Source organism: Actinospineispora spinosispora DSM 44797 (genome assembly GCF_000429025.1).
Taxonomy (GTDB): domain Bacteria; phylum Actinomycetota; class Actinomycetes; order Mycobacteriales; family Pseudonocardiaceae; genus Pseudonocardia; species Pseudonocardia spinosispora.
In genome coordinates this window covers 170,960-400,307 of the sequence record NZ_AUBB01000010.1, presented here as the reverse complement: position 1 = coordinate 400,307, position 229,348 = coordinate 170,960, and the positions used below count along the sequence as shown (strand labels likewise).

General features: G+C 70.3%; 209 protein-coding genes and 1 pseudogene (2 of these 210 cut by a window edge). 61 read left to right on the top strand and 149 right to left on the bottom strand.

Going from position 1 to position 229,348, the window contains the following annotated elements; genetic code table 11:
- The 3 genes in view from G406_RS0105670 to G406_RS0105660 are tightly spaced (at most 48 nt apart) and all read right to left on the bottom strand, a layout consistent with a single transcriptional unit that may run on beyond the window.
- Nucleotides 1–479 carry the 5' portion of an ArsR/SmtB family transcription factor gene (locus tag G406_RS0105670; protein ID WP_028933086.1) on the bottom strand. Its footprint begins 292 nt before the window's first position, so the window shows 479 of its 771 coding nt (coding positions 1–479); the start codon lies at nt 477–479; its stop codon lies off the left edge, out of view.
- 43 nt (nt 480–522) lie between these two features.
- The gene (locus G406_RS0105665) at nt 523–1,404 is read right to left on the bottom strand and encodes a hypothetical protein (RefSeq protein ID WP_028933085.1); all 882 of its coding nucleotides are present in this window, start codon (nt 1,402–1,404) and stop codon (nt 523–525) included.
- A gap of 48 nt (nt 1,405–1,452) precedes the next feature.
- Nucleotides 1,453–1,995, bottom strand: coding sequence for a molybdopterin-binding protein (locus G406_RS0105660; RefSeq protein WP_051341678.1), 543 nt, complete (start codon nt 1,993–1,995; stop codon nt 1,453–1,455).
- A gap of 78 nt (nt 1,996–2,073) precedes the next feature.
- On the opposite strand from G406_RS0105660, the gene G406_RS0105655 reads away from it, so the two are divergent.
- The 3 genes from G406_RS0105655 to G406_RS0105645 all read left to right on the top strand — a co-directional run bounded on the left by G406_RS0105655 (nt 2,074) and on the right by G406_RS0105645 (nt 5,753).
- A complete protein-coding gene (locus tag G406_RS0105655) occupies nt 2,074–3,417 on the top strand; it encodes a class-II fumarase/aspartase family protein (protein WP_211241039.1) in 1,344 nt (447 codons plus the stop codon).
- Between the two features lie 84 nt (nt 3,418–3,501).
- Nucleotides 3,502–4,569 carry a LacI family DNA-binding transcriptional regulator gene (locus G406_RS0105650; RefSeq protein WP_064742847.1) on the top strand — a complete coding sequence of 356 codons (1,068 nt, stop codon included), beginning with the start codon at nt 3,502–3,504 and terminating at the stop codon, nt 4,567–4,569.
- Nucleotides 4,566–5,753 (top strand): MFS transporter, encoded by a 1,188-nt coding sequence (locus G406_RS0105645; protein WP_051341677.1) that lies wholly within the window; start codon nt 4,566–4,568, stop codon nt 5,751–5,753. Before G406_RS0105650 ends, G406_RS0105645 begins: the two co-directional genes overlap by 4 nt.
- Here the strand turns inward: G406_RS0105645 and G406_RS44800 are convergent.
- A complete protein-coding gene (locus tag G406_RS44800; RefSeq protein ID WP_211241038.1) occupies nt 5,740–7,167 on the bottom strand; it encodes an MFS transporter in 1,428 nt (475 codons plus the stop codon). The two genes, G406_RS0105645 and G406_RS44800, sit on opposite strands and share 14 nt — an antisense overlap.
- A gap of 107 nt (nt 7,168–7,274) precedes the next feature.
- On the opposite strand from G406_RS44800, the gene G406_RS0105635 reads away from it, so the two are divergent.
- Nucleotides 7,275–7,586 (top strand): ArsR/SmtB family transcription factor, encoded by a 312-nt coding sequence (locus tag G406_RS0105635; protein ID WP_028933080.1) that lies wholly within the window; start codon nt 7,275–7,277, stop codon nt 7,584–7,586.
- A 114-nt stretch (nt 7,587–7,700) separates the two neighbouring features.
- Here the strand turns inward: G406_RS0105635 and G406_RS0105630 are convergent, their stop codons facing one another.
- The 5 genes from G406_RS0105630 to G406_RS0105610 all read right to left on the bottom strand — a co-directional run bounded on the left by G406_RS0105630 (nt 7,701) and on the right by G406_RS0105610 (nt 12,199).
- Nucleotides 7,701–8,498: a TrmH family RNA methyltransferase gene (locus G406_RS0105630; RefSeq protein ID WP_028933079.1), complete on the bottom strand. Its 798-nt coding sequence runs from the start codon at nt 8,496–8,498 to the stop codon at nt 7,701–7,703.
- Between the two features lie 19 nt (nt 8,499–8,517).
- Entirely contained in the window at nt 8,518–9,384 is an 867-nt protein-coding gene (locus tag G406_RS0105625) for a MaoC family dehydratase (protein ID WP_028933078.1), read from the bottom strand.
- Between the two features lie 84 nt (nt 9,385–9,468).
- Nucleotides 9,469–10,704: a sensor domain-containing diguanylate cyclase gene (locus G406_RS44795; protein WP_169736615.1), complete on the bottom strand. Its 1,236-nt coding sequence runs from the start codon at nt 10,702–10,704 to the stop codon at nt 9,469–9,471.
- Between the two features lie 443 nt (nt 10,705–11,147).
- Nucleotides 11,148–11,771, bottom strand: coding sequence for a histidine phosphatase family protein (locus tag G406_RS0105615; RefSeq protein ID WP_028933077.1), 624 nt, complete (start codon nt 11,769–11,771; stop codon nt 11,148–11,150).
- Between the two features lie 2 nt (nt 11,772–11,773).
- Complete coding sequence (locus tag G406_RS0105610; RefSeq protein ID WP_028933076.1) at nt 11,774–12,199, bottom strand: HIT family protein; 426 nt, start codon at nt 12,197–12,199, stop codon at nt 11,774–11,776.
- 182 nt (nt 12,200–12,381) lie between these two features.
- Here G406_RS0105610 and glgX point away from each other — a divergent pair, with 182 nt between their 5' ends.
- The 5 genes from glgX (at nt 12,382) to G406_RS0105585 (ending at nt 20,590) form a co-directional block, all read left to right on the top strand.
- Nucleotides 12,382–14,535: a glycogen debranching protein GlgX gene (gene glgX, locus G406_RS0105605; RefSeq protein WP_028933075.1), complete on the top strand. Its 2,154-nt coding sequence runs from the start codon at nt 12,382–12,384 to the stop codon at nt 14,533–14,535.
- A 5-nt stretch (nt 14,536–14,540) separates the two neighbouring features.
- Nucleotides 14,541–16,871: a malto-oligosyltrehalose synthase gene (gene treY, locus G406_RS0105600; RefSeq protein ID WP_037075348.1), complete on the top strand. Its 2,331-nt coding sequence runs from the start codon at nt 14,541–14,543 to the stop codon at nt 16,869–16,871.
- A 112-nt stretch (nt 16,872–16,983) separates the two neighbouring features.
- On the top strand, nt 16,984–18,531 hold the full coding sequence (locus G406_RS0105595) for a sugar ABC transporter ATP-binding protein (protein ID WP_028933073.1): 1,548 nt from the start codon (nt 16,984–16,986) through the stop codon (nt 18,529–18,531).
- Entirely contained in the window at nt 18,528–19,541 is a 1,014-nt protein-coding gene (locus G406_RS0105590) for an ABC transporter permease (protein ID WP_028933072.1), read from the top strand. Before G406_RS0105595 ends, G406_RS0105590 begins: the two co-directional genes overlap by 4 nt.
- 35 nt (nt 19,542–19,576) lie before the next feature.
- On the top strand, nt 19,577–20,590 hold the full coding sequence (locus G406_RS0105585; RefSeq protein WP_037075170.1) for a substrate-binding domain-containing protein: 1,014 nt from the start codon (nt 19,577–19,579) through the stop codon (nt 20,588–20,590).
- 10 nt (nt 20,591–20,600) lie between these two features.
- Here the strand turns inward: G406_RS0105585 and G406_RS0105580 are convergent, their stop codons facing one another.
- Nucleotides 20,601–21,599 (bottom strand): LacI family DNA-binding transcriptional regulator, encoded by a 999-nt coding sequence (locus G406_RS0105580; protein ID WP_028933070.1) that lies wholly within the window; start codon nt 21,597–21,599, stop codon nt 20,601–20,603.
- Nucleotides 21,600–21,739: 140 nt separating this feature from the next.
- Here G406_RS0105580 and G406_RS0105575 point away from each other — a divergent pair, with 140 nt between their 5' ends.
- From G406_RS0105575 to G406_RS0105535, 9 genes are all read left to right on the top strand, one after another.
- Complete coding sequence (locus G406_RS0105575; RefSeq protein WP_028933069.1) at nt 21,740–23,155, top strand: L-fucose/L-arabinose isomerase family protein; 1,416 nt, start codon at nt 21,740–21,742, stop codon at nt 23,153–23,155.
- The gene (locus G406_RS0105570; RefSeq protein ID WP_028933068.1) at nt 23,148–24,635 is read left to right on the top strand and encodes an FGGY-family carbohydrate kinase; all 1,488 of its coding nucleotides are present in this window, start codon (nt 23,148–23,150) and stop codon (nt 24,633–24,635) included. The genes G406_RS0105575 and G406_RS0105570 overlap by 8 nt, the downstream gene beginning before the upstream one ends.
- A gap of 102 nt (nt 24,636–24,737) precedes the next feature.
- Complete coding sequence (treZ, locus tag G406_RS0105565) at nt 24,738–26,477, top strand: malto-oligosyltrehalose trehalohydrolase (RefSeq protein ID WP_028933067.1); 1,740 nt, start codon at nt 24,738–24,740, stop codon at nt 26,475–26,477.
- Nucleotides 26,478–26,533: 56 nt separating this feature from the next.
- Nucleotides 26,534–26,755, top strand: a complete 222-nt coding sequence (locus tag G406_RS0105560; RefSeq protein ID WP_028933066.1) for a ribbon-helix-helix domain-containing protein — start codon at nt 26,534–26,536, stop codon at nt 26,753–26,755.
- A complete protein-coding gene (locus tag G406_RS0105555) occupies nt 26,756–27,103 on the top strand; it encodes a type II toxin-antitoxin system PemK/MazF family toxin (protein WP_028933065.1) in 348 nt (115 codons plus the stop codon).
- Between the two features lie 62 nt (nt 27,104–27,165).
- Nucleotides 27,166–29,058 (top strand): methylmalonyl-CoA mutase family protein, encoded by a 1,893-nt coding sequence (locus tag G406_RS0105550; RefSeq protein WP_211241037.1) that lies wholly within the window; start codon nt 27,166–27,168, stop codon nt 29,056–29,058.
- A complete protein-coding gene (gene scpA, locus G406_RS0105545) occupies nt 29,055–31,280 on the top strand; it encodes a methylmalonyl-CoA mutase (RefSeq protein WP_028933063.1) in 2,226 nt (741 codons plus the stop codon). The genes G406_RS0105550 and scpA overlap by 4 nt, the downstream gene beginning before the upstream one ends.
- Nucleotides 31,277–32,281 (top strand): methylmalonyl Co-A mutase-associated GTPase MeaB, encoded by a 1,005-nt coding sequence (meaB, locus tag G406_RS0105540; RefSeq protein WP_028933062.1) that lies wholly within the window; start codon nt 31,277–31,279, stop codon nt 32,279–32,281. Before scpA ends, meaB begins: the two co-directional genes overlap by 4 nt.
- Before the next feature lie 191 nt (nt 32,282–32,472).
- Nucleotides 32,473–33,885 carry a DUF2252 domain-containing protein gene (locus tag G406_RS0105535; protein ID WP_028933061.1) on the top strand — a complete coding sequence of 471 codons (1,413 nt, stop codon included), beginning with the start codon at nt 32,473–32,475 and terminating at the stop codon, nt 33,883–33,885.
- 11 nt (nt 33,886–33,896) lie between these two features.
- Here the strand turns inward: G406_RS0105535 and G406_RS0105530 are convergent, their stop codons facing one another.
- The 8 genes from G406_RS0105530 to pyk are packed head-to-tail and all read right to left on the bottom strand — an operon-like array spanning nt 33,897 to nt 41,835.
- Entirely contained in the window at nt 33,897–34,634 is a 738-nt protein-coding gene (locus G406_RS0105530) for an SDR family oxidoreductase (RefSeq protein WP_028933060.1), read from the bottom strand.
- A 16-nt stretch (nt 34,635–34,650) separates the two neighbouring features.
- Nucleotides 34,651–35,772 carry a homoserine O-acetyltransferase MetX gene (gene metX, locus G406_RS0105525; RefSeq protein ID WP_028933059.1) on the bottom strand — a complete coding sequence of 374 codons (1,122 nt, stop codon included), beginning with the start codon at nt 35,770–35,772 and terminating at the stop codon, nt 34,651–34,653.
- On the bottom strand, nt 35,769–36,263 hold the full coding sequence (locus G406_RS0105520; protein WP_028933058.1) for a CoA-binding protein: 495 nt from the start codon (nt 36,261–36,263) through the stop codon (nt 35,769–35,771). The genes metX and G406_RS0105520 overlap by 4 nt, the downstream gene beginning before the upstream one ends.
- The gene (locus tag G406_RS0105515; RefSeq protein ID WP_028933057.1) at nt 36,260–37,555 is read right to left on the bottom strand and encodes an O-acetylhomoserine aminocarboxypropyltransferase/cysteine synthase family protein; all 1,296 of its coding nucleotides are present in this window, start codon (nt 37,553–37,555) and stop codon (nt 36,260–36,262) included. The genes G406_RS0105520 and G406_RS0105515 overlap by 4 nt, the downstream gene beginning before the upstream one ends.
- Nucleotides 37,556–37,585: 30 nt before the next feature.
- Nucleotides 37,586–38,650 carry a cation diffusion facilitator family transporter gene (locus G406_RS44790; protein ID WP_051341675.1) on the bottom strand — a complete coding sequence of 355 codons (1,065 nt, stop codon included), beginning with the start codon at nt 38,648–38,650 and terminating at the stop codon, nt 37,586–37,588.
- A gap of 11 nt (nt 38,651–38,661) precedes the next feature.
- Nucleotides 38,662–39,396 carry a dienelactone hydrolase family protein gene (locus tag G406_RS0105505; protein ID WP_028933056.1) on the bottom strand — a complete coding sequence of 245 codons (735 nt, stop codon included), beginning with the start codon at nt 39,394–39,396 and terminating at the stop codon, nt 38,662–38,664.
- Nucleotides 39,397–39,439: 43 nt separating this feature from the next.
- Nucleotides 39,440–40,354, bottom strand: a complete 915-nt coding sequence (gene tesB, locus G406_RS0105500; protein WP_028933055.1) for an acyl-CoA thioesterase II — start codon at nt 40,352–40,354, stop codon at nt 39,440–39,442.
- A 56-nt stretch (nt 40,355–40,410) separates the two neighbouring features.
- Nucleotides 40,411–41,835: a pyruvate kinase gene (gene pyk / locus G406_RS0105495; RefSeq protein WP_028933054.1), complete on the bottom strand. Its 1,425-nt coding sequence runs from the start codon at nt 41,833–41,835 to the stop codon at nt 40,411–40,413.
- Between the two features lie 60 nt (nt 41,836–41,895).
- Here pyk and G406_RS0105490 point away from each other — a divergent pair, with 60 nt between their 5' ends.
- Nucleotides 41,896–42,276, top strand: a complete 381-nt coding sequence (locus G406_RS0105490) for a VanZ family protein (RefSeq protein ID WP_342666192.1) — start codon at nt 41,896–41,898, stop codon at nt 42,274–42,276.
- An 8-nt stretch (nt 42,277–42,284) separates the two neighbouring features.
- Here G406_RS0105490 and G406_RS0105485 read toward each other — a convergent pair whose 3' ends face one another.
- The 9 genes from G406_RS0105485 to G406_RS0105445 all read right to left on the bottom strand — a co-directional run bounded on the left by G406_RS0105485 (nt 42,285) and on the right by G406_RS0105445 (nt 55,615).
- Entirely contained in the window at nt 42,285–42,920 is a 636-nt protein-coding gene (locus tag G406_RS0105485; protein ID WP_028933052.1) for a DUF2461 domain-containing protein, read from the bottom strand.
- A 23-nt stretch (nt 42,921–42,943) separates the two neighbouring features.
- On the bottom strand, nt 42,944–44,464 hold the full coding sequence (locus G406_RS0105480) for a glutamate synthase subunit beta (protein WP_028933051.1): 1,521 nt from the start codon (nt 44,462–44,464) through the stop codon (nt 42,944–42,946).
- Complete coding sequence (gene gltB, locus G406_RS0105475; RefSeq protein ID WP_028933050.1) at nt 44,457–48,995, bottom strand: glutamate synthase large subunit; 4,539 nt, start codon at nt 48,993–48,995, stop codon at nt 44,457–44,459. Before gltB ends, G406_RS0105480 begins: the two co-directional genes overlap by 8 nt.
- A 182-nt stretch (nt 48,996–49,177) precedes the next feature.
- A complete protein-coding gene (gene lgt / locus G406_RS44785; RefSeq protein ID WP_051341674.1) occupies nt 49,178–50,206 on the bottom strand; it encodes a prolipoprotein diacylglyceryl transferase in 1,029 nt (342 codons plus the stop codon).
- 193 nt (nt 50,207–50,399) lie between these two features.
- A complete protein-coding gene (gene trpA / locus G406_RS0105465; RefSeq protein ID WP_028933049.1) occupies nt 50,400–51,194 on the bottom strand; it encodes a tryptophan synthase subunit alpha in 795 nt (264 codons plus the stop codon).
- The gene (gene trpB, locus G406_RS0105460; RefSeq protein WP_028933048.1) at nt 51,187–52,458 is read right to left on the bottom strand and encodes a tryptophan synthase subunit beta; all 1,272 of its coding nucleotides are present in this window, start codon (nt 52,456–52,458) and stop codon (nt 51,187–51,189) included. Before trpB ends, trpA begins: the two co-directional genes overlap by 8 nt.
- Nucleotides 52,455–53,264, bottom strand: a complete 810-nt coding sequence (gene trpC, locus G406_RS0105455; RefSeq protein ID WP_028933047.1) for an indole-3-glycerol phosphate synthase TrpC — start codon at nt 53,262–53,264, stop codon at nt 52,455–52,457. The genes trpB and trpC overlap by 4 nt, the downstream gene beginning before the upstream one ends.
- Nucleotides 53,265–53,459: 195 nt before the next feature.
- Complete coding sequence (locus G406_RS44780; RefSeq protein WP_037075165.1) at nt 53,460–54,059, bottom strand: Trp biosynthesis-associated membrane protein; 600 nt, start codon at nt 54,057–54,059, stop codon at nt 53,460–53,462.
- Nucleotides 54,056–55,615, bottom strand: coding sequence for an anthranilate synthase component I (locus tag G406_RS0105445; RefSeq protein WP_028933046.1), 1,560 nt, complete (start codon nt 55,613–55,615; stop codon nt 54,056–54,058). The genes G406_RS44780 and G406_RS0105445 overlap by 4 nt, the downstream gene beginning before the upstream one ends.
- 33 nt (nt 55,616–55,648) lie before the next feature.
- Here G406_RS0105445 and G406_RS0105440 point away from each other — a divergent pair, with 33 nt between their 5' ends.
- Nucleotides 55,649–56,257, top strand: a complete 609-nt coding sequence (locus tag G406_RS0105440; protein ID WP_028933045.1) for a TetR/AcrR family transcriptional regulator — start codon at nt 55,649–55,651, stop codon at nt 56,255–56,257.
- 13 nt (nt 56,258–56,270) lie between these two features.
- Here G406_RS0105440 and hisI read toward each other — a convergent pair whose 3' ends face one another.
- Genes hisI through hisF form a run of 3 tightly spaced genes read right to left on the bottom strand, consistent with a single transcriptional unit; the run spans nt 56,271 to nt 58,551 of the window.
- The gene (hisI, locus tag G406_RS0105435; RefSeq protein WP_028933044.1) at nt 56,271–56,627 is read right to left on the bottom strand and encodes a phosphoribosyl-AMP cyclohydrolase; all 357 of its coding nucleotides are present in this window, start codon (nt 56,625–56,627) and stop codon (nt 56,271–56,273) included.
- Complete coding sequence (locus tag G406_RS0105430) at nt 56,624–57,781, bottom strand: hypothetical protein (protein ID WP_028933043.1); 1,158 nt, start codon at nt 57,779–57,781, stop codon at nt 56,624–56,626. Before G406_RS0105430 ends, hisI begins: the two co-directional genes overlap by 4 nt.
- Nucleotides 57,778–58,551 carry an imidazole glycerol phosphate synthase subunit HisF gene (gene hisF, locus G406_RS0105425; protein ID WP_028933042.1) on the bottom strand — a complete coding sequence of 258 codons (774 nt, stop codon included), beginning with the start codon at nt 58,549–58,551 and terminating at the stop codon, nt 57,778–57,780. The genes G406_RS0105430 and hisF overlap by 4 nt, the downstream gene beginning before the upstream one ends.
- Before the next feature lie 76 nt (nt 58,552–58,627).
- Between hisF and G406_RS0105420 the strand changes: the two genes are divergently transcribed.
- The gene (locus G406_RS0105420; RefSeq protein WP_028933041.1) at nt 58,628–59,002 is read left to right on the top strand and encodes a PPOX class F420-dependent oxidoreductase; all 375 of its coding nucleotides are present in this window, start codon (nt 58,628–58,630) and stop codon (nt 59,000–59,002) included.
- Here G406_RS0105420 and G406_RS0105415 read toward each other — a convergent pair.
- From G406_RS0105415 to nadA, 17 genes are all read right to left on the bottom strand, one after another.
- Nucleotides 58,999–60,639, bottom strand: coding sequence for an HNH endonuclease signature motif containing protein (locus tag G406_RS0105415; RefSeq protein ID WP_169736613.1), 1,641 nt, complete (start codon nt 60,637–60,639; stop codon nt 58,999–59,001). The genes G406_RS0105420 and G406_RS0105415 overlap by 4 nt on opposite strands.
- 421 nt (nt 60,640–61,060) lie before the next feature.
- Nucleotides 61,061–61,567 carry a MaoC family dehydratase gene (locus G406_RS0105410; RefSeq protein WP_037075164.1) on the bottom strand — a complete coding sequence of 169 codons (507 nt, stop codon included), beginning with the start codon at nt 61,565–61,567 and terminating at the stop codon, nt 61,061–61,063.
- Nucleotides 61,568–61,622: 55 nt separating this feature from the next.
- A complete protein-coding gene (locus tag G406_RS0105405; RefSeq protein WP_156934687.1) occupies nt 61,623–64,028 on the bottom strand; it encodes a UvrD-helicase domain-containing protein in 2,406 nt (801 codons plus the stop codon).
- 143 nt (nt 64,029–64,171) lie between these two features.
- The gene (gene priA / locus G406_RS0105400; protein ID WP_028933037.1) at nt 64,172–64,909 is read right to left on the bottom strand and encodes a bifunctional 1-(5-phosphoribosyl)-5-((5-phosphoribosylamino)methylideneamino)imidazole-4-carboxamide isomerase/phosphoribosylanthranilate isomerase PriA; all 738 of its coding nucleotides are present in this window, start codon (nt 64,907–64,909) and stop codon (nt 64,172–64,174) included.
- 67 nt (nt 64,910–64,976) lie between these two features.
- Nucleotides 64,977–65,603, bottom strand: a complete 627-nt coding sequence (gene hisH, locus G406_RS0105395) for an imidazole glycerol phosphate synthase subunit HisH (protein ID WP_028933036.1) — start codon at nt 65,601–65,603, stop codon at nt 64,977–64,979.
- 26 nt (nt 65,604–65,629) lie between these two features.
- On the bottom strand, nt 65,630–66,229 hold the full coding sequence (hisB, locus tag G406_RS0105390; RefSeq protein WP_028933035.1) for an imidazoleglycerol-phosphate dehydratase HisB: 600 nt from the start codon (nt 66,227–66,229) through the stop codon (nt 65,630–65,632).
- A complete protein-coding gene (locus G406_RS0105385; RefSeq protein WP_028933034.1) occupies nt 66,226–67,329 on the bottom strand; it encodes a histidinol-phosphate transaminase in 1,104 nt (367 codons plus the stop codon). The genes hisB and G406_RS0105385 overlap by 4 nt, the downstream gene beginning before the upstream one ends.
- A complete protein-coding gene (hisD, locus tag G406_RS0105380) occupies nt 67,326–68,642 on the bottom strand; it encodes a histidinol dehydrogenase (protein ID WP_028933033.1) in 1,317 nt (438 codons plus the stop codon). Before hisD ends, G406_RS0105385 begins: the two co-directional genes overlap by 4 nt.
- A 207-nt stretch (nt 68,643–68,849) precedes the next feature.
- On the bottom strand, nt 68,850–69,851 hold the full coding sequence (locus G406_RS44775; protein ID WP_084215783.1) for a right-handed parallel beta-helix repeat-containing protein: 1,002 nt from the start codon (nt 69,849–69,851) through the stop codon (nt 68,850–68,852).
- Between the two features lie 90 nt (nt 69,852–69,941).
- Entirely contained in the window at nt 69,942–70,622 is a 681-nt protein-coding gene (locus tag G406_RS44770; RefSeq protein ID WP_245607017.1) for an ABC transporter ATP-binding protein, read from the bottom strand.
- The gene (locus G406_RS0105365; protein ID WP_028933032.1) at nt 70,619–71,566 is read right to left on the bottom strand and encodes an ABC transporter ATP-binding protein; all 948 of its coding nucleotides are present in this window, start codon (nt 71,564–71,566) and stop codon (nt 70,619–70,621) included. The genes G406_RS44770 and G406_RS0105365 overlap by 4 nt, the downstream gene beginning before the upstream one ends.
- Nucleotides 71,563–72,471, bottom strand: a complete 909-nt coding sequence (locus G406_RS0105360) for an ABC transporter permease (RefSeq protein ID WP_028933031.1) — start codon at nt 72,469–72,471, stop codon at nt 71,563–71,565. Before G406_RS0105360 ends, G406_RS0105365 begins: the two co-directional genes overlap by 4 nt.
- Nucleotides 72,464–73,483, bottom strand: coding sequence for an ABC transporter permease (locus G406_RS0105355; protein WP_245607016.1), 1,020 nt, complete (start codon nt 73,481–73,483; stop codon nt 72,464–72,466). Before G406_RS0105355 ends, G406_RS0105360 begins: the two co-directional genes overlap by 8 nt.
- Nucleotides 73,450–75,045 (bottom strand): ABC transporter substrate-binding protein, encoded by a 1,596-nt coding sequence (locus G406_RS0105350; RefSeq protein WP_051341672.1) that lies wholly within the window; start codon nt 75,043–75,045, stop codon nt 73,450–73,452. The genes G406_RS0105355 and G406_RS0105350 overlap by 34 nt, the downstream gene beginning before the upstream one ends.
- 46 nt (nt 75,046–75,091) lie before the next feature.
- On the bottom strand, nt 75,092–75,973 hold the full coding sequence (gene nadC, locus G406_RS0105345) for a carboxylating nicotinate-nucleotide diphosphorylase (RefSeq protein ID WP_028933028.1): 882 nt from the start codon (nt 75,971–75,973) through the stop codon (nt 75,092–75,094).
- Complete coding sequence (locus G406_RS44765) at nt 75,970–77,592, bottom strand: L-aspartate oxidase (protein ID WP_211241036.1); 1,623 nt, start codon at nt 77,590–77,592, stop codon at nt 75,970–75,972. Before G406_RS44765 ends, nadC begins: the two co-directional genes overlap by 4 nt.
- Complete coding sequence (gene nadA / locus G406_RS0105335) at nt 77,589–78,587, bottom strand: quinolinate synthase NadA (RefSeq protein WP_051341671.1); 999 nt, start codon at nt 78,585–78,587, stop codon at nt 77,589–77,591. Before nadA ends, G406_RS44765 begins: the two co-directional genes overlap by 4 nt.
- Nucleotides 78,588–78,669: 82 nt before the next feature.
- On the opposite strand from nadA, the gene G406_RS0105330 reads away from it, so the two are divergent.
- Entirely contained in the window at nt 78,670–79,362 is a 693-nt protein-coding gene (locus G406_RS0105330) for an NUDIX hydrolase (RefSeq protein ID WP_051341670.1), read from the top strand.
- A 73-nt stretch (nt 79,363–79,435) separates the two neighbouring features.
- Complete coding sequence (locus tag G406_RS0105325) at nt 79,436–80,116, top strand: LON peptidase substrate-binding domain-containing protein (protein ID WP_028933025.1); 681 nt, start codon at nt 79,436–79,438, stop codon at nt 80,114–80,116.
- Nucleotides 80,117–80,126: 10 nt separating this feature from the next.
- On the opposite strand, the gene G406_RS0105320 is transcribed toward G406_RS0105325, so the two are convergent.
- The 6 genes from G406_RS0105320 to G406_RS0105295 all read right to left on the bottom strand — a co-directional run bounded on the left by G406_RS0105320 (nt 80,127) and on the right by G406_RS0105295 (nt 85,606).
- The gene (locus G406_RS0105320) at nt 80,127–81,014 is read right to left on the bottom strand and encodes a DMT family transporter (RefSeq protein ID WP_211241035.1); all 888 of its coding nucleotides are present in this window, start codon (nt 81,012–81,014) and stop codon (nt 80,127–80,129) included.
- A gap of 340 nt (nt 81,015–81,354) precedes the next feature.
- On the bottom strand, nt 81,355–82,245 hold the full coding sequence (locus tag G406_RS0105315; protein WP_028933023.1) for an NAD(P)-dependent oxidoreductase: 891 nt from the start codon (nt 82,243–82,245) through the stop codon (nt 81,355–81,357).
- 79 nt (nt 82,246–82,324) lie between these two features.
- Nucleotides 82,325–83,209: an SDR family oxidoreductase gene (locus G406_RS0105310; RefSeq protein ID WP_028933022.1), complete on the bottom strand. Its 885-nt coding sequence runs from the start codon at nt 83,207–83,209 to the stop codon at nt 82,325–82,327.
- Nucleotides 83,210–83,287: 78 nt separating this feature from the next.
- Nucleotides 83,288–84,097: a dethiobiotin synthase gene (gene bioD / locus G406_RS44760; protein ID WP_064742846.1), complete on the bottom strand. Its 810-nt coding sequence runs from the start codon at nt 84,095–84,097 to the stop codon at nt 83,288–83,290.
- Entirely contained in the window at nt 84,094–84,252 is a 159-nt protein-coding gene (locus G406_RS56500) for a hypothetical protein (protein WP_156934686.1), read from the bottom strand. Before G406_RS56500 ends, bioD begins: the two co-directional genes overlap by 4 nt.
- Before the next feature lie 64 nt (nt 84,253–84,316).
- Nucleotides 84,317–85,606: an adenosylmethionine--8-amino-7-oxononanoate transaminase gene (locus G406_RS0105295; protein WP_028933021.1), complete on the bottom strand. Its 1,290-nt coding sequence runs from the start codon at nt 85,604–85,606 to the stop codon at nt 84,317–84,319.
- Nucleotides 85,607–85,686: 80 nt separating this feature from the next.
- Between G406_RS0105295 and G406_RS0105290 the strand changes: the two genes are divergently transcribed.
- Nucleotides 85,687–86,550, top strand: coding sequence for a PaaX family transcriptional regulator (locus G406_RS0105290; protein ID WP_028933020.1), 864 nt, complete (start codon nt 85,687–85,689; stop codon nt 86,548–86,550).
- A 608-nt stretch (nt 86,551–87,158) separates the two neighbouring features.
- On the opposite strand, the gene G406_RS0105285 is transcribed toward G406_RS0105290, so the two are convergent.
- From G406_RS0105285 to G406_RS0105275, 3 genes are read right to left on the bottom strand one after another with little or no spacing between them, the layout of a single operon-like run.
- Nucleotides 87,159–87,410, bottom strand: coding sequence for a DUF397 domain-containing protein (locus G406_RS0105285; protein ID WP_051341669.1), 252 nt, complete (start codon nt 87,408–87,410; stop codon nt 87,159–87,161).
- Nucleotides 87,411–87,442: 32 nt separating this feature from the next.
- Nucleotides 87,443–88,279 carry an amidohydrolase family protein gene (locus G406_RS0105280; RefSeq protein ID WP_028933018.1) on the bottom strand — a complete coding sequence of 279 codons (837 nt, stop codon included), beginning with the start codon at nt 88,277–88,279 and terminating at the stop codon, nt 87,443–87,445.
- Nucleotides 88,276–89,880 (bottom strand): benzoate-CoA ligase family protein, encoded by a 1,605-nt coding sequence (locus G406_RS0105275; protein ID WP_028933017.1) that lies wholly within the window; start codon nt 89,878–89,880, stop codon nt 88,276–88,278. Before G406_RS0105275 ends, G406_RS0105280 begins: the two co-directional genes overlap by 4 nt.
- 219 nt (nt 89,881–90,099) lie before the next feature.
- Here G406_RS0105275 and G406_RS0105270 point away from each other — a divergent pair, with 219 nt between their 5' ends.
- A complete protein-coding gene (locus G406_RS0105270; protein ID WP_028933016.1) occupies nt 90,100–91,917 on the top strand; it encodes a tetratricopeptide repeat protein in 1,818 nt (605 codons plus the stop codon).
- A gap of 73 nt (nt 91,918–91,990) precedes the next feature.
- On the opposite strand, the gene dnaE is transcribed toward G406_RS0105270, so the two are convergent.
- Complete coding sequence (dnaE, locus tag G406_RS0105265; protein WP_028933015.1) at nt 91,991–95,524, bottom strand: DNA polymerase III subunit alpha; 3,534 nt, start codon at nt 95,522–95,524, stop codon at nt 91,991–91,993.
- A gap of 295 nt (nt 95,525–95,819) precedes the next feature.
- Between dnaE and G406_RS53675 the strand changes: the two genes are divergently transcribed.
- From G406_RS53675 to G406_RS44750, 3 genes are all read left to right on the top strand, one after another.
- Complete coding sequence (locus G406_RS53675; RefSeq protein WP_051341668.1) at nt 95,820–97,133, top strand: sensor histidine kinase; 1,314 nt, start codon at nt 95,820–95,822, stop codon at nt 97,131–97,133.
- The gene (locus tag G406_RS0105255; protein WP_028933014.1) at nt 97,130–97,819 is read left to right on the top strand and encodes a response regulator; all 690 of its coding nucleotides are present in this window, start codon (nt 97,130–97,132) and stop codon (nt 97,817–97,819) included. The genes G406_RS53675 and G406_RS0105255 overlap by 4 nt, the downstream gene beginning before the upstream one ends.
- Before the next feature lie 86 nt (nt 97,820–97,905).
- Complete coding sequence (locus G406_RS44750) at nt 97,906–98,736, top strand: alpha/beta hydrolase (RefSeq protein WP_051341667.1); 831 nt, start codon at nt 97,906–97,908, stop codon at nt 98,734–98,736.
- On the opposite strand, the gene G406_RS53670 is transcribed toward G406_RS44750, so the two are convergent.
- From G406_RS53670 to G406_RS0105225, 5 genes are all read right to left on the bottom strand, one after another.
- On the bottom strand, nt 98,702–99,427 hold the full coding sequence (locus G406_RS53670) for a hypothetical protein (RefSeq protein WP_051341666.1): 726 nt from the start codon (nt 99,425–99,427) through the stop codon (nt 98,702–98,704). The genes G406_RS44750 and G406_RS53670 overlap by 35 nt on opposite strands.
- A gap of 13 nt (nt 99,428–99,440) precedes the next feature.
- Nucleotides 99,441–100,370: an RluA family pseudouridine synthase gene (locus G406_RS0105240; protein ID WP_028933013.1), complete on the bottom strand. Its 930-nt coding sequence runs from the start codon at nt 100,368–100,370 to the stop codon at nt 99,441–99,443.
- Complete coding sequence (gene lspA / locus G406_RS0105235) at nt 100,363–100,959, bottom strand: signal peptidase II (RefSeq protein WP_084215782.1); 597 nt, start codon at nt 100,957–100,959, stop codon at nt 100,363–100,365. The genes G406_RS0105240 and lspA overlap by 8 nt, the downstream gene beginning before the upstream one ends.
- Nucleotides 100,960–101,015: 56 nt before the next feature.
- Nucleotides 101,016–102,506, bottom strand: a complete 1,491-nt coding sequence (locus tag G406_RS0105230; protein WP_028933011.1) for a potassium/proton antiporter — start codon at nt 102,504–102,506, stop codon at nt 101,016–101,018.
- A 151-nt stretch (nt 102,507–102,657) separates the two neighbouring features.
- The gene (locus G406_RS0105225; RefSeq protein ID WP_037075321.1) at nt 102,658–103,233 is read right to left on the bottom strand and encodes a TetR/AcrR family transcriptional regulator; all 576 of its coding nucleotides are present in this window, start codon (nt 103,231–103,233) and stop codon (nt 102,658–102,660) included.
- Between the two features lie 63 nt (nt 103,234–103,296).
- Between G406_RS0105225 and G406_RS0105220 the strand changes: the two genes are divergently transcribed.
- Nucleotides 103,297–103,812 carry a hypothetical protein gene (locus G406_RS0105220; RefSeq protein WP_051341663.1) on the top strand — a complete coding sequence of 172 codons (516 nt, stop codon included), beginning with the start codon at nt 103,297–103,299 and terminating at the stop codon, nt 103,810–103,812.
- On the opposite strand, the gene G406_RS0105215 is transcribed toward G406_RS0105220, so the two are convergent.
- From G406_RS0105215 to G406_RS0105205, 3 genes are all read right to left on the bottom strand, one after another.
- Nucleotides 103,803–104,552, bottom strand: a complete 750-nt coding sequence (locus tag G406_RS0105215; RefSeq protein ID WP_028933008.1) for an SRPBCC family protein — start codon at nt 104,550–104,552, stop codon at nt 103,803–103,805. The two genes, G406_RS0105220 and G406_RS0105215, sit on opposite strands and share 10 nt — an antisense overlap.
- On the bottom strand, nt 104,542–105,165 hold the full coding sequence (locus G406_RS44740; RefSeq protein ID WP_051341661.1) for an ArsR/SmtB family transcription factor: 624 nt from the start codon (nt 105,163–105,165) through the stop codon (nt 104,542–104,544). Before G406_RS44740 ends, G406_RS0105215 begins: the two co-directional genes overlap by 11 nt.
- Nucleotides 105,166–105,308: 143 nt before the next feature.
- Nucleotides 105,309–106,442 carry an acyltransferase family protein gene (locus tag G406_RS0105205; protein ID WP_028933007.1) on the bottom strand — a complete coding sequence of 378 codons (1,134 nt, stop codon included), beginning with the start codon at nt 106,440–106,442 and terminating at the stop codon, nt 105,309–105,311.
- Nucleotides 106,443–106,547: 105 nt separating this feature from the next.
- On the opposite strand from G406_RS0105205, the gene G406_RS44735 reads away from it, so the two are divergent.
- Complete coding sequence (locus G406_RS44735; RefSeq protein WP_051341659.1) at nt 106,548–107,294, top strand: CPBP family intramembrane glutamic endopeptidase; 747 nt, start codon at nt 106,548–106,550, stop codon at nt 107,292–107,294.
- 3 nt (nt 107,295–107,297) lie between these two features.
- Here G406_RS44735 and G406_RS44730 read toward each other — a convergent pair whose 3' ends face one another.
- Nucleotides 107,298–108,071, bottom strand: a complete 774-nt coding sequence (locus G406_RS44730; protein ID WP_037075156.1) for a class I SAM-dependent methyltransferase — start codon at nt 108,069–108,071, stop codon at nt 107,298–107,300.
- 64 nt (nt 108,072–108,135) lie between these two features.
- On the opposite strand from G406_RS44730, the gene G406_RS0105190 reads away from it, so the two are divergent.
- Nucleotides 108,136–108,441: a putative quinol monooxygenase gene (locus G406_RS0105190; protein WP_028933006.1), complete on the top strand. Its 306-nt coding sequence runs from the start codon at nt 108,136–108,138 to the stop codon at nt 108,439–108,441.
- A 34-nt stretch (nt 108,442–108,475) separates the two neighbouring features.
- On the opposite strand, the gene hemC is transcribed toward G406_RS0105190, so the two are convergent.
- The 20 genes from hemC to mraZ all read right to left on the bottom strand — a co-directional run bounded on the left by hemC (nt 108,476) and on the right by mraZ (nt 134,147).
- Nucleotides 108,476–109,396, bottom strand: coding sequence for a hydroxymethylbilane synthase (gene hemC / locus G406_RS0105185; RefSeq protein WP_028933005.1), 921 nt, complete (start codon nt 109,394–109,396; stop codon nt 108,476–108,478).
- Between the two features lie 57 nt (nt 109,397–109,453).
- Nucleotides 109,454–112,645 carry an isoleucine--tRNA ligase gene (ileS, locus tag G406_RS0105180; RefSeq protein WP_028933004.1) on the bottom strand — a complete coding sequence of 1,064 codons (3,192 nt, stop codon included), beginning with the start codon at nt 112,643–112,645 and terminating at the stop codon, nt 109,454–109,456.
- A gap of 269 nt (nt 112,646–112,914) precedes the next feature.
- Nucleotides 112,915–114,534, bottom strand: coding sequence for a hypothetical protein (locus tag G406_RS53665; RefSeq protein WP_051341655.1), 1,620 nt, complete (start codon nt 114,532–114,534; stop codon nt 112,915–112,917).
- Between the two features lie 67 nt (nt 114,535–114,601).
- The gene (wag31, locus tag G406_RS0105170; RefSeq protein WP_028933003.1) at nt 114,602–115,471 is read right to left on the bottom strand and encodes a DivIVA-like cell division protein Wag31; all 870 of its coding nucleotides are present in this window, start codon (nt 115,469–115,471) and stop codon (nt 114,602–114,604) included.
- Between the two features lie 237 nt (nt 115,472–115,708).
- Nucleotides 115,709–116,404 carry a cell division protein SepF gene (locus G406_RS0105165; protein WP_028933002.1) on the bottom strand — a complete coding sequence of 232 codons (696 nt, stop codon included), beginning with the start codon at nt 116,402–116,404 and terminating at the stop codon, nt 115,709–115,711.
- Nucleotides 116,405–116,503: 99 nt separating this feature from the next.
- The gene (locus tag G406_RS0105160; protein WP_156934683.1) at nt 116,504–117,250 is read right to left on the bottom strand and encodes a YggS family pyridoxal phosphate-dependent enzyme; all 747 of its coding nucleotides are present in this window, start codon (nt 117,248–117,250) and stop codon (nt 116,504–116,506) included.
- Nucleotides 117,247–117,963 carry a peptidoglycan editing factor PgeF gene (gene pgeF / locus G406_RS0105155; RefSeq protein ID WP_037075154.1) on the bottom strand — a complete coding sequence of 239 codons (717 nt, stop codon included), beginning with the start codon at nt 117,961–117,963 and terminating at the stop codon, nt 117,247–117,249. Before pgeF ends, G406_RS0105160 begins: the two co-directional genes overlap by 4 nt.
- A gap of 6 nt (nt 117,964–117,969) precedes the next feature.
- Nucleotides 117,970–119,256 (bottom strand): cell division protein FtsZ, encoded by a 1,287-nt coding sequence (ftsZ, locus tag G406_RS0105150; RefSeq protein WP_028932999.1) that lies wholly within the window; start codon nt 119,254–119,256, stop codon nt 117,970–117,972.
- A 156-nt stretch (nt 119,257–119,412) separates the two neighbouring features.
- Nucleotides 119,413–120,189 (bottom strand): cell division protein FtsQ/DivIB, encoded by a 777-nt coding sequence (locus G406_RS0105145; protein ID WP_051341653.1) that lies wholly within the window; start codon nt 120,187–120,189, stop codon nt 119,413–119,415.
- Entirely contained in the window at nt 120,186–121,577 is a 1,392-nt protein-coding gene (murC, locus tag G406_RS44720) for a UDP-N-acetylmuramate--L-alanine ligase (protein WP_084215797.1), read from the bottom strand. The genes G406_RS0105145 and murC overlap by 4 nt, the downstream gene beginning before the upstream one ends.
- Before the next feature lie 50 nt (nt 121,578–121,627).
- Nucleotides 121,628–122,743, bottom strand: coding sequence for an undecaprenyldiphospho-muramoylpentapeptide beta-N-acetylglucosaminyltransferase (murG, locus tag G406_RS44715; RefSeq protein WP_037075152.1), 1,116 nt, complete (start codon nt 122,741–122,743; stop codon nt 121,628–121,630).
- A complete protein-coding gene (gene ftsW / locus G406_RS44710) occupies nt 122,740–124,176 on the bottom strand; it encodes a putative lipid II flippase FtsW (protein ID WP_051341649.1) in 1,437 nt (478 codons plus the stop codon). The genes murG and ftsW overlap by 4 nt, the downstream gene beginning before the upstream one ends.
- Nucleotides 124,173–125,609, bottom strand: coding sequence for a UDP-N-acetylmuramoyl-L-alanine--D-glutamate ligase (murD, locus tag G406_RS0105125; protein ID WP_245607015.1), 1,437 nt, complete (start codon nt 125,607–125,609; stop codon nt 124,173–124,175). The genes ftsW and murD overlap by 4 nt, the downstream gene beginning before the upstream one ends.
- Nucleotides 125,609–126,685 (bottom strand): phospho-N-acetylmuramoyl-pentapeptide-transferase, encoded by a 1,077-nt coding sequence (gene mraY / locus G406_RS0105120; protein ID WP_028932996.1) that lies wholly within the window; start codon nt 126,683–126,685, stop codon nt 125,609–125,611. The genes murD and mraY overlap by 1 nt, the downstream gene beginning before the upstream one ends.
- Nucleotides 126,682–128,118 (bottom strand): UDP-N-acetylmuramoyl-tripeptide--D-alanyl-D-alanine ligase, encoded by a 1,437-nt coding sequence (locus G406_RS0105115; protein WP_028932995.1) that lies wholly within the window; start codon nt 128,116–128,118, stop codon nt 126,682–126,684. The genes mraY and G406_RS0105115 overlap by 4 nt, the downstream gene beginning before the upstream one ends.
- Nucleotides 128,115–129,662 carry a UDP-N-acetylmuramoyl-L-alanyl-D-glutamate--2,6-diaminopimelate ligase gene (locus G406_RS0105110; RefSeq protein WP_028932994.1) on the bottom strand — a complete coding sequence of 516 codons (1,548 nt, stop codon included), beginning with the start codon at nt 129,660–129,662 and terminating at the stop codon, nt 128,115–128,117. The genes G406_RS0105115 and G406_RS0105110 overlap by 4 nt, the downstream gene beginning before the upstream one ends.
- Before the next feature lie 89 nt (nt 129,663–129,751).
- Nucleotides 129,752–131,593, bottom strand: a complete 1,842-nt coding sequence (locus tag G406_RS0105105) for a peptidoglycan D,D-transpeptidase FtsI family protein (RefSeq protein WP_084215777.1) — start codon at nt 131,591–131,593, stop codon at nt 129,752–129,754.
- Complete coding sequence (gene ftsL / locus G406_RS53660) at nt 131,593–132,501, bottom strand: cell division protein FtsL (RefSeq protein WP_051341648.1); 909 nt, start codon at nt 132,499–132,501, stop codon at nt 131,593–131,595. The genes G406_RS0105105 and ftsL overlap by 1 nt, the downstream gene beginning before the upstream one ends.
- Entirely contained in the window at nt 132,498–133,496 is a 999-nt protein-coding gene (gene rsmH / locus G406_RS0105095; RefSeq protein WP_051341643.1) for a 16S rRNA (cytosine(1402)-N(4))-methyltransferase RsmH, read from the bottom strand. Before rsmH ends, ftsL begins: the two co-directional genes overlap by 4 nt.
- A 219-nt stretch (nt 133,497–133,715) precedes the next feature.
- Entirely contained in the window at nt 133,716–134,147 is a 432-nt protein-coding gene (mraZ, locus tag G406_RS0105090) for a division/cell wall cluster transcriptional repressor MraZ (RefSeq protein ID WP_028932991.1), read from the bottom strand.
- Between the two features lie 464 nt (nt 134,148–134,611).
- Between mraZ and G406_RS44700 the strand changes: the two genes are divergently transcribed.
- Genes G406_RS44700 through G406_RS0105075 form a run of 3 tightly spaced genes read left to right on the top strand, consistent with a single transcriptional unit; the run spans nt 134,612 to nt 139,345 of the window.
- Entirely contained in the window at nt 134,612–135,586 is a 975-nt protein-coding gene (locus tag G406_RS44700; RefSeq protein ID WP_051341641.1) for an AAA family ATPase, read from the top strand.
- Nucleotides 135,579–136,811, top strand: a complete 1,233-nt coding sequence (locus G406_RS0105080; RefSeq protein ID WP_028932990.1) for a DUF58 domain-containing protein — start codon at nt 135,579–135,581, stop codon at nt 136,809–136,811. The genes G406_RS44700 and G406_RS0105080 overlap by 8 nt, the downstream gene beginning before the upstream one ends.
- Nucleotides 136,808–139,345: a transglutaminase TgpA family protein gene (locus tag G406_RS0105075; protein ID WP_028932989.1), complete on the top strand. Its 2,538-nt coding sequence runs from the start codon at nt 136,808–136,810 to the stop codon at nt 139,343–139,345. Before G406_RS0105080 ends, G406_RS0105075 begins: the two co-directional genes overlap by 4 nt.
- A gap of 95 nt (nt 139,346–139,440) precedes the next feature.
- Here G406_RS0105075 and G406_RS0105070 read toward each other — a convergent pair whose 3' ends face one another.
- Nucleotides 139,441–139,818: a DUF3040 domain-containing protein gene (locus G406_RS0105070; protein WP_028932988.1), complete on the bottom strand. Its 378-nt coding sequence runs from the start codon at nt 139,816–139,818 to the stop codon at nt 139,441–139,443.
- Between the two features lie 405 nt (nt 139,819–140,223).
- Nucleotides 140,224–140,994: a class I SAM-dependent methyltransferase gene (locus G406_RS0105065; RefSeq protein WP_245607014.1), complete on the bottom strand. Its 771-nt coding sequence runs from the start codon at nt 140,992–140,994 to the stop codon at nt 140,224–140,226.
- A gap of 193 nt (nt 140,995–141,187) precedes the next feature.
- Between G406_RS0105065 and G406_RS0105060 the strand changes: the two genes are divergently transcribed.
- Nucleotides 141,188–142,006: a ParA family protein gene (locus tag G406_RS0105060; protein WP_037075150.1), complete on the top strand. Its 819-nt coding sequence runs from the start codon at nt 141,188–141,190 to the stop codon at nt 142,004–142,006.
- A gap of 13 nt (nt 142,007–142,019) precedes the next feature.
- Here the strand turns inward: G406_RS0105060 and G406_RS0105055 are convergent, their stop codons facing one another.
- Both G406_RS0105055 and G406_RS0105050 read right to left on the bottom strand, forming a co-directional pair.
- Entirely contained in the window at nt 142,020–142,439 is a 420-nt protein-coding gene (locus G406_RS0105055; protein WP_037075295.1) for an SAV_6107 family HEPN domain-containing protein, read from the bottom strand.
- A gap of 58 nt (nt 142,440–142,497) precedes the next feature.
- The gene (locus G406_RS0105050; protein WP_028932984.1) at nt 142,498–142,815 is read right to left on the bottom strand and encodes a hypothetical protein; all 318 of its coding nucleotides are present in this window, start codon (nt 142,813–142,815) and stop codon (nt 142,498–142,500) included.
- Between the two features lie 156 nt (nt 142,816–142,971).
- Between G406_RS0105050 and G406_RS0105045 the strand changes: the two genes are divergently transcribed.
- The 6 genes from G406_RS0105045 to G406_RS0105020 all read left to right on the top strand — a co-directional run bounded on the left by G406_RS0105045 (nt 142,972) and on the right by G406_RS0105020 (nt 150,265).
- The gene (locus G406_RS0105045) at nt 142,972–143,562 is read left to right on the top strand and encodes a GNAT family N-acetyltransferase (protein ID WP_028932983.1); all 591 of its coding nucleotides are present in this window, start codon (nt 142,972–142,974) and stop codon (nt 143,560–143,562) included.
- A 40-nt stretch (nt 143,563–143,602) separates the two neighbouring features.
- Nucleotides 143,603–144,298, top strand: coding sequence for an LppM family (lipo)protein (locus G406_RS0105040; RefSeq protein ID WP_245607013.1), 696 nt, complete (start codon nt 143,603–143,605; stop codon nt 144,296–144,298).
- A 34-nt stretch (nt 144,299–144,332) separates the two neighbouring features.
- The gene (locus tag G406_RS0105035) at nt 144,333–145,448 is read left to right on the top strand and encodes a polyprenyl synthetase family protein (protein ID WP_051341636.1); all 1,116 of its coding nucleotides are present in this window, start codon (nt 144,333–144,335) and stop codon (nt 145,446–145,448) included.
- A gap of 7 nt (nt 145,449–145,455) precedes the next feature.
- The gene (crtI, locus tag G406_RS0105030; RefSeq protein ID WP_028932980.1) at nt 145,456–146,961 is read left to right on the top strand and encodes a phytoene desaturase family protein; all 1,506 of its coding nucleotides are present in this window, start codon (nt 145,456–145,458) and stop codon (nt 146,959–146,961) included.
- Nucleotides 146,962–147,662: 701 nt separating this feature from the next.
- A complete protein-coding gene (gene mptB, locus G406_RS44695; protein ID WP_169736609.1) occupies nt 147,663–149,294 on the top strand; it encodes a polyprenol phosphomannose-dependent alpha 1,6 mannosyltransferase MptB in 1,632 nt (543 codons plus the stop codon).
- Complete coding sequence (locus tag G406_RS0105020) at nt 149,291–150,265, top strand: phytoene/squalene synthase family protein (protein WP_245607012.1); 975 nt, start codon at nt 149,291–149,293, stop codon at nt 150,263–150,265. Before mptB ends, G406_RS0105020 begins: the two co-directional genes overlap by 4 nt.
- Before the next feature lie 32 nt (nt 150,266–150,297).
- Here G406_RS0105020 and G406_RS0105015 read toward each other — a convergent pair whose 3' ends face one another.
- A complete protein-coding gene (locus G406_RS0105015) occupies nt 150,298–150,663 on the bottom strand; it encodes an Rv2175c family DNA-binding protein (RefSeq protein WP_281172394.1) in 366 nt (121 codons plus the stop codon).
- A 121-nt stretch (nt 150,664–150,784) separates the two neighbouring features.
- Here G406_RS0105015 and pknB point away from each other — a divergent pair, with 121 nt between their 5' ends.
- The gene (gene pknB / locus G406_RS44690) at nt 150,785–152,437 is read left to right on the top strand and encodes a Stk1 family PASTA domain-containing Ser/Thr kinase (RefSeq protein WP_051341633.1); all 1,653 of its coding nucleotides are present in this window, start codon (nt 150,785–150,787) and stop codon (nt 152,435–152,437) included.
- Nucleotides 152,438–152,596: 159 nt separating this feature from the next.
- On the opposite strand, the gene G406_RS0105005 is transcribed toward pknB, so the two are convergent.
- Nucleotides 152,597–153,988 (bottom strand): class II 3-deoxy-7-phosphoheptulonate synthase, encoded by a 1,392-nt coding sequence (locus tag G406_RS0105005; RefSeq protein ID WP_028932977.1) that lies wholly within the window; start codon nt 153,986–153,988, stop codon nt 152,597–152,599.
- A gap of 92 nt (nt 153,989–154,080) precedes the next feature.
- On the opposite strand from G406_RS0105005, the gene G406_RS0105000 reads away from it, so the two are divergent.
- Together G406_RS0105000 and G406_RS0104995 are read left to right on the top strand one after the other, a co-directional pair.
- A complete protein-coding gene (locus G406_RS0105000; RefSeq protein WP_028932976.1) occupies nt 154,081–154,410 on the top strand; it encodes an ArsR/SmtB family transcription factor in 330 nt (109 codons plus the stop codon).
- A complete protein-coding gene (locus tag G406_RS0104995; RefSeq protein WP_028932975.1) occupies nt 154,407–154,904 on the top strand; it encodes an SRPBCC family protein in 498 nt (165 codons plus the stop codon). The genes G406_RS0105000 and G406_RS0104995 overlap by 4 nt, the downstream gene beginning before the upstream one ends.
- A 5-nt stretch (nt 154,905–154,909) precedes the next feature.
- On the opposite strand, the gene G406_RS0104990 is transcribed toward G406_RS0104995, so the two are convergent.
- Genes G406_RS0104990 through G406_RS0104980 form a run of 3 tightly spaced genes read right to left on the bottom strand, consistent with a single transcriptional unit; the run spans nt 154,910 to nt 157,263 of the window.
- The gene (locus tag G406_RS0104990) at nt 154,910–155,935 is read right to left on the bottom strand and encodes a 6-phosphofructokinase (protein ID WP_028932974.1); all 1,026 of its coding nucleotides are present in this window, start codon (nt 155,933–155,935) and stop codon (nt 154,910–154,912) included.
- Nucleotides 155,936–155,988: 53 nt separating this feature from the next.
- Nucleotides 155,989–156,480: a polyadenylate-specific 3'-exoribonuclease AS gene (locus tag G406_RS0104985; RefSeq protein WP_028932973.1), complete on the bottom strand. Its 492-nt coding sequence runs from the start codon at nt 156,478–156,480 to the stop codon at nt 155,989–155,991.
- A 36-nt stretch (nt 156,481–156,516) separates the two neighbouring features.
- Entirely contained in the window at nt 156,517–157,263 is a 747-nt protein-coding gene (locus G406_RS0104980; RefSeq protein ID WP_028932972.1) for a lysophospholipid acyltransferase family protein, read from the bottom strand.
- A gap of 113 nt (nt 157,264–157,376) precedes the next feature.
- On the opposite strand from G406_RS0104980, the gene G406_RS53655 reads away from it, so the two are divergent.
- A complete protein-coding gene (locus G406_RS53655) occupies nt 157,377–157,919 on the top strand; it encodes a hypothetical protein (protein ID WP_051341632.1) in 543 nt (180 codons plus the stop codon).
- Nucleotides 157,920–158,448: 529 nt separating this feature from the next.
- Here G406_RS53655 and G406_RS0104970 read toward each other — a convergent pair.
- From G406_RS0104970 to G406_RS0104945, 6 genes are all read right to left on the bottom strand, one after another.
- Nucleotides 158,449–159,405 carry an ROK family protein gene (locus G406_RS0104970; protein WP_028932971.1) on the bottom strand — a complete coding sequence of 319 codons (957 nt, stop codon included), beginning with the start codon at nt 159,403–159,405 and terminating at the stop codon, nt 158,449–158,451.
- Nucleotides 159,399–159,845 carry a hypothetical protein gene (locus G406_RS44680; protein ID WP_051341630.1) on the bottom strand — a complete coding sequence of 149 codons (447 nt, stop codon included), beginning with the start codon at nt 159,843–159,845 and terminating at the stop codon, nt 159,399–159,401. Before G406_RS44680 ends, G406_RS0104970 begins: the two co-directional genes overlap by 7 nt.
- Nucleotides 159,842–161,134: an ArsA family ATPase gene (locus tag G406_RS0104960; RefSeq protein WP_028932970.1), complete on the bottom strand. Its 1,293-nt coding sequence runs from the start codon at nt 161,132–161,134 to the stop codon at nt 159,842–159,844. Before G406_RS0104960 ends, G406_RS44680 begins: the two co-directional genes overlap by 4 nt.
- Before the next feature lie 167 nt (nt 161,135–161,301).
- On the bottom strand, nt 161,302–161,736 hold the full coding sequence (locus G406_RS0104955; protein WP_028932969.1) for an SRPBCC family protein: 435 nt from the start codon (nt 161,734–161,736) through the stop codon (nt 161,302–161,304).
- A gap of 49 nt (nt 161,737–161,785) precedes the next feature.
- Nucleotides 161,786–162,574: a metallophosphoesterase family protein gene (locus G406_RS0104950; RefSeq protein WP_028932968.1), complete on the bottom strand. Its 789-nt coding sequence runs from the start codon at nt 162,572–162,574 to the stop codon at nt 161,786–161,788.
- Complete coding sequence (locus tag G406_RS0104945; RefSeq protein ID WP_028932967.1) at nt 162,575–162,997, bottom strand: hypothetical protein; 423 nt, start codon at nt 162,995–162,997, stop codon at nt 162,575–162,577.
- A 140-nt stretch (nt 162,998–163,137) separates the two neighbouring features.
- Here G406_RS0104945 and G406_RS0104940 point away from each other — a divergent pair, with 140 nt between their 5' ends.
- On the top strand, nt 163,138–164,964 hold the full coding sequence (locus G406_RS0104940; protein ID WP_028932966.1) for an AMP-dependent synthetase/ligase: 1,827 nt from the start codon (nt 163,138–163,140) through the stop codon (nt 164,962–164,964).
- Nucleotides 164,965–165,032: 68 nt separating this feature from the next.
- Here G406_RS0104940 and G406_RS0104935 read toward each other — a convergent pair whose 3' ends face one another.
- From G406_RS0104935 to G406_RS44675, 4 genes are all read right to left on the bottom strand, one after another.
- Nucleotides 165,033–166,172, bottom strand: coding sequence for a glycosyltransferase family 4 protein (locus tag G406_RS0104935; protein WP_028932965.1), 1,140 nt, complete (start codon nt 166,170–166,172; stop codon nt 165,033–165,035).
- A 100-nt stretch (nt 166,173–166,272) separates the two neighbouring features.
- Nucleotides 166,273–167,271, bottom strand: a complete 999-nt coding sequence (locus G406_RS0104930) for an NlpC/P60 family protein (RefSeq protein WP_051341628.1) — start codon at nt 167,269–167,271, stop codon at nt 166,273–166,275.
- 320 nt (nt 167,272–167,591) lie between these two features.
- Complete coding sequence (locus G406_RS0104925) at nt 167,592–167,891, bottom strand: hypothetical protein (RefSeq protein ID WP_028932963.1); 300 nt, start codon at nt 167,889–167,891, stop codon at nt 167,592–167,594.
- A 141-nt stretch (nt 167,892–168,032) separates the two neighbouring features.
- A complete protein-coding gene (locus tag G406_RS44675; protein ID WP_051341626.1) occupies nt 168,033–169,322 on the bottom strand; it encodes an NYN domain-containing protein in 1,290 nt (429 codons plus the stop codon).
- Nucleotides 169,323–169,934: 612 nt separating this feature from the next.
- Here G406_RS44675 and G406_RS0104915 point away from each other — a divergent pair.
- The 5 genes from G406_RS0104915 (at nt 169,935) to G406_RS0104895 (ending at nt 177,325) form a co-directional block, all read left to right on the top strand.
- On the top strand, nt 169,935–171,647 hold the full coding sequence (locus G406_RS0104915) for a DEDD exonuclease domain-containing protein (RefSeq protein ID WP_028932962.1): 1,713 nt from the start codon (nt 169,935–169,937) through the stop codon (nt 171,645–171,647).
- Nucleotides 171,648–171,706: 59 nt separating this feature from the next.
- A complete protein-coding gene (locus G406_RS0104910) occupies nt 171,707–171,985 on the top strand; it encodes an Lrp/AsnC family transcriptional regulator (RefSeq protein ID WP_028932961.1) in 279 nt (92 codons plus the stop codon).
- Nucleotides 171,986–172,047: 62 nt separating this feature from the next.
- Nucleotides 172,048–176,664, top strand: a complete 4,617-nt coding sequence (locus tag G406_RS0104905) for an ATP-dependent helicase (RefSeq protein WP_028932960.1) — start codon at nt 172,048–172,050, stop codon at nt 176,662–176,664.
- A 30-nt stretch (nt 176,665–176,694) separates the two neighbouring features.
- Nucleotides 176,695–176,922 carry an AbrB/MazE/SpoVT family DNA-binding domain-containing protein gene (locus G406_RS0104900; RefSeq protein ID WP_028932959.1) on the top strand — a complete coding sequence of 76 codons (228 nt, stop codon included), beginning with the start codon at nt 176,695–176,697 and terminating at the stop codon, nt 176,920–176,922.
- Entirely contained in the window at nt 176,915–177,325 is a 411-nt protein-coding gene (locus tag G406_RS0104895; RefSeq protein WP_028932958.1) for a type II toxin-antitoxin system VapC family toxin, read from the top strand. Before G406_RS0104900 ends, G406_RS0104895 begins: the two co-directional genes overlap by 8 nt.
- Nucleotides 177,326–177,408: 83 nt before the next feature.
- Here G406_RS0104895 and G406_RS0104890 read toward each other — a convergent pair whose 3' ends face one another.
- Genes G406_RS0104890 through G406_RS0104875 form a run of 4 tightly spaced genes read right to left on the bottom strand, consistent with a single transcriptional unit; the run spans nt 177,409 to nt 181,024 of the window.
- Nucleotides 177,409–179,091: an urease subunit alpha gene (locus G406_RS0104890; protein ID WP_028932957.1), complete on the bottom strand. Its 1,683-nt coding sequence runs from the start codon at nt 179,089–179,091 to the stop codon at nt 177,409–177,411.
- Nucleotides 179,091–179,522 carry an urease subunit beta gene (gene ureB, locus G406_RS0104885; RefSeq protein WP_028932956.1) on the bottom strand — a complete coding sequence of 144 codons (432 nt, stop codon included), beginning with the start codon at nt 179,520–179,522 and terminating at the stop codon, nt 179,091–179,093. Before ureB ends, G406_RS0104890 begins: the two co-directional genes overlap by 1 nt.
- Nucleotides 179,519–179,821: an urease subunit gamma gene (locus G406_RS0104880; RefSeq protein ID WP_028932955.1), complete on the bottom strand. Its 303-nt coding sequence runs from the start codon at nt 179,819–179,821 to the stop codon at nt 179,519–179,521. Before G406_RS0104880 ends, ureB begins: the two co-directional genes overlap by 4 nt.
- 15 nt (nt 179,822–179,836) lie before the next feature.
- Complete coding sequence (locus tag G406_RS0104875) at nt 179,837–181,024, bottom strand: pyridoxal phosphate-dependent aminotransferase (protein ID WP_037075276.1); 1,188 nt, start codon at nt 181,022–181,024, stop codon at nt 179,837–179,839.
- Between the two features lie 37 nt (nt 181,025–181,061).
- On the opposite strand from G406_RS0104875, the gene G406_RS44670 reads away from it, so the two are divergent.
- A complete protein-coding gene (locus tag G406_RS44670; RefSeq protein WP_084215776.1) occupies nt 181,062–181,937 on the top strand; it encodes a DNA-formamidopyrimidine glycosylase family protein in 876 nt (291 codons plus the stop codon).
- Here the strand turns inward: G406_RS44670 and G406_RS0104865 are convergent.
- The 4 genes from G406_RS0104865 to rimO all read right to left on the bottom strand — a co-directional run bounded on the left by G406_RS0104865 (nt 181,867) and on the right by rimO (nt 185,404).
- A complete protein-coding gene (locus tag G406_RS0104865) occupies nt 181,867–182,700 on the bottom strand; it encodes a PspA/IM30 family protein (RefSeq protein ID WP_028932953.1) in 834 nt (277 codons plus the stop codon). The genes G406_RS44670 and G406_RS0104865 overlap by 71 nt on opposite strands.
- A 177-nt stretch (nt 182,701–182,877) precedes the next feature.
- Nucleotides 182,878–183,231 (bottom strand): helix-turn-helix domain-containing protein, encoded by a 354-nt coding sequence (locus G406_RS44665; RefSeq protein ID WP_037075143.1) that lies wholly within the window; start codon nt 183,229–183,231, stop codon nt 182,878–182,880.
- A 128-nt stretch (nt 183,232–183,359) separates the two neighbouring features.
- Nucleotides 183,360–183,974 (bottom strand): CDP-diacylglycerol--glycerol-3-phosphate 3-phosphatidyltransferase, encoded by a 615-nt coding sequence (gene pgsA / locus G406_RS0104855; protein ID WP_028932952.1) that lies wholly within the window; start codon nt 183,972–183,974, stop codon nt 183,360–183,362.
- Nucleotides 183,971–185,404, bottom strand: a complete 1,434-nt coding sequence (gene rimO / locus G406_RS0104850) for a 30S ribosomal protein S12 methylthiotransferase RimO (protein WP_037075271.1) — start codon at nt 185,402–185,404, stop codon at nt 183,971–183,973. The genes pgsA and rimO overlap by 4 nt, the downstream gene beginning before the upstream one ends.
- Nucleotides 185,405–185,531: 127 nt before the next feature.
- Here rimO and G406_RS55450 point away from each other — a divergent pair, with 127 nt between their 5' ends.
- On the top strand, nt 185,532–186,029 hold the full coding sequence (locus G406_RS55450; protein ID WP_245607011.1) for an amino-acid N-acetyltransferase: 498 nt from the start codon (nt 185,532–185,534) through the stop codon (nt 186,027–186,029).
- 87 nt (nt 186,030–186,116) lie between these two features.
- Here G406_RS55450 and G406_RS44660 read toward each other — a convergent pair.
- A pseudogene (locus tag G406_RS44660) lies at nt 186,117–186,800 on the bottom strand (EamA family transporter); the annotation flags it as partial.
- Between the two features lie 187 nt (nt 186,801–186,987).
- Here G406_RS44660 and G406_RS0104835 point away from each other — a divergent pair.
- On the top strand, nt 186,988–187,488 hold the full coding sequence (locus G406_RS0104835) for a MarR family winged helix-turn-helix transcriptional regulator (RefSeq protein ID WP_028932949.1): 501 nt from the start codon (nt 186,988–186,990) through the stop codon (nt 187,486–187,488).
- Here the strand turns inward: G406_RS0104835 and G406_RS0104830 are convergent.
- The gene (locus G406_RS0104830) at nt 187,485–187,895 is read right to left on the bottom strand and encodes a secondary thiamine-phosphate synthase enzyme YjbQ (RefSeq protein ID WP_028932948.1); all 411 of its coding nucleotides are present in this window, start codon (nt 187,893–187,895) and stop codon (nt 187,485–187,487) included. The genes G406_RS0104835 and G406_RS0104830 overlap by 4 nt on opposite strands.
- A 101-nt stretch (nt 187,896–187,996) precedes the next feature.
- On the bottom strand, nt 187,997–190,504 hold the full coding sequence (locus G406_RS0104825) for a DNA translocase FtsK (RefSeq protein WP_028932947.1): 2,508 nt from the start codon (nt 190,502–190,504) through the stop codon (nt 187,997–187,999).
- A gap of 374 nt (nt 190,505–190,878) precedes the next feature.
- Here G406_RS0104825 and G406_RS0104820 point away from each other — a divergent pair, with 374 nt between their 5' ends.
- A complete protein-coding gene (locus tag G406_RS0104820; protein WP_028932946.1) occupies nt 190,879–191,523 on the top strand; it encodes an MBL fold metallo-hydrolase in 645 nt (214 codons plus the stop codon).
- Between the two features lie 44 nt (nt 191,524–191,567).
- Here the strand turns inward: G406_RS0104820 and G406_RS0104815 are convergent, their stop codons facing one another.
- The 10 genes from G406_RS0104815 to G406_RS56495 all read right to left on the bottom strand — a co-directional run bounded on the left by G406_RS0104815 (nt 191,568) and on the right by G406_RS56495 (nt 201,508).
- Nucleotides 191,568–192,782 carry an ROK family protein gene (locus G406_RS0104815; protein WP_245607010.1) on the bottom strand — a complete coding sequence of 405 codons (1,215 nt, stop codon included), beginning with the start codon at nt 192,780–192,782 and terminating at the stop codon, nt 191,568–191,570.
- The gene (locus G406_RS0104810) at nt 192,779–194,209 is read right to left on the bottom strand and encodes a sugar ABC transporter permease (RefSeq protein ID WP_028932944.1); all 1,431 of its coding nucleotides are present in this window, start codon (nt 194,207–194,209) and stop codon (nt 192,779–192,781) included. The genes G406_RS0104815 and G406_RS0104810 overlap by 4 nt, the downstream gene beginning before the upstream one ends.
- A 10-nt stretch (nt 194,210–194,219) precedes the next feature.
- Nucleotides 194,220–194,993 (bottom strand): ATP-binding cassette domain-containing protein, encoded by a 774-nt coding sequence (locus tag G406_RS0104805; protein ID WP_028932943.1) that lies wholly within the window; start codon nt 194,991–194,993, stop codon nt 194,220–194,222.
- An 85-nt stretch (nt 194,994–195,078) separates the two neighbouring features.
- The gene (locus tag G406_RS0104800) at nt 195,079–196,209 is read right to left on the bottom strand and encodes a sugar ABC transporter substrate-binding protein (RefSeq protein ID WP_028932942.1); all 1,131 of its coding nucleotides are present in this window, start codon (nt 196,207–196,209) and stop codon (nt 195,079–195,081) included.
- A 207-nt stretch (nt 196,210–196,416) separates the two neighbouring features.
- Nucleotides 196,417–197,640 (bottom strand): RNA polymerase sigma factor, encoded by a 1,224-nt coding sequence (locus G406_RS0104795; RefSeq protein WP_037075139.1) that lies wholly within the window; start codon nt 197,638–197,640, stop codon nt 196,417–196,419.
- 25 nt (nt 197,641–197,665) lie between these two features.
- Nucleotides 197,666–198,034 carry a YciI family protein gene (locus G406_RS0104790; RefSeq protein ID WP_028932940.1) on the bottom strand — a complete coding sequence of 123 codons (369 nt, stop codon included), beginning with the start codon at nt 198,032–198,034 and terminating at the stop codon, nt 197,666–197,668.
- Between the two features lies 1 nt (nt 198,035).
- Entirely contained in the window at nt 198,036–198,887 is an 852-nt protein-coding gene (yidC, locus tag G406_RS44655; RefSeq protein ID WP_051341621.1) for a membrane protein insertase YidC, read from the bottom strand.
- A 77-nt stretch (nt 198,888–198,964) separates the two neighbouring features.
- A complete protein-coding gene (locus tag G406_RS0104780; protein WP_028932939.1) occupies nt 198,965–199,252 on the bottom strand; it encodes a DUF6412 domain-containing protein in 288 nt (95 codons plus the stop codon).
- A 76-nt stretch (nt 199,253–199,328) separates the two neighbouring features.
- On the bottom strand, nt 199,329–201,002 hold the full coding sequence (locus G406_RS0104775; protein ID WP_028932938.1) for a ribonuclease J: 1,674 nt from the start codon (nt 201,000–201,002) through the stop codon (nt 199,329–199,331).
- A 293-nt stretch (nt 201,003–201,295) separates the two neighbouring features.
- Nucleotides 201,296–201,508, bottom strand: coding sequence for a hypothetical protein (locus G406_RS56495; RefSeq protein WP_156934681.1), 213 nt, complete (start codon nt 201,506–201,508; stop codon nt 201,296–201,298).
- Nucleotides 201,509–201,626: 118 nt separating this feature from the next.
- On the opposite strand from G406_RS56495, the gene G406_RS0104770 reads away from it, so the two are divergent.
- Nucleotides 201,627–202,433: a helix-turn-helix domain-containing protein gene (locus G406_RS0104770; RefSeq protein WP_169736606.1), complete on the top strand. Its 807-nt coding sequence runs from the start codon at nt 201,627–201,629 to the stop codon at nt 202,431–202,433.
- A 123-nt stretch (nt 202,434–202,556) separates the two neighbouring features.
- Here the strand turns inward: G406_RS0104770 and G406_RS0104765 are convergent, their stop codons facing one another.
- Both G406_RS0104765 and thyX read right to left on the bottom strand, forming a co-directional pair.
- The gene (locus tag G406_RS0104765) at nt 202,557–203,192 is read right to left on the bottom strand and encodes a TIGR03085 family metal-binding protein (protein WP_028932936.1); all 636 of its coding nucleotides are present in this window, start codon (nt 203,190–203,192) and stop codon (nt 202,557–202,559) included.
- 16 nt (nt 203,193–203,208) lie between these two features.
- Complete coding sequence (gene thyX, locus G406_RS0104760; protein WP_028932935.1) at nt 203,209–203,961, bottom strand: FAD-dependent thymidylate synthase; 753 nt, start codon at nt 203,959–203,961, stop codon at nt 203,209–203,211.
- A 110-nt stretch (nt 203,962–204,071) separates the two neighbouring features.
- Here thyX and G406_RS0104755 point away from each other — a divergent pair, with 110 nt between their 5' ends.
- Both G406_RS0104755 and G406_RS44650 read left to right on the top strand, forming a co-directional pair.
- A complete protein-coding gene (locus G406_RS0104755; protein WP_028932934.1) occupies nt 204,072–204,638 on the top strand; it encodes a toxin-antitoxin system HicB family antitoxin in 567 nt (188 codons plus the stop codon).
- Nucleotides 204,639–204,649: 11 nt separating this feature from the next.
- Nucleotides 204,650–205,678 (top strand): DUF4097 family beta strand repeat-containing protein, encoded by a 1,029-nt coding sequence (locus G406_RS44650; RefSeq protein WP_051341616.1) that lies wholly within the window; start codon nt 204,650–204,652, stop codon nt 205,676–205,678.
- 24 nt (nt 205,679–205,702) lie between these two features.
- Here G406_RS44650 and G406_RS0104745 read toward each other — a convergent pair whose 3' ends face one another.
- The 20 genes from G406_RS0104745 to rimP all read right to left on the bottom strand — a co-directional run bounded on the left by G406_RS0104745 (nt 205,703) and on the right by rimP (nt 226,978).
- Entirely contained in the window at nt 205,703–206,938 is a 1,236-nt protein-coding gene (locus G406_RS0104745) for a winged helix-turn-helix domain-containing protein (protein ID WP_028932933.1), read from the bottom strand.
- Nucleotides 206,939–207,015: 77 nt separating this feature from the next.
- Nucleotides 207,016–207,600, bottom strand: coding sequence for a GNAT family N-acetyltransferase (locus G406_RS44645; RefSeq protein WP_051341615.1), 585 nt, complete (start codon nt 207,598–207,600; stop codon nt 207,016–207,018).
- A 143-nt stretch (nt 207,601–207,743) separates the two neighbouring features.
- On the bottom strand, nt 207,744–208,502 hold the full coding sequence (gene dapB / locus G406_RS0104735) for a 4-hydroxy-tetrahydrodipicolinate reductase (RefSeq protein WP_028932932.1): 759 nt from the start codon (nt 208,500–208,502) through the stop codon (nt 207,744–207,746).
- 41 nt (nt 208,503–208,543) lie between these two features.
- Complete coding sequence (locus G406_RS0104730; protein ID WP_028932931.1) at nt 208,544–209,026, bottom strand: DUF456 domain-containing protein; 483 nt, start codon at nt 209,024–209,026, stop codon at nt 208,544–208,546.
- Between the two features lie 73 nt (nt 209,027–209,099).
- On the bottom strand, nt 209,100–210,383 hold the full coding sequence (locus G406_RS0104725) for a M16 family metallopeptidase (RefSeq protein WP_028932930.1): 1,284 nt from the start codon (nt 210,381–210,383) through the stop codon (nt 209,100–209,102).
- Between the two features lie 35 nt (nt 210,384–210,418).
- Nucleotides 210,419–212,677 (bottom strand): polyribonucleotide nucleotidyltransferase, encoded by a 2,259-nt coding sequence (locus G406_RS0104720; RefSeq protein ID WP_028932929.1) that lies wholly within the window; start codon nt 212,675–212,677, stop codon nt 210,419–210,421.
- A gap of 281 nt (nt 212,678–212,958) precedes the next feature.
- On the bottom strand, nt 212,959–213,204 hold the full coding sequence (gene rpsO / locus G406_RS0104715) for a 30S ribosomal protein S15 (RefSeq protein ID WP_425414564.1): 246 nt from the start codon (nt 213,202–213,204) through the stop codon (nt 212,959–212,961).
- Nucleotides 213,205–213,414: 210 nt separating this feature from the next.
- Nucleotides 213,415–213,951, bottom strand: coding sequence for a 2'-5' RNA ligase family protein (locus tag G406_RS44640; RefSeq protein ID WP_037075136.1), 537 nt, complete (start codon nt 213,949–213,951; stop codon nt 213,415–213,417).
- Nucleotides 213,952–214,464, bottom strand: coding sequence for a hypothetical protein (locus tag G406_RS0104705; RefSeq protein ID WP_051341611.1), 513 nt, complete (start codon nt 214,462–214,464; stop codon nt 213,952–213,954). It abuts the gene before it with no gap.
- A gap of 100 nt (nt 214,465–214,564) precedes the next feature.
- Nucleotides 214,565–215,512: a bifunctional riboflavin kinase/FAD synthetase gene (locus tag G406_RS0104700; RefSeq protein WP_084215773.1), complete on the bottom strand. Its 948-nt coding sequence runs from the start codon at nt 215,510–215,512 to the stop codon at nt 214,565–214,567.
- A gap of 10 nt (nt 215,513–215,522) precedes the next feature.
- Complete coding sequence (gene truB / locus G406_RS0104695) at nt 215,523–216,446, bottom strand: tRNA pseudouridine(55) synthase TruB (RefSeq protein ID WP_028932925.1); 924 nt, start codon at nt 216,444–216,446, stop codon at nt 215,523–215,525.
- Nucleotides 216,443–217,894, bottom strand: a complete 1,452-nt coding sequence (locus G406_RS44635; protein ID WP_051341610.1) for a HEAT repeat domain-containing protein — start codon at nt 217,892–217,894, stop codon at nt 216,443–216,445. Before G406_RS44635 ends, truB begins: the two co-directional genes overlap by 4 nt.
- A 10-nt stretch (nt 217,895–217,904) precedes the next feature.
- Nucleotides 217,905–219,395 carry a hypothetical protein gene (locus tag G406_RS0104685; protein ID WP_028932924.1) on the bottom strand — a complete coding sequence of 497 codons (1,491 nt, stop codon included), beginning with the start codon at nt 219,393–219,395 and terminating at the stop codon, nt 217,905–217,907.
- Between the two features lie 131 nt (nt 219,396–219,526).
- On the bottom strand, nt 219,527–220,879 hold the full coding sequence (locus G406_RS0104680; RefSeq protein ID WP_156934680.1) for an MATE family efflux transporter: 1,353 nt from the start codon (nt 220,877–220,879) through the stop codon (nt 219,527–219,529).
- 38 nt (nt 220,880–220,917) lie between these two features.
- Nucleotides 220,918–221,364, bottom strand: a complete 447-nt coding sequence (gene rbfA / locus G406_RS0104675) for a 30S ribosome-binding factor RbfA (RefSeq protein WP_028932922.1) — start codon at nt 221,362–221,364, stop codon at nt 220,918–220,920.
- A gap of 12 nt (nt 221,365–221,376) precedes the next feature.
- Nucleotides 221,377–221,691 (bottom strand): DUF503 domain-containing protein, encoded by a 315-nt coding sequence (locus G406_RS0104670; RefSeq protein ID WP_028932921.1) that lies wholly within the window; start codon nt 221,689–221,691, stop codon nt 221,377–221,379.
- Nucleotides 221,692–221,754: 63 nt separating this feature from the next.
- Nucleotides 221,755–224,829 carry a translation initiation factor IF-2 gene (gene infB / locus G406_RS44630; protein ID WP_037075133.1) on the bottom strand — a complete coding sequence of 1,025 codons (3,075 nt, stop codon included), beginning with the start codon at nt 224,827–224,829 and terminating at the stop codon, nt 221,755–221,757.
- Between the two features lie 94 nt (nt 224,830–224,923).
- A complete protein-coding gene (locus G406_RS55445; protein WP_084215772.1) occupies nt 224,924–225,382 on the bottom strand; it encodes a YlxR family protein in 459 nt (152 codons plus the stop codon).
- Nucleotides 225,309–226,427 carry a transcription termination factor NusA gene (gene nusA, locus G406_RS44625; RefSeq protein ID WP_084215771.1) on the bottom strand — a complete coding sequence of 373 codons (1,119 nt, stop codon included), beginning with the start codon at nt 226,425–226,427 and terminating at the stop codon, nt 225,309–225,311. The genes G406_RS55445 and nusA overlap by 74 nt, the downstream gene beginning before the upstream one ends.
- Nucleotides 226,424–226,978 carry a ribosome maturation factor RimP gene (gene rimP / locus G406_RS0104655; protein WP_028932919.1) on the bottom strand — a complete coding sequence of 185 codons (555 nt, stop codon included), beginning with the start codon at nt 226,976–226,978 and terminating at the stop codon, nt 226,424–226,426. Before rimP ends, nusA begins: the two co-directional genes overlap by 4 nt.
- Before the next feature lie 185 nt (nt 226,979–227,163).
- On the opposite strand from rimP, the gene G406_RS53650 reads away from it, so the two are divergent.
- Entirely contained in the window at nt 227,164–227,616 is a 453-nt protein-coding gene (locus G406_RS53650) for a hypothetical protein (protein WP_051341609.1), read from the top strand.
- Nucleotides 227,613–228,092, top strand: coding sequence for a ferritin-like domain-containing protein (locus G406_RS44615; protein ID WP_051341608.1), 480 nt, complete (start codon nt 227,613–227,615; stop codon nt 228,090–228,092). Before G406_RS53650 ends, G406_RS44615 begins: the two co-directional genes overlap by 4 nt.
- On the opposite strand, the gene G406_RS44610 is transcribed toward G406_RS44615, so the two are convergent.
- Entirely contained in the window at nt 228,089–229,114 is a 1,026-nt protein-coding gene (locus tag G406_RS44610; protein ID WP_037075131.1) for an aminotransferase class V-fold PLP-dependent enzyme, read from the bottom strand. The two genes, G406_RS44615 and G406_RS44610, sit on opposite strands and share 4 nt — an antisense overlap.
- Before the next feature lie 108 nt (nt 229,115–229,222).
- Here G406_RS44610 and G406_RS0104630 point away from each other — a divergent pair, with 108 nt between their 5' ends.
- A protein-coding gene (locus G406_RS0104630; protein ID WP_156934679.1) for a DUF8017 domain-containing protein crosses the window boundary here: on the top strand, nt 229,223–229,348 show its beginning. 948 nt of this gene lie beyond the right edge of the window; the window shows 126 of its 1,074 coding nt (coding positions 1–126); it begins with the start codon at nt 229,223–229,225; its stop codon lies beyond the right edge, outside the window.

Genomic DNA, 229,348 nt, shown 5'->3' with positions numbered 1-229,348 from the left:
GCCGACACGCGGTCCCGGTCGGCGCTGCGCAGTCGGAACTGTCCGTCGCCCCCGGCAAGGCACCCGTCTCGCAGCAGCGCCGCCATCAGCTCGACCCCCAGCCGACCGGCCAGGTGGTCGTAGCAGGTCCGGGCGGTGCGCAGCTGTGCGGCGCGGGTGCCCTCCCGCAGTGAGCGCACCGGGCGGGGCGGCGCCAGCGCCATGAGCTTCTCCAACAGCTCCCCGACCTGGTCGCCGGCCAGCCGGTAGTACCGGTGCCGCCCGTGCGCCTCGACGGTCAGCAGTCCGGCGTCGGTGAGCTTGCCGAGGTGCCCGCTCGCGGTGGAGCGGGACACCCCGGCCTCGTCGGCCAGCACGCTGGCCGGCAGCGCGCGCCCGTCGTGCAGCGCCATGAGCACCCGGCACCGGGCGCGGTCCGCGAGCAACGCCCCCACCTCGGAGATCTCGACATCGCCGACCACGGGCTCCGGTGAGGACATGCCCCAACGCTAGCCCGGCGACACTTCGGCGCACACCGAATCGTCAGCCGTTGATGCCGTGATCGTGCAGGATCTTGACCGCCCCGACCGTCGCGTAGCCGCGCCACTCCAGGGCGGCCGCCTCGGTCTGCGACGCGAAGTTGACCGTCCAGCCACCGTCGTCGGCCCGCTGCAGCCCGGCCAGGCGCACCAGGTCCGGCTCGATGATCGCCGTGTTCATCCGGGACCTCAGCGGGCCGTCCGGCCACGGCGAGAAGTCCAGCGGGTGCATGACCTCACCCTCGACGCCACCCTCGACCGCACGGACTCCGTCCTCCGGGACCCAGGCCAGCACCCGCTCCAGCTCGACGACGGCGTCGGGCCTGCTCCCGGCGATCGAGTCCAGGAACCACAGCACGTTCTTCAGCTCGTAGGTCGACTCCGGCTTCTGCATGGCGGTGATCGCCCGCCAGCAGTACTCGGTCGAGCGGGCCAACCACGGGTGCGCGCGCAGCTCGGCGTCGTGTCGCGCGACGCGGTGCGCCAGCGCGACGATCACGCTCGTCAGGTGCAGTGAGGACTCCATCGGGTCGGCACCGACCCACCAGGGGGCCGATCCGACCGGCTGCCGGACCGGGAGGGCGAACGGCAGCCCGCCGTCCGCGAGGGTGATCGAGGCCAGCCAGTCGCTCAACGGACCGGTCGAACCACCGGTCTCCTCCAGAACCTCCAGCGCGTGCAACGCTCCGACCGGCTGGCTCTCCGGGCTGCGCAGGTCGGGCTCGAAACCCCAGCCGAACCCGCCGTCGGCGTTGCGATAGGCGTCCAGCGCCCGGTGGACGGCGTCTGCGTCGCCCTCGCCGGTGAGCAGATCGAATCGCCGCCGTTCCAGCAGTCGTGCGTGGGTCGTCATGAATCGGGTGGCCGAGGCGAGATCGAACGTCATGGGCATGATCCTGCCCTCGGGCGGGGGACGTCGTCTTGAACGAATCGGTCAACCCCCGGGATGGATGACCTCCAGCCGGACGATGTCGGAGACGTACCGACCGCCCTTGACGTCACCGGGCAGGACCAGCCTCGGCCGGTCCAGCGGCCTGCCGTCCTGGGTCGTGGCCAGCAGGACCACGGCGTGACCGAACCCCGGTGACATCTCGCCGTAGGAGACGAGTGCGCGGTAACCGTCGGCGCCGACGACCAGCACGCCGGTGGAGAGCACGTCGTGCTTGACGCCCGGGGTGGTGACCGGGCCGGCCTGGTCGATCACGGTGGCCAGCGGGACCCCCACCTCGGTGTGCTGCTCGCTGCCCCGGTCCGTGCCGAACGTGACCGAGACCGTCTGGCTCGGCATGGCCGCCAGCGCCTCGCGGGTGAGCACTCCGGGCCTCGTCACGGCGCCGGTGAGCAGCACCTCGCCGGGGCGCGGCGGAGCCGAGGTCTGCGCCTGGGGCGGGGCGGGAGCGGACGCGGTGGCACAACCCGCCAGCGGGACGACCGCACACACCAGCAGGGCGGGGAGCAGGAACCGAATTCGCGGCATGGCGCCAAGTCTAGATTCTCGGGGTAGAGTTTTCGGGCAATCGATTGAGCGATCGTCGAGGACCGCCAGGAGGCGCCCGTGCTTCCACACCGCTTCGAGATGTTGCTCGGGCTGCACGGCGATCGCAAGACCGATCGGCTGTGGTCCGAGGATGCGACGATCCACTCGTGGCTCCGCGTCGAGGCCGCGCTGGCCACGGCACAGGCCGAACTGGGTGTCCTGCGGGCCGAGGACGCGGCGGCCATCGTCGACGTGGCCGTCCCCGAACACATCGACACCGAGCGGCTGTGGCGCGAGGCCCGCACGGTCGGCTACCCGATCCTGTCGCTCGTGCGTCAGCTGGACGAGGCGCTACCCGAGGAACACCGGGGCCATCTGCACTACGGCGCGACCACGCAGGACATCATGGACACCGGTCTCGCGCTCCAGCTGGCCGAGTCCGGGACACGGCTCGCCGAGCTACTCACCCGCCTCGGCGACGCACTCGCCGAACTCGCACTGCGACATCAGGACACCGTCATCGCGGGCCGGACCCACGCGCTGCAGGCGGTACCGACCACGTTCGGCGCCAAGCTCGCCTCCTACCTCGCCGAGCTGGCCCGGCACCACGAGCGCCTCACCGCCGCCCGGTCACGCGCCGGTGTGGTGTCGCTGTTCGGGGCAGGCGGCACGTCGGCCGCGTACGGTGACCAGGCCGCCGCGCTGCGCGGCCGGGTCGCGCAGCTGCTCGGTCTCACCAGCACCGAGGTCCCCTGGCACGTCGCGCGCGACTGTCTCGCCGAGTTCGGGCTGGTCTGCGCGCTCGTCGCGGCGACCTGCGCGCGCTTCGCCCGTGAGGTCGTCGACCTGTCACGGACCGAGATCGCGGAGGTGGCCGAGGCCGCCGGCCATCACCGGGGCGCCTCGTCGACGATGCCGCAGAAGGTCAACCCGATCGAGTCCGAGGCCGTGATCGGCATGGCGGGTACGGCGGGTGCGCTCAGCTCGGCGTTGTTCCGCGCCATGGAGGCCGGCCACGAGAGGGCCGCCGGTGAGTGGCAGATCGAGTGGCAGGTGCTGCCCCAGCTGGTCTGTCTGTGCGCGGGCGCCCTGCGGACCTGTGCGTCGACCGCGCAAGGGCTGCAGGTCTTCCCCGAGGCGATGCGGGACAACCTGCGCGCGGACGGTGGTCTGGTGATGGCCGAGGCGTACATGATGCGGTTGGCCCCGGCGCTGGGCAGGGAACGCGCGCACGATGTCGTCTACGCGGCTGTTCAGCGCTGCAGGGCGACCGGGGCTCCCCTCGCCGAGACGCTCGCGCCGCACCTGCCGGACCACCTGCGCGGGACGGTCGACGGCGAGCTGACGCCGGACTCCTACCTCGGCCGGCCCAGGGCGACGGTGGCCGCCGCACTCGCCGCGTGGTCCGGTACGGCACCCTGACATGATCAGCCGCAACCGGCTCGACGGGCCGCGCGACCCGGTCACGACTACTCTGCTTCGGTACCTCGACAGGGGGTGGTCCGCATGACGGGAGGGCGGAGCGTCGTGCCAGAGGAGCAGCGTCGCGTGCGGTCGGTCAAGGTCACCTTGAACGACGTGGCGCTGCAGGCCGGGGTCGACCGCTCGGTCGTGTCACGGGTGATCAACGACGACCCGAAGCTGAACGTGCGTCCGGAGACGCGCCGCCGGGTCAAGGACACCATCGAGAAACTGGGCTATCGGCCCAACGCAGCGGCACGCAGCCTGCGCACCAACCGTGCCTACATGTTCGGCCTGCTCATCCCCGACTTCGCCAACCCGGTGTACGCGGAGATCATCAAGGGTGCCGAGGCGGCGGCGGGTGCGCTCGGCTATGGCCTGATGACCGCCAGCTCGTCGGGTGTGCGGCTGGGCCTGAGCCACTACCTGGACCTGCTCGGGCAGGGCAGGGTGGACGGGTTGTTGTTCGCGGGCGAGGAGTCGGGCCACGAGCTGGCGCAGCTGCGCACGGCGGAGGTGCCCTGGGTCCTGGTGAACCGGACGTTGGCCGGGTCGCAGCGCTACGTGGTGCTGGACGACGAGCGGGGCAGCCGGCTCGCGGTCGATCACCTGGTGTCGCTCGGGCACCGGCGCATCGCCCACCTGGCCGGGCCCGAGGGCGCCGACACCGGGCGGCGCCGCAGGGCCGGGTACCTCAGCGCGATGCGCGACGCGAACCTGCCGGTCGAAGACGGTTTCGTCGTGCACGCCGACTACACGCCCTCGGGTGGCGCGGTCGCGCTCGAGCGGCTGCTCGCCGGCCCTAGGCCGCCCACCGCCGTGTTCGTCGCCAACGTGGCCTCCGCCGTCGGCGCGCTGCACACCGCGCACGCGCACGGGGTGTCGGTTCCGAGGGACCTGTCCATGGTCGCGGTGCACGACATGCCGCTGGCCAGCCACCTGGTGCCGGGGCTCACCACGGTTCGGATGCCGTTGGAGGAGCTGGGCAGGCGCGCGCTGGAGCTGCTCGCGCGCCGCGGTCCCGAGGAGGCCATCACCGAGGTCGTCACCGACCCGGTCGAGCTGGTGCTCCGTCAGTCGACCACCACACCGCGGGTGGAGCCCGCGCGTTGAGCGATGGCACGTCGAGCAGCGGCGAGGGGCTGATCGGCCGGCTGCGCATCGCGGCGGTCTACGTGGGCGCGGCGCTCGGCCCGTTCGGTGGCGGGGTGGTCTCGCCGATGCTGCCGCAGATCGGCCAGTCCCTCGGTGTCTCGGTGAGCACGGCCGCGCTGTCGCTCTCGGTCTACTTCGTGCCGTTCGCGCTGGTCCAGCTGGTGTCCGGGACACTCGGCGAACGCTGGGGACGCCGTCGCACGGTCTTCATCGCCTACCTGGTGTACCTCGTGGCGGCCGTGGTGTGCGCGGTGGCGCCGGACGCCTGGCTGTTCCTGAGCATGCGCGGCGTCCTCGGTGCGGCGAACGCCTTCACCTCTCCCCTGCTGCTCGCCGGGCTCGCCGACATGGTCCCGACGGCCCGGCTGAGCCGTTCGGTCGGCATCTTCACCAGCTGCCAGGCGGGCGGCCAGTCGTTCGCCCCGTTGATCGGCGGTCTCGCGGCGGGCACGAACTGGCGATGGGGGTTCCTCGTCGTCGCCGTCGCCGCGGCACTGCTCGCGCTGGCCCCGCCGCCGGGCAGCGCACGCCGGGGAGTGGCCGCTCCCCGGCTGCGTCCGTTGGTCAACCCCCGGATGGGTCTGCTGTCCGTCGCGGCGTTCGTCAGCTACTTCGGTGCGGTCTCGCTGCCGTTCCTCGTGGCGCTGTACTGCACCGACCACCTGCGGCTCGACCCGGAGGTCACCGGTTTCGCGCTGCTCGGCTTCGGCGTGGCGGGGCTGGTGCTCGGCGCCATCTGGGGTGGGCTCACCGAGAAGGTGGGCGCCCGGACGTGCGGCGTGGTCGCCTCGGTGCTCACCGCGGGCTGCGTCGCCTCGGTGAGTCACACCGGCTCGCTGGTCGCGCTCGCGCTGTGCTGGACCGCGGCCGGTGTGGCCTCCTCGCTGCTCAACGTGTCACTGCAGAACCTGACCGTGCGCGCGGTCCCGACGAACCGGGGTGGCGCGCTGTCCGGGGTCTCGGCGTTCCGCTTCACCGGGTCCGCGGTCGGCCCGCTGATCCTGTTGCCGATCTACCACGGGCAGGTGAACCTGGCCTTCGCCGTAGCCGGTGGCTCACTGCTGCTGGCGGCCGTGGCGCTCGCCGCGCTCCCCCAGCTCACCGCCCCACCCGACGGGGAGCCGGTCGCTACGCCCGAATAGCGGTCCGATCACGGTCCCGCAGCAGGAAGAGCACGACGAGTCCGCCCAGCGCCATGCCCGCGGCGGCGAGCAGCACCGCGATCCGTCCGCCCTCGGCCAACGCGGCGCCGAGCTGATCACCCTGCCGTCCGGCGAGACCGGCGTTGGCCACCGCGATCAGCACACCGAGGCCGATGGCGTTGCCGATGTTCAGCGTCGTCGACGCGGTGCCGGCCGCGACACCCTGCTGATCCGGGCCGACGCCAGTGGCGGCGGCGATCCACATGCCGGTCCAGACGATCCCCTGCCCGACCCCGGACACGACCAGCCCCGGCACCAACGCCCAGTACCCACGCTGCGCGTCGAAACCCCAGGCCAGCGCAACGGTGCCGAGCACTCCCAGCCCGAAGGCGAGCAACAGCGTCGTGCGCGACCCCCAGCGTGCGACCATCCGTTCACCGAGCTGTGTGCCGCTGGCGATCGCCACCGACGGCACCAGGAACGCCAGGCCCGCCTGAAGCGCGCTGAAATGATGCACGGTCTGCAGCAGCACGGTGAGGAAGTACGGCAGCGCGCCGAAGGTCGCCATGAAGACGAAGGTGACCGCGACACCGCACACCAGGCTGCGGTTGCGCAGCAACGAGAACGGCATCAACGGGTCCACACTGCGTCGCTCGATGATCACGAACGCGACCAGCAGCAGAGCGGCGAGAGCGGCGGCGAGCACCACCGGAAGCGAGGCCCAGCCCAGCTCCGGGCCCTGGACCAGTGCGAAGACCAGCAACGTCGCGCCACCGGTCACGGTGAGCGCACCAGGCAGGTCGAAGCGGCGCCGTACCTGGGCCCGCACGTCCTTCGGGATGACCAGCAATGCCGCGAGCGCCACCCCGCCGGCGAGCGGCACGTTGACGAAGAACACCGCCGACCAGCCGAAACCCTGTGTAAGGATCCCGCCAAGGAGCGCGCCGACCGTCAGCCCGCTCGCCCCCGCACCACCCCAGACCGCGAGCGCCCGGTTGCGTTCACGGCCCTCCGCGAACAACGTGCCGATCAGGGCGAGCGTCGAGGGCAGCAGCAGCGCCCCGCCGATGCCCTGCACCGCTCGTGCGACCACGATCATCAGCGGCGTGGTCGCCAACCCGCCGGCCAGCGAGGACACCGCATAGATGGCGAGTGCGAGCACGAACACCCTGCGCCGGCCGACCAGATCGGCCGCGCGCCCGCCGAAGAGCAGGAAACCGCCCGCGAACACGACGTAGGCGCTGACCACCCACTGCTGGGTCTGGCCGGAGAAGCCCAGGTCGGCGCCGATGTCCGGAAGCGCGACGAACACGATGTTGAGGTCCAGCGAGAAGATCAGCTGGCCCAGGGCCAGGAGCGCGAGGGTCCAGCCCAGCCTCCGGTGGACCGGCTGGACCGGCAGTGTCTGCGACATGCGGGGTTCCCTTCCTCAACTGTACGACTATTTGCGTACAGTCGAAGCGTAGCTCCCCTTCGGACAATCGTTCGAGTTTTTTCGTACCTTTTTGTTAGGCTCGGGTCATGCTCGCCCGACACCCCGAACCGGCCCAGATCCGTCTGGAAGAGGTGCTGAGCGCGCTCGGCAACCCGATCCGGCTCGGCATCGTTCGCGTGCTGGCGGAGCTGGGTGAGCATTCGTGCGGGGCCGTCGGGACGCTCGTCGATCCGCAGATGTCGAAATCGACCCTCACCCACCACTGGCGGGTGCTGCGGGACAGCGGCGTGATCTGGCAGCAGCCGCACGGCCGCGAGCACATGCTCACACTGCGCCGCGAGGACCTGGACAAGCGCTACCCAGGCCTACTGGACGCCGTGCTCAGGGATCCGCGCTAGGTCCGGCACTTCGCCATACTTTGCACACCTACGTGCTGCGTCGCAGACATCCGGACATGTGCGACACAGCACGAAGACGTGCAAGGTCTCCGGTCGCCGGCGTCCCGGCAGCGGCTATGCGTTCTGGCGGACTGCCTCGTAGAGGAGGATCGCGGCCGAGGCGGCGACGTTGAGAGAGTCGACCCGGCCGCTCATCGGGATCAGGGCGCGGTGGGTCGCCGCGGACAGCCAGGCCTCGGAGAGGCCGTACTTCTCCGAGCCGACTGCGATCGCCAGCGGGCCGCGCAGGTCCAGCTTGGTGTAGATCTCGCTGGCGTCGGGGGTCGTCGCCACGATCGGGATGTCCCGCTCGGTCAGCCAGGCCAGCACCTCGTCGGTCTCGGCCGCGACCACCGGGACCGCATAGACCGCGCCCTTGCTGGCCCGCACGACGTTCGGGTTCGCCCAGTCCGTCCCGGGGTCGGTGGCGATCACCGCGGCCACTCCGGCCGCGTCCGCGGTGCGGAGCATCGCACCCAGGTTGCCGGGCTTCTCCACTCCCTCGCACACCAGGATGAGCGGGTCGGTGCCGCACGTGAGGTCGGCCAGCCCGGTACGGATCGCGGGCAGTACCGCGAGCCACCCGTCCGGTGACTCGCGGTACGCGATCTTGTCGAACACGGTCTGGCTGACCTTGACCAGCTCGGCGGCCGCGAACCCGGGATGTTCGCTCAGCACTCCGTACTCGTCGAGACCGGTCAGCTCGGGGCACTGGTACACGGTCTCGGGCGTCACCCCCGCCGACAGCGCCAGCGACAGCTCCTCGAAGCCCTCCACCAGCGTCTGGCCCGCTTCGTCGCGGTACCGCCGCCTGCGCAACCGCTGCAGAGCCTTGATCCGAGGGTTGGCGGTGCTGGTGATGTCGTGACGCACCCGTGGAGCCTAGTGATCCTCAGCCGGCGAAGGTCAGCACACCGTCGTCGAGCACCACCCGCTGGTTCTCGCCGCCGGGGCCGGCCGCCTCGGTGCGGAACACCGCCGTGTCGCCGGTGCGCCATGCCGACGTGGTGAGGGTCTCGCCGGGGAACACCGGCGCGGAGAAACGCGCGGCCATCGATCCGAAGCGGGCGGGGTCGCTGTCGCACAGCTCGTGCAGGAGGGCCCGGCCGGCGAAACCGTAGGTGCACAGTCCGTGCAGGATCGGCCGGGGGAAACCGGCCTTCTCGGTCGCGAACCACGGGTCGCTGTGCAACGGGTTGCGGTCGCCGGACAGGCGGTAGAGCAGTGCCTGATCGGCCCGGGTCGTCTCGGCGCGGCTCACGTCCGGCGCGGTGTCCGGATAGGAGACCTTCGCGGGCGCCGTGCCCGGCGAGCCACCGAAGCCGCCAGCGCCACGGATGACCAGCGTCGACGAGGTCTTCACGACGACCTCACCGCTGCCGGTGTCGACCCCGGTGGCGCTGATCGTGACGATCGCGTTCTTGCCCTCACCCTTGTCCTGGATGTCGGCGACCTCGCTGGTGACCGAGATCTCGCCGGCGGCGGGCAGCGGACGGTGCAGCTGGACACTCTGCGAACCGTGCACCAGCTTTCCCCAGTTCACGTCCCCGATCAGGGCCAGCGCGCCGAGGCCGCCGCAGGCGATGACCCCGTAGGTGGGGAGTACCTGTTGCGGGATGTCGTGGGAGTTCTCCGTGGTGAACGCCAGCTCGTCGAGGCCGGCGCCGACGCCGAGCGCGTACAGCAGGGTTTCCCTGTCCTTCCAGCTGCTCACCCTCGCGTCGGTGCTGGCTCCCACACTGCCCGGGTCGATCCCCACGTGTCCTCCTGGCTCGGCTGGCTCGACGAATTGACGATCAGCGCCACCTTGGCACACGATCAGCGAACCGGCAGCCGAAGACGGTCAGCGTCGACCGGAAGACCGCTGCCTCGGCATCTCGGACAGCTCGGCGATGCGCACCGCGTTGCGACCGTCGCGTTTCGCCGCGTACAGCGCGCTGTCGGCGGCCGCGAGCACGTGGTCGATGCCGTGGCCGTGGTCGGGATACACCGCGCCACCGACCGAGACCGACAGCCCGGCGATGGTCAGCGAACCTCCCGGGGTGGCCACCGCGACGGACAGCGTGCTGACCCGGTGACGGATCCGCTCGGCGATGGCGTGCAGCTCGATGCCGCCGTCGGAGCTGCCACCCAGCTCGGGCAGCAGTACGACGAACTCCTCGCCGCCGAACCGGCCGACCAGGTCGTGCTCACGCACCTCGCCGCGCAGCGCCGTGGCCACCGCGCTCAGCACCTCGTCGCCGGCGAGGTGGCCGTGGTCGTCGTTGACCGACTTGAAGTGGTCGAGGTCGAGGATCAGCACCGCGACCGATGTCCGCCCGCGCTGTGCCCGGCGCAGCTCGCGCGCGGCCTCCGAGTGCCACGCCGCGGCGTTGAGCAGGCCCGTCTTGCTGTCCGTGCTGGCCGCCTCCTCCAGCTGCCGGACGAGCACCGCGCGGTGCAGGACCAGTAGCGGAGCCATGACGAGCGGCATCTGCCAGGGGTTCGAGGCCAGCGCGAGAGCCGCCAGTGCTCCGAGGCACAGGGTGCCGAGCTCGAGCATGTTGTCGTCCCAGTGGCCGAGCAGCTGCGCGGGGCTCGGCCGGGGGGTCGACGTGCTGAGCGCGATCGCGGCGGCGACCAGACCGGTGTTCACCGTCCCGTAAGCGAGCACGGCCAGCGCCATCGTGATCAGTTCACGTGGTCCGCCGAGACTGCTCAGACCCTGGCTGCCCGCGTAGTTGAGCACCGCGGCAGCGGCGTGACAGGCCAGTACGACCGTCGCGGTGCTGAACACGTGCCGATATCCGGGCACCTCGACCGAACGCCACACCCGGAACCATTGGTGGGCGAATATGACCAGCACCACAATGGTCGCCAACGCCGGCGGCAGCAGAACCGCCCCGGCGAAGGTCCATACCGAGCTCAGGTCGACATGCGGTGTGTCGGTGACCCGGCGACGCAGCCGTTCGAGCCCCACGGCGATCTCGGTGTGCACCACACCGAGTACCGACAACATCAACGTCGCGAATAGGGCTGAACGAGTGAAGGGCCAGTGCAGAACGTCGAGTGCGAACAGCCCGAGCGCGGTAATTTCCACCAGGAGGAGGGAAGTGAGCACTCGCGAGGGGAGGCTCCACACCGCCCAACGGGTGAGCAGCCACGGACGAGCCGGTGACGACTCGACCTGCATATGTTCTCCCAGCTCAGTTGACCCTCATACTCAGGGTGACCCACAGGTCACCGCACGTGAGAGTAGCCGTTCTCAACGCCACTGTCACGAGCGGCGCGACATATCCGGACGGGAAGGTGACCCCATGCGTAACAAGCACTGGCACTAATTCATTTGTCGACCGTTCCCACTCTCGAGAAAGGGTAATTCCGTGGACAACAAGCACTGGTGACAAACGGCGAAGTCATTATTCAGCACATCGAGGAAGCGGGGTAATTCAGTGCGCAATAAACATTGGACCTAGTATAACAGCGGATTTCGGGGGCGAGCCGCCGGCAGCACGGTCGCCGGCGGCCGACCAGGGCCAGGAGTCAGGTCGTCGGTACCGGGGTCCTCGGATCCAGCAGGTCGAGGACGTGACCGATCTCGTTGACCGTGCGCACCGCGTGGCGACCGTCACGCGACACCCCGACCCTGGTGATGCTCGTGTACTCGAGCGGGAAGGCCAGTGGCCGGGCGATGCCGAGCAGCCGGGCGAGCCAGATGTTGATCGTGCCGGCGTGCGCGAAGCACGCCACGGTGCTGCGGCCCTGATGAGCGGCCACGATGTCGGCGAAGGTGCGCTGCACGCGGTCCCCGAACGCCTCGACGTCGACGTAGTCCGGCAGATACCCGGCCCGCAGCCGCTCCCAGGCCGCCGGGTCCTGCTCGACCATCTCGTGCACCGGTACGTAGTGCCGGTCGGCCGCGTCGAACTCCGCCAGCCCCGGCGCGACCGTGGGTTCCAGACCTGAGGCGCGCACCAGCGGCTCGGCGGTCTGCCGCGCCCTGAGCTGCGGGCTGACGTAGATCGCGTCGACCGCCTCCCTGGTCAGCGCCTCGGCGACGCGACCGGCCTGGTGCAGGCCCAGCTCGGTGAGCGCGGGATCGGCGACGGCCCCCGGCTCCGACGAGGAGCGGTGTGGCAGTGCATGACGGACCAGGATGAGTCGCATCGCTACGCGGGCACCCGCTCGCCGTGACCACCGTCACGCAACGCCTGGCGCAAAGCCTCCGCGTTCTTGTCCAGCTCCGCCGGGTCCGGGTCGGTCTGCGCGCCTCGGAAGTCGAAGTCCTCCAGCCGCCAGGCCGGGTAGACGTGCAGGTGCAGGTGCGGCACCTCGAAGCCCGCGATGATCAGCGCAACCCTCGGTGGCTGCCACACCGTGCGTACCGCCTCGGCGACCCGGTGGCTGACCTTGTTCAGATGCCCGAGCAGCTCGTCGTCGACGTCCACCCAGTGATCGACCTCGGCCGTCGGAACCACCAGGGTGTGACCGGGGCCCATGGGGTTGATCGAGAGGAACGCCACTGCCCGCTCGTCGCGCCAGACGAACCTCCCGGGCAGCTCTCCGGAGATGATCCTGGTGAACAGCGTCGCCATGCCGTCATTCCTTTCGTCGAGATCCACCAGCGCCGGTCGGCGAAACCCTAACGCCGCACCACGCGACACACCGGCCGCGCGCCCACGACTCCGGTGCGCCGGCCCCTCCACCTATAGCCTGTACCTCCACCACCGACCCCGGGTCAGCGACCGCCGGAGTTGTCGCCGAGCAAGGAGATGGAATGCAGCCGTGGCCGGGAAGTGCCTACCCACTGGGCGCCACATACGACGGCGCCGGCACGAATTTCGCGGTGTTCTCGGAGAGCGCCACCAGCGTCGAGCTGTGCCTGTTCGACGATCGCGGCAACGAGGAGAGGGTCCGGCTGCGGGAGGTCGACGGCTTCGTCTGGCACGGCTACCTGCCGAACGTCGAGCCCGGCCAGCTCTACGGCTACCGCGTCGACGGCCCGTACGAGCCTGAGTCCGGCCCCCGATGTAACCCGAACAAGCTGCTCATCGACCCGTACGCCAAGGCGGTGGACAGCGGTGTCGAGTGGGACGAGTCGGTGTTCGGCTACCGCTTCGACGCCCCGAACGAACGCAACGACGACGACTCCTCGGCGCACGTCCCGAAGTCGGTCGTGGTCAACCCCTACTTCGACTGGGGCGCCGACCGCCAGCCCAAGACGCCTTACCACGAGACTCTCATCTACGAGGCCCACGTCAAGGGCCTGACCATCTCGCACCCTGACATCCCGGAGGAGCAGCGCGGCACCTACGCCGGACTCGCCCACCCGGTGATGATCGAGCACCTGCAGCGGCTCGGGGTGACCGCCATCGAACTGATGCCGGTCCACGAGTTCCTCAACGACCACCACCTGCAGGAACGCGAGCTCTCCAACTACTGGGGCTACAACACGGTCGCGTTCCTGGCGCCGTACCACGGCTACGCGGCCGACACCCGGCCCGGTGGCCAGGTCAACGAGTTCAAGGCGATGGTGCGCGCGATGCACCAGGCGGGCATCGAGGTCATCCTCGACGTGGTCTACAACCACACCGCCGAGGGCAACCACATGGGTCCGACGCTGTCCATGCGCGGCATCGACAACGCCGCCTACTACCGGCTCGTCGAGAACGACGAGCAGTACTACATGGACTACACCGGCACCGGGAACTCGCTGAACGTCCGCAACCCGCACACCCTGCAGCTGATCATGGACTCGCTGCGCTACTGGGTGCTCGACATGCACGTCGACGGGTTCCGCTTCGACCTCGCCTCGACCCTGGCCAGGGAGTTCTACGATGTCGACCGGCTGAGCGCGTTCTTCGACCTGGTCCAGCAGGATCCGGTGATCAGTCAGGTGAAGCTCATCGCCGAGCCGTGGGACGTCGGTCCCGGCGGCTACCAGGTGGGCAACTTCCCGCCGCTGTGGACCGAGTGGAACGGCAAGTACCGCGACACCGTCCGCGACTTCTGGCGGGGTGAGCCCGGCACGCTCGGCGAGTTCGCCTCCCGGCTGACCGGGTCGTCGGACCTGTACCAGCACGACGGACGCCGTCCGTACGCCTCGATCAACTTCGTCACCGCGCACGACGGCTTCACGCTGTCCGACCTGGTCTCGTACAACGAGAAGCACAACGAGGCCAACGGCGAGGACGGCAACGACGGCGAAAGCCACAACCGCTCGTGGAACTGCGGCGTCGAGGGTCCGACCGACGACCAGGCGGTCCTCGAGCTGCGTGCGCGGCAGCAACGCAACTTCATCGCCACCATGATGATCAGCCAGGGTGTGCCGATGCTGCTGCACGGTGACGAGCTGGGCCGTACGCAACAGGGCAACAACAACGTCTACTGCCAGGACAACGAGCTGTCCTGGATGGACTGGGAGCTCGCGGACAAGAACTCCGGCCTGATCGGCTTCACCGCCGGTGTCGCCGCCGTGCGCGCCGCGCACCCGATCTTCCGCCGACGCCGGTTCTTCTCCGGCCGGTCCCTGGTCAGGGGGGCTGCCGACAGCGGAGAGCTGAACGACATCGCCTGGTTCACCCCCGCCGGTGAGGAGATGACCGACCGGGACTGGTCGTCGGGTTTCGGCCAGTGCGTCACGGTGTTCCTCAACGGCGACGGCATCCCCGACGTCGACGACCGGGGCGACCGGATGCTCGACGACTCGTTCCTGCTGTGCTTCAACGCCTCGTCCGACGACATCGGGATCACCCTGCCCGGCGAGCGCTACGGCGGCCCGTGGGCAGTGGTGATCAACACCGCGACCGGTGAGGTGCTGTCGCTGTCGGACGCGCCGGGCGTCGTGACCGCCGAACCCGACACACTCGCCGAAGGCGCCGCGCTGACGGTGCCTGCCCGCTCCCTGCTCGTTCTCCAGCGGACGGAGTGAACCGCGTGCCCGCCCCCTCTTCCACCTACCGCCTCCAACTACACGCCGGACAGACGTTCCAGGACGCCGCCGCGCTGACCGACTATCTCGCGGCGCTCGGGGTCGGCGCGCTGTACGCCTCCCCCATGCTGGAGTCGAGCCCCGGGTCGAACCACGGCTACGACGTCACCGACCCGGGCCGGGTCTCCGGTGAACGGGGTGGTGAGCAGGGCAGGCGCGCCATGGTCACCGCCCTGCGGGACGCCGGTCTCCAGCTGCTCGTCGACATCGTGCCGAACCACGTCGGCGTCGCGGTGCCCACACTCAACCCGTGGTGGTCCGACGTCCTGGTCCACGGGCGTGAGTCCCGCTACGCCACGTTCTTCGACGTCGACTGGAACGCCGGCCGGATCCTGCTGCCGGTGCTGGGCGCGGAGACCGCCGACGACGAGCCCGCCGAGCTGGACCGCCTGGAGCTGGTGCGGGACGAGAACGGCTACCCCGGGCTGCGCTACTACGAGCACCTGTTCCCGGTCGCCCACGGCAGCGCCGACCACGGCACACCGCGCGAGGTCCACGACCGGCAGCACTATCGCCTGGTCGCATGGCGTCGCGGTGCCGCCGAACTGACCTACCGCCGTTTCTTCGACGTGTCCGATCTCGCCGCCGTGCGGGTCGAGGACCCGGTCGTGTTCGAAGCCGCGCACCGGGAGGTGCTGCGGTGGGTCGCCGAGGGCGGCGTGGACGGCCTGCGGGTGGACCACCCGGACGGTCTCACCGATCCGGGCGGTTACCTGCGCAGGCTGCGCGCGGCGCTGGGCCCCGATCGCTGGCTTCTGGTGGAGAAGATCCTCGGTGTCGGCGAGACACTGCCCGCGTCCTGGCCGGTCGACGGGACCACCGGTTACGAGGCGTTGCGCGAGATCAGCGGGGTGTTCGTCGACCCGACGGGCGCCGGTCTGCTCACCCAGTTCGCCGCCGAGCACACCGGCGAACGGCTCGCCGCGCACACCGTCGAGCGGCGGTGCCGGCGGCTCGTCGCGGACACCATCCTCGCCGCCGAGGTCCGCAGGATCGCGGCGCTGCTCATCGACACCGACAGCGCCAAGGCCGTCGACGCGGTGGCCGAGCTACTGTCGTCCTTCCCGGTATACCGCTCCTACCTGCCGGAACGTCGTTCGGCGCTGGATGTCGCGGTGTCGGTCGCGCGCACCAACCGCCCCGACCTGACCGAGATCTTCGAGTCGATCCACCGGCGCATGCTGACCGAGCCGGACGGCGAGCTGGCCCTGCGGGTGCAGCAGACCTCCGGCATGGTGACGGCCAAGGGCGTCGAGGACACGACGTTCTACCGCTGGAACCGCCTGGTGGCCCTCAACGAGGTGGGCGGGGACCCGGCGAAGTTCGGGGTGCCCGTCGACGAGTTCCACGCCGGGGCGTCCGCCCGGCAGGCGAGCACGCCGCTCGGCATGACCACCCTGTCGACGCACGACACGAAGCGTTCCGAGGACGTCCGCGCGCGCCTCGCGGTGCTCGCCGAGCTGCCCCGGGAATGGGCGGACGCGATGCGCGGCTGGGCCGCTCGGTACCCGCTCCCGGAGCGGTCGCTGGAGCTGCTCGCCTGGCAGTGCCTGATCGGCGCCTGGCCGATCTCCGCCGACCGGATGGCCGACTACCTGCTCAAGGCAGCGAAGGAGGCCAAGCTCGCGACGAGCCACGTCAACGCGGTCGCCGAGGTCGACGACGCGATCCGCCGCTGGCCCGCCGACGTGCTCGCCGACACCGAGCTGGTCGCCGAGATCGAGTCCTTCGTGGCGCGCATCGCGCCGCACGGCTGGTCGAACTCGCTGGGTCAGAAGCTGCTGCAGCTGGCCGGTCCCGGTATCCCGGACGTCTACCAGGGCACCGAGTGCTTCGAGTACTCGCTGGTGGACCCGGACAACCGTCGTCCGGTCGACTTCGCCGCGCGGCGTGAGCTGCTGGCCAGGCTGGACGACCACTGGCTGCCCGACGTCGACGAGTCCGGCGCGGCCAAGCTGCTCGTGACGTCGTCGGCGCTGCGGTTGCGCCGGTACCGTCCCGAGCTGTTCGAGGGCTACCGCCCGCTCGCGGCCGACGGCCCGGCCGCCGATCACGTGGTGGCGTTCGCGCGGCACCCCGGCCTGGTGGCGGTGGCAACCCGCATGCCGGTGGGCCTTGCGGCGCGCGGCGGTTGGTCGGACACGGTGCTCGCCCTGCCGGACGGCGCGGCGGACTTCACCGACGTCATCACGGGCGAGCCGGTCAACACGGCGGCTCCGCGCATGGCGGACCTCCTGTCCCGCTACCCGGTGGCCCTCCTGGTCCGCCCAGCCTGACGCCCACCCGCACCACACCGCGCGGCCGATGGTGACGCTTGACACTGTGAGCCTTGGCCTTTAGCTTTCCTCCAGCAATCGATTTCTCGCCCCTGCGGTGTGAGGAGCGCTGATGCCCGAGGAGCGCGATGCGCTGGTCGACATGGTCGGCATCAGTAAGTCCTACGGCGGGGCCAGAGCCGTCGACGACGTCGACTTCTCGGTGCGGCGCGGTGAGGTCCACGCGCTGCTCGGCGAGAACGGCGCCGGCAAGTCCACGCTGATGAAGGTCCTGTCCGGCGAGGTCGTCGACCATCGGGGTGAGGTCCGGATCGACGGCGCCCCGGTCAGGTTCGCCGGCCCGTCCGACGCCCACCGGGCCGGTGTCGCCATGATCCACCAGGAGCTGGACCTCGTGCCCGCGCTGTCGATCGCGGAGAACATCTGGCTGGGACGGGAGCACCGGACCCGGATCGGCACGGTGGACCGGCAGCGGATGCTCGACGCCACACGAACGCTGCTCGCGCGTACCGGGGTCACTCTCGACCCCCGCCGGCCGGTCGAGCAGCTGCGCACCGGGGAACAGCAGCTCGTCACGATCGCCAAGGCGTTGTCGCTCGACGCCCGGGTCCTGGTCATGGACGAGCCGACCTCGGCGCTGTCCGGCCACGAGATCGAGCAGCTGTTCGCGGTGATGGCCGAGCTGCGGCGCGGCGGTACCGGAATCGTCTACATCTCGCATCGGATGGACGAGATCGGGAAGGTCGCCGACCGGGCCACCGTGCTGCGCAACGGATCGGTCGTCGCCGAGTTCGACGCCCGCTCGATGACCGCGGCGCAGGCTTCCGAGGCGATGATCGGGCGCCCGGTGAACCAGCTGTTCCGAACCCCGAACCGGACCGAGCCCACCGATACCTCTGATCTGCTGGTCCTCGACGACCTGACGGTCGTGCTCAGCCGCCCGAGGCCGGGCCGGCGCGATCCCGCCGGGGTCAGCCTGCGCGTGCGTGCCGGAGAGATCGTCGGGCTGGCCGGCCTGCTGGGCGCGGGGCGCACCGAACTGCTGGAGACGCTGTACGGGGTCGGCTCGACCGGACCGTGGACCGGGTCGGTGCGGTTGCGCGGCGTCGAGATCAGGCCTTCCGGCCCACGTCAGGCATTGAAGCTCGGCATCGCGTTCGTCCCGGAGGACCGCAGGATCGCCGGGCTGGCACTGGAGCATTCGGTGCTCGCCAACACCGTGCTCTCCGTCGTCGACCGGATCGCGCGGCTCGGCACCGTGTCTCGGGGGACGGAGCGGCGGACCGCCCAAGGCATGGTCGACCGGCTGGGGGTGAAGCTCGCCTCGCTCGAGAGCGCGGTCGGTTCGCTGTCCGGTGGCAACCAGCAGAAGGTGGTGCTGGGCCGCAACCTGCTCGCCGAGCCGGCGCTGCTGCTCCTGGACGAACCGACCCGGGGCGTGGACATCGGGGCGAAGGCCGAGATCTACCGGTTGCTGGGCGAAACCGCGAAACGTGGGGTCGGTGTGCTGCTCGCATCGTCAGAACCCGCCGAGCTGATCGGGGTGTGTGATCGCGTCGTCGTGCTACGGGACGGACGAGACGTCGTGGACCTGACCACCGACGAGGTGGACGAGGCGACGCTGCTGGCGGCCACGATGGACGGCCGGTCGGCCGCATGAGCACACAGGTCTCCGAGCGCCGCCGGTTCGACATCGCCGCCACGGCCTTCAAGTTCCAGAGCCTGTTCGGGCTCATCGTGGTGTTCGTCGCGGCCGTGGCCTTCTCCCCCAGCAAGAACGGCGAGCTGCTGTTCCTGAACTCGGGCAACCTGTTCAACGTGGTCCGGTCGATCTCCGAGATCGGCATCCTCGCGGTCGGCATGACGCTGGTGATCCTGATCGGTGGCATCGACCTGTCCGTCGGCTCGGTGCTCGGGCTGGCCAGCGTCGGCGTCGCCGTGCTGCTCACCGAGAACGGCCTCGGCGCCTGGACCTCGGCGCTGCTGGTACTGCTCATCGGGTGCGCGTTCGGGCTACTGCAGGGAGTGGCGATCGCCCGTTTCGGCATCCAGGCGTTCATCGTCACGCTGGCCGGCATGCAGATCGCCAGAGGGCTTGCGCGCATCTGGTCCGGAGGCCAGGGCATCTCGATCACCTACGGGACCGGACCGGGCCAGGCGCCGGTGGTGTTCTCGCTGCTCGGCGAACGCACCTTCGGCGGGCTGGTGCCGATCCCGGCGCTGATCTTCATCGTGGTCGCCGCGCTGGGTATCTGGTTTCTGCGGGTCAGCGCGTTCTCCCGGCACCTCTACGCGATCGGCGGCAACGAGAAGGCCGCTCGGCTGTCCGGTGTGCCGGTCGCCCGGGTCAAGATCGTCACCTTCGGGGTGTGCGGCCTGCTCGCCGCGCTGGCCGGCATCGTGCACGCCGGACAGCTCAACTTCGGCGGGCCCAACGACGGTGCGATGTACGAGCTCGACGCGATCGCGGCCGTGGTGATCGGCGGCACCAGCCTCACCGGCGGCCGGGGCTCCGTCGTGGGCACGGTGGCCGGCGCGCTGCTCGTCGGCGTGCTGCGCAACATCCTGGCGCTGAACAACATCGACTCGAACATCCAGCTGCTGATCATCGGTCTGGTGATCGTTCTCGCGGCCGGCCTGCAACGGCTCCGGCCGGGCTCACCGGGCTGACAACTGAATTGGGTGCACAACCGAAGGGAACGGAAATGACAACGAAGTCGTCCCGGACCGTGTGGCTGGCCGCCGTCACGGCGTGTGCGATCGCCACCGTCACGGCCTGTGGCACCACCAGTGACAACGCCCAACCGAAACAGGGCGGGCAGCAGGCGGCCGGGCAGTGCGCGGGACCGAGCGGCAAGTTCACCATCGGGATGAGCCAGGCGAACGTCGCGGAGCCCTACCGGCAGCGGATGGACGACGACATCCGCAAGGCCGCGGCCGCGGTCCCCCAGTTCACGGTGAACTTCGCCGACGCGGCGCAGGACAACTCCAAGCAGGTCGAGCAGGTCGACACGTTCCTGACCCAGCGAATCGACCTTCTGATCATCAGCCCGAACGAGGCGACACCGCTCACCGCGCCGGTCAAGCGGGCCATCGACCAGGGCATTCCGGTGCTGGTGCTGGACCGCAAGGTCGACGGCGATGCGTACACGTCGTTCATCGGCGCCGACAACGTGGACATCGGGCGCCAAGCCGGCAAGTACTTCGCCGAGACGGTGCTGCCGAACGGCGGCAAGATCGGCATGCTCAAGGGGCTCGCCGGCTCGACGCCGGCCAAGGAACGCAGCGACGGGTTCATGGCCGGCATCCAGGGCTCCAAGGTCGAGGTCGTCGCCACCGGTGACGGCGACTGGCTGCGGGACAAGGGCCAGCAGCAGGCGGATGCTCTGCTGCAGGCGCACCCGGACATCCAGGCGATCTTCTCCGAGAACGACCCGATGGCCGAGGGCGCACGCATCGCGGCGCAGAACGCGGGCAAGGCCGACCTGCCGATCACCGGGATCGACGGCCTGCCGATCGAGTCGGGTGGGATCAAGGCCGTGTCCGAGGGCAGGCTGTCCGCGACGCTCGTCTACCCGACGGGCGGCAAGGAGGCGATCGACGCCGCCAAGAAGCTGTTGATCGACTGCCAGCAGGTCCCGAAGACGCAGACGCTGTCGACCCAGCTGGTCACGAAGGCGAACGCCGACCAGGTCTACGCGGACCTGAACAAGAGCTGAGGCCCTGGGGTCAGGGGCGGCGCGAGCTACCTCGTTCGATCAGCCGGGCTTCCAAGGTACGAACCTCGGGCGGGTGCGGTGTCCGCCCGCCCGAGGCGATGCGATCGAGCAGCATGCGTGCCGCCACCGCGCCCAGCTCGTAGGCGGGCTGGGCCACCACGGTCAGCGGGGGGTCGATCAACGTCGCCCACGGGACGTCGTCGAAGGCGACCACACCCACGTCAGCACCCGGCCGCGCCCCGTGGCCGGCGAGCGCCTCCAGCACGCCGATCGCCTGTGCGCTGTTCGCCACCAGCAGCGCATCCGGAGGCTCGGGTAACCGCATCAGCTCCATCGCGGCGGCCCTGCCGCCCTCGGCCCGGTACTCGGTTCGCCGGACCAGGTCGTTGTCGTCGACGATCTCGGAGGCCCGCACCGCCCGCAGGTACCCGGACAGCCGGGCGTCCGCCGTCCAGATCCCGGCCGGTCCGGTGATGCAGCCGATCCGCCGATAACCCCCGGCGATCAGATGACAGGTCGCCTCCTCGGCCGCCTGCCGGGTGTCCACCAGCACCTGGTCGACGTCGTCGAGGGGGCGGTCGACCGCGACCACCGGGGTCCCGCGCCTGCGCAGCAGCTCGAGGTCGGTGGTCGCGCCGCTGGGTGACAGGAGCACGCCGGCGACCTGTTCCTGGATCGCCACGTCCAGATAGCGTCGTTCCTTGTCGCTGTTCTCGTCGGAGTTGCACAGCACCACGGAGTAGCCCGCGGTCTGGGCGACGTCCTCGACACCGCGCGCGATCGCGGTGAAGAACGGGTTCTCCACATCGGCGATGATCAGCGCGAGAACGGCGGTCTCCTGCCTGCGCAGGCTCCTGGCCAGGCTGTTCGGGTGGTAGCCGAGCTCGTCGGCCGCCTTGCGGACCCGGGCGACCAGCTCCGGCGCCACGGTGGACTTCCCGTTCAGCGCGCGCGAGACCGTCGCCGCCGAGACACCCGCCGAGGCCGCCACATCACTGATCGTCGCCATCGGACACTCCGCGATCGAGGGGGCGCGCGACGCTATTGACACCGCGCAGGACAGCACAATAGCGTCCGAAGTAATCGATTACCCAGTGCCGCGACACCGAACCGACCCATCGTGTGCGATCGATTTCTTGGAGGGGCAACGTGGCCCGAATCGGCGTGATCAGCATTTCGGACGGACGCGATCATGTGCACGCCCGCAACGCGGAGTTCATCGGCGCCAAACAGGCCGCTCTGGTCGAGGCGCTGCGTGCCGGAGGCAACGAGGTGATCGTCGGCGCCGATCTGGTGGCGACCAACACTCTGGCCACCTCGGTCGCCAGAGGGGTCGCCGCGCAGGGCGTCGACGTCACGATCCTCTACTACGCGGTGTGGAGCTTCCCGCACTTCACGATGCTCGCGGCCGACGCGACCCCCGGGCCGCTCGTGCTGGTCGCCAGCACCGATCCCACCGAGCCCGGCCTGGTCGGGATGCTGGCGGCGGGCGGCGCGCTCGACCAGATCGGCAGACGCCACACCCGGCTGTGGGGCGCGCCGGACGACGCCGAGCTGGTCGCGGGCGTCGGGGCGCTGGCCCGCGCGGGCGCGGCGGTCGAGTCGCTGCGCGGATCGACCTTCGGCCGCTTCGGCGGCCGCCCGATGGGCATGAACACCGCCGTCGCCAACACCGACCAGTGGATGAAGCAGTTCGGGGTCGACGTCGAGGAGATCGACCAGTACGAGCTGGTACTGCGTGCCGAGGGCGCGGACGCCACCGAGGCGGCACGGGCCCGCCGCTGGATCGAGGAGCACGCGGCGGGCGTCCACTACGACGGCGCGAAGCTCACCCCCGAGCTGCTGGAACGCCAAATCCGCTCGTACCTGGCGATCCGCGACATCATCGCCGAACGCAACCTGGACTTCTCCGGGATCAAGGGCCAGCCGGAGCTGACCGAGCACTTCGCCACCATGGACGTCACCGAGGCGTTCCTCAACGACCCCTACGACTGGAACGGCCCGAAGGCCGTGCACGTCACCGCGACCGAGGCGGACATGGACGGCGCGCTCACGATGCAGCTGTTCCACAAGATCTCCGGCGATCCGGTGCTGTTCGCCGACGTCCGCCACTACCACCCGGACCGCGACATCTGGGACCTGTGCAACTCCGGTCAGCACGCCACCTGGTACGCGGCGCGCAGCGACGACCCGGCCGAGAACCTGTCGAAGGTCCACTTCTACCCGGAGGTGTTCTTCTTCCCCGCCGGCGGGGCTTCCGTCCAGCACATCGCGGCCCCCGGGCAGATGACGCTGGGCAGGCTCACCCGCAACGACGGCGAGTACCGGATGCAGCTCATGCTGGGTGAGTTCGAGACCTACGACGAGGCGACGACCAATCAGCTGGTGTCCATGTCGACCCCGGAGTGGCCACACGCGTTCGCCCGGCTCGACGCACCGGCCGACGTCTTCCTCTCGCGTTTCGGTGCCAACCACATCCATGCTGTACCGGGTGATCGTCGCGCGGAGATCCGTGCGGCGGCAGACATGCTCGGAATCGGACTCGAGGAGTGGTCGCGTGCCTGATGGCTTGTTACTCGGGATCGACATCGGCACGTCCAGTTCGAAGGGCGTGCTGGTCGATCCCCGGGGCACGGTCATCGCACGACACGCGGTTCCGCACGACACGTCGTTCCCGCACCCGGGCTGGGTCGAGCACGACGCCGAGACCATCTGGTGGGCGGACTTCCTGACGATCAGCCGCGAGCTTCTCGCGGCCGCCGACGGCCGGAAGCTGGCCGGACTGGCGGTCAGCGGGATCGGCCCGGTTCTCCTGCCCGCCGACGCGGACGGCAACCCGCTACGACCGGCGATCCTGTACGGGGTCGACAGCAGGGCGACCCGGGAGATCGCCGAGCTGACCGAAGAGTTCGGCGCGGAGGAGATCCTGGCGCGCGGCGGTACGCCGCTGTCCTCACAGGCGGTCGGCCCGAAGTGGCGGTGGCTGGCCCGCCACGAGCCGGAGGTCTACGAGCGGACCCGGCTGTTCCTGATGGCCAGCTCGTTCCTGGTGCACCGGCTGACCGGCGAGTACGTGCTCGACCACCACTCGGCGAGCCAGTGCGACCCGATGTACGACCTGGGCGAGGCGGACTGGGCGCACGACTGGGCCGCGCGCATCGCACCCGGCATCGAGCTGCCCCGGCTGGCGTGGTCCAGCGAGATCGTCGGGTCGATCACCGCGAAGGCGGCCGCCGCCACGGGCCTCCCCCAGGGCTTGCCGGTGACGGCGGGCACGGTCGACGCGTGGGCCGAGGCCGCGAGCGTCGGTGTCACCGAGTCCGGCGACACCATGGTCATGTACGGCACCACCATGTTCCTGGTGCAGGTCAGCGACACCCCTCGGCCCCATCGGGGGCTGTGGGCCACGCGTGGAGTCCTGCCCGGCTCGTTCACCCTCGCCGCCGGGATGGCCACCTCGGGCGCGATCACCAACTGGCTGCGCACGCTGCTCGGCAGGGACTTCGCCGAGCTGCTCGACGAGGCGGCGACGGTCCCGGCCGGCAGCAGGGGTCTGTTGCTGCTGCCGTACTTCGCGGGCGAACGTACCCCCATCTTCGACCCGGACGCCCGGGGTGTTCTCGCCGGTCTGACCGTCGAGCACGGCGCCGGCGAGATCTACCGCGCGGTGCTGGAGGGCATCGGGTACGGCGTGCGGCACAACCTCGAGGCGATGGCCGAGGCCGGTGGCGCGGCCGGGCGGCTGGTCGCGGTGGGCGGCGGTACCCAGGGCGGGCTCTGGACCCAGATCATCACCGACATCACCGGCGCCGAACAGCAGATTCCCACGGAGACGATCGGTGCGTCCCTGGGCGACGCGCTCCTGGCCGCGGTGGCGCTGGGCTCGGAGCCGGACGTCGAGGCGTGGAACCCGGTCAACGACACCGTGCGTCCACGGGCAGCACTGACCAGCGAGTACGACGAGTTCTACGCCCGCTATCGAGACCTGTACCCGGCAACCCGAGAGGTGACCCACTTCCTGGCCGACCGCCAGCGCAGCTCATGACCCGTGAGTGTTCTGGGCTGCTAGGGCAACCCAGAACACTCACGGGCAGTTCGTGGCACCCGAGCCTGCGGACCGACCCCAAGGGCGGCATCATGGCGTCACGTGACTGAGTTCGCGGTGTGGGCGCCGCAGCGGAGCCGGGTAAGGATCGACGTCGAGGGCTCGGTTCACGAGCTGATCAAGGACGAGGGCGGCTGGTGGCGGCTCGACGTCCCGGCCGCCGGGCCGGGGAGTGACTACGCCTACCTGCTCGACGACGACCCGACCCCGCTTCCCGATCCCCGGTCCCGGCACCAGCCCTCCGGCGTGCACGGACCGTCGCGGGTGTACCGGCCGGAGGCCTTCGCCTGGAGCGACCACAGCTGGACCGGGCGCGCGCTGCCGGGCAGCGTGATCTACGAGCTGCACATCGGCACCTACACCGAGGCCGGCACGTTCGACTCGGCGATCGACCGGCTCGACCACCTCGTCGAGCTGGGCGTCGACCTCGTCGAGGTGCTGCCGGTCAACGCCGTCGACGGACCGCGCAACTGGGGCTACGACGGCGTGCTCTGGTACGCCGCGACGGAGAACTACGGCGGGCCGGAGGCCTTCCAGCGGTTCGTGGACGCCTGCCACAACCGAGGCCTCGGGGTGATCCTCGATGTCGTCTACAACCACCTCGGCCCGTCCGGTGCCTATCTCGACCGCTTCGGCCCCTACTTCGCCGGCCGCAACATCTGGGGCCCGTCGCTCAACCTGGACGGCCCGGACTCCGACGAGGTCCGCCGGTACGTGGTCGACAACGCCCTCATGTGGCTGCGCGACTTCCACATCGACGGACTGCGCCTGGACGCGGTGCACGCGCTGGTCGACACGCGCGCGATCCACGTACTGGAGGAGCTGGCCACGGAGGTCGCCGCGCTGGAGGCCCATGTCCGCAGACCGCTCACGCTGATCGCGGAGTCGGACCTGAACAACCCCCGGCTGGTGACCGCGCGCGAGGGCGGCGGCTACGGGCTGACCGCTCAGTGGGACGACGACGTGCACCACCAGCTGCACGCTGCGCTGACCGGCGAGCGGCAAGGTTACTACGCGGACTTCGGGACGCTGCCGGGCCTCGCCGCCACCCTGCGCGGCGCGTTCTTCCACGCCGACACCACGTCCGAGTTCCGCCACCGCAGGCACGGGCGCCCCGTCGACACCGCGCGCATCCCGGCTCACCGGTTCGTCACCTACCTGCAGGATCACGATCAGATCGGTAACCGGGCCACCGGCGACCGGATCTCGGCCACGCTCTCCCCCGGGCTGCTGGCCTGCGGTGCCGCTCTCGTGCTGTGCTCGCCGTACACGCCGATGCTGTTCATGGGCGAGGAGTGGGGCGCCTCGACGCCGTGGCAGTTCTTCTCCCACTTCCCGGACGCCGAGCTGCGGGACAAGGTCCGGATCGGGCGCACCGAGGAGTTCGCCGAGCACGGCTGGGACGCGGCGTCCCTCGTCCCCGACCCGAACGCGGACTCGACGTTCACCGACTCGAAGCTCGACTGGTCGGAGCCTGCCTCGGAACCGCACGCCACGCTGCTGCGCACCTATCGGGCGCTCATCGCGCTGCGCAGGGCCCGCCCCGAGCTGACCGATCCGTGGCTGGATCGCCTCCAGGTCACGGTCGACGAGGACGCTCGCACCGTCGTGCTGCACCGCGGCGCGCTGCGAGTGGTGGTCAACCTCGGCGACACCGAGGCCGGCGTCGCACTCGACCGACCGGTCGACGAGGTGCTGCTGACCAGCGCGGGCGCGGAACCGAAGGACGCCACGCTCTCGGTCCCCGCCGAGGCGTTCGCGGTGGTACGCCTAGCTGTCTGAACACGTGGTGCTACCACTGTTCCTACCAATGGTGGGAACAGTGGTAGCATGGTTCGGTGAAACTCAGTGTGAGTCTGCCGGCGGAAGACGTCGAGTTCCTCGACCGATACGCGCGGGAACACCACCACCCGTCACGCTCCGCCGCACTGCACAACGCACTGGCCGCGCTGCGCGCAGGCCAGCTCGCCTCTGCCTACGAGGACGCCTTTCGCACCTGGGACGCGTCGGAAGATGCCGAGGCCTGGGACTCGCTCAGCGCTGACGGGCTGGAGGCGTAGGTGCGCCGGGGCGAGATCCGCCTGGTCAACCTCGACCCGGTACGCGGCTCGGAGGCCAACAAGGTCCGGCCCGCCGTGATCATCAGCAACGATGCCGCGAACGCCACGGCGATGCGGCTGAGGCGGGGCGTCGTCACCGTCGTGCCGGTCACGTCGAACGTGGACCGTGTCTACCCGTTCCAGGTGCTCCTGCCCTCGGCCGTCACCGGGCTACCCCGCGACAGCAAGGCGCAGGCCGAGCAGGTCAGGGCAGTCGCGGTCGAACGCATCGGCACCCGCTGCGGAGCGCTGGACGCCGAGCGGACCCAGGCTCTCGATCAGGCACTGCGGGTACACCTGGCGCTGTGATTCCGGGTTGATCTCGCCACATGCCAGTCACAGGTGACTGTCGAGACCTCTAAAGTACTGATATGACAAAGCTGTCGGAGCAGCCGGCGGACGAGCTGGTGCTCGCGGGCGAGTTCCCGGAGCCCAGCAAGACGCAGTGGCGAGAGCTCGTCGAAGGGGTCCTGCGCAAGTCAGGACGCAATCTGGACGATGCGCCGGAAGAGATCGAGCAGCTGCTCGCCAGCAAGCTGGGTGACGGCGTCACCATCTCACCGCTCTACACCGAGCAGGACGCGCTGTCCGGCGCCGGTGTACCCGGCCTCGCCCCGTTCACCCGGGGCTCGAAGGCGCTGGGCGCCAGCCCGGACGGCTGGGACATCCGCCAGCAGCACGCCGATCCGGATGTGGCCGGGACCGCCGAAGCGGTGCTCGCCGATCTGGAGAACGGCGTGACGTCGCTCTGGCTCGTGCTGGGCGAGGGCGCGCTGCCGGTGGACTCGCTGCCGACCGTGCTGGACAAGGTGCTGCTCGACCTGGCCCCGATCGCGCTGGACGCGGGCGAGCACGCCGGGGAAGCAACGTCCGCGCTGTTCGCGCTGGCCTCCGAACGCGACGTCGCGGCCGATGCGCTCGCCGGCACGCTCGGCGTGGACCCACTCGGCCGGCTGGCGGCGATCGACTCCGGTACCGATGTCGACGCGGGACTCGCGCTGGCCGCCGAGCTGGCGGCCCGCTGCGTCGCCGAGCGCCCCAACGTGCGCGCCGTGACCGTGGACGCCACCGGCTATCACAACGCCGGAGCCGAGGACGCGCAGGAGCTGGGCTGCTCACTGGCCGCCGGTGTCGCCTACCTGCGTGCGCTCACCGACAGCGGGCTGTCCGTCGAGCAGGCACTGAGCCAGCTGGAGTTCCGCTACGCGGCCACCGCCGACCAGTTCGCCACGATCGCCAAGCTGCGCGCCGCCCGGAGCCTGTGGTCCAGGGTCGCCGCCGAGTGCGGTGCGACCGGTCCGGAGGCTGCTCAGCGTCAGCACGTGGTGAGCTCCGAGCGCATGATCACCGCAAGGGACCCGTGGGTGAACATGCTGCGCGGCACGCTGGCCTGCTTCGGTGCCGGCGTCGGCGGCGCCGACTCGGTCACCGTGCTTCCCTTCGACGCCGCGCTGGGCCTGCCCGACAAGTTCTCCCGCCGCATCGCCCGTAACACCCAGTCGCTGCTGGTCGCGGAGTCGCACCTGGCCAGGGTCGTCGACCCGGCGGGCGGCTCCTGGTACGTCGAGCAGCTGACCGCGGCGCTCGCCCGCCAGGCGTGGGCCGTGTTCACCGGGATCGAGCGGGCCGGCGGCCTCGCCACCGCGCTCGGCGACGGGTCGCTGGCCGCCACCCTCGGCGAGGCCTGGACCCGGCGCGAGCGCAGGCTGGCCACCCGCAAGGAGCCCCTCACCGGGGTCAGTGAGTTCCCCAACCTCGACGAGAAGCTGCCGACCAGGCAGCGTTCCGAACGGCCGGCTCCGGGCGGTGTGCTGCCCCGGGTGCGGAGCGCGGGCGCCTACGAGGCGCTGCGGGACCGTGCGGACGCCCAGCTCGCCGACACCGGCGACAGGCCGGCGGTCTTCCTCGCCACCCTCGGCTCGCCGTCCTCGCACAGCGCCCGGACCGGCTTCGCCACCAACCTGTTCCAGGCGGGCGGCCTCGCCACTCCCACGAGCGGTGACGCGAGCACCCCTGAGGAGATCGCCGAGGCGTTCACCGCGTCGGGCACGACCGTCGCCTGTGTGTGCGGAGCGGACAAGGCGTATGCGGAGAACGCGGAACCGGTGGCGAAGGCGCTGCGTGACGCGGGCGCGAGCCGGGTACTCCTGGCTGGCAAGCCGGGCACCGTGGACTCCGATGTGATCACCGGTCACGTGTTCGCGGGCTGCGACGCGGTTGAGGTGCTGACCAGCACGCTGGACGAACTGGGAGTACGGGCATGACGATCCCGAACTTCGGCGACATGGCGTTCGCCGAGCCGAGCACCGATCCGGCCGCCGACTCCGGCAACGGCAAGCGCTGGGCCGAGCTGATCACCGAGGAGACCGGTTCCGAGCCCGACAAGCTCGCCTGGGCCACCCCGGAGGGCATCTCGGTTCCGCCGCTGTACACCGCCGCCGACACCGAGGGCCTCGACTTCCTCGGCACCTACCCGGGCATCGCGCCGTACCTGCGGGGTCCGTACCCGGCGATGTACGTGACGCAGCCGTGGACGGTGCGCCAGTACGCGGGCTTCTCCACCGCGTCGGCGTCCAACGCCTTCTACCGGCGCAACCTGGCGGCCGGGCAGAAGGGTCTCTCGGTCGCGTTCGACCTGCCCACCCACCGCGGCTACGACTCCGACCACCCCCGGGTTCCCGGTGACGTCGGCATGGCCGGGGTGGCGATCGACTCGATCTATGACATGCGCCAGCTGTTCGACGGCATCCCGCTGGACAAGATGAGCGTGTCGATGACCATGAACGGCGCGGTGCTCCCGGTGCTGGCGCTCTACATCGTGGCGGCCGAGGAGCAGGGGGTGAAACCGGAGCAGCTGGCCGGGACCATCCAGAACGACATCCTCAAAGAGTTCATGGTCCGCAACACCTACATCTACCCGCCGCAGCCCTCGATGCGGATCATCTCGGATATCTTCACCTACACCTCCCAGAAGATGCCCAAGTTCAACTCGATCTCGATCTCCGGGTACCACATCCAGGAAGCCGGGGCGACCGCCGACCTGGAGCTCGCCTACACCCTCGCGGACGGCGTGGAGTACCTGAAGGCGGGCGTGGAGGCAGGTCTGGACGTCGACGCGTTCGCGCCACGGCTGTCGTTCTTCTGGGCCATCGGCATGAACTTCTTCATGGAGGTCGCCAAGATGCGGGCCGGGCGCCTGCTGTGGGCGAAGCTGGTGAAGGAGTTCAACCCGAAGAGCGCGAAGTCGCTGTCGCTGCGCACGCACTGCCAGACCTCCGGCTGGTCGCTGACCGCGCAGGACGTCTACAACAACGTCGCGCGCACGTGCGTCGAGGCGATGGCCGCGACGCAGGGGCACACCCAGTCGCTGCACACCAACGCGCTCGACGAGGCACTCGCACTGCCGACCGACTTCTCCGCGCGTATCGCGCGCAACACCCAGCTCCTGCTTCAGCAGGAATCGGGCACCACGCGGGTCATCGACCCGTGGGGCGGCAGCTACTACATCGAGAAGCTCACCTACGACCTCGCCCGGCGCGCCTGGGAGCACATCGAGGAGGTCCAGGCGGCGGGCGGCATGGCCAAGGCCATCGACGAGGGCATCCCGAAGCTGCGTGTCGAGGAGGCCGCCGCGCGCACGCAGGCACGGATCGACTCCGGCCGCCAGCCGGTCATCGGTATCAACACCTACCGGGTGGACGCCGACGAGTCCATCGATGTCCTCAAGATCGACAACGCCGATGTGCTCGCCCAGCAGATCGCCCGGCTGAAGCAGCTGCGCGAGGAACGCGACACCGGAGCCTGCGAGGACGCCCTGTACGCGCTGACCTCGGCCGCCGAGGCGGCCCAGCGCGGTGACCGGGAGCCCGGCCTCGAACAGAACCTGCTGGCGCTCGCGGTCAACGCGGCGCGGGCGAAGGCCACGGTCGGGGAGATCTCCGATGCGTTGGAGAAGGTGTACGGGCGGCACACCGCGTCGATGCGCACGCTGTCCGGTGTCTACCGGGAGGAGGCCGGCAAGGTGGGCTCCATCGAGAAGGCACGCGAGGCGGCGGAGGAGTTCGAGACCGAGACCGGTCGCCGTCCCCGGATCCTGGTGGCGAAGATGGGCCAGGACGGCCACGACCGCGGCCAGAAGGTCATCGCCACGGCGTTCGCCGACCTCGGCTTCGACGTCGACGTCGGCCCGCTGTTCCAGACTCCCGCCGAGGTCGCCAGGCAGGCCGTCGAGGCCGACGTGCACGTCGTCGGGGTGTCCTCGCTGGCGGCGGGTCACCTCACGCTGGTGCCCGCGCTGCGCGACGAGCTCGCCAAGCTGGAAGCGGAGGACGTGCTGATCGTGGTCGGCGGCGTGATCCCACCCGGTGACTTCGACGCGCTGCGCGAGGCGGGCGCGGCGGCGATCTTCCCGCCGGGGACGGTCATCGCCGAGGCGGCGACCGAGCTTCTGGCGACGCTGCGCAAGCGGGCGACCGCAACAGCGTGAGCGACGAGCTCCAGCCGTACCTGGACGGCGTCCGGCAGGGCTCGCGGCGCTGGGTGTCGCGGGCCATCACCCTGGTGGAGTCGCGGCGTGCCGACCATCGTGAGCTGGCCCAGAAGCTGCTGGTCGAGCTGCTGCCGGCCACCGGGAAGGCACGGCGGGTCGGCATCACCGGCGTGCCGGGCGTCGGCAAGTCGACGTTCATCGACACCCTCGGTTCGCGGCTGACCGCGGCGGGCCACCGGGTGGCGGTCCTGGCCGTCGACCCGTCCTCGTCGCGCAGCGGCGGCAGCATCCTCGGTGACAAGACGCGCATGGCTCGTCTCGCGGCGGACGAGGCCGCGTTCATCCGCCCCTCCCCCAGCGCCGGCACGCTGGGCGGTGTGGCGACCGCGACCAGGGAGAGCATGGTCGTGATGGAGGCGGCGGGCTACGACGTGATCATCGTCGAGACCGTCGGCGTCGGACAGTCGGAGTACACCGTCGCGGACATGGTGGACACGTTCCTGTTCCTCACCCTGGCCCGCACCGGCGACTCGCTGCAGGGCATCAAGCGCGGCATCCTGGAGCTCGCCGACGTCGTGGCGGTCAACAAGGCCGACGGCCCCGGCGAGAAGGACGCCCGCCGCGCGGCCCGTGAGCTGGCCAACGCGCTGCGCATGCTGCACGGCCCACCCGAGGACGGCTGGGAGATCCCGGTTCTGACCTGCAGTGCCTCGACCGAGGTCGGCATCGACGAGGTCTGGCGGAAGGTGACCGATCATCAGGACCGGCTGGACTCGACCGGCGAGCTCACCGAGCGTCGCCGCTCCCAGCAGGTGCGCTGGATGTGGACGATGGTCAACGACCGGCTGAGGGCGGCACTGCGGGAACACCCGGAGGTCCGCTCGCTGGCGCCCGAGCTGGAGGCAGCGGTACTGGACGGCACCCTCACCCCCGCGCTCGGCGCGGACCGGATCCTCGGCGCGTTCCGCCCCACCGAAAACCTGGCCGCCGGCTCCTAACCCGGGGGCAGGTGAGGTTGCCGGAACTGTGCACACCTTGGTGCTGCGTCGCACACGTCCGGACGTGTGCGACGCAGCACGTAGGTGTGCAAAGCCGGCCGAGGGCAGGACAAGACGTAGCGCACTCGAGCAACCGCGCACCGTAAGATCGCCTGGGCAGCGGGCCGACTTCGAGCACTGGTGGTTGATTGATGAACGGGACGCCGCACGAGCACGTGGTGATCGCGGGGGCGGACGGCGGGGCCTACTCGTCGCTGCGACGCAGGCCGATGTCGCGCGCGGAGCGCTACGAGATGGGTCGGTCACTGCGTAAGCAGGTCCCGCGGTCGGAGCTCGCACGCTGGCGTCCGCCGGCCGTCGGTCGTCCCGACCCGGTGGAGCTGATCAGCGAGTCGCACGAGGGTCGCGAGGAGTGGCTGATCCCGGTACGGGTGTCGCGGATGATCGCCTCGCCCTACGGGTTCCTGCGCGGGTCGGCCGTGGTCATGGCCGAGGACGTCGCGCACCTGCCCAGCACCGGCATCACCCCGGTCGTGTGCGGTGACGCGCACCTGGGCAACTTCGGGTTCTACGCCTCACCCGAGCGCGACCTGGTGATCGACCTGAACGACTTCGACGAGGCCCACCCCGGCGGGTGGGAATGGGACCTGCGCCGGCTGGTCGCGAGCATCTGGGTCGCCGGGAGGCAGAACAACGCGAGCGAGAAGGACTGTGAGAAGGCTGTCGCCGCGTGCGTCGCCGCCTACCGGGCCGAGATCCGCTACCTGGCCGACCAGCCGCTGCTGTCCCGCTCCTACCAGCGCATCGACGTCGACACCCTCGCCGAGGACGCGTCGGACAAGCACCTTCGCGCGGAGATCAAACGCGCGGCCGACCGGGCCCGCAAACGAACCAGCGACCGTGCGCTGCCCCGGTTCACCGAGGAGCACGGCGGTTCCCGCAGGATCGTGGAGGAGCCCCCGCTGATCACCCGGGTCTCCGACGAGGAGGCCGACCAGCTGGCCGTCGCCCTGGACGACTACCTGAACACGTTGGCCCCGCACTGGCGGCGGATGCTCGGCGGCTACACGCTGGTCGACATCGCGCACAAGGTCGTCGGGGTGGGCAGTGTGGGGCTGCGCGCCTACGTCGCGCTGCTGGAGGGTAGCAGCCCGGAGGACGTGGTGTTCCTGCAGCTCAAGCAGGCGCGGCGCTCGGTGCTGGCACGCTATGTGCACGGCGACTCGGCCTGGCACGCGCACCAGGGCCAGCGGGTCGTCGAGTACCAGCAGGCGTTGCAGACGGTGAGCGATCCGCTGCTCGGCTGGACCGAGGCCGGTGGGCGCCAGTACTACGTGCGCCAGTTCCGCAACATGAAGGGCACCGTCGCGCTCGACTCGATCGACTCCGACGCGCTGGACGACTACGCGGGCGTCGTCGGGCACCTGCTGGCCAAGGGGCACTCCCGGACCAGCGGCGCCTCCATGATCGCCGGATACGTGGGCAAGTCGGATGCGCTGGACGAGGCACTCTGCACGTTCGCCCAGGCCTACGCCGACCAGACCGAAGCCGACCACGAGGCCATGGTGAAGGCGGTCAAGAACGGCCGGCTCCCCTCGGCCTGAGCGGCCCCCGGTCAGAAGGCTCCACCGCTGGCGGAGATGGTCTGGCCGGTGAGCCAGCGGCCCTCGTGGGACGTCAGGAAGACCACGATGTCCGCGATGTCGACCGGCTCGCCGACGCGGCCGAGCGGGGTCGCCGCCACCAGCCGTGCGAGCCCCGCCTCGGTGACACCGGCGGCGAGCGCATCGGTGCGGGTCGCACCGGGCAGCACGCTGTTGACGGTGATCCCCCGGTGGGCGATCTCCTTGGCCGTGACCCGTACCAGCTGCTCGACCGCGGCCTTGCTCGCGCCGTAGACACCGGTGCCGAGACCGTTCGTGCGGGTCACCCCGGAGGTGACCATGACCACCCGGCCGCCGTCGGACACCCGGTTCGCCGACTCGCGCAGGAGGTAGAACCCGGATCGGGTGTTGTCCGCGAGCATCGCCTCGAAATCCTCGTCGGTGGTCCGGGCGACCGAGGAGAAGCGCGCCGTGCCGGCGTTGCCCACCACGACGTCGACCCGGCCGAACCGTTCTTCGGCTGCGTCGAACAGCCCGCGCACCTGCCGCGCATCACGCACATCGGCCTGTGCCACGAGCGCGGCGCCACCCGCACGCTCGATCGTGGCCACCACCTCCTCGGCGGCGTCCTTACGCGCGAGGTAGTTGACCACCACGTGCAGCCCGTCGGCGCCGAGCCGTTCCGCGATCGCGCGCCCGATCCCCCGAGATGCTCCGGTCACCACCGCGACCCTGGGATTGCCGGTCATGCTCCTCGTTCGTTCGTCACGCCCCGAGCGCCTCGGTGAACGCGGCGTTGACCTGGTCCACCTCGACGAGGAACCCGTCGTGCCCCCGTTCGGACCGCAGCACGACCGGCTCGACCCCGAGCCAGCCGGCCAGGTCGACCTGCTGGTGCACCGGGTACAGCCGGTCGGAGTCCACCCCGATGATCGTCGGCGTGGCGCGCAGCAACTTCAGCGCGGCGGCGGTCCCACCGCGGCCTCGACCGATCTCGTGGCTGTTCATCGCTTCGGTGAGCGCCACGTAGGTACCGGCGTCGAACCGTTCCCGTAGACCGTCCTCGGCATGCTGGAGGTAGGACTCCACGGCGAACCGGCCGCCCAGCAGCGGGTCCACGTCGTCCTGCCAGGCGCGGGCGAACCGGATGTCGACCTCGGCGGCCGTGCGATAGGTCAGGTGCGCGATCCGGCGGGCGATACCCATCCCGACGTGCGGCCCGACCGGGTCGTCGTAGTAGTCGCCGCCGAACCAGCGCGGGTCGGAGCGGATCGCGTCGATCTGGATGGAGCAGGTGCCGATCTGGTCCGCGCTGGCCTCCGCCGCGGCCGCCATGAAGATCATGCGTTCGACGCGGTCGGGTGCGCAGAGCGCCCATTCCAGGGCCCGCATGCCGCCCATCGAACCGCCGACGACGGCAGCCCAGGACGAGATTCCCAGCGCGTCCGCGAAGCCGAACTCGACCGTCACCTGGTCCCGGATCGTCGTGGCGGGCCAGCGGCTGCCCCACGGGGCGCCGTCCGGCGCGGGCGAGGACGGGCCGGTGCTGCCCTGGCAGCCGCCGAGGACGTTCGGGCACACCACGAACCACCTGTCGGTGTCCAGCCCGAGGCCGGGGCCGATGACGCCCTCCCACCAGCCTCCGGTCGGGTGGCCGGGCCCCGGCACCCCGGTGGCGTGGCTGTCGCCGGTCATCGCGTGCAGGACCAGCACCGCGTTGTCCCTGGCCGGCGACAGCGTGCCCCACGTCTCGTAGGCGAGCCGGACCCCGGGTAGCGCACCACCCAGCTCCAGCTCGATCCCCGGCAGGTCGACGAACTTGCGGTCGCCCTCCGGGTCGCCGGGCCGCCAGGCACCGCTGACCCGGTGTCGTACGGCGCCGCTCATCGCATCGTCCGTCGGGAGCTGATCACCCCGGTGTTGAAACCCGCCAGGTGCAGGCCGCCGTGGAAGCGGGCGTGCTCGATCTTCAGGCAACGGTCCATCACGACGGTCAGACCCGCGTCCTCGGCACGACGTGCCAGGTCCGGTGCCCACAACCCGAACTGCAGCCACCACGCCTTCGCGCCGACCTCGAGGACCTCGTCGAGCACCCCTGGCAGGTCCGAGGGCCGGCGAAACGTGTCGACCAGGTCGGGAACCACCGGGAGGTCGGCCAGCGAGCGGTACACCGGGCGCCCGAGGATCTCCGCGACGTTCGGGTTGACGAAGTACACGTCGTAGTCGGTGCTGGCCAGCAGATAGGTCGCGACGAAGTTGCTGGCGCGGGCCGGGTTCGCCGACGCACCCACCATCGCCACCGACTTCGTCCGCCTCAACAGCGCCAGCCGCGCGGTGGGCGACGGGTTGACCCACTCCGGTGCCTCGGTGGTGCTCATGGGGCCTCCTTGACCGCTGCCGCGAGCGCCTGGTCGAGGTCCCACAGGATGTCCTCGGGATCCTCGAGTCCGACGCTGACCCGGATCAGGTCCGGCGGCACGCCACCGGCGCGCAGCTGTTCGTCGGTGAGCTGCTGATGGGTCGTCGAACCAGGATGGATGACGAGCGTGCGTGCGTCACCGACGTTGGCGAGATGGCTGCACAGCTCGACCGACTCGATGAACGTCTGCCCCGCTGCCCGCCCACCGCGCACGCCGAAGGCGAACACCGCCCCAGGCCCCTGGGGCAGGTAGCGGGCCGCGCGGTCGTGATGCGGGTGGTCCGGCAGCCCGGCCCACCGCACATAGGACACCCGGGGGTCGGCGGCCAGCCATTCGGCCACCGTGCGAGTGTTCGCCACGTGCGCGTCCATGCGCTGCGGCAACGTCTCGACGCCCTGCAGCAGCAGGAAGGCACTGTGCGGCGACAGCGCGGGACCGATGTCGCGCAGCTGCTCGGAGCGCAGCTTGGTGAGGAAGCCGAACTCCTGGAAGTTGCCCCACCAGCTCAAGCCGCCGTAGGACGGGATGGGCTCGGTCATCACCGGGAACCGGCCGTTGCCCCAGTCGAAGCGGCCGGACTCGACCACCACCCCGCCGAGCGTCGTGCCGTGGCCGCCGATGAACTTCGTCGCGGAGTGGATCACGATGTCCGCGCCGTGCTCGATCGGCCGGCACAGGTACGGGGTGGCCAGCGTGGCGTCGATGACCAGCGGAATCCCGGCGGCATGCGCGACGTCGGCGAGACCGGCGATGTCCGCGATCTCACCCGAGGGGTTGGCGATGACCTCGGCGAACAGCAGCTTCGTGCGGTCGGTGATCGCGGCGGCGAAGTCGGCGGGGTCGTCGCCCGGTACAAACACGGTGTTGATCCCGAACCGGCGCAGCGTCACGTCGAGCTGGGTGACCGTCCCGCCGTACAGACCGGCCGCCGCGACGATCTCGTCACCGGCGGCGGCCAGACATGCGAAGGTCAGGAACTCGGCGGCTTGCCCGCTGGCGGTGGCCACCGCGCCGAGACCGCCCTCCAGGCTCGCCAGCCGCTCTTCGAGCGCGGCGACCGTCGGGTTCGCGATACGGCTGTAGATCGTGCCGTACTTCTGCAGCGCGAACAGGCTGGCGGCGTCCTGGGTGTCTTCGAAGACGAAGCTCGTGGACTGGTAGATCGGCACCGCCCTGGCCCCGGTCGTCGGGTCCGGAGTGGCCCCGGCATGCACTGCCCTGGTCCGGAACCCCCATTGACGGTCAGCCATCAACTCTCCTCAGCCTCACCCTATTACCTATCACATCGGTCTGGTTTCGGCGGCCGACGCGACTCCCGCGACCGGCGTCAGACCGTTGGGGATCTCCTCCGGGCTGACGCCGTACCGGGCACGTACCTTGGCGCGCAGCTCCGGGTCGTTCCTCGGCACCGGTTCGAGGAAGATCTCGTCGAGGTCGGTGAACTCCTCGCGCAGCTCCGCATCGATCCGGACGCAGGCGCGTTCCAGCTGGTCGGACGTGACGTCGTCGGCGAAGTCCAACCGAGCGCAGACCAGCACCTGGTCGGTCCCGGTCATCATGGTCAGCAGATCGACGACGACCTCGACCTCGGGTGCCGACTCCAGCCGGTCCCGGATCGAGGAGACCAGCCGATGGTCGGCCTGCTGACCGGTGAGCAGGCTCATGTTGGTCCTGCCGAGCAGGTAGGCGACCACCATGAGCAGCAGCGCGATCAGCAGCGACGCGATGCCGTCCCACACCGAGGAACCGGTCAGCTGGGTGAGCCCGATGCCGCCGAAGGCGAAGAACAGCCCCAGCAGTGCCGCGCTGTCCTCGTAGAGCACGGTCTTGACCGTCGGGTCGTCCGTGCCGCGCAGGTACGGCAGCAGCGGCAGCTTCTCCTTGGCCTGTTCGTTGCGTACCTGCTTGATGGCCTGGGCCAGGGAGATCGACTCCAGTACCGCCGAGACCGCGAGCACCCCGTACCCGACCAGGACGTTCTTGTGGTCCTCCGGGTGCCCGGTCAGCGTGTGGATGCCCTGGTACAGCGAGAACAGCGCACCGGCGGTGAAAATGGACACAGCGGCGAGCAAGGACCAGAAATAGCGCTCCTTGCCGTAGCCGAACGGATGGCTGGAGTCGGCGGGTTTCGACGAGCGGCGCAGCGCGGTGAGCAGGAACAGCTCGGTGCCGCAGTCGGCGAACGAGTGCGCGGACTCCGACAGCAGAGCCGCACTGCCGGTCACCAACCCGGCCACCACCTTGGCGATCGCCACCGCGAAGTTCGCGCCCAGTGCCAGCAGGACGGTCAGCAGGCTCTCGCCGTGCTCTCCGGAATCCTTGCTCTGTTTCGTCTCATCCGTCATCGCGCCCCAGGCTAATCCCCCGGCGCCGTGCCCGCCGCGCCGTCCAGGTGTTCCCGGAAGAACTCGACGACCCTGCGGTGCGCGTCCTGCGCACTGGGCTCGTGGTGCCCCACCCGCATCGGGGTGTAGGGCCCGACCATCTCCATGATCTTGCCGGGCGCCTTCGAGTAGAACGAGTGGCCGGCGTCGGGATAGACCTTCACGTCGTGCGGGACGCCCAGCTCGACGAGATTCCCGCGCAGCCGCTCCGGGTCCTTCGCTAGCACGAGGTCACGGCCGCCGTAGCTGGCCACCACCGGGCAGGACTGTGGCATCTGTTTCGGTGCGATGCCGTAGAACGGCGCGCTGGCCTGGTACTTCCCGGTCATCGCCAGCAGCAGGGCGAACCCGCCGCCCATGCAGAACCCGATCGCACCCACCCGCTGGTCGTCGACCTGGGGCAGGCTGACCAGGTAGCGGCGAGCGGCTTCGAGGTCGGCCAGCTGCGGGCCCTTGCCCGCCATGATCGTGCGGATGCAGCGGGCGATGCAGATCGGCTTCGGGCCTCGGGAGAACAGGTCCGGGATCAGCACGGTCCAGCCCTCGGACGACAGGTCCCTCGCCACGCTCGCCATCTCGTGGTTCATGCCGAGCGCTTCGTAGATCATCAGCAGCCCGGGGCGTGGACCCTCGTGACCGTCGTCGGTGGTCAGCACGCCGGGCATGTCAAATCCGTCGTCGCATCGGAACGTCACATCGGTCTGCATGGGAGCAGACCCTAGTGGCAGGCGCGGGCCGTTGATCGGGACTTCACCCCTCAGTGACGCGCACCAGACCCTCCTGGACGGTGGTGGCGATGAGTCTGCCGTCCTGGGTGAAGAACCGGCCGGTGGCAAGGCCCCGAGCGCCGGAGGCGACCGGTGAGTAGCACTCGTAGAGGAACCACTCGTCGGCGCGGAAGTCCTGGTGGAACCACATCGCGTGGTCGAGACTGGCCCTGCTGATCTCGTCGTCACGCAGTCCCAGCTCGTGGCGCGCGAGAACGGAGTTGAGCAGCGTGAGGTCCGAGGCGTAGGTCAGCAGGCAGACGTGCAGGAGCTTGTCGTCGGGCAGCGCGCCGTCCGCGCGCATCCACACCCGCAGCGGCTCCTTGGTCGGCACGAAGGTGGGCGACCACACCGGCTCACCGACGTAGCGGATGTCCAGCGGACGAGGCATCTGCTGGAACGGGCTGGCCGGAAGGTCGAGATCGACGATGAGCCGGCCGAACTCCGGTAGCCCGTCGGGTCCCGGCACGCCTTCGGGCATCGGCTCGGTGTGCTCCAGACCCGGCTGGGCGAGCTGGAAGGACGCCGACAAGGAGAAGATCGCCTTGCCGTGCTGGACCGCCATGACCCGCCGCGTCGTGAACGACCGGCCGTCGCGCACCCTCTCGACCTCGTAGACGATCGGGATCGTCGGGTCGCCAGGGCGGATGAAGTAGGCGTGCAGCGAGTGCACCCCCCGGTCCTCGGGCACCGTGCGCCCCGCCGCGACCAGCGCCTGCCCCGCGACCTGCCCACCGAACACCCGGGGCGGTGACTCGGGCGGGCTGACCCCTCGGAACAGGTTGACCTCGATGCGTTCGAGATCAAGCCTGGCCACGAGCTTGTCGAGGATCTGTTGCCCGCGCGGCACACCGTCGGCACCGTGCTGGACGCCAGATTCGGTCTCAGACTGCGTCATGCCCGCAGTCTGCCGTATCCGGTGATCTCGGTCAGGCAGCTGGTCAGGCAGCGTGGTCAGGCGATGTCCTCCTCACCGAGCCGGTGCACCCGGATGAGGTTGGTCGAGCCGACCGTTCCGGGTGGCGAACCCGCCACCACGACCACCAGATCACCTGGCTCCGAGCGGTCGATGCTGAGCATCGAGGAGTCGACCTGCCGGATCATCGCGTCGGTCGAGTCCACCTCGTGGACCAGGAAGGTCTCCGTTCCCCAGGTCAGGGACAGCTGGCTGCGCACGGCCTGCACCGGGGTGAAGGCGAGCAGCGGCAGCTTCGAGTGCAGCCGGGCCAATCTGCGCACGGTGTCGCCGGACTGGGTGAACGCCACCAGCGCTCTGGCGTTGAGGCGCTCGCCGATGTCGCGCGCGGCGTAGGACAGCACACCGCGCTTGGTGCGCGGCACGTGGTTGAGCGGCGGCACACCGAACGACCCGGCCTCGACCGCCTCGATGATCTCCGCCATCGTGCGCACCGTCTTGATCGGATAGCGCCCGACGCTGGTCTCACCGGACAGCATGACCGCGTCGGTCCCATCCAGCACCGCGTTCGCCACGTCCGAGGCCTCGGCCCGCGTCGGGCGGGCGTTGGTGATCATCGAGTCGAGCATCTGGGTCGCCACGATGACCGGCTTGGCGTTCTCCCTGGCGATCTGGATGGCCCGCTTCTGGACCAGCGGGACGTTCTCCAGGGGCAGCTCGACACCCAGGTCGCCCCGGGCGACCATGACGCCGTCGAAGGCGAGCACGATGGCTTCGAGGTTGTCGACGGCCTCGGGCTTCTCCAGCTTGGCGATGACCGGCAGCCGCCCGCCGCCGACCCGGTCCATCACCTGGTGCACCGAGTCGATGTCGGCGGGGCTGCGCACGAAGGACAGCGCCACGAAGTCCACCCGCAGACCGAGGGCGAACTCCAGGTCGGCGACGTCCTTCTCGCTCATCGCCGGAACCGAGACGTTCATGCCGGGAAGCGACAGGCCCTTGTTGTCGCTGACCGTGCCACCTTCGGTGACCTTGCACACGACGTCGAGGCCCTCGACCGCGATGACACGCAGCGCGATCTTCCCGTCGTCGACCAGCAGACGGTCGTCGGGACGCGCGTCGTTGGCCAGACCGGAGTACGTCGTGGACACCCTGTCGTGGGTGCCGGCGACGTTCTCGACGGTGATCCGGACCTCTTCACCGGTGCGCCACTCGACCGGGCCGGCCGCGAACCGGCCGAGCCGAATCTTCGGTCCCTGCAGGTCGGCGAGGATGCCGACCGCGCGGCCTTCGGCGTCGGCCGCCTCTCTGACGAGCTCGTAGACGCGCTTGTGGTCGTCCCGGTCGCCGTGGCTGAAGTTGAGCCTTGCCACGTCCATCCCGGCCTGTACGAGGTCCCGAATTCGCTCCGGACTCGCGGTCGCAGGGCCGAGGGTGCACACAATCTTCGCGCGGCGGTTCACGTGGACGGAGTTTAGCCCTGTCCGGAACCTGTATCGCTACAGCTGGGTGAACGTCAGGGGGTGACGGGGCGGCACAATCCGGATGTGTTCCGCCGTCTCGCACCCTTCGCCACGATGATCCTGATCAGTCTGTACGCGCTGTTCAGCCCTGCTTCCGGGGTGCCGTTCCTGCCCCCGGGATTCGACAAGATCGCGCACTTTTGCCTGTTCGCGGCACTCGCGTTCACGGGTCGTCGCGCAAATATTTGCGCATCGCACTTGGGCGCGTCCCTCGTGGTGTATGCGGTGGTCTCGGAAATCCTGCAGGCCGTTCTGCCGATCAACCGCGACGGTGACGTGTGGGACGCGGCGGTCGACCTGTGCGGAGTGGCGATCGGCCTATGGCTGTTCTCGCGCGCCCGGCGGCGAGATCACCACCGGTCCGGCCACGCGGACGGGTGAGCCAGGGGCTATCTGCGCGGATCCTCGGTCGGGCCGACGTGATCGGTCAGCCATTCCATCAGCGGCGTGAGTGCATGCCACTGCTCGGCGACCGCCCCCGCGAGCTTCGGGCTCAGCATCAGGTCCTCACCCGGCCAGCGTCGCCACGCGTAGATCCCCTTGTGCCGCAGCAACTCCAGGCGGGGATGGTCCGGCGCCACACCGCGCGGCCGGGTCGCCAGCTTGTCACCCGCGATCGTCATGCCGGACTCTTCGAGGACCGCGAGCCGCGTTCGTAGCTCCTCGCCCCGGCGCTCCTCGTCCACCGCGACCCGGTAGCGACGAACCTGGTCACCGGCCATGGAGTAGTACCCGCCGGCGACCATGATTCCGTCGGCGTCGGCCTGCACGTAGTAGCCGCTGACGTATCCACCGCAGTGGGTCTTGTACGGCGTCTTGTCGGCGCTGAACCGCACGTCCCGGTACGGCCGGAAGATCTTGCCGGCGCCGAACTCGGGTTCGAGCTCGGCGAGCAGCGCACGCATCGGTTCACGCACGTGCTCGTCGTAGACCGGTTTGTTGTCGGTCCAGTACGCCTTCGAGTTGTCCGCGATCAACCCGTCGTAGAAGTCGACCAAGCCGTCGCCGAACCCCGCGAAACCCATGTGCGCACGCTAGCCGAACGTGCTCACACCGCGGCCAGGGGCAGCGCCGTCGGGTGGACCGGGGACGGCAGCTGCGAGGCGCCCAACAGGTAGGTGTCCACCGCGTGCGCCACGGCTCGACCCTCCGCGATCGCCCACACGACCAGCGAGGCACCCCGGTGGGCGTCGCCGCACACGAACACGCCGGGCGCCGAGGTCTCCCAGGTCGGGCCGCAGGTCAGGTTTCCGCGCGGCGCGCGTTCCAGACCGAGCCCGCCGAGCAGCGGCATGTCCTCGACGCCGGTGAAGCCGATCGCCAGCAGGGCCAGGTCGCACGGCATCTCGATCACCTCGTCGGACACCGGGACCACCTCCCTGCGCCCCGACTCCCGGTCCTTGCGCACCGTCACCTGCCGCAGATGTACGGCGGTGACCTTCCCGTTCTCGTCGCCGACGAACCGCTCGACGGCGACCTCGAACCGGCGCTCGCCGCCTTCCTCGTGCACCGGGTAGGTGCGCAGGATCCACGGCCAGGTGGGCCACGGCGACAGCTCGGCGTCACGCTCGTCCGGCGGGCGCGGGTACTGGTCCAGCTGGTGCACCGAGGCCGCGCCCTGCCGCAGCGCCGTCCCGTAGCAGTCGGCGGCGGTGTCTCCGCCGCCGATGATCACGACGTGCTTGCCCGCCGCGGACAACGGCGTCGGGCCGTCACCCTCACACTCCCGGTTCGCCGGGACCAGGTGCTCCATCGCCAGGTGCACCCCGGCCAGCTCCCGCCCGGGCACCTCGGGTGCGTCCCTGCCCTGCAGCGCACCGACCGCGAGCACCACCGCGTCGAAGTCCGCGTGCAGCTGCTCGACCGACAGGTCCCTGGCCGCCGGCCCGCCGACCTCGCAGGACGTCACGAACCGGGTGCCCTCGGCTCGCATCTGGGCGAGCCGACGGTCCAGGACCGCCTTCTCCATCTTGAACTCGGGGATGCCGTAGCGCAGCAGTCCGCCGAGCCGGTCGTCGCGCTCGTAGACGGTCACGTCGTGGCCGGCCCGGGTGAGCTGCTGTGCCGCCGCCAGTCCGGCGGGACCGGAGCCGACCACGGCGACCCGCCTGCCGGAGGCCACCCCCGGGTTGCGCGGGACGATCAGGTCCCGGTCCCACGCGATGTCCACGATGCTCTGCTCCACCCGCTTGATCGCCACCGCGCCACCCGCTGCCGGCGTGGAGGCCAGCACGCAGGCCGACTCGCACGGCGCGGGGCACAGCCTGCCGGTGAACTCGGGGAAGTTGTTCGTCGCGTGCAGCCGGTCGCTGGCCGTAGTCCAGTCGTCTCGCCTGACCAGGTCGTTCCACTCCGGGATCAGGTTGCCCAGCGGGCAGCCCGCCGACACCGAATGGCAGAACGGGATGCCGCAGTCCATGCAACGGGCGGCCTGTTCACGGGTCTCATCGGCGGCCTCGGTACGGGTCTGGTCGAGGTAGACCTCGTGCCAGTCGTGCACCCGCTCCGGCTTGGGGCGTTTGGGTGCGTCCGCGCGACGGTAGGTGAGGAAACCGCGGGGGTCAGCCACGAGCGGCCTCCATGATCGCCTCGTCGGGATCCCGGCCTTCGGCTTTGGCCAGCCTGACCGCGTCCAGTGCCCTGCGGTAGTCCCTGGGCATGACCTTGGTGAACGCGACGGACCGACGCGGCCAGTCCCCGAGCAACGAGGCCGCCACGGCGGACCCGGTGAGCTCGAGATGCCTGCTGACGATCTCGTGCAGGAACTGCAGGTCCGGGTCCGTCGGCGCCTCCAGCTCCACCAGCTCCCGGTTGACCCGTGCCCGGTCGAGACCGAGCACGTAGGCGGTGCCGCCGGACATGCCCGCCGCGAAGTTACGGCCGGTCGGTCCGAGCACGACGACGCTGCCACCGGTCATGTACTCGCACGCGTGGTCGCCGACACCCTCGGCCACCGCGAGCGCACCGGAGTTGCGCACGCAGAAGCGCTCCCCGACCATGCCGCGCAGGAAGATCTCCCCGGAGGTCGCGCCGTACCCGATGACGTTGCCGGCGATCACCTGGCGTTCGGCGGCGAACGTCGCCTTCTCCGAGGGCCGGACGATCAGTCGACCGCCGGACAGTCCCTTGCCCACGTAGTCGTTCGCGTCGCCGACGAGCTCGACCGTGATGCCCCGGGGCAGGAACGCGCCGACCGACTGGCCCGCCGACCCGGTGAGCTGGACGTGGATCGTGCCGTCCGGCAGTCCCTGGCCTCCGTAGCGGCGGGTCACCTCGGCGCCGAGCAGGGTTCCGACCGTGCGGTTGACGTTGCGCACCGGCAGTTCGAGACGGACCTGGTGGGCATCCTCCAGCGCGGCTTCGGCGAGCTGGATCAACGTGCGGTCGAGTGCTTTCTCCAGGCCGTGGTCCTGGTCGCGCAGCCGGCGACGGGGCGCGTCCGGGATGTCCGGTACGACGAACAGCGGTGACAGGTCGAGCCCCCGCGACGCCTTCCAGTGTCCGACCGCGGCGTCGGTGTCGAGCAGCTCGGCACGTCCCACGGCGTCGTCCAGGGTTCGGAAGCCCAGCTCGGCCAGGTACTCCCGCACCTCCTCGGCGATGAACCGGAAGAAGTTCTCGACGAACTCGGGTTTGCCGGTGTACCGCGCGCGCAGCTCCGGGTCCTGGGTCGCCACCCCGACCGGGCACGTGTCCAGGTGACAGACGCGCATCATGACGCACCCCGCGACGATCAGCGGCGCGGTGGAGAAGCCGTACTCCTCGGCTCCCAGCAACGCGGCGACGACGACGTCGCGGCCGGTCTTGAGCTGACCGTCGGTCTGCACGGTGATGCGGTCGCGCAACCCGTTGAGCATGAGCGTCTGCTGGGTGTCCGCGAGACCGATCTCCCACGGTGCACCGGTGTGCTTGAGCGAGGTGAGCGCCGCCGCCCCGGTACCTCCGTCGTGCCCGGAGACCAGCACCACGTCGGCGTGCGCCTTCGAGACCCCGGCCGCGACGGTGCCGACGCCGACCGAGGACACCAGCTTCACGTGCACGCGAGCCTCGGAGTTGGCGTTCTTCAGGTCGTGGATGAGCTGTGCGAGGTCTTCGATCGAGTAGATGTCGTGGTGCGGCGGCGGCGAGATCAGACCGACGCCCGCTGTGGAGTGCCTGGTCCTGGCGATCCACGGCCACACCTTGTTCGGCGGCAGCTGGCCGCCCTCCCCCGGCTTCGCGCCCTGCGCCATCTTGATCTGGATGTCGCGCGCGTTGACCAGGTACTCGCTGGTCACCCCGAACCGGCCGGAGGCGACCTGCTTGATCGCGCTGTTGCGGCTGGGGTCGTACAGGCGGTCGATGTCCTCGCCGCCCTCGCCGGTGTTCGATCGGGCACCGAGGTTGTTCATCGCGATGGCGAGGGTTTCGTGCGCCTCGGCGGAGATCGAGCCGTACGACATGGCACCGGTGTTGAACCTGGTCAGGATCGACTCCACGGATTCGACCTCGGCCAGCGGTACCGGCGCACGCCCCTCGGTGCGCAGCCGGAACAGGCCACGCAGGGCGCCACCCTCGGCGGCGAGCCGGTTGCATTCCGCCGTGTACTCACGGAACACGTCACGCTGTCCCGAGCGGGTCGCGTGCTGCAGCAGGAACACCGTCTCCGGGGTGAACAGGTGCAGTTCGCCCTCCCGGCGGTAGGCGTACTCGCCACCCACGTCGAGCCTGCGGTGCACCCGCTCGGTCGGGTTGCGGGGGTAGGCGCGGCGGTGCCGAGCGGCCACCTCTTCGGCGAGGACGTCCAGCCCGACGCCGTCGAGCTGGGACTCGGTGCCGGTGAAGTACTCACCGACCAGCTCCTTCGACAGCCCGATCGCCTCGAACGCCTGCGCGGCGGTGTAGGCGCCGACGGTCGAGATGCCCATCTTGGACATGACCTTGAGCACGCCCTTGACCAGCGCCTTCACGTAGTTCTTGATCGCCACGGGCGCGCTGATCCCGCTGATGTCGCCGCCTGCGATCATGTCCTCGATCGTCTCGAACGCGAGATAGGGGTTGACCGCGGCCGCGCCGAAACCGAGCAGCAGCGCGACGTGGTGCACCTCGCGGCAGTCGCCGCTCTCCACGACCAGCGCGACCCGGACCCGTTCCCGCTCGCGCACCAGATGGTGGTGCACCGCCGAGGTGAGCATGAGCGACGGGATCGGCGCCATCCGGTGGTCGGAGTCGCGGTCGGACAGCACGAGCACCCGCGCGCCGTCGGCGATGGCCTCGGAGGCTTCCCTGCGCACCCGGGCCAGCGCGGTCTCCAGCGCCCGGTCGCCGCCGTCCACCTCGTAGAGCCCGCTGATCACGGCGGTGGCGAACCCGGGGAGGTTGCCGTCGTCGTTGATGTGCAGGATGCGCGCCAGGTCGTCGTTGTCGATCACCGGGTAGGGCAGGCGCAGGTGCCGGCAGGACGCAGGTGTCGGTTCGAGCAGGTTCTGCTCCGGGCCCATCACGCGCGCCACGCAGGTCACGATCTCTTCGCGGATCGCGTCCAGCGGTGGGTTCGTGACCTGGGCGAACAGCTGCGCGAAGTAGTCGTAGAGCAGCCGGGGCCGCTGCGACAGGGCCGCGACCGGGGTGTCGGTGCCCATCGACCCGATCGGCTCGGCGCCCGTCGCCGCCATCGGCGCGAGCAGGATGCGCAGCTCCTCCTCGGTGTAGCCGAAGGTGAGCTGACGGCGCAGCACGGACTCGTGGGTCTGCACGACGTGCTCGCGCGGCGGCAGGCTGCCGACCTCCAGCAGCCCGGCATGGACCCATTCCTCGTAGGGCAGCTCGGAAGCCAGCGACGACTTGATCTCGTGGTCGTCGACGATCCGACCGGCCTCGGTGTCCACCAGGAACATCCGGCCGGGATGCAGCCGTCCCTTGGCGACGACCTCCTCGTCCGGTACGTCGAGCACGCCGGATTCGCTGGCCAGCACGACCCGCCCGTCGGCGAGCTGCCACCAGCGGGCGGGCCGTAGCCCGTTGCGGTCCAGCACGGCGCCGACCAGGGTGCCGTCGGTGAACGTGACGCAGGCGGGGCCGTCCCACGGTTCCATCAGGCTCGCGTGGAACTTGTAGAACGCGCGCTGCGCTTCGTCCATCTCGGTGTGGTTCTCCCACGCCTGCGGGATCATCATCAGCACCGCGTGCGGCAGCGAACGGCCACCGAGGTGGAGCAGTTCGAGCACCTCGTCGAACGACGCCGAGTCGGAACCGCCCTCGGTACAGATCGGCGACAGCCGCGACAGATCGCCGGGAATCTTCTCGCTCGACAACAGCGCTTCCCTGGCCCGCATGCGGTTGCGGTTGCCCCGGATGGTGTTGATCTCGCCGTTGTGCGCGACGTAGCGGAACGGGTGGGCCAGCGGCCAGGACGGGAACGTGTTGGTGGAGAACCGGCTGTGCACCAGCCCGATCGCGCTCTCGAGCCGCTCGTCGGTCAGGTCGGGGAAGAACGCGGGCAGCTGGTGGGTGGTGAGCATGCCCTTGTAGACGAGGGTCCGACAGGACAGCGACGCGATGTAGGTGCCGCAGCCCGCTGCCTGTGACTCCAGCTCGGCGCGCTTGCGCAGGCAGAACGCCAGCCGGTCCAGCTCGATGCCCTGGACCCCGTCGGCGGCGGACACGAACAGCTGGGCGAAGTGCGGCATACACGCCCGCGCGCTGGGCCCGACATCGGCCGCGACGGGCTCCACCGGGAGGTGGCGCCACCCTAGGACGGACAGGCCCTCTTCGACGGCGATGCGCTCGATCAGCTCAACCGCCGTGGCCCGCTGCTCGTCCTCGACGGGAAGAAAAGCCAGCCCGACCGCATAGGCCCCCGGCTCGGGGAGCTCGAAGTCCACCTCGGCGCGCAGCAACAGATCCGGAACCTGCAGGAGGATGCCGGCACCGTCACCGCTCGTGGGTTCGGCACCCGCCGCGCCCCGGTGCTCGAGGTTGGCCAGTGCGGTGAGAGCGTCCCGCACGATGGCGTGGCTCCGACGGCCCAGGGTGTCGGCGACCATCGCGACGCCACACGCATCGTGTTCGGCCGCTGGGTTGTACAGCCCCTGCGCACGCGGTAGGCCAGAGAAGATCACCGCGAGTACCTCCCTCGACGCTGTGTTGTGGACACGTCGGGACACCGGTGGCCCTCGGAGTTCCGAGACTGTAACAGCCCAGAAACGAGCGAGTGCTGTTCTCGCCGGCGTTGGAGGTCAGTCTGAAACTTGGTTAACGATACGTCACATGGACAGGTTTTGTCCCCCTGGCCGTATCTCGTTCAGGCATCGCCTTGACCCGGATCACGGTCCGGCCCGGGGGCACTGTGACGGCCGACGGTGCCCGTCCCCGCCTCTGCCCCGCCGGTCTTGTCCGGGCCTCTACCAGCGGAAACAGTCGCGGGCTCGGGATCACGGACGGCGTCGGCCCCGGCCGACGGCCCAGTCAGCTCCTCGCGAGGTTTGCGCACGAACACCAGGTAGGCCACGGCGGCGACGAACACGACGACGGACACCACGACGTTGATCCTGATGTCGCCGAAGACCCGGGTCGCGGGGTCGGAGCGCATCCGCTCGATCCAGAACCGGCCGGCGGTGTAGCCCGCCACGTACAGCCAGAACGCGCGGCCGTGACCGAGCCGGAACTGGCGGTCCGCCCACACCACGAGCGCTGCGACGAGCAGGTTCCACACGAGCTCGTAGAGGAACGTGGGGTGCACGACCTCGACCGGCGTGTGGTTCGCGGCGATGCCGTTCAGATTGTCCGCGATCGACGTGCCGGGCAGGACCCGGTCGTAGATCTCCAGGCCCCAGGGCTGGGTGGTCGGCCCGCCGTACAGCTCCTGGTTGAAGTAGTTGCCGAGCCGGCCGATGGCCTGCGCGACGACGATGCCCGGGGCCACCGCGTCCGCGAAGAACGGCAGCGGGATGCCCAGGCGCCGGCAGCCGATCCACGCGCCGACCGCGCCGAGTGCGATGGCGCCCCAGATGCCGAGGCCGCCGTTCCACACCTTGAGTGCGTCGATGGGGTGTCCGCCGGGACCGAAGTAGGTCTCCCAGTCGGTCGCCACGTGGTAGAGCCGGCCGCCGATCAGGCCGAACGGCACCGCGAAGACCGACACGTCGAGAACGGCGCCCTTGGGGCCGCCGCGCGCGACGATCCGCCGGTCGCCCCAGGTGACCGCGACGACGATCCCCAGGATGATGAACAGCGCATAGGCCCGGATCGGGATCGGGCCGACATGCCAGACTCCCTGGTCAGGGCTGGGGATGTTGGCCAGTGCGGCGTCTACGAACAGTGGCCGATTCATCGGCGGACCCAGGTTTCCGCTGGGCGTGCCGGCGAACGGCCCTCGTACCTGGCTGCACTCGGGTCGTTCGCCGGTGCGTTCAGCGGGAAGCTGGGCCGTCGAGGGACGGTCACGGTTCGTGGACGTCGCACTGGATACGCGGAGAGCACGTCGTCACCGTACCCGGGCGATTCTGAGGCTCCGGTCGCAGGGTTCAGGCAGGCTGCGCCGCGCGGCGGCGCACTCCGCCCGCCAGTTCCCGGGTTAGCTCACGCAGCTCGTCCTCGCTCCGGCCCGCCGCGCTGACCAGCGCCGATCCGACGATGACGGCGTCGGCGAAGCCCGCGACCGTGGCCGCCTGCTCACCGGATCGGACCCCGAGCCCGAGGCCGATCGGCAGTGTCGTGTGCGGGCGGCAGCGCTCCACCAGCTCGCCGGCGGCGGCGCCGACGGCGTCGCGCGCCCCGGTCACCCCCATCACGGATGCCGCGTAGAGGAATCCACTGCTCGCCTCGGCGGTGCGCGCGATGCGCTCCTCCGTCGACGACGGGGCCACCAGGAAGATGCGGTCCAGACCGTGCTCGGTCGAGGCGGCGATCCATTCGTCGGCCTCGTCCGGGATCAGGTCCGGGGTGATCAGCCCCAGCCCACCCGCCGCGGCCAGGTCGCGCGCGAACGCGTCGACGCCGTAGCGCAGCACCGGGTTGTAGTAGCTCATCACGACGGCCCGGCCGCCCGCTTCGGCGACCCGCTCGACGACGCCGAGCACATCTTTGATGCGGGTGCCGGCGCGCAGCGCGGTCTCGGCGGCCGCCTGGATCGTCGGGCCGTCCAGCACCGGGTCGGAGTAGGGCAGACCGACCTCGACGAGGTCGGCGCCCGAGTCGATGACCGCGTTCAGCAGCCGAGCCGAGTCGTCCACCGTGGGATAACCGGCCGGCAGGTAACCGATCAGTGCGGCCCGGTGCTCGTCACGACACTCGGCGAACAACGTGTCGAGCTCACTCACCGTGGCCCCCCTCTGGTGCTCCGTCGAGCTTCGCCGGATCAACGAGGTTGAACCACCGTGCGGCGGTGTCCACGTCCTTGTCGCCCCGGCCGGACAGGTTGATCAGGATGATCGCGTCGGGCCCGAGCTCACGGCCGAGCCGCAGCGCGCCGGCGATCGCATGCGCGGACTCGATCGCCGGGATGATGCCCTCGGTGCGGGCCAGGAGCGCGAACGCGTCCATCGCCTCGGCATCGGTGATCGACTGGTACTCGGCGCGGCCGATGTCCTTGAGCAGCGCGTGCTCCGGGCCGACGCCCGGGTAGTCCAGGCCGGCGGAGATCGAGTACGACTCCATCGTCTGGCCGTCCTCGTCCTGCAGCAGGTAGGACAACGCGCCGTGCAGTGCGCCGGGGCTGCCCTCGCTCAGCGTGGCACCGTGTCTGCCGGTCGACACCCCGTCGCCGCCCGGCTCGTAGCCGAACAGCCGCACGTCGGCGTCGTCGAGGAAGGCGTGGAAGATTCCGATCGCGTTGGACCCGCCACCGACACAGGCGGCGACCGCGTCCGGCAGACGCCCACACCTGGCCAGCACCTGCTCGCGGGCTTCGAGGCCGATGACCCGGTGGAAGTCACGCACCATCGTGGGGAACGGGTGCGGGCCGGCGACGGTGCCCAGCAGGTAGTGCGTCGAGTCGACGTTGGTCACCCAGTCGCGCAGTGCTTCGTTGATGGCGTCCTTGAGCGTCCGGGAGCCCGTCTTCACGGACACCACCTCGGCACCGAGCAGCCGCATACGAGCGACGTTGAGTGCCTGACGCTCGGTGTCGACCTCGCCCATGTAGACGACGCAGTCGAGGTCGAGCAGCGCGGCGGCGGTGGCCGTGGCCACGCCGTGCTGACCCGCTCCGGTCTCCGCGATCACCCGCGACTTGCCCATACGCTTGGTGAGCAGCGCCTGACCCAGCACGTTATTGATCTTGTGGGAGCCGGTGTGGTTGAGGTCCTCACGCTTGAGCAGCAACCGGGCGCCGCCCGCATGCTCACCCAGCTTCGTCGCGTCCGTCAGCGGCGAGGGGCGGCCCGTGTAGTCGCGCTGCAACCGGTCCAGCTCCGCCAGGAAGACCGGGTCGAGCCGGGCCTTCTCGTACGAGGCGGCCAGCTCGTCCAGTGCGGCGATCAGCGCTTCCGGCACGAACCGGCCACCGTAGCGACCGAAGTGGCCGTGCTCGTCCGGCTCGTGTCCGCTGCGGGTACCGACGCCGGTGCTCGCGGTCGCGCTCATCGGACGGCCCGCGAGCACGAGGGGTGGAAGCCGGCCGCGACCAACTTGGTCACCGCCGTCCTCGGATCGCCACTGGTCACCAGGCCCTCCCCGACAAGTACCGCATCCGCGCCGTAGCCGGCGTAGGTCAACAGATCACCGGGCCCGCGCACGCCCGACTCGGCCACCCGCAGGATGTCACTGGGCAGCCCGGGGGCCAGCCGTGCGAACACCGAACGGTCCACCTCGAGGGTGTGCAGGTTGCGCGCGTTGACGCCGATCAGAGAAGCGCCCGCCTCCAGCGCGCGGTCGGCCTCCTCCTCGTTGTGCACCTCGACGAGCGCGGTCATGCCCAACGACTCGGCGCGATCCAGCAGCGAGGCGAGGACGTTCTGCTCGAGCGCCGCGACGATCAGCAGCACCAGGTCGGCACCGGCAGCGCGCGCCTCGTGGACCTGGTAGGTGCCGACGATGAAGTCCTTGCGCAGGACCGGCACGTCGACGGCGGCTCGGACCGCGACGAGGTCGGCCAGCGAGCCGTTGAACCGACGCTGCTCGGTCAGCACGCTGATCACCCGGGCGCCGCCCGCCGCGTACTGCTCGGCCAGCTCGGCCGGGTCCGCGATCGTCGCCAGCTCACCCTTGGACGGGCTCGCCCGCTTGACCTCCGCGATGACACCGATGCCGGGCTCTCGCAGAACGGCCATCGCGTCGCGCGGGGACGGTGCCGCGAGCGATGCCCGCTTCACCTGTTCGAAGCTCACCGCCGACTCTCGCTGTGCCAGATCCTCGCGAACGCCGTCGAGAATCGACTCCAGAACGCTCACCTGCAGCTCACCGCAGCGCGGCAGGCTCGCGTGCTCCGCTCACTCACGGAGGCGATCCCCCCTTCCGGGACCGGCCGTCGTGGCCGGCAGTCGTGGGTTGACTCCGAGGTGGACCTAAGAGTTGTGCGCCAAGCGCTCCAGTTGGAGCGCCGAACGCCCTCAGCAGGACGCTGTAAGCATGCTAACCGCGTCCGTTCAGCGCTTCGGCCCTGGGTCGGTGCCAGTCGACCGAGCGGTCGGATCGTCCCCGGCATCCAGGGCTTCCCACCAGTCACTGTCCCTGGCAGGAGTCTTGGTCTTGACCGAGGGGGCGGCGTAGCGGCGACCCATTCCGGGCATGTCGCGGGCCCACAAGACGATCGCCACACCGGTCAGGAGCAGCAGGACCCCTACCCCGAGCGGCACCAGCGGAGCAGCGGTCCGAACCGCCGGACCGGCCGGAACCGAGCCGACCGGAGGTGCCTCGGCGGCACCGAACGAGACCGGAACGGGCCCGAGCAACCAGGACGCGGAGAGCCAGCCGACCCAGGCGCCGACGGCTGCTACCACAACGCCGACGATCCGTCGAGCCCACCCCGAGGTCGCCACGAGCGCGGCCACGGCCGCGACCGCCAGCAGCGCTACACCGCCCAGTTCGGGCGCCAGGTCGGCCCCGGTGGCCCGCACCGTGACCGGGCCACGCAGCGAGCCGGTGAACTCGGCGGTGACCCATACGAGCCCGCTGGACACCCACAGCAGAAGGCCGGTGACCAACAGCGCCAGTACGGTGACCGCGAGCCGGCGCGGCGGGCTCAACCCCGATCCGAGCCCGGTGCGGCCAGTGTCTCCGCGGTGGCGATCGCGGACAGGACGGCTCGCGCCTTGTTCAGGGTCTCGGTGTCCTCCGCGACCGGATCGGAGTCGGCGACGATCCCACCGCCCGCCTGGACGTACGCGCGGCCGTCGCGGATCAGCGCGGTGCGGATCGCGATGGCGGTGTCGCCGTTGCCCGCGAAGTCGAGATAACCGACGATGCCGCCGTACAGCCCTCGCCGGGTGGGTTCGAGCTTCTCGATGATCTCCATCGCGCGCGGTTTCGGCGCCCCGGACAGCGTGCCGGCCGGGAAGCACGCGGTGACCGCGTCGAATGCGTTGCGCCCGTCGGCGAGCCGGCCGGTCACGGTCGACACCAGGTGCATGACGTGGCTGTAGCGCTCCACCTGGAAGAAGTTGTGCACCTTCACGGTGCCCGGCTCGCACACCCGCCCGAGGTCGTTGCGACCGAGGTCGACGAGCATGACGTGCTCAGCACGTTCCTTCTCGTCGGTCCGGAGGTCCTTCTCCAGCAGCAGGTCCTCCTCCTCGGTGTCGCCGCGCCACCGGGTGCCCGCGATCGGATGGGTCGTCGCGACACCGTCGCGCACCGTCACGAGCGCTTCCGGGCTGGACCCGACGATGTCGAACCGGCCGCCGTCGGCGTCCTGGAGCCGGAGCAGGTACATGTATGGGCTGGGGTTCGTCGCGCGCAGCACCCGGTAGATCTCCAGCGGGTCGACCGAGGTCTCCGCCTCGAACCGCTGCGAGACGACGACCTGGAACGCCTCCCCCGCCAGGATCTCCTCCTTGGCCGCCTCGACCGCCCCGCAGTGTTCCTCGAGCGTGCGGCGGCGCACGAAGCTCGGCTGCGCCGGTCGGTACACCGCGACCGTCGACGGTGCGGACGCACCGAGCTGCTCGGTCATCCGGTCGAGCCTGGCGACCGCGTCGTCGTAGGCGGCGTCCACCCGGTCCGGGGTGTTGTCCCAGTTCACCGCGTTGGCCAGGAGCGTGACGGTGCCCTCGTGGTGGTCCAGCGCGGCGAGGTCGGTGGCCAGCAACATGACCAGCTCGGGCAGCTTCAGGTCGTCCTGGGCCAGCTCCGGCAGCCGCTCCAGCCTGCGCACCACGTCGTAGCCGAGATAGCCGACCATGCCACCGGTGAGCGGCGGAAGCCCGGCGAACGGCTCGGTCTGCAGCTCCTCGACGCACTCGCGCAGTACCGCGAGCGGATCACCGCCGGTGGACAGCCCGACCGGCGGGTTGCCCATCCAGGTGGCCTCGCCGTCGACCTCGGTGAGCGCGGCGGCGCAGTGCGCCCCGACGAACGACCAGCGCGACCACGATCGACCGTTCTCGGCCGACTCCAGCAGGAACGTCCCCGGGCGGTCGCCCGCCAGCTTCCGGTAGAGCCCGACGGGTGTCTCGTCGTCGGCCAGCAACCGTCGCGCCACCGGGATCACCCGATGGCCGGCGGCCAGCTCGCGGAACTCCTCCCGGGTGGGTGTCACCACACCCAGCTGGCTGGTGCCGGTGTGCACCGAACTCGCAGTCATGCCGTCCATTGTGCCGGGTGTCAAGATGAGGCCGTGAGTGCAGCATCCGAATCCGCCGAAAGGCGTCGAGGCCGACGCCCCAGTGGCGAGGACACCAGGGCGGCCTTGCTGTCCGCGGCGCGGGCCGAGTTCACCGAACGCGGCTACCAGGGGGCCAGGGTGCGCTCGATCGCGACCTCGGCGGGCGTGGACGCGGCGATGGTCAACCACTGGTTCGGGGGCAAGGAAGGCCTGTTCGCGGCGGCACTGGAACTCCCGGTCAACCCGGACGCGCTGTTGTCGCGGCTGCTGGACGGCGATCCGGAAGGAACCGGCGAGCGGATCGTCCGCACTTTCCTCAGTGTGTGGGACGCCCACGACGGCGGCCCGTTCGTGGGCCTGCTGCGCAGCGTCGCCAACCACGACACCGCGGCCCGGATGGTGCGTGAGTTCGTCAGCGAGGTGATCTTCGGGAAGCTCGTCGGGGCGTTCTCGTCGCCGGACGCTGACCTGCGCGCCAGCCTGTGCGGCTCCCAGATGGTCGGTCTCGGGATGGCCCGCTACGTGATCAAACTCGAGCCGCTCGCCTCAGCGGACGTCGACACGCTGGCCGGCGCGATCGGACCGACCCTGCAGCGCTATCTGACCGGCTCGATCGGCTGATCCCCGGCGCCGGTCAGGCGGGCACGGACTCCGAGGCGAGCAGTACCTGCGCGTCGAAGCAGGTGTGGTCGCCGGTGTGGCAGGCGGCACCGGTCTGGTCCACGGTCAGCAGAATGGTGTCGCCGTCGCAGTCCAGACGGACCTCGTGCACGTACTGGGTGTGGCCGGACGTCTCGCCCTTGACCCAGTACTGCTGACGGCTGCGGGAGAAGTAGGTGGCCTTACGCGTGGCGAGGGTGCGGTCCAGTGCCTCGTCGTCCATCCAGGCGACCATCAGCACCTCGCCGGTGCCGTGCTGCTGCGCGACCGCGCACACCAGGCCGTCCTGGTTGCGCTTTAACCGCGCCGCGATCTCCGGCTTCAGACTCATGTGGCACGCTCCTCGCTTGCCGGAGCCTGCTCGGCCCCGACGGTCGTGGTGACCGGAACGGCCTGGTCCCGGGTCAGCTGATCCTGCTCCTCCTCATTCTGCCCTCCCTCGGATCGGGCGGTCGGCACCTCCCCCGGCGTCTGCTGGTCCGGCCCGGACGGCTCGGGCCCTCTGGCCTCGACGGGGCCCTGCTGATCCTCGATCGCGTTCTCCGAGGGCTCCCCACCCGGTTGCTCGTCGACAACGTCCGCGGCGGTGTCAGGGACCGCGACGCCCGTGGAGTCCGCCGAGGAACCTGTGTCGGACGCGGTGACATCGGGGACTGCATCCCCTGAGGTCGCGGCGTGGGCGACGGCGACCTCAGTGGCCTCAGTGGCCTCAGTGGCCTCGGAGACAGCGACCTGGGAGGCGTCGGCGTCAGGAGAAGCGGCGTCAGGAGAAGCGGCGTCAGGGCCGTCGGAGACATCGGAGACGGGAGAAGCGGTGTCGGAGGCCGAGGCGTCGGCAACAGAAGAGTCGGAGGCCGAGACCTCCGTGGCGTCGGAGGCCGAGGCGGCGTCCTCCTCATCGGTGGCCGGCTCGGCAGCGGGTGTCTGGTCGACTGAGGCTTCCTCGCCGGAGGACTCGGCAAGAGGCTCGGTGGCGGGCAACGGGGCGGGTTGCTCCGGCGCTGGTGCCGCGGCCGGTTCACCGCTCGGTTCGGAGATCGGCGGTACCGAGGCGGCGGCCTCCGTCGGTGGCGCCTCGGCGACCTGGGCCGGCTCGACCTCGGCGGCTTCCTGCTCGTCGTCCTCGTCTTCGTAGTCGTAGCCGGCGCCGAGCTGGAACAGCAGCACCAGGCTGTACACGTGCGCGGCGGCCAGCAGACCGGAGGTGACACGGATCAGCTCGGGCCGCCCACCCAACAGCAGCAGCACGTGCGCCAACGCACCGAAGATCGCCAGTCCCTGTGCGACGGGACGCACCGAGTACCAGCCGGACAGCAGAGCGGCCGCGATGGTCAGATCGGCGGCCAGCAACGCCAGGGGCAGCAGGACGTCGGCCTCGCCCCGGTGCATTCGCTGCAACAGCGCGACGCCCACGAACACGATGGCGAGCCCGACCAGCACACCGGCCGCCAGCCGTTCACGCCTGGCGGCCGCGAGAAAACTCACCGCACTTCCACCAGCTCGGCGCGCAGTGCGTCCTTCACCTCACTGATCCGCAGCTGGCCGAAGTGGAAGACGCTGGCGGCGAGCACCGCGTCCGCGCCGGCCCGGACGGCGGGACCGAAGTGCGACAGTTCCCCCGCTCCCCCGCTGGCGATCACCGGTACGTCGACCACCGCGCGGACCGCCGTGATCATCGTCAGGTCGAAGCCCGCTCGGGTCCCGTCGGCGTCCATCGAGTTCAGCAGAATCTCCCCGACGCCGAGCTCCTGGCCGCGTTCGGCCCATTCGACCGCGTCGATCCCGGTGCCGCGCCTGCCACCATGTGTGGTGACCTCCCAGCCGGACCGGGTCGGTGCATCACCCTCGGGCACCCGCCGGGCGTCGACGGACAGCACGATGCACTGCGCACCGAACCGTCGGCTCGCCTCGTGGAGCAGCTCCGGACGGGTGATCGCGGCGGTGTTGATGCTGACCTTGTCGGCACCGGCACGCAGCATCCGGTCGATGTCGTCGGTCGAGCGGATTCCCCCGCCGACGGTCAGCGGGATGAACACCTGCTCCGCGGTGCGCCGCACCACGTCGACCATGGTCGCCCGCTCACCCGAGGACGCGGAGACGTCCAGGAAGGTCAGTTCGTCTGCGCCTTCCCCGTCGTACACACCGGCCATCTCGACCGGGTCGCCCGCGTCCACCAGATCCAGGAAGTTGACCCCCTTCACCACCCGACCCGCATCCACGTCCAGGCAGGGGATCACGCGCACCGCAACGGCCATACGGCCACCCTAAAGGTTGCCCCGAACGGCTGATCCCGCCGGTCGCGGGTGCCCTCCACCGTGGCACAGTTCGGGTGTGGACGAGATCACCAGGCTCGCGGACAGCTCCTACCTGCTGCTGACCACCTTCCGCCGCGACGGAACACCCGTGCCGACCCCGCTGTGGGCCGCGCGCGACGGCGACAGCCTGATCGTCTGGACCGCCGTCGACTCGGGCAAGGTGAAACGCATCCGCCGCGACGGCAACGTCCGGCTTGCCCCCTGCACCGCGCGAGGAGTCCCGACCGGCGCCGACACCGCCGCGCGCGCCGAGCTGATGGACGCCGAAGGCTCGGACCGGGCCCGCAAGCTCATCGTGTCCCGCTACGGCCTGCTGGGCCGCCTCACCGTCTTCGGCAGCACACTGCGCAGAGGCACAGAAGGCACGATCGGTATCCGGCTGAAGCTCTAGAACGGGGGCGGATCGGGGTCGGTGATGGGTTCGCCCCTGGTCGGATAGATGCGGCCGAGTGGGCTCTTCCAGCGGAAGTAACCCGGTCGAGGTTGGGTGACCTTCCAGCCTCCTTTGTGTTTGAGTGCGTGATCGTGTGCGCAGGCGGGTGCCAGGTTGGTTGTGGTGGTGGGCCCGCCGTGCTGGATGTCGTGGGTGTGGTCGAGTTCGGACTGCACCGCTGATCGGCGACAGCCCGGAGCGGTGCAGGTGCGATCCCGAATCTGGGTGTACCGCCGCAGCGCACTCGCCGGATGTCGCCGCCCCGGCTGGGCATCCAACCTCTCTACCCGGTCCCGCTCGCGGAGCCGCTGATACTGGGCGGCGATGTCGGTGATCACCTTCGCCCAGGCTCGGGGTGGGTCTTTGACCAGCCGCGCGAGCATGGTGGCGGGGATCGCCAGTTCCACGATCCCGCCTTCGGCGCGGTAGCCGGGTGGGCCGGTGGCTGGTCGGCGGCGGGTGATGCCTTCGGCGATCAGATAGCCATCGGCGTCGGTGACCACCCACCGCCACTGACCACCATGCTGGCGGGCCGTGGCGCGCCGAGCGACCGACCCCAGAATCGGGCCCCAGCCAGGCAGCTCACCCGGCAGGTTGTTGAGCCCGGCAAGGGTGTCGAGCCGGGCCCGCACCTCGATCCCCGACACCCGCCCCACCATCTCGACCTGCTCTTCAGCGCCGGATTCAATCTCGCCCGGCTCGATGTCGACCGATTCCTCAGCACCCCATGCGGCGTCGACCAGCTCGACATCGGCCGGCTCGGTGTCCGCCCGTTCGGTGTGTGCTGGTTGAGTGGTCGGGGCTGGTGGGGAGGTTTCGGCCAGCAGCGCGGCGACCATCTGAGCGCAGGTCAGATGATGGAACCGCCCATCCAACAACCGCAGGAAGATATCGGCACGCAGCTGATCGATCCGGCCCGGATGCCCCGCACGTTTCGCGGCCAGCGCCAGCTTCGCAATCCGCTCAGTCGCCGCCGCGGCCTCATCCGGTGGCAGGCCGGTCGCGGTGACCGTGGCGGTACCCGCCGAGTCGAGGTAGCCCACCACCATCCGATCAGCCAGGGCCTGCTCGTACTGGTCCTCGGCCCGGTCCGGCTCCACCGTGATGATCAGCTTCAGGATTCGGGCCCGCAGTTGCCCGGTGGTCAACCCTGGCGCGATCGGCAGTATCCGGGCGATCACAGTGGCAGTCAGGTCTTCGGGCAGGCCGGCGAGGTGATGGGTGAACACCATCGCCCGATCCCGGTCGATCAGCCCCGCCACCATCGCCGCATGCACCGCCGGCAACTCCAGGCACAGGATCTGGGCGAAGTCGCATTCGGTCCGCGCCCGGTTCCGCGACAACGTCAAAGCGGCCCGCACCTCATCAGAGGCGTACTGCTCCGACCCCACAACCGAACCACGTTGCACCACCGTGGCGACCGCAGCCGTGTACAGCCCTTCGACATGCGCGCGCTGACGAGAACAGGCCTGCAGCACATCGACGACGTAGTCATCGGACACGGCGTTCATGTCGAGGGCGGAGAGGACAGCACCGAGGACTGGCCCGGCGGGGATACCCGCGAGCCAGGAACCGACCGACACCCCACCCTGCATGCCATCGATCATACGTTCGAACACCGACAAAAACAGGAAATCAGCAGGTCAACCAGCCAACAGACCCCAACCAGCGGCAAACGGTCACAGCCAGAACAAACGCGATCAGACCCACCCCGACCACCCACACAACGCGACCAGAAGAGGGGAGCGCCAAACCCGTCTCCCACCGCGACCACGACGACGCACACCTGATCAACGCCGCTCTCGACGTCCACCACGACGACCCCGAGTTCGGCTACCGCTACATCACTGCCGAACTCACCGGCCAAGGCTGGACGGCCTCACGCAACCGCGTGAACAGGCCCTGCACACTCCAACAGCTCTGCACGCTCCAACAGCTCTGGTCGGTCCACGCCCGCCGCCGCTGGAGCTCTCGCACAGAACTCCGTGTCAACCAGACGCTGGGCAGTCCCGAGAACTAGACAGACCGCTTACGCATCATGTTCATGGCAACCAGACTCACCGGAACCAGATCATCCTGATTGACGAGCTCGATCCGAGTACGCAGGATGCCGCGATCAGGCTTGGTGCGCGACGCCCGGGTCTCCAGGGTCGTAGTACGGAGACGCAACTGGTCACCGGGCCGGACAGGAACGGCCCACCGCAGCTCATCACCCCCTGGCGACGCGAGACTCGCCACCCGGGACAGGTAGTGGTCGGCGAGCAGCCGCATCATCAATCCACAGGAATGCCACCCGCTGGCGATCAACCCGCCGAACGGCCCGGTAGCGGCGAACTCACGGTCGATGTGAATCGGCTGCGGATCGAACTGCTCCGCGTAACGCACGATCTCGTCCTCGCTGACCGACACGTGGCCGTACTCGTACACGGCCCCTTCGGTGTAGTCCTCGAAGTACCGGTCCTCGGGTGGGACGGCGAAGTCGGTGGCGCTGAGTGTCCTGGTGCGCACGGCATGCTGCGTCATACGTCCACCCTGGCACAGCAACAATTCAGCTCACGCGCAACCGTCGTCACACCGTTCAGCTGGCCACCGACTGCGGCACGTCGACCCGCAGACCGGACAGGCACCGAGGCAGCGGCGTGCTGTGCAGCACTCCCAGCCGTTGGGTCGCCCGGGTCAGGGAGACGTACAGCTCGGCCGCGCCGGCCCGGGATCCGTCCAGCATGCGTTCCGGTTCGCACAGCACGACCGCGTCGAACTCCAGGCCCTTCGCGGCGTGCGGGGTGAGCACCGCGACGTCGCGTCCGTCGACGGTCGACGAGGAAAGCCCCGTCGGCAGCAGGGTCCCCGACGGCGCGATGACGGCCACCGTCCCCTCCACCTCATCGGTCAGTTCGCCCAGGGCGCGGCGCACCCCGTCGGCGAGCGTGCCCGGCGCGACCTCGCGTGCCCAGGGCGCCACACCGGTTCGCCGGACCGAGGCCGGCGGACGCAGGCTCGGGTCGACCTCGGCGAGCACCGAGGCCGCGACGTCCATGATGTCGGCGGGCGTGCGGTAGTTGACCGTCAGCTGCCGGTACGCCCAGCGCTCCGGCACGTGCTTGTCCAGCATCGACGACCAGGTCCCGGCTCCGGCGGGAGACTCGCGCTGCGCCAGGTCGCCGACGATCGTCATCGAGCGGGTCGGGCAGCGGCGCATCAGCGCGCGCCAGTCCATCTCGGACAGTTCCTGTGCCTCGTCGACCACGACGTGGCCGTAGGTCCAGTTCCGGTCGGAGGAGGCGCGCTCGGCGAGACTGCGCAGGTCCAGCTCTCCCTGGCGTTCGGCGAGCTGGTCGGCGGCCATCAGGTCGACCGCGCGCAGGACCTCTTCGTCCGGGTCCTCCTCGGTGTCGAGGATCTCCAGCACGCCCTCGGCGTAGTCGAGCTCCTCGGGGTCCACCGGCGGCTCCTCGTCGTCGTCCTCGGCGGAGATGAGGTAGTCGGCGGAGTAGTCGGCAGGCCCTTCCTCGGTCCCGTCGGAGCCGAGCATGTCGACCGCCTCGTCCAGCAGCGGGACGTCGGAGACCGTCCAGGCGCGGCCGTTCTCCCGGTACAGCGCCTCACGATCGTCGGAGGACAGCATCGTCGTGGCGACCTCGAGCCGGTCCCGTGAGCTGAACAGCTCGGCGAGCAGCCGCTGTGGCGTGAGCATCGGCCACAGCTCGTCCAGCTCCGCGGCGAGCGCGATGCTGCCGGAGAGCTCGGCACGGACGTCGGCGGTGAGGTTCTCGGCGAGCCCGTCGTCCTCCTCCGCCTCACCCAGCTCCGCGGCGACCTCGACGGCCATCGGGTCGGGCTGTTCGGGGTTCAGCCAGCCGGCGCCGATCTTCGCCACCGCGCGCAACGTCAGCGCCTCGATCACGTGATGGTCGAACACCGCGCGGGCCTGGTTGTGCACGAGACGGCTGGCGCGTGCCGCGTCCCTGGCCAGCGTGCCGATCTCGGCGTCCAACCACAGGGTCACGTCGTCGAGCTCGATCTCGATCGGATCGTCGTCGTGCGGGATCCGCTGGCGGTCCAGCACCGCTGCCTCCAGCACCTCGACCATGACCTCGCTGCCCTTGATCCGCGCGGCGTCCTGGCCGTCCTGACGTGCCGTGCGCACGCCGGGCATCAGCGTCCCGAGGGTCGTGAACACCACGTCGGTCTCGCCGAGCGCGGGCAACACGCCGCTCACGTAGTCGAGGAACCCGGGGTTGGGGCCGACCAGCAGCACACCGCGCCGGGCCATGCGCTCGCGGTGCTCGTAGAGCAGGTAGGCGACGCGGTGCAGCGCGACGGCGGTCTTCCCGGTGCCCGGGCCGCCCTCCACGACCACGACGCCCGTCGATCCGAGCCGGATCACCTCGTCCTGCGCCGCCTGGATGGTCGCGACGATGTCTCGCATGCCGTCGCTGCGAGCCTCGCTGATCGCGGCCAGCAGCGCCGCGTCCGAACCGTCGTCCTCGCCGGAGGCGTTGTCGCCGAACCGTTCGTCGGCGAAGTCGACGAGCGCGCGGCCCCGGGTGCGGAACCGGCGGCGACGGGAGATGCCTTCCGGGTTCGCACCCGTGGCCGTGTAGAACGGTCGCGCCACCGGCGCCCGCCAGTCGATCAGCAGCGAGCGGCTGACGTCGACCTCGGTCGACTCGGCCTGCTCCGGGCTGTTCGCGGTGTCGTCCTTCGACAGGCCGATGCGACCGACGTGCAACGGGCCGTCGCGCTCGGTGTCGATCCGGCCGAAGCACAGCCCGCTGTCCGCGACCCGCAGCCTGCGCTTGCGATCCGACCAGGTGTCCACGGCCGCGTCCCGCAGCCAGCGAGCTTCGAGGCTGGTCTCACCGCTGTCCTGCAGCGCGGCGTCCAATGCCTTCGACACCCACACCCGTTCGGCGTCCAACCGCTTGTACAGGCCGACCAGGTAAGTCTGCTCTTCGCGCAGTTCTCCTTCATGGCGAGACACCGCATGACGAGACGACTCATGATGAGAGTTGGACAACAAAACCCCGCATCCGCTATAATTCGCGCCGAATTTCGTCGGCTCTCTCAATCGTCAATAATAGCGGGCGAAATGCGCCGGCGTTTCCACGCCGAAGCCGGGACCTCTCAGCTCTGCGCCACCGCGGTCAACGCCTCGGGAAGCGTGAACCGGCCCGCGTACAGCGCCTTGCCGACGATCGAGCCCTCGACGCCCTCTCCCACCAGCCCGGCGAGCGCCACCAGGTCCGCGACCGTGGATACGCCACCGGAGGCGATCACCGGCGCATCGGTGGCCTTGCAGACATCACGGAGCAGCTCGAGGTTCGGCCCGCGCAACGTGCCGTCCTTGCTGACGTCGGTGACGACGTAGCGGGCACAACCGTCGGCGTCCAACCGCGCGAGGGTCTCCCACAGGTCACCGCCGTCGGTGGTCCACCCACGCGCGGCGAGCCGGTGCCCCTGCTCGGTGATCCGCACGTCGAGACCGACAGCGACCCGGTCGCCGTGCTCGGCGATCGCCTTCGCGCACCACGTCGGGTCCTCCAACGCCGCGGTACCGAGGTTCACCCGCGCACAACCGGTGCTCAGTGCCCTGGCCAGCGACTCGTCGTCGCGGATACCACCGGACAGCTCGACCGCGACGTCCAGCCGGCCGACGACCTCGGCGAGCAGCTCGGCGTTCGAGCCACGACCGAAGGCTGCGTCCAGGTCGACGAGATGCACCCATTCTGCGCCGTCTCGCTGCCAGGCCAGCGCGGCGTCCAACGGGTTGCCGTAATCGGTCTCGGTCCCGGCAGCGCCCTGGACCAACCGGACGGCCTGACCATCGGCCACGTCCACGGCCGGCAGAAGTACGAAGCTCACAGGCCAGCAGCGTAGTAGTTGCCCTGTCGCCGCTGCACAGGGCGGGGTGACCGTCGCGCGAGGCGGGTCAGCCGACGACCTCGCGCAGCCAGTTCCGCAGCACCGCGGCACCCGCGTCGCCGGACTTCTCCGGGTGGAACTGGGTCGCCATCAGCGTCCCGTTCTCCACCGCCGCCACGAAGTCCTCACCGTGGTTGGCCCAGGTGACCTTCGGCGCCTGGAACGGTTCCTCCGCGACGAGCTGCCACGTGCGCACCGCGAAGGAGTGGACGAAGTAGAACCGCGTGTCCTCGTCGAGACCCGCGAACAAGGTCGAACCGGCAGGTACCCGAACCGTGTTCCAGCCCATGTGCGGCAGGACGTCCGCGTGCAGCCGCTCGACCGTGCCCGGCCACTGACCACACCCTTCGGTGCGCTCGCCGTGCTCGACGCCGAGGTCGAACAGCACCTGCATACCCACACAGATACCGAGGACCGGCCTGCCACCGGACAGCCGCTGATCGATGATCTTGTCGCCACCGACGGCGCGGATGCCCTCCATGCACGCGGCGAACGCACCGACACCCGGGACCACCAGTCCGTCGGCGTTGAGCGCCTCGTCGGCGTCGGCGGTCACCCGAACGTCCGCGCCGACGCGTTGCAGAGCCCGCTCGGCGGACCGCAGATTGCCCGACCCGTAGTCCAGAACAACGATCACGTGGTCAGTTTACGCATCCGGATCTACAGGACGCCCTTGGTCGAAGGGATGCCGGTGATGCGGTCGTCGGGAGCCGCCGCGGCGCGCAAGGCCCTGCCCAGCGCCTTGAACTCGGCCTCGGTGATGTGGTGCGGGTCGCGGCCGCCGAGTACCCGCACGTGCAGCGCCAGCTCCGCGTGGAAGGCGATCGATTCGAAGACGTGCCGGTTGAGGACCGTCGGATAGTGCCCGCCGACCACGAAACCGGCCATGCTCTCCGGCTCGCCGGTGTGCACGCAGTACGGACGGCCCGAGACGTCGATCACGGCCTGCGCCAGCGACTCGTCCATCGGAATCCAGGCGTCGCCGAAGCGACGGATGCCCGCCTTGTCACCGAGTGCCTGGCGCAGTGCCTGTCCGAACACGATCGACACGTCCTCGACCGTGTGGTGGACGTCGACCTCGATGTCGCCGGTCGCGCGTACCACGAGGTCGAGCGCCCCGTGCTTGCCCACTGCGGTGAGCATGTGGTCGAAGAACGGAACCCCGGTCCCGATCTCGGTGTGCCCGGTCCCGTCGAGGTCCAGCTCGACGAGAACCTTCGACTCCTTGGTGATCCGTTCAACCCGACCGGTCCGGCTCACTGTGCGATCTCCTTAGCAGCCTGCAGAAACACGTCGTTCTCCTCCGGCCTGCCGATGGTCACGCGCAGGTGGGCCGAGATACCGACGTCTCGGATCAGCACACCGCGGTCCAGGAAGGCCTGCCAGCTCGCGTGGGCGTCCTCGAAGACGCCGAACAACACGAAATTCGAGTCACTGGCAATTACTCGATACCCCATGGCGGCCAGCTCGGCAACCACTCGTTCCCGTTCGGCGCGCAACAACGCGACGGAACCGAGTGTCGCGTCGGCGTGTCGCAGCGCCACCCGCGCGGCGGCCTGGGTGAGCGCTGACAGGTGGTACGGCAGCCGGACCAGCTGCAACGCGTCGACGACGGCAGGTGCGGCGGCGAGATAGCCGAGCCTGCCCCCGGCGAAGGCGAACGCTTTACTCATGGTGCGGCTGATAATCAGTTTGTGGCTGTACTCACCGAGTAGACCGACGGCACTGGGCCGATCGGAGAACTCCACGTACGCCTCGTCGACGACGATCATCCCGGGCGCGGCCTCGACCAGCCGGGCCAGGTCGTCCGGCTCTATCGAACCGCCCGTCGGGTTGTTCGGACTGGTCACGAACACCACATCGGGGGCATGTTCGACCACGAGCTTCGCCGCGGCGGGCGCGTCCAGGGTGAAGTCGTCCCTGCGCGGGGTCGGTACCCATTCGGTGCGGGTGCCGGAGGCGATGATCGGGTGCATCGAGTACGACGGCTCGAAGCCCAGCGCCGAGCGCCCCGGACCGCCGAAGGCCTGCAGGATCTGCTGCAGGATCTCGTTGCTGCCGTTGGCCGCCCACACGTTGGCCGTGTCCACCGCCACCCCGGTGACCCGGGTGAGGTAGGCGGCGAGATCAGTCCGCAGCGCGACGGCGTCACGGTCCGGGTAACGGTGCAGCTGCGCCGCCACCGTCCGTGCCTCCTCGGCCAGCTCGGCGACCAGCTCGGGCGGCGGCGGGTAGGGGTTCTCGTTGGTGTTGAGCCGTACGGCGACGTCGAGCTGCGGCGCGCCGTACGGTGTGCGGCCGCGCAGGTCGTCGCGCAGCGGCAACGAGTCGAGCGTGACCTCCGAACCGATCGCGCTCATCGGCCGAACCTCGCGCTGACCGCCTGACCGTGCGCGGGCAGGTCCTCGGCGTCGGCGAGCGTGACGACGCGGTCGGCCACCTCGCGTAGCGCCTCCTCGGTGTACTCGATGACGTGGATGCCGCGCAGGAAGGTCTGCACGCTCAACCCTCCCGAGTGGCGTGCGCAGCCGCCGGTGGGCAGCACGTGGTTGGACCCGGCGCAGTAGTCACCGAGTGACACCGGCGCCCACGGTCCGACGAAGATCGCACCCGCGTTGCGCACCCGCCGGGCCACCGCCGAAGCGTCCTCGGTCTGGATCTCCAGGTGCTCGGCGGCGTAGGCATCGACCACCCGCAGGCCGTCGTCGACACCGGCGACGAGCACGGTGCCGGACTGCCTGCCGGTCAGCGCGGTGCGGATCCGTTCCGTGTGCTTGGTGGCCGCGACCTGCTTGTCCAGCTCGGCGTCGACCGCGTCGGCCAGCTCGGTCGAGTCGGTGACCAGCACCGATGCCGCCTGCGGGTCGTGTTCGGCCTGGCTGATCAGGTCGGCCGCCACGTGCACCGGATCGGCTGTGTGGTCCGCGAGAATCGCGATCTCGGTGGGGCCCGCCTCGGCGTCGATCCCGATCAGGCCGCGCAGCAGACGCTTCGCCGCGGTCGTGTAGATGTTGCCGGGCCCGGTCACCACGTCGACCGGTTCGAGGTCGGCACCATCGGTGTCGACACCGCCGTAACCCAGCAGCGCGACCGCCTGTGCGCCGCCGACCGCCCAAACCTCGTCCACATCGAGCATCGCGGCGGCGGCCAGGATCGACGGGTGCGGCAGGCCACCGAACTCCGACTGCGGAGGTGAACACACGACCAGCGACTCGACGCCGGCGGCCTGCGCGGGTACGACGTTCATCACGACGCTGGACGGGTACACGGCGAGCCCGCCCGGTGCGTACAGCCCGACCCTGTGGACCGGCACGAACCGTTCGGTGACGGTGCCGCCCTCGGTCACCTTCGTGACCGTCTCGCTACGCCGCTGGTCGTCGTGCACCAGCCGCGCGCGGTCGATCGAGGTCTGCAGCGCGTCGCGCACCGAGGGGTCCAGCTCGCGCAGTGCCCGGCTCAGCTCCGCCTCGGGTACCCGCACCCGCTCGGGCCGGACCTTGTCGAACTTCTCCGCGAGATCCAGCACGGCGGGCACGCCACGCTCGGCCACGTCCGCGACGATCGGGCGCACCCGCTCGAGCACCGCATCGACGTCCACTTCGGCCCGAGGAAGAAGTGCTCGCAACGCGGCCGTAGCAGGCACGCCCTCACGTAGATCGGTCCGAGTCAGCATCCTCTAATTCTAGTGCCGGGGGAACGAGGTTCCTTGCCCGGATCCGGTGGCCAGGGCAGCGCAGCGGGTCATGTGATGGGCACGGCCCGATACCGCTGTTGTATCGGGCCGTACCGACAACGCGGCGGGGCGCCTGCCTGGGCGCCGGAGGCGGGTAAGACGACCTCGTTCCCCGGCACTAGGAACCCGGGTCCGCCAGACTCCGGATCACGGGTCGCCGCCGACCTCCGGGCCGATGTAGCCGGGGCGGGACGAGTCGTCCATCCCGACCTCGTACTTGATCTTGCTGTTCAGCTTGTTGCCACTGATCTTGGCGCCGGTCGACTTGTTCTGCAGTGCGAAGGCCTTGTCCAAGCCGTCGCCGACGATGTCGTTGTTGGTGACGGTCAGCTTCTGCGTGTCGTCGATCTGCAGCGCCTGGGACGCGCGGTTCTGGCAGTAGTTGTTGCTGAAGGTGATGTTCGAGGTGGCGCCGATGCCGCTGCCGTCGCCAGCGACGCTGTTCGGCCCCTCCACGATCAGACACATGTTGGAGATGTCTTCGCACCGGTTGTTGTCGATCAGGACGTTCTGGCTGGCCACGTGATCGGCGTCGGTGGCGAAGGTCTGCATGCAGTCCGCGTGCGCCTTCTGCGGCCCGGGGATCGTGTTGCGCATGGTGTTGTGCTTGATGGTGATGTTCGAGCCCCAGAACCGGACCGCGTCACCGTCGTCGCCGCGCGGGCTGATCGACGTGGAGTTCTCCAAGGTGATGTTGTTGCCGTCCAGCGAGATGCCGGGCGCGGCCGGGTTCACCGCGTTGATGCCGGAGACGACGATGTTGTCGCCCTCGACGGTCACGCCCTTCACCAGTGCCTTGCCACCACCGAGGATCTTGATCGGGGCCTGCGGCGTCCCGGACTGCTGGATGACCGCGCGGGTGTCGCTGATGTCACCCTGCAGGCACACCACGTCACCGGGAGCCGCGGACCGCAGCGCCTGGGTCATGCCGGCACCGTCGATCACGTTGTCGGTGCATCCCGAGGGAGCCGGCAGCGGGCGGATGGCACCCTTGCCGTCCGGGGACGTTGCGGTGACCGGTTGCGCGGGCCCGCTCGGACGCACGACGGGCGGCGCACCGCCGCAGGCCGCGAGAGTGACCGCGACACAGACCAGCCCTACGGCCAGCGACAGTCGACGCGGCCAGCGCGGCAGCGTAAATGACTTCATAGACGTCCCTTTAGGAGAATTCAGCCCGATTGAGGACGGGTGCAGTAAGACATCGCTGTATCGCGTCCTGAGAAGTGCTCGTCGGCGACTTTACTCGTCAATCGAGAAGCTGATATCGCGGCTACCCCACGGCCGGGAAATCCGGTCCGCCCATACCGACAGCAGCGGTTCGTCGTGGCTCACCGCGAGTGCGCCCGCCCCGGTGTCGGTGACGTAGTCGAGCACGACCCGCACCAGGGACGCGGTGGTGGACGCGTCGAGCATCGCGGTCATCTCGTCGCACAGCAGGTACCTCGGACGCAGGATCATGGCCCTGGCCAGGCACGCCCGCTGCAGCTGGCCCTCGCTCACCTCGTGCGGGCGGCGGCTCAGCAGCTCTGCGGTCAGCCCGACGCGGGTCACCACCTCGGCCACCGGATCGGCTGTCGACGCCTGCCCCGAGGCGAGGAGCGGCTCGGCTACGAGCTCGCGCAGCGTCAGCCGGGGGTCGACCGAGCGCCGGGGTTGTTGGAACACGACCCCGATACGCGTGCGGGCTCGCTGAGAAACCTGATAACGGGAACCGAGAATCTGCTCACCATCCAGCTTCACCGTCCCCGACCACGGTTGGTGCAGCAGCGCGAGCACCCTGACCAGTGTGGATTTCCCGCAGCCACTCGCACCGGCGATACCGAGAACCTCTCCGGGCCGCAGCTCGATGTCAATCCCGTCCACTACGGGTTCACCCCGGCGGTAACCCGCGACGAGCCGCTCACCGCGCAACCCCGTCACACCGGCACCTCGCGACACGCAACGGCGCGTTCCCCGTGCCGGCTCAGCTCGACCGTGTCCGTGCAGTGCTCGGTGGCCGGGCAGCGCGGACGGAACGCGCAGCCCGGCGGCAGGTCGGTGAGCTCGGGAGGTTCGCCCGGGATCGGCACGAACCCCCCGTCGGGCAGCGCACCGAGCAGACCCTGCGTGTAGGGATGCCACGGCCGCGCGAAGAGCTCCTCGGCGGGGCCCGACTCGACGAGGCGGCTCGCGTACATCACCGCCAGGTCGTCGGCGACCCGACGCACGGCACGCAGGTCGTGCGTGACCATGAGCACGGCGTGCCCAGATGCCGCGAGGCCGGCGAGCAGCTCCACTGTGAGATCGACGAGGTCGCGGTCGAGCCCGGCCGTCGGTTCGTCGGCGAGGATCACCTTCGGCTCACCGGCCAGCGCCATCGCCACCCCGACCCGCTGCGCCATGCCGCCGGACAGCTCGTGCGGGAACTTCGCCAGCGCCGAGGGAGCCAGCCCGACCCGTCGGATGCCGGCGACCGAAGCCGCGTCGGCGTCGGTTCCGGGCCTGAGCACCGAGATCGCTTCCCGCAGCTGGGCGCCGACCGTCCGTACCGGTGTGAGGTATGTCGCCGCCGACTGCGGGACCAGCCCGATCGAGCGGCCGCGCACCCGGTCACGCAGGACTTTCTCCGGCGCGGTGGTGAGCTCGACGTCCGTCTCGCCGCGCAGCCACGCCGCGCCCCGTACGTCGGCGTTCGCCGGTAGCAGCCCCATGAGCGTGGTCGCCAGGACGGACTTCCCGCAGCCCGACTCGCCGACCAGCGCGAACAGCCGTCCGGCACGTAGTGCGAACGACACGTCGGACACCGCTGACACGACCGAGCCCCGCCGAGAGGAACCCAGCCGGAACCGCACCGACAGGCGATCGGCCTCGAGCACGACCGTCACAGCGCCAGCTCCGACCGTCGACGCGGCACGCTGCGGTCCCGCCACCACGCCGCGACGCCGGCGACCGCCAGCACCGTGGCGATCAGCAGCGCGGACGGCAGAACCACCACCCACCACGAACCGAGCAGCACCTCACGTCTCGCCTCACCCAGGATGTTGCCGATGCTCGCCAGATGCGGCGGCAGTCCGAGCCCGAGGAAGCTCAGCGCGGTCTCGTGCCACACCGCGTGCGGCAGCAGCAGCACCGAGGACAGCGCGGCCTGTGGGATCACCGCCGGCATCAGGTGGCGCCGCAGCACGCGGCCACGCGAGGCGCCGCCGGAGATGGCCGCGTCGATGTAGGGCCGGTCCCGCAGCGACAGCACCTCCGCGCGCACGATCCGGGCCACCCCGGTCCAGTGGGTGAGCGCGATGGACGCGATGACCGCGAGCACCGAGCCCCGGTACAGCGACACGATCACGATGCCGAGCAGCAGGTGGGGCACCGCGTTGATCGTGTCGACGACGCGCATGAGCACCCGGTCGGTCCAGCCACCGAGCACCCCTGACGCCGCCCCGAAGATCACCCCGACCAGTGTGGAGACCACCGCGCAGACCGCGGCGACGAGCAGCGAGATCCGTAGACCGACGAGCGAACGCAAGAACAGGTCGCGGCCGGCCGCGTCGGTACCGAATGGGTGCGCGAGCTCTGGTGGCCGTCTGAGCTGGGCATAGTCGATCAGCCGCTGGTCGAACTCGGCCAGCCACGGGACGAACACCGCCGCCGCGACGAGCAACGCCAGCCCCCACGTGCCCGCGACCAACCGTGCCCTGGCCCTACCGGCGCCCCAACGGCCCCTCGGGGTTCCCGCTCTCGGCCGACCGGCCGGCCGCCACGCGATGCCGGGTCCGGGCAGCTCAACCATCGGCCACCACTCTCGGGTCGGCGAGCACGACGGCGACGTCCGCGAACAGCGAGCCGACCAGCACCGCGGCGGTGGCCAGTACGGCGAGCGCGGCCATCATCGGGAAGTCCACCGCGAGCGCGGCGGTCACCACGGCCTCGGCGATGCCCGGCCAGGAGAACACCTCTTCGACGAGCACCGCACCGGTCACCAGCTCCGGGATGCGCGCGCCGAGCAGCGTGACGAACGGCAGCAGCGCGGTGGGCAGCGCGTGACGCAGCATCACCCGCCACTCGGGAAGCCCGCGCGCCCGCGCACCGGTCACGTGCTCCTCGGCGAGCGCGGTGAGCAGCGACGCGCGCAGGTGCAGCACCAGCCAGGGCATCTGGGACACGGCCAGCACGAGGGCAGGCAGGACCAGGTGTCTGCTCACCTGCCCGGCCGTCGGGGCGGCACCGGCATCGGTGAGCCCCGCGACCGGCAACCAGGACAGACCGAGCGCGAACACCGCGATCGCGCCCAGCCCCAGCATGAACGACGGAATGCCCTCCAGCGCATGCCCGATCGCGGTCACCACCCGGTCCAGCCAGCCGCCCTGGCGCCACGCCGCGGCGACGCCGAGCACGGCGGCGAGCACCACCGCGACCACGAGGGCGACGCTGACCAGCAGCAGGGTCCACGGCAGCCGTTCCGCGAGCACCTCGGCGACCGGCTGCCGGAAGGACCGGCTGATCCCCAGGTCGCCGCTGAGCAGACCACCGAGCCACCTGCCGAGCTGGGTGAACACCGAGTCGTCCATGCCCAGCAGCGTCCTGGTCGCGGCCAGCTCCTGCTCGGTCGCGCGGAACACGTCCACGCCGTAGTACTGGTAGATCGGCTTGAACGGCGACGCTGCACCGAGCAGGAACACCCCGACCGCGACGACCAGCAGCACCGGGACGGCGAGGACGAGGCGGCGCAGCGCCAGCCGCACGGCGGCACGGCGTCTCTCCGGAGCGATCACCGCGTGGGCGTCCAGTCCTCGACGTTCCACCACGGCCCCCAGGTGGTTCCGTGCGTGTGCGGCTCGACGACTTCCTGGTAGCCCGACCACCGGTCACGGGTCACGTAGGAGTGGTCGAGGAACACCAGGAAGACGAAGCCGGGCGCCGCGACGTAGGCACGCTGCATGGTCCTCAGCTCGGCGGCCCGGGTTGCGGGGTCGGTCGCTCGGCGGGCGGCGTCGAGAGCCGCGTCCACCTCCGCGTTGTGGTAGCTGCCCGGGTTGTTGAACCCGTCGCCGGAGTAGGAGGAGTGCAGCAGCGGGTAGCTCACGATCTCCGGGTCGAACGGGTTGCCGCCACCCAGCACCAGCGCGTCCGTGCCCATCCTCGGCTCGATCGCCTCCCAGCCGAGACCGGCCAGCTCGACGTCGATCCCGACACCTCGTGCGTCCGAGGTGAACGCCTGGGCCAGGTCCTTGCGGATCGAGTCGCTCGCCGAGTACATCAGCGTGAACCGGGCCGGCATGCCGCCGCGCGCCCGGGTCCCGTCCGGCCCCCGGACCCAGCCCGCCGCGTCGAGGATCCGAGCGGCCTCCGCGGGGTCGAAGCGGAACGTGGCCGTCGGCTCGACGTACTCCGACAGCACCGGCGGGATCGGGGTGGCCGCCGGCGCCCCGTGCCCGGCCATCAGCGCGTCGATCATCCCCTGCCGGTTGACCGCGTGGTTGAGCGCGAGCCGGATCGCCGGGTCGGCGGTCACCGGGTTGGCGCTGGGCAGTGTGATCGTGCGGTAGTCCGCCGTCCGGTGGTGCAGCACGCGGTAGCCCTGACCGGTGAAGGTCTCGGCGAGCGCGGGCGGCAGCACCGTGCCGTCGAACTCCCCGGAGTGCATCCGCTGCGCCCTGGTGTTGTCGTCGATCGCGAACACCACGGTCAACCTGCTGACCTTCGGCGCCCCGCCCCAGTAGTCGGGGTTCCCGGTGAGCACCATGCTGGAGCCCCTGCGCCATTCACCGAGCCGGTAGGGCCCGGTGCCGACCGGGTGTGTGTTGACCGATGAGGACACCAGCGGGCCGCCGCCGGCGAACGACTCGGCGGGCAGGATGCCCATCGTGAGCCTGCTGGGGAACGTCGCGGACGGCTCGCCCAGGTCGAACCTGACCGTGCGCGGATCGAGGGCCGCGACGGAGGCCAGCATGCGGATGTCGGACCGCACGGTGGAGCCGGACGCCGGGTCGAGCAGCGTCCGGTAGGTGGCGGCCACGTCGTCGGCGTCGAACGTCGTGCCGTCGTGGAAGCGCACCCCCTGGCGCAGCGTGACCGTCCAGGACCGCTGGTCGGGCGAGGCGACCGGCAGCCGGTCGGCGAGCGCGGGGACCAGCCTGCGCTGCGCGTCGTAGCCCAGGAGGCCGTCGAAGAGCTTCGACGCGCCCTCCTGGGCGTAGCCGAGCAGTGGGTTCAGCGTCTCAGGTTCGTAGCCGTCGGCCAGCACCATCGAGGTGCCGTCCGAGCCGCCCGGTTCCGCCGCGCCCGGTGTCTCGGTGGGGGCCGAGCAGGCGACCGCTCCCGCCGCGAGCGCCGACACGATCACTGTCCAGGCACGACGCGGCATGCTGAGACGCTAAGCAGTGCTGCATCAGATTGGCAATAGCCAGTGACTATTCAGAGATCAGGTCGAGCCCGAGATCCAGAGCCACCACCGAGTGCGTCAGCACGCCGGCCGACAGGAACTCGACCCCCGCCACCGCGTAGGACCGCGCGACCTCCAGGGACATCCCGCCGGACACCTCGAACTTGGTCCGTGCACCCACCGCGGCCCTGCGCCGGACCGCCGAGGCGCACTGGTCCGGAGTGAAGTTGTCCAGCAGGACCAGCTCGGCCCCGGCGGCGAGCGCCTCGTCCAGCTGGGCCAGCGTGTCGACCTCGACCTCACACGTCAGGTCCGGAGCCGCCGCGCGCGCGGCCTTCAGCGCCGCGGTCACCGATCCGGCGGCCACCACGTGGTTGTCCTTGATCAGGATCGCGTCGCCGAGCCCGAGCCGGTGGTTGGTCCCTCCCCCGCACCGCACCGCGTACTTCTGCAGCAGCCGCAGGCCGGGCAGCGTCTTGCGGGTGTCGAGAATCTGGGTGCCGGTGCCGGAGACGGCCTCCACCCAGGCGCTGGTCACTGTGGCGATCCCGGACAGGTGGCACAGCAGGTTCAGGGCGGTCCGTTCGGCGGTGAGCAGACCGCGCACCGGACCGCGCACCCGCAGCGCGGGCTCCCCTGGCACCAGCCGGTCGCCGTCGGCCAGCTGGTCGAGCACCTGGTAGCCGCTCTCGCCGAGCACCGCGTCCAGAACCGCTCGCACAGCCGGTAAGCCCGCGAGGACACCTGGCTTGCGTGGCGTGAACTCAGCGACGGCGATCGCGTCGGGAGACACTGTGGACTCGGTGGTCACGTCGGGGCCGTACCGCAGATCCTCGGCCAGGGCGGTGGCCACCACCCGGGCGAGGTCCTCGGCGTCCGGAACCAGAGCATCTGGGACCAGAACGCTCATGCCGCACCTACCCGTGCGCTGTCGGCGGTTCGCACTGTCAACTGCCCTTCGTTGAGGCCCACCAGCAGGCTCGCCCGCTGGTGGGTGTCGTCGGTCAGAGGGAAATCGGTCCGCACGTGACACCCTCTGGTCTCGGTGCGGGTGCCCGCCGCGGCCAGCACGGCCTGGGCGAGCAGGGTGAGCGCGGCGTCCTCCACCTGGGCCCGGCTCGTCACCGCGCCGGCGGAGGTGCCCGCCTCGATGGCGTCCGAGGCCGCGGCGAGCCCGACGCCGTCGCGCCCGATCGACGCGCCCCGGCTCATGGCGCGTTGCACCAGGTCACGGTCGGCCATCGGGACCTGGTCGAACACCGTGCCCGGCAGGGCACAGCCGAGTGCACGCGGCCCCAGGCGGTCCGTCGCGATCGCGTGCGCTGCGCGCCGACCGACCACCAGGCCTTCCAGCAGGCTGTTGGAGGCGAGCCGGTTCGCGCCGTGCAGACCGGTCCGCGCCACCTCGCCGGCCGCGTACAGCCCCGGCACGCCGGTGCGTCCTTCGGTGTCGGTCAGGACACCGCCGCACGAGTAGTGCGCGGCGGGGCTCACCGGGATGGGATCGCGCAGCGGGTCCACCCCGATCGCCCGGCACGAGGCGAACACGGTCGGGAACCGTGTCGGGAAGTCGGTCTGCGCGGTCGCGTCGAGGTACACGCAGGACGTGGCGGTCGCGGCCAGCCTGCGGGTGATCGCGGCGGCGACCACGTCGCGGGGCGCGAGGTCGGCGAGCGGGTGCACGCCCTGCATGAACCGGCGGCCGGTGCTGTCCACCAGTACCGCGCCGTGCCCGCGCACCGCTTCGGTGACCAGCGGACGGCGTCCGCGCGCACCGGCGCCGGTGTAGAGCACGGTGGGGTGGAACTGCACGAACTCCAGATCCGCGCCGAGCGCGCCCGCGCGCATCGCCAGTGCGACGCCGTCACCGGTCGCCGTGTCCGGGTTGGTCGTGCTGTCGAACAGCTGCCCGTAGCCACCGGTCGCGACCAGCACCGACGGGGCCCTCAGCTGCCCGAGCCGACCCGCTCCGTCGAGGACCCGCAGGCCGACGACCGGGCCGCGGTCGCCGCCCGCCCTGACCACGTCGATCGCGACGTGACCGGTCAGCATCGGTACTCCGACGCCTCCCGCCGCCGCGAGCAGCGCGCGTTCCACCTCGGCACCGGTCGCGTCGCCGCCCGCGTGGACCACCCGGAACGCCGAGTGCCCGCCTTCCCTGGCCAGTGCAAGGCCGTCACCCGCCGCGTCGAACACGGCGCCCCGGTGACGCAGGTCGCTCACCGCCGACGGACCGTCGGCCAGGATCCTGGCCACCGCATCCGGCTCGGCGAGCCCGCCGGTCGCGGCGAGGGTGTCGGCGACGTGCCGGTCGACCGTGTCACCCGGCTCGTGGCCGTCCTCGAGCACCACGGCGATGCCACCCTGCGCCCACCGGGTCGAACCGGCGTCCGCCACGTCCTTCGTGACGAGGAGAACCCGCAGGCCCAGTTCGAGGGCCTCCAGCGCGGCGGTCAAGCCGGCGACACCGCTGCCGACCACCACCAGGTCCGCCGATGCCTCCCAGCACACGGTCGGTTGCCCGCTCATTCGCCACCGCCGGGTCGGCCGATGGCGATCATCCGCTCGACCGCGGCGCGGCCTCGGTCGGCGACGGCCGGGTCGACCGTCACCTCGTCGCGTCCCTCGCGCAGTGCACGCAGCAGCTTCTCCGGGGTGATCATCTTCATGTAGTGGCAGGAGGCCCGGTCGTTGACCGCCCGGAAGTCGACGTCCGGGGCGGCCTTGCGCAGCTGGTGCAGCATGCCGACCTCGGTGGCGACCAGCACCGAGCTCGCCTTGGTCGCCCGCGCGGCGTCCAGCATGCCGCCGGTCGACAGGATCTTGACCCGGTCCGCCGCCACCGCGCCCGCCCCGGCCAGGTACAGCGCCGAGGTCGCGCACCCGCACTCCGGGTGGATGAACAGGTCGGCCTCCGGGTCCTCGTCGGCGCGCGCGGTCAGCTCGGCACCGTTGATGCCGGCGTGCACGTGACACTCCCCGGCCCAGACGTGCACGTTGTCCCGGCCGGTGACCCGGCGCACGTGCGCGCCGAGGAACTGGTCGGGCAGGAACAGCACCTCACGGTCGGCGGGGATGGACTCCACCACCTCGACGGCGTTCGAGGACGTACAGCACACGTCGGTCTCCGCCTTGACCTCGGCGGTGGTGTTGACGTAGGAGACGACCACCGCGTCCGGGTGTTCGCTCTTCCACTCCCGAAGCTGCTCCGCCGTGATCGAGTCGGCGAGGGAACACCCCGCGCCGGCGTCCGGGATCAGGACCGTCTTCTCCGGGGCCAGGATCTTCGCGGTCTCGGCCATGAAGTGCACACCGCAGAACACGATGGTCGACTCCTCGGCCTTGGCCGCGATCCGCGACAGCGCCAACGAGTCGCCGGTGTGGTGTGCCACGTCCTGAATCTCGGGCAGCTGGTAGTTGTGCGCCAGTACCACCGCGTCGCGCTCTCGGGCCAGTCTTCGCACTTGCGCGGCCCAGTCCGAACGCAGCGACGGCGCGTCCGGCTCGATGGTCGTCGAGCTCATTGCAGCTCCTCCTTCCCGGCCGAATCGGCCGGGCGCCCCCAGTTTGTCGGGTCAGCCGGTTTTCGCCTTATAATCGAAAACCATGGGCGATGTTACCAGCAGATGTACGGAAACCGGACATGAAGTGCTCGCCGCGGTGCTCCAAATCCGCGACGAGACGCTTCAGGTGTTGCTCTGGCAACGCGCTCAACAACCGGATCTGGGCCGCTGGGCACTCCCCGGCGGCCAGCTCGGCGCGGACGAGGACGTCCAGAGTTCGGTGCTGCGTCAACTCGCCGACAAGGTCGACCTGCGGGAAGTCGCCCACATCGAGCAGCTCGGTGTGTTCAGCGAACCGCGCCGCGTCCCCGGCGTCCGCCTGGTCGCCACCGGCTTCCTCGGCCTGGTGCCGTGTGACGCGGATCCCGCTGTGCCCCAGGACACCCGCTGGCACCCGGTCTCGGATCTGCCCGACACCGCCTTCGACCACGCGGCGATCGTCCGGGACGCGCGCGACCGGCTGCGGGCCAAGCTGTCCTACACCAACCTCGGGTTCGCCCTCGCCCCGACCGAGTTCACCGTGTCCGCGCTGCGCGACCTCTACGTCAGCGCCCTGGGTCACCCGGTGTCCGCGACGAACCTGCAGCGGGTCCTGGCCAGGCGCGGCGTCCTCGTGGCCACCGGCGAGACCGCGCCACCCGGCCCGTCCGGTGGTCGCCCGGCCGCGTTGTTCCGCTTCGCCGAGCGGCAGCTGCGCGTCACCGACGCCTCCGCCGTTCTGCGTCCGCCGAGCTGACCTGCGTTCCCACCCGGCGATAGGACCACCCGCTCAGTCAGCGACGAGGGCACGAGCGTCGTAACGTATTCGGGTGGCCGAGACCCTCCCGCTGTTCCCGCTGGGCACAGTGCTGATGCCAGGGGCATCACTGCCCCTGCACGTCTTCGAACCGAGGTACCGGCAGCTCACCATGGACCTGGTCACCGGGACGATCCCCGGCAAGGAGTTCGGGGTGATCGCGGTCCGCGAGGGATGGTTGCCCGACCAGCACGGAATCCACGGCCTGCACCGGGTCGGCTGCACCGCCGAGCTACGCGACGTGCGCAAGCTGCCCGACGGCCGGTTCGACATCGTCACCAGGGGCACCCGCCGGTTCCGGTTGCTGGAGCTGGACGCCGACTCGAAGCCCTACCTGCTGGGCACCATCGCATGGCTCCCCGACGTCGCGGAAGAGGGCGTCCCGATCGAGCGCATGGTCGGCCTGGAGGCCGCGGCACGCGCGGCGCATCAGCGCTACTGCCAGACCGCGTGGCAGTCCGAGGAATGGCACGAGCCCGACACCGACGTCACCACCGACACCCTGCCGCACCTGCTGGCCGCCGACTGTCTGCTCCCGATGCGTGACCGGCAGCTGTTGCTGGAACAGACCTGCCCCGCGCAGCGGCTGCGCATGGTGCGCGCGCTGCTCGCCAGGGAGGCGACGCTGCTGTCCGAGCTGCGCGCGGTTCCCGCACCGCTGTCCAGCTACGCCTCCGAGTTCGGCGAGAACTAGCCGGGGCCACTCAGCCCAGACTGATCAACGCGACCCCCACGAGGACGACCGTGGCCGCGAACGCGCGACGGGTGCCCAGCCGCTCCCCCAAGAAGATCGCGCCGATCAGCGCCCCGAACACGATGCTGCTCTCCCGCAGCGCCGCGATGGGCGCCAGCGCACCGCTGGTCTGGGCCCACAGCACGATCGAGTAGGCGGCCAGCGAGATGAACCCGCCGGTCAGCCCCTGCACACCGAGTCGTCGGACGGCCTTGCCCAGGTCCCACCGGCGCCGGAGCACGGCGATGATCGGCAGCGGAACGCCTTCCAGCAGGAACATCCAGCCGGTGTAGCTGACCAGCGGCATCCGTTCCACCGCGACGCCGTCGATCACGGTGTACAGCGCGATCATCAGCCCGGTGGCCACCGCGACCCCCAGCAGCGGCAGCTCCGCCCTGCCCGGTAGCCCGCCGAGCACCACCAGGCTGATCAGTCCGGCGGAGATGATCAGGATGCCGACGAGCTGGGCGGTCTCCAACGCGCGGTGCAGGACCACCAGCGAGAACAGTGCGACCACCCAGACCGCGGTGCCCCGGGCCAGCGGATAGGCCTGGCTGAACTCGCCGAGCTGGTAGCTGGCCAGCAGCAGCAGGTTGTACCCGGTGTGCACCACGGCGGAGGCCACGATGTACGGCCAGGCCGCCGAGGGCGGCAGGCCCCCGATCGCCGCGACCACACCTCCACCGATCGCCGCGGCGGCGCCGATGAGCGCGAACCCGACCAGACGGTCGTCGATCGCGTGGGCCATCGAGTTCCACGTGGCGTGCAGCACAGCGGCGAGCAACACCCCGCCCACCATGAGCGGACCCAGTCTCGGGGCGATCGCCGGGGCGGCGGACAGCAGCAGGGACACCGACATCAATGCAGGCTCCAAGGGTCGGTCCCGCCGGAAGCGGGCACAACGGAAGAGGAGCCCTCAGGGCTTTTGTCCCGTCAGGTGTGGGCGATCCGGCCGGGCCGGGGTCGTCCTGGCGCCGCTCGGTCCAGCCTCCGCACACCCTGATTGTCGATCGTTGTCCGGGCGGGTGGCGGACGGAACCCTAGGCGCAACCACGTGCTGCCCCGACGGTAACACGCGTAATCCGGAGCCCACCGGACACGCTGTGCACATCTACGTGCTGTGTCGCACATGTCCGGGCATGTGCGACGCAGCACGACGGTGTGCGAAGTCGCCAGAGGCACCCCGCTGACCAGTGTGGTCAGCCGGCCGGCACCGCAACGCGCAGTGCGTCGGACAGCCGGGCGATGCTGTCCTCCCCGTGACCGGAGTCGATCACCCGCTGGACCGAGGCGCGGATCGCGGTCAGCGCGGCCGTGTCGATGCCGCGGGCCTCCGAGGCCTCGATGACGTGCTCGACGCCGGCGAGCGTGGAGACCGTGGTGGACTCGTCACCCGGGTACTCGCCGCTGTCGATGTGCGACGCGAACTCGTCGATCATGATGGGGATCAGGTCGCCGATGCCCTTGGCGAACGGCGCGAGCTCGCCCGCCGTGATGTTCTCCGCCCTGGCCAGCGCGTAGGCGTGCATCAAGCCCGACACGCTCGACCAAAACAGGTCGAGCAGGGCCACCTCGTGCGCGGCCGCGCGGCCGGGATCGGCGCCGAGGTAGGTGGCCGACGCGTCGAGCGCGGCCAGGGCCGGCCGATGCCGCCGGAAGAGCTCCTCCGGTCCGCTGTACAGGATCGACGCCGCCTCGTTCCCGATGGAGCTGGTCGGCGTCATGATCGCGCCGGGAAGGTAGTCGATGCCGTGCTCGCCTGCCCAGGCCGCCAGCTCGCGGGCCCGTTCCGGGGTGTCTGCGGTGAGGTTCACCAGGGTTCGGCCGCGCAGTGCGTCGGCGGCCTGTTCGACGATCGACCGCACGGCACCGGCGTCGATCACACAGATGACCGCCAGGTCACCGGCCAGGGCGGCGTCGGCGGCGGTAGGGGCCAGGATCGCGCCGTCGGCCACCAGCCGATCGGCCTTGGACGCGGTGCGGTTCCACACCGTCGTGGGGTGGCCGGCGGCCAGGAACGCCCTGGCCAGCGCCTGCCCCATCGGACCGAGCCCCAGTACCGTCACCGGGGTCCGATTCGCTGCACTCATGTTCTCTCCTCGACTCGGGTTGTTCGTCGAGGAGGATGTTTCCGAGTAACTATCGGGTGATCAAGTACTCACTAATTAGTCAGGTACTTACATTTTTGTCAGTGAGCGTGGAGGTCTGGCGGCCCAGCCGCTCCAGGTAGGCGGCGCGCGCCGGGTGCGCGTTGGCGGCGAAGCCGCGATCGTCGCGGATGAGCCTTCGTGCCGTGCGCTGGACGCCTTCCGGGAGCAGCCGTCCGCCGGTGGCCAGCGCGCCGATCCAGCGAGGCACCGCGATCTCCGCCCGCCGGGTGCGGAGACTGTGCAGCACCGCGCGAGCGACGTCGGCCGGTTCAACCATGCCGACCGGCGGGATGTCGATCCCGGACGCGGCCTCGGTGCCGACCATCGTCGGCAGGATCGCGCTGACACTCACGCCGGTGCGCGCCACCTCGGCGCGCACCGTCTCGGTCAGCCCGACGATCGCGTGCTTGCTCGCGCAGTACACGGCGAGCCCCGGAATGTGCCCGCGCCCCACGACGGAGGCGATGTTCACGACGTGCCCTCTGCCGCGCTCGATCATGCCCGGCACAACCAGCCGCATGCCATTGATCGGGCCCCGGACATTGACGTTCAGAATGGTGTCGGTGAGCGTGTCCGGCTCGTCGAGGAAAGGCGCGATCGGCATGACACCCGCGTTGTTCACCAGTACGTCGATCGGGCCGAACCGTTCGGTCACCGATTTCAGGAATGCCGTGAACGAATCGATCCGGGTGACGTCCAGCTCGAAGGCTGCCGCCCGTTCACCCAGCTCAGCGGCCGCGGCGGAGGCGGCGTCGACATCGAGGTCGCCGATCGCCACCACGGCGCCGTGTCCGATGAACTCCCGCGCCGTCGCCTGACCGATACCGCGCGCCCCGCCGGTGATCGCCACGACCGCGCCACTCGGGTCGATGGACGGATACCGGGGCTGACCGAATAGCCGCACGCAGCGACCCTATTCGCGGGCAACCGTCGCGGACCGTCTGAAACGATCTTTATAAGAGATACTTTCCGGGCCGCCGGCTCAGGTGAGGTCCGACGCACCCCAGTTCGACCAGCCGGCGTCGTCGGGGTCCTCCGCCTCGTCGGGGTCGTCCGGATCGGTGCCGACCTCGTCGAGCACCTCCGAGCCGCCCAGTGGCGGGAACATCGAGGCGCCGAAACCCTCGCGAGCCACGGCGAGGAACTCCGCGGGCGTCAGCTTCCCGGCGCCTTCGGGAAGCCTGCCGAGCAGCGGCGCCCCGGTCACCTCGGGGAGGTCGACGAGGTTGCACTCGGCCGCGAGATCGGGCTGACTCGGCCAGCTTCCGATGACCAGCCCCGCGCAGCGCAGACCCCGCTCGGCGATCACCTCGGTGGTCAGCTCGGTGTGGTTGAGCGTGCCGAGGCCCGCCTGGGTGACCACGAGCAGCGGTGCGCCCAGCTCGTCGGCGACGTCGGCGAACGTGCCGTCGGCGGTCAGCCGGGCGAGCAGACCGCCCGCGCCCTCGACCAGCACCAGGTCGTGGTCCAGCGTCAGCTTCTCGGCCTCGGCCGCGGCCTCCTCCGGCGACACCGGCTCCCGACCGGCCCTGGCCGCCGCGGTCGCGGGTGCCAGCGGGTCCGGGTAGCGCGCCAGCTCTCGCAGGGTCAACCGTTCCGGCGGCCCCAGCTGCGCGCCGACCAACCTGCGTACCTCGTCCAGGTCACCGGGCTCACCCTCGGCGACGCCGGTCTGCACGGGCTTCAGCACCGCGACCCGGCGCCCCTCGGCCAGCGCGAGCGCCGCGAGCGCCGCCGTCACCACGGTCTTACCGACCTCGGTCCCGGTACCGGTGATCATCAACACGCTCATCCGACACCGACCTCCACGACCCGTTGCGCCGACCGGTGCCCGGCGACCCCACCCTCGATCACCTTCGCGTCGCCGGCCAGGCCCTGGCGGTCGGCGACGGCGAGAGCCACGGCGTACTCGGACAGCCGGTCGAGCGGATGGTCACGGTCGCGCATGAGACGGCACACTAGCTGGTGGCGCGTGCGGGCCCGGCGAGCGGCAAGCCGTTCCGATCGCTGGTCAGTGGGATGTGGCGGCCGCCACCATCGCCGTCGTGATCGTTGCGACATCATCGATCGGCGTGATGTACGGCGGCATCGTGTAGATCATGTCGCGGAACGGTCTCAGCCACACCCCGTGCTCGGCCGCGACCCTGGTGACCATCGCCACGTCCACCGGGCGGTCCAGCTGGATCACCCCGATCGCGCCGAGGACCCGCACGTCCCGCACACCGTCCGCGCCCGAGGCGGGCGCCAGGCCCGCGCGCAGTGCCGTCTCGATGCCGGCGACCTCGCAGCGCCAGTCACGGCGCTCCAGCTCGTCGAGCGAGGCCAACGCCACCGCGCACGCGAGCGGGTTGCCCATGAAGGTGGGGCCGTGCATCAGGACACCGGCCTCACCGTCACTGATCCCACGCGCGATCTCCGAGGTGCACAGCGCGGCGGCCAACGACAGGTAGCCGCCGGTGAGCGCCTTGCCGACGCACATGACGTCCGGGCTCACCGAGGCGTGGTCGGCGGCGAACAGCTCGCCGGTGCGGCCGAACCCGGTAGCGATCTCGTCGAAGACCAGCAGTACGTCGTGGGTGAGGCACAGCTCGCGCAGGACGTGCAGGTAGCGGGGGTCGTGGAAGCGCATCCCACCCGCGCCCTGCACGACCGGTTCCACGACGACCGCGGCCAGTTCGTCCGCGTGCCGCTCCACCAGCTCGGCCAGCTCCGCAACGTACGCCGTCTCGAAGGCGGCCGGCGGCGGGCCGGCGAACACCTGCTCGGGCAGGATGTCCCGCCACAGCGTGTGCATGCCGCCCTCGGGGTCGCACACGCTCATCGTCATGAACGTATCGCCGTGGTAGCCACCCCGCCAGGTCATCAGGCGGTGCTTACCCGGGCGTCCCCGTGATCGCCAGTACTGCAGACACATCTTGACCGCGACCTCGACCGACACAGACCCGGAGTCGGCGAGGAACACGTGCCGCAACGGCTCCGGCGTGATCTCCACCAGCCTCCGCGACAGTGCCACCGCCGGCTCGTGGGTGAGACCGCCGAACATGACGTGGCTCATGCGCCCGAGCTGCCCGGTGACCGCGGCGTCCAGCGCCGGGTGCCGGTACCCGTGGATCGCGGCCCACCACGAGGACATCCCGTCGATCAGCTCGGTCCCGGCCGGCAGGCCGTGCGCGGGAGCGGCCAGCCGCAGCCGCACGCCGTTCGCGCCCTCGATCGCCACGGGTGCATCGGTCCCCGGCATCGGCGCGTAGGGATGCCAGACATGTGTGCGGTCGGTGGCCAGAAGATCGTCAGGACCCATCGCCCGACCCTAATCGAGCGGCGCCCCCACCGACGGCGTGAACGGCCGCTCGAGACGCTAAGGCTAGGCTGATCGGTCAAATGACCAGTTCAGCCTCTCAACCGGTGGACGACACGACGCCACCTCCGGTGCTCACCCGGCGTCGGGAGTTGGGCACCGCCAGCGCTCGGTCACTGTTGCTCACCGTGCTGGGCGAGTTCGTGCTGCCGCACGACGAGCCGGTCTGGACCCAGATCCTGCTCGACGTCCTCGGCGATCTCGGCGTCGAGCACAAGTCCGGCCGCCAGGCGCTGGCCCGCACCGCCGCGGAAGGGCTGCTGCAGTCCGACCGCGCGGGCCGTCGGGTCCGCTGGTCGCTGACCGACTCCGGGCGCAGGCTGCTGACCGCGGGCGCCGACCGGATCTACGGGTTCGGCACGTCTCCCGAGTCCTGGGACGGCAACTGGCTGGTACTGCTGGTGAGCGTTCCCGAGTCACGCCGCCAGCTGCGCCACCGGCTGCGCTCACGACTCGCCTGGGCAGGACTCGGCACCCCCGCGCCCGGTGTGTGGCTCTCGCCGCACCCCGGCAAGCAGAGCGAGGTCGCCGAGGTGGTCACCGAGCTGGAACTCGACGAGGTCAGCTCGTCGTTCGTGGGCCGGTTCGGCGCGATCGGCAAGGAACGCGAGCTGGTCGCCCAGGCCTGGCAGCTCGACGACGTGGAAGCCGCGTACGAGGAGTTCATCAACACGTTCAGCGCCCTCGAGCCGAGCGAACCCAAGGACATCCTGCGCGAACAGATCCACCTCGTGCACGCCTGGCGCCGGTTCCCCTTCCTCGACCCGCAGCTACCGACCAACCTGCTGCCGGACACCTGGGCCGGCACGAAGGCCGCCCAACTCTTCCACGAACGCCACGACCGCTGGTCCCCCCACGCAACCCAGTACTGGGCTGGCTTGCTCTAAGGCCTGTTCCGCGCGCCATCGTTCCCGGAAGGCCCTCCGGGCCGACCGGGAACGATCCAGGCGGCTCGCCTAACGGCTCGCTGCCTGGGGTTTTTCCTCGCGGTCCCCCATACCCTTCGGGCATGGGGGACCACTCGGAAAAATGTCGCCTTCGGCGACGCGCGCGCTTGCTACCGCGGCTTGAGAGCCGCCACTCATGCACTACCCGCCTTCGGCGGAACCCCTTCGGGCACCTGTGCGGGGCCACCTCATGCACGGTGCCGCACCACACTCCCGGCGCAAGCTGAGCAGGCAGCAGGCGCGATGCGCAACCCACCACGCACACCCGCGCAGCCAACAAGAAGCCGTGAGTGTTTTGGGCTGCCCTGGCAACCCAAAACACTCACGGCGCCTTGCCACCTGCGCATGTACATGCGTCTTGAAAGTTGGCTCCGCGAGTCTCCGAAGGAGTTCCGGCGAAGGCCGGGCAGTGAATGTCCGCAACCAACGTCGCCGACTCCGTCGGCGGCTCCCCAGTCGGCCACAAGCGCGCGCCTGGGCCGAAGGCCGAAAATCCTAAAGACGGCCCCCGGAGGGGGCCTCTTTAGGATTTTGAGCGCGAAACAGGCCTAGAGAATGTCGAACTCGCCGTCTCGGACGCCCAGGACGAAGGCGTGCCATTCGGCAGCGGTGAACCACAGGACGGGACCGTCGTTGCCCGCTTTGCTGCCGCGCATCGCCCGGCCGCCGTCGGGCAGTTCGGCGATCTCGACCGAGTCGACGTCCTCGTCGTCGGTGCCGGAGCGCACCCAGTCCAGCGTGGCGGGGTCGATGCCGGTCGGGTTGGTATTGACCGGGGTCTCCTCGGTCGCGTCGTTCATGCCTGCAGCTCTCGTTGTCGCGGTGTGGTGGTTCAGCTGAGCCGGTAGACCCGCTCGGCGTTGCCGCCAAGGACAGCGGCCTGTATATCAGGACGCAGCCCGAGATCACCGACAGCCTTGATGTTGACGCCGACCCCGGGGATGCCCGGCCAGTCCGTCCCGAAAATCCACTTCGCCGCGATGCGGTCGAGGTCGAACCGTTCGAAGTAGTGCGGCAGCCTGCGCGGCGGCAGTCCGGCGATGTCGAGCCACAGGTTGGGCCTGGCGAGCGCCATGAATCCGGCGGTTTCGTAGCTCCAGCCCCGGCCACCGTGCGCGAGCACGACGGTCAGGTCGGGGAAGTCGCGGAGCACGTCGTCCATGAGGACCGGGTCGCCGCGTCGTCCGCTCGCTCCGGGGAACGAGCTGGGTCCGGTGTGGGTGATCACCGGGATGCCGCGTTCCTGGCATTCCGCGTACGCGGGATAGAGCTCGCGGTCGTTCGGCGCGAAGTTGCCGTGCACCGGGTGGACCTTGAGTGCCACCGCGCCGAGGTCCAGCTGTCTGCGCAGTTCGGTGACGATCGGGTAGTGCAGGTGCGGGTTGACGTTCGCCACGATGCGGAACCGCTCGGGGTTGTGCCCGACGATCGGCGCCATGTCCTCGATCGCCTGGATTCCGGTGACGCGGGGGCTGTACTCGCAGAACAGCAGCACGCGGTCCACGCCTTCGGCCGCGAAGTACGCGTCGAACCGCTCGGGGTCGACACGGTCGTCGTCGCCGTAGATCGCGGTGACGGTGTCACGGTCGGCCGCGGGCCCGAGCCAGGTGTCCCAGTCGAGCTTGAGCCTGCTCAGCGTCGCCGGATGGACGTGCGCGTCGACGATCATGCCTGCGCCTCGGCCAGTACCGCCTCGGTCAGTACCGAGCGGACCAGGTAGCGCTGCAGTTTCCCGGTCGCGGTCTTGGGCAGCTCGTCCACCAGGACGACCCGTCGCGGGCGTTTGAACGCCGCGAGCCCCGCTCGACAGAACTCCACCAGCTCAGCCTCCCCCACTCTCGTTCCGGCCCGGGTGACCACCGCGGCCAGCGGCTTGTCGAGCCCGTCGGCGTCGGGCAGACCCACGACCGCGACCTCCACGACGTCGGGGTGTTCGAGCAGACGCGCCTCGACCTCGCTCGGACTGACCCAGATGCCACCCGCCTTGATCATGTCATCGGACCGGCCGAGGTACGAGTAGGTCCCGTCGGCGTTGCGCACATAGGTGTCCCCGGTGCGCAGCCATTCACCCTGGAAGGCTCGTCTGCTGATGTCCGCGCGGCACCAGTAGCCGGTGGCGATCGACTCCCCCTTGATGTACAGACCGCCGGGGCGCTCCGCGTCGGTGATGACGCCGCCGTCGGTCTCGTCGCGGATCTCCACGGCGTACCCGGGCACCGGCGTGCCGGAGCTGCCCGGGCGGATGGCTCCCGGGGAGTTGGACAGGAAGATGTGCAGCGCCTCCGTCGATCCGATTCCGTCGAGGATCTCGAACCCGAAGCGGTCGCGGATCCGGGTGAACAGGGTGGCGGGCAGCGGCTCACCCGCGGAGATCCCCTGCCGGACGTCCGCGAAGGGCTCGTCCGGGATCGGGGCGTTGAGCATCGCCGAGTAGAAGGTGGGCACCCCGAAGAACAGCGTGGGCCGGTGCCTGGCCACGACGCCGGCGATCAGTTCGGGTGTCGGGCGCGCGGATTCGAGGATCGTGGTCGCGCCCACCGAGAACGGGAAGAACATCGAGTTGCCGATGCCGTACGCGAAGAACAGCTTCGCCACGGAGAAACAGCGGTCGTCACGTCGGATGCCGAGGACCTGGCGCCCGTAGGTCTCGCAGACGAACCTGATGTCGGTGTGTCTGTGCATGGCGGCCTTGGGACTGCCGGTGGTGCCGGAGGTGTAGAGCCACAGCGCGGGTGAGTCGGCCCAGCTCGCGTAGGGCGGCACGCTTGCGCCCCCGGCCATGAGGTCGGTCCAGTTCGATGCGGGCAGGGCGAAACCGGTCGCCTCGGTTCCGATGGTGAGCACCCTGGTCAGCTCCGGACCGGCCGCGCCCCCGGCCGCGACCAGGGCCGAGACCGCCGTGCGCGCCGTCTCCACGAAGTCGGTCGAGGTGACGAGGACCCTGGCCCGGGAGTCGGCGAGCAACGAACAGAGGTCGTCCGAAGTGAGCATGGTGGAGACCGGCACGGCCACCGCGCCCAGGTGCATGGCGCCGAGAATGCCCTCGGCCAGCTCCGGGGTGTCTCCGGCGAAGAACATCACCCGTTCTTCCGGCCGGACCCCGATCGCGGCCAGACCGGCCGCCGCCGTCCCGACCCTGGCGGAGAGTTCGGCGTAGCTGATCGCGGGGCCGGCGTGCTCGACGGCGACCCGATCACCGTCGCCGTCGGCGACCCGGCGGTGGACCAGGTAATCGGCTGCGTTGAACAGCTCTGGCGGGCTGGCGGGCATCGTTGCCTCCCTGCACGGCTAGCGCGACTGTCTACAGACGCATGGCCGACAGAGAGTATCGAAGTAGAACGTCGTCGGCGTCATCGTCACCGTTTCGTGACATTTTCGACTACTGTGGGTAGCCGTTTCGCCAGGGGTCTTCCACTGTCAGAGGGGATGGACAGTCACCGTAAGCTAACCCTTCAGCAGAACCCAGCGGCGAGGGGATGAATCGTGTTGATGTCGGTGCGATGGCTGATCGCTACCGCCCTTGTCGTGCTCGTCTTCGGTGTCGTGTGGGCCGTCAGCGCGGAGATGTACGACCTGAGCAAGTCCACCTCGCTGGAGATCGCGGCCGTGACCGCGGCGGCGATCGGGCTGCCGTTGTCCTGGTGGTCGTTCCGGGGCCAGCTGCTCGACGAACCGCCCGAGGTCGCCTGGGTGACCTGGCGCCGCATGCCGAGCGCCCCCGCGCTGAACCTGCCCCGTCCGAAGGACGAGGCACGCCTGGAGAGTGCGTTCCAGCCCGGGCCGCGCACCCAGGTCGTCGTGCTCACCGGGCCGTCCGGCGCGGGAAAGACGCAGCTCGCGGCCGGGTACGCCCGAGCGCGGATCGCCGAGGGCTGGCCGCTCGTCGCCTGGATCAACTCCGGGAGCCACGAGGAGATGGTCGCCGGCCTGCTGGAGTTCGCGGACGCGCTGAGCCTGCGGGTCCCGGAGGAGGGCACCCCTCGCGCGCTGGAGCGGCTGCGGCGTCACCCTCCGACCGGCACGCAGCCCTCGCTGATCATCTTCGACGGGGTGAGCGACCTCGAGTCCATCCGTCCGTACTTGCCCGCGATCCCCGGCTGGCGGGTCATTGTGACCAGTGGTGCGCAGGAGGCTTCGCACCTCGGTGTCGAGGTCGCGCTCGACCTGCCCGCGACCACCGAGCTCACCGCACAGACCGGTCTGCCCGAGTCGACCTGCCGCAAGCTCGGCCGGTTGCCCTCCGCCCTCGACCTTGCGGTCGCTACTGTGCGTGAGCAGGCCTCCGGCTCCGAGCCGTACCTGGACCGGTTGCGCACCGTCGCCGCCGGGCAGCTGCTCGGCGACGGACAGGACGGCTCCCGGTACGAGGAGCGCTACCCCGCCGGTTCGGCCGAGGCCGTGCTCGTCGCCCTGCAGGACAGCGGGTTCGAGACCGACAAGGAGGTCAGGGGCCTGCTGGGTCTCCTGGCCGTGCTCTCCCCCAGCGGCGCCTCCCGAGGGCTGCTCTACCAGTCGGCGGACCGCGTCGAGGACACCGTCGCGCGCCTCGCCCGCTGGTCGCTAGTCTCCTCGCGGATGGACACCGACGGCGTTCTGCTGCACGAGCTGGTCCGCAGAGCCGTCGACGACCGGCTCCGCACCGACGGCGGCCTGCCCCAGGCCATCGCGGACGCCGCCGAGCTGCTCGACCGGTCGACCTTCGGCGAGGAGCAGGCCTGGGACCGCCGGGCCGAGGGCGACCAGCTCGTCGCGCACATCGCCGCCCTGTCCACCAGCGCGGGCTCCGTGACCGCCTCCTTGCCGCCGGAGACCGTCGAGCGGGTTCTGGGCCTGCGCCAGTGGGCCACCCGTCAGCTCAGCGCGGTGGGTGACGGCAACCGCGCCGTCGAGCTCGCCGAGAGCATCCGCCACGAATGCGAGACGCTGCTCGGGCCGGAGCACCCGGACACCCTGGCCGCCTCGGACAACCTGGTGATCGCCTACGTGGCCGCCCGGCGCTCCGCGGAGGGCATCCCGCTCGCCGAGGACGTACTGGCCACCCGTGAGCGGGTGCTTGGCGACGACCACCAAGACACCCTGGCCTCGCACTACACGCTCGCCTACGCGCACGAGTACGCCGGACATCTCGACGATGCGGTGCGGCTCTACGACAAGACGTACGTGGAGTACGCGAGGGTCTATGGCCCGGACAACCCCCAGACGGCCACGGTGGGCGCCGCGCTGGCCCGGGTACGGGCGATCGCTCCCGCGAGAGCAGCGGGCCGCCACCGAACCGGCTCGGCCCCGCAACGCCCGCCTCGGGAATAGCCCGACCCTCTCCAGACACGACTGAGGCGGTAAGGACCATGTCCTTACCGCCTCAGTCGTGTGTCGTCCGGTCCTAGCCCAGGCAGCCCGGGCCCAGAAGCGCCTTCAGATCACCCATGAGGGCCGAGCTGGGCGTGACCTTGAAACCGTCGTCCAGGCGCAGCACGGTCGCCTTGGTGCCGTTGAGCAGCTTCAGGTGCACCTCGTGGCTGCCGGCGTGGTTCACCAGCACGTCCTTGAGCTTGGACACCCGCTGCGGAGTGCAGTGATCGGCCCGCAGGCTCACCTGGAACGGCGCGGCCGGTCCGCCGTTCGCCGCGGACAGATCCGGCACGGCGAGGTCGTTGGCGATCAGCGACACCCGGTCGTCCCGGCGGCTGACCCTGCCCTTGACCAGCACGATCGCGTCCTCGGCGATGTCCATTCCGACCACCATGTAGGCGCGGGGGAAGAACAGCACCTCCAGCCCACCGGCCAGGTCCTCCAGCTGGACCGCCGCCCACGGTTCGCCGTTCTTGTTGACCCTTCGGGTGACCGACGCGAGGATGCCGCCGATCGTCACCTGCGCGCCGTCCTGGACCGTGCCTTCCAGGATCGACTGGATCGGGGTGTCGGTCTTCGCGGCCAGCAGCTGCTCCACACCGTGCAACGGGTGCCCGGACACGTACAGCCCGAGCATCTCCCGCTCGACCGCGAGCTGGTGCTTGCTGTCCCATTCCTCTTTCGGCACCGGGATGTCGAACACTCCACCCAGATCGGGTGCGTCCTCCCCGCCGAACAGGTCGAACTGCCCCATCGACGCGGCCTTCTTGGTACTCATCACCGAGTCGATCGCGTCGGCGTGGATCAGCAGCAGACCCTTGCGCGGATGGCCCAGTGAATCGAAGGCACCGGCCTTGATGAGCGATTCAATGACCTTCTTGTTGCAGACGACCGCGTCGACCTTGCGCAGGAAGTCGGAGAAGTCGACGAAGTCGCCCTGGTCCTTGCGTGCCGCGACGATCGCGTCGACGACGTTGAACCCGACGTTGCGGATCGCGCCGAGCCCGAACCGGATGTCGCTGCCGACCGGGGCGAAGTTGCGCACCGACTCGTTGACGTCGGGCGGCAGGACCGTGATGCCCATGCGGCGACATTCGGCGAGGTAGACGGCCGCCTTGTCCTTGTCGTCCCGGACGCTGGTGAGCACGGCGGCCATGTACTCGGCCGGGTAGTTGGCCTTGAGGTACGCCGTCCAGTACGAGACGACGCCGTAGGCGGCCGAGTGGGCGCGGTTGAACGCGTAGTCGGAGAACGGGAGCAGGATGTCCCAGAGCGTCTTGACGGCCTTCTCGGAGTAGCCGTTGTCCTTCATGCCCTGGGCGAAGCCGGCGTACTCCTTGTCCAGGATCTCCTTCTTCTTCTTACCCATTGCGCGACGCAGCAGGTCTGCTTTGCCGAGCGTGTAGCCGGCCAGCTTCTGCGCGATCGCCATGACCTGTTCCTGGTAGACGATCAGGCCGTACGTCTCACCCAGGATGTCCTTGAGCGGCTCGGCCAGCTCAGGGTGGATCGGGGTGACCTCTTGCCGCTGGTTCTTGCGGTCGGCGTAGTCGTTGTGCGCGTTCGCACCCATCGGACCCGGCCGGTACAGCGCGCCGACGGCCGAGATGTCGTCGAACTCGGTGGGCGCCATGCGACGCAGCAGGTCGCGCATCGGCCCGCCGTCCAGCTGGAACACCCCGAGCGTCTCTCCCTTGGAGAGCAGCTCGTAGGTCTTCGGGTCGTCCAGCTCCAGGCTCTCGATCTCCAGCGGCGGCTTGCCGTTGAGCTCGATGTTCTCCAGCGCGTCGTCGATGATCGTCAGGTTGCGCAGGCCGAGGAAGTCCATCTTCAGCAGCCCGAGCGTCTCGCAGGCGCCCATGTCGAACTGCGTGATGATGGCGCCGTCGGACTCGCGGCGCTGGATCGGGATGACGTCGAGCAGCGGTGTCGAGGACATGATCACACCGGCCGCGTGGACACCCCACTGGCGCTTGAGCCCCTCGAGGCCCCGGCCGGTGTCGATGATCTCCTTGACCTGCGGGTCCGTTTCGTACAGCGCCCGGACCTCGGTGGCTTCGGAGTACCGCTTGTGCGACGGGTCGAACACCCCGGACAGCGGGATGTCCTTGCCCATCACGGCGGGCGGCATCGCCTTGGTGATCCGGTCCGCGACGGAGTAGCCGGGCTGGCCGAACAGCACCCGCGCCGAGTCCTTGATCGCGGCCTTCGCCTTGATCGTGGAGTACGTGATGATCTGCGCGATCCGGTCCTCGCCGTACTTCTCCGTCGTGTAGCGGATCATCTCGCCGCGCCGACGCTCGTCGAAGTCCATGTCGATGTCGGGCATCGAGATGCGCTCGGGGTTGAGGAACCGCTCGAAGATCAGCTTGTGCTTGATCGGGTCCAGGTCGGTGATGCCCAGCACGTAGGCGACCAGCGACCCGGCAGCGGAACCTCGGCCCGGGCCGCAGCGGATGCCGACCTTCTTCGCGTGCTGGATGAGGTCGGCGGTCACCAGGAAGTAGCCGGGGAAGCCCATCTGCATGATGACGCCGAGCTCGTACTCGGCCTGCTTGCGGTACTGGTCGGTGACGCCGTTCGGGAACCGCATGTGCAGCCCCCGCTCGACCTCCTTGATCAGCCAGGACTCCTCGGTCTCCCCCTCGGGGACCGGCGCCTTGGGCTGCAGGTCACGACCTTCGGTGAACTCGACGTTGACCCGCTCGGCGATCAGCAGGGTGTTGTCGCACGCCTCGGGGAACTGCGGGTCCCACTGCGCGCGCATCTCCTGCGGGGACTTGAGGTAGAAGTCCTGCGCGTCGAACTTGAACCGGTTCGGGTCGGCCAGGGTCTTACCGGTCTGGACGCACAGCAGCACCTCGTGCGGCTTCGCGTCCTGCGAGTAGGTGTAGTGCAGGTCGTTGGTGGCCAGGCCGGGGAGGTCGAGCTTCTTCTTCAGCTCGAAGAGGTCCTTCTGGACCCGCTTCTCGATCTCGATGCCGTGGTCCATCAGCTCGCAGAAGAAGTTGTCCTTGCCGAAGATGTCCCGGTAGTCGCTCGCCGCCTGGCACGCGCCGTCGAAGTCGTCCTGCTGCAGCAGCCGCGCGACCTCACCCGACGGGCAGCCGGTGGTGGCGATGATCCCCTTGCCGTAGGTCTCCAGCAGCTCGCGGTCCATACGGGGCTTGTAGTAATAGCCTTCGAGGGAGGCCAGGCTGGAGAGCCGGAAGAGGTTGTGCATCCCCTCGGTGTTCTCCGCCAGCAACGTCATGTGGGTGTACATGAGGTCGGGGTTGTCCGAGTTCGGCCCGGACTTGCCCAGCGCGGTCCGCTTGCGCTCGTGCCGGGAACCCGGCGCCAGGTACCCCTCCATGCCGATGATCGGCTTGACGCCGCTGGCCTTGGCCTTGCGCCAGAACTCGTAGGCCCCGTACACGTTGCCGTGGTCGGTCATGGCCAGAGCCGGCATGCCCATCCGGGAGGCTTCCTTGAACAGGTCGTCCAGGCGCGCCGCCCCGTCGAGCATCGAGAACTCGGTGTGGGTGTGCAGATGGACGAAGCTGTCGACCCCCGAAGACGGCATGAAGAAGGCTCCTTCCCCCGCGAGGATCGCGTCACGAGACCGCACACTCGCCGTTTGTGGATCACCGGCCAGATCACCGGAACCACCCCAATCTAATCCCGGGCACCGACAGTCCGAAGCAGCGGGCGGCGACCTTCGCGAACCCCCTGCTCAGCCCCTTCCGGCGTGTCGCGCTCGCGAAGATCACCACGATCGTGGTACTGGGAAATCATCTCCGGAGTACGCCGGAGGTACGTGCGGGACGCTACCGAGGAGTGACGCGTCCACCCGGCGCCGTCGCTAGGGTCCTTGAGTTGTGAACCGCCTACTGGTGTCGGCCGCGCGGCCGGTCGGCGCCGTGCTGTGGCCGAGCCGCAACCGACCTGACCGCTACTGGACCGGCCCCGCTCAGGGCAGGTGGCGGGTACGGCTCTGGCGTGCGCTGCCCTGGCTCACCGGTCTCTACGGCCTGATCACCATCGGCGCCGCGTCCGGCGCGGTCATCAACGACCAGCATCGGATGGTGGGCGGGGTCGCCTTCCTGCTCCTTCTGCCGTTCGTCGGCGGGTCGGCGCTCTGCACCCGGCGGCCGCTGGACGCGTGGCGAGCGGTCACCCTGTGGGTGTTGGTCGTGCCGTACCTGATCGCGGCGCCCGTCGCGCCGGTCCCGCTGCTCGAACCATGGGAGTGGTGCATCTGGGTACCGGTGCTGCTGTGTGCGGGCGCGGGGCGGTCGGGGCGCGACGCGGTCGGTCTCGGGCTGGTGGGGACGGCCGTACTGATCCTGCTGGCCACGATCGGCCCGTGGCCGGTGGAACTGGGCTACCTCCCGCTCTCGGTGGGCGGCATGATCGTGCCGTTGGTCGTCGGGGCCAGCATCGGAGCCAGGCTGGGCAGCGAACGGGCGCTGGCCGCGGAGCAGGCCAGGGCAGCCGAGGCGCAGGCCGAGCAGGGAGCGCTCGCCGAACGGGCCCGCATCGCGCGGGAGATGCACGACGTGGTCGCGCACCACATGTCGATGATCGCGGTGCGGTGTGAGACCGCGCCCTACCGGTTGCCCGTGTTGAACACGGAGGGCAGGACCGAGATCGCGGAGATCGGAACCGCCGCGAGAGCCGCGATGAGCGAGATGCAGGCGCTGCTGGGTGTGTTGCGCGACTCGGACACCGTCGAGGTCACCCCACAACCTTCGCTTGATCAACTTCCGGCCTTGTTGTCCCAGGCCAGGGACGCGGGACTGCAGGTGGATACGGACCTCGACCCCGGACTCGATACGGTGACGGAGCGGATGCCGGCCGCGGTGGGGCTCTCGCTCTACCGCATCGCGCAGGAGGCGCTGACCAACTCGCGGCGGCACGCACCGGGCGCGGCGGTGTCGCTGCGTCTGCGGCGCCACGCTGATTCGGTGGAGCTGGTGGTGCGTTCCGCACCGGGCCGGACACCGGCGGTCGCACGGCCGCCGGGCACTGTCGGCGCTGCCCACCCAGGTGGGCACGGGTTGGTCGGGATGCGCGAACGAGCCGCGCTCCACGGCGGCGACCTGAGCGCCGGACCGGACTCGGACGGCGGGTTCACCGTACGCGTGGTGCTACCCGCGGGTGAACCGTCGCCGACGAGAGGGAACATGTGATCAGGGTGCTGCTGGCCGACGACCAGGCGATGGTGCGGGAGGGTTTCTCCGCGCTGCTCGGGGCGCAACCCGACATCGAGGTGGTCGGCGCGGCATCCGACGGTCGTGAGGCGGTGGCGCTGGTCCGCTCGCTGCGCAGGGCCGGGACCGGGCCCGACGTGGTGCTGATGGACATCCGCATGCCCGAGATGGACGGTCTCACCGCCACCAGGATGATCCTGGCGGACACCGACGCGGCTCCGCTGCCCCGGCTGCTGGTGCTGACCACGTTCGACCTCGACGAGTACGTCTACGCCGCGCTGCGCTCCGGTGCCAGCGGGTTCCTGCTGAAGCACGCTCCGGCCAGTGAGCTGCTGGACGCCGTCCGGGTGGTCGCCGCCGGCGACGCGCTGCTCGCGCCGTCCATCACCCGGCGGCTCATCGAGGACTTCGTACGTGCGCAGCCCGCCGAGCGCCCCGGCTGGACGAGGCCGGACGCGTTGAGCGCACTCACCCCCCGCGAGACCGAGGTGCTCGGGCTCGTCGCCAAGGGCATGTCGAACGCCGAGATCGCCGCCGAGTTCGTACTGTCCGAACAGACGGTCAAGACCCACGTCAGCAGGGTGCTGACCAAGTTGGGGCTACGTGACCGAGCACAAGCGGTGATCGTTGCGTACGAGTCCGGCCTGGTCGCGCCGGGCGTCTGAGGCCCGTGCGCTACCGGGGTAGCACCTGAGACTCGCTACTCCGGAGCGACGATTCCGCCTCGGTCGTCTTCCTAGCGTCAGCGATCATGAGACTCCTCGCCCTGCTGAGCGCGCTGCTGGTCAGCGCCTTCGTCGTTCCGTCCGCCGCGACCCCGGCCGCGTCGGCCTCGGTGCCCATCCGGCCTCGGTGGGCCAGCCAACGCATTCTCGAACTGGACCGGACCGGCTCCGGCGAGGTCGTCGTCGCGCTGGGTGACCCGGGGACCGCACACCATGTGGCCGTCATCGTTCCCGGTGTCGGCATCAACCTGACCACGTTCGACGACCCGGAGAACCCTGCTCGACGCCCGTACGGGATGGCGCTGAGCCTGAGCCACGTCGCCCCGGACACCGCGGTGATCGCCTGGCTCGGGTACCGGCCGCCGGAGGGGGTCGGCCTCGCCGCCGCGACCGGCGCCCGTGCCCGCGAGGGTGCGACCGCGTTGCGCCGGTTCATGGGGCAGGTTCGCCGGCAGGCACGGCCGGACGCGAACATCGCGCTGGTGTGCCACAGCTACGGCACGGTCGCGTGCGGCGACGCCGCGCCAGGGCTGCCGGTGGACGATCTGATGCTGCTGGGAAGTCCCGGGGCTCGGGTGCCCTCCGCCGCCGCGCTGCGCATCCCCGGACAGGTCTGGGCGGCGACAGCGGCCACCGACTGGATCAGGTGGGTCCCCCACGTGCGGATCGGCGACCTCGGCCACGGTCCCGATCCCAGCGCACGTGCCTTCGGCGCTCGCGCGTTGCCCACCACCGGGGTGAGCGGCCACGACGGCTACTTCGCCGGGAACAGCAGCACCCTGACCGCGATCGCCGCCGTCATCACCCGGCGAGTCGGGAACCTCAGCACACCGAGTCCGGTGTCTCGGCACACCTGACCTCCGGGACCGGGCCGTCGTCGGGAACCGGAGCCGCGACGGTGGTCTGCTCGGGCAGCAGCGGAGCCAGCGCCACACCGGTGGTCGGGGTGCCGGACGGCGCGGCGTCGACCGCGCGCACGCCGGGGCGGGTACTCAGCGCGGTCAGCGCGGCGCGGTCACCGAGCACCAGCACGGCGAGCACGCACCGACACGAGGTACCCAGCTGACCCGCCTCGTACCTGGCCACGGCCGCGGCTCTGCCGGTCGCGCGCAACGCTTCCCGTTGCGCTGTCCGTTGCGCGGTCTCCTGGGCGATGTCGAGGCGCCGCCCGGTCACCGAGCCGGGGTCCGGTTCGGTGACCGGCTGCAGCGGAACGAAGCGCAGCGCCGTCTGCACCCTGTTCAGCGGCACCCGGAAGACGGCGGTGGCGGGTACGACACCGTCCAGCGCGATGACCGTGTCCGGCACGCTCAGCTCGTGGGTGAACTGCACGAGCGCGGGTACCGGCGCGCCGGTCGGCAGCCGCGCCGGCAACCCGGCCAGGTACGCGTCGATCGACTCACCCGGGTCCGGCCCGAGCCTGACCGCGTCGAGGGACCGGGGCACCGCGCGCTCGGCACCGCCGGGCCGCTGGCCGGCGACCCAGGCGACGCCGAGGAGCACGACCGCGATGCACAGCAGAGCCAGCGCGGCCTGTTTGGCGGTCATGCCGACGCGGCCGTCACTCGGCGCGCAGCACGTCCAGTGCGTGCCGCAGGTCGTCGGGGTAAGGGCTGGTGAACTCCACCCACTGCCCGTCGCCGGGGTGGGCGAACCCGAGCTGACGGGCGTGCAGCCATTGACGGCCGAGCCCGAGCTTCGTGGTGAGCGTGGGATCCGCCCCGTAGCTGAGGTCCCCGACGCACGGGTGGCGCAGCGCGGACATGTGCACCCGGATCTGGTGCGTCCTACCGGTCTCCAGGGTGATGTCGAGCAGCGTGGCCGCGGGGAACGCCTCGACCGTGTCGTAGTGGGTGACGCTGGGCCGCCCGCCGGCCACCACCGCGAAGCGCCAGTCATGCTTGGGGTGCCGGTCGATGGGTGCGTCGACGGTGCCCCTCGTCGGGTCGGGATGGCCCTGCACGACGGCGTGGTAGCGCTTGCTCACCTCACGCTGCTTGAACGCCCACTTCAGCGCGCTGTAGGCCCGCTCCGACTTCGCCACGACCATGATCCCGGTGGTACCGGCGTCGAGGCGGTGCACGATGCCCTGCCGCTCCTCGGCGCCCGAGGTCGACAGCCGCACGCCCATGGCCGCCAGACCGGCGGTGACGGTCGGACCGGTCCAGCCGGGGCTGCCGTGCGCCGCGACGCCGACCGGTTTGTCCACCAGAACGATGTCGTCGTCCTCGTAGAGCCGGTTCAGCCCGTCCACGACCCTCGGGACCTCGCTCGACGGGGCACGTTCCGGCGTCGGCAGGGTCACCTCCAGCCAGGTGCCCGCGACCAGGCGATCCGACTTGGTCAGCGCGTGCCCGTCCGCCCGGACGTGCCCGTTCTCGGTGAGACCGGCGACCACGGTGCGGGACAGGCCGAGCATCCGGGACAGCCCGGCGTCGACGCGCATCCCGTCCAGTCCGTCGGGCACCGGCAGGGTTCTCTGGTCACTCATCGTCGCCCCGTGACGCTCGTGTCCCGTCCAGTTCGAGGCCGATCAGCGCGAGCACCACGAGCAGCGCGCCCCCGGTGCAGATCGCCGAGTCCGCCGCGTTGAACACCGGCCACTTCTGTCCGTCCGGTGCGAACACCGAGATCATGTCGACCACCCAGCCCCGGAAGATCCCCGGGTAGCGGAACAGCCGGTCGGACAGGTTGCCCAGCGCGCCACCGAGGACCAGGCCGAGCGCGACGGCCCAGGCCCGCGACCGCAACCGGCCGGACAGCCGGATGATCGCGACCACCACACCGAGCGCGATGAGCGTGAGCAGCCAGGTCATCCCGGTCGCCATGCCGAAGGCGGCACCCGGATTGCGGACCAGCTGCAGGTAGACCAGCCCGTCGAGCACGCGCCACGGCGGCTGCCACTCCAGGTGGTCCACCGCGAGCATCTTGGTCTTGAGGTCGATCCCCCAGACCGCCGCGGCGACAACCACCAGGGTCAGCAGCCGCAGTGGGTACGCGGGACTCCCGTTCTCGGGTTCATCGGCCTCGGGATCCATCACCGGGTCCCCCTTGGCCTCGGGGTCGGACGGGAGTGTCATGCCCCGATTCTCTACGACGCACGCCGTCACTCGGAGCCCGGGAGGCGCAAGCGCTCTCAGCGGGCCCCGGTCTCCCCGCGCCACCTGGCCAGTCGACCGGCCCGGTCGACCGCGCGGATCCGCTGCTCCGCCCGGCTCCTGACCTCGGCCGTCGTCACCACCAGGAGCTGGTCGCGTTCCTGCAGCCGGGTCTCCGGGATCGGGGTGAAGCCCGCGCCGTCCCGCACCACCAGGCTGACCGAGGAGCCCGACGGAAGCCGTAGTTCACGCAGGTAGACGCCGTGCAGTTTGGAGCCGACCGGCACCCGGACCTGCAGCAGGTCGGCGGACAGCTCCTCCAGTGGCGCCGCGTCCACCTGAATCTCCGTGGGCTCGCCGGCTCTGGACACGCCCAGCAACCTGGCCACCCAGGGCAGCGTCGTGCCCTGCAGCAGGGTCAGCAGAACCACCAGTACGAGCACGACGTCCACCAGCTGGCGTGCCGCGAGGCTGTCCGGGTTACGGGTCAGCGGGATCAGGGCCAGCACGATGGGGACCGCGCCGCGCAGGCCGGACCAGGACAGGAACGCCTGCTCCCGCCACGACAGCCGGAACGGCAGCATCGACACGATGATCGACAGAGGTCTGGCCAGTAGCAACAGCACCAGCCCCGCGACCAGCGCCGGGATCACCGCGCCGATCAGCGCGCTGGGCGAGGCATAGAGCCCGAGCAGGACGAACAACCCGATCTGCGCCAGCCACCCGGTGCCCTCGGCGAAGGACAGCACACCGGCCCGGTGTGGCAGCTGGGAGTTGCCCAGGATGAGCGCCGCCACGTAGGTGGCGAGGAAGCCCGAGGCGTGCAGCGACTGGCCCGCCGCGTATCCCAGGATGCACACCGACAGCGTGGCGAGGGGATACAGACCGGTGGAGGGCAACGCCGCGCGCCGCAGGGCCCACGCTCCGCCGAACCCCAGCACGGCGCCGACGGCACCACCCACGGCCAGCTCGTAGACCACCAGGGCCGGGCTCCACCACTGCAGCGGCTCGGGTGCAGCGAGCAGCACCACCGCGATGACGACCGGCGCGTCGTTGAGTCCGGATTCCAGCTCCAACGCGCCGGCCAGCCGCCTGCGGACCCCGACACCGCGCAGGACGCTGAACACCGCGGCCGCGTCGGTCGAGGACAGCACGGCACCCCACAGGAACGCCGTCCGCCAGTCCAGTCCCAGCAACAGGTGCAGTGCCGTCGCCGCGACCCCGATGCTGACCGCGACCGCCACGGTCGACAGTGAGATACCGACCGTGAGCGCCGGGCGGACGTCCGACCACCGGGTGGTCAGGCCACCTTCGGCGAGGATCAGCACCAGTGCCGCGAGCCCGAGCGACTCGGTCAGCTGGGCGTTGGAGAACTGGAACCCGAGAACGGACTCGCCAAGCAGCACCCCGATCCCGAGGTAGAGCAACAGCGAGGGCAGCCCCAGACGGACCGAGGCACGCACCGCAACCACGCTGAGCAGCACGATCGCCGAGCCGACGCCGAGCACGGTTTCAGGGGAGACGTTCACCGTATCCCCCTTGTCTCCTCGGGTATCCGCCGTCTCCATTCCACCGCAACGGTGATCACGGGCCGCGCCCGGGTCGCCGCTCGTCGCGCGACGCGGTGCACCTGCCGTGCCACGGATGTCGTTCGGCGCACTCGTGGGCGTCACCCGGGGATCACCGTCCGGCGATCAGCGTGACCAGCAAGGAGTCCAGGTACTCGTGCCGCTCCCGGCCGTCCGTCGGCACCGCGGCCGGGTCGGTCCTGGTGAGCTGGGCGTGGCCGAGGTAGGTCGTGTAGGCCAGGAGCGCACGCCGCTGCGCCTGCACCGGATCCAGCCCCAGCTCGGCGAACAGACTCCTCAGGTAGTCGATGCGGCGCCGGGTCACCCGTTGCACCGTCGGCGCCACCAGCGGGTCGTCCGCCGAGGCGAGCAGCGCCAGCTCCACGGTGTACGGGCCGGGCCGGCCGAGTACGACCCTGAACAACTCACGCAGCCGTTCGTCCGGGTCGGCGCCCCGCTCCGCCTGCTCGATGATCGCGTCGGTGTGCACGGCCTCCCAGCGTTCGAGCGTGGCCGCGACGAGATCGGGCCGGCCTCGGAAGTGCCAGTAACCGCTTCCCTTGGTCGCGCCGAGCCGCGCCGCGATCGGTTCGATCGCCACCGCCGCGAGCCCGCCCTCGCCGAGCACCTTCAGCGCCTCGGCTGTCCAGTCGTCGCGGCTGAGCCTGCGATTAACCGATTCCTTCACCACCCTCCGTACGGTACCGTACGGTGAATCCCCCATACGGCACCGTACGGAGAGTGGAGCATCGTGATCCACAACGTTCACCAGAGAGAGTTCCGCGCAACCGAGGCGCGACTCAGCGAGCTGCTCGACGAGATGGGCGGACCGAACGACCGGTTGTGGCCTCGCGGCTGGACGCCGATGGTCCTCACCCAACCCCTGGCCGTCGGCTCGGACGGCGGGCACGGCGACATCCGCTACCGGGTCACCGAATACGAGCCGGGCAGGCGCGTGGAGTTCACGTTCACACCGCCCACTCCGCTGGACGGAACGCACGCGCTGGAGGTGCTTCCCGGATCACGGCCGGACACCGCGATCCTGCGCCACGTTCTGATGGGCACGCCCGTCGGCGTCGCGGGCCGGCTCGCCTGGACGCTCATGATCCGCTGGATGCACGACTGTGTGCTGGAGGAGCTGCTCGACAACGCCGGTGCCGCGGTCGGTGACCCACCGGCCCGTCAGGCGACCCGGAGTACGTGGGTCCGACTGGGCAGGTGCGCCCTGCGCGAGGGTGACACCAGCCGGTCGCCGAGTCAGACGTAGAGGGCCGCCAGCCAGCCGGACCAGTCCCGCTCCAGCGCCTCCCGGTCCAGCCCTTCGACGTACAGGTGGTGCCCGATCGCCACCGGCAGCCCGAGGTCGGCGAGGCCGTGGAACCGGTACAGACCCTCCGAGGCACGGACGCCGAGGAACGAAGGCCCCACGTAGTCGACGACGCCGTCGACCGGGGGCAGTCCGTTGGGAGCCAGGTGCACCGAGTCTCCCAGCTCAGGAGTCCCGTCGATCCCCAGCCCGGCCTGAAGCACCACCCAGGCCGTCCCATCAGCGGAGGCGTCCGGTCCGTTGGCGTTGACGAACGTGACGGGCCTGCCGAGGAAGTAGGTGACGTACTGACCGAGGGTGTGCAGGTACATGTCCCAGCCGCCGGCCATCGACGCCTCGTACTCGTCGTCCCAGCCGTCGCCGAACACGCCGCTGTGCACGAAACGCAGCACGGCGCTCGCGCCGTCCCGACCCTCGATCAGGTACTCCATCGCGTGCACCGTGCCGTCCTCGGCCACGTTCCCCCGGTACGCCAGGTGTTTACCCGGCTCCCACGCGGTGATCACCGAGTCCTCTTCGTGTCCTTCGACGGTGAGCCGCACCGTGCCGCCCTCACCCGGCTCCACCTCGTGCGGCATGAACCATGCGGTGATGCCGGGTCCGGTGGCGATCGCCTGCCAGATCTGCTCGGGGGTCGCGTCGATCTCGATCTCTTTGCGAATCTCGAACTCACGGGGCATGTCGGGGCTCCTCCACATCGGAGACGGGCGGTTGGTCGGGAATGTCGGGATGGAGCGCGGCGATCAGCCGGTAGCGACGCCCGCCCGGCGCGGCCTCGTCGTGGTACTTGGCGGTCAGCACAGTGATCGACCGGGCGAGTTCCTCCGCGAACGCGGCCCGGTCGGCGGCCGAGGCGAAGCGAATCTCCCCGTCCACCGCGAACGTCCCGACACGCTTGCCCGCCCTGGTGGCACCCGCGATGAGCTCCCCCACGTCACGCACCAGCTTGGCCGCGAGAGCGAGCAGCCACCTCGCGGAAAGCTGGTCGGGAGCACGTCCCGGATCGGGCTGCATCGACCCGAGCGTGGCCGGTGAGATCACATAGGATCGCGCCGTGGCCCGCAGTACCCGTTCGGTCATGTTGCCCTTGCGCCGCTCCTCCACCAGCTCGACGAGCCCGTGCCGTTCGAGCGCGCGCAGGTGGTAGTTGACCTTCTGCCGCGCTAATCCCACCGCCGCCGCGAGCTGGGTGGCCGAGGCCGGCGAGGTCAGCTCCGCGAGCAGCCGGGCACGAATCGGGTCCAGCGACGCCTCCGCCGCACCCGCATCATCGATCACCGCGACCTCGAGCACACCCCCACCCTCCTACCGACAATAAAAATTGTCAAGGCGCCTCGACCCGTCCACCTCCATGATCACCACCGTGTGAGGGCTGATCTCAGGCCGCGAAACAGCCGTCAGGCGGTGGTGATCATGGAAACCCACCGGGAGTCGAGTCAGGCGGGGCGGACGCTCGGGGCCAGGGGGGTCGGGTGGCGTCGCGCGTAGCGGCCGAACAGCCAGATCACCGGCAGGGTGCAGGCCAGGGACACCCCGATGTACAGGGGGCGCTGCAGCCACCAGGACAGGTCGGGGTCGGTGTGTTCGCCCAGCTTCCCGTTGACGAAGTAGATGATGCCGCGACCGATCGCCATGCCGGTCGTGTGGAACAGGAAGACCGGCAGCGCGAACCGGTTGATCACCTCGACGACGCGGTGCGGTCGCGGCCGGGCCAGCCACCGGACCATCGCGGGGCGGCCCATCTCGGCGACCCCGATCTGAAACGTCAGCAGCGCCACGATGCACAGCGTCGGCGGGGCCATGTTGGACGCCTCGCCCGGGACCCCGACCATCGACCCGGGGTACAGACCGGACCCGACGAGCCCTACGAGGCCGAACAGCCCGGCCCACAGCAACGCCGCATCGATCTTGCGGGAGGCGCGCACGACCGCTTCGTAGTAGAAACCCGCCTGGAAGGCGACTCCCCAGACCAGGACCATGTTCAGGTAGGCGATGCCGTCGTGGTGGTACCGGAACCGGGCGATGTCGAGCACGATCGTGAGCCCGACCATCCAGACGAACGCGACCGGCCCGAACCGTCGTTGCAGCGCGAACCACACCGGTATCAGCGCGATGAGCAACAGGTAGACCCCGATGAACCACAGTGGGCTGATCACCAGGACGACCGCCCGTCCGACCCAGGTCAGGTTGAACACCGAGCCGAGCACGCTACCCAGAACGATCCACACCGTGGCGAGCAGCAGCGCCGGCACCGAGAGTTTGCGCAGGTTGCGCCACACGAAGTGACCGAGGTGCTCGCCGCGCACGCGCGCCCGCTGCCATGCCTTCAGGTGGACGTAGCCGCCGACGTAGAAGAACAGTGGCAACACCTGGAACAGCCAGGTCAGCACCCACAGCCCGGAGAACGAACCGAGCGGACTGGTGGCGAAGGGCCCCTGGTCGGTCCACTGCAGGATCGTGAAGGCCCAGTGCCACAGCACGACGATCAGGATCGAGAAGGCGCGCAGGAAGTCGACGTAGCCGTCCCTGGCGACGTCTTCAGGAGTGTCTTCGCTGGTCGAGGGATGCAAGGGCGGGACGGGGAAGAGGACTCCGTCCGACGGGTTCGGGGTCGTCTCGGTCAGTTCTTCTCACCCGCTCCAGCGATCCGGCGGCGGATGCCGCACCATGGACATGTGCCCTCGACCGTAGTCGATCACCCCACCGAGCCGGCGTCACCTGTATTCGGGCCGTCGCGCCACCGGCTGGTGCTCGGCGTCGTCGTGGCGATTCTCGTCGGCTCCAACGTCGTCAGCAACTACGCGTGGCCGCAGGCCTACATACCGTGGAACCTCACGGTGGCGGCGGTGCTCGTCATCATCGCCCATCGCGCCGGGCTGAGCTGGTCGGCGATCGGGCTGGGCACCGAGCGGCTCCGGCGTGGCCTGGTGCTGGGCGCGCTGGCCGTGGCGATCATCGCCGCGATCTACCTGGTCGCGCTGGCGGTGCCGTTCACCCGGGAAGCGTTCATGGACCGCAGGGCGGCCGGGCCGCTGGCGACGGCCTTGTTCGCCGCGCTGGTCAGGATCCCGTTCGGCACGGTGCTGCTGGAAGAGGTGGCGTTCCGTGGCGTGCTGCCCGCGCTGGTCAATCGCAACGGCGGGTGGTGGCGTGGCGCGCTGGTGTCGTCGGTCCTGTTCGGCCTGTGGCACGTGCTGCCCTCGCTCGGGGTGAGCGCCTCGAACGCCGCGGTGGGCGCGGCGGTCGGCGGCTGGGGCACGGTCGCGCAGGTCTGTCTGGCGGTCGTGTCGATGTTCGCCGCCGGCATGCTGATGATGCTGTGGCGACGGTGGAGCGGACATGTCGCCACCCCCGCGCTGGCCCATCTCGCGACCAACTCGTTGGGCGTGCTCATCGCCTGGTGGCTGATGAGCGGCGGCTGATCGCTACCAGCTGAAGGTGACGGTGGTCCTCGGCCTCGGCCGGAGATCGGCGAGCGCGGCGGCGACCTCGTCGACCCGCTCCGCGGGCAGGCACAACCTGCGGGCGACCCACACCGGGTCCTCCGGCAGCCGGGCCGGACGTTCCCAGCGCGTCACGGTCGGCGTGATGCCCAGCTCCTCGAACACCGCCAACGCGTCGTCCGCGGTGGCGGGCTCCGGCCGGTGCAGGTCGTGGAACCGGATCCACAGCGGATCGAGCCAGGCCATCGGGTGCTGCCCGGTCAGTTCCATCACGACGCCGCGCCTCGCGGCGGCGGTGAGCGCCACCAGGAACGGGGCGAACTCGACGGTGTTGTAGCCGACGTGGTGGCACAGCACGACGTCGGCGATGCCCGCCTCGTCGGCGATCGAGGGCCACTCCCCCAGCACCGCGCGGTGCTCGACGCCGCGTGCGGCGCAGTCGACGGCGAACACCTCGAGCATGCCCGGGTTGTGGTCGACGCCCACGAGCAGGTCGGCCTGCTCGGCGACGGCCAGCGACGCACTGCCTCCGCCGCAGCCGACATCGAGCACCGTGACCGGGCCCCGGTGGGTGGGCGGCTCACCGAGCAGCGCCAGCGCGGCGTCCCGGGACGGGGTGTCGTGCGGCTTCTCCGGCGCCCCGAAGTGCGCAGGGTCGTGCTTCCACGGGTTCGCCGGTGCGGTCGCCAGGATCTCGGGCGGCAACCCGCGCCCCTCCTGCATCTCGCGCCAACGGTCCGACGGGCTGTCCTGCATGTGTCCAGCTTAGGTGGCGGCACGGCCTCGGTGATCGACGCCCGGCGTTCAGTACGGTGCGACCATGGCGTACGGACTCGTGGCGACGATGCGGACCAAACCGGGCAAGCGGGACGAGGTGATCGAGCTGTTGCTGCGCGACCAGTCGACGCTGAGCGGCCTGGGATGTCGCACCTATCTGGTCGGCCGCAACGAGGAGTATCCGGACCTGATCTACGTCACCGAGGTCTGGGAGTCGAAGCGGGCCCACGACGACTCGCTGCGGCTGGAGTCGACGAAGGCGGCGATAGCCGAGGCGATGCCCCTGCTGACCGGCGAGTTCTCCGGTCACGAGTTCACCATCGCCGGCGGCCTGGGCAGCCCCGAGTAACACCCGCCCGCGAGTCGCTACATTCCGGGACCGGTCAGTGCGCGATGGCGTCGATGATCGCCCTGGCACCCTGGCGCAGCAGGTCCGAGCCGACGAAGAAGCCCAGGGCCTGCGGGTCCTCGGCGACGCCCCAATGGTGCGAGTCCAGCCACTGCGAACCGTCACGGGAGAAGACCTTGCCGTGCAGGTTCAGCCTGCCGGTCGCGTCCGTCGTGGCGTAGCCGGCGATGGGCGAGTTGCAGTGTCCCTGCAACGCGTGCAGCATCGCCCGCTCCGCCTCCGCGTGCCGTGTGGTCTCGGCGTCGTTGAGCCGGGCGCAGAGCTCGAGCAGCTCGGTGTTGTCCGAGCGGCACTGCAACGTCACGATGCCGGCACCGATCGGCGGGCACATGACGTCCAGCGGCAGGATCTCGGTGATCCGGTCGGTCTGCTCGACGCGTTCCATGCCCGCGACCGCGGCGATGAGCACGTCGAAGTGGCCTTCGTCCAGGCGCATCAGCCGGGTGTTGACGTTGCCCCGCAGCGGCTCGACCCGCAGGTGCGGGTGGTGCACCCGCAGCTGCGCGGCCCGACGCACCGAGCTGGTCCCGACGATCGAGCCTTCCGGCAGCTCCGCCAGCGGAGCCCCGGACCGCGTGATCACCGCGTCCCGCAGGTCCTCGCGCGGCAGGAAGCAGGCGAACGCGAGTCCGTCGGTGACCGGGATGTCGCCGGGCACGTCCTTGAGGCAGTGCATCGCCAGATCGGCGCGCCCCTCCAGGAGCGCGTAGTCGATCTCCTTGATGAACGCGCCCTTGCCACCGAGCTTGGCGAGGTCGCCCATCCATCGGTCGCCGGCGGTCGTGACCTTCACCAGCTCGGCCCCGATGCCGGGATCCAGCGCTTCCAGCGCCGCGGCGACACCCTCCGCCTGGGCCACCGCCATGGGGCTGGACCGTGTCGCTATCCGGATCATGCCGCCTGCTACCACCTCTCAAGCATATGACCACACGAAAATCAACCAGAACCAGGCTCAGACGGCGGTCACCCGCACCTTGACCTCGGCCCCGCCGGTGACCGTCCCGACCAGCGTCGGCTCGGACACCTCGGCGAACGTGACCGTCTCGGCCAGTACCTCGTTGGCCAGGAAGTCCTGGTGCGCACGAACCGCGTCGAGCACCTCGTCGGCCGCCCGCAGGGTGACCGCGATCCGGTCGGACACGTCCAGGTCCGCCTCGCGCCGTGCCTGCTGGACGAGCCGCACGACGTCCTTGGCGAGCCCCTCCAGGGCCAGCTCGGGTGTCACCTCGGTGTCCAGCACCACCAGGCCGGAGTTCGCCGGCAGCGCCGCCGTCGCGGTGGACGTGCCGTCGACCGCCTCACCGGGCACCAGCCGCTCGCTGTACTCGCCGTCGAGCAGCTCGATACCGGCGACCGTCACGGTCCCGTCGGCCGCCTGGTCCCATTCGCCCGCCTTGACCGCGCGGATGACCTTCTGGACGTCGCCACCCAGCCTCGGCCCGCACACCCGGGCGTTGACCGTCAGCTCGAACCGGCCGTAGCGCTGCACCTCGGTGGACAACACCACCTCACGCACGTTGACCTCGTCGGCGACGATGTCGGTGAACGGCCCGAGCACGTCGGCGTCCAGCGCGGCGACGGTCAGCCTGCTCAGCGGCAGCCGCACCCGCAGCTTGTTCGCCTTGCGCAGCGACAGCGCGGCCGACGCCACCTGGCGTACCCGGTCCATGCCGGCGACCAGCTCGGCGTCGTGCGGCACCTCACCGGCCGTCGGCCAGTCGGCCAGGTGGACCGAACGACCGCCGGTGAGCCCGCGCCAGATGACCTCGGTCGTCAAGGGCAGCAGCGGCGCGGCGACCCGGCAGGTCACCTCGAGCACGGTGTGCAGCGTGTCGATCGCGTCCTGGTCGCCGTCCCAGAACCGGCCCCGGGAACGCCGGACGTACCAGTTGGTGAGCACTTCGGCGTGGTCGCGCAGGATCGCGCAGGCGTCCGCGATGGCGTAGCGGTCCTGCGCCTCGGTCATCGCGTCGACCAGCTCCGCGGTCTTTGCCAGCATGTAGCGGTCGAGGACGTGGGTGCTGTCCGTGCGGAACCGGCCCTCGCGGCCAGCGGCGTTCGCGTACAGCGCCAGGAAGTACCAGGTGTTCCACAGCGGCAGGATCGCCTGCCGGACACCCTCGCGGATGCCCTGCTCGGTGACGATCAGGTTGCCACCGCGCAGGATCGGCGAGGCCATCAGGAACCAGCGCATCGCGTCGCTGCCGTCCCGGTCGAACACCTCGTTGACGTCCGGGTAGTTGCCCTTCGACTTGGACATCTTCAGGCCGTCGTCGCCCAGCACGATGCCGTGCGCGATGCACGAGGTGAACGCGGGCCGGTCGAACAGCGCGGTGGCCAGGACGTGCAACAGGTAGAACCAGCCCCGGGTCTGGCCGTTGTACTCGACGATGAAGTCGCCCGGGTAGTGGTGGTCGAACCAGTCCGCGTTCTCGAAGGGGTAGTGCACCTGCGCGAACGGCATCGAACCGGAGTCGAACCAGCAGTCCAGTACCTCGGGGACCCGGCGCATGGTGGACTGCCCCGTGGGGTCGTCCGGGTTCGGCCGGGTCAGATCGTCGATGTGCGGCCGGTGCAGATCGGCCGGGCGGACGCCGAAGTCGCGCTCCAGCTCGTCCAGCGAGCCGTACACGTCGGTCCTCGGGTAGCGCGGGTCGTCGGACTGCCACACCGGGACCGGGCTGCCCCAGTACCGGTTGCGCGAGATGTTCCAGTCCCGCGCGCCCTCCAGCCACTTGCCGAACTGGCCGTCCTTGACACCGTCCGGCACCCAGGTGATCTGCTGGTTGAGCTCGACCATCCGGTCCCGGAACGCGGTGACCTTGACGAACCAGGCGTCGACCGCGCGCTGGATCAGCGGGCTGCCGCACCGCCAGCAGTGCGGGTACGGGTGGTTGTAGGTCTCGTGGCGCAGCAGCGAACCCTGCACGTGTGCGGCCCCGTCACGCAGGTCACGGATGATCTTGGCGTTCGCCTCGAACACGTGCACGCCGGCATAGGTCGGTACCTCGGCGGTGAACTCACCCTTCGCGTCGACCGGCACGACGACGTCGATGCCGGCCGCGTCGGTCACGACCTTGTCCTCCTCACCGAACGCCGGGGCGATGTGCACGAGCCCGGTGCCGTCGTCGGTGGTGACGTAGTCGGCGGACAGCACCTGGTGCGCATTGGGCCGGCCGGCGAAGAAGTCGAACGGCGGCAGGTACCGGGTGCCGAGCAGCTCGGTACCGGTCAGCCGCCGAAGGACCTCGGGCTCCTCTCCCAGCTCACGTGCATAGTGCGCGACCCGGGCTTCCGCCAGCAGGTAGCGCTGTCCGCTCTCCGCCTTGACGACCACGTAGTCGACCTCGGGGTGCACCGCGACGGCCAGGTTGGACGGCAGCGTCCACGGTGTGGTCGTCCAGATCAGCAGCTGCACACCGTCGAGGTCGGTACCCGGAGCGACGATCGGCAGCCCGACGGTGACCGCCGGGTCCTGACGGTCGGTGTAGACGTCGTCCATCTTCGTCTCGGTCGCCGACAGCGGTGTCTCGCACCGCCAGCAGTACCAGAGCACCCGGAAACCGGAGTAGACCAGGCCCTTGTCCCACAGGCGTTTGAACGCCCAGATGACGCTTTCCATGTAGGTCAGGTCAAGGGTCTTGTAGTCGTTGTCGAAGTCGACCCAGCGGGCCTGGCGGGTGACGTACTCGCGCCATTCCGAGGTGTAGCGCAGCACCGACGAGCGGCAGGCGTCGTTGAACGCCGCGATGCCCATCTCCTCGATCTCGGACTTGTGCTTGATACCGAGCTGGTGCTCGGTCTCGATCTCGGCGGGCATGCCGTGGGTGTCCCAGCCGAAGCGCCGTTCGACATGGCGCCCGCGCATCGTCTGGTAGCGCGGAACGACGTCCTTGACGTACCCGGTCAGCAGGTGGCCGTAGTGCGGCAGACCGTTGGCGAACGGCGGGCCGTCGTAGAAGACGAACTCGTTCGTGCCGTTCTCACCGGCGGGACGAGCCTCGACGGACGCCTGGAACGTCCGGTCCGCTTCCCAGCCCGCCAGCACCGAGCGTTCCAGAACCGGGAAGGACGGCTGGGCGGGCACCGACGCGGCGCTCTCGTGCCCGTCCGGGGCGGTGACGTCGACCTTGGGGTAAACCATCGCTCGTGCGACTCCTCGTGCAGCCATGTAGTGCTCCGCACGGGGACGAACCGAGACCGGCCCGCGGTACCACCCCGCTTGCCGCCGGCCGAGGCCGACGACCACTTCTTTCCATCCGGCTGTGACGGGCCGGACCCGTCCGGTTCTACTGGGACGAGCCGCCTATCCGGCGACCCGTCCGTTCTTCCGGAGACTCCCCGGTGATGGCCGGATCAACGTCTGTCTACTACCAGGGTAGCCCTGTCGTCCAGCGCCTTGACCGCCAGCGGTCAGGAGGAGGACGACGCGCGGTTGCGCGCCGCCAGAACCCGCACCGGGGTGCACTGGCCGCACGGGGCGAACCCGTACTCCACCGCTTCCTTCGCGGGCAGCGGAATCGTTTCGCTCCCGGCCAGCGACCGGCATCCGGTCACGTGGTAGAGCGGCTGCTCGTCGACGACCAGCACCTCGTCCGCGAGCGTGGCCACGATCGCGGCCGCCGAGGCGTCCGCTTTCTCCTCGGCCGGCTCGGCCGGCGCCGAGTTCTGCACCGGGGTCATGGCCGTGGTGGCTTCCGCTCCGGCGACACCACCGGCGGGCTTGTCCTGCGCGGGACGTCGTCCGCCCATGATCGGGATCGCGGTCGTCCGGTCGCTGTCGGCGATCGCGGCGGCACTCGGCGCTGCCTTGGACTCGCTCGGCTTGTCCTTCTTCTCGGCCGCCGCACCGGTGCTCGCTGCCTTGTCGGCGGGAGCGTCGGCCGGCTTCTTGTCCGGACCGGACTTGTCCGAGGACGCCTTCGCCGCAGCGGCGGCACCAGCGGCACCCACCGCCGCTGCCGAGATCGCCGTGGTGCGCTCGGCACCGGCACCACCGGTCGGTGCACTCGGCGCCTGCGCGGGCTTCGACTGACTCGGGGCCTTCTGGCCGCCCTGCTGTCCGGAACCCGTTCCGAACCCGGCTGCCGGCTGCTGCGCCTCGCCGGCCCGCTGTCTGGGAGGCGACTGGGTCTGGGAGAACGACGGCTGCTGCGCGGCCGCCGGCCGCTGACCACCCTGCTGTCCCGAACCCGGACGCTGCGACGGCGGTTGCTCCGCGCCACCCGGACGCTGCTGGCCGCCAGGCTTCCCAGGCGTGCCCGAAGCGCGTTCCTCGGTACGTGGCTGCCACGGCGACACCGAACCGTCGCGACCCTCGGTCGCGCCCGGCTTGCCCTGGTCCTTGCCCTGATCGCCGCCGTCCGGACGTTGCCCGGACGAACTCGGCGTCAACGCCGTCGTCTTCGACTCCACCGGCGTTGCCGGCTTGTCCTTGGCGTCGGAGTCCTTGGAGCCGCCCGCGGCCTTCGAGGCGGCAAAAGCCGCGCCAGCCGCCGCTGCCGCCGCAACGCCCTTCTGATCGCTGTCGCCGAACCCGCCCGAACCGGTCGGTGACGCCTTCGAGTCCTTCGCCGCTCCCGACCCGGAGGTGACGCTCTGTGACTGCTGATCGCTCGAACCACCGGTAAACGCCGCAGCGCCGGACGGTCGATCGGAGGAGCTGGACGGCGTGCCCAGTACAGACGTCGCCTCGGCGCCTGCGTCAGGCGGTCCTGCCACGTAGTTGGGCCGCAGTGCGGGAAACACCTCGGTGGCAGGTTCGGCCGGCCCGCTCTGACCACCGTACGCCGGAATCGCCGTCGTCGGTGGTTCGTTCATGGCCGGCCGTTGAACCGGAGGTTGCCCCATGGGAGCGCGCTCGCTCCCGGTCTTCACAGCGGCCCGACGTTGCGCCCAGTCATAGACCAGGATCCCGGCCGCGGCGACACTCACCACGACCGAGATCCAGGCCCAAGCCGCTGTACCGGTCACCAGGGCGACCAGCAGCAGCCCAAAGGCCGCGAGCACGAATATCAGGACCAGCAGCAACACGGTTCACTCCGAGATGGCGGCGTCATCACGACGCCGACCACCGTTGTCGTTGGTACCCAAGCGGGTTTCAGCTACCGGCGTCGGCTCGAGTGCCGTAACCGGTGGCCGCGTAACCCTGGTTGGGGTTGACACGACCGTCGGACGGTGCGGCGGAGCCGCGCCCGGCCAGATCCCGCAGCTGGGACTCGAGGTAGGTCTTCAGCCTGGTGCGGTATTCCCGCTCGAACGTACGCAACTCGTCGATCTTCTTGTCGAGAACCGACTTCTCGCGCTGGATGCCGCCCATGATCTCGGTGTGCTTGCGCTCGGCTTCCCCGACCAGCGCAGCAGCCTTGTCCCTGGACTGACGTTCCATCGTCTCCGCCCTGGTACGGGCGTCATTGATCATCGTCTCGGCGCGCACCCTGGCCTCGTTCACCAGGCCGTCGGCCTTGGCACGCGACTCGGAGAGCAGCTGCTCGGACTTGGTCCGCGCGTCGCCGAGCATCCCGTCGGCCTCGGTCTTGGCCTCAGCGGTGAGCCGGTCAGCCATCTCCTGGGCGAGCCCGAGGACCTTGGCGGCCTGAACGTGGTGGTCACCACCGAGAGCGGCGGGGTCCATCATGGGCTGGGGAGCCGAGACCGGGGGCGGCGGCACGGCGGCGGTCGCCGCGGCCATCGTCATGGTCTGACGAGATTCCTCCGACGAGCGCTGGCGCTGCTGGGGAGCACGAGAAGCCTGGGCGCGCGCCTCGGAGAGGTCACTCTGAGCATTGTTGAGCTGGCTTTCCAGGGCGTTCACCTGGTCACGCAGCTCGGTGTTCTCCTCGATGAGCTTTGCAAGCTCGGTCTCGACGAGGTCGAGGAAAGCGTCGACCTCATCCTCGTTGTACCCCCGCTTACCGATCGGGGGCTTGCTGAAGGCGACGTTATGCACGTCGGCCGGGGTCAGCGGCATCGGATCACCTCACGCAGTCCTCTGGGCGGCCGAGGCCCTGTTCAGATCCTTGGCAACCTCGGGTCGGGCATCGTCCATCAGGTCGGTTCGACGAACGCCATCAGTATGAACACGGCCAGCGACAGAACCATAATCCACTAGTCCAGCCCCGCGCGTCCGACCCATACCTTGAATCTCACTCTCTGTCACCAACGGGCCGCGCAGCCACGAACCGACCGGGCTGACGACCTGCACACCTCAATCTTGGCCGAAAAATCCGCCTTCAGCCAGTTTTCTTCGATCTTCCGCCGAAACGTCAACGCCGTCCGGCGAGAGCAGGAACACCCGACTGGTGACCTTGTCGATGGATCCACGCAGCGCGAACGCCAGTCCGGCCGCGAAGTCCACCAGCCGCTTGGCGGCGGCGTCGTCCAGCTCGGTCAGATTCATGATCACCGGGATGCCGTCCCGGTAGCGCTCGCCGATCGTGCGCGCCTCGTTGTAGCTACGCGGATGGACCGTCGTGATCCGCGACAGCGGGACCCTCCTCGGCTCGCTCGCCTGCACCGACGGCGGTGGCGCTACCGACGGCCTTGGCACCTCCACCGGCGCGGAGTCCATCGCGAGCGCCCCGTGAACGAACGGTGAACGACTGGACCCACCCGCCGACCCACCGTGGCCGGCCGTCCCGGAAGGACTGCCCAGCGGGCGGGTGGACGCCGGGACGACAGGGCTCGGTGCCGGCTCCACCGGACCACGCGCCTCGGGCCGGTACCGTTCCGGCGGCTGGTACTCGGTGCGTGGCTCCGGGTACCCGCGCCTCGGCTCGGGGTCGACCCTCGGGTCGTCGTAGTAGCCGGATTCGTCGTAAGCAGGGTCATAGTCGAGGTAGGCATCCATGTCCTCGGCGGGCACCATCCCGAAGTACGCCTTCAGCCGATACAGCGTGCTCATGGCGACGCCTCCTTCCCCGACACCCGCGACCAGCACGCGGGCAGCATCAATACCGGGTCACCAGTCCGAATGAATGTCTTGGTAACACCGCGTCATCGTTCACGGCGAGGTTAGCCGTCGATCACCCAGTAGAGCCGTTCCGACACGCACGCAGGTCGAACCGAACCTGATCGCCCGTTCGAGATCCGCCGTCATCCCCGCGGATATCACCCTGGCGTGCGGGTATTGGCTACGCAACCGGCCCGAAGCCTCCTCCAGGGAGGCGAACGCACGGTCCGGATCCGTGTTCAACGGGGCAACGGCCATCACACCGTGCAACTCCAGCGCCTCGGAGGCCATCACTCTTTCGGCGAGCGCATCCCGCTCGTTCGAGACGACGCCGCCGCGTTGTGGATCTCCGTCCAGGCTCAGCTGGAGGAGCACGGACAACCGTTCCGACCGTTCACCGCCGTCCAGAGCACGTGTCACGGCCGCGTCCAGCGCGTCGACGAGGCGTTCCGAGTCCACCGACTCGACCCGGAATGCCCATTCGGCGACCGATCGGGCCTTGTTCCGCTGCAGCCGGCCGACCTGATGCCACCTGGCGTCGACCTCCGGCCGCAACGCGGCGACCTCCGGGACCTTCGCGGCGGCCTCCTGCGGGCGGTTCTCACCGAAGCCGCGCAGCCCCAGATCGAGCAGGAGCGCCACGTCGCTCGCCGGCCGGTACTTGGTGACGGCGAGAAGCTCGACCTCGTCCTCGGGACGCCCGGCTTCACGACAGGCGGTCCGGATCCGCTCGGAGACCGAGGCCAACGCGGCCGCCAGATCGGCGCGCCGCGCATCCGGCACACCGTGCTCCGTCATCGGGGATCCAGCCACGTGACCGCGGCCAACCGACCCGTCCGGCCCTCGCGGCGATGCGAGTAGAGCTGCGCGTCCTCGACCGTGCACCTCGGGTCCACATCCACCTTGATCACGTTCAGTGATCGAAGTTGGACACGCAAGCCCCGGCGCAAATCCAATCCGGGTGAACCGTCTCGCGTCACACCGCCGCTACCGGGCAACAATCCGTGAACATCGTCACGCATCTGGGCGGGTACCTCGTAACACCCGCCACAGACAGCCGGCCCCAGGAGCACCTCCGTGCGCTCCGGACGCGCCCCGAGATCAGCCATCGCGGCCAGCACCGAGGGCACCACACCCTTCGAGGCCCCGACTCGACCCGCGTGCGCGACACCGAGCACCCCGGCGAGCGGATCGGCGAGCAGGACCGGCACACAGTCCGCCGCGAGGACAGCGAGCGCGAGCCCGGGCCGATCGGTGACGAGAGCGTCCACACCGGCGACCACCTCGTCGGTGGGGCCGGTCACGACGGACACGTCGGTGCCGTGCACCTGACGCATCCAGACGACGGAATCGGCGGCCAGACCGATCGTCGCGGCCAACCGCGAACGGTTGGCCGCGACGGCGGCAGGGTCGTCACCTACTCCGTCGGAGAGGTTGAAACTGTTGAACGGGCCGCGGGACGCCCCGCCGGCCCGGGTGGTGACCACCCGGCGAACGCGCGGAGAGCCCACTTCGGCTCACCTTCGCATGAAGGGTGGGACATCCACCTCGTCGTCGTCGAAGTCCATCACCCGCCGGGCAGCTGCCGGCGGGGCCTGGGGCGACTGGGTGGACTGATGGGGCGTCCCCTGTGGCGGAATGCTCGGACGAGGAGCATTCACCGCGGGAGAGGTCGCACTACCCGGCGCGGCCGCCCCGCCTCGAACCGCGCTGGGCGGGTCAGACGGCGGGTTCGCCTGTCGCTGGGGGGTTCCGTGCGAGCCCGCGCCGCCCTGCGCCTGTCCGCGCGACGGCGGGCTCGCTTGCCCGCCACCACCACCCCGGAACGCACCGGGATCGAGCTTCTTGTGCGTCGGCGTGCCCGCGTCGAACCCGGCGGCGATGACCGTGACCCGCACCTCGTCACCGAGCGAGTCGTCGATCACCGTCCCGAAGATGATGTTCGCCTCGGGGTGCGCGGCTTCCTGGACCAGCGAAGCCGACTCGTTGATCTCGAACAGGCCCAGGTCGGACCCGCCGGCGACGGACAGCAGCACGCCACGCGCGCCGTCCATCGACGCCTCGAGCAGCGGCGAGTTGATCGCCTTGCCCGCGGCGCTCACCGCCCGGCCCTCGCCTCGCGCGGACCCGATGCCCATCAGGGCACTCCCGGCTCCGGACATGACGCTCTTCACGTCGGCGAAGTCCAGGTTGATCAGTCCGGGTGTGGTGATCAGGTCGGTGATGCCCTGAACACCGGACAACAGCACCTCGTCGGCGGACCGGAACGCGTCCATCAACGAGACGCCCACGTCGCCGAGCTGCAGCAGGCGGTCGTTCGGAATCACTATGAGCGTGTCGCACTCGTTGCGCAGCTCGGTGATGCCGTCCTCGGCCTGGCCACCGCGCCGTTTCCCCTCGAAGGTGAACGGACGCGTCACCACACCGATGGTCAGCGCACCCAGCTTGCGCGCGATGCTCGCCACCACAGGGGCGCCACCGGTACCGGTGCCACCGCCTTCGCCCGCGGTCACGAACACCATGTCGGCGCCCTTGATTACTTCTTCGATCTCTTCCCGGTGGTCCTCGGCCGCTTTGCGACCGACCTCCGGATTCGCGCCGGCACCCAGACCCCTGGTCAGCTCACGACCGATATCGAGCTTGACGTCCGCGTCGGACATCAGCAGAGCCTGGGCATCGGTGTTGACAGCAATGAACTCGACGCCCTTGAGCCCGACCTCAATCATGCGGTTTACCGCATTTACGCCGCCGCCACCGATACCGACGACCTTAATCACCGCAAGATAGTTGTGCGGGGGCGTCATGCGCGGCACCTTCCTCACTGGCCTTACTCTCTACAACCCTCAACAGGAGACTGAGAGTTATGTCAGCCGTCTGCCTCGCAACTGAACGGTAGGGTCGCTTCCGCCCCTGGTCCAGCAGGCGCGCCGGTAGTCCCACCCGCATGCGAGTGAGGTTTCTCAGCGGCGGATGGTCGGCAGGTCCGGAGCACTCACGTCATAGAGCGAACCGTGTTGGCTCAGCAGCACCACGAGTACCGCGGCCTTGCGTGCCGAGTCGTCGGGCGAGCCCCATTTCACCTGCTTGCCGCCGACCAGTTTCAGGGTCACGTCGGAGGGGCCGTCGGCCTCCACGACCTGCACCTTCTGCCGTACCTCGGGGGCCAGCGAGGCCAGAACGGCGAGGCCCGAGGTGGTCGCGGCATCGCCGGGGGCGACCCGGTCCGCGACCAGTTTCGGCAACGGCGGCGGGGACTTCGGCGCAGCCTGATAAACGGTGCCCGTGCTGTCGACGAGCCACGGCCCGTTCGCCGAGTCGGTCAGCGCGACCGGGGTGCGTCCGGTCACCTCGAGCCGCACCGTGTCCGGCCAGTGTCGGGATGCCACGACCGAGGCGACCTGCGGAACCGTTCCGACCCCGCGCTGCACCTCGTCCAGGTCGACCGCCAGCAGCGCGGTCCCCGCGTGGATCCCGGTGGCCGCCCTGACGACGTCCGCGTTCACCTCGGGCGGCGCCTGGACCTCGATCGAGGCCACCTGGAACTTCGCGACGTGCAGGAGCATCGCGCGCCCGCCGAAGATCACTCCGAGCACCGCCGTGACCACCAGCAGCACCAGTGCCAGCAGCCGCCTGCGTCGATAGCGCGCGCGGTCGTCGGCGGGGCGCATCGGGGGGCGTGACGCACCGACCGGACGGTCGGCGACCAGCCCCGCTCCCCGACCCGACCGCGCGGTCATCGCGCCGGCTCTCCGGACACGGTGGCGATGTCGTTCTGGTCGTTCTCCCGCCGGGTGAGCTCGACGAGAACCTCTGGGCCCAGCACCGTCACGTCACCGGCACCCATCGTGATCACCAGGTCGCCCGCCTTCGCCAGACCGGCGAGCACCTCGGGGACCTCGGCCCAGCGCGGCACGTAGTGCACCTGGTCGGCGGGCAACCGGACGGCGTCGGCGACGAGCGCGCCGCTGACTCCGGGCTCCGGGTCCTCCCTGGCGGCGAACACGTCGAGCACCACGACCTCGTCGGCCAGCGCGAGCGCCTGACCGAACTCGGTGCTGAACTGCCGGGTGCGGGAGTAGAGGTGCGGTTGGAAGGCCACCAGCAGGCGGCCCTCGGTGACCTCGCGCGCCGCCTTGAGCTGCGCCGCGACCTCGGTCGGATGGTGCGCGTAGTCGTCGTAGACCGCGACCCCCGCCGCCCGGCCCTTGAACTCGAACCGCCGACGCACACCGGAGAACCCGGCGAGGCCCTCCAGCAGTCCGGAGGCCGGAGCACCCAGCTCGATGCCGGCCAGCAGCGCGCCCAGCGCGTTGAGCGCCATGTGCTCTCCGGGCAGCGACAGGACGACCTCGTGGTCGGCCTCGGCGAGCCGCAGACCGACCCTGCTCCCGGTGCCGGCGCGGTCATAGCCGGTAAGTACGGCGTTGCCCGGCTCGGCCGGCGCGGTCCGTCCGTAGCGACGAACCCGGATCCCGGCCGCTTCGGCCTGGACCGCCAGACGCTCGGACCCGGGATCGTCGGCGCAGCTCACGAGAGCGCCGCCGGGGACGAGCCTGGAGAGGAAGTCCGCGAACGCCGTCGCGTAGGCCTGCTCGCTGCCGTGGTGGTCGAGGTGGTCCGCCTCGACGTTGGTCACGACCGCGACCCAGGGGCTGAACCTCAGGAACGACCCATCGCTCTCGTCGGCCTCGGCGACGAAGATCTCCCCGGCGCCGTGGTGCGCTCCGGTCCCCGCGGCCGCCAGGTCCCCGCCGATCGCGAACGACGGGTCGAGCCCGCAGTGCTGCAGTGCGACGGTCAGCATCGAGGTCGTCGAGGTCTTGCCGTGGGTCCCGGTCACACAGGCGACCCTGCGGCCGGTCATCAATGCGGCCAGCGCCTCCGCGCGGTGCACTACCGTCAGGCCCCGCTCGTGCGCGGCGACCAGTTCGGGGTTGTCCGCGCGGATCGCGCTGGACACCACGACGGTCGGCGGGCCGCTCAGCTGGTCGAGGTTGGCCGCCGCGTGCCCCACCGCGATCTTGGCGCCCTGCGCGCGAAGACCGAGGACGGTCCGCGAGTCCTTGGCGTCGGAACCGGCGACCTCCGCGCCCCTGGCCAGCAGGATGCGGGCGATGCCGCTCATGCCGGCACCACCGATCCCCACCAGGTGCACCCGATCGGTCAGCACGCTCGTCACGCCTCGCTCATCTCGCTCGCCACCTCGAACACCACTCTGGCCAACGCCTCGTCGGCATCGGCGTGCCCCGATCCACGAGCCGCCGCACCCATCGCGGCGAGTCGGGTCGGGTCGGTCAGCAGTCCGGTCAGTTCCTCGAGCACTCGGGTTCCGGTGAGCTCGGCATCGGGCACGAGCGTCCCGCCACCGGCGTTGACCACCGGCCCGGCGTTCAGCGCCTGCTCCCCGTTGCCGTGCGGCAAGGGTACGTACACCGCGGGAAGCCCCACCGACGACACCTCGGCGACGGTCATCGCGCCGGACCGGCACAGCACCGCGTCGGCCGCGGCGTAGGCCAGGTCCATCCGCTCCAGGTACGGCAGGCCGATGTAGTTCCCGCCGTGGCCGATCCCCGCCGGGACCGGCGCGGCGGTCAGCCCGGCTCCGTGACCGTGCAGCACCGAGATGCCCGACGCGAGCAGCCCGCCCAATGCCTCGGCCACCGCGGTGTTGAGCGTCCGCGCGCCCTGGGAACCACCGAAGACCAGCAGGACCGGCCCGTCGGCGGGCAGCCCGAAGTGCGCCCGGGCGCACGCGCGCAGCGCCGCGCGGTCCAGCCCGGTGATCTCGCGGCGCAGCGGGATGCCGATCTGCTCGCAGCCGGGCAGACCGTTGTCCGGTACGGCGCCCAGCACCCGAGCCGCGAACCGGGCGCCCACCTTGTTCGCCAGCCCGGCGCGCGCGTTCGCCTCGTGCACCACGATCGGCACTCGGCCGCGCGCGGCGAGGTAGGCGGGCAGCGCGACGTAACCGCCGAACCCGACCACGACGTCCGCCCGCACCTTGCGCAGCACCGCCCGGGTGTCGCGCACCGATCCGAGGACCTTGGTCGGCAGTTTGAGCAGGTCGGCGCTCGGCTTACGCGGCAGCGGCACCGGCGGGATGATCTCCAGCGGAAAGCCGCGTGCCGGGATGAGCGTCCGGTCCAGGCCACGTTCGGTGCCCAGCGCGGTGACCGTCGCGTCCGGCCGCAGGCGACGGATCGCGTCACCGAGAGCCAGCGCGGGTTCGATGTGTCCCGCCGAACCGCCGCCGGCGAGGACCACCGACAGCGGGCTGTTCGATCCGCTCATCGGTGCCCCCGCTGGCCCGGGACCTGTGCACGGGCGCCGCTCGCCCGCTGGCTGGGCGCGGTCCGCGACTGCGGAGGGGTACGCGGGCTCGGCGCCGTCGGGCGCGCGGCGGACCGCGCGATCGGCGAGCGATACGGCTCCGGCATGCGCAGACCGAGCAGCCGGGCGACCCGGCCCTGGCCGTGGGCGCGCAGCGCGGCGATGGCCTCGGGTTCGTGCCGGGCGGCATTGGCCAGCAGGCCGCCCACGAACATGGCACTCACTAGTGCGGAGCCTCCGGAAGAAACGAGTGGCAACGGAATACCGGTCACGGGAAGCAATCCCACCACGTAGCCGATGTTGATCGTTGCCTGCCCGGCCATCCAGACCGTCAGCGAGGAGACCACCAGCTTGAGCCACGGGTCGGTGTTGCGCGCCGCGATCCGCAGACCCACGTAGACCAGCATGCCGAACAGGACGAGCACCGCCACGGCGCCGACCATGCCCAGCTCCTCGCCGATGATGGCGTAGATGAAGTCGTTGTGCGCGTTCGGCAGGTAGCTCCACTTGGCGCGGCCCTGACCGATCCCCACGCCGAACAGGCCACCGTCGGCGAGCGAGTACAACGCCTGCTTCGCCTGGTACGCCGAACCCAGCGGATCGCTGGCGTCGGGCGACAGGAACGACGTGATGCGGCTCTGCCGATAGCCGGCGGACAGCCCGAGCATCACCGCGCCGACCGCGCCACCGATGCCCAGCGCCGCCAGCAGCCGCATCCGGACACCCGCGAAGAACAGCAGCGCCGCGACCACGATGGCCAGCGACAGCGCCGTGCCGAGGTCCGGCTCGATCACGATCAGGGTGAACAGCACCAGCGCCACCGGAAGGACCGGGGACAGCGCCTGGCGCCAGTTGCCGAGCATGCGCTGGCGCGCGGCGAGCACGTGCGCGCCCCACAGCGCCATCGCCACCTTGGCCAGCTCGGCGGGCTGGATCGAGATCGGGCCGACGACGAACCAGCTGCGCGCGCCGCCCCTGACGTGGCCGAGCCCGGGGATCAGCACCAGCACCAGCAGGATCACCGACAGGATCAGCGCCGCCGGTGCGAGTGCCCGCAGGACCTTGGGCGGAATCCGCATGCCGATCCAGAACACGACCAGTCCGGCGAGGCAGAACAGCAGCTGCCGGGCGAACACCGAGTAGGACGAGCCGTCCGCCTCGAAGGACTCGACGCTGGACGCGGACAGCACCATCACGAGTCCGACGAGGGTCAGCAGGCCGAAGACGCCGAGCACGATGTGCAGCGAGGTGAGCGGCCGCGCCAGCCAGGCGGTCACGGCGGCCCGGACCTTCGCGGCGTGACCCGCCGCGGTGGGTCCGGCCGGCTTGCGTGTCCTGGTGGCCGTCGTCCCTCGGGCTCCGGCGGGGGCCGAACCCCGCCCCTCGGCGCTCACCGGTTTCCCGACGGCGTACCCGACCCGCTCTTCCGCAGGCCGGAAGCGGCGTCCGCGAACGCGAGCCCCCTGGCGGCATATCCGGTGAATTGGTCTAACGACGCAGCGGCTGGGGCAAGGAGGACTACATCACCTGGGGCAGCCATAGCGGCGGCCCGTCGTACCGCGTCCGTCATGGGTTCATGCTCTCCCGGCAGAACTTCCTGCACGGGGACATCGGGGGCGTGTCGCAACAGTGCGTCACCGAACATCGCCCGATCGGTGCCCATTAGGACTACGCCGACCAACCTATGTGCGTGTTGATGTATGAGTTCTGTAACCGACGCGCCCTTGAGTTGGCCGCCGGCGATCCACACCACGCGCCGATGCCCGGACAGTGCGGCGTCCGCCGCGTGCGGGTTCGTCGCCTTCGAGTCGTCCACGAACCGCACGCCGTCGACCGTGGCGACGACACTGCCCCGGTGCGGTCCCGGCCGGAACGCGCGTAGTCCGGCCGCGACCTCGCCGGCGGTCAGATCGGCCGACCGGGCGAGCGCGGCGGCGGCCAGTGCGTCCAGCTGCGCGGGCGGCCCGGTCAGCGGCAGCTCGTCGACACCGAGCAGCTCGACGACGCCGTCGCCGAACGCGTTGTCCACCAGCGTGCCGTCGACGACACCGAGCTGCCCACGGGCCGGGGCGCCGAGTGTCACCCCGATCCGGCGTTCGGCTCGCGAGGCCGCCAACGCGCCGGCGGCGAGCGGGTCGTCGGCGCCCGCGACCGCGACCTGCCCGGTCAGCACACGTGCCTTCGCCGTGAGATAGCCGTCCATGCCGCCGTGCCAGTCCAGGTGGTCCTCGGCGATGTTGAGCAGGCAACCGGCGGCCGGGCGCAGCGACGGCGACCAGTAGAGCTGGAAGCTGGACAGCTCGACCGCGAGCTCACGATGTCCGGCGCGCACGGCCTCGATCACCGGTGTGCCGACGTTGCCGCACGCGATCGCGTTCCGGCCCGAGGTGACCAGGATCGACTCGAGCATGCCGACCGTCGTGGTCTTGCCGTTCGTCCCGGTCACCGCGAGCCAGCGTGGTGCGGGACCCTCGGCCGCCGGGCCGCCCGGCGCTGTCCACCGCCAGGCCAGCTCCGGTTCCCCGATGACCTCGATGCCGGCGTCGGCGCTCGCCTTCAGCAGCGGGGCGTCGGGCCGCCAGCCGGGGCTGGTGACGACCAGTTCGGTACCCGGTGGCGGAACGTCGAGACCTACCTCCGCGCGAGCACCCTGGGGTAGCTCGGTGAGACGGTCCGCGCGCCCGTCGGTGACCGTGACGAGCGCGCCCAGTTCGACCAGCGCCTCGGCGACGGCCAGACCGGACACACCCGCGCCGGCGACCAGCACGGGGCGGCCGCGCAGGTCGGTCAGCGACCGGTGGTCCGGGGCCCCACGTTCGGCGGCCACTAGCTACCGGCCTGGGTGGCCAGCCACTCGCTGTAGAAGATGCCCAGACCGATCGCACAGCACATCGCGCCGAGCAGCCAGAAGCGAATGATGACCGTGGTCTCGGCCCAGCCCGCCAGCTCGAAGTGGTGGTGGAAGGGCGCCATGCGGAACAGTCTCCGCCGGGTCGCCCTGAACACCAGGATCTGCAGCGACACCGACAGCGCCTCGACCACGAACACGCCGCCGATGATGACCAGCAGCAGCTCGGTGCGGGTCACGATGGACAGGCCACAGATCAGCCCACCGAGCGCCAGCGAGCCGGTGTCACCCATGAAGATGCGCGCGGGCGCCGCGTTCCACCAGAGGAACCCGACGCAGCCGCCCATCGCCGCCGCCGCGAGCAGCGCGATGTCCAGCGGGTCCCGGACCGAGTAGCAGCCGGGTGCGACCGCGAGCGAGCACAGGTGCCGGGCCTGCCAGTAGCCGACGAACACGTACGTGGCCAGCACCATCGCCGACGTACCCGCGGCGAGACCGTCCAGGCCGTCGGTCAGGTTCACCGCGTTCGACCAGGCCGTGACCAGCACGTAGCAGAACACGATGAAACCGAGCCAGCCGAAGGACAGCACCAGGATGTCCCGGACGAACGACGGCCGGACCGATGCCGGGGCGAGCCCGTTCTCGTTGATGAACCGCAGCGCCAGCACCGCGAACGTGATGGCCGTGACCAGCTGGCCGACCAGCTTCGAGGTCTTGTTCAGCCCGAGGTTGCGCTGGCGGCGCAGCTTGATGAAGTCGTCCAGGAAGCCGACCAGGCCCAGCCCGGTGGTCAGCAGCAGCACCAGCCAGGCCGACGCGCTCGGACCGCCGCTCTCACCCGAGGTCAGGTGCGCGGCGAAGAACCCGACCCAGATGGAGATCAGGATCGCCACCCCGCCCATGGTCGGGGTGCCCCGCTTGGACTGGTGGCTCGCCGGCCCTTCGGCCCTGATCTCCTGCCCGAAGCCCTGGCGGGCGAAGAACCGGATCAGGTAGGGGGTCAGCAGGATGGAGATCGCGAGGGCCACCCCGGCGGCGACCAGGATTCCTCTCACCGGTCACCGTCCGTCGAGGCGTCACTCGGCGCGTCCGAGGCGAGCAGCCCGGCGGCGACCCGCTCCAGGCCGACTGCCCGCGAGGCCTTGACCAGCACCACGTCACCCGGCATCAGCCGGTCCCGAAGCACCTCAAGGGCCGTCGCCACGTCCGGCACGACCATCGACTCCTCTCCATAGCCGGTCTGATAACCGGCTGAACCCACCGCGAGCAGCTGCCGTACCCCCAGGCCGGCGGCCAGCCGTCCGATCTCGACGTGGGCCGCCGCACTCGAGTCACCCAGCTCCGCCATGTCGCCGAGGACCGCCCAGCTCCGGCGGCTCTCACCGGTGATGGCCACCAACGCCTCCAGCCCGGCCCGCATCGACTCCGGATTCGCGTTGTACGCATCGTTGATCACCGTCACGCCGTCGGGGCGCTCGGTCAGCTCCATCCGCCAGCGCGACGCGGGCTCGGCCTCGGACAGCAGGTCGGCCAGCTGTTCCAGCTCCGCACCGAGCTCGAGCCCGACGGCGGCGGCCGCCAACGCGTTGCTCACCTGGTGCGCGCCGACGAGCTGCAGCTCGACGTCGGTGTCACCGACCGGCGTGTGCAGCCGGAACTGCGCTCGGCCCAGCTCGTCCAGCTCGACCTCGGTGGCGCGGATGTCAGCGGACTCGCTGTGGACGCCGAAGGTGACCACTCGTGCGGCGGTGCGGGAGGCCATCGCGGCGACCCGCTCGTCGTCGGCGTTGAGCACCGCCACTCCCCCGCGGGCCGCCGGTGGCAGTGCCTCTACCAGCTCGCCCTTGGCGACGGCGACGGCGTCCGCCGATCCGAACTCACCGAGGTGAGCGCTCCCGACGTTCAGGACGACACCGATGCGGGGCTGCGCCACCGCGCACAGGGCGGCGATGTGGCCCCGCCCGCGTGCGGCCAGCTCCAGTACGAGGTGCTGGGTCACCCGGTCGGCGCGCAGCACGGTCCACGGGTGTCCGAGCTCGTTGTTGAACGACTCGGGCGGCGCCACCGTCGGTCCCAGCGCGCGGAGAACACCCGCGACCAGGTCCTTCGTCGAGGTCTTCCCCGACGAGCCGGTCAGGCCGACGATCTCCAGCGCCGGCAGCCTGCGCACCACCTCGGCGGCGAGCAGGCTGAGCGCGGCGAGCACCGCGTCGGCTTGCTCCTCCGGGGTCGCGCCCGGCTCGCCCACCAGTACCGAGGGCGCGTCGACCGGCCGCGCGGCCAGCACACCGACCGCGCCGGCCGCGTGCGCGGCGGCGGCGAAGTCGTGGCCGTCGACCCGCTCGCCGGGAATCGCCACGAACAGTCCGCCGCCGGTGAGCGCCCGGGAGTCGAACTCCACCGAGCCGGTCACCAGCTCCTCGCCGGTCGCCTGGTGCAACCGGCCACCGACGGCGCTCGCCACCTCGGCAAGCGTGATCGGAATCATCGGTCGCCCTCCCGTGCCTGGATGGCGATCCGCAGCTCCTCGACGTCCGAGAACGGTCGCACCACGCCATCCACCTCCTGACCCGTCTCGTGGCCCTTACCCGCGACCACCAGCACATCTCCCGGCGCGGCTCGTGCCACGGCGGCGGCGATCGCGTCGCGCCGGTCACCTATTTCCAGCACCTCGCCGATCGGTGGCGCGGCGAGTGCGCCGACCCGCATCGCGGCCCGGATGGCCGAGGGCTTCTCGCTGCGCGGGTTGTCGTCGGTGATCACCAGCAGGTCGGCCCGGCTCGCGGCCTCCGCGCCCATCAGCGGGCGCTTGCCCGCGTCCCGGTCACCACCGCAGCCCAGCACGACCAACAGCCGCCCGGCGCCATTCAGCCTGACCCGCAGCGTGTCCAGCAGCGCCGCGACCGCGCCCGGCTTGTGCGCGTAGTCCACCAGCGCGAGATACGGCTGACCGACGTCCACCCGCTCCAGCCGCCCCGGTACGGCCGCCTCGGCCAGCCCACGAGCCGCGACCGCGGCCGGGACACCGACCTGGTCCAGGCAGGCCAGCGCGAGCATCGCGTTGGCCACGTTGAAGGCACCGGGCAGCGGCAGCATGATCGGTGTGCGCGCACCGGACGGGTCGATCGCGGTGAAGCGCTGCGTGCCGTCGGCGGAGACCCGGACGCCTTCCGCTCGCCAGCCGGCGTCGACCCGGCCGGCGGCGGACACCGTCACCTGCCCGGGCTTGTCCTCGCTGAGCAGCCGGCGGGCCCACTCGTCGTCGGCGTTGATCACCTCGACCGAGGCCCGGCCGTCGAACAGCAGGGCCTTGGCCTCGAAGTAGGACTGCATGTCGTGGTGGTAGTCCAGGTGGTCCTGGGAGAGGTTGGTGAACGCGCCGACCGCGAACCTGGTGCCGTCGACCCGGTGCTGGGCCAGCGCGTGGCTGGACACCTCCATCGCCGCGTGGCTGACCCCGCGCTCCAGCATGATGGCGAACAGCGCCTGCAGATCGGGTGCCTCGGGCGTCGTCAGCGAGCTGCCCCAGCGTTCGCCGGCGATCGTGCTGCGCACCGTGCCGATCAGCCCACTGGTCACTCCGGCGGCACGCAGAGCCGCCTCGATCAGGAAGGTCACGGTGGTCTTGCCGCTGGTGCCGGTGACTCCCAGCACCCCGAGCCGGGACGTCGGATCGCCATAGACGCGGGCGGCGAGGAGGCCGAGCACGGACCTCGGGTCCTCGGCGACCAGAACCGGGACGCCCGCCGACCGCGTCGACTCCCGGGTCGCGCCGTCGGAGTCGGTGAGCACCGCCGAGGCACCCGATGCGACGGCCTGAGCGGCGTAGTCGGCGCCGTGGACGCGGGCGCCGGGAAGCGCCGCGAACAGGTCACCGGAGCGCACATCCTGAGTGCGGAGCGTGACGCCTGTCACAGCGCCTTCCACCGATGGCGCACCGATCAGCGCGGCCAGCTCCACCAGGCGGGTGGGCTTGATCGCCTCGGGTCGCGGGGACGCCGTGTGGGCGGTCGCGATCGGGGACGGGGACATGTCGCGGAAGGCTACCGGCATAGTTTTTTTCACTCGCGACGCGATCACGTGGTTTGACCGGGTGGTGGCACAGCGGTGACTCGGAGTGCTCAGGGGACGACCAGCGGGACCATCGGGGTGGGCTCCGTGCTGACCGGGATCCGGTCGCGTTGGGCCAGGCCCGAGGCGATCTGGTGGAACAGCTCGGACGCGTCCTGACCGTGGGTGGGGGCGTCCAGCATGATCGCGGCCACGTACCGAGGGTGGTCGGCGGGGAACATCCCGGCGAAGGTGATCCAGTACGTGTTCGACGAGTAGCAGCCACACGCCGGGTTGACCTGCTGAGCGGTGCCGGTCTTTCCGGCCACCTGATAGCCCTCCACGGCGGCTTTGACGCCGGTGCCGCGCTGGACACCCTTGCCGTCCTGGGTCACGGCCGTGAGCATGTGTCTGAGCTGCTCGGCGACCTGTGGGGACACCACCCGCACCGGAGCGGGTGCCGGCTCGGCGTGCCGGGCCCCGTCCGGACCGACGGTCGCGGCGAGAATCCTCGGCGGCACTCTCAGACCGTCGTTGGCGACCGCCTGGTACATCCCGGCGAGCTGCAGGACCGTCATGGACAGGCCCTGCCCGATCGGCAGGTTGCCGAACGTCGAACCCGACCAGCTCGCGCGCGGCGGCACGCGGCCGGGGCTCTCACCGGGCAGCCCGACCTCGGTGCGCTGGCCGATGCCCATGCGTTGCAGCATGTCCCAGAACCGGTCCGGCCCGATCTGCTGCGCGGTCATCAGCGTGCCCACGTTCGAGGAGCGGGCCAGGATGCCGGTGAGGGTGAACTTCTGGGTCGGGTGCACCCAGGCGTCGTGGATCGTCCGGTCGGCGATCTTGATGCTGTCCGGGACGTCCTTCACCGTCATCGGGTTGTCCATGCCGGACTCGAGCGCCGCGGCCATGGTCACGATCTTGTTCACCGAGCCGGGCTCGAACGGGGTGGTCACCGCCGCGTTGCCCAGCTGCGCGCCCGGGGCCGACAGGTTGCGCGGATCGAACGTCGCGCTGTTCGCCAGCGCGCGCACCTCACCGGTGGCGGCGTCCAGGACCACGGCGCTGCCGTTCTTCGCACCGTGCGCCGCCACGTAGGCGGCCAGCTGCTGCTGCACGCTGTACTGCAGGTCTGCGTCCAGGGTGAGCTGCAGGTTCGACCCGCCGACGGCCGGCTTCTCCGCCCGCTCGCTGCCCGGGATGACCGTGTTGGACCCTTCGGCGGTGTCCACCATGCGGAATCCGTCGGTACCGGCCAGCAGGTTGTCCTGCGAGGCCTCCAGACCGACGACCCCACGCAGCTTCTTCTTGTCCATGTTCCAGGACGCGGCACCCAGGACGTTCGCGGCTAGCTCACCACCCGGGTACTGGCGCGATTCCCTGGCCTCCTGGGTGATCTCCGGGAACTTCTCCGCCACCGCGCGGGCGGCGGCCGGTTCGACCGAGGGCACGAGGATCACGTACGGCCTCGGGGTGTTCAGCGCGGCGTACAGCTGGTTCGCGTCGGCACCGGTGAGCCGCGCGATGGTCAGTGCCATGTCGGTCTTGCGCGCGGTCGCGTTGGGCCCCTGGTCCCGGGAGATCTGTTCCGGGTTGGCGGTCAACGCCTTGGCTTGAACGCTGAACGCCATCGGCGTGCCGTTGCGGTCGAGGATCGCGCCCCGTTCGGCGGGCAGCGCGAGTCTCGTGACCCGCTGCTTGTCACCGTCGGCACGCAGCTGGGGCGCCTGGAACGTCTGCACGGTGACGAGCTTCAGACCGCAGATCACCAGCAGCGCGACCATGATCATCCGGCCGATGACGAGACGCCTCGCCGGGTCGACCCGGAAGCCGTCGCCGCCCCTCGGGCGTCGCCGGGGAGGCCCTGGCGGCGGCTTGGGGCGCGCTCTGGGCCTGGTTGCCGTGCCCATCAGTGCCCGGTCCCACCGTTCACGACCATCGGCACGCCGGCGATACCAGGCTGGATACCCCGCTGGGTCTGCTGCGCCGGCTGCTGCTCAGTACCCCTCGGCTGCTGAGCCGTCTGCTGCTGAGCCGTCTGCTGCTGAGTGCCCCGCGGCGGGCGCGCGGCTGCCTGCTGCTGGATCTGCTGCTGGGTCTGCTGGGCGGCCGACGGCTGCTGTGCGGCCTGCTCCAGCTCCGCCTGGGTCTGTACCGCCTGCTCCGAGTCCTGCTCCGGTGCGGGCACGACGCCCGGCTGGGCGGCGGCCTGCTGCGCCGGAGCCGCCGGTGCGGTCTGCGGTGCGGCGGGAGCCGAGGGCTGCGCAACCACAGGCGCGACGCCGGGGGCGGTCACCGTCGGCAGCGGCGGCGCGAGCGGGGCGGGAGGCGCCGTCGCGACGGCGGCCTTCGGGGTGCCGACGACGGTCACCTCACCGTTCGGTGCCGCGACCAGGCGCGCCACGTCGGTGGCGGGCACCATGCCCAGACCAGCCGCGGCCTGTGCCAGCGCGGGCGCCGACTGCGTCGTAGCGATCTCCCGGCGCAGCGACTCACTGCGTTCGGACAGATCGCGAGTGGCCGAGCGGGCCGCGTCCAGACGGTAGGAGTCGGCGGCGGCGGTCGTGGACAACCACAGCGAGGTGACCAGCCCGACCCCGAGCAGCACCATGATCAGCAGAACGAACTGCGAACGCCCCGCCGAAGCCTCGGTCGGCTCGGTCCCGATGCGCTGCTTGCGTCCGGCCCTGCGTGCGTACGCCCGGCCGACCGCGCCGCCGGCGTCCCGAGGCGTCTCCGCCGACGTCCCGTCCCGCCCGGCACGACGGGTGGTGGGCCGCGTGGTCGTCCGGGTCCGTTCAACTGTGGGTGCACTCATGTCGTCTCCCGGCTCACGGTCGTGTCGGCCACTCGTTCACCCGCACGCAGGCGGACCGACGCCGCGCGGGGGTTTGCGGCGATCTCCTGCTCGTCGGCGCTCTCCGCGCCTCGGCTGAGCAGCCGCCACTGTGCTTCGTGTCCCGGAAGCTCGACCGGCAACCCGGCGGGTGTCCGGGAGCTGACTTCCTCGGCGAACGCCCGCTTCACCATGCGGTCCTCCAGCGAGTGGTAGGAGAGCACGACAAGGCGGCCTCCGACGTCGATCGCCTCCAACGCGGCCGGCAGGACGCCTCGCAGCGCCTCCAGCTCACCGTTGACCTCGATCCGCAGCGCCTGGAACGTCCGCTTCGCCGGGTGACCGCCGGTCCGCCGGGACGCGGCCGGCACCGAGTCGTAGAGCAGCTCCACCAGCTCCTGGCTGTCCCGGAACGGCGTCTGCTCCCGCCTGCGGACGATCGAGGAGACGATCCGCTTGGCGAACCGCTCCTCGCCGTAGTCGCGCAGCACCCTGATCAGGTCACCTGGGGCGTAGGTGTTCAGCACGTCTGCCGCGGTCTGGCCGGTGCTGGGGTCCATCCGCATGTCGAGCGCGGCATTCTTCGAGTACGAGAAGCCGCGCTCCACCTCGTCGAGCTGTAACGAGGACACCCCGAGGTCGAGCAGCATCCCGTGGATCCGGGGGATGCCGAGCCGGTCGAGGACCTCGGGCAGCTCGTCGTAGACGGCGTGCACCAGATGCGTGCGATCGGCGTACGGCTCGAGCCTGCGACCGGCGAGCTCGAGCGCCTGATGGTCGCGGTCCAGCCCGACGAGGGTCAGGCGGGGATGTGCCCGGAGCATCGCCTCGGCATGCCCACCGAGGCCGAGCGTGCCGTCCACCACGACCGCGTTCTCGGCCGCGATCGAGGGAGCCAACAGCTCCAGCACGCGGTCGAGCAGGACCGGTACGTGCTGGGACGGGGGCGGTGCGTGCTGCGGCGCTGGCCCGGACACCGGCGGCCCCCTTCTCCTCACGTCTCTCGAGCTCGCGCTACCGTTGATCCCGGATGTCTCGAGGTCTCCGCTCCCCTCCCGGCGGACCTGGCACCGGGGAAGGTGCGCCAGGGCCACCAGCAGCGGAGTGGAGGCCTCGAGACACCCGGATCAGGCATCTCGCGGCTGGTCCGCCACAGCGACTGCGGGTCACTGCGTCCAGACATCCGCACCGGCAGGTCAGAACATGCCGGGCAGTACTTCTTCCTGCGCCTGCGCGTACTCGTCCTCGTGTTGTTCCTGGTAGCTGTGCCAGGCCTGGGCGTCCCAGATCTCCAGGCGGTTGACCGCGCCGATGACCACACATTCCTTGCTGAGCCCGGCGTAGCGGCGCAGCTCGGCGGTGATCGGGATGCGGCCCTGCGAGTCGGGGTTCTGCTCGTCGGTACCGGCGAACAGGTAGCGCTGGTAGGCGCGGACCGATTCGTTCGTGAACGGGGCTTCGGCCACCTTGCGGGCGAGCTGCTCGAACACTTCGCGGGGGAACACGTAGAGGCAGTGGTCCTGACCCTTGGTGATCATCATCCCCCCTCGCAGCTCGTCTCGGTACTTCGCGGGCAGTGTCAGCCGGCCTTTGTCGTCGAGCCGAGGCGTGTGGGTGCCGAGGAACATCGGCACCGCCTCCCCTTGGCTCCAACGATCACCACATTACCCCACTTTCCACCACAGTCAACGAAGCAGCCCCCCTGTCACTCCGCCGAGCTCAGCGTTTCCCCAGCTCAGTGACGGTGGGGCGCGGTGGGGGCGCAGTGGGGGCCGTGGCCTGTCCCGCGCCGCTCGCGGCCGTCCCCCACCTCCTCCCCACCACGCCCCACCACAGGGCGACCTGGGAAAACGCCGAGTAGATCGGCTGGTACGACGGGGTGTGGGTACGGCGTGGGGAAGGGTGGGGGATCCGGGTGGAAGCACCGGGGAAGGTCCCGGAGAGGCAACTCCGGATCGCCAGGGGGTACCGAGCCGGTGACCACCGGAGCAGGGTTTGAAAGACTGCTGCAGGGCTTGCCCGAAAGAGGTGCCCGAATCACGCGCCAGAACCGGGAGGCCGCATGACGACAACGAGCAGCAGACCTGCGCCGATGTCGCTGACCGAGCTCGGTGACATCACCGGCCGCATCACCGAGAACATCCAGAAGGTCATCTCGGGTAAACCCGATGCGGTCCGGATCGCGCTCGTCACGATGCTCTCCGAGGGCCATCTGCTGATGGAGGACGTGCCCGGCGTCGGGAAGACGTCGCTGGCGAAGGCGCTGGCCAAGTCGATCGACTGCGCGGTCAGCCGAATCCAGTTCACCCCGGACCTGATGCCCAGCGACATCACCGGTGTCTCCATCTACAACCGCACCAGCACCGAGTTCGAGTTCCGGCCGGGCCCGATCTTCGCCAACGTGGTCATCGGCGACGAGATCAACCGAGGCTCGCCCAAGACCCAGTCCGCGCTGCTGGAGTGCATGGAGGAGCACCAGGTCACCGTCGACGGCATGACCTACCCGCTCGGCAACCCCTTCATCGTCATCGCCACCCAGAACCCGGTGGAGATGGAAGGGACCTACGCGCTGCCCGAAGCACAGCGCGACCGGTTCACCGCGCGCATCAGCATCGGCTACCCCGAGCCGCTCGCCGAGCTGGCGATGATCGACGGCCACGCCGCCTCGTCACCGCTCGAGTCGCTGTCCCCGGTGTCCGACACCCAGCAGATGCAGTCCGTCCTCGCGGCCGTGCGCGCGGTCCACATCGCCACCGAGCTACGGCGCTACGCGGTCGATCTCTCCTCGGCGACCCGCCGGATGCCGGAGGTGCGTCTCGGCGCGTCGCCGCGTGCCACGCTGCACCTGATCAGGGCCGCCAAGGCGCAGGCGGCGCTGTCCGGGAGAGACTTCGTGATCCCCGACGACCTGCACGCGATCGCCGTCCCCGTGCTGGCGCACCGGCTCGTGCTCTCCCCGGAGTCGCTCACCGCCCGCCGTACGGCGCCGGACCTGATCCGCACCCTGCTCGGCCGCGTCCCGGTGCCCCAGGCGCCGGGTGGCGGCCCGGGCATCTCCCGTGGCTGATGCACCCAGCGGCCTGAGCACGCTGGGTCGCTGCCTCATCGCGGCCGGCGTCGCGTCGTCGGTGTGCTCGGCCGCGTTGAACGAACGCGACCTGCTGCGGATCGGGCTGTTCGCGGTCGCGCTGCCGCTGCTCGCGGCGCTGCTGGCCGGCCGGACCCGGCTGGTGGTCAACGCGAACCGGTCCGTACGGCCGACCCGCGTGTCCCGGGGCTCACCGGTCGAGACCAACATCGAGGTGCACACGGCGAGCCGGCTGCTCGGCGGTGGCCTCGTGTTCACCGATGCGCTGCCGGACGCGCTGGGCACCTCGGCCCGGTTCGTCACCGCTCCCCCGCGCAAGAGCGACCCGCCCATGGAGCTGCGCTACCCGATCACCCCCCGGGTCCGGGGCCTGCACCAGATCGGCCCGCTCACCGTGCGGGTCAGCGACCCGCTGGGCCTCGTCGAGTACGAACGCGAGCTGGTCGGCAGGACCACCCTGACCGTGCTGCCGCGCGTCACGCCGCTGTCCGGCCTGCCCGACGGGTTCGGCCGGGGTGAGGGCGACTCCGGGTCGACCGGGCTGCGCCGAGGCCCGGGTGAGCACGACGCGCTGCTGCGCGAGTACCAGCCGGGCGACGCGCTGCGGACCGTGCACTGGAAGTCGACGGCCCGCCGCGACGAACTGATGGTCCGGCTGGAGGAACGGCCCTGGCACGGCGGCGTCACCGTCCTGCTGGACCGACGTGTGCAGGCCCACCGGGGCGCGGGCGCGGAAGCCAGCCTGGAGTGGGCGATCGAGCTGGCCGCGAGCGTCTGTCAGCATCTGCTCGCCCACGGCCGCACCGTCACCCTGGTCGCGGAGAACGGCGTCACCCTGGCTTCGGGCCGGGACAGCGACGCACTGCTCGACTCACTCGCCACGGTTCGCCCGTCCAACCAGCCGGGCCTGATCGCGCCGCCGGCCAACGGCGGAGAGCTGTTCGCGGTGCTCGGCGCGGTCGACACCCTCACGCTGGACCCGCTGATCAAGGGCGCGGGCGGACACGGCCACGCGGTCCTGCTCGACGTGCGTGCCTGGGCCGGTCCGCACGAGTCACGCAAGGACGCCGGCGTCGCGACGCCGGCGCGGGCACTGACCGACGCGGGCTGGACCGTCCTGGTCGGCAAGCCGGAGCGCGGCCCCGACAAGGTGTGGAACGAGTTCTGCCAGCGGCTGCCGGTCCGGTTGGGGACGGGGCGATGACCGCGCGGGGTTCCCGGTACCTGATCCCGATCACGGCCGGGCTCGCCGTGACGCTCAGCTCCACCTCGTTGAGCGGAGTGCTGCGCGGGGTCAGCTGGCTGTGGTTCGTGGCGCTGACCGTCGCCGTCGTCGTGCTCATCGGGCTGGTGCTGCGTGCCGTCAAGGTACCGACCGTGCTCGTGGTCCCCGCCCAGCTCGTCGGCCTGCTGTTGCTGCTCACCGGTCTGTTCAGCTTCACACCGACCCTCGGGTTCCTCCCCGGACCGAGCGCGGTGGGCGAGCTCGTCGCCCAGCTGGGTGTCGCCATCGGGCAGATCGAGAACGGCCTGCCCCCGGTTCCCACCACCTATGCGCTCGCGCTGCTCGTCTCGCTCGGGTTCGGGCTGGTCGCGGTTGCGGTCGACCCGCTGGCGATGGCTGGTCACGGGCCCGCGATCTGCGGCCTCGTGCAGCTCGGCGCCTATACGGTGCCCACCGCGCTGGCGCCCGTCGCGCTGCCCGGCTGGACCCTCACGGCCGGTGCGGCTGGTTTCATGCTGCTGCTGATGGTCAACCACCGGGAGCGCCAGGCCCGGCGGGGCATCCCGACCCGGCCCCCCATGCCTCTCACCCAGGGCGTACCCACCGCCGGCCAGCAGGCGGTCCGGAAGGTCCGGGGTGCGCTGCGCGCCGCGATCGGCGCGCCGATCGCCATCACCGTCACGGCGGTCGCGGTGATCGCCGCGCTGAGCATCAGCTCGCTGTTCACCGTCATCGGCACCACCGGACGCTTCAGCGGCGGGCACGGCAACAACGGCAACTCCTCGGGTTCCTTCGGCCTCAACCCGTTCGCGCTGTTGCGCGGCCAGCTGGAGCAGGACGAGCCCACCGAGCTGCTGCGGGTCCGCGGCCTGCCCGGCCCGGAGTACCTGCGAGCCCTCACCCTGAGCAGGTACGTCCCGCAACAGGGATGGCAGCTGGGGGTCAAGCGCGGTGCGACCGACCTGAACGGCAACCTGCCCACCGGACTGCCGGTTCCGGTCCGCAACCCGACGGCGCTGGTGCAGTTCGAGAACGTGGGGTTCCGCGACCGGTGGCTGCCCCTGTTCGGCCTGCCGATGGGCGTGACCGGTGTCATCGCCAACCGGTGGAAGTACGACGTGATCACCGGTACCGCCTACGCCGAGAGCGCGATCGCCGAACCTCGCTGGACGGAACGGGCCGCCCTGCCCAACCCCGATGTCGCGGCCCTGGAGCAGACCGAACCCGCGTCGGACGTCGACCCGATCTACCTCGACACCACCGGCATCGACCCCCGCATCACCCGGGTGGCCACGGCCGTGACCGCGCACGCACGCACCCAGTTCGACCGGGTGATCGCGGTGAACAAGTACTTCCTGGACCCGGTCAACGGGTTCCGCTACAACCTCAGGACCTCCCCCGGCAACAGCGGTGACGCGCTCGTCGACTTCCTGACCCAGACCAAGACCGGGTACTGCGAGCAGTTCGCGTCCGCGATGGCGGTCATGCTGCGCACCCAGGGGATCCCGTCCCGGGTGGCCGTCGGGTTCACCGGAGGCAAGAAGACCGACGACTACCAGTCGATCAGCACCGACGACGCCCACGCCTGGGTCGAGGCCTTCTTCCCCGGTCTGGGCTGGCTCCGATTCGACCCGACCCCGCTGAGCGACGGCCGCACCGTGGTCCCCAGCTATGTCGCCGACGCGCCGAACGTGCCGGTCGACCCGCTGCCCTCGCCCGCCGGACCGGGTGCGCCGCCGCCGAACCAGGCGGCGGGACCGACACCCTCGAGCCAGCCCGACGCACCGCCGAGCGCGGAACCCAAGCCGTCCCAGGACGGTCCGGACTCCGGTGAGCACAATCCTGACCCGCAGGCGCCGGTACCGGTGCCCTCCCAGGGCTCTCAGGGTGATCAGGGGCAACCTCAACCCTCGGGCGACCAAGGTCAGGACGATGGTGGCGACGGTTCAGGACCGGGCGACGGTCCCGGCGACAGCGGCGACGGCGGGGGTCCGTCCACGATTCCGGCCGGCCTGCTGCTCGCTCTCGGCCTCATCGGGCTGGCGCTGCTGGTCATCGCGATCGTGGCGGCGATCCCGGCGGCACTGCGCACGCTGCTGCGTCAGCGCCGCCTGCGGCAGGCGGCGCGCGGCGGCCCGGACGGGGCCGTTGCGGCGTGGCGGGAGCTGCTCGCCGAGTTCGAGGACCGAGGCGGTGAGCCCGCGGGCAACGACACGGTCCGAGGCGTCGCCAAACGGCTGGCCACGCAGCATCGTCTCGACCCGAGCATGATCGGCAACGTCCGCACGGTCGTGGGCGCTGTGGAGCGCGGCTGGTACGCCAAGCAGAGCGACCACCGGCCGGGCAGCGAGCTGGTCTCAGCCGTGACCACGATCCGGGGCGGCCTGGACCGAAGCGCACCGCTCACCGTCGCCGGCCGGGTGTGGCCACGGTCGATCCGTCCGAAGCAGGGCTGGCGCAGCCTGGTGGGCGCGGCCCAGTCCCCGCCGACCCGAGGCGACACCTCGACCTGAGTTCGGCGTGGTCCCGAGTCTCAGGCCCCGAGTTTCACCGCACAGCGACAGCGCCGTCAGCCCACATGGGCCGACGGCGCTGTCGTGATGGCTTCTTACTCCTGGTCGAAACGGCGGCGGAAGCGCTCTTCCATCTTTCCGCCGAACCGACTGCGCTGCTCGGGCTCGGCGTTCTTGGCCTGCTTCTTGCCGGCACCCACCGAGGTGATGGCAAGTAGCGCGCCGCCGAGCATCACCAGGAAACCGATGACGCTCACGACCGGGACGTTCGCCGCCCAGGTCGAGTGGACCGCAACGCCCACCACCAACAGGACGAGCCCTAGAACGAACAGGCCTAGACCCTGAATCCGGCGCCGACGACTCGGTCGTCGGAGTCGGCCCGCGCGCACGGTCGACGCAAACTTCGGATCCTCCGCAATGAGCGCGCGCTCAATCTGGTCGAGCAGCCGCTGCTCGTGCTCGGAGAGGGGCATGTCTTCGCCTCCGGCACAGGAACTGGCATCGGATGCCGCGCCGTGCCAACGCCATCCGACGAGCGCCCAGGAGCGGGCGTTATCTATGAGGATACGAGTCCAAGCCAGCCGCGACTACCCGGACCGGCAAAGAGGGACGGAAGATACGCCAGCCGGGCTCGTTCAGGACGTCCACGAGGACACCTCAGGCCACCCGCTCCGACCCCGTTCGACCGACCAGCAGGCCTGTGACCAGGGGAAATAGTTCCGGGCTGAATATTTCTGTGATTTCGGATTCACACAGGGCACTCTCGACCCGTTTTGCCCTGTCCGGCGTGTCGAACCGGTGACAACCCTCAACACCCACTCGAACACATCTCCTGACCGTGCGTCAGAGAGACCGAGGTGTCACCGAGCGCACGTCGCTCAACCGAGTGCTCCGGGTCGCCGAGCGATCACGTGCAGCCGCGCGGCGAGAACGAGCAGCTCCGGCGTCGCCGCCACGATCGACTCGAGCTCCTCCAACCCGTCGGGACCGCCCGGATCGGACTCGAGCACGGCGGCCGGGAGCCAGCCCTCGAACACACCGTCGCCCTGGACCAGCTCGACGGACAAGCCCGCCGCGGACTCGAGCAGCCCTTGCAGCGCCGCCATGCTCAGCCTGCGCTGCAACGGATCATGCGGGCCGGAGCGGCCCGCGGGGTCGGCGAGCACGGCGCGTGCCTGCGCCAGCCGGCCCGCGTGCGCCTGCGCCAGAGCGGCGGCGTGCCGTCCGGCGACCAGGGCCGACACCGCTCCCCCGGGAACGGTCGCTGCGGCGAGCTGAGCGACCGCGGCGCCGACATCGTCGACGACCTCGAGCAGGCCGTGGCAGAGCACGAGATCGGCGGCCGACTCCCCGACCACGTCGGTCAACGTCTGCACGTCACCCTGGACCGCGCTGACGAGGTCCTCGACACCCGCTTCGCGGACCCGGCCGCCCAGCGCGGCGAGCGCGTTCGGACTGGCGTCGACCACCGTGACGCGACAGCCCTCGGCAGCCATGGGCACCGCCCACGCACCGCTGCCGCCGCCAACGTCCAGTACCCGGACCTCCGCGCCGGCCCTCCGCTCACGAGCCGCCAGCAGCTCCGTGCGCAAAGCACGGTGCACGGCGCTGTCGGGCTCGGCGAGCCAGCCGGACTCCCCGCCACTCACCATGTTCGTCCGCCAATCAAGCCAGCACCACTAGGCACGGCGGCAGCTTAGGCCGTGCCCGGACCACGTCGCGCGGTGCATCTGCCGGAGGTCCCGACACACCGACGCCACGGGAGATGACCATCACACATCAGCCAAGGAGGTGACCCGGTGCCGGGGAGCGGGATTCGTGCCGCCCGGTAGGTTTGATCCTGTGCAGGTTGTCGCGGTTCTGAGCCTCAAGGGAGGCGTAGGCAAAACGACGGTAGTGCTGGGGCTGGCGGGAGCCGCGATGCAGCGCAACCTTCGTACTCTCGTCGTGGATCTCGACCCGCAGGCGAACGCCACCGTCGCCTTACGTCCCGATCCCAGCGACGCGAGCATTGCCGACGTGCTCGACGAACCGCGCATGTCGACGCTGCGCCGGGCGATCAGCCTCAGCGCCTGGAGCGACGACCTCAGCGTGCTGGTCGGCTCCGAGGCGAACGAGCGCCACAATCATCCCGAGCCGACCGCCAAGCAGCTCAACCGCCTGGACCGGGCACTCAGCCACTTCCTGGCTCCCGAGGACGCCGAACCCGATGACGAGGACGAGTACGACCTCGTCATCATCGACTGCCCCCCGTCACTGGGGCAGCTGACCCGTTCCGCACTGGTCGCCGCGGACCGCGCCGTCCTGGTGACCGACCCCACGATCTTCGCCGTGGCCGGAGTGCAGCGCGCGTTCGAGGCGGTCCAGAGCGAGCGCGTGCACAACAACCCTCATCTGCAGCCGCTCGGCGTCCTGATCAACCGCGTCCGCTCGCGGTCGTCCGAGCACGCCTTCCGGATCACCGAGCTCCGTGAGCTGTTCGGGCCGCTGGTGCTGAACGGTTTCCTCCCCGACCGGTCCGCGATCCAGCAGGCACAGGGCGCCTGTGTACCCATCCAGCATTGGGACACACCCGGCGCCAGGGAGGCCTCCGCAGTGTTCGACGGCCTCCTCGGCCGGGTGATGCGCAGCGCATCGAGGCGGGAGCTCGACGCCAGCTGAGTCCCTTCACGACTCAGCGGGAGCGCACCAGGGTGCGGGCCACCCCGATGAACTGGCCGACCTGGCGAACCATGTCGTCCGCCGCCCGGTCGTTCACCAGCCGGGTGATTCCCGCCTCGATCCCCGCCCTGGTCGAGGAGCCGGACGCGAAGAACGCCGCCCATTCCGACAGCTCCGGGGCCATCAGGCTCAACAGCTGCCAGACGCTGCGGCCCGGCCGCTTGCGACCGGCCGGGTGTGCGCGCACGGCGAGCACCGCCGCCCCGGCACGCAGCGCGGCCAGGTGCGACTGGGCGTAGCGCTGCGCCGGGTCGACGGTGCGCTCCGCCTCGAACAGGCCCAGCTCGGCCTGCCGGAGCAGGCTGAGCGCTGCGGGCGAGGGTGGCGGTCCGGCCGGAGCCGGAATCTGGAAGGGCAGTGTGCTGACCGACATCGTGGTCACCTCTCTCGTTGCGGACGGACTGGACTGGCGAACAGCGACGGACGAGCTCCTAGTCATCGACGCGGATCAGGTCCCACACCCCGGGGCCGGCCCGCATCCGCAGCACGAACTCCTCGGCGGGTCGTTCGAGATCACCGGAGGAACGCGCCAGCACCCGCCAGCAGCGGATACGGTCACCCCCCACCGGCATGGGGGACGGGAAGGGCCACGGAGACTCCTCGATCCAACGCTCCCGAACATCGGTGACCAGGAAGCTCGGCCCACGGCGAACCGGCCGCCGCTGGAACTCGACGGGCTCACCGTCCTGCCACCGCACCTGCACCGGCGTCGGTTGCCGGGATCCGAATCGGCGGGTCAACACCCCCATCGACGCCTCACCTCCTCAGGCTCAACAACCCCGACCGCACCGGCTGGCGCAATCGCCCCGAACACCATCTCGAACGCATGTTCGATACCTCAAGTACAGCGCGTCGAAGGGCTGACGTCAAGTCACACCGGGCCTCGAATGTGATGTCATAGGAGGATGACCGCCGCCCCGCCGCGCGTCCGGCTGGTCCGGTTCACCGCCACCGAGATGGCCGACCGGCTCACCGAAGCCCTTCGGGTGTACGTCACCGCGATGGGGTACCCCCGATCAGCCGTCCGCCAGCGCGCCCCGCTGTGGCGCGAGCACACGCACCGGCTGGGCTGGCGCTGTGTGGCCGCCCTGGACGCGGACGACTCGTTGGTGGGCCTCGGTTACGGGTACGTGGGCGCACGGGGCCAGTGGTGGCACGAGGAGGTCCGCAGGGGCCTGCTGGGCACCGATCCGGCCGGCCTGCACTGGCTGACGGACTACTTCGAGCTCACCGAGCTGCACGTGCTGCCCCGCGCGCAGGGCAACGGGCTCGGCGAGCACCTGCTCCGAATGCTGCTCACCGGGAACGAGCGTCGTTCCGTACTGCTCTCGACACCCGAGCTGGACGTGGCGAACCCGGCACGCGCGTGGCGCCTGTACCGCAGGCTCGGCTTCGTCGACGTGCTCCGCCAGCACCGGTTCATCGGTGACGCCAGGCCGTTCGCCGTGCTCGGACGGCGGTTACCGCTTGCAACACCGGACACACGTCAGGACTGATCGGGCCTGCTGGCACCATGACGGGGTGCGGTGCGCGGTCGTGGTCTCCCCCCAACAGCACCGGACCGTGGGCCCGTCCGGTCGCGGCAGACGTCTCGTCGCGCTGAGCCTCCTGGTCCTGGCCCTCGTCGTACTGCTCGGCGGCTGTACCCGGGTCCGAACCGCATTGGCCGTCCAGAGCGACGACACGGTGGCGGGCGAGATCGTGATCGCCAAGGCCGGTGGACCGGCTCCGACGATCACCGTGCCTCCCCCGCTGCTCGGGCGGGTGACCGTGTCGCCGTACAAGGCGAACAACTACCTGGGGTCGCGCCTGCAGTTCAGCGGGCTGCGGTTCGACGAGACCAACTCACTGGTCACGGTGGCGCCGCAGGCGTCAGGCCGGTTCAAGTTCGCCCTGCGCAGGGCCGGGAACGTCATCTCGCTGGCCGGCCAGGTCGACCTCACCGCGGTCCCGGTCGACCAGGCCGACGTGCAGCTCAAGATCGCGTTCCCCGGCGACGTGGTGAGTTCGGACGGCGAGCTGGACTCCGGCGCGGTGAGCTGGGTGTTCACCCCGGGACAGGTCAACGAGTTCAACGCGGTGGTCAGCGCACCGGACCCCGGTGCGCCCTCGGTCGGCAGGTGGGCGCTGCTGATCGGCGCGATCGTCGCCGCTGCCGCTGTCGGTGTCGTGCTGCTCGCCAAGTCGCATCGCAACCCGCCGGTCAGATCGTCGGCGACCCGCGGCCCATGACCGACCCACGCAGTCGCTGCCAGAAGGAGAACGGATGAGCCCTGGGCATCCACCCACTGTGCTCCCGCCCGAGACCGACGCCCGGCTGGTCGAGCGGGTCGACCGAGTGCTCGCCGACTACCTGGCCGGACGTGCCGTGGACACCGCTCAGGTGCATCCGTGCATCACCGAGGCCACCGACGCGCTGAGCGAGTTCGTACTCGCGGGTGGCAAGCGCGTGCGTCCGACCTTCGCGTGGTGGGGCTGGCGCGGCGCGGGTGGCCTGCCGGACGACGCTCTCGCGGAACCGGTGCTCAGGGCCATCAGCGCCCTGGAGCTGGTCCAGGCGAACGCGCTGGTCCACGACGACGTGATGGACGCTTCGGACACCCGCAGAGGCAGACCGACGGTGCACGTCGCGTTCGCCGAACGACACCGCGCGCAGGACTGGCTCGGCTCGTCGGACCGATTCGGTGCCGGCGTCGCGATCCTGCTCGGTGACCTGGCGCTGGCCTGGGCCGATGACCTCTTCCACGACTCCGGGCTGCCCGAACGCATCGAGCGGCGGGCACGGCGGGTGTGGGCCGGGATGCGGACCGACATGTTGTCCGGCCAGTACCTCGACGTCCGGGGCCAGGCCAGTGGCGATGACAGTCTCGAGACGGCGCTGCGCATCGACCGCTACAAGACCGCCGCGTACACGATCGAACGCCCGTTGCAGCTGGGCGCGGCGCTGGGCGACGCCTCGGCCGAGCTGGAGAGCGCGTATCGGCGGTTCGGCGCCGACCTCGGGGTGGCGTTCCAGCTCAGGGACGACCAGCTCGGGGTGTTCGGTGACCCCGGGGTCACCGGTAAGCCGGCCGGGGACGACATCCGGGAGGGCAAACGGACCGTCCTGATGGCGCTGGCGTTCCGGACCGCCCGGGCCCGCTCGGACGACGCCGCACTCACCGTGCTGACCTCGGCGCTGGGCGACCCGGGGCTGACCGAGGACGACGTCGCCAGGGTCCGGGGTGTGCTGGACGAGCTCGGTGCGTCGGCGGAGGTGGAGGGTCGGATCGAGCGGCTCACCGAGTCCGCGCTGGCCGCGCTCGCGTCGGCGGACGTCGCGGAGCCGGCGGCGACGCGGTTGCCGGAGCTCGCGCTGGCGGCCACCCGGCGACAGTCCTAGGCGACCGATGCGAACCGTGTCCGGACCCACCGATCACGTGGTGGTGGTCGGTACCGGCCTTGCGGGCCTCGCCACCGCGCTGTACCTGCTCGGCGCGGGCCGCCGGGTCACGCTGGTGGAGCGCGCGGCGCATCCCGGTGGCCGCGCAGGCCGGACCGACATGGCCGGACCGGCCGGGACGTACCTGGTCGACACCGGCCCCACCGTGCTGACCATGCCTGACCTGGTCGATGCCGCACTGGGTCAGGTCGGCGAGAAGCTCACCGACCGACTGGAGCTGGTGCGCCTCGACCCGGCGTACCGGGCGCACTTCGCCGACGGTTCGACGATCGACGTGCACACCGACGCCGACGCGATGGAGACGGAGATCGCCGAACGGGTCGGCCCGTCGGACGCGGCGGGCTATCGGCGGCTGCGACGCTGGCTCACCGCGCTGTACCGCGCCGAGATCGACACGTTCATCGGCTCGAACATGGACTCCCCGTTCAGCCTGCTGAGCCCCGACCTGGCACGGCTCGCGGCACTCGGCGGGTTCGGGCGGCTCGGCCCCCGGATCGGCGGGTTCGTCGAGGACGAGCGGCTGCGCAGGCTCTTCTCGTTCCAGGCGTTGTACGCGGGTGTGGCCCCGGCGCGGGCTCTCGCCGCGTACGGCGTGATCGCCTACATGGACACCATCGCGGGTGTCTGGTTCCCGAAGGGCGGCATGCGAGCACTGCCGACCGCGCTCGCCGACGCGGCGGTCTCGGCGGGCGCGACGATCCGGTACCGGACCGAGGTGACCGGGCTCGTCCGCCGGGGCGACCGCGCGACGGGCGTCCGGGTGCTCGACGAGAGCAGCTCTCCCGACCGGATCGACGCGGACGCGGTGGTACTGACACCCGACCTCCCCGTGGTGCACAGGCTGCTGGGTCGGCGTCCCCGCCGTCCGGTTCCGTTGCGCTGGGCGCCGTCCGCCGTCGTCGTGCACGCCGGCGGTCCGATGCCCTCGGGAACCGCCGCCGAACTGGCGCATCACACGTTGTCCTTCGGTGCCGCGTGGTCCGGGACGTTCGACGAGATCCTGCGCGACGGTCGCCTGATGAGCGACCCCTCGCTGTTGCTGACGAGGCCGACCGCGACGGACCCTTCGCTCGCGCCCGCCGGGCACCAGCTGTACTACCTGCTGGCGCCGTGCCCCAACACGGCCACGGCCGCTCTGGACTGGCCCCGCATCGGTCCGGCGTACGCCGACGAGCTGCTCGGGGTGCTCGATGCCAGGGGCTTCACCGGCCTGAGCGCTTCCGTCGAGACCTCTCGGCTGGTCACGCCCGCCGACTGGGCCGAGGAGGGGATGGCCGCCGGGACGCCGTTCTCGGCGGCACACACGTTCGCCCAGACCGGACCGTTCCGGCCCCGGAACCTGCCTTCGGGCTGGTCCAACGTGGTGCTCGCCGGTTGTGGCACGACCCCTGGGGTGGGGATCCCACCGGTGCTGATCTCCGGCCGCCTCGCCGCGCAGCGCATCACCGGATAGGTCCACGGGGTGTCCCCGCTGGCTACGGGGTGTCCCCGCTGGCCATCCAGTGTCTTGGCGCGGTCGGGCGGTATCAACCCCCGGCTTCGCCGGCCTCGCACGCGTTCCTGGTTGCACGGGTTCGGGGCGAGGGTTCCGGGTTGACACCGCCCGACCACGCCAAGTGCAGGCCAGGATCGCGGGGACGGGGGCAGTCTGCGCGCCCTTCCGGGCCACGGCTGCGCCGTGCCCCTGGGTGATCAACATCGGCGACACCGCGCACCTTGCGTCCACACCGCGCCACGTGCACACCGCGCGGCGTGACCACGGGGTGCGCGGTGTCACGGTTTTCATGATCACCACGGCCCCATGGCTGAATCTGCGCGGAAAGTCAGCCACCACACCGTGCTGATCATGAAAACCCCAACGGGACCACGCCACCCACACAGTTGGCTCCGCGAGAGCTCCGATAGGAGTTCCGGCGAAGGCCGGGCAGTGAATGTCCGCGACCACATCGCCCAGCTGCCAGGGCGGCACTTGAGGTTCCCCCAAGCGCGCGCCCGGGCGAGTCCCCGAGCCCTTTTTCTGGGAGTACCCCAGCGAGCGTTTACACGAGCCGGGGTGGTCACAGAAAAATATCGCGCGCGAAACAGGCCCAAGAGAAACCAGCAAGCAACCCCGAGAACGTCACCGGGGGCCAACATGCGAGCATTGCTCACGAGATGACGTCCCAGCCCCAGCTGTCGACCACCCCCGCCGCGACCGAGGTCACCGAGGCGGCATCGGCCGCTGCCCAGGTGCCGGCAGTGGCCTCTCCGGTGGGTACGACCGATCTGATCGAGCCCGCGCTCTCGACTCCGTCTGCCCCGGTCAACCGGGGATTGTGGCAGTGGTTCGGAAGCCCCGGGCGCAAGCCGTTGCTGCTCGGCCTGGCCGGCAGCCTGCTGCTCGCCTTCGGCGGCCTGGGGGCCGGTGGAGTGCTGCGGCACGACCCTGTGTTGCAGGGGACGCCGCTGGCCGCGTGGCGGTTCGGGCACGGCTACAACCTGTCGGTGATCGTCAGCTACGTGGGTCTGTGGCTGGCCGTCTGGGCCTGGGTGCTGCTCGGGCGTGACGTGCTCGCCAGGCGATCCGGTGGGCGGGCCGTGCTGACCACGGCTCTCGCCTGGATTCTGCCGATGGTGGTCACACCGCCGCTGTTCACCCGCGATCCGTACAGCTACCTGGCGTACGGCACGTTGGCGTTGCGGGGCCACGACCCGTACGTCGACGGCCCGATCGTGCTGACCGGGCCGATCGCCGACAACGTGCACTGGTTCTGGACCGACACGCCTTCGCCGTACGGGCCGCTGTTCATCGCTCTCGCCAAGCTCGTCGCGTCCGTCACCGGCACCAACATGATCCCGGGCGTCATCCTGATGCGCCTCGTCATGATGGTCGGTCTCGTGCTGTTCGTGGTGTCGATCCCGGGGTTGTGTCGGCACCTCGGCGGCCGCACCTCGGTCGCCATGTGGATCGCGGTGGCGAACCCGGTCATGGTCATGCACCTGATCGGTGGGCCGCACAACGACCTGCTGCTCGTGGGTTTCCTGAGCTCGGGAAGCCTGCTCGTGCTGAACCGCAAGCACGTCGCCGGCATCTCGCTGGTGACGCTCGCCATGGCGGTCAAGGGCACGGCCGGTTTCGCGCTTCCCTTCCTGGTCCTCGTCTGGGCCGCCCGAATGAAGGGTGACCAGCGGAAACGCATCCTCAAGGCCATCGTTGCCGGGTTCAGCGTGTTCCTCGTCGTGTTCACCGCGTGCTCGCTGGTCGCCAAGGTCGGGCTCGGGTGGCTGCCGGCGCTGGTGGCGCCGACGAACATCGTGAACTGGTTGTCACTGCCGACCGGTGTCGGCCAGCTCGTCTTCACCGTGATCAACTGGATGTTCGGCGGTGTGCAGGAGACGCCGATCGTCTCGGTCTTCCGCGCCATCGGCGTTCTGATCTTCCTGGTCGTCGCGGTGCGGCAGTGGCTGGCCTCACGGGACGGTGGGCCCGACGCGGTGCGCCGCGCCGGTGTCGTGCTGCTGCTGTTCACGCTGCTGTCCCCCGCCACGCTGCCCTGGTACTTCAGCTGGGGAATTGCGCTGCTCGCGGCGACCGCGTGGACGGCGCGAGGCATGTCCGTCGTGATCGCCGCCTCGATCTTCCTGGTCATCTCGGCTTTCCCGAGCGGCGAGGTGTCGCTGTACGCGTTCGGCTACATGATCCTGTCGATGATCGGTGCGTTCATCGCCGCGAAGTCGCTGCGTAAGCCGGACCCGCTGGGTCTGCGACGCAAGGCCGCGGCGCCCGTGCCGACCTCCGTTGGTTGAGCGCCCGGCCTGAGGCGATCGTGAACCCGGCGGCGCACCGCGAGCTCGACGCCGCCGGCGTGACCGGCGCGTCGTTGCGTTCGGCCTACCTCCGTTGTCGCGAGCTGCACGCCGTGCACGGACGCAGCTACTTCCTCGCGACCCGACTGTTGTCCCGCGCCCAGCGCCCTTCCGTGCACGCCCTGTACGGCTTCGCACGGTATGCGGACGAGATCGTCGACTCGCTGGCCGACCACCGGTCGGCGGCGGAGAAACGTGCCGATCTCGACATGTTGCAGGCTCAGCTGTGGCGCGCCCTCGACGGTGAGACGACCGACAACCCGGTCCTGGTCGCGGTGGCCGACACCGCACGCAGGCACGAGCTGGACCGTCCGCTGTTCGGCGCGTTCCTCGACTCGATGCGTCGCGACACCCACGTCACGGACTATGCCGACTACGCCGATCTGCGCCAGTACATGCACGGCTCTGCCGGGGTCATCGGGCTGCAGATGCTGCCGGTGCTCGGCACCGTCGGTCCCCGCGCGCGGGCCGCGCCGTTCGCTGAGGAGCTGGGCATCGCGTTCCAGCTGACCAATTTCCTGCGTGACGTCGGTGAGGACCTCGACCGAGGCCGCGTCTACCTGCCCGCCGACGAGCTGAGAGCCTTCGGGGTGGATCGGGAGCTCTTGCTGTGGTGCCGGCAACGGGGCCGCCGTGACAGGCGCCTACACGCCGCGCTGGCACACCTGGTGGCCCGTACCCGAGCGGTGTACCGGAGGGCTTCGCCGGGCATCGAGCTGCTCGTGCCCAGTTCCCGTCCCTGCGTCCGTACCGCGAGGACGCTGTACGGCGCGATTCTGGATCGGATCGTGGATGCCGACTACGACGTGCTGAACCGGAGGGTCGTCGTCCCCACCGGGTCGCGGCTGGCGGTCGCTCTGCCGTCGATGGCGCGCGCGTACGCGGCACGCGCGCGCCATCCGCGAGCCTGACAGGTGGGACCGGCCCGGTGGCCGGGATCGTGCTAGAGCGCCATCGCCTGCGCTCGTCGTTTGACCTCGCGCCCCCGGTTGGACCGCAGGGCGTCGACCGGCGTGCCCGGCAGCGACGGGTCCTCCGCGAACAGCCAGCGCAGGATTTCCTCATCGGTGTAGCCGCCGTCCCGCAGCACGGTGATGGTGCCCGGCAGGCCCTTCACCACGGCACCGTCGCCGAGGAAGGCTTCCGGGACGACCAGCACTCCGTCCCGGCGAACGGCCAGCAGGTGACCGTCCCGCACCAGCTGGTGCGCTCGGCTGACAGCGACGCCGAGCCGCTGGGCAACATCGTCTATGGGCAGTGCTTTCACATCGTCGGCCAGGGCAGTGGACGCGACGGTCTTCTCACTCACCCGGGACAGCCTGCCACACACCGGCACGGTGAGGCAGTGCCTGAGCACATCTTCGGTGTAACGGACTCGTACAACCGCACCCCTCGTCAGGCCTCCGAGAGGCTTTCGTACCATCGCCGACGTGGTGACAGCCGAGCCCGAACTGACCGGTGCCCTTCTCGAGGGGCGGTACCGGGTCGGTGAGCTGCTCGCGGTCGGCGGCATGTCACGGGTGTACCGGGGCACCGACACCCGTCTGGACCGCGCCGTGGCCGTCAAGGTCATGGACCCCCGGCTGGCGGCCGACCCGGCGTTCCGGAACCGGTTCGAGCGTGAGGCGAGGGCGATCGCCAAGATCGACCACCCCGGGGTGATCGGGGTGTACGACCAGGGCGAGCACGGCGGCCCGCCCGAGCCGGTCGTCTACCTGGTGATGGAGCTGGTCGACGGCGGGACGCTGCGCGACGTGCTCGGCCAGCACGGGGCGTTGGAGCTGCCCGAGGTGTTCGCCGTGATGGAGCCGGTGCTGGCCGCGCTGGCGTCCGCGCACGCGCAGGGCATGGCACACCGGGACGTCAAGCCGGAGAACGTGCTGATCAGCGCGTCGGGCGCGGTGAAGGTGGCGGACTTCGGCCTGGTCACCGCCGCGGCACAGGCCAGGGCGAGCACGGCAGGAATGATCATCGGCACGGTCGCGTACCTGTCCCCCGAGCAGGTCACCGGGCGTGGCATCGATGCGCGCAGCGACGTGTACGCCGCCGGCATCCTGTTCTACGAGCTGATCACCGGTAACCCGCCCTACGACGGCGACAGCGCCCTGTCGATCGCCTACCGGCACGTGAACGAGGACGTTCCGCCGCCGTCGGACCTGGTGCCCGACCTGCCGCCGAGCGTCGATGCGCTGGTCCTCGGTGCCACCCGGCGCGAGCAGGACGCCCGTCCGCCGGACGCCGAGACGTTCCTGCACGCGGTGCGCAGCGTGCGCGTCTCGCTGGGTATCCCCCGGGTCGACGTGCCGGTCCCGGGCGCGGACCGTCGTACCGTGCCACTGGCGCGCGATCCGCTCGGTGAGGCGCCCGGTGCCCCGGCACCGAGGGCGACCCGGGCACTCACCCACATGCATTCCGCGCCCGACGCGCCGTCCGTCGGTGACGACTGGGACACCTCCGCCGCGGCGACCGAGCACATCCGGCGCCGGCGAAGGAGCAGGCGGGTGCTCGCCGCGTGGATCGTCGGGGTGGTCCTGCTCGGCATCCTCGTGGCCGCACTGTCCTGGGGCGCCGGCGTCGGCAGGTGGACGACCGCACCCGTCGTCGTCGGGATGGACGAGCAGACTGCCACCCGGGTGGTGCGGGAGGCGGGGCTGGTCCCGAAGTTCCAGGAGCGGCACCACGACACGATCCCGTCGGGTCGGATCGCGGATTCGACGCCGGTGGCCGGGACGCAGGTCACCAAGGGCAGCACCGAGACGCTCACGCTGTCCAGCGGGCGGCCTCGCGTGCCGACGATCACGCCGGGGACCTCGGTCGAGCAGGCGCAGCAGATGTTGCGGTCGGCCGACCTCACGCCGGCCGAAGGTAAGAGCACGCGGAAGTCGCATCCGACCGCTCCTGTGGGGACGGTCATCGGGACCAGCCCGGCGGCGGGGACCGAGGCCACCATAGGCAGCCCGGTCAGCCTCGTTCTGTCGAGCGGGCCGCCGCCTCGGCGCAGCCGGGACTACGACTCGGAGGACGCGGGGCGGTCGCTGGCGGACCAGATTCAGCGCAGCATCGAGGACGCTTTCGGAGGGTAGGGGGCGTCTTCGTCGTGGTTGGGTTTTACAGATCCCGTGAGTGGCAAGTGGTCCTATAGCAACCCTGGGCACTCACGACGAAAAAGCCGTCGTGAGTGCCCAGGGTTGCTACGCCTTCGGCGCCCCTTCGGGGTAGAACCACTTGCCACTCACGGGGAGCTAGCCTCGGAGCATCTCTGCTACCAGGAAGGCGAGTTCCAAGGACTGCTGGGTGTTCAGGCGGGGGTCGCAGGCCGTTTCGTAGCGGCCGTGCAGGTCCGCGTCGGAGATCTCCTGGGCGCCGCCGAGGCACTCCGTGACGTCCTCGCCGGTGATCTCCACGTGCAGGCCACCGGGGTGGGTACCCAGGCCGTGGTGCACCTCGAAGAAGCCCTGGACCTCGTCGACGATGCGGTCGAAGTGGCGCGTCTTGTAGCCGGTGGTCGACTCGACGGTGTTTCCGTGCATCGGGTCGCACTGCCAGATGACCTTGTGCCCGGACGCGGTGACCTTCTCCACGATCGCGGGCAGCGCGCTCCGAATCTTGGTGCTGCCCATCCTGCTCACCAGCGTCAGCCGACCGGGGATGCCGTGCGGGTCGAGCCGCTCGACGTACTCGACGGCCTGCTCCGGAGTGGTCGTCGGGCCGATCTTGAGCCCGATCGGGTTCGCCAGCAGCTCGGCGAACGCGATGTGCGCGCCGTCCAGCTGGCGGGTGCGCTCACCGATCCACAGGAAGTGCCCGGACAGGTTGTAGAGCTTGGGGTCGTCGGGCTCGCGTGAGTCGAGGCGCAGCATCGCCCGCTCGTAGTCCAGCAGCAGCGCCTCGTGGCTGGCGTAGTACTCGACGCTGTGCAGGCTGGGGTCGTCGACGCCGCAGGCCTCCATGAACCGCAGGCCCCGGTCGATCTCGGCGGCGAGCGCCTCGTAGCGCTCGGCGGCGTTGGAGTTGCGGATGAAGTCCTTGTTCCAGTCGTGCACCCGGTTGAGCCCGGCCATGCCGGCCGCGGTCAGCGCACGCACCATGTTCATCGCGGCGCTGGCGTTGGCGTAGGCCCGGATCATGCGGCTCGGGTCCGGGATGCGTGCCTCGAGGACCGGCTTGATCGAGTTGACGATGTCGCCCCGGTAGGACGGCAGCCCGAGTGCGTCGACCGGAGCCGACCGCGGCTTGGCGTACTGCCCGGCGATCCGGCCGAGCTTGACCACCGGCATGCTCGCCGCGTAGGTCAGCACGACCGCCATCTGCAGCAGCGTGCGGATGTTGCCCCGGATGTGCGGCTCGGTGTTGTCCGCGAAGGTCTCGGCGCAGTCGCCGCCCTGCAGCAGGAACGCCCTGCCGTTGGCCACCTCGGCGAGCCGGGTGCGCAGCCGGTCGACCTCTTCGGGGACCGTGACCGGCGGGACGCTCTCCAGCACCCTGCGCACGCGCCGGACGTTCTGCTCGTCGGGCCAGTCGGGCTGCTGCGCAGCGGGCCGGGCGAGTGCCTCGTCCAGCTTCGCGCGCAGGGGCCCGGGCAGTGGGGGAAGTTCCGGCAGCTCGTCGACCGACGCGTCCACAGTCCAGCTCACGATGCCTCAGCTTAGTGGTCCACGATCTCGGCATTCGAGGTGCGGACATATATACGCTTGCTCAAATATAAGCTCAGAGTCATACTCGTGTCGTGGACGTGTTCGATGCTGTTGCCGAGCCTCATCGAAGGACGCTGCTGGACGTACTCGCCCAGGGCGAACGGTCCGCGGGTGAGCTGGTCGAGTCGTTGCCGGCCTTGACCCAGCCCGCGGTGTCCCGGCATCTGCGAATCCTGCGTGAGGTCGGTCTCGTCGAGGTCCGCCCGGACGCCCAGCGCCGGATCTACGCGTTGCGCGCCGACGGGCTCAAGGAGATCGACGAGTGGATCGGCCGCTACCGCGGGTACTGGGCGGCGCACCTCGATGCGTTGGAGCAGCACCTGGCACGCACGACACCACCGGCACCCGAGGAGACCACGTGAGCGACCACTACGGAGAGCTGCTGATCGACGGTGAGCATGCCGTCATCAGGTTCGTCCGGCACCTGCCCTACCCGATCGAGGCGGTCTGGGCGGCGATCACCGATCCCGGCCGGCGAGCGGTGTGGCTCGGCGAGACGACGATCGACCCCCGCGTCGACGGGACGATCGAGACGGTCGCCTCGGAGCCACCCGTTCCGGGGGAGGCCAAGCGCATGACGGGTCGGATCCTGGTGTGGGACCCGCCATTCGTGTTCGAGCACGAATGGCGGCAGCGGATCGTCGAGGACAGCGTCGTCCGCTACGAGCTCGCCAGGGACGGCGCCGGCACGGTGCTCACCTTCACCCATCGAGGACTCGGCGTGCGCAACGCGAAGGGTTTCGCCCCCGGCACGCACGCCTTCCTCGACCGTCTCGACGCCTGTCTCGCCGGGACGAGGCCACCGGGCTGGAGCGAGCGCTACGAGAAGGTCGCCGCCGGCTATCCCGCCTGGTAGCGAGCTCAGCCGAAGAAGACCTCGGCCTCGGCGTACAGCGCGGGGTCGACGGTCTTGAGTTTCTCGGTGGCCTCGGAGAGCGGAACCCGCACGACCTCGGCGCCGCGCAGCGCGACCATCTTGCCCCAGTCACCGTCGTGCACCGCGTCGATGGCGTGCAGGCCGAAGCGGGTCGCCATCCAGCGGTCCCTGCTGCTCGGCGTCCCACCGCGCTGCACGTGCCCGAGGACCGTGGTGCGCGCTTCCTTGCCGGTGCGCTCCTCGATCTCCTTGGCGAGCGCCTCACCGATGCCGCCGAGGCGCTCGTGACCGAAGGCGTCCTTCTCGCCGGTGACCAGGGCCATCGTGCCGTCCTTGGGCGTCGCGCCCTCGGCCACCACGATGATCGGCGCGTACTCGGTGCGGAACCGGCTGTTGACCCAGTCGCACACCTTCTCGATATCGAACGGAATCTCCGGGATCAGGATGACGTTCGCGCCCGAGGCGAGTCCGGAGTGCAGCGCGATCCACCCGGCGTGCCTGCCCATGACCTCCACGATGAGCGCCCGGTGGTGCGACTCGGCGGTCGTGTGCAGCCGGTCGATCGCCTCGGTGGCGATCCCCACCGCGGTGTCGAAACCGAAGGTGTAGTCGGTGCCGGACAGGTCGTTGTCGATCGTCTTCGGCACACCGATCACGTGGACGCCGAGATCGTGCAGCTTGGTCGCCACCCCGAGGGTGTCCTCGCCGCCGATCGCGATCAGCGCGTCGACACCCTTGTTCATCAGGGTTTCCTGGATGCGTTCGACGCCGCGGTCGACCGAGAACGGGTTCGTCCGCGACGAGCCGAGGATCGTGCCGCCCCGGGGCAGGATGCCGCGCACGGCGGGGATGTCGAGGGTCATGGTGAGCCCTTCGAGCGGACCCCGCCAACCGTCCCTGAACCCGACGAACTCGAACTTGTACTGGGGAACGCCCTTACGCACGATCGCTCGGATGACCGCGTTCAGACCTGGGCAGTCGCCACCGCCGGTGAGTACTCCGATTCGCACGGCCGGAACCCTCTCATGAGCCTGGTCACACGACACAACCGACCCACACGACACTAGCCGCCGTTGAGCGTGTGCGCCTCGATCGCGTTCCAGCGGGCGAGGTTGTGCCGGGCGTCCGCGAGCGCGTCGTGCGCGTCCTGGGGCGGCGACGGCAGGTGCGGGCGGCCCGCGTCCTCCCAGCGCTGCCGCAGCTCCCTGGTGAACCGGGGCAGCGGCCTGGGCAGCGCGGGCATCGCGCCCCACAGCTGACAGAGCACCACGTGGTCGTACGCGGCGATCCAGGCCCAGAGCTCGATGTCCTCGCCGGGCCTGGTCAGGAAGTCCAGCAGGTCGTCCCGGATCGCGGTGCGGGAGCGCCACGCCGGGTCGGCGGGCGACGGGAGCTTCGGCAGGACGTTCGCTCTGACCCAGGCACCCGCCTTACGGTCGTCGAACTCGGTGGACACGGCGTAGAACTCGCGGCCGTCGGCATCGACGACCCCGATCGAGATGAGCTCGATCGTCCGACCGTCCTCGATGAACTCGCAGTCGTAGAAGAAACGCACGCTATCCAATACCTAACTCGACACGAGGTGGCCTGTTCAGCTGGCCTTCGTGCCTGGGATTCGAGCCGCCGGTCGAGTCTGGCGAGCGGGACGGGACTTGGCCGCCCGTTCGGCATCCTCCTTGGCTTTCGCCGCGTACATGTCGACGTACTCCGAGCCGGACAGCTCCATCAGCGCGTACATGATCTCATCGGTCATCGAACGCTGGATGAACCGGTCGTTCGCCATGCCGTGGTAGCGGGAGAAGTCGAGCGGTTCGCCGATGCGGATCCGCACCTTCCGAGGACGCCACACCCTGGACCCGATCGGGTTGACCTTGTCCGTTCCGATCATGGCGACCGGGATGACCGGGACCTCGGACTCCAACGCCATCCTGGCGACGCCGGTCTTGCCCTTGAACAGCCGGCCGTCTGGCGACCGGGTGCCCTCCGGGTAGATGCAGACCAGGCGTTGTTCGGCAAGCAGCCGGTTGCAGGTGTCGAGTGCGGCACGCGCGGCCGAGCCGCTGGCCCGGTCGACCGGGACCTGCCCGATGGCGGTGAAGAACTGCTTCTTGCACCACCCGATGAACCCCGGCTGGGTGAAGTACTCACGCTTGGCCATGAAGTACATCCGCCGGGACACCAGGAGCGGAAGCAGGAAGGAGTCGGCCACCGCGAGGTGGTTGCTCGCGACCAGTGCGCCGCCTTCTTCGGGGATGTTCTCGGTGCCCTCGATCGTGGGGCGACACCACAGCCGCAACAATGGACCGACCAGTACAAATTTCAGCAACCAGTACAGCACGTGGACGCCGCCTCTCCCTTCCGCCGACCGCGTGGCCCAGCCTACGGAGGCCCGGCCGTGACAGACAACGTGGACCTCTCCCTTCTGAGCGTCGTTCATGTCACCATTGGGCGGTGAACCAGGCCAATCCCGATGACGACGGCCGGGCAGCCGACTCGTCGGGGTGCTCGACCACGTTCGACGACATCGTTGCCAGCTGGCGGGCCGAGGGTTCGGTTCCGTCCTGGCCCGGTGCGGACGACTCCGCCGGCGCCTCGACCGCCCTCGCCGACCCGACCACCGGGCCGGCCGACGCGACTGGGGAGCCGGCCGTCGAACAGCCGCCGGCCGCTGCCCCCGCTGATCCACACCCCTCCGGACCTGCGACAACCGGTACGCCACGTGCTTGGTCCCCGGCGCCGGAACCCGACGACGATCACTACCTGCCGCCCGAGCCGCCGCCCATGCCGCACCTCGGACCGCCCGCCGTCGTGGGCCTCGCACTGCTGTCGATCGGTGTGGTCCTGTTGGTGGCGCCGGAGGTTTTCGGGCTGCGCAGCACGGCCGGTCTGCCGCTCGGACTGCTGTCCCTGGCACTGGGTCTCGGCTGGCTGGTGCTCCGCGCATGGCCCTCGGAGAAGACCGACGACGAGGACGACGACGGCGCAGTGCTCTAGAAAACCAGCCCAAAATTTAACCCAGCTGTATCAGCCACCGCTCAGCCTGAGCAGCGGGGCGCGTCTGGTTGCGGGGGTTGTCCCGCTGGCTCGCACGGATCCGAGGTTGCGGGGCGTGTCCCCGCTGGCCATCGAGTGTCTTGGCGTGGTCGGGGGAAGACTGCGGCGCCAAAGGCGGTCACGGCTGCGCCGCGCCCCTGTGGGGTGCAGAACGCCCGTTTGGTGATCAACACCGGTGCCGCCGCCCGGCCCCATGATCACCACGGCCCCATGGCTGATCTCGCGCGAAAAAACAGCCACCACACCGTGCTGATCATGAAAACCCAGCGGGACCACGCCACCCACACAGCTGGCTCCGCAAGTCTCCCCGCAAGGGGGTTCAGTGCGAAGCACTGCGGAAAACGCAACAGGCGAAGCAAAACGCAACCAGACAAGCGCGCCCGGCCGACGAAGTCGGCTTGTTTTTCTGGGAGCACCCCCGAAGCGAAGCGAGGGGATGGTCACAGAAAAACTCCGCGCGAGACCAGGCCTAAGAGACAGCTTCCCTGGCGATCTCGGCCGCCCCGATGACACCTGCTTCCTCGCCGAGCTGCGCGGTGCGGATGCGGGCCAGGGGCCGGTGCTGGCCACCGGTCAGCACCCGCGCGTAGTGCTCGCGGGCGTCGTCGAGGAACAGCGGCGCCGATCCGGAGACTCCTCCGCCGATGACGACGAGTTCGGGGTCGTAGACGTCGGCGATCAGTGCGAGACCTTCGCCGAGCCACCGGGCCAGCTCCGCCATGGCCTGGCGTCCGAGCGGGTCACCGTCCCTGGCGGCCGTGGCGACGTGCCGCCCGGTGATGCCCCGCGCCTCGACCGAGGCCAGCCTCGTCAGGTTGGTCGAGGCGCCTTGGTCCGAGGCCAGTAGTTCGACGAGGGTCGTGACGAGCGCGGTGCCGCTGCAGTAGCGCTCCCAGCAGCCTCGCTTGCCGCACGGGCAGGCCCGTCCGTCGGGCATGACACGGATGTGCCCCAGCTCGGGGGCGACACCGTGGGCGCCTCGGTAGAGCTTGCCGTCGATCAGCAGCGCGGCGCCGATGCCGGTCCCGAGGGCGACGAACAGGGTCGACCGTGCTCGTGCGCCCGACCCTGAGGCGGCTCCGAAGCGACGTTCCGCCAGGGCCGCCGCGTTCGCGTCGTGCTCGATCACGACCGGCAGGGTGCATCGCTGCGCGAGGCGGTCCGCGACCCGGACGTCGCGCCACGGCAGGTGCGGCGCGAACCTGACGGTGCGCCGGTCCGGCGTCACGAACCCGGCGAGCGCTACCCCTACGGCCGACACCGCGTGCCTGGCCGACAGCTCGTCGATGACTCCGACGATCGCCGCTTCCAGGGCCCTGTCCTGGCCGGGGGTGGCCGCGCGGGCGGTGTCCAGGATCGCCCCGTCCGAGTCCACGACGGCGGCGCGCACGCTGGTGCCACCGACGTCGACGCCGATCGTCAGCACGATTCGGCGGAGGACCGCACCGAGTGCAGTGGCCGGGTCGGGCGGCCGTCGCGGGAGACCTGGATCCGCTGGACCCGGGGTTGCCCCTGCGTGGAGGCGGTCGGCCGGGGAGTCGCGGTGGGCTCGCGGTGTCCGGGTGTCGGCACGTCGGCGCCGACGCCCTCCTGCAACGCGGTGCGCAGGACCGCCAAGAGTCCCGCCGCCTGGTCGGCGAGCCGGACGGCCAGCTCGGAACGTTCTCCGCGCAGCACCGCGATCAGCGCACACACCGGGCAGGAGGCGCAGCTCGCCGGTTCCGGCCCCGTTGTGTCGTCGACGGGCTGCTCGCGGATTCGGTCGACGAGGGGTTCGAGGAGGTCGAGCGCACCGCCCGCGTACTCCCTGAGCTCGTCGGCGAGCGAAGCGTGTTCCCTGTCGTTCGCGCAGCCTCCCGCGGTCACCGCGACATCCAGACCTGCGGATCCGGACGGAACACGACGACCAGCTCGTCGACGCCGATCCGGGCACCGAGCACCTCACAGCGGGACAACACCGAGGGCAGCGCGACCAACCTCCTGACACCGGCCAACGTCACAGCAAGATCGTCATCAATGCGGGTGAGCTCCAGCGGAGCGCCCTTGTCCAGCCCGGGCAGCCGCAGTGCCAGCTCGAACTCGGACTCCAGGTCGGTGCCGTCACCCGCGGTGCGACGCACGGACAGCAACGGTGGCGCGTCGGAACCGGCGAGGGGCTCGTCGTCGCCGTAGAGCGCGTCGGCGACCTCCACGAGGGCGTCGACCCCGATCGGTTCGGCCGCTGTGTACGGGACGGCCTTCACCGAGCGGTCGCCGGCCATCGCGCTCGGTCCTGTGCCCCACAGCGCGGACAGCTCTCCCAGTACCTCTTCCTGCTCGGCGCGGCGGGCGCGCACCCACCGGGCCGCCGGGCCGCGGGTGGACGGCGCGATCGGCGGTACGACCCGGTTGGCGACGATCCCGTCGACCCGGAGCCCGTGCAACGACAACGCCGTCATCGTGCGCCTGGTCTCCGCCGCCACCAGCCGTTCCGGTGTCAGCACCAGCCTGATGCTCGTGGTGTGGTGGTCGGCGAGCATGTCGCGCAGCGCGGCGACCTGTTCCGCCAGTCTGCCGAGCGCGTCGACCGCCGCGTCCCAGTTGCGGACGGCGGTCCGGGGACCGGCCTGCGCCGCGCCGCCCCGGTTCGGCGAGGCCCCGCCCGCGATACCGGCGAGCAGTCCGCGCATGGCCCTGCGGTGGGCCGGGTAGAGCCGTTCCAGGTAGCCGCCGATGGCTTCCGGTAATCCGAGTAACCGCAGCGTCTCCGCGGTCGGACCGCAGTCGACGATCACGACGTCCCACGGGCCGGTCTGCGCCAGCCGGCGTACTTCACCGAGCGCCAGCAGCTCCTCGACCCCGGGCAGCCAGGTCAGCTCGTCGGCGACCATCTCGTCGACACCGGCGCCGGACAGCACGGTCCGCAGATGTCCGCGCAGCTCACCCCAGGCACCCTCGAGCAGGGCACGGCTGTCCAGGTGGGCGGCGAACAGCCCGGACGTGACCTCGACGGGCTCGCCGACCAGCGGGACGTCCAGCGCATCGCCGAGCGAGTGTGCCGGGTCCGTCGAGATCACCAGCGCCTTGCGTCCCGAGCGGGCGAGGCGAGCAGCCGTGGCGGCGGCGAGCGTGGTCTTGCCCACGCCGCCCTTTCCGGTGAACAGCAGGATCCGCAACGTGCCCTACCCCACTTCTACGGCTCTGACACGGCTTCGGCTTGTGCCACTGACGGGCCTGTCGTGCCGCGGTGCGCAACCGGCTACCGAAGATCCGGTTCGATCGGCTCGGCGAGGATACCCCGAACGGCCCAGTGCTCAGGGTCACGGGACCCTACCGAATACGGCTACTGCTCGACGCGGCGCTTGAGCTCCCGCAGCGCGGTGTCAATGATGATCTTCTCGGCCTTCCGGCGCAGCATCCCGATCATCGGGATGTTCAGCTCGACGCTGAGCGAATAGGTGACCGTCGTCGAGCCGCCGACGGGTTCCAGCACGTAGGAGCCCTGCTGCGCCTTCTGGATCTGCCCCTTGGTCAGCCGCCAGCTCACCGAAAGGCCGTCCGGCGCCCAGTCGTAGGACAGCGTGTACGCGTCCTTGAAGACACCCGCGTCCAGGCCGAAGGCGACCTCACTGGCCAGGCCGTTCTCACCGACCGCGAGCACCTCGGCGGAGTGCACCGCGCCGGCCCATTCGGGGTACGCGGGGAAGTCCGCGATCACCGCCATGATCCGCTCGGGTGCGGCGTCGATCGTGAGGGACTGCGTGGTCGAGTCGGCCATGGGCGCAGACGTTACCGGCAGCCCGCGCCGCGCCGACGTCCCGGCGCGCTCACCAGCTCAGCACGAAGGGACGCTCGGTCTTGCGGAAGTGCCCGACGTTGACGCACTCGGTCCCGCCCACCCGCGCGCGAGCGGCCATCGGCTGGTGCACGTGACCGAACAGCGCTGCCCTCGGGCGGTCCCGCTCGATGATCCGCACCAGTGCCGCGCTGCCCACCTCGGCGCGCCGCGACACGACGTCGTAGGCCAGCTCGGCGACCAGCGGCGGCACGTGGCTGCACAGCACGTCCACCGTGGTCAGCGCGGCGCACGCGGCGTCGTACTCGGCCGCCGGCCGGACGTAGGGGCGCCACGGCCCGCCGCTGATCGACTCGATGTGCGGCGGGAGCGGGAGACCACCGACGAAGCCGACCCGTAGTCCTCCGATGTCGGCGACCTCGCCGTCGAGCATCCGGACGCCGTCGCGGAGGAACTCGGGCCACAGGTGCGGGAGATCGACGTTGCCGGGCGTCAGGTAGCTCGGCGTGGTCAACGCGCCGAACAGCTCCCGGTACTGCTCCTGAACCGCGCCTTCGAGCACCGCCCTCGGGTCGTCGAGCTCCGTCCACAGCTCGCGGGCGTAGTCGGTCAGCTCCCCGGGACGTCCGTGCGTGCGCAGCCGCGCGAACGTGGCCACGACGTCGGGCCCGAACACCTGGCCGAGGATGCCCTTCGAGTGATCGTGGTAGTCCACGAAGTTGATCAGGTCGCCGAGCACGATCAGTGCGTCCGCGCCCTCACCGGCCCTGGCCAGCGCCTGGCTGTTGCCGTGGACGTCGGCGACTACGTGAACCCGCATCTACTGGCCCGCGACGCTCGGCTGGGCGGGACCCCTGGGCGGCTCGCCGGGCGGGCGTCCCTCCTCGAGCAGGTCCTTCAACCGCAGCGCGAGCGCTTTGGCGGCGCGCTGCCGACGCGAGATCTCGGCCATCGCGCGACGCGGCGGGAGCGGGCTCGGCCTGCCCTGGCCGTCGGCGGGGTCGGCGCGCAGGTAGTAGTGCAGGACGGTGCCGTCGAGGACCGCTTCGAGCCAGACCTCCATGCTCCCGACCAACGCGCCGCTGACCGTCCACCGGAAACCCTGCGCACCACGATCGGTCATGACCCGCAGTGTCAGATCGGGCCAGTACCGCGTCCAGCTGTCCGGATCGGCGAACTCGGCCGCCACCCTGGCCGGGGGCACCACCAGGAACGTCTCGTCAACAACGTCGACCGTGCTCATGTGTGCGCAGCCTGCCAGCCGAACCCTCCGACGCCTGAGTCACACTCCCCTACCGACGGGTAACCGTTATAGGTTTGGGGCAGTCGACTGCTGTCGACGACTGCCGATGGGGGCGCTGCGCGCCCGAGGAAAGGCTGGCGATGCGCGAATACCAGGTGCCGGCGGTCGACGAGGTCGCTGACGACGAGAGCCTGTCCGATGCGGTGTTCGACAACGCCGAGAAGTTCCCGGACACGGTCAGTTTCCGCCGCAAGCACGGCGAGGACTGGTCCGACGTCACCGCGGCCGAGTTCGCCGAGCAGGTCACCTCGGTGGCCAGAGGGCTGATCGCGTCCGGTGTCGAACACGGTGACCGGGTCTCGCTGCTGTCCAGGACCCGGTTCGAGTGGACGGTGCTGGACTACGCGATCGCGGCGGTGGGCGCCACGACCGTGCCGATCTACCAGACGTCCTCCCCCGACCAGATCGAATGGATTCTGTCCGACTCGGGCGCCGTGGCCGTGATCATCGAGTCCGACGAGCACCGCGACGTGGTGCACGGCCTGCGCGACAGGCTGACCTCGCTGAGACATGTCTGGCAGATCGAGCCGACCGATGGCGGTACGCCCGCCGTCGAGCACCTGGTCGCCGAGGGAGCCTCGGTCGACGCCGAGCAGGTCGGTGTGCGCCGCGCCGCCGTCCGCGCCGACGACCTCGCCACGTTGATCTACACCTCGGGGACGACCGGGCGGCCCAAGGGCTGCGAACTGACGCACCGCAACCTGCTCACCGAGCTGAAGACCGCCGGCGTCCTGTTCGGGGACCTGATGAACGAGTCGGCCTCGCTGCTGCTGTTCCTGCCGCTGGCGCACGTGCTCGCCAAGATCATCCAGTGCGGCGGCGTCCACAACCGGACGACGATCGGGCACGTCTCGGACACCGCCAACCTGCTCGCCGACCTCGCGGCGTTCCGCCCCACCTTCGTGCTGTCCGTGCCCCGGGTGTTCGAGAAGGTGTTCAACAGTGCGCAGCAGAAGGCGCACTCGTCGGGCAAGGGCGCGATCTTCGACGCCGCCGCGAGCACCGCCGAGGAGTGGAGCAGGGCGCAGCCCTCGCCCGGGCTGGTCCTGAGCCTCAAGCACGCCCTGTTCGACCGGCTCGTGTACGGCAAGCTGCGTGCCGCGCTGGGCGGCCGGTGCGTCGCGGCGGTATCCGGCGGCGCTCCGCTCGGCGAGCGTCTCGGCCACTTCTTCCGCGGCGTCGGGCTGCCGGTCTACGAGGGCTACGGACTCACCGAGACCAGCGGCGGCATCACCGTCAACACACCGGACGCACAGCGGATCGGGACCGTCGGGCGTCCGCTGGCCGGCAGCGCCGTGCGGATCGCCGAGGAGGACGGCGAGATCCTGGTGCGTGGCGACCTGGTGTTCCGCGGCTACTGGCACAACCCCGAGGCCACCGAGGAGGCCACCAGCGACGGCTGGTTCCGCACCGGCGACATCGGCGATCTGGACGAGGACGGGTTCCTGAGGATCACCGGCCGCAAGAAGGAGCTGATCGTCACCGCCGGCGGCAAGAACGTGGCGCCCGCCGTACTGGAGGACCGGCTGCGGTCCCATCCGCTGGTCAGTCAGTGCATGGTGGTGGGTGACAACCAGCCGTTCATCGGCGCGCTGGTGACGCTGGACCCGGAGGCGTTGCCCGCGTGGCGCACCGAGCACGGCAAACCGGCGCCCGGCGAGCCGGGCGACCCGTCCGACCTGGTCACCGACCCGGACCTGCTCGCCGAGATCGACCTCGCGGTGAAGGACGCCAACCAGGCGGTCTCGCACGCGGAGGGGATCAAGAAGTTCAGGGTGCTCGCGGTGGACTTCACCGAGGCGGGCGGCGAGCTGACGCCGACCCTGAAGCTGAAGCGCAACGTGGTCACGCAGACCTACGCCGACGACATCGCGGCCCTCTACGACACGGCCGGAGCGCGCCGCTAGCCCGGTCAATGATCACCACCGGCTCAGGGCTGATCTTCCCCGGGAAAACAGCCCTGGCGCGGTGGTGATCATGGGCTGATCAGGGCCGGGTCTAGCCAGGTGGCCAGGCGGGCCGCCGCGACGTCCCACTGCCAGCTCTCGCGCATCCACTCGCGGCCGGCCGCGCCCAGGGCGCTCGCTCGGTCCGGGTCGGCGAGCAGGTCCGCGACGGTGGCCGCGAGACTCGCCACGTCACGGCCGTCGACGACCTCGCCGGTCTGCCCGCGCCGCACCGTCTCCGGTGCTCCCCCTGAGTCGCCCGCGACCACCGGTAGGCCCGAGGCGGATGCTTCGAGCAGCACGATGCCGAGGCCCTCGACGTCGAGCCCGCGTCCCCTGGTGCGACACGGCAGCGCGAACACGTCACCGACGGTGTGGTGCGCGGGCAGTTCCTCCCAGCTCACCGGCCCGGTGAACACCACGTGGTCGGCAACGCCGTGCTCGCGGGCCAGCACCCGGAGCCGGTCGCCGTACGGCCCGTCGCCGACCAGCAACAGCGTCGCTCCGGGGACCCTGCGGCGGATCTCGGGCAACGCCGCGATCAGCATGTCCTGCCCCTTACGCGCCACCAGTCTGGACAGGCAGCTGACGACCGGGCGGTCGCCGAGGCCGTACCGGGACCGCAGCTCGGCGCGGGCCGACGGGTCGGGCCGGAAACGGTCGGTGTCGATCCCGGACGGCAGGTACTCCAGTGCCGCCAGCGGACCGAACGCCGCCGCGAACCGGCGCCGCGTGTACCGCGACACCACGGTCACCACGTCGGTGGTGTTGCCGATCCGCCGGAGTGCCTGGCGCGCGGCGGGCAGCATGGACCAGCCGACCTCGTGACCGTGCGTACTGGCCACCAGTCGCGTCACACCGGCGCCGCGGCGCAGTCCCGGGCCCAGGAGAGCGAGCGGGGCGGCCGCGCCGAACCAGACCGTCTCACAGCCGTGTTCACGAGCGAGCCGGGTCGCTGTGTTCGCCACCGAGGGCACCGGAAGCATCAGCGAGCCCGGATGCCGGTACACCTGGTACGGGGCTTCGGCGTCGAACTCGGCGGCCCCTGGCCATGCCGGCGCGTAGACGACCAGCTCCCCGGCGGGTAGCCGCGCGGCGAGCTCGGCGAGATAGCTCTGAATTCCACCCGCTCGGGGCGGGAAGTCGTTTGTCACCAGCAGGGTCGGCATCGCGGGCGAGGTTACCGGGGGCCGAACATGCGACGGCGGCCGGTGGAATGCACCGGCCGCCGTCAGCCGCGGGGAGCGGATGGGTCTTTCGGATGGTGGTCTAGAGGCGCCGGGCGCTGTTGTACTTCATCTTGTCCAGGTCGGTGTAGCGAACCACGTCACCGGTCTGCACCGCGTTGAGGACCTTGCCGTCACCCGCGTAGAAACCGACGTGGCTGACCGGGCTGTAGAAGAAGATCAGATCCCCGGGCTGCAGGTCGGATTTGGCCACCGGCCTGCCGACCTGCGCCTGAGCCGAGCTGGACCGGGGCAGGGTGATGCCGACCTTCTTGAACGCCCAGTAGACGAGGCCGGAGCAGTCGAACCTGCCGGGACCGGCCGCGCCCCACACGTAGGGCGACTGCATCCGGGTCATCGCGGCCTTCAGCGCCATGACGCCCTTGCCGCTACCGCCGAGTACGACACCGACCGGTGAGCCGTCGTCGCTGATCCGCGCGGCCCGGTCCGCCGGGCTCAGCCGCTTGAGCAGGTCTTCGACCTGGTCGATCCGGACGTCGGCCTGCTTCTTGCGCACGGTGATCTGGTCGGCGGCCTGCCGGGCCTGGACGGTGGCCTGCTGCGCGGCGGCGACCGCGGCCGTCGCCTCGTCCTGCGCCCGCTTGGTCGCGCTGACCGCTTCCGCGGCTCGGTCGAGCTCCGCCTTCTGGTCGGCGGTGAAGCTGTCGAGCGTCGTCATCTGGTCCAGGAAGTCACTGGGTGAGTCGCTCAGGACCAGCGCGTTGAGCTCGTCGAGGCGACCGCTCTCCATCGCTTCCGCGGTGAGCTTGTCGATCTGCTGCTGGTACTTCTCCATCGACTGCTGCGCCTTGGCCGCCGCCGCGCGCGCCGGCTTGACCTGGGCTTCGGCCCGGTCCGCCTCGCGCTGCTTCGTCTGGAGATTGTCCTGCGCACCGTGCCACTGCTCGGTCAGCGCCTCAGCGTCGTGCTGGGCGTCGGCGAGCTGCTTCGCGGCATCGGAGGCGTTCGGGCTGTGCGGTGGAGGAGGAGCCGGGTCGGCATGGGCGGTGCCGGTCAGTACGACACAGGCAGCGAGAGCCATCACGGTCGCGGAAAGCGCGCCAACGAGGCTGCGCGAATGTCCGCTCGACGCCACGACGCCGGTCTCCCTTCCACCGAACCACCGCCGGACACCCGCGATCCCATCCGGGCATGACACCCGGGCTCGGCTCACAGGCAACGACGATGGCGACCTCGCGGCGCCAATCGGGGAGCGAATGGCTGACGCCCCGCAAAGTCTCGGGGAGATTACGAACAGCGGGCAGCGGCGTCCAGAACGGCCCCCGTGTGGCGCAGCACACAGACGGCCGCACCCCAACCGTCACATGGGGTAGACACTCATCGTTGTGTAACACCGTTTCGCTACCCGGCGTTACTGAACCCCGACTTGCCCGACGGAGTGGGTGATGCCTTCGACGGCTCCGTGGCGACCAAGCGCAACCGAGGCACCAAACCCTGCTCGGCCAGCACGTTCAAGGCACGGCAGACCGGTGCGTCGAGCTGTACGGCTCCAGCGCCGGACGGCAGGCTCACCTGCTCGTGGTCCGGCTCCGTGATCGAACCGATCGGCTCGACGACACCCGGCACCCCCAGGAAGACCCCGACCACGCAGTCCCGGCAGGCGTCTCCACGAACCTCGCAGCGATCGCAATCGATGATCATGACTCTCCTCGGATCGGTCCGTTGGCAACGCCGGGGACGTTAGGAGGCACCACCGACAGTTCCGGGCCGACAACCACCATCCGGAGTCGCTCGCGACCTGATTCACTCGTTCGTGTGAGCGGGGATCGGACGGGCGCGGAGTCAGACCCTGGCCAGCAGATCGAGCAGTACCGCCGAGGCCACGGGGTGCGCGCCGCCGCGGTGCACCGACTCGGCAACCGCCCTGTCCGACGTGGCGACCACCAGCGGACGCCCGGTGGGCTCCGCCGCGACGAGCTCCCTGATCACGTCGTCGGCGAGCACCCCGGGGTCGCTGAACAACACCCGCACTCCCCTGGGCCTGCGCGCCAGCCCGGCCGCCACCGCCGCGCCGTCGAACACCACGGTCACCTCGGCTCCGGTTCGCGCAGCGAGGGCGGCCAGAGCCGCCACGAGACGCGCCCGCTGGTCGAACAGGGTCATCTCCGGGTATCCGGTCTTGCTCACGTTGTAGCCGTCGACGATCAGATGCACCGAAGGGACCGCGAGCAGCCGGTCCAGGGCGGTGGCATCGGAGATCCGGGCGACGACGGGCCTCGCCTGCCGTGCGCCCCGGACCAGGTCGGCGGGGCGCGGCCCGCCACCGCCGAGGGACAGCTCCCGGCGCAGCCCGGCGACCGCGCCGGACAGCGTGTCGACGAGCAGCTCCAGGCGCATCTGCTCGGCCTGACGCGCCTCCCGGGCTCCCTGCCGCGCGTCGCTCGCCTCGTCGTTGGCCCGCGCCGCGTGCGTCCGGGCGGCATCCGCCTGGTCCCGCGCCCGATCACGTTCCGCGACCGCCGCGTGGAGCTGCTGGGTGAAGGTACGGCGCAACTCCGCCAGCTCCTGCTCCGCGGCGAGCGTCGCGTCCTCCGCGTTGCGTACCCGGGTGCCCTGTTCGCGGATGCGCTTGCGCAGCCGGTCCAGCTCATCGTCCCTGGCGGACCGCGCCTCGCGGGCGCTGGAGCGTGCCTCGGCCAGCTCCGCGCGCAGCCGCTCCTGCTCGGCCGTCAGCTTGTCGACGCGGGCGAGCGCCGCGTCCCGTTGCGAACGCAGAGTGACCACATCGCTCCGCTCAGCGATCGAAGTCAACCGTTCGGCGACGTCCTCAGCGCCGGTGAGGACCGCTCCGGCCGCACCACCGACCGGATCCGCATCCGGCCCGGTCAACTCACCCGGCCGGTGCTCCTCCCACCAGGCGAACACCGCGGTGCGGAAAGCGGACGACTCCTCCAACTCGCCCAGTAGCACCCGGGCGCCGAGCCGCGCCCGTTTACTCGGGGTGAATCGGGCCAGCCTGCGTACGCTAGCCGGAACATCCGTCTTGGCGAGCTCACCGACGGCAACGGACGCCACCTGAGCCAGCCGAGCCCGTACGGGCTCAGGCAACTCGGTCCACGCCCGTTGCTCCATCTGCCCAGTTTAGGCCTGCTCCGCGCGCCATCGTTCCCGGAAGGCCCTCCGGGCCGACCGGGAACGATCCAGGCGGCGGGCCCTGGCGGGCCCGCTGCCTGGGTTTTTTCCTCGCGGTCCCCCATACCCTTCGGGCATGGGGGACCACTCGGAAAAATGTCGCCTTCGGCGACGCGCGCGCTTGGTGCCCCGACTTGGGAGCCGCCACTCATGCACTACCCGCCTTCGGCGGAACCCCTCCGGGCACCTATGCGGGGCCACCCGTGAACGCGCGTTCGCCACAAGGACCCGTGAGTGTTTTGGGTTGCCCTGGCAACCCAAAACACTCATGGCTCCCATCCGGCTGCGGATGTACAGGTGCCTTGAAAGTTGGCTCCGCGAGTCTCCGAAGGAGTTCCGGCGAAGGCCGGGCAGTGAATGTCCGCAACCAACGTCGCCAACTCCGTCGGCGGCTCCCCAACCGGCCACAAGCGCGCGCCCGGGCGAGTCCCCGAGCCTTCTTTTCTGGGAGTACCCCAGCGAGCGTTTACGCGAGCCGGGGTGGTCACAGAAAAGAGCCGCGCGCGAAACAGGCCCAACAAGACTGTCGGTAGCGGCGGCTAGCTTCGTCGAATGCCACAGCTGTCATTCGATGAGCTCGGCACGCCGTTGCGGGATGTCACGTTCGTCGTGCTCGATCTGGAGACCACCGGAGGCAGCGCGGCCGCCGATGCGATCACCGAGGTGGGCGCGGTCAAGGTGCGTGGCGGTGTGCAGCTCGGCGAGCTGGGGACGCTGGTCGATCCGGGCACCGGTGTCCCGCCCCAGATCGTCGCGTTGACCGGCATCACGCAGGCGATGTTGTTGGGGGCTCCGACGATCTCCTCGGTGCTGCCCACGTTGCTGGAGTTCCTGTCCGGTGCGGTGCTGGTGGCGCACAACTCACCGTTCGACACCGGTTTCCTGCGCGCCGCGTGTGAACGCCACGGCCGTGCCTGGCCGAAGCCGCCGGTGCTGTGCACCGCGAGGTTGGCGAGAGCGGCACTGACCAGGGACGAGGCGCCGTCGGTACGGCTCTCCGCGCTGGCCACGTTGTTCGGCAGCACGGTCCGGCCGACGCACCGGGCTCTCGATGACGCCAGGGCAACCGTGCAGGTGCTGCACGGTCTGCTCGAACGGGTCGGCAATCTCGGGGTGCACAGTCTCGAAGAGCTGCTCGCGCTGGCCGCGAGCCCGGCGGGCAACCGCGCGACCGACGCCCAGCGGCGCAAACGCGGTCTGGCCGAGCATCTGCCGAACGCGCCGGGCGTCTATCTGTTCCGGGGCGCCCGCGACGAGGTGCTCTATGTCGGGACCAGCGGTGATCTGCGCCGCCGGGTGCGGACGTACTTCACCGGGTCGGAGAAACGGCGGCGGGTCCGGGACATGGTGGCGCTGGCCGAGCGGGTGGATGCGGTGCAGTGCGCGCACTCGTTGGAGGCGCACGTGCGGGAGCTGCGGTTGATCGGCGCGCACCGCCCTCGGTTCAACCGTCGGTCCCGTACCCCGAACCGCGTCTGGTGGGTGACGCTCACCGAGGAAGCGTTCCCGCGGATGTCGGTGGTCACGCAGTCCCGGGACGGCGCGTTCGGCCCGTTCCGGTCGCGGGCCGACGCGGTCTCCGCGATGGAGTCGGTGCAGGACGCGGTACCGATCCGCCGGTGCACCCAGCGCATTCCGGCGCGAAACCCGAATGCCACCCCGTGTGCGCTCGCCGAGCTGGGCCGCTGCGCGGCGCCGTGCGCCGGCCGGCAGAGCGTCGCCGACTACGCCCATACGGTGGTCCGGGTAGAGGACCTGGTGTCCGGCCGGGCCGACGACCCGGTCCGCGCCTTGGCCGACGAGGTCACCCGGCTCGGGGAGGCGGAGCGTTTCGAGGCCGCGGCGGACCACAGGGACCGGCTGACCGCCCTGCTCACCGCGTTGCGCCGGGCGCAGCGGCTGGCCGCGCTCGCCGCGCTGCCGGAGCTGGTTGCGGCGCGCCCGGACGGCCACGGGGGCTGGGAGTTCGCGGTGGTGCGTCACGGCAGGCTCGCCTCGGCCGGTGTCGCTCGACGCGGTGTGCCCCCGATGCCCGTGGTCGAGGCGTTGAGGCTGGGCGCCGAGACGGTCCGGCCGGGGGACGGTCCGCTGCGCGGTGCGCCTGCCGAAGAGGTGGCCGTGCTGTTGCGCTGGCTGGACCGTCCGGGCACACGCCTGGTGCACTGCCCCACACCGTGGACCGAGTCCGCGTTCGGCGCGGGCCGGTGGGACGCCTGGCTGGCGACCGCGGCGGCCGCGCACGTCGGCTATGCCGGTGAAAACTGAGTACCGGAGGGCACTCGCTACGATCACGGAATCCCGCGTGAGCGAAGGAGCCTGTCGTTGTGATCACCGCATTCGTCCTGATCCACGCCGTCGCCGACCACATCCCGGAGACCGCGCAGGCCATCGCGGACCTGGACGGAGTCGCCGACGTCTACTCGTGCGCGGGCGACGTCGACCTGATCGCGGTGGTCCGGGTCCGTGAGCACGAGCAGCTGGCCGAGGTCATCGCGGGCCGCCTGAGCAAGGTGCCCGGCGTCCGCCAGACCGACACCCACATCGCGTTCCGCTCCTACTCCCAGCGGGACGTGGAGGAAGGCTTCTCCGTAGGCCAGGACTGACCGAGCGGCTCGGGCTCGGCGGCGCGCGGAGAAGTGTCGGACCCCAGGACCATGATGGGGGCATGTCCGAAGACAGCGTGCTGGACGGCTTCTCGCCCGCGACCCGTGCCTGGTTCGGTGGGGCGTTCGCCGCGCCGACCGCCGCCCAGGCCGGAGCGTGGGCGGCCGCGCGGGCCGGTCGGCACGCGCTGGTGGTCGCTCCCACCGGTTCGGGCAAGACTCTCGCCGCGTTCCTGTGGGCGCTGGACCGGTTGGCGACCGAGGTGCCGCCGGAGGACCCGAAGCATCGCTGCCGGGTGCTGTACGTCTCACCGCTGAAGGCGCTCGCGGTCGATGTGGAGCGCAACCTGCGGTCTCCGCTCGCCGGCATCCGGCAGGCCGCGCACCGGCTGGACCTGCCGGAGCCCCAGATCACCGTGGGGATGCGGACCGGTGACACACCGGCGGACGAGCGCCGCCGGTTCGGCCGGACGCCGCCGGACGTGCTGGTCACCACGCCGGAGTCGCTGTTCCTGCTGTTGACCTCGGCGGCACGGGACTCGTTGCGCGGCGTCCGGACGGTCATCGTGGACGAGGTGCACGCGGTGGCGGGCACCAAACGTGGTGCGCACCTGGCCCTGTCGCTGGAACGGCTGGACGAGCTGCTCGTCGACGGGCCGGCACAGCGCATCGGTCTGTCCGCGACGGTCCGGCCGATCGACGAGGTCAGTGCGTTCCTCGCCGGCCGGCATCCGATCGAGGTGATCCGCCCGGCCACCGCGAAGACGATCGAGGTCAGGGTCGAGGTTCCGGTGCCCGATCTGGGCGCATTGGACACCCGGCCCGATCCGGGCAGCTCCGACGAGGAGATCGTCGGCTCTGCCGCGGGCGCCGCACAGCGTCCGTCCATCTGGCCCGCCGTGGAGCGGAGGGTCCTGGAGCTGGTCGAGGCGCACCGTTCGACGATCGTGTTCGCCAACTCCCGGCGGTTGGCCGAGCGGCTCACCGCGAAGCTGAACGAGCTCGCCGCCGACCGCACCGAGCTCGTCCCCGGCGAGAAGTTCCCCGCCGAGGCGATCGGTGAGTCCGGGCTGGCCACCGGCGCCGAGGCGGTCGTGGCGAAGGCCCACCACGGGTCGATGTCGCGCGAGCAGCGCACCGCGGTCGAGGAGGAGCTGAAGGCCGGTCGGCTGCCCTGCGTGGTCGCCACGTCGAGCCTGGAGCTGGGTATCGACATGGGAGCGGTCGATCTGGTGGTCCAGGTGGAGGCTCCGCCGAGCGTGGCCTCCGGTCTGCAGCGGGTCGGCCGGGCGGGCCACCAGGTGGGTGCCGTGTCCCGGGGGGTGGTGTTCCCGAAGTTCCGCGGTGATCTCGTGTCCTGTGCGGTGGTCGCCGAGCGCATGGCGCAGGGCGCGATCGAGTCGCTGCGCTATCCGCGCAACCCGCTCGACGTGCTCGCCCAGCAGATCGTCGCGATGGTGGCGCTGGAACCGTGGACCGTGGCGGAGCTGGCGGCGGTGGTGCGCAGGGCCGCCCCGTTCGCCGCGCTCCCCGACTCGGCGTTGCACGCGACGCTGGACATGCTGGCCGGCCGCTATCCCAGCGAGGACTTCGGAGAGCTGCGCGCCCGGATCACCTGGGATCGGGTGACCGACGAGCTGCGCGGGAGGCCGGGGGCGCAGCGGCTGGCGGTGACCTCGGGCGGCACCATCCCGGACCGGGGCCTGTTCACCGTCATGACCCCGGGCGGCGCGGACGGCGCCGGGTCCCGGGTCGGTGAGCTGGACGAGGAGATGGTCTACGAGTCGCGGGTGGGCGACACCTTCCTGCTCGGCACGTCGTCGTGGCGGGTCGAGGACATCACGCACGACCGGGTCATCGTGACCCCGGCCCCCGGCCAACCGGCCCGGATGCCGTTCTGGAAGGGCGAGTCGATCGGACGGCCGCTGGAGCTGGGCCGTGCCGTGGGCGCGTTCGTCAGGGAGATGTCCGCGCTCGGTGCCGAGGCCGCGCGGGAGCGGGCCGCCGTGGCGGGGCTCGACGAGTGGGCCGCCGACAATCTGCTGGCCTACCTGGGCGAGCAGCGCGATGCCACCCGGCACGTACCGAGTGACCGCACGGTCCTGGTCGAGCGGTTCCGCGACGAGCTGGGCGACTGGCGGATGGTGGTGCACTCCCCGTTCGGTGCTCAGGTCAACGGGCCGTGGGCGTTGGCCATCGCGGCACGGATGCGGGAGCGGCGCGGTGTCGAGGTGAGTGCGGCCGGCGCCGACGACGGGATCGTGCTGCGACTGCCGGACGCGATGGACGAGTCCGGGGCCGAGGTGCTGCCGACCGCCGAGGACGTCCTGCTCGACCCGGACGAGGTGGAGCGGATCGTCGTCGCCGAGCTGGGCGGGTCCGCGCTGTTCGCGGCCCGGTTCCGGGAGTGCGCGGCACGGTCGCTGCTGCTGCCCCGGCGCGACCCTCGGCGGCGCACGCCGCTGTGGCAGCAGCGTCAACGGTCCGCCCAGCTGCTGACCGTGGCCAGCCGCTACGAACAGTTCCCGGTGTCGCTCGAGGCGATGCGCGAATGTGTGCAGGACGTGTACGACCTGCCTGGGCTGCGCGAGCTGATGAGTGACGTCGCACGAAGGAAGGTCCAGGTCGTCGAGGTCACGACACAGTCGCCCTCGCCGTTCGCGCGCAGCCTGCTGTTCGGCTACGTGGGCATGTTCCTCTACGAGCTGGACGCACCGCTGGCCGAGCGCCGGGCGGCCGCGCTGTCGCTCGACTCGACGCTGCTGGCCGAGCTGCTCGGCTCGGAGGCGATGCGTGAGCTGCTCGACCCCGAGGTGCTCGCCGAGGTGGAGGCCGAGCTGCAGCGTCTCGTGCCCAGCCGGCACGCACGCAACGCCGAGGGTGCCGCTGACCTGCTGCGGTTCCTCGGTGACCTGACGACGGAGGAGGCCGCCGCGCGAGGTGTCCAGCCGGACTGGCTGGCCGAGCTGGAAGCGGCTCGCAGGCTGATCCGGGTGCGGGTGGCCGGTGAGCAGCGCTGGCTCGCCATCGAGGACGCGGGCCGGGTGCGCGACGCGTTGGGGGCGCCGCTGCCGGTGGGTGTGCCCGAGGTGTTCACCGAGCCGGTCCCCGATCCGCTCGGTGAGCTGCTCATCCGCTACGCCCGCACGCACGGCCCGTTCGAGGCGAGCGAGGCCGCCACCCGGTTCGGCCTCGGGGTGGCGGTCGTCCGGGGGGTGCTGGACCGGTTGGTCGGCTCCGGGCGTCTGGTCCGGGGTGAGCTGCGTCCGGTGCGCGAGGTGCACGGTGGCAGCACCGCCGGCCTGGAGTACTGCGACGCCGAGGTGCTCCGACGGTTGCGGCGGGCATCGCTCGCGCGGCTGCGCGCCGAGGTCGAGCCGGTCGAACCGGCGGCGCTCGGCCGGTTCCTGCCGTCCTGGCACGGGATCGGCGCCCGGATCCGGAGGGCGCCGGGGCCGGAGGACGTCCTGTCGGTGGTCGAGCAGCTCGCCGGCGCACCGATTCCGGCGAGCGCACTGGAGTCGCTCGTGCTGCCGGCACGGCTGCCCGGTTACACCCCGGCGTTGCTGGACGAGCTGACGGCCGCGGGTGAGGTGACCTGGACCGGGTGCGGCCAGCTCGCCGGTGCGGACGGCTGGCTCGCGCTGGCCCCGGCGGACGTCGCGGACCTGCTGCTGCCCGATCTGGAACCCGAGGCACCGGGCAGCCCGCTGCACGCGGCGGTGCTCGATGCGTTGTCCGGCGGTGGGGCGCTCTTCTTCCGCCAGCTCGCCGACGCGGTCGGGGCCCGGCTGGTCGCGGCGGAGGAACCCACCCCGGACGACGCGACGCTGGTCGCGGCGATGTGGGACCTGGTCTGGGCCGGGCTGCTGAGCAACGACACCCTCGGTCCGGTTCGGGCCCTCACCGCCGGTCGGGGCGCCGCGCACAAGCCTCGCCAGAGTGCACCGCGTGGCCGGTACGCGAGGCTGCGCGCCGGCCGGCCGAACATGCCGTCCCGCGGCGGACCTCCCACGGTGGGCGGACGTTGGTCCCTTGCGGCCGGGCGTGCACCCGACACGACCCGTCGCGCGCACGCTCGCGCGGAGGCGTTCCTGGAGCGGCACGGTGTCCTGACCAGGGGTGCGCTGGGCACCGAGCGGGTGGTCGGCGGCTTCGCAGGCATCTACCGGGTGCTGCGTGCGATGGAGGAGTCGGGGCGCTGCCGGCGCGGCTACGTCGTCGAGGGCCTGGGTGCCGCCCAGTTCGCGGTGCCGGGCGCCATCGATCAGCTGCGCGCGCGGTCCAAGGAGATCGACGGTCCCGGCGACCCGACGGCCGTCGTGCTCGCGGCGGCCGACCCGGCCCAGCCGTGGGGTGCCGCGCTGTCCTGGCCCGCGACATCCGGCGAGTCGAAGCACCGGCCTGGCCGGAAGGCCGGCGCGCTGGTGGTGCTGGTCGACGGCTCCCCCGCGTTGTACGTCGAACGCGGCGGCCGTTCACTGCTGAGCTTCAGCGAACGCGAGGAGGTGTTGCAGGCGGGCGCCCAGGCACTCGCCGGCGCGGTGCGCGAAGGCTGGCTGGGTTCGCTCGCCGTGGAGCGGACCGACGGCGTGGGCTCACTCGGCGGTCACCTCGCCGAAGTGCTCACCGAAGCCGGCTTCCGAGCCACTCCGAAGGGCCTGCGACTACGCGCCTGACTGCGGTAATACTGGTGTTACTCTTACTTTGTGCGCATTACCAGCAAGGGCCAGATCACCATCCCACAGCAGGTGCGTCGGGCCCTTGGCCTCGAACCGGGCGATGAGGTCGACATCATCATCGATGATGGGGTAGCACGGATCATCCCGGTCCAGGGCCCGGTCGGTCGCGGCAAACGGATTGTCGAATCCATGCTGGGCAAGGGCGACGTTTCGCTCAGCACCGACGAGATCATGGCCCTCACCCGAGGTGAGTAGTCCGGGCACACTGGTCGACTCGAACGTCCTGCTCGACATATTCGGTAACGATCCACAGTGGGCGAAATGGTCGGCCGAGCGCCTCGAGTCCGCACTCGATGAGGGGCCGGTAGTGATCAATCAGGTCATCTACGGCGAGGTATCGCTGCGATTCTCGACACTTGAAGCGTTGGACGTCCAGTTGTCCGAGGATCGATTCGTCCGGGCGAACCTGCCGTGGGCCGCCGCTTTCTTGGCGGCCCGGTCCTACCGCACCTACCGTGCACGCGGGGGAACACGGACTTCTCCCCTACCCGACTTCTTCATCGGGGCTCATGCCGCTGTGCTAGGACTACGCCTGCTCACACGCGACGCCGCCCTATACCGAACGTACTTTCCCACTGTCTCGGTCATCGCCCCTTGACCGGCGCTAGCCGCACGTCGCGGACCGTCGCGTCGCAGACGCTGCAGTGTCTGCGACGCGACACGGGAGTCTGCGACGTGGCGCTAGAGGAAGTAGCGGTTCGTCAGGGGGAGGACCTCGGCGGGCGGGAGGTCCACGGGGCGGCCGTTGATCGTGACGTCCAGGGAGTCCGGGGAGACCCGGACCGAGGGGGACGCCGTGTTGCGGACGAAGTCGGCCTTCGTGAGGTTTCGGGAGTTCCGCACCGCCGACAGCCTGCGGCGTAGCTTCAACTTGCCCGCCAGGCCGGCGTCGATCGCGGCCTGACCGACGAACGCCACGCCGAGTGACGCGGGCGCCGCGCCGTAGGAGCCGAACATCGGCCGGTAGATCTGCGGCTGGCCGAGCCGGGTGCTGTCGTTGCCACCGCCGACCGGGCCCCACACGACGAACCCGCTCTTGACCACGAGCTGCGGCTTGACCCCGAAGAACTCCGGGCGCCACAGGACGATGTCGGCGAGCTTGCCCTTGGCCAGCGACCCGATCTCGTGTGCCATGCCCTGCGCGATCGCCGCGTTGATGGTCAGCTTCGCCAGGTAGCGCAGGACCCGCTCGTTGTCGTTCGGCCCGTCGGCGCCGTACACCTCTTTCATCCGGTGCGCGAGCTGCCAGGTCCGGATCGACACCTCTCCGATGCGGCCCATGCCCTGGGAGTCCGAGGACATCATCGCGATCGCGCCGAGGTCGTGCAGGACGCTCTCGGCGGCGACCGTACCGCCCCGCGCCCGCCAGTTCAGCCCGGCCATGTCCTCCTCGAGGGAGGCGTGCATGCGGTGCACGGCCATCTTCATCTCGGGGTACTCGACGTAGGTGTTCGTCGTGTACGGGATGGTCGGCGTGGTCGACGAGCCCAGCACGTGCGGCACCCCGGCCAGCTCCAGGACGTTCGGATGGCCGCCGCCCAGTCCCTCGATGTGGTACGCGTGGATGGTCCGGCCGTTGATCGCCGAGAGGGTGTCCTCGAGCTCGCCACCCTCCTGGTTGGAGTCGGTGTGGATGCACACCGGGATGTCGTACTCGTCGGCGATGGTCAACGCGTTGTCGATGACCGAGGTGAAGCTGGCCGAGTCCTCGTGGATTTTCAGCCCGGCGGAGCCCATCTCCATGTTGCGTTCCAGCGCCGGCCGGTCCGACGCACTGCCGCGCCCGAGCAGCGCGACGTTCATCGGGTAGCCCTCCCAGGCCTCCATCATCCGGTGGAAGTGGTACTCGGGGTTGACGCCGAGGTCGGAGACGTGGCCGTAGCCCATGCCGACGACCGTCGTGGTGCCGGCGGACAGCGCGGCCGGGATCAGGCTCGTCGTGGCGAGGTGCACGTGCGGGTCGATGATGCCGGCGGTGGCGATCATCCCCTCGCCCATGATCCAGCCGGTGTTCGCGCCCGCAACCAGGTCGATGCCGTCGGTGACGTCGGGGTTGCCCGCCGCGCCGAGGCCGACGATGCGGCCTTCCTTGATCCCGATGTTGGTCTTGATGACGCCCAGCTGCGGGTCCATCACCACGACGTTGGCGATGATCAGGTCCAGCGCGCTGTCCTGGTCACGGTGGCTGGACATGGTCATGCTGTCGCGGATCGTCTTGCCGAAACCCCACAGCGGCTCGTCGCCGTGGTGGGTGTGGTCCTTCTCCACCTCGACGACCAGGTTGGTGTCGGCGAGCTGGATGCGGTCGCCGACGGTCGGGCCGTACAGCGTGTTGTACGTGGAACGGTCGATCGGACGTGGCATCAGCGCGCCTCCCCACTGTCACGGAAGCCTGCCGCCCGCAGCCGGGCCAGTGCGGCGTCCCGATGCTGTTCGAACTTCCCCGGCTCGGACAACGTGGCGTTGCACAGCCCGTTGAAGCCGTACACCGCCCGCTCGCCCGCGTAGGCGATGAGGTCGACCTCGGCCTCGCCACCCGGGTCGAACCGCACCGACTCGCCGGCGGGCAGGTCGAGGTGCATGCCGAAGGCCGCAGAGCGGTCGAACTCCAGGTAGCGGTTCGCCTCGAAGAAGTGGAAGTGCGAGGTGATCACCACCGGCCACTCCGAGTGGTTGTGCACCCGGATCCGGGCGGTGTCACGGCCCGCTAGATCCGGGGTCACCGGCTCGCAGCCGACGGTCACCCGACCGGGATAGCCGTCGACGGGGCTGAGTCGTACCTGCCGCGCGCTCATCGGACCGGGTTCCGCAGCGCGACGAGCTTGGTCCCGTCGGCGAACATGACCTCGAGATGCAGCAGCGGGATCATCTCGGCCACCCCCTCCATCACGTCGTCCCTGGTCAGACAGCTGCAGCCGTGGTCGACGACCTGCTCGTAGGACAGCCCGTCACGTGCCGCCTCGTGCATCTCGTCGCAGATGTAGCCGACCGCCTCGGGGTGGGAGAGCCGATGGCCCCTGGCTCGGCGCTTCCGGGCCAGCTCCGCGATCGTGAAGATCGTCAGTCGGTCCTGGTCACGTGGTGACAGTTTCATCGGCTCCCCTACCTCTCAGCGGGCGGCGGCCCGGTGTTCGGTGAGGAACTCACCGACCCGGTCGAGCGCCGCGGCGATGTTCTCCTCCGAGTTCGCGTAGGACACCCGCAGGTAGCCCTCGCCCAGCTCACCGAAGTCGGGACCGCCGATCAGCGCGACGCCGGCCCGTTCGAGCAGCGACGAGGCCAGCGCCTTGGCACCCCAGCCGGTCTCGGTGATGTTCGGGAACGTGTAGAACGCGCCCTTCGGCGTCACGCAGGACACTCCGGGCAGCTTGTTCAGCGCGGCGACCGTGACCTTTCGCCGCTTGTCGAACGCCGCGACCATATCGTCCACGGCCGTCTGGGGGCCTTCCAGTGCGGCGATGCCGGCGTACTGGGCCGGGGCGTTGACGCAGCTCCAGCCGTTCACCGCGAACTTGCGGAACCGTTCGGTCAGCGTCGTCGGCCAGATCGACCAGCCCAGCCGCCAGCCGGTCATCGCGTACGTCTTGGACCAGCCGTTGAGCAGGATCAGCCGGTTGCGGATCTCCGGGTAGCTCAGCAGCGAGATGTGCTCGGCGTCGTCGTAGACCATGCGGTCGTAGATCTCGTCGGAGAGCACCGCGACGCTCGGGTGGTCGAGCAGCCCGGCGACTAATCGGTTGATCTCGGACTTCGGCGCGACCCCCGCTGTGGGGTTGGCCGGCGAGTTGAGAATCACCAGCCGGGTGTCCGGGGTGATGAGCGACAGCACCTCATCGGCGGAGAACGCGAAGTCGTTCTCCTCCCGGATCGGCACCGGTACCGCTCGCGCCCCGGTGAACTCGATCATCGACCGATAGATCGGGAACCCGGGGTCGGGGTACAGGATCTCGGCGCCCGGCTCGCCGAACATCATGATCGCGGCGAACATCGTGACCTTGCCGCCGGGCACGATCATCACCCGGTCGGCCGGGATCGTCACCCCGGTGCGGGTGGCGACGTGCGCCGCGACGGCCTCACGCAACGGCGCGATGCCGGTGGCTTCGGTGTACCCGTGCTTGCCGTCCCGCAGCGCCTTGATCGCCGCCTCGACGATGTGCTCGGGAGTGCGGAAATCAGGCTGCCCGATCCCCAGGTTGATCACGTCACGGCCCTGGGCGGCGAGCTCGGTCGCCCGCGCCAGTACCGCGAAGGCGTTCTCGTCGCCCAACCGGTCGAACCCGGCCACTGGACGCACCATCTGCACTCCCTCTCTCGAACTGGCACGATCTTCCACCATGCCCGAGGGCGACACCGTCTATCTCACCGCGCGCCGCCTGGATGCGGCGTTGGCGGGCCATCGTCTACGCCGGGGCGAGCTGCGCCATCCTCGCTGGGCGACCGATGACCTCGCCGGCATGACGGTCCTCGGAGTCCGCAGCGTCGGCAAGCACCTGTTCACCCGATTCGACACCGGCATCAGTCTGCACAGCCATCTGCGCATGGACGGAAGCTGGCACCTGTACCGGCCGGGCGACCGGTGGCAGCGCCCCGCGCACCAGGCCAGAGCCGTCCTGACCACCGACGACCGGCTGGCCGTCGGATTCCTGCTGCACGATCTCGAACTGCTGCCGACCGGTGACGAACACCGGTTGGTCGGCCACCTCGGACCGGACCTGCTCGACCCGGACTGGTCGGATCACTCCGCCGCCGAGGCGCTCGAGCGGCTGACCCGGGCTCCCGAAACCGAGATCGGCCTCGCGCTGCTGGACCAGCGCACCGTGGCCGGCGTCGGCAACCTGTACAAGGCCGAGGTGTGTTTCCTGCTCGGCGTGTCGCCGTGGACCCCGGTCGGTGAGCTGCCCGACCCCGGCAAGGCGATCGCGCTGGCCCGGCGCCTCCTGCTGCGCAACGCCGACCGGCCCCAGCAGTCCACCACCGGTGAGCTCGGCCGGGGCCGTGAACACTGGGTGTACCTGCGCGGCGGCCAACGCTGCCGACGGTGCGGGACCCGAATCCGGACCGGGGAACAGGGCGACGGCGTGTACGCCCGCTCGGCGTACTGGTGCCCGCGCTGTCAACCCGGTCCGGTTCCGAACACGCTCAGCCCTGGTTCGGCTGCTGGGCCTGCTGGGTCTGCTGACCGGCAGCGGGGGCCTGGTCGCCGGAGGTGACCTCCTTCGGCGCGTTGGCCGACAACTGCTGCTGCCCACCGCCACCACCCATGGACGCCCGGATCGCCTCCAGCCGCGACGAACCCGCCATGTCGATGCTGGCCTGCTGTACCTCGAGCATGCGGCCCTGCACCGAGTTCTGCGCCAGCTCGGCCGAACCGAGCGCCTTGGCGTAGCGCGCCTCGATCTTGTCCCGCACCTCGTCCAGCGACGGGGTGTTACCCGGCGCGGCCAGGTTCGACATCTGCTGCAGCGACTCCGATGCCTTCTCCTGCATCTTCGCCTGCTCCAGCTGGCTGAGCAGCTTCGTGCGCTCGGCGATCTTCTGCTGCAGCATCATCGAGTTGCGCTCGACGGCCTGCTTCGCCTGGGCGGCTGCACCCAACGACTGGTCGTGCAGGACCTTGAGGTCCTCCATCGACTGCTCGGTCGTCACCAGCTGGGTGGCGGTGACCTGCGCGGCCTGCTCGTACTGCTGGGCCTTCTGCGCGTCGCCCTGCGAGCGGGCCTGGTCGGCGAGCACCAGCGCCTGGCGCGCCGAGTTCTGCAGCCGCTCGATCTCGCCGAGCTGACGGTTGAGCTTCATCTCCAGCTGGCGCTGGTTACCGATCACCGCGGCGGCCTGCTGGGACAGCGCCTGGTGCTGCTTCTGCGCGTCTTCGATGGCCTGCTGGATCTGGATCTTCGGGTCCGCGTACTCGTCCACCTTGGACGAGAACAGCGCCCCCAGATACTTGAAGCCCTTTGCGAATCCGTTGGCCATAGCCTCCGCCTGCTTGTTATCGAGCCGTGTGGGTGGGGACCGACACAGTCGGCGCCCTCACCACCATGTTGTCAGCTGACGGGCGCCGCTTCCAGGAGAACCCGCCATTCCCAGGGAAACCCTACCGACGATCTCCGGGTAACCCCCGAGCACACCGGGCTTCGCCGGGAGTACGGCTCAGGCGGCGACGCTGACCAACGTGGTGCCGGGCCCGCCGGCGCTCTGACCGGCCGTGGCACGGCGCAGATCCGTGTGCCGGGTACCGATCGGGACCAGCGGCTGCAGCAGCTCCTCAGGCATCGGACGCATGACGGCGGCGACCTCGACCAGCAGGTCGGACAGTGGGAAGTCCAGCGCCTCGCAGATCGAGGCCAGCAGCTCGCTGGACGCCTCCTTGCGGCCCCGCTCCACCTCGGACAGGTAGCCGAGGCTCACCCGTGCCTGATGCGACACCTCACGCAATGTGCGGCGACGATCGGTACGCGCACGACGCAGGGTGCCGCCGATGGCCTCACGCAGCAGCAGGGTCATCGGCTCCAACCTCCTTTGCCCGCGTCGGCGAGCGTGTCGATCCAGTGCTGCCACGTTACCGATTCTTTGCCGACTTCGGCGGGCGCGACCCCTGCGTACCTGTCCGCCCACGGCGAACGCACGGTGTTTCAGGTGACCGCACGCGCAGCGGCAAGCCCCTGAGCGCGCAGCCGCACCGCCCGCAACACGTAGTCGAAGCCGGTCACGACGGTGAGCGCGACCGCGATGGCCATGAGCCACCAGCGGGTCGACTCGACGATCATCGGCGCTGGCAGCAGCGCCGTGAGCGGCAGCACGTACGCACCGATCGCGAGCGTCTGCACCAATGTCTTCGCCTTGCCGCCCCGGCTCGCGGCGATCACGCCGTGGCGCAGCACCCAGAAGCGCAGCAGGGTGACCCCCAGCTCACGAACGGCGATCACGATCGTCACCCACCAGGAGAGATCACCCAGCAGACTGAGGCAGATCAGCGCGCCGCCCATGAGCGTCTTGTCGGCGATCGGGTCGGCGATCATCCCGAATTTGGTGACCAGCCCTCGGCGACGAGCGATGTCGCCGTCGAAACGATCGGTCAACGCCGCGATCGCGAACACCGCGGCGGCACCGAGTCGCCAGTCCGTTCGATGGCCGTCACCGACCATGAACAACGCGACGAACACCGGGACCAACGCCAGCCGCAGCAGCGTCAACATGTTCGCCACGTTGAGTAAGGGCGCCTCGGACGCGCCCTGGTCAGTCGTCATTGCGCCCCTACCCTGGCCACCACGAGGTCGACGCCCTCCGTGTCGGTCACGACGGCGTCGAAGAACTCGCCCGGAGTCCAACCGCCACCGGTGAGTATGCACTCGCCGTCGACATCCGGCGCCTGGTGCGCGGCGCGTCCTACCCCGATCGGCTCATCGTCATCGGCGTCCTCGGCATCTCCCTCGGCCACCTCTTCGACGAGCACCCGGACGGTGGTACCGATCCGGTCCTCGGCGCGCTGGTTGGTCAGCTCGTCCGCGAGCGTCGAGATCCGCGCGACCCGCTCCTGGATCACCTCGGGCGCGACCTTGTCCTCGTAGTCGGCCGCCTCGGTGCCCTCTTCGTCGGAGTAGCCGAAGACGCCGACCGCGTCCAGGCGCGCCTCGGTGAGGAAGCGTTCGAGATCGGCGATGTCCTCCTCGGTCTCCCCCGGGAACCCGACGATGACGTTGCTGCGGATGCCGGCCTCCGGGGCCAGCGCGCGGATCCGGGCGCACAGGTCCAGGAACGAGTCCACCGAGCCGAACCGGCGCATGCGGCGCAGGACCTTCTCGCTGGCGTGCTGGAAGGACAGGTCGAAGTACGGAGCGACACCCTCGGTACGGGCGATCACCTCGACGAGCCCGGGCCGGGTCTCGGCGGGCTGCAGGTAGCTCACCCGCACCCGCTCGATGCCTTCCACCGCCGCAAGCTGGGGCAACAGCGCCTCCAGCGCGCGCAGGTCACCGAGGTCCTTGCCGTAGGACGTGGAGTTCTCGCTGACCAGCACCAGCTCGCGCACGCCCTGCTGGGCGAGCCAGGCCGCCTCGCCCAGGATCTCCGCCCCAGGCCGGGACACGAACGCACCCCGGAAGGACGGGATCGCGCAGAAGGCGCAGCGCCGGTCGCAGCCGGAGGCGAGTTTCAGTGGCGCCACCGGGCGGTCGTCGAGCCTGCGCCTGGTCACGTCCGGGACCCACCCGTGGCCGGGCACCGCGACGTCGGTCGAGGCAGCGGGACGCTGAACCGGGCTGATCGGCAGCAGGGTCCGCCGGTCGACCGGGGTGTGTGACTCGACCGTGCGGCCGGCCACGACGTCGGCGAGCCGGTCACCCAGGGTCGCGTAGTGGTCGAACCCGAGCACCGCGTCGGCCTCGGGCAGGCCCGCGGCGAGCTCGGCGCCGTAGCGCTCGGCGAGGCAGCCGACGGCGACCACCTTCGCGCCGGTGTTGGCCGCCGCATCCGATGCGGCGAGCACCGTGTCGATCGAGTCCTTCTTCGCCTGCTCGACAAATCCGCAGGTGTTGACCACGATCACGTCAGGCGCCTGGTCCCCGTCGGATTCGGCGTCGACCAAGGTCCAGCCCTGCGCGGACAACCGGCCGGCGAGCTCCTCCGAGTCCAGGTCGTTACGCGCGCATCCCAGGGTCACCAGGGCCGCTCTCTGCATGGTGGTTCCGCTCGGCGTCTCTGGCACGGTGTCCAGGGTATCCGGCGCCGAATACGACTGGACCACAGCAGCGCCCCGCGCCGGAACTCCATGTGAGAGCTCAGGGGCGGGGCGCTAATGTGCCGACGTGGGTGGGATCGACGCGCGGCGAGCAAGAACCGATGACGTGGCCGGGATCAAGGCGTTGGTCGACCGCTATGCCGGCAGGGTTCTGCTGGCCAAGGACATGATCACGCTGTACGAGGACGTGCAGGAGTTCTGGGTCGTCGAGCAGGACGGGCGCATCGTCGGCTGCGGCGCGCTGCACGTGCTGTGGCAGGACCTCGCGGAGATTCGCACGATCGCGGTGGACCCGGAGCTGAGCGGCAAGGGCCTGGGCCACGCACTGGTCTCAGCCCTGCTTCGCACCGCCCGCGAGCTGGGGATCAAGCGTGTGTTCGTCCTCACGTTCGAGCGGGACTTCTTCGGCAGGCACGGTTTCGTCGAGATCGACGGGACGCCCGTCGCGCCCGAGATCTACGAACAGATGCGTCGTTCCTACGACGCCGGTGTCGCGGAGTTCCTGGACCTGGCCTACGTCCGTCCGAACACCCTGGGTAACGCCCGCATGATGCTGCACCTGTGAGGCGCGGCGGCCGGCGAGCTGTCCGGCCACCAGCGCGCCCAGTGCCATGGCGAAGCCGACGAGCTGCCACGTCGTCAGTGCCTGGCCGAGCACCAGGAACCCGATGACGGTCGCCACGACCGGGCTGCCGAGGCTCAGCAGCGACACCGAGGTCGTGGTGAGCCGCTCGATGCCTCGGAACCACAGCGCGTAGCTGAGCGCACCGCCGATGACGGTCAGGTAGCCGAAGCCGAGGACGTTCGTGACGCTGAGTGAGCCGGGCAGGCCTTCGAGGGCGAACGTCAGCGGGATCAGGGCGACCCCGCCGGCGGTGAGCTGCCAGCCCGCCATGGTCAGCGGCCGGACCGGGCTGCCCCACCGTTTGCCCAGCACGATCGCGCTGCCGATCAGCGTGGTGGCGACGAGCATCGCCAGCAGGCCGAGAACGTCGAGCTTCGCGGCGGCGGTGAGGGTGAGCAACGCCACCCCGATCACCCCGGCCACAGCGGCGAGCAGCTGCGGACGCGGTGTGCGGATCTTCAGCACCAGCACCGACAGGCCAGCGACGAACAACGGCTGCACCGCGCCGACGGTGGCGGCCACCCCGCCGGGAAGTGTGTAGGCGGCGTAGAACAGCAGCGGGAAGAACGCGCCGAAGTTGAGCATGCCGAGCAGCGCCGAACGCCACCACCAGGAGCCGCGCGGCAGGCTCCGGGTGACCAGCAGCAACACCAGCCCGGCCGGCAGCGCCCGGAGCAGCGCCGCGAGCATCGGCCGGTCCGGCGGCAGCATGGTCGAGGTGATCAGGTACGTCGTGCCCCAGATCGCCGGTGCCAGCGCGGTGAGCACCGCGTCGCTCCAGCCCGTGTCCCGTGTCATCAGAACTCCCCTCCATTGATAATCTCAACGTTGAGACAATTAAGACCCTGGCGATAGCTCAGTGTCAAGTCTCTTAACGTTGAGACATCTGGAGAACATCATGTCCGATGCGGTGGACGCGATCCTCGACCAGTGGCGACAGGAGAAGCCCGACCTCATCGACGAGCTGTGGCCGATGAGCATCATCGGCCGCGTGCAGCGGCTGTCGCGGGTACTCGAACGAGAGCTGGCGACGTTCTTCGCCGCACGCGGCCTGCAGCACTGGGAGTCCGACGTGCTGCTGACCTTGCGTCGCGCGCCGGGGCCGCTCACCGCGGGTGCGCTGCTGCGGTCGGCGATGGTGACCTCGGGGGCGATCACCAACCGGATAGACCGGCTGGAGGCGCGCGGTCTCGTCGAACGGGTCCGCGATACCGAGGATCGTCGTTCGGTCCGGGTCCAGCTCACGGCCCAGGGCCGCGAGCTGCTCGACGAACTGTTCGCCGAGCACCTGGCGAACGAGGCGCGATTGCTCGAGGGGATCCCCCCGGAGTCGCGCGAGCCGCTGGCCGCGATCCTGCGCGGAGCCCTCGAACACCTGGGCGACACCGAGCTGGGCTAGCCCCTCAGGAACGATAGCCGCACCTTTCGCACCGGGTTGTCGCCGTTGGTGTCGACCAGGCACACCGACTGCCAGGTCCCGAGCGCCGGTCGACCGTCCAGCACCGGCACGCTCATGGACGGCGCGATCAACGCGGGCAGCACATGGTCCCTCCCGTGCCCCGGGCTGCCGTGCCGGTGCGTCCAGCGGTCATCGGCCGGCAGCAGGTCCCGCAGCGCGACGAGCAAATCCTCGTCGCTGCCCGCACCCGTCTCCAGAACCGCGAGACCGGCGGTCGCATGCGGCACCCAGACATGCAGCAGCCCGTCCTCACCCCGATGCTCGGCCAGGAACTCGCTGACCTGGCGAGTGAGATCGACCACGGCCTCCGAGGCACCGGTCCGGACTTCCAACTCCTCGCTGTGCATCCCGCGACGCTAACGCCTCCAGCCACCGGCTGCGGCTTCGCCCAGGTCAGGGCTCGTGAGTGGTACGGGCGCCTATAGGCGCCCGTACCACTCACGAGGTTCTAGTCCTCGTCGGGGTCGTCCTCGGCGGGGCCGCCGCCCCGGATCGACCACAGGAGGCCCTCCAGCTCGTCCGGCTTGACCAGCACGTCGCGCGCCTTGGAACCTTCGGACGGTCCGACCACGTTGCGCGATTCGAGCAGGTCCATCAGCCGCCCGGCCTTGGCGAAGCCCACCCGCAGCTTGCGCTGCAGCATCGACGTCGAGCCGAACTGCGAGGTGACCACCAGCTCGGCTGCCTGCAGCAGGACGTCGAGGTCGTCGCCGATGTCCGAGTCGATCTCGCGCTGCTCGCCGGCCTTCTGCGCCGTGACGCCGTCGGTGTACTCCGGCTGCGCCTGCTCCTTGGTGAAGTTGACGACACTGGAGATCTCCTCGTCGCTGACGAACGCGCCCTGCATACGGACCGGTTTACCGGCACCCATCGGCAGGTACAGCCCGTCACCCATGCCGATCAGCTTCTCCGCGCCCGGCTGGTCCAGGATGACCCGGCTGTCGGTGAGCGAGGAGGTGGCGAACGCGAGCCGGGACGGCACGTTGGTCTTGATCAGACCGGTCACGACGTCGACCGAAGGCCGCTGGGTGGCGAGCACCAGGTGGATACCGGCGGCACGGGCCTTCTGGGTGATCCGCACGACCGCGTCCTCGACGTCGCGGGGCGCGGTCATCATCAGGTCGGCGAGCTCGTCGACAATGGCCAGGATGTACGGGTAGGGCCGGTACTCCCGTTCGCTGCCCGGCGGCGCGGTGATCTCGCCGGACTTGACCTTCTTGTTGAAGTCGTCGACGTGGCGGACCTTGCTGGCCTGCATGTCCTGGTAGCGCTGCTCCATCTCCTCGACCAGCCAGGTCAGCGCGGCGGCCGCCTTCTTCGGCTGGGTGATGATGGGTGTGATCAGGTGCGGGATGCCCTCGTACGGGGTCAACTCGACCATCTTCGGGTCGATCAGGATCATCCGGACCTCGTCCGGCGTGGCCCGCGACAGCAGCGACACCAGCATCGAGTTGACGAAGCTGGACTTACCGGAACCGGTCGAACCCGCGACCAGCAGGTGCGGCATCTTCGCCAGGTTGGCGCACAGGAAGTGGCCCTCGATGTCCTTACCCAGGCCGATGACCATCGGGTGCTGCTCTTTGCGTGCGTTGCCCGACCGCAGCACGTCACCGAGCCGGACCATCTCGCGGTCGGTGTTCGGTACCTCGATGCCGACCGCCGACTTGCCGGGGATCGGGGCGAGCAGCCGGATGTTGTCGTTGGCGACCGCATAGGCCAGGTTGCGGGTCAGCTGGGTGATCTTCTCGACCTTGACCGCAGGCCCGAGCTCGATCTCGTAGCGGGTGACCGTCGGGCCTCGGGTGAAGCCGGTGACCTGCGCGTCGACGTTGAACTGCTCCAGCACACCACCGATCGCCTCGATCATCGAATCGTTGGCGGCACTGCGGGTCTTGGGCGCGGGACCCGTCGGTAGCAGGTCGGCCGGCGGCAGCTCGTAGTCGCCGTCGATGACCCTGGACACCACCGGCTTGTCGGAGTCGGCTTCGACCTTCTCCGGGGTGCTGGCCGGCTTCACCGAGGCGGGCGGGACCGCCGACGGCTTCACCGGGACGGGCGGGCGCGGAGCGGGTGCACCGGGCGCGGGCACGACCGGCGCGTCCGGGCCCGGCGAGTCCATGGCTTCGGCGACCGCATCGGCGAGGCTGGAGGCCTGGCGGCGCTTCGAGGGCCTGCGCAGCCGCACGCTGTCGAGCCCGGTGTCGCCGTGCGCGGGCAAGGTCAGCTGGCCGTCGTCCTCGCCCGGCTTCACCTCGGTGGTCTCGGCGGGCGGCGCGCCGCCGAACAGCCGCCGCAGCCGCGCCGGAACCTCCCGCACCGGGGTACCGGCGACGACGAGCAGCCCGTACAGCGCGACGAGCGCCAGCACCGGCGCCGCGACCCGCCCGGTCAGCCCGATGGCCAGCGGCGCACCGGCGACGTACCCGAGTGCGCCCCCGGCGTCGCGCCAGCCGATGAGGTCCTGCGGCGAGTGCCGCAGGACGTGCATGAGCCCGAGCACGCCGAGCACCAGCAGCAGCCCGCCCAGGACCATGCGAGGGCGGACGTCCGGTTGGGACGGGGTGCACATCAGGAAGATGCCGATGCCGAGCAACAGCACGGGCAGCGGATAGGCGGCCGCGCCCACGACGGTCGTGACCCCGATCTGCACGGCGGCTCCGACCGGTCCGCCCGCGCCGAACCACACGCCGGCGGCGGTGATCACCGCGATGGCGAGCAGGACGATCGCGATGCCGTCCCTGCGGTGCGCCGGATCCAGCTCGCGGGTCCGGCCGGCGACCTTGCGCAGACCCGAGACACCCCGGCCGATCACGGTGATGATGTCGGTCTTGGGCGGTGGGACCGGCCTGCGCGCGACGGGGCGCCGACTCGCCGGCCGCCGCGTCGCGGTGGTCCGCGCCGGTTGCCGACCTCGGCTGCTCGCTGTGCCCTTACCCGTGGTCGACCGTCCTGCCATGCCTCACACGGTAGCCCGGGGACGTGCCGAAATCGGGGACCCGAGACCGCGTGTACCCCTCCTTCGCGCCGCGACCATGGGGTGCACGGCGACCGCGGGCTGGAAGGTCTGTGAGGTCAAGCAAAAGCCGCTCCGCGAGTCTCCCCGAAGGGGGTTCAGTGCGACGCACTGCAAAGAACGCAACAGGCGACGCGAAAAGCAACCAGCCGAGCGCGCGTCCAGCGAAGGCAGCGAAGCCCGAGCGAAGCGAAGGGCGTAGCCGCCCAAGTTTCCGGTTGCGGGCCCCCGGAGCGAAGCGGAGCGGGGTCCCTGCCGGAAACTTCCGACGCGCGAGGGCGCGCCAGCAAACACAGCCCGCCAGTAAACTCATGCGCATGCGATTGACCAAGTTCGAGCACGCGTGTGTGCGCCTGGAACACGCCGGCACCACCCTCGTACTCGATCCCGGGGCTCTGAGCGACGCCGAGGTGACGCGCGGCGCCGACGCGATCCTGATCACCCACGAGCACTTCGACCACTTCGAGCCGAAGACCCTGCGCGCCGCGGCGACCGCGAACCCGGACCTGGCGATCTGGGCGCCGGCCTCGGTCGTCGCCAAGCTGTCCGACGTCGAGGAGCTCACCGGCCGGGTGCACACCGCCGCGCACGGCGACGCGCTGTCGGTCGGCGGCGTCGAGGTGCACGTCTACGGCGAGTGGCACGCCCCCACCCATCTGGACCCGGTGTCGAACGTCGGCTACCGGATCGCCGGCACGGTCTTCCACCCCGGTGACGCGTTCACCGTTCCCGAGGACTCGGTCGACACCTTGCTGCTGCCCACGACCGGCCCGTGGCTGAAGTCGATCGAGATCCTGGAGTTCGCGCAGAAGGTGGGCGCCCGTCAGGGCTTCTCGATCCACGACGGCATCGTCAACGAGATCGGTCTGGTCGTGGTGGACAACATCCTGAACGCCACCTCCACCCGGACCGGCGTCCCGTTCACCCGCCTCCCGGTAGGCGACAGCACCGACCTCACCTGACAAGACCCGTGAGTGGCGAGTGGTCCCCTGGGACCACTCGCCACTCACGGGTTCTGACCAGCTGCGACGTCCAGGACCGGGTCGAAGGCCAGTTCGGCGGCGCCGACCAGCTGTGCGTCGCGGCCCAGCGACGACCGGACGACACCGGTGTGGCCGATCGCGCGGCTGACCATGCTGCGTTCGGCCACCCGCTGGACGACGGTGTCGAGCACCGGGCCGGGCAGCGCACCGAGCGGATCACCGAGCACGACCAGTTCCGGGGCGAGCAGGTTTACCACGTTGATCAGCCCCAGCGACAGCCAGCCGGCGAACTCACCGAGCCTGCCCAGCGCCTCGACCGGATCGGCGTCCAGCTCACGCAGCGAGGCGAGCAGCTCACCGCGCGCGGTGTCCGCGGGCAGACCGAGCGCCCGGCACAGCGCGGGCCCGCCGACCTCGGTCTCCCAGCAGCCGCGCAGCCCGCAATGGCATTCGAGGCCCTCCGGCCGGACGACCATGTGCCCCAGTTCGCCCAGGTAGCCACCTGCCCCGCGCAGCGCCGAGCCGCCGGAGATCACTCCCCCGCCGACGCCGAAGTCGCATTCGACGAACAGCAGGTCGTTCGCGTCCCGCGCGATGCCCCGGGTGTGTTCGGCCAGCGCCCCCAACTCGGCGTCGTTGGCGACCGCGACCGGTACCCGCAGCCCGGCGGCGAGCTGCTCACCGAGTGGGACGTCGACCCAGTGCAGGTGCGGGGCCTCCCGCACGAGCCCGTCCGGCCTGCGCACGACGCCCGGGACGGACACCCCGGCGCCGACGACCAACGAGCCCAGCTCACTCGCCAGCATCGGCGCCGACTCGAGCACCCGGGTGAGTACGTCCCGGGGCTTCTCGACACCGACCTTCAACCGCCAGCTCAGCCGTCCGAGAATCTCTCCGCCGAGCCCGACGACGGCCATCGACACCCGATCCACCCGAATGTCGACGGCCAGCACCACCGCCGCCTGCGGATTGGGCAGCACCAGCAGCGACGGTCGCCCCGCGCCGCTGCGCTTGGACGGCAACCGCTCGCTGACCAGGCCCGACTCCGCGAGCCCGTCCACCACGGCCTTGATCGTGCTGCGGTTGAGCCCCAGCTCGGCGGCGAGCACCGCCCGGGTGCACGGCCCGGCCCGGTGCAGGCGCCGCAGCACGGCGCTGCGGTTGTGCCTGCGGGCATCGTCGGGTCGGGCACCCTCGGTCCCGGACGGCGAACCCGAGGTGGGCACTCGGACGGTCACCGGCCGGCGGTCGCCCTGCGCCGGGACAACGCGTCCACACTGGCCGCGAGCAGCAGCACGATCCCGGTCACCACGAGCACCACGGCGGCGGGCTGTTTGAGCAGGCCAAGACCGTTGTTGACGATGGCCAGCACCGCGCCGCCGATCACCGCGTTGCTCATCCGCCCACGTCCGCCGAACAGCGACGTCCCGCCGATGACCGCCGCGCCCACCGCGTACAGCAGCACGGTGCCGCCACCGGCGTTCGGGTCGACCGAACCGACCTTGGACGAGTAGACGATCGCACCCACGGCGGCCAGTGTCGCGGACACCACGAACACGCTCGCGCGCAGCCTCGGCACGTTGATACCCGCGCGACGGGCCGCCTCCGCGTTGCCGCCGACCGCGTAGATGTGGCGGCCGTAGCTGGTGCGGTCCAGTACGTAGGTCCCACCGACCAGAAGCACGAGGATGATCGGCACGACGTAGGGCACACCGGTGATGGTGATCAGCGAGCTCTGCGACCGGTTGAGCGACAGCAGGAACGTGCCCACCGCGGCCAGTACGACCGTCACGCCGACCTTGGTGAACACCAGCGGTGTCGGCTGGGTGACCAATCCCTTGCGCAGGCGGCTGAAGTGCCGCCCGAGCACGACGGCGGCGTAGCCACCGGCGGCGATGACGAACAGCACCCAGCTCGCCGCGACCGGCAGGTTGCCGTTGGCGACCGCGAAGATCGTGTCGTTCTGCAGCGCGAGCGTGCCGCCGTTGCCGATGAACTGCAGGATCACGCCCTGCCAGGCGAGGAACAGCGCCAGCGTGACGACGAACGACGGGATGCCGATCCGCGACACCAGCGCACCGGTGAGCAGACCGATCGAGGTGCCGACGCAGATGGCCAGCAGCATCTCGACCCACGGATTCGGGCCGACCCCGATCACGACGATGACCAGCGCGATCAGCGGTGCGATGCCGGCGCTCCAGAGCCGCAGCTGCGCGGCAAGAGCCAGCGCCGCCAGCAGCAGGACACAGAAGATGATGAAGACGCCGGCGCCCATCGAGCCGAGCAGGTTGCCGCCGGACACCAGGTGCAGCGCCATCACCGACGCGGTCACACCGGACGCGGTACCCGCCGACAGGTCGATCTCGCCGAGCAGCAGGACGAACACGAGCCCCATCGCGATGATGGTGACGCCCGCGCCCTGGGCCAGCAGGTTCGCCAGGTTGCCGAGGGTGAGGAAGTTGTCCGACAGCGCGCCGAACAGGATGACCAGCACGATCAGGCCGAGCAGCGCGGGCAGCGAGCCCAGCTCGCCGCCCTTGACCCTGGCGACGTAGTCGCGCAGCGCCTCGGAGGTGCTGCGCGCGGTGGTGTCGATGCCGAAGTCGGTGACCGCGCGGTCCTTCTCAGGAGTCTTGGTCGCGTGGCCGGGGGTTGTCTCAGTCATGGCCGGTGTCCTAGATCGTGACGGTGTCGGGGCGGGCCAGACCGAGCTCGCCGGAGCGGCCGGCGGTGATCAGCTCGACCACCTGGCTGTGCGTGAGGTCCTTGCGCGGCAGGTCGGCGACCAGCCGGCCGAGGTAGAGCGTTGCGATGCGGTCCGCGACCTCCATGACGTCGGCCATGTTGTGGCTGATCAGCACGACGCCGAGGCCCTGCTCGGCCAGCCGGCGCACCAGGTCGAGCACCTGCCGGGTCTGGGCGACACCCAGGGCGGCGGTGGGCTCGTCGAGCAGCACGACCTTGCTGTCCCACAGCACGGACTTGGCGATCGCGACGGTCTGCCGCTGGCCACCGGACAGCGCGGAGACCGGCGTGCGGACCGATTTCACCGTGCGGACCGACAGGGTGGCGAGCGTCTCGCGTGCGGCCTGCTCCATGGATGCCTCGTCGAGTGCCCAGGGCTTGCCGCGCTCCCGGCCGAGGAACATGTTCTGCACGATGTCGAGGTTGTCGGCGAGTGCAAGGTCCTGGTAGACGACCTCGATCCCGAGTGCCGCGGCGTCCCTCGGCCCGGCGACCTTGACCGGCTCACCGGCGAAGAGAATCTCTCCCGAGTCGATCGGGTGGATACCGGCGATGGCCTTGACCAGCGTCGACTTCCCGGCTCCGTTGTCTCCGACGAGCGCGGTCACCTCGCCGGGTCGGATCGCGAGGTCGACGTCGTGCAGCACGTGAACCGGGCCGAAGCTCTTGTTCACCCGCTTGAGCTCCAGGATCGGCTTCGTCACCGGGTCCTCCTTGCAAGTGTCGTTCACGGGATGGGTAGGCCGGGGACGTCCGGTGGACAGGCACGGACGCCCCCGGCCGAGTGCGTTACTTGATGCCGAGCTGGTCGCACGCCGCCTGGGTGTCGGCGACGCAGATGTCGGACGCCTTCACCGCGCCGCGGTCCACGACCTGCTTGACGTTCTCCTTGGTGATCAGCACCGGGGTGAGCAGGACCGACTTGACCTGCCGGTTGGCCTTGGTGTCCTGGGACACCGCGGTCGCCATCGCGTCCGCGCCCGCCTTGTCGCCCTTGGCCAGCGCGCCGGCCAGCTTCGCCGCGGCGATCGCTTCCTGGTCGATGGGCTTGTCCACGGTCATGTACTGGTCGCCGCGCAGGATGGCCTGAAGGCCGTCGGCGGTGGCGTCCTGACCGGTGACGATGACCTTGCCGTTGAGCCCGGTCTTCTTGAGGACGGTGATCACCGCGCCGGCGAGCCCGTCGTTGGCCGCCAGCACGCCGTCGACCTTGCCGCCGTTACCGGTCAGGAACTGCTCGAACGTCGTGCCGCCGGTCTGGTTCTCCCAGTTGGGGATGCGCTGGCTGGCGACCAGCTTCAGCGCGCCGGAGTCGTACTTGGCCTTCACGACGCTCTGCTGGCCCTCGTAGAACAGGGTCGCGTTGTTGTCGGTCGCGGCACCCTCGATCTCGATGACGTTGGCGCCCTGCTTGTCGCCGATGCCCTGCACCAGTCCCTGGCCCTGCAGCGCTCCGACCTTCGTGTTGTCGAACGACACGTAGTAGTCGCTGGAGCCGCCGAGGTTGAGCCGGTCGTAGTCGATCGTCGGGATGCCGGCGGACTGCGCCTTCTTGGCGACGGCGGCGCCGACGTCGGTGTTCGGTGCGTCGATGATCAGCACCTTCACCCCGTTGTTGATCATCCCGTCGGCGAGCGAGGAGAACTTCTGCACATCACCCTGGGCGTTCTGGATGTCGGCGTTGAGCCCCTCGTCCTTGAGCGCCTTCTCCAGCAGCGGCCGGTCGAAGCTCTCGTACCTCGCGGAGGAGGCGGTGTCGGGAAGGATCACCCCGACCGCCGCGCCGCTGCCTCCCGAGGTCGAGGGAGCGGGCGAGGAGCCCGATCCGCCGCTTCCGCCCGAGCTGTTCGCGCCGCACGCGGTGAGTGCGAGCACCAGCCCCGCGCTCGCCGCAACCAGGGCCACGTGAGTCCTGCCCATGAGTAGTTCCCTCCGCTGTGCCTCGGCGACGGCGCTCCTGTGGGCCGTCGTCGAATATGTTGTGGCGCACAACGTACTTCCGCAACCGCCTCGGCAACAGCCGTTCTGAACCGATCAACCATCACATTTGCGCAACGGAAGCACTCGCACCACCGCCCCAACCCCACGCCCCACACGGCGGGTGGCGACGGGGGGTGGTTGTGGGTGTCAGGTGAGGCGGGCTGCTCGGGCGGTGAGGTAGCGCTGCTCCGGGATGCTGGCGGTGCGGCGGGCAGCGAGCTCGTACGCGGCCCGGGCGGCCGGCAGGTCGCCGGCCATTTCGAGAAGGTGCGCCCGTACCGCGGCCAGCCGGTGGTGGTCCGTCATTCGACGGTCCGCTCCGACGGTGTCCAACAGTTCCAGACCGATCCGAGGGCCTTGTGTCATGGCGACCGCGATCGCGCGGTTGAGCGTCACCATCGGATTGGGCCAGCGGCGTTCGAGAATTCGGTAGAGAATCTCGATCTGCGCCCAATCGGTCTCGTCGGCGCATGATGCCTCGACGTGCACCGCCGCGATTGCCGCCTGCAGCTGATAAGGCCCCAAGGGAAATCTCGCCATCGCGTCCGCGATCAACTCCGAGCCTTCGGCAATGGGCTCGGGTTCCCATTTCGTGCGGTCCTGTTCGGCCAGCGGAACGAGCCCCCCGCGCGAATCGGTCCGCGCCGGTCGCCGGGCATCGGTGAGCAGCATCAGTGCGAGCAGCCCGGCGACCTCGCCGTCCCCGGGAAGCAGCCGGTGCACCGCGCGGGTCAGTCGGATGGCCTCGGCCGCCAGCTCGTGGCGGTGCAGCTGCTCGCCGTGACTCGCGGTGTAACCCTCGTTGAAGATCAGGTACAGGACGTGGAGCACCACGGACAGCCGCTCGTCCCGTTCCTGCTCAGGAGGCATGACGAAGGCCGCGCCCGCCGCTTTGATGGTCTTCTTGGCCCGACTGATCCTCGGCCCCATCGTCGCTTCCGGCACCAGGAACGCACTGGCGATCTGCCCGGTGGTGAGACCGCCGACCGCGCGCAACGTGAGCGCGACCTGCGAAGCCGGGGTCAGGCTGGGATGGCAGCACAGGAACAGCAGGGTCAGGGTGTCGTCCCGGTCCGGGGTGTAGTCCTCCCCCGGTTTCCGGCCGACGTACTCGTCGGCTCCAGCCTCCAGCGCGAGGTTTTCCTCACGACGTCGCCGAGCATTCTCACTGCGAATGTGATCGACCATCTTATTGGCCGCCACGGTGATCATCCAGCCCCGCGGATTGTCCGGAGTCCCCGTGTCGGGCCATTGCACGGTCGCCGCCAGCAATGCTTCCTGGACGGCGTCCTCACACGAGTCGAACTGCCCGTAGCGCCGCATGAGGACACCGAGGACCTGCGGCGTGATCTCACGCAGCAGGTCCTCGATCGTGCGGCTTCGCTCGTCTATGCGGCTACATCTCCATTCCGGCCTCGAACATCACCGGCCGGACCTCGACACCCATACCCTCGATGGAGGCGTCGGGGATCATCGCGGCCAGCTCGCAGGCGCGCTCCTTGCTCGCGCAATCGAGCAGATAGTAGCCACCGAGGAATTCCTTGGCCTCGAGGTAAGGCCCGTCGGTCACCACCGGAGCGCCGCCTCGCACCCGTACCACCGCACTGTTCGACGGGTCCGCCAGCGCCTGGGTGACGATCAGCTCTCCCGACTCCCGGACGACCTTGATGAACGCTCCGTGCCCCTCCCCGACCGCGCTCATCTCCTCCTGGGTCAGCGCGCCGAGCACGGCCGGGTTGTTGTGCATGATCAACAGGAACTTCATGTCATCTCCTCGTGGCCTCGGCCCCTCTCCGGGACCGTCGGGGATGGGTCGTAGCCGAGGACCCGGCTTTGACATCGCCGGCAGCGGATTCTTCTCGATCCAGTACGGCGAACACCAGCCGCTGCTGTGCCAGTGTCCAGATGTTGCCGCTCACCACGTAGATCAGCAGCCCGACCGGCAACAGCGCACCGGCCGCGAGCATCCCGATCGGGAAGACCCACAGGCTGAGCGTGCTCATCATGGCGGCCTGTGAATTGTCGTTCGACGCCGCCGTGGTGACACGGGCGGTGAGGTGCATCGCGGCCGCCGACACGAGCAGCAGCGGGATCACGAGCGGCGCGATGCTCCACATCCAGGTCACCGGGTGCGCCGACAGCAGACCGGTGTTGAACAACGCATCGCCGAGGTGCGCGCCGAACACCGTCGCCTGCAGGTAGGACTGCACGTCGATCGCGCTGAAGTAGTAGTTGGGGCGGTCCGGGTACTGGGTGAAGTTCCGCAGGACGTGATTGAGCCCGATGAACACCGGAATCTGCACGAGCATCGGCAGGCAGCCGGTGAGCGGATTGACGCCGTGCTCCTTGTGCAGCGCCTGGGTCTCCCGCAGCTGACGGTCCCGGTCGCGGGCGTACTTCGTCTTCAACGCTGCGACCTGCGGCGCGATCTTCTGCATGCGCCGCATCGAGCGCGTCTGGGCGATCGTCGGGCGCAGCATGACCGCGCGCAGCGTGAGGACGAGGAACACGATCGCCAGTGCCCAGGCGATCAGGCTGTTGTGGTCGAGGACGAGGCCGAACACCTGGTGCCAGCACCACAGGATGAACGACACGGGGTAGTACACGAAGTTGAGCATGCCGAGGACACCTCGAAAGGCCGGGGCGCGTAGACGCGCACACGAAGAACGGGCTTCGTCTGGCCGGCTGGGGAGAGCTAGGCCGGCCGGTGTCCCCGACCAGGCGCTCGAGGGAGCCTGGGGCGTCCAGGTGTGTCCGGGCTGCTTTGTCTGCGGAAGGACCCACGCAGGCACCGTTCGTCACGCGAGGGCCGGTCGGGCGGGCCGACCTCGACCACCGCGGTCCGTCCGGCCGAGGATCGCAACATCCACGCGGCGGCCAGCATCGTGGCGATCGCGGCGCCGAGCACCACGACAGAGCCGTCGGCGTGCGGTGCGGCGAGCATGACGAGGACGAGCGCCAACGCAGCACCCATCCACCGCATACCAACGATGGTAGCCACGAACCGTGAGTGCCGCGGCCGCCTATCGGCGGCCGCGGCACTCACGGTCTCTGAGCAGCTAGAGAGCGATGACCGTGGGGACGATCATCGGACGGCGGCGGTAGGTGTCGGACACCCAGCGGCCGACGACGCGGCGCACGCTCTGCGCGATGCGGTGCGTGTCGCTGATGCCCTCGACCTCGGTACGGGACAGCTCCGCCTCGATCAGCGGGATCACCGCGTCCAGTGCCTTCGGGTCGTCGGAGAACCCGCGCCCGGACACCGTCGGCGCCGTGACCGCGCGGCCGGTCGCGGCCTCGACCGCGATCGTGATGCTGATGAAGCCACCCTCACCGAGCACCAGACGGTCACTCAGGGTCGAGTCGCCGATGTCGCCGACGGAGGACCCGTCGACGTAGACGCGGCCGACCTCGACCCGGCCGGCGATGCTGGCCTTGCCGTCGACCAGGTCGACGACCACGCCGTCCTCGGCGATCACGACGGACTCTTCGGGCACCCCGGTCTTCACCGCGAGCGCGGCGTTGGCGCGCAGGTGGCGCCATTCGCCGTGCACCGGCATGACGTTGCTCGGGCGCACCGCGTTGTACAGGAACAGCAGCTCACCCGCGGGCGAGTGACCGGACACGTGCACCTTCGCGGTGCCCTGGTGCACGACCTTCGCGCCGAGGCGGGTGAGCCCGTTGATCACGCCGAACACGGCGGTCTCGTTGCCCGGGATCAGCGACGACGCGAGGATGATCGTGTCGGCGGGCTGGATGCGCACCTGGCGGTGCTCGCCACGCGCCATGCGGGACAGCCCGGACAGCGGCTCGCCCTGCGAACCGGTCGAGACCATCACCAGCTCGTTGTCCGGCAGCAGCATGGCCTCGTCGATGTCGACGAGCAGCCCTTCCGGCACGCGGAGCAGCCCCATGTCGGCGGCGAGCCCCATGTTGCGCAGCATCGATCGCCCGACCAGGCAGACCTTGCGGCCACGCTCGGCGGCGACGTCGAGAACCTGCTGGACACGGTGCACGTGGCTGGCGAAGCAGGCCAGGATGATCCGGGCGGGCGAGTTGTCGAAGACGCCCTCCAGCACCGGCCCGATCTCCCGCTCGGAGATCACGAACCCGGGCACGTCGGCGTTGGTCGAGTCGACCAGGAACAGGTCGACGCCCTCGTCGCCGAGGCGCGAGAAACCGGCGAGGTCGGTCAGCCTGCCGTCGAGCGGCAGCTGGTCGAGCTTGATGTCACCGGTGTGCAGCACGACGCCCGCCGGGGTGCGGATGGCGACGGCCAGCGCGTCCGGGATCGAGTGGTTGACCGCGAAGAACTCACACTCGAACTCGCCGTGCTTGGTGTGCTGGCCTTCCCGCACCTCACGCAAGTGCGGGGTCAGCCGATGTTCCTTGCACTTGGCCGCGACCAGGGCGAGGGTGAACTTGGAACCGACGATCGGGATGTCCGGACGCTGCCGCAGCAGGAACGGGATCGCACCGATGTGGTCCTCGTGGCCATGCGTCAGCACGAGCGCCTCGACATCGTCGAGACGGTTCTCGATAGCACGGAAGTCGGGCAGGATCAGGTCCACGCCGGGCGAGTCCTCGGCCGGGAAGAGCACACCGCAGTCGACGATGAGCAGCTTGCCCGCGTACTCGAACACGGTCATGTTGCGACCGATCTCGCCGATGCCACCGAGCGCGACGATCCGCAGGCCGCCGTCCACGAGGGCGGGCGGCTGGGTGATCGGCAGCTCGGCGGTCGGGCCGGGTTCGGCCGGACGATCGCGCTCGCGTTCCCGCTGAGGGCGCGAGGATCTACGGTTGGACTGGGAAGAACGACTCACAGGGCAACAACTTTCGTGGCCGCGATCCGCGGCCGGGTCATGGTCGCGCGCGACTATCCGCTGCGACATGGTGAGGGTGTGCCCCCGGACGTCGGGGCGTCCGGGCAGACACACACAGCGCCGTCAGGTCGGCTGAGGGCGCGTATCGTTGCCCATGCTACCGCCAACCCGCCGAAACCCCATCCCCCGGCCGCGTTGTGCTATTTGACAACGCCCGGCGCGATGGCCAGATCGGCCACCAGCCGCAGCGCGCACCGCCACTTCGGCGCCCCGTGAACTTGAGAGAAGCAGCCGAGGCAGCGCCCGTCCGGCCCCGGCACGTGAATTTCGATCAGCGCTCGACACACATCCGGCCACTGCCGCAGGATCCGGGCCGTCTCTTCGAGCGAGTGATCCGCTGGTTTTTTGATCATGTTTCGACAGTGCGATTGAGAGGGGTAGCGAGGGAGGCCGCCGCGGGATCCCACGACGCCTGTCCCAACTGCCATGCTCTGCGGCATGGGGACGAGGGCAAGGGGGGTTCAGCGACGGTTGGCGCGACGACTCAAGGCGTTGCGCGAGCAGAACATGATGTCGTTGGATGAAGTCAGCAAGCGAATGTACTTCTCCGACAGCAAGCTCAGTCGGATCGAAAACTGCGAGAACCGGATCACCCATCACGAGCTCAAGAGCCTGCTCGACATCTACGGCGTCACCGCGGATCGATGGCCCGAGTACTTCGCCATGCTCGAGGCGTCTGTGGTGGGCGGCTGGTGGCGGGCCTATGGTCTGCCAGAGAAGGGGTACCTACCGCTTGAAGCGGATGCCAGTCTGGTGCGCTGCTACAGCCTGGCCATAGTGCCCGGCCTACTCCAAACACATGAGTACGCCCGCGCAGGCTTCCAAAGGTCGATCAGACAGCTCAGTCCGGAACAAGTGAAACGCGACGTCCGGATCAGGATGATCCGGCAGAAAAGGCTGACGTCCGCGACGGACCCACTCCGACTAGTCAGCATCGTCGACGAGGTCGCCCTCCATCGCCCTGCAGGCAACTCCGAGATCATGGTCGCTCAACTAGAACACTTGATCGAAAAAGCCGTTCTTGGCAACGTGACTCTGCAGGTTCTGCCAACGAGTCTTGGCTCCCACCCTGGCCAGAATGGCTCATTCAGCGTGCTGAGCTTCGACGACGCGGGAGAGCCCGACGTGGCTTATGTCGAGCATCCACTCGGCTCGATGCACACTGAGCGGGAAGCCATAGTCACCAAGGCAAGAACCAGGTTCGATCACCTGCAGTCCTTGGCCCTACCGCCCGAGGAGTCTGCGGCCTTGATCCGACGGATAGCCGAGCGATATTGATGCAGACCTCGCGCTAACCCGACCTCAGCAGGTCGGTTCGCGCGACCATGACCAGCCCCCGAACAGGCCACTTCACCTCGTGAGTGTTGAGTATGGCTATAGCCATACTCAACACTCACGAGGTCAGATGCCGCGCGGGGTTGCGGTCAGGGCCGCGACGTCGGCGGGGGCACCGGCCAGGTCCACCTTGGCCACGTCCCGACCGAAGGCGTGCAGGACCAGTTCGGCGGGTTCGCCGGTCACAGTGACCACCGGAGTGCCGGCCTTGGCCTGGATGTCCGCGCCGCGCTCCCGGGTCGGGTGGTGCAGCACCACCCCTACCGGGCTCTTCTTGTAGAAGATCCGGGCGGACAGGCGCAGCCAGGACCAGAGCTTCTCGTCGCGTTCCGGAGTCGACGCGGGGACCGTCCAGTCCGGCTGGGCGCGGGCGAGGTCGGCGTTGTGCACCACGAACTCGGTGAGGTTGACGCGCTCGTCGACGAACGGGGGCCAGAACGGCGACCACAGCGGCGGGCCCGAGCGCAGCAGCTCGACCTGCTCGCTCCAGGGCGTGTTGTCGTAGGAGCTCATCGCGGAGTCGGCGAACCGGGACAGCGCGGACACCAGAATGCCCGGCGCGGCCAGTGGCTGACGCTCCCGCACCAGCAGATGCGCGAGCAACTCCTTGGCGCGCCACCCGGGCAGCACCGTCGGAGCCTCCGGTCCGAGCTGGTCGAGCAGGTCACACATGGCCGTGCGTTCGCCAGGGACGACTCTCATGGTGATCAGTATGCCCTCAGCCCTCGGTGACCAGCGGGCTGGACGCGATCTCGCTGCCGTCCTCGAGGGTGCCGATCTCGAAGTCGGCGAACACGTTCGGCACGGCGTCCTGGAGCTGGCGCAGGCACTCGATGGCCACTTCGCGGATCTCGACGTCGGCGTGCTCGGTGGCGCGCATCGCGATGAAGTGCCGCCAGGCCCGGTAGTTCCCGGTGACGACGATCTTCGTCTCGGTCGCGTTCGGCATGACGGCGCGCGCCGCCTGCCGGGCCTGCTTGCGCCGAAGGGTCGCGTTGGGCACGTCCGCGAAGCGCTGTTCCAGCCCGCTGAGCAGCGCGTCGTACGCCTTCTGCGCTGCTTCGGCGGCTTCGACGAACGCCGCGTGCAGCTCGGGTTCGGCCGCAATGACCTCAGGCTCGACGACGGCGGAACCCTTGCCCGGGACATACCGTTGGGACAGTTGTGAGTACGAGAAGTGCCGGTGGCGAATCAGCTCGTGGGTGAACGAGCGGGACACCCCGGTCAGGTAGAAGGTGACCGTGCCGTGCTCCAGCACCGACAGGTGGCCGACCTCCAGGATGTGGCGCAGGTAGCCGGCGTTCGTGGCGGTCGCCGGGTTCGGCTTCTTCCAGGACTGGTAGCAGGCCCGGCCGGCGAACTCGGCCAGTGCCTGACCGCCGTCCGCGTCGGTCTCCCACTCGATGTCGTCCGGAGGCAGGAACTCGGTCTTGGCGATGAGCTGCACCTTGAGGGGCACCGTCTCGGGCATGTCCGAAGCCTAACGGCGCCGCGCCGACAGGCCTGCGAGACGCCGTGGTGACAGCACGGCGACGTCAAGATTTAGTTGCGTGATGTCATGAATGACGTCATAGTGGCGTCATGGACGTCACGCCGTACGTCACCGCCCTGCGGGAGGACCTCGTGTCCGCCGCCGCTGCCGGCGATGAACAGACCCAGCGCACGGCCACCCTGCTGGCCGCCGCGATCGAACCCGCCGCCCGGCTCGCCGTCATGAACGCCCTGACCGATCTCGCCGAAGAGGTCACCGAGGCGCTCGAGGGCGAACGCACCGTCGAGCTGCGGCTCAACGGACGCCAGGTCAAGGTGGTCGTCACCGACCCCCCCGGCGCACAGCCCTCGGAGGAGCCACCGACCTCCACGCCGCCGATCGGCGGCGCGGAGAGCGCGGCCGGTGACATCAGCCGGATCACCTTGCGGCTGATGGAGGAGATCAAGGGGCACGCCGAGCAGGCCGCGAACCGGCAGGGGGTCTCGCTCAACTCCTGGATCGCGCAGGCCGTGCAGGGCGCGCTGTACGGCGCGCAGACCCGCAACCATTCCCGAGGCAGAGCCGACTGGGGCCCGGACGCACAGCGAGGCCGGGAACGCGGGCCGCGTAAGAACCGCGACGACGGCCGTTCCGTGCGTGGCTGGGTACAGGGCTGAGAGGCGAGGTCATGACCGAAGAGACGACACCGCACCACGAACCGGACGAGTCGAGCGAGACGGTACGGACCGAGAGCTGGCCGTGTGACCAGGCAGCGGAGCTGGAGCTGTCGATCGACGTCGGCCGGATCGACGTCGGGCTCACCGACGACGCGACCACCGTCGAGGTGGAGCTGCGCGCCGAGGAGTCCCGGCGCGGCAACTGGACGAAGGGCCTGTCCGGAGTGCTCAACTGGCTGGGCGAGTCGACCGGTCCGTCCGGCTCGATCCGCGTCGGCGGGCACGACATCTCCTTCGGCGGGCGGGACTTCCCGTTCGGCGGCCCGGACTTCGACCTGAGCGACCTCAAGGGTCTCGACCTGGAGGCCGAGGCGGTCCGCGCGGCCGAGATCACCTGGTCCGAGACCGGCAAGCGGCTCGTGGTGCACTCACCGACGCGGATGCCGCTGCGGATCGTGCCGCTGGTTCTCACTGTCCGCGCGCCGTCGCGCTCCCAGGTGCTGCTGCGGACCGGGTCCGGTCAGATCACCGTGACCGGACAGTGCGGTCAGGCCAAGGTCCGCACCAGCTCCGGTGACGTGGAGCTGGACACGGTGTCGGGCGACCTGCACCTGTCCACCGGCTCCGGCGAGGCGGCCGCGCGCGTCGTGTCCGGCCGGACGAAGGCCAAGACCGGCTCCGGGAACCTGACCTTGGCGACCCTCGACGGATCCGCACAGGTGACCGCGGGCAGCGGCGACGTCCGGCTCGGCACGGTCCGCGCCGACGTCAACGCACACACCGGCTCCGGTGACCTGTCCGTCGACGACGCCGAACGCGGCCAGCTCACCCTGGCCACCGGCTCGGGTGACCTGCGGGTCGGCGTGCACAGCGGGGTGGCCGCCGAGCTGGACCTGCACTCCAACTCGGGCCGGGCCCGCAGCGAGCTGGAGGTCAGCGACGTCGCGCCGTCCCAGGGCCCGGCGGCACTGCGCATCCACGGCCGCGCCGGCAACGGCGACGTCCTGGTGACCAGAGCGCTCACTGTGGCAACGGCCTAGGAACGGGCCGGCGAGTCGGGCGGGTCAGCGCCCCGGCTCGCCGGAGAGGGCTCGGGCGAGCGGGGCGATCAGGTCGCCCCGCTCGCCCAGGACCACGTCGTCGAGCTCCAGCCAGTCGGCCATCACGCGGAGCTCGGCGGCAAGCTCGGCCGCGACCCTCGGAACGTCCGCGTCCGGCTCGGCGAAGGCACCGGGGACGCGCAGCACGTTGGCCGCGCGGTCGGTCTTCAGGTCGACCCTCGCCACCAGGGCGTCGTCCAGCAGGAACGGGAACACGTAGTAGCCGTGCTCACGCTTCTCCGCCGGGGTGTAGATCTCGATGCGGTAGCGGAACCCGAACATCCGCTCCGTCCTCGCCCGCTCCCAGATCAGCGGGTCGAACGGACAGAGCAGCGCCCGCGCCGACACCTTGCGGGGCATCCGGGCGCCGGGTGACCGGTAGCCGTACTTGGGCCATCCCCGCACCTCGACCTGCTCCAACCGGCCGGCGTCGACCAGCTCCTGGATCGCGGTGCGGCAGGTCTCCGGCCCCATGCGGTAGTAGTCACGCAGCTCGACCTCGGTGGCGACGCCGAGCGCGGTCGCCGCGTACCCGATGAGCCGACGCGCCGCTTCCTCCGCATCCACCGGCGACGCGAGCACCTCGGGCGGCAGGACCCGTTCGGGCAGGTCGTAGAGCCGCTGGAAGTTGACCCGGGTGCCGGTCGTCAGCTGCCCGGTGCCGAACAGGAACTCACAGATCCGCTTCACCTCGGAGCGTTCCCACCACGAGGCGCCCTTCGGGCGGGGCACGCCGCTGCCCGCACCGAGCATCTGCTCCAACGCCCCGGCCCCGATCGGGCCGGCTTCCTTGACCGCGGCGAGTACGTCCTCGACCAGCCCTGGTTTGCTTTCCACCAGCTCCTGGTAGTAGCGCCACCAGCCCTTGCGCTTCGCGCGGGACTGCAGCAACGGCCAGTCCCGCACCGGCAACAGGCTCGCCTCGTGCGCCCAGTACTCGACCATCAGCCGGGGCCGTCGCGCGCTGTGCGACCACGCGGCCTCGTCGAGCAGCCCCGCCGGATACGCACCGAGCCTGCTGAACACCGGCATGTAGTGCGCGCGGACCGCCACGTTGACCGAGTCCAGCTGCAGCAGCCGCAACCGCTCGATCAGCGGCACCAGATGCCGCCGGGTGACCTGGCCGGACGGTCGGGCCTGCGCGAACCCCTGCGCGGCCAGCGCGGCCCGCCGAGCCGCGGCCGCAGTGATCCTCTCCATACCAGCACCCTCTCACCCACCCCCGACACTCTTCCCAAGCGAGTCGGGACATTCCGCCCCGCGAGTCGCGGGATTTGTCAGGGCGAGTCGGGGAATCCGTCAGGCGTGAAGGAACGGGACCTCGGGTCACGGTTCGCCACGCGGAGCGGGCCACCCAGCCGGATCTCACGCAGCTCACGGTCGCCCGCGTCCAGGGTGCGCACCATGCCGTCGGGGTCCCAGCCGATGCGGTCGTAACAGGCACGAGACGCCACGTCCTGCTCGGGCAGCCAGGCGATGGCGCCCTCCGCGCCGTCCGCGACCAACAGCTCGAACGCGGCACCGAGCAGCCGCCGTCCGTGCCCCCGCCGGCCCCATCTGGGTTCCACCAGCAAGGTCACGATCTGTGCGAGGCCCGCGGCCAGCTCCGGTTCGTCCTCATCGGCGGGCGCCACGGCGCAGAACCCGACGATCCACTCCCCCTCAGTGGCCACCAGAACGTGGTGCCCGTCGCCGGCGGCCACCGCGGCCGTCCACGCCGCCCGGGCCGCCGGCCCGCTCAGCCGCTCCAGCGCGGCCTCCGGCACCAGCTCCGCGTAGGCCGCCCGCCACGTGTCAGCCTGAATGCGAACGATCTCGTCGACGTCGTCGGGGGTCGCGGCGCGGACCAGCGCAAGTGCCATGACACCTACTTACACGACGGTACGGCCACCGCATGATCCGGCCCGACCTGACGGATTCCCCGACCCACCCTGACAAATCCCGCGACTCGCGCGGCAGAATCTCCCGACTGGCGCCGCGGAATGTAGCGACTCGCGGGGCGGGGTCAGGTGTCGAGGCCCAGGAGGGGCTCCAGGCCCACCGTGAGGCCGGGGTTCGACACCACGTGCCGGATGCCCATCAGGACGCCGGGCATGAAGGAGGAGCGGTTGAACGAGTCGTGCCGGATGGTGAGCGTCTCGCCCTCGGTGCCGAACAGCACCTCCTGGTGCGCGACCAGACCGGCCATCCGCAGCGAGTGCACCCGGACGCCGTCCACCTCGGTTCCCCGGGCACCGGCGCGTTCCTGAGTGGTCGCGTCCGGCATCGGCGCCGAACCGGCTTCCGCGCGCGCGGCCGCGATCAGTGACGCGGTGTGCGCGGCGGTACCGGAGGGTGCGTCGACCTTGTTGGGGTGATGCATCTCGATCACCTCGGCGGACTCGAAGAACCGGGCCGCCAAACGCGCGAAGTACATCGACAGGACCGCGCCGACGCCGAAGTTCGGCGCCACGAGCACGCCCACCTCGGGCTTCTCCGCGAGCCAGCCCCGGACCGTGTCCAGCTTCTCCGCATCGAAACCGCTGGTCCCGACGACGCAGGCGATGCCGTTGTCGATGCAGAACCGGATGTTGTCGAGCACCACCTGCGGCTGGGTGAAGTCCACCACCACCTGGGCCGATGCACTCACCAGGTCGGTGAGCCTGTCGTTCTCGTCGATCCCGGCGACCAGCTTCAGATCAGGAGCGGCGCCGACGGCACGACAGACCTCGACCCCCATCCGGCCGGCCGCACCCAGGACCCCCACCCGCACCGCTTCGCTCACCCGTGCACCTCCGTGCTCATCCGACTGCTCACCCGATCCCATCAGAAAAACACCATGCCGACGATCCACACCGCCGTGGCCAGGAGACCGGCGGCGAGCTCGATCAGGATGCTCCACCCGACCGCGCGCAGTGCACCCCGGGTCGACGGCCAGGCTCGCGCATGATCGCCGAGGCGGACGAACTCCGCAAGATAGACCCCGGCGACGAAACCGATGAACAACCCGACCACCGGAATGACGAAGAAGCCGACGATCCCGAGCACCGCTCCGAGCGCCAGCGTGCGTCCCGGGACCCCTGCCGCACGCAGCGCACGGCCCGGCAACAGATACTTCGCCACCGTCCCGAGCACCGCAATGCCCACGGCGATCCCCAGGACGGTCCACCCGACGGCGTCACCCCGGGGCACGGCCCACACCGCGATACCGGCCACCACCAGCAGCAGCCCCGGCAGCACGGTGACCACAACCCCGACGAGCCCGATCGCCACCAGCACAGCCGCGACCACGGTCAGCCCAACGCTCACCCCGGCAGCCTAACCAGCTAGGCCGGCCCCACCGCTCGTGAGTGGTACGGGCGCCTAGAGGCGCCCGTACCACTCACGAGGTCAGGGAGGCGGGCAGGTCGTCGGGTGAGTCGTACGGGCCGACCACGGCCGCGGTGAGCGGTCGGGTCAGCAGCTCCTCGGCGACGGACGCGACCTCGTCGGGCCGGACCGCTTCGATCAGCTCTAGGCTGCGGCGCAACGACCGCTGACGGCCCAGGTCCAGCTCGTGACGCCCGATGCGGTGCATCCGGGACGCCGTGTCCTCCATGCCGAGCACCAGGCCGCCACGCATGGCACCTTTCGCCCTGGCCACCTCGGCATCGGTCAGACCGTCGGCGACGACGTCGGCGAGGACCTGCCGGATGACCGTCACGACCTCCCCGAGCCGGTCCGGCTGGCAGCCCGCGTAGATCGCCAGCTGCCCGGCGTCCTGGTAGCTGGTGGTCGCCGAGTACACCGAGTACGCGAGCCCGCGCTGTTCACGGACCTGCTGGAACAGCCGCGAGCTCATGCCGCCGCCGAGCGCGGTGTTGAGCACCTCCAGCGGAACCCGCCGCGGGTCGTGCCGATCCAGACCGCGCAGCCCGAGCATGAGGTGGACCTGCTCGGTGTCCTCACCGTGCAGCAGCAGATCGCTGTGCGTGACCGGCAGCTCCAGCCCGCCGCGGGGTCGTGCCGGTTGGGCGGAACCGGAGGACGGAAACATCTGCTCGACCAGCTCGACGACCCGGTCGTGGCTCACGTTGCCCGCGGCGGCCACCACCATGCGTGACGGCGTGTAGTGCCGCTGCCAGAACTCGTGCAGCCGGTTCCGCGTCATCGCCTCGATCGACTCGACTGAGCCGATCACCGGCAGACCCAGCGGGTGGTCACCGAACAGCGCGGTATCGAAGACCTCGCCGAGCAGGTCCTCCGGGTCGTCCGCGCGCATCGCGATCTCTTCGAGCACGACGGCCCGTTCGACCTCGACGTGCTCGGCCTCCATCGTCGCGGCGGTGACCACGTCGGACAGCAGGTCCACCGCGAGCGGCAGGTCCGAGTCGAGCACGTGGGCGTAGAAGCACGTGTGCTCCTTCGCGGTGAACGCGTTCAGCTCGCCGCCGACCGCGTCGATCTCCTCGGCGATCTGCGCGGCCGTGCGTTTGGCCGTGCCCTTGAACAGCAGATGTTCGAGGTAGTGCGCGGCGCCGGCCTGGTCAGGGGTCTCATCTCGCGAGCCGACACCGATCCAGACTCCGACCGACGCCGATTGCACCCCGGGAACCCACTCCGAAACCACCCGCAGCCCGCTCGGAAGCAGGCTGCGGGTGACCGAATCGGATTCCGGGGTGCTCACGTCACCGGGCTGTGAGCCCGGCGAAGCAAGCAACGTCAACTGGCCGAGACCTTCTCGGACTCGTCAGCGGGCGCGTCGCCGGCGGGAGCCGCTGCCGCGTCACCCTCGACGACCGGGACCAGCGAGACCTTGCCGCGGTTGTCGATGTCGACGACCTCGACACGCAGCTTGTCGCCGACCTTGACGACGTCCTCGACCTTGCCGATGCGCTTGCCGCTGCCCAGCTTCGAGATGTGCACCAGGCCGTCCTTGCCCGGCACCAGCGACACGAACGCACCGAACGCGGCCGTCTTGACGACCGTGCCCAGGAACCGCTCGCCCACCTTCGGCAGCTGCGGGTTGGCGATCCCGTTGATCATGCCGATGGCCGCCTCGGCGGACGGGCCGTCGGCCGCTCCCACGTAGATGGTGCCGTCGTCCTCGATCGAGATGTCCGCGCCGGTCTGCTCGGTGATCGAGTTGATCATCTTGCCCTTCGGGCCGATGACCTCGCCGATCTTGTCGACCGGGATCTTCACCGAGGTGACCCGAGGTGCGTACGGGCTCATCTCGTCCGGCTCGTCGATCGCCTCGGCGATGACGTCCAGGATGGTCAGGCGGGCGTCACGGGCCTGCGACAGCGCCTTGGCCAGCACCTCGGACGGGATGCCGTCCAGCTTGGTGTCCAGCTGCAGCGCGGTCACGAAGTCCTTCGTGCCGGCGACCTTGAAGTCCATGTCGCCGAAGGCATCCTCGGCACCCAGGATGTCGGTCAGCGCCACGTAGGACGTCTTGCCGTCGACCTGGTCGGACACCAGACCCATGGCGATACCGGCGACCGGGGCCAGCAGCGGCACACCGGCGTTCAGCAGCGACAGGGTCGACGCGCACACCGAGCCCATCGAGGTGGACCCGTTGGAGCCCAGAGCCTCGGAGACCTGACGGATCGCGTACGGGAAGACCTCCCGGCTGGGCAGCACGGGCAGCAGCGCCCGCTCGGCCAGCGCGCCGTGGCCGATCTCGCGGCGCTTCGGCGAACCCACACGGCCGGTCTCACCGGTCGAGTAGGGCGGGAAGTTGTAGTTGTGCATGTAGCGCTTCTTGGTCTCCGGCGACAGCGAGTCGATCTGCTGCTCCATCCGAAGCATGTTCAGCGTGGTGACACCCATGATCTGGGTCTCGCCGCGCTCGAACAGCGCCGAGCCGTGCGCCCTGGGGACGATCTCGACCTCGGCACCCAGCGGGCGGATGTCGGTGACGCCGCGACCGTCGATCCGGACCTGGTCGCGCAGGATGCGCTGGCGGACCTGCTTCTTGGTGACCGCGCGGACCGCGCCACCCAGCTCCTTCTCACGGCCCTCGAACTTCTCACCGAGCTTGTCCAGCACCTCGGCCTTGAGCTCGTCGAGACGGGACTCGCGGGCCTGCTTGTCGGCGATGGTGAGCGCCGCGGCGAGGTCGTCGGAGATCAGCTCGGACACCGCGTCCAGCGCGTCCGGCTGGTAGGCCGGGTACGTCGGGTAGTCGGCGGTCGGCTTCGCGGCGACGTCGGCCAGCTGCTGCTGAGCGACGCACAGCGCGCGGATGTGCGGCTTCGCGGCTTCGAGACCGGCGGCCACGACCTCTTCGGTCGGCGCCGTGGCGCCCTCACCGACGAGCTCGATGGTCCGCGAGGTGGCCTCGGCCTCGACCATCATGATCGCGACGTCGTCCTCGGCGATCCGGCCGGCGACGACCATGTCGAACACGGCGCGCTCGAGCTGCTCGTAGGTCGGGAACGCGACCCACTGGGTGCCGCCACCCTCCTGGCTGATCAGCGCGACGCGGACGCCGCCGACAGGCCCGGTGAAGGGCAGCCCGGAGATCTGGGTGGACGCCGACGCGGCGTTGATCGCCAGCACGTCGTACGGGTCCTGCGGGTGCAGCGACAGCACGGTCACGACGACCTGGACCTCGTTGCGCAGCCCGTCGGCGAACGTCGGGCGCAGCGGGCGGTCGATCAGCCGGCAGGCGAGGATCGCGTCCGTGGACGGACGGCCCTCACGGCGGAAGAACGAGCCGGGGATACGCCCGGCGGCGTACATCCGCTCCTCCACGTCGATGGTCAACGGGAAGAAGTCGAAGTGGTCCTTCGGCTGCTTGGACGCCGTGGTGGCGGACAGCAGCATGGTCTCGTCATCGAGATAGGCGACAACGGAGCCGGCGGCCTGCTGGGCCAGCCGGCCGGTCTCGAACCGCACGGTACGAGTGCCGAAACTGCCGTTGTCGATGACCGCGGTGGTCTCGTGCACCCCTTCTCGGGTGGGGTCTGACAAGGTAACGCTCCTCTTTGTGGTCTTCACATGGAGGGCGACCGCGAAGCCCGGAACGAGGCCGGTCTTCGATCGAAGCCCCCGCTGAACGCTCGATGCGTCACTCGGGGGCCACTACCGAGGACCGGCGAATCGGGTATCTCCCCCGCTCCGGCTCCGCGGTGCCGTGTATGTAGTTGGTTCCTGTGCTCCCGGACCTCGTCCGGGTCGTTGCATCCGGCCGCACATCGGCCGGTGATACCGCGAGGGGGAGCGACTTTCGGTCGCTCCCCCGTCCCGGAGTTCTAGCGGCGCAGTCCGAGCCGCTCGATCAGCGCGCGGTAACGCGCCACGTCGACCTCCCGCAAGTACTTCAGCAGGCGGCGGCGACGGCCGACCATCAGCAGCAGACCACGACGCGAGTGGTGGTCGTGCTTGTGCATCTTGAGGTGCTCGGTCAGGTCGACGATGCGCTTGGTCAGCAGCGCGACCTGCGCCTCCGGCGAACCGGTGTCCGACTCGTGCACGCCGTAGTCGGTCAGGATGGTCATCTTGGCAGCGGCGGACAATGCCACGGTGGTGGTACTCCTCGTTCTGTGCTGTGCCGTGCGGTGTCGCGCTCGAATCGGCGCCTGAGTATGACCTGACAGGTACAGATGACATGCCATGTCGGTGCCGGCCGCCACGGACCGCAGCCGCACCCAGTGTCGAACATTACCAGCCGTCACAGATCGGCCGACGTCGGCAGCCATTCGCGTGGTTCACGCGGGCGGATCCGGCTCCGGATCGGCGATGAGCGGTACTCGGTGCAGCGCCGTGTAGCGGGGCGCGCCCGAGGTCAGCTCCGATCGCACCAGACGCACGTCGGCCGGAACCCACCACGGCCCCTGATGCGCACGCAAGGCCTCCGCCGGAGGGTACGTGTCGTTCTGCTGGGGACCGCGCGCGACCGTGACGTGGGGCCGGTGCCCCGCCGGGTCCCCACCCGCCGCGACGACCAGTGCGGACAGCGCCGCATCGTCGGCCTCCGTCGCGCCGGCGACTCCGGCGGCCAGCACACCGGGGAAGGTGACGACGCCCGCGAACCGCAGCCGGGGCGCACGCAGGCCGCTGGCCCGCGACTCCAGCTCCCGTGCCGTCACTCCCGGGTCACCGTCGCCGATGAACCGCACGGTCAGGTGCCAGCGGTTGGTGGACGTGGCCCGCCACCGCTCGGGCGGCCAGCCGGCGGCGTCCAGCTCGGCCGTCAGCGCGTCCACGGCGGAGGCGGGCGGCCAGATCGCGACGAACAGCCGCATCTATCGACGCTCCGGCGTGGCCGCGCGACGCAGCAGCTCCGCGATGGCCGGGAACCGAGGCCCCAGCACATTGGCGGCGGCCGCCAGCTGTGCCGGCGCGGCGACCGCACGCAGCGCCTCACCCGGGTCCTGCGCTGTCGGGCCCTGCAGCCCCAGGTGCGGGCGGGTCTCCCGTAACTGCGCCAGCAACTCGGTCGCATGTACCGGTTCCCCCGCGGGCAGCCGACGTACCTGCCGGTCGAGCAACAGCATTCTGGCGAGGACCGCGGGATCGCCGATCTTCACCCGGCGTGCGCTGACCAGCTGGCTCAGCATCGCCGAGCTCATACCCAGCCCCTGGGCCAACCGGGCCTGGGAGACGCCGAGGGCGGCCTGCAACCGACGAATCCGGACGCCGAGGGCTTCGCCGTACAGCTCCTGCTGCCGTTCCCTGTTGCGCGCGAAGACCGCCCGCTCCTCGGCATCGATGTCGTCGTCGAGCTGTACGACCAGTTCCCGCTCGGCGGCTGCCATGTGATCCCCCCACTGTCGGCGTACGGGGGAATGTTCTCAGCCGGAAGCACCCGTTCGGGGCCGAATGGCGAAACTTGGCAGTCCCAATGCCAGTGCTTGATCAAGCACTCGGATCGACGAGCAACCCTCGGGTGCGCTCGACGTCGCGGGTCATCTCCTTCACCAACGCCTCGATGCTGTCGAAGCGTTCCATGCCGCGCAGTCGCTCGACGAAGTCCAGCGCCACCGGGTGGCCGTAGAAGTCCTCGTCGACGTCCAGTACGTAGGCCTCGACGGTCCGCACCCGACCGGAGAACGTCGGGTTGGTGCCGACCGAGACTGCGGCGGGCAGGCGCCGGTCGCCGTGCACGAACCAGCAGGCGTAGACCCCGTCGGCCGGGACCGCGGCGAAGGGCGGTGGCGCCAGGTTGGCGGTCGGGAAGCCCAGTTCGTGTCCCCGACGGTCGCCTCGGACGACCACACCTTCCAACCGGTGCGGCCTGCCGAGCGCCTGCGCGGCCAGCGCCACGTCACCACCGTCGATGCAGGACCGGATGTAGGTCGACGAGTAGGTGATGCCGCCGGGGTCGCTGCTGTCGGTGATCAGCTCGAGGCCTTCGGTGACGAACCCGAACCGCTGGCCGAGCAGGCGCAGCGACGCGATGTCGCCCTTCGCCCCGTGGCCGAACGTGAAGTTGTCGCCCACCAGGACCACGGCGGCGTGCAGGCGTTCGACCAGTACCTCGTGCGCGAACTCGTCCGCCGGCATGCGCGCGAGTGCCGGGGTGAACGGCAACACGCAGAACGCGGACACACCCAGCTCCGCCACCAGCTCCGACCGCCGGGGCAGCGTGGTCAGCTGAGCCGGGTGGTGACCCGGCCGCAGCACCTCGGACGGATGCGGGTCGAACGTGACGAGTACCGACGGCAGACCTCGCTCCGCCGCCGTCGCCACAGCTCGACCGATCAACTTCTGGTGACCCCGGTGCACACCGTCGAAAACCCCGACCGTGATCACGCTCCGGCCCCAACCGGTGGGTACGTCGCCCAACCCTCGCCAGCGCAACACGGGCGCGAGCCTACGCAGGCGTCGCGGGGGCCAGTACAAGTACCGGCCTTGCCCGGCCGTCCGACTCTCTCACCAGCGCCAACGCCCGGCCGTCCGAATCGGCCACCGCGTAGACACCGGACATGCCCGCTTCCGACAGTGCCCGCCCATGGGACAGATCGGTGGCTTCGGTGTCGTCCGCGGTGCGCAGCCGGAACGCGGCGGCCACCGCGGCGTCGACGCTGTGAGTCACCTCCGGCCGGTCGGCCAGCTCCTCCAGGGTGCGCGCGAGGTCCAGCCCGAACGGCCCGACCCGGGTGCGTCGCAACGCCGTGAGATGTCCCCCGACGCCGAGGCCGGCGCCGAGGTCGCGGGCCAGCGCCCGGATGTAGGTACCGGACGAGCACTCGACGGACACGTCGAGATCGGTGTGGTCAGGGCCCCGGCGCAGGTCCTCGACGGTGAAGGCGCTCACGGTGACCGGTCGGGTGGGGAGTTCGACCTCCTCGCCGGCCCGCACCCGGGCATAGGCACGTTTGCCGTCGACCTTGATCGCGCTGACCGAGCTGGGACGCTGCTCGATGTCCCCGGTCAGCTCCTGGACACCGGCGAGGATCGCGTCCTCGGCCACCCCCGAGGCATCGACCGTCTCCAGCGTCTCGCCCTCGGCGTCGTCGGTGCTGGTCGACGCGCCCAGCCGGATCGTCGCGCGGTACGCCTTGGTGTCCAGCGCCAGGTGTCCCAGCAGCCGGGTGGCCCGCTGCACACCGAGCACGAGGACTCCGGTGGCCATCGGGTCGAGCGTGCCGGCGTGACCGATCTTGCGGGTGCCGAGCAGCTTGCGCAGCCGGCTGACCACATCGTGCGAGGTCATGCCGGCTGGTTTGTCCACGATCACGAGCCCCGGTGCGACGTCCATTGCCAGGATCTTGCCGCACACGATCGGCCCGCTCATCGGACGGGGCGCGTTATGCCGGCGTGGAAGCGAATCACCCGCGCGGTGTCGGCGCCGATCATCGGTTCGGCCTGGGTGATCAATGCACGCAGGTCGTCAGTGGTTCGCTGGTCAGGACGGGAGTAGGCGGTCGAGGCACCTTCCGCGAGCCAGGTGCGGAGATCGGTCAGGCCATGGCGGTGCATCGCGGGATCGGGGTCACCGACCAGACGCAGTGCCCCGGCCACCCTGAGCCAGACATCGCTCGCGCCCAGCAAGCGCGTCGCCGCCATCCGGACCGATCTCGAACCGCCCGGTGCGGCCAGCTCGGCGAGCCGCGCCGTGTCGAGCGCGTCCGAACCCGCCAGCAGCGACCGCACGACCTGCCGCGTCACCCGAGGTGCTGGGTCGGCGAGCACGGGCATCAGCACGTCGGCGGCGGTGTCACCGAGCCTGCGCAGTGCTCGGACCGCTTCGGCCCGTACCCGCGCGCTGTGGTGACCGAGGCAGTCCCGCAGCACCGGGACGTCCGCGCTGGTTCCCGTCTCGCCGAGTCCCGCCACCACTGAGGGTTCCACGCCGCCCGCGGCGAGGGCGCGATAGCGCGCGGCGGGATCGTCTCCGGCACGTCGCACCATCGTCTGCGCGGTGGCCCGCACGATCGGGCTGCGGTCGGCCAGCGCGGAGTACGACGGTTCCAGGTGGCCCGCCGCGGCGAGCTCGCTGAGCGCGTCGGCCCGGACGGCGCTGGTCCGGCTACCCAGCAACCGCCGTGCGACGCTCTCGTCGGCTGTGCCGCGCGCCTGCCGGATAGCGGTTTCCCCGCACCGTCGCCGAATCGCGATGTCATCGTCGGTCAGCGCGACCCGCACTATCTCCTCGACCGTCAGGCGCCCGGTGGCGAGAGCGATGCGATGCGCCACGCGTCTCGTACGTCGATCCCGCGCGCGTAGGCCGTCGGCGAGCACGTCCGGCGCACTCTGCCGGAATCGGTGCTCCAGTTCAGTGGCCAGCCAGTCGCCGAACTGTCGATCGCGCACGGCGAAGGCCACCGGGGCCAGAACGGCACAGGTGGTCGACGGTGCCCGTTCGAGGTGTCGCAGGCAGAGTGCTCGCGCCGGTTCCCGTACCTGCCGCACCCAGTCAGCCGCCCGCAGCGCGAGGATCGGGAGCACCGAGGGAAGTTCGCGATCCGCGAGCTGACGGACGGTTGCCTCCCGCACGTAGCCGCTGCCATGGCATGCCGCGATGAGCAGATCGACCGGCCCCTGATCACCCGCGAGCAGCTCACCCGCCGCCTGGGAGGACCGTCGCCCCGGAGGCCACCACGAGTTCCTGACCGACGCATCGAACTCCACCCACCGCCGTGGGTCAGCCGAGACGAGCAGCTGATCGGCGTCGGTGATCAGCCGGGGGGTCCACACCGCGACGTCCGAGGCGACACTCGCGGACACCTCGCCCTCCTCCACCGAGAGAACGTTAGCGGCACGGCCCGGAGGAGTCCCGGACGCGCAGTTCGACCTGGGCCGGGATCGTGACGCCTCCGGTCTCCGGCGACCACAGGGCGTGCTGGCCCTCGGCATCGCCCAGCCAGGCGATCGCCGTCCCGGTCGGGGGCAGCGCCATGCCCGCGAACGGGGTCGGGCCTCCCGCTGGTGACCAGCACACCCATCTCGGGGTGATGCCGCCCCAGCTGCCGGGCAGCTCGCCCACGGCCGCCTCCGCGCGGGTACCGGCGGCCCCCGCGGCCAACGCGAGCATCGCCGCCAGGTACACCAGGCTCAACACGGTGACCAGCGCCGCGGGCGGGGTCACGCGTCGACGGCCCACCGCGTCGAGCTGGTAGACCACGCCCCACAGCACGGCGGCCAGCGCCATCCCGGCGAGCACCGTCACCCCGAAGAACGCGCCGGACAGCCAGCGTTGAGCGAAGGTCTGCTGGACGTCGGTGGCGTGCAGGCCCAGTCTGCCCAGGTAGATCCCGTCGAGCAGGTCCCCCACCGGAGCCGCGACCACCGCCAGCAGGATCGGGGCGCCCCACAGTGCCGCGCGGGTCGGTACCTCGACCGGGAGCAACCGCAACGCGATCGGCACCAGCACAGCCACGATCAGCCCTGCGACGACGGTCACCGCGACCGGCGGGACCGGGACGCTCGTCAGGAGCCTGGCGAGCAGCAGCAGAACGAGCAAGCCGACGGTCAGCCCGATCGCGCGGTTGCGCACCTCGCCGAGCATCGGCCGGGAATGTGACATCGCCTGCAGCGCCAACAACGGCAGCACGACGCACACGGTCGCCGCGGCCAGGAGGAACGCCCAGGTCCGGCCGTCGAACCACGGTCCGACCGTCGGAACGGCCATCAGCAACAGCGGCAGCACGCACAGCGCGGCCCCCAGGTCGATCCGGGTCCTGCGGCGCCGCTGCCCTCGTTCGTCGGCCGACGGCCGTCTCAGGCCATCAGTGTCCAAGGACCACACCGAGGCCGTCATCGCCAGCCGGCGGTCCAGCTCCTCCTGCTCGGCCGGTCCGAAGATCAGCACACCGTCCGAGGACGGCCACACGTGGTCCTCACCGAACAGCTCCGGGCCCGTGTCGGCACCGGCGGCGCCGAGCACATCCCCATCGAGTCCGGCCGTCCGTAACGCCGCGATCGCGTGCGCCGCGACCCGTTGTTTGGCCACGGCCGCCGTACCGGACGCCGAGCCCGACGCCTCGACCAGCGCGGGAACCGGCAGGTCGGCGCGGGCCGTCGGCTCCATCTTGCCGCGCGCGCGGCGTCGGCGCGGCAGGATCGGCACACCACCCGGCTGGCGTGGAGTCGGGATTCGGCGCCAGCTCAGGCTGCGGTCGGCGGTCAGCCGCCGCCAGGCGTCGGCGCCGATGTCCGGCACCTCGATGAGCACCCGGCAGTGGTGTTCGCCCACCACGAGGCGGCGCACGAAACCGGTGAAAGGACTCTCCGTCGAGGACATGGACCGTCAGTCACAATCCCGCACGAGGGTGAACTCTCCCGGAAACAAGGCTCATGATTCCCCCGATGTAGTGGATCACCGCGCGGTGCGTCAAGAGCGTGCGAGGACAATCACCACTCCGGGAGCGCCGCTCAACCCCGGATCGCGCCGGGTACCGCCCACGCTCCCGATCGGCTCCGGACGACGACGCTGACGAGCCTGATCAGCATGAACATCGCCAGCCCCGTCCAGATGCCGGCAAGCCCCCAGTCGAACGCGAGCGAGGCCCAGATCAACGGCAGGAACCCGACACCGGCCCCGATCAGCGTCCAGGTGCGCAGGAACCCCGCGTCGCCGGCACCGAGCAACACCCCGTCGAGCGCGAAGACCAGGCCCGCGATGGGCTGGAGCGCGACGAAGAACCACCAGGGCACCGGGATCGTGGCCAGCACGTCCGGGTCGTTCGTGAACACCCTGGGCAGCACCCCCACGAGCGCCGCGAACAGCACGGCGAAGCCGCAGCCCAGGATCAAGCCGTACCTGGACACCCGGGCCGCGACCGCGCGGGCGCGGTCCGCACCGCCACCGCCGAGGGCGGCACCCACCAGTGCCTGGGCCGCGATCGCCAACGAGTCCAGCACGAGTGCCTGGAAGTTCCACAGCTGCAGCACCACCTGGTGCGCCGCGATCGAGGCCGCCCCGAACCGGGCCGCCACGGCCGCCGCCGACAGGAAGCACACCTGGAAGCCGAGGCTGCGCAACACCAGATCGCGCCCCATCGTCAGCTGGGCCTTGAGCAGGGCGGGGACGGGCGCGAACGGCACACGCTCCACCAGAAGCGCGCGCAGGAACAGCCCGGCCCCGATGAGCTGGCCCGCCACGTTGGCCACCGCCGAGCCCTCCAACCCGAGCGCGGGCAGCGGACCGGGGCCGTACACGAGCAGCGGACACGCCACCGCGGACAACGCGTTGCCGAACAGCACGTACCGCATCGGCCGCGCCGTGTCCTGCACGCCGCGCATCCAGCCGTTGCCGGCCAGCGTCACGAGCACCAGCGGTGCCCCGAACAGCGCGATGCGCAGCCAACCGACAGCGGCGCTCGCGACCGGGCCCTCACCGCCGGCGAGCGCCCGCGCCACCGGAGCGGCGACCAGCTGGCCGATCAGCACCACCAGCAACCCGATGGTCAAGGCCAGCCAGGTGGACTGCACACCCTCTACCACGGCGTCCCGCCGTCGACCTGCGCCGTGCAGACGGGCCGCCCGCGCCGTGGTGCCGTAGGACAGGAAGGTCAGCTGCGTGGAGACCTGCGCGAGCAGGACCGCGCCGATCGCCAGTCCGGCGAGCGGCACTGCTCCGAGATGGCCGACCACAGCCGTGTCGACCAACAGGTAGAGCGGCTCCGCCGCCAGCACGAGCAGCGCCGGAAGCCCGAGCCTGACCAGCTCCCGTACGCCGGGCTCCTCGGCCTTCGGCTGTGCGGCGTCCCCCTCGCTCACCGGCATCGAGTGCCTGGTGGTTGCGACCGGAGGTTCGTGGCCACTTAGTCTTCCGGGTCCTCACGCGGCGCGCGGTACGGATCCGGGTCGCCGGCCGGCGCGGCACCGGATGCGAGCCTCGCCACCTCGGCGTCGGAGTCCCGGGCGCGCGCCAGCAGCTCGTCGAAGTGCTTGGCGTTCGTCGGCACCGCGTCCAGCACGAAGGTCAAGGTCGGGGTGAAACGAACTCCCGTCCGCTGCCCCACCATGCTGCGCAGCACGCCGTTGGCGCTCGCCAGCGCGGCCGCGGCGCCCGCTGTGTCCGGCTCGGCGTCGACCGTCTCACCCAGCACCGTGTAGAACACCGTCGCGTCGTGCAGGTCACCGGTCACCCGCGCGTCGGTGATCGTCACCATGGCCAGCCGAGGGTCTTTGACCTCGTGCTCCAGCGCGGACGCGACGATCTGTGCGATCCGCTTGGCCAGCCGACTGGCCCTCGCCTGGTCGACCATTGGTCCTCACCCCTACGTCAGTTCTGACATGCCTTCGTCGTGCGGGCCGATGATCCGGTGTCTGGCCGACAACAGCTCCAGCTCCGGACGGCCGACCACGAGCCGTTCGCACCGATTCAACACCTCGGTGACGTGGTCGACGTCGGCGGCCACACAGCTCACGCCGATCAAGGCGCGGCGGTGCAGATCCAGATGACCGGCTTCGGCCACCGCCACCTCGAACTTGCGGCGCAGCTCCGCGATCACCGGGCGCACCAACGATCTCTTACCTTTGAGCGAGCTGACGTCTCCGAGGAGTACGTCGAGCTCCAATGCACCTACGTACATGGTCGTCGAGCGGAGCCTGGACCGGTCCGGCGGGGCAGACACCCCGCCGGACCGGCCGGACAGCTACGCCCTCGGCTTCTCCCGCATCTCGAAGGTCTCGATGATGTCGCCGACCTTCAGGTCGTTGAAGTTGCCGAGCGTGAGACCACACTCGAAGCCCTCGCGGACCTCGACTGCGTCGTCCTTGAACCGCCGCAGCGAGCTGACCGGCTGGTTCTCCACGACCACCACGTTGTCCCTGAGCAACCGGGCACGGGCGTTGCGGCGAATCTCCCCGCCCAGCACCATGCAACCGGCGATCGTGCCGACCTTGGACGAACGGAAGACGTCGCGTACTTCCGCCCGGCCCAGCTCGACCTCTTCGTACTCGGGCTTGAGCATGCCCTTGAGGGCCGCCTCGATCTCGTCGATCGCCTGGTAGATCACCGAGTAGTAGCGAATCTCGACGCCCTCGCGGTTGGCCAGCTCCGTGGCCTTGCCCTCGGCCCGGACGTTGAAGCCCAGGACGATGGTGTTGTCCGCGATGGCGAGGTTGATGTCGCTCTCGGTGATGCCACCGACACCCCGGTGCGTGACCCGAAGCTCCACGTCGTCGCCGACGTCGATCTTCATGAGCGCGTCCTCGAGTGCCTCGACGGTACCCGAGTTGTCACCCTTGATGATCAGGTTGAGGCTGTCGGTCTCCTTCAGCGCGGCGTCCAGGTCCTCCAGGCTGACGCGCTTGCGACGCGAGGCCAGCTCGGCGTTGCGGTCCCTGGCACGGCGCCGGTCGGCGATCTGGCGAGCCACCCGGTCCTCGTCGACGACGAGGAACGTGTCACCCGCGCCCGGCACCGACGTGAAGCCGATGACCTGGACGGGCTGTGACGGGAGCGCCTCGTGGACGTCCTCGCCGTGCTCGTCGAGCATCCGCCGGACACGGCCGGACGCGTCGCCCGCGACCACCGAGTCGCCGACCCGCAGCGTTCCGCGCTGAACCAGCACGGTCGCCACCGGGCCGCGGCCACGGTCGAGGTGAGCTTCGATCGCGACGCCCTGGGCCTCCATGTCCGGGTTGGCCCGCAGGTCCAACGCGGCATCGGCGGTCAGCAGGACTGCCTCGAGCACACCCTCGATGTTCGTGCCCTGACGCGCGGAGACGTCCACGAACATCGTGTCGCCGCCGTACTCCTCGGCCACGAGCCCGTACTCGGTGAGCTGCTGGCGGATCTTGGCGGGGTTGGCCCCCTCCTTGTCGATCTTGTTGACCGCGACCACGATCGGCACCGACGCGGCCTGCGCGTGGTTGATCGCCTCCACCGTCTGCGGCATGACGCCGTCGTCGGCCGCCACCACGATGATCGCGATGTCGGTGACCTGGGCACCACGGGCACGCATGGCGGTGAACGCCTCGTGACCCGGGGTGTCGATGAAGGTGATCGGACGCTCGACGCCCTCCAGCTCGGTGACCACCTGGTAGGCACCGATGTGCTGGGTGATGCCGCCGGCCTCGCCCTCCATGACGTTCGCCTTGCGGATGGAGTCGAGCAGCCGGGTCTTTCCGTGGTCGACGTGACCCATGACGGTGACCACCGGCGGACGGACGACCAGATCGTCCTCACCACCGGCGTCCTCGCCGTAGGAGATGGAGAAGCTGTCCAGCAGCTCGCGGTCCTCCTCCTCCGGAGAGACCACCTGGACCTGGTAGTTCATCTCGCCGCCGAGCAGCTCGAGGATCTCGTCGGACACCGACTGTGTCGACGTGACCATCTCACCCAGGTGGAACAACACCTGGACGAGCGAGGCCGGGTTGGCGTTGATCTTGTCGGCGAAGTCGGTCAGCGACGCGCCGCGCGGAAGACGAATCGTCTCGCCCTTGCCCTTCGGCAACCGCACGCCACCGACGCTGGGCGCCTGCATGGCGTCGTATTCCTGACGCTTCTGACGCTTCGACTTACGGCCCTTGCGCGCCGGTCCGCCGGGACGGCCGAAGGCACCGGCCGCTCCACCGCGACCACGGGCGCCACCCGGACGACCACCGCCACCGGGACCACCCCGGAAGCCGCCGCCGGCAGGTGCGCCGCCGCCGCCACCGGGGCCACCGCCACCGGGACCGCCGCGGAATCCTCCGCCGCCGCCACCGGGACGACCGCCACCGCCGCCCGGACGACCACCGGGACCACCCGGACGACCACCTGGGCCACCACCGGGGCCACCACGGCCACCACCGGGGCCACCGCGACCGCCGCCGGCCGGACGACCGGGCATCATGCCCGGGTTCGGACGCGGAGGCATCATGCCCGGGTTCGGACGAGGCCCACCCGGACCTGCCGAGCCACCGGGGCGAGGCGCACCGGACGGCCGGTTACCCGCGCCACCCGAACCGCCGGGACGCGGAGCCGACTGCTGCTGGCGGTCTCCACCCGCGTTGCCGCCGCCCTGGTTGGGCGGGCCCGGACGTGCCGGGGCGGGACGCGAGGGCGGAGCGCCGGAACCGACGCCGAACGGGTTGTTGCCGACCCTCGGCGTACGCGGGCCCGGCTTGGGCGCCGGACGACGCGGCGGCACGGCGGGAGCCTCGGCCGCGCTCGCTGCCGCCGGCTGCTCGGAAGGAGCCTGCTGCGGAGCGGGACGCGGAGACGCCGGCTTCGGGGCCTGCGGCGCGGCCGGGGCCGGAGCCGACGGCTGTGCCTGCGCGGCGGCGGGCCGGGGTGCCTCGGGCTGAGCCGGCGTGTCGGCGACGGGTGCCGGCTGGGCCGGTGCCACGGGACCGGGACGCGCGGGAGGCGGCGGTCCGGGCCGGGCGCTGGGCGCGGGGCCGGGACGTGGTGCCCCCGGACGCGGTCCGGGACCGGGACGCGGCGCGCCGCCGGACGGACCCGGCTGCGGCGCGGAAGGACGCTGAGCCGAAGGGGCGGCGCCGTTACCGGCGGGCGCGGCCGGGCGGGCGGCGCCGGGACGGCGACCCCTACCGGACGAACGACCACCTTCGCCTGCGCCGCCTGCCATGGACTCCCGCAGCTTGCGGGCAACCGGCGCCTCAACGGTGGAGGACGGCGACTTCACGTACTCCCCGAGATCTTGCAACTTGCTCAGGACTTGCTTGCTGGTGACTCCGAGCTCTTTAGCTAGCTCGTGCACGCGGGCCTTGCCTGCCACTGCTCTCCTCTTGATCGGAGGCCGGGCGGCAGGTGTCCGCTCGACCTCGTACCTACTGTCGCAGCACGGTCATGGTGCGATCTTCACAGCTGGCTCATGACGGGTCGACCTGACTCTCGTGATCCAGGTGCGAGACGGTCTCGCACTTCAGGGTGGGTTCTAGGTAGTGCCGCAGCGCATCGCCGGCGAGCGGACCTCGGACGCGTAACGCCCGTGGAAACGCTCCCCGCCGCTCCGCGCGGCGCAGGCATTCCGGGTCGGGGTGCAACCAAGCACCTCGGCCGGGAAGCCGTCGTCTCGGATCCGGAACAAGTGACCCGGCGTCCTCGACGACACGCAATAACCCGGTGGCCGGAGACCGGGATCGGCAACCGACACATGTCCGTACCGGGCTGGTCGCTGTGGGCGACCGATCCGGAGTGACGCGTGCGGCAGCTGCATCGCGGCTCGAAGCCACCGGAAGTGTAGCGCGTCCGGGGTCAGACGATCGAATCGCCAGCACGACCGGTCGCTGCCTCGGGGTCGACGGCCAGTCCGACACGGGCCGGGGCATCGGGAGTCTCGGCACCGGGGGAACCGGCGCCCGCCTCCGGTGCCGCCGCCGTCTGCTCATGCACCGGCCGAGGGTCCGCATCACTGCGAATGTCGATCCGCCAGCCCGTCAGCCGCGCCGCCAGACGAGCGTTCTGCCCCTCCTTCCCGATCGCCAGCGACAGCTGGAAATCGGGCACGACGACCCTCGCGGTCTTCGTCCGCGCGTCCAGGACTGTGACCGATACAACTTTGGCCGGTGACAGTGCGTGACCGACGAACTCGGCCGGTTCGTCCGACCAGTCGATGATGTCGATCTTCTCGCCGGCGAGCTCGCTCATCACGTTGCGCACCCGCTGGCCCATCGGACCGATGCACGCACCCTTGGCGTTCACCGACGGCACGGCGGCACGCACCGCGATCTTGGACCGGTGACCGGCCTCCCTGGCGACCGCGCAGATCTCGACCGAACCATCCACCAGCTCCGGCACCTCGAGCGCGAACAGCCGACGCACCAGGTTGGGGTGCGTGCGGGACAGGGTGATCTGGGTTCCTCTGCCGCCGCGCGAGACACCGACCACGTAGCAGCGGATCCGCTCCCCGTGCTCGTAGCGCTCGCCGGGAACCTGCTCGGCTGCCGGGATCACGCCCTCGGTCGCGCCGAGGGACACCACGACGACGCCACGGGCGTTGGCACGCACGTCGCGCTGGATGACACCGGCGACGATCTCGCCCTCCTTCGCGGAGAACTCACCGTAGGTGCGCTCGTGCTCGGCGTCCCGCAGGCGCTGCAGGATGACCTGGCGCGCCGTGGTGGCGGCGATGCGGCCGAACCCCTCCGGGGTGTCGTCCCACTCGTTCTCCAGCTGACCGTCGTCGGCCAGCTCCTGGGCCATCACGCGCACCAGACCGGTCTTGCGGTCGATGTCGATGCGCGCCTGCGTCTGATGCCCTTCGGTGTGCTTGTACGCCGTCAGCAGCGCGGTCTCAATGGCCTCGATCACCGTGTCGAAGGGGATGTCCTTGTCACGCTCGATCGCCCGCAACGCGGCGATGTCGACGTTCACCTCTGCTCCTCTACTTCCCCATCAACGGCCTCATCAGCGGATCCATCCGCCCGGCCGGACAACATGCGCACGTCGTTCTCGGACGGTTTGCGGAACTCCACCACGACGGTGGCGCGCTCGACGTCCGCGTAGCGCACGTCCCGCAACACACCGTCGACCAGCAGCCGCACCGAATCCTCCGACGCGTCACCGACGCGCCCGGTGATCTTGCCTGACTCACGCAGCGCGACCTCGACCAGGCGCAACCGGGCGCGTCGCCAGTGTCGGTGCTCGGTCAGCGGACGGTCGACACCGGGCGAGGTCACCTCGAGGGTGTACGGGCCGCCGAAGACCTCGTCGCGCTGGTCCAGACCGCCGGCGATCCGGCGGCTCAACAGCGCGATGTCGTCGAGGCCGACGCCGGAGTCGGAGTCGACGACGACGCGGACCAGATGGCGACGCCCGGCCGGCCTGATGTCGATCTCCTCGAGATCGAACCCGGCAGCGGTCACCACGCCCTCCACAATCGGACGCAGCTCTACGCCCAACTGCTCCGGTTGGGAACGGGGCATTCGGTCCACTCCTTGGTTGTTCGGTGAATCCCGATTCCTGGTGAGAAGCCTCCACCATGGAGGACTCCCGCGCGCCGGGACTGCCACGCAGGCCGCTCAGGGTATCGCGCCGACCGTCCTCGACCGGCCTGGCAGGATCAACCGGCGTGGTCGACCCTGAGAATGCCCGCCTCGTATCGAGATCGATGCCAAGGCGGTCGGTCCTGATCGGGCTGACCGGCGCCGTACTCGCCGTGCCCGCCATCGGTCTGCTCGCCGGCTGCGGCTCCGGTGAACCCGACCCGTTGGAGGCACTGGCCCTTCGTGCCCGACGCGACGTCACGCTGATCAACAAGGCCCGCGCGAGCGGCGATCTCCCCGCGGCGACCACGCAACGACTCACCGAGCTGGCCTCGGCCCGGCAGGCGCACGCGCAGGCGCTCGCCGTCGAGCTGGGTACCGAGGACTCTGGCGACGATACCGACTCGAAGGCCCCGAGCAGCTCCTCGTCCGGGTCGGACCTGCCCGCCGTGCTCACCGCGCTGGAGAAATCGCGGTCCCAGGCCAGCGCGCTGGTCACCTCGCTGCCCCGCCGGCGCGCCTCGCTGGTCGGATCGATCGCCGCGTGCTGCGCGGCCTACCACGAGGTGCTGTCATGACCGCCCGCCGCGACCAGAACCAGCCCGACCCGCCGGGCGCTCCGTCGGCCGACACCGTGGCCGCGGTACAGACCGCGCTGGGCACCGAGCACGCCGCGATCTGGAGCTACACGCTGATCGCCGCGTTCCTGACGCCGCAGCAGGACAAGGACGCCCAGGAGGACCTCGCGGCGCATCGCGGACGACGTGACGTCACCAGCAGGCTGCTCACCGAGTCCGGGGTGCGGCCGGACGCGGCCGAGGCCGCCTACCGCACACCGGCCCCGGTCACCGACGCGAACTCGGCGATGCGCCTCGCGGCTGCCGCCGAGGCCGACGCGGCGGCCGCCTGGCGCTCGGTGCTGGAGCGCTGCGACGACCCGGGCCTGCGCCGAAACGCCGTCGACGCGCTCATCGACGCCGCGGTCCGAGGAGCCCGCTGGTCCGCGCAGCTCAACACGAAACCCGTGGTCCCCCAGTTCCCCGGCCGGACCTAACCGAGAGCCGAGACAGCACGGTCGACGTCGTTCTCGGTGTTGTGCAGGTAGAACGCCAGTCGCGCGGCACCTCGGCGGGTGCTGGCGACGACGCCCGCCGCGCTCAGCCGGTCCGCCGCCCCGGGCCGGGTGACCGACACGATCGCGGAGTCGCCGGGCTCCTCACCGAGCGCGGCGCGCAGGCGGTTGGCCAGACCGACGCAGTGCGTCCTCACCTGTTCGCGGTCCAGCGAGGCCAGCCACGGTAGTGCGACAGCGGCTCCGACCTGGGACAGCCAGGCGGGCGAGGTGTCCAGCCGCCGCGCGTCCGTCGCCAACCGGAGCGGTAGGCCGTAGATGCTGTCCCAGCGCTCGTCACCCGCGTACCAGTTGGCCGCGTGCGGCACGAGCATGTCCCGGAGCCGCGGAGCCACCGCCATCCAGGCCGCCCCGCGCGGGGACAGCAGCCATTTGTAGCCGGCTCCGACGACCGCGTCGGCCCAGTCGAGCTCCAACGGCAACCATCCGGCGGCCTGGGTGACGTCGAGCAGCACCCGGGTGGCGGTGCCCTCCGTCGCGGCACGCAGCGCGGCCAGGTCGAGCACCGCGCCGTCGGCGGATTGGACGACGCTCACCGCGACGAGGTCCGCTCCGCCGGACGCCGAGGCGATGTCACACAGGTCGACCTCGGTGACCGTGACGCCACGCGCTGCCTGCGCGGCGAACGGGAACGTCACACTGGTGAACTCGTCGCGCGCCGTGACCACCCGCGCGCCGCTCCGCAGGTTCGCGGCCACCAGCCCGACCAGCCCGGACACCGACGACCCGATCGCCACCCGGTCGGTACCCGCCCCGATCAGCCGCCCGAAACCCTCGCGCGCCGCGGCGACCGCCGGGTCGAACCGCGGCGCCCGCCCGCCGCCACCACCCCACTCACGCACCGACTCGGCAACCGCCTCGACGACCGGCACGGGCGGCACCCCGATGCTGGCCGTGTTCAGATAACACCCGTCGACCCCGAACTCCTGCCCGAATCCCCTCATGCGCCCATTCTGCGGCGCCGGATCCCCGCCAGTCATCCGTACGAGATCACTGCCGAATGTCTGCCAAACGGGCTCGGCGCGACGGGCGTTGCCGCTAGCGTCTCCCGGGTGAGTCCCCCTGCCCAGGCCGATCCGGGCGGCCAGCCCGGCGGTATCGACCCGTTCGCGCAACCGGCGCGGCCGCCCGCTCGTTCCACCGACCGGGCCCGACCTGATCAGCAGCAGGCAACCCGG

What these genes read in the sequence shown, in the direction of transcription:
- G406_RS0105665 (WP_028933085.1), bottom strand. Translation starts at nt 1,404, where the DNA reads ATGACGTTCGATCTCGCCTCGGCCACCCGATTCATGACGACCCACGCA.
- G406_RS0105660 (WP_051341678.1), bottom strand. Translation starts at nt 1,995, where the DNA reads ATGCCGCGAATTCGGTTCCTGCTCCCCGCCCTGCTGGTGTGTGCGGTC.
- G406_RS0105650 (WP_064742847.1), top strand. Translation starts at nt 3,502, where the DNA reads ATGACGGGAGGGCGGAGCGTCGTGCCAGAGGAGCAGCGTCGCGTGCGG.
- G406_RS44800 (WP_211241038.1), bottom strand. Translation starts at nt 7,167, where the DNA reads ATGTCGCAGACACTGCCGGTCCAGCCGGTCCACCGGAGGCTGGGCTGG.
- G406_RS0105635 (WP_028933080.1), top strand. Translation starts at nt 7,275, where the DNA reads ATGCTCGCCCGACACCCCGAACCGGCCCAGATCCGTCTGGAAGAGGTG.
- G406_RS0105615 (WP_028933077.1), bottom strand. Translation starts at nt 11,771, where the DNA reads ATGCGACTCATCCTGGTCCGTCATGCACTGCCACACCGCTCCTCGTCG.
- G406_RS0105610 (WP_028933076.1), bottom strand. Translation starts at nt 12,199, where the DNA reads ATGGCGACGCTGTTCACCAGGATCATCTCCGGAGAGCTGCCCGGGAGG.
- glgX (WP_028933075.1), top strand. Translation starts at nt 12,382, where the DNA reads ATGCAGCCGTGGCCGGGAAGTGCCTACCCACTGGGCGCCACATACGAC.
- G406_RS0105595 (WP_028933073.1), top strand. Translation starts at nt 16,984, where the DNA reads ATGCCCGAGGAGCGCGATGCGCTGGTCGACATGGTCGGCATCAGTAAG.
- G406_RS0105590 (WP_028933072.1), top strand. Translation starts at nt 18,528, where the DNA reads ATGAGCACACAGGTCTCCGAGCGCCGCCGGTTCGACATCGCCGCCACG.
- G406_RS0105585 (WP_037075170.1), top strand. Translation starts at nt 19,577, where the DNA reads ATGACAACGAAGTCGTCCCGGACCGTGTGGCTGGCCGCCGTCACGGCG.
- G406_RS0105580 (WP_028933070.1), bottom strand. Translation starts at nt 21,599, where the DNA reads ATGGCGACGATCAGTGATGTGGCGGCCTCGGCGGGTGTCTCGGCGGCG.
- G406_RS0105550 (WP_211241037.1), top strand. Translation starts at nt 27,166, where the DNA reads ATGACAAAGCTGTCGGAGCAGCCGGCGGACGAGCTGGTGCTCGCGGGC.
- scpA (WP_028933063.1), top strand. Translation starts at nt 29,055, where the DNA reads ATGACGATCCCGAACTTCGGCGACATGGCGTTCGCCGAGCCGAGCACC.
- G406_RS0105535 (WP_028933061.1), top strand. Translation starts at nt 32,473, where the DNA reads ATGAACGGGACGCCGCACGAGCACGTGGTGATCGCGGGGGCGGACGGC.
- G406_RS0105530 (WP_028933060.1), bottom strand. Translation starts at nt 34,634, where the DNA reads ATGACCGGCAATCCCAGGGTCGCGGTGGTGACCGGAGCATCTCGGGGG.
- metX (WP_028933059.1), bottom strand. Translation starts at nt 35,772, where the DNA reads ATGAGCGGCGCCGTACGACACCGGGTCAGCGGTGCCTGGCGGCCCGGC.
- G406_RS0105520 (WP_028933058.1), bottom strand. Translation starts at nt 36,263, where the DNA reads ATGAGCACCACCGAGGCACCGGAGTGGGTCAACCCGTCGCCCACCGCG.
- G406_RS0105515 (WP_028933057.1), bottom strand. Translation starts at nt 37,555, where the DNA reads ATGGCTGACCGTCAATGGGGGTTCCGGACCAGGGCAGTGCATGCCGGG.
- G406_RS44790 (WP_051341675.1), bottom strand. Translation starts at nt 38,650, where the DNA reads ATGACGGATGAGACGAAACAGAGCAAGGATTCCGGAGAGCACGGCGAG.
- G406_RS0105505 (WP_028933056.1), bottom strand. Translation starts at nt 39,396, where the DNA reads ATGCAGACCGATGTGACGTTCCGATGCGACGACGGATTTGACATGCCC.
- tesB (WP_028933055.1), bottom strand. Translation starts at nt 40,354, where the DNA reads ATGACGCAGTCTGAGACCGAATCTGGCGTCCAGCACGGTGCCGACGGT.
- G406_RS0105485 (WP_028933052.1), bottom strand. Translation starts at nt 42,920, where the DNA reads ATGGGTTTCGCGGGGTTCGGCGACGGCTTGGTCGACTTCTACGACGGG.
- lgt (WP_051341674.1), bottom strand. Translation starts at nt 50,206, where the DNA reads ATGAATCGGCCACTGTTCGTAGACGCCGCACTGGCCAACATCCCCAGC.
- trpB (WP_028933048.1), bottom strand. Translation starts at nt 52,458, where the DNA reads ATGAGCGCGACCGCGAGCACCGGCGTCGGTACCCGCAGCGGACACGAG.
- G406_RS0105445 (WP_028933046.1), bottom strand. Translation starts at nt 55,615, where the DNA reads ATGACTGCGAGTTCGGTGCACACCGGCACCAGCCAGCTGGGTGTGGTG.
- hisI (WP_028933044.1), bottom strand. Translation starts at nt 56,627, where the DNA reads ATGAGTCTGAAGCCGGAGATCGCGGCGCGGTTAAAGCGCAACCAGGAC.
- hisF (WP_028933042.1), bottom strand. Translation starts at nt 58,551, where the DNA reads ATGGCCGTTGCGGTGCGCGTGATCCCCTGCCTGGACGTGGATGCGGGT.
- G406_RS0105415 (WP_169736613.1), bottom strand. Translation starts at nt 60,639, where the DNA reads ATGCAGGGTGGGGTGTCGGTCGGTTCCTGGCTCGCGGGTATCCCCGCC.
- G406_RS0105410 (WP_037075164.1), bottom strand. Translation starts at nt 61,567, where the DNA reads ATGACGCAGCATGCCGTGCGCACCAGGACACTCAGCGCCACCGACTTC.
- G406_RS0105385 (WP_028933034.1), bottom strand. Translation starts at nt 67,329, where the DNA reads ATGAGCGCGATCGGTTCGGAGGTCACGCTCGACTCGTTGCCGCTGCGC.
- hisD (WP_028933033.1), bottom strand. Translation starts at nt 68,642, where the DNA reads ATGCTGACTCGGACCGATCTACGTGAGGGCGTGCCTGCTACGGCCGCG.
- G406_RS44775 (WP_084215783.1), bottom strand. Translation starts at nt 69,851, where the DNA reads ATGAAGTCATTTACGCTGCCGCGCTGGCCGCGTCGACTGTCGCTGGCC.
- G406_RS0105360 (WP_028933031.1), bottom strand. Translation starts at nt 72,471, where the DNA reads ATGGTTGAGCTGCCCGGACCCGGCATCGCGTGGCGGCCGGCCGGTCGG.
- G406_RS0105350 (WP_051341672.1), bottom strand. Translation starts at nt 75,045, where the DNA reads ATGCCGCGTCGTGCCTGGACAGTGATCGTGTCGGCGCTCGCGGCGGGA.
- nadC (WP_028933028.1), bottom strand. Translation starts at nt 75,973, where the DNA reads ATGAGCGTTCTGGTCCCAGATGCTCTGGTTCCGGACGCCGAGGACCTC.
- G406_RS44765 (WP_211241036.1), bottom strand. Translation starts at nt 77,592, where the DNA reads ATGAGCGGGCAACCGACCGTGTGCTGGGAGGCATCGGCGGACCTGGTG.
- nadA (WP_051341671.1), bottom strand. Translation starts at nt 78,587, where the DNA reads ATGAGCTCGACGACCATCGAGCCGGACGCGCCGTCGCTGCGTTCGGAC.
- G406_RS0105330 (WP_051341670.1), top strand. Translation starts at nt 78,670, where the DNA reads ATGGGCGATGTTACCAGCAGATGTACGGAAACCGGACATGAAGTGCTC.
- G406_RS0105320 (WP_211241035.1), bottom strand. Translation starts at nt 81,014, where the DNA reads ATGTCGGTGTCCCTGCTGCTGTCCGCCGCCCCGGCGATCGCCCCGAGA.
- G406_RS0105315 (WP_028933023.1), bottom strand. Translation starts at nt 82,245, where the DNA reads ATGAGTGCAGCGAATCGGACCCCGGTGACGGTACTGGGGCTCGGTCCG.
- bioD (WP_064742846.1), bottom strand. Translation starts at nt 84,097, where the DNA reads ATGAGCGTGTTGATGATCACCGGTACCGGGACCGAGGTCGGTAAGACC.
- G406_RS56500 (WP_156934686.1), bottom strand. Translation starts at nt 84,252, where the DNA reads ATGCGCGACCGTGACCATCCGCTCGACCGGCTGTCCGAGTACGCCGTG.
- G406_RS0105295 (WP_028933021.1), bottom strand. Translation starts at nt 85,606, where the DNA reads ATGGGTCCTGACGATCTTCTGGCCACCGACCGCACACATGTCTGGCAT.
- G406_RS0105290 (WP_028933020.1), top strand. Translation starts at nt 85,687, where the DNA reads ATGACCAGTTCAGCCTCTCAACCGGTGGACGACACGACGCCACCTCCG.
- G406_RS0105285 (WP_051341669.1), bottom strand. Translation starts at nt 87,410, where the DNA reads ATGAACGACGCGACCGAGGAGACCCCGGTCAATACCAACCCGACCGGC.
- G406_RS0105280 (WP_028933018.1), bottom strand. Translation starts at nt 88,279, where the DNA reads ATGATCGTCGACGCGCACGTCCATCCGGCGACGCTGAGCAGGCTCAAG.
- G406_RS0105275 (WP_028933017.1), bottom strand. Translation starts at nt 89,880, where the DNA reads ATGCCCGCCAGCCCGCCAGAGCTGTTCAACGCAGCCGATTACCTGGTC.
- G406_RS0105270 (WP_028933016.1), top strand. Translation starts at nt 90,100, where the DNA reads ATGTCGGTGCGATGGCTGATCGCTACCGCCCTTGTCGTGCTCGTCTTC.
- dnaE (WP_028933015.1), bottom strand. Translation starts at nt 95,524, where the DNA reads ATGCCGTCTTCGGGGGTCGACAGCTTCGTCCATCTGCACACCCACACC.
- G406_RS44750 (WP_051341667.1), top strand. Translation starts at nt 97,906, where the DNA reads ATGAGACTCCTCGCCCTGCTGAGCGCGCTGCTGGTCAGCGCCTTCGTC.
- G406_RS53670 (WP_051341666.1), bottom strand. Translation starts at nt 99,427, where the DNA reads ATGACCGCCAAACAGGCCGCGCTGGCTCTGCTGTGCATCGCGGTCGTG.
- G406_RS0105240 (WP_028933013.1), bottom strand. Translation starts at nt 100,370, where the DNA reads ATGAGTGACCAGAGAACCCTGCCGGTGCCCGACGGACTGGACGGGATG.
- lspA (WP_084215782.1), bottom strand. Translation starts at nt 100,959, where the DNA reads ATGACACTCCCGTCCGACCCCGAGGCCAAGGGGGACCCGGTGATGGAT.
- G406_RS0105215 (WP_028933008.1), bottom strand. Translation starts at nt 104,552, where the DNA reads ATGCCCCGTGAGTTCGAGATTCGCAAAGAGATCGAGATCGACGCGACC.
- G406_RS44730 (WP_037075156.1), bottom strand. Translation starts at nt 108,071, where the DNA reads ATGCAGGACAGCCCGTCGGACCGTTGGCGCGAGATGCAGGAGGGGCGC.
- G406_RS0105190 (WP_028933006.1), top strand. Translation starts at nt 108,136, where the DNA reads ATGGCGTACGGACTCGTGGCGACGATGCGGACCAAACCGGGCAAGCGG.
- hemC (WP_028933005.1), bottom strand. Translation starts at nt 109,396, where the DNA reads ATGATCCGGATAGCGACACGGTCCAGCCCCATGGCGGTGGCCCAGGCG.
- ileS (WP_028933004.1), bottom strand. Translation starts at nt 112,645, where the DNA reads ATGGTTTACCCCAAGGTCGACGTCACCGCCCCGGACGGGCACGAGAGC.
- wag31 (WP_028933003.1), bottom strand. Translation starts at nt 115,471, where the DNA reads ATGCCGCTGACCCCGGCCGACGTGCATAACGTCGCCTTCAGCAAGCCC.
- G406_RS0105165 (WP_028933002.1), bottom strand. Translation starts at nt 116,404, where the DNA reads ATGAGCACGCTGTATCGGCTGAAGGCGTACTTCGGGATGGTGCCCGCC.
- G406_RS0105160 (WP_156934683.1), bottom strand. Translation starts at nt 117,250, where the DNA reads ATGACGGAGCACGGTGTGCCGGATGCGCGGCGCGCCGATCTGGCGGCC.
- ftsZ (WP_028932999.1), bottom strand. Translation starts at nt 119,256, where the DNA reads ATGACGCCCCCGCACAACTATCTTGCGGTGATTAAGGTCGTCGGTATC.
- G406_RS0105145 (WP_051341653.1), bottom strand. Translation starts at nt 120,189, where the DNA reads ATGACCGCGCGGTCGGGTCGGGGAGCGGGGCTGGTCGCCGACCGTCCG.
- murC (WP_084215797.1), bottom strand. Translation starts at nt 121,577, where the DNA reads ATGAGCGGCATCGCCCGCATCCTGCTGGCCAGGGGCGCGGAGGTCGCC.
- murG (WP_037075152.1), bottom strand. Translation starts at nt 122,743, where the DNA reads ATGAGCGGATCGAACAGCCCGCTGTCGGTGGTCCTCGCCGGCGGCGGT.
- G406_RS0105115 (WP_028932995.1), bottom strand. Translation starts at nt 128,118, where the DNA reads ATGATTCCGATCACGCTTGCCGAGGTGGCGAGCGCCGTCGGTGGCCGG.
- G406_RS0105110 (WP_028932994.1), bottom strand. Translation starts at nt 129,662, where the DNA reads ATGTCCCCGTCCCCGATCGCGACCGCCCACACGGCGTCCCCGCGACCC.
- G406_RS0105105 (WP_084215777.1), bottom strand. Translation starts at nt 131,593, where the DNA reads ATGGGCACGGCAACCAGGCCCAGAGCGCGCCCCAAGCCGCCGCCAGGG.
- ftsL (WP_051341648.1), bottom strand. Translation starts at nt 132,501, where the DNA reads ATGAGTGCACCCACAGTTGAACGGACCCGGACGACCACGCGGCCCACC.
- mraZ (WP_028932991.1), bottom strand. Translation starts at nt 134,147, where the DNA reads ATGTTCCTCGGCACCCACACGCCTCGGCTCGACGACAAAGGCCGGCTG.
- G406_RS44700 (WP_051341641.1), top strand. Translation starts at nt 134,612, where the DNA reads ATGTCGCTGACCGAGCTCGGTGACATCACCGGCCGCATCACCGAGAAC.
- G406_RS0105075 (WP_028932989.1), top strand. Translation starts at nt 136,808, where the DNA reads ATGACCGCGCGGGGTTCCCGGTACCTGATCCCGATCACGGCCGGGCTC.
- G406_RS0105070 (WP_028932988.1), bottom strand. Translation starts at nt 139,818, where the DNA reads ATGCCCCTCTCCGAGCACGAGCAGCGGCTGCTCGACCAGATTGAGCGC.
- G406_RS0105055 (WP_037075295.1), bottom strand. Translation starts at nt 142,439, where the DNA reads ATGTCGGTCAGCACACTGCCCTTCCAGATTCCGGCTCCGGCCGGACCG.
- G406_RS0105050 (WP_028932984.1), bottom strand. Translation starts at nt 142,815, where the DNA reads ATGGGGGTGTTGACCCGCCGATTCGGATCCCGGCAACCGACGCCGGTG.
- G406_RS0105045 (WP_028932983.1), top strand. Translation starts at nt 142,972, where the DNA reads ATGACCGCCGCCCCGCCGCGCGTCCGGCTGGTCCGGTTCACCGCCACC.
- G406_RS0105035 (WP_051341636.1), top strand. Translation starts at nt 144,333, where the DNA reads ATGAGCCCTGGGCATCCACCCACTGTGCTCCCGCCCGAGACCGACGCC.
- crtI (WP_028932980.1), top strand. Translation starts at nt 145,456, where the DNA reads ATGCGAACCGTGTCCGGACCCACCGATCACGTGGTGGTGGTCGGTACC.
- mptB (WP_169736609.1), top strand. Translation starts at nt 147,663, where the DNA reads ATGACGTCCCAGCCCCAGCTGTCGACCACCCCCGCCGCGACCGAGGTC.
- G406_RS0104955 (WP_028932969.1), bottom strand. Translation starts at nt 161,736, where the DNA reads ATGGCCGACTCGACCACGCAGTCCCTCACGATCGACGCCGCACCCGAG.
- G406_RS0104950 (WP_028932968.1), bottom strand. Translation starts at nt 162,574, where the DNA reads ATGCGGGTTCACGTAGTCGCCGACGTCCACGGCAACAGCCAGGCGCTG.
- G406_RS0104945 (WP_028932967.1), bottom strand. Translation starts at nt 162,997, where the DNA reads ATGAGCACGGTCGACGTTGTTGACGAGACGTTCCTGGTGGTGCCCCCG.
- G406_RS0104940 (WP_028932966.1), top strand. Translation starts at nt 163,138, where the DNA reads ATGCGCGAATACCAGGTGCCGGCGGTCGACGAGGTCGCTGACGACGAG.
- G406_RS0104935 (WP_028932965.1), bottom strand. Translation starts at nt 166,172, where the DNA reads ATGCCGACCCTGCTGGTGACAAACGACTTCCCGCCCCGAGCGGGTGGA.
- G406_RS0104930 (WP_051341628.1), bottom strand. Translation starts at nt 167,271, where the DNA reads ATGGCTCTCGCTGCCTGTGTCGTACTGACCGGCACCGCCCATGCCGAC.
- G406_RS0104925 (WP_028932963.1), bottom strand. Translation starts at nt 167,891, where the DNA reads ATGATCATCGATTGCGATCGCTGCGAGGTTCGTGGAGACGCCTGCCGG.
- G406_RS44675 (WP_051341626.1), bottom strand. Translation starts at nt 169,322, where the DNA reads ATGGAGCAACGGGCGTGGACCGAGTTGCCTGAGCCCGTACGGGCTCGG.
- G406_RS0104915 (WP_028932962.1), top strand. Translation starts at nt 169,935, where the DNA reads ATGCCACAGCTGTCATTCGATGAGCTCGGCACGCCGTTGCGGGATGTC.
- G406_RS0104905 (WP_028932960.1), top strand. Translation starts at nt 172,048, where the DNA reads ATGTCCGAAGACAGCGTGCTGGACGGCTTCTCGCCCGCGACCCGTGCC.
- G406_RS0104890 (WP_028932957.1), bottom strand. Translation starts at nt 179,091, where the DNA reads ATGCCACGTCCGATCGACCGTTCCACGTACAACACGCTGTACGGCCCG.
- ureB (WP_028932956.1), bottom strand. Translation starts at nt 179,522, where the DNA reads ATGAGCGCGCGGCAGGTACGACTCAGCCCCGTCGACGGCTATCCCGGT.
- G406_RS0104880 (WP_028932955.1), bottom strand. Translation starts at nt 179,821, where the DNA reads ATGAAACTGTCACCACGTGACCAGGACCGACTGACGATCTTCACGATC.
- G406_RS0104875 (WP_037075276.1), bottom strand. Translation starts at nt 181,024, where the DNA reads ATGGTGCGTCCAGTGGCCGGGTTCGACCGGTTGGGCGACGAGAACGCC.
- G406_RS44670 (WP_084215776.1), top strand. Translation starts at nt 181,062, where the DNA reads ATGCCCGAGGGCGACACCGTCTATCTCACCGCGCGCCGCCTGGATGCG.
- G406_RS0104865 (WP_028932953.1), bottom strand. Translation starts at nt 182,700, where the DNA reads ATGGCCAACGGATTCGCAAAGGGCTTCAAGTATCTGGGGGCGCTGTTC.
- G406_RS44665 (WP_037075143.1), bottom strand. Translation starts at nt 183,231, where the DNA reads ATGACCCTGCTGCTGCGTGAGGCCATCGGCGGCACCCTGCGTCGTGCG.
- pgsA (WP_028932952.1), bottom strand. Translation starts at nt 183,974, where the DNA reads ATGACGACTGACCAGGGCGCGTCCGAGGCGCCCTTACTCAACGTGGCG.
- rimO (WP_037075271.1), bottom strand. Translation starts at nt 185,404, where the DNA reads ATGCAGAGAGCGGCCCTGGTGACCCTGGGATGCGCGCGTAACGACCTG.
- G406_RS0104835 (WP_028932949.1), top strand. Translation starts at nt 186,988, where the DNA reads ATGTCCGATGCGGTGGACGCGATCCTCGACCAGTGGCGACAGGAGAAG.
- G406_RS0104830 (WP_028932948.1), bottom strand. Translation starts at nt 187,895, where the DNA reads ATGCACAGCGAGGAGTTGGAAGTCCGGACCGGTGCCTCGGAGGCCGTG.
- G406_RS0104825 (WP_028932947.1), bottom strand. Translation starts at nt 190,504, where the DNA reads ATGGCAGGACGGTCGACCACGGGTAAGGGCACAGCGAGCAGCCGAGGT.
- G406_RS0104820 (WP_028932946.1), top strand. Translation starts at nt 190,879, where the DNA reads ATGCGATTGACCAAGTTCGAGCACGCGTGTGTGCGCCTGGAACACGCC.
- G406_RS0104810 (WP_028932944.1), bottom strand. Translation starts at nt 194,209, where the DNA reads ATGACTGAGACAACCCCCGGCCACGCGACCAAGACTCCTGAGAAGGAC.
- G406_RS0104800 (WP_028932942.1), bottom strand. Translation starts at nt 196,209, where the DNA reads ATGGGCAGGACTCACGTGGCCCTGGTTGCGGCGAGCGCGGGGCTGGTG.
- G406_RS0104790 (WP_028932940.1), bottom strand. Translation starts at nt 198,034, where the DNA reads ATGAAGTTCCTGTTGATCATGCACAACAACCCGGCCGTGCTCGGCGCG.
- yidC (WP_051341621.1), bottom strand. Translation starts at nt 198,887, where the DNA reads ATGCTCAACTTCGTGTACTACCCCGTGTCGTTCATCCTGTGGTGCTGG.
- G406_RS0104780 (WP_028932939.1), bottom strand. Translation starts at nt 199,252, where the DNA reads ATGCGGTGGATGGGTGCTGCGTTGGCGCTCGTCCTCGTCATGCTCGCC.
- G406_RS56495 (WP_156934681.1), bottom strand. Translation starts at nt 201,508, where the DNA reads ATGATCAAAAAACCAGCGGATCACTCGCTCGAAGAGACGGCCCGGATC.
- G406_RS0104765 (WP_028932936.1), bottom strand. Translation starts at nt 203,192, where the DNA reads ATGAGAGTCGTCCCTGGCGAACGCACGGCCATGTGTGACCTGCTCGAC.
- thyX (WP_028932935.1), bottom strand. Translation starts at nt 203,961, where the DNA reads ATGCCCGAGACGGTGCCCCTCAAGGTGCAGCTCATCGCCAAGACCGAG.
- G406_RS0104755 (WP_028932934.1), top strand. Translation starts at nt 204,072, where the DNA reads ATGGACGTCACGCCGTACGTCACCGCCCTGCGGGAGGACCTCGTGTCC.
- G406_RS44650 (WP_051341616.1), top strand. Translation starts at nt 204,650, where the DNA reads ATGACCGAAGAGACGACACCGCACCACGAACCGGACGAGTCGAGCGAG.
- G406_RS0104745 (WP_028932933.1), bottom strand. Translation starts at nt 206,938, where the DNA reads ATGGAGAGGATCACTGCGGCCGCGGCTCGGCGGGCCGCGCTGGCCGCG.
- G406_RS44645 (WP_051341615.1), bottom strand. Translation starts at nt 207,600, where the DNA reads ATGGCACTTGCGCTGGTCCGCGCCGCGACCCCCGACGACGTCGACGAG.
- rpsO (WP_425414564.1), bottom strand. Translation starts at nt 213,204, where the DNA reads ATGACCATCCTGACCGACTACGGCGTGCACGAGTCGGACACCGGTTCG.
- G406_RS44640 (WP_037075136.1), bottom strand. Translation starts at nt 213,951, where the DNA reads ATGCGGCTGTTCGTCGCGATCTGGCCGCCCGCCTCCGCCGTGGACGCG.
- G406_RS0104705 (WP_051341611.1), bottom strand. Translation starts at nt 214,464, where the DNA reads ATGGCAGCCGCCGAGCGGGAACTGGTCGTACAGCTCGACGACGACATC.
- truB (WP_028932925.1), bottom strand. Translation starts at nt 216,446, where the DNA reads ATGAGCGGGCCGATCGTGTGCGGCAAGATCCTGGCAATGGACGTCGCA.
- G406_RS0104685 (WP_028932924.1), bottom strand. Translation starts at nt 219,395, where the DNA reads ATGTCCTCGACGGAGAGTCCTTTCACCGGTTTCGTGCGCCGCCTCGTG.
- G406_RS0104680 (WP_156934680.1), bottom strand. Translation starts at nt 220,879, where the DNA reads ATGCCGGTGAGCGAGGGGGACGCCGCACAGCCGAAGGCCGAGGAGCCC.
- rbfA (WP_028932922.1), bottom strand. Translation starts at nt 221,364, where the DNA reads ATGGTCGACCAGGCGAGGGCCAGTCGGCTGGCCAAGCGGATCGCACAG.
- G406_RS0104670 (WP_028932921.1), bottom strand. Translation starts at nt 221,691, where the DNA reads ATGTACGTAGGTGCATTGGAGCTCGACGTACTCCTCGGAGACGTCAGC.
- G406_RS55445 (WP_084215772.1), bottom strand. Translation starts at nt 225,382, where the DNA reads ATGCCCCGGCCCGTGTCGGACTGGCCGTCGACCCCGAGGCAGCGACCG.
- rimP (WP_028932919.1), bottom strand. Translation starts at nt 226,978, where the DNA reads ATGCCCCGTTCCCAACCGGAGCAGTTGGGCGTAGAGCTGCGTCCGATT.
- G406_RS53650 (WP_051341609.1), top strand. Translation starts at nt 227,164, where the DNA reads ATGCCAAGGCGGTCGGTCCTGATCGGGCTGACCGGCGCCGTACTCGCC.
- G406_RS44615 (WP_051341608.1), top strand. Translation starts at nt 227,613, where the DNA reads ATGACCGCCCGCCGCGACCAGAACCAGCCCGACCCGCCGGGCGCTCCG.
- G406_RS44610 (WP_037075131.1), bottom strand. Translation starts at nt 229,114, where the DNA reads ATGAGGGGATTCGGGCAGGAGTTCGGGGTCGACGGGTGTTATCTGAAC.